We start from the raw sequence: 199,616 nt of genomic DNA, 5'->3' as shown, positions 1-199,616 counted from the left end.
GCCAGAACTACAACCTGCCCAAGAAGAACCCCAACGACCCCAACGAGCAGGCCCAGCCCGACCCGAAGTGGTTCCAGCCGCGCCCCTCGGTGGCCGGCTACGACCCGCACGGCTCGGCCGCCAGCAACCTGGGCCCCAACGACAACGGCCTGACCCAGACCATCGAGCAGCGCCGCGCCGACGTCGCGGCCTTCGACAAGGTCGACCCGGCCGGCGTGCCGGCCGACGCGCTGACCGCCTCCGGCTCCGGCCTCGACCCGCACATCTCGACGGCCTACGCCAAGGAGCAGGTCAACCGGGTCGTCCAGGCCCGCGGTGGCAAGGTGACGGCCGATCAGCTGAACACGCTGATCTCCAAGTACACCGACGGCCGCTCGCTCGGCTTCCTCGGTGCCCCGGGTGTCAACGTGGTGCTGCTCAACAAGGCGTTGAGCGAGCTCCAGTGACAACCGCCTCGATCACGTGACTGGACCGGCCCCCGCGGGCCGGTCCAGTCACGTCTCCGCCCACCCTCCTGAAGAGAGGACCCATGGCTCGCGATCTCGCCGCCACCGCCCCGCCCCGGCGCGGGCGGCTGAGGGTGTACCTCGGCTCGGCCCCCGGAGTCGGCAAGACCTACCGGATGCTGGACGAGGCCCGGCGCAGACAGGACCGCGGTGCCGACGTGGTGGTGGGCTACATCGAGTGCCACGGCCGCAAGCACACCGAGGCGATGCTCGACGGCCTGGAGGTGGTGCCCCGGCTGCACCGCGACTACCGCGGCACCGACTTCACCGAGATGGACATCGACGCCGTCGTGGCCCGCCGCCCCGACGTGGTGCTGGTGGACGAGCTGGCCCACAGCAACATCCCCGGCGGCCGGCACGCCAAGCGCTGGCAGGACGTCGAGGAGCTGCTCGCCGCCGGTCTGGACGTGATCACCACGGTCAACATCCAGCACCTGGAGAGCCTCAACGACGTGGTCCAGAAGATCACCGGAACCCCGCAGCGGGAGACCGTGCCGGACGAGGTGGTCCGCCGGGCCGACCAGATCGAACTCGTCGACATGGCCCCGCAAGCGCTGCGCCGACGGATGGCCCACGGCAACGTCTACAAGGCCGAGAAGGTGGACGCCGCGCTCACCAACTACTTCCGGGTCGGGAACCTGACGGCGCTGCGGGAGCTCGCCCTGCTCTGGGTGGCCGGCCGGGTCGACGAAGGCCTGCGCGACTACCGTGCCGAGCACAACATCGACCGGGTCTGGGAGACCCGCGAACGGGTGGTGGTCGCCCTCACCGGCGGACCGGAGGGCGAGACCCTGATCCGCCGCGCCGCCCGGATCGCCGACCGCACCGCCGCCGGCCAGCTGCTCGCCGTGCACGTCACCCGAAGTGACGGCCTGGCAGGTGCCTCCCCGGCGGCGCTGGCCAACCAGCGGCGGCTGGTGGAGACGCTGGGCGGCAGCTACCACGTGGTGGTGGGCGACCACATCCCCACCGCCCTGCTCGGCTTCGCCCGCGCCAACGACGCCACCCAGCTGGTGCTCGGCACCAGTCGGCGCGGCCGCACCGCCCGGTTCCTCACCGGCCCGGGCATCGGCGAGACCACCGTGGACGCCTCCGAGGACATCGACGTCCACATGGTCACCCATGAGTTCACCGGGCGCGGCCGGCTGCTGCCCTCGCTGGGCCGGCGGCACTCCCGGGGGCGCACGGTGGCCGGCTTCGCGTCCGGGCTGGCGCTGCCGTTCGGGCTCACCGGCGCCCTCTCCCAGCTGCACCACACCCTCAACCTGACCACCGACGCCCTGCTCTTCCAGCTCGGCGTGGTCGCGGTGGCGCTGCTCGGCGGCGCCGCCTCCGCCCTGGTGGCCTCGCTGATCGCCTCGCTGCTGCTGAACTACTACTTCATCCCGCCGGTGCACACCTTCACCATCGGCGAGACCAACAACGTGATCGCCCTGATGGTCTTCGCGGCAGTCGCGCTGACCGTCTCCACCGTGGTGGACCGGGCCGCCCGGCAGACCCAGCGGGCCGCCAGCGCCACGGCGGAGGCGGAGAGCCTGTCCACGCTGGCCGGCACCGTGCTGCGCAGCCGGGAGACCGACGCCTCGGCCATACCGAACCTGCTCGACCACTCCCGCAACACCTTCGGCCTGGACTCGGTGGCGCTGCTCTCCCGGGAGACCGGCGACGTGCTGGCCCGCAGCGACGCCTCCGGCCCGCGGGACACCCACGGCACCGACACCACCGAGGTGCCGGTGGGCACCGACGAGCTGCTGATCCTCACCGGGCGCAGGCTGCCGGCCGACCAGCAGCGGATGCTGACCGCCTTCGCCGCCCATGTGGCCGCCGCCCTGGAGCGCGACCGGCTGGCGGCGGTGGCGGCCGAGGTGGAGCCGATCAAGGCCGCCGACAAGATGCGCACCGCGCTGCTGGCCGCGGTCAGCCACGATCTGCGCACCCCGCTGGCGGCGGCGCTGGCCTCGGTCGGCTCGCTGCGCAGCCCGGACGTCGAGTTCTCACCGGAGGACGTCGCCGAACTGCTGGCCACCGCCGACGAGTCGCTGGTCAAGCTGACCCGGCTGGTGGACAACCTGCTCGACATGAGCCGGCTGCAGGCTGGCGCGCTCACCCTGCACCTGGCGCCGGTCCACCTGGAGGAGGTGCTGCCCAGGGCGCTGGACTCCCTGCAGGACCCGGACGCCCCGGTGCAGCCGCTCGGCCTGGAGACCGCGCCCGCCCTGCTGGCCGACCCGCCGCTGCTGGAGCGGGTGCTGGCCAACGTGATCACCAACGCGCTGCGGCACAACGCCCCCGGCGCCCCGGTGCTGGTCAGCGCCAGCGCCTACCCGAGCCCCGAGCCCGGCGGCCGGCCCGCGGAGCAGGTGCAGATCCGGATCGCCGACCGCGGCCCCGGCATCCCGCCGGCCGAGCGGGACCGGGTGTTCCTGCCGTTCCAGCGGCTCGGCGACACCGACAACACCACCGGCGTGGGCCTCGGGCTGGCGCTCTCCCGGGGCCTGGCCGAGGCGATGGGCGGCACCCTGGAGGTCGAGGACACGCCCGGCGGCGGCACCACCATGCTGCTCACCCTGCCCGCGGCACCACAGGAGGAGGTCTCGTGAATCAGATCCTGATCGTGGACGACGAACCGCAGCTGCTGCGGGCACTGCGGATCAACCTGCGGGCCCGCTCCTACCAGGTGGCCACCGCCGACACCGCCGCGGCCGCCCTGGAGGCCGCCTCCCGGTCCCGGCCGGACGCGGTGCTGCTCGACCTGGGCCTGCCCGATCTGGACGGCGTGCAGGTGATCCACCGGCTGCGGGACCGCGGCCAGGTGCCGATCATCGTGCTCTCCGGCCGCAGCGGCGCGGACGACAAGATCCAGGCGCTGGACGCGGGCGCCGACGACTACGTCACCAAGCCGTTCCTGATGGACGAGCTGTTCGCCCGGCTGCGGGCCGTGCTGCGCCGCCCGGGCGCCGCGGCCCTGCTGAACCAGGTGGTGATCGGCGACCACGTGGTGGACCTGACGGCCGGCACGGTGACCAGGGTGGCCGGGCACGGGCCGCTTCAGCTGCGGCTCACCCCCACCGAGTGGAAGATCCTCACCATGCTGCTGGCCAGCCCCGGACGGCTGCTGCCGGGCCGCCAGATCCTGCGTGCCGTCTGGGGGCCCGGGCACGAGGAACGCGGCAACTACCTGCGGGTCTACCTGGCTGGACTGCGCCGCAAGTTGGAGCGCGACCCGGCCCGGCCGCGCCATCTGATCACCGAGCCGGGGATCGGTTACCGCTACGAACCCTGACGCCCCCCTCCGGCCCGCGCTAATGATCCGTCAAGACCGTGGTCGCGGGCGCCAAAGGAGCGTCAAGGAGGCGCAGAATCCTCGATGCGCGCGGCTAGCTTCAGTCGTGCGAAAGCGGGGAGGAAGCGCGGCGATGGCAGTCGGGGAGAGAACAGCGGTGGTATCGGGGGAGGGTCCGTCCGGGGGGACGGGCCCTGATGCCGGAAGCACGACTGCCACGCCGCGCATCGCGATCCAGGCGGTGGCCGGCGGGCTGACCCTGCTGGACCGGCTGCGACGGCTGTGGGCGGCCGGCTACTGGACCACCCCGCGCCGGGTCCGGGCCCTCACCGCGGCCGTGCTGGCCGCCCTGCTGCTGATGATCGGGCTCACCGCGAGCCTGCTGACCGGCGCCCGGGACAGCGTGGACGAGATCGGCCACGGCACCGCCCCGCAGGCCGAGCGGGCCGCCGACCTGTACTTCGCGCTCGGCGACATGGACGCCCAGGCCGCCAACCTGCTGCTGGTGGGCGCCGATTCGCAGCACGCCGGCCAGCGTGACGGCGTCCACCACACCTATGAGCAGCGCCGCGCGCAGGCCGACAGCGATCTGGAGCAGGCCACCGAGGCGGTCGGCGGCAGCGCTGCAGCCCGCCAGGCGGCCCGGACCGAGCTGGACGCGCTCGGCCAGTACGAGGGCCTGGTGGCCCGGATGGACGAGCAGGAGGGCGCCGCCAAGGCCGGCCCGGGACACCCGCCGGCGGACGCGCTCGCCACCTACCGGCAGGCCACCGACCTGCTGCGGACCCAGCTGATGCCGGGCGCCGACCAGGTGGCCAAGAGCAACGCCGACGCCGTCGACCAGCGGTACGCCGACGAGCGGTCCGCGCTGGGCAGCGGCTTCTGGGAGCTGCTCGGCAGCGGCCTGCTGGTGCTGATCGCCATCGCCGTGCTGCAGCGCACCCTCGCGGTCCGCTACCGCCGGCTGCTCTCCCCGCCGCTGCTGCTCGCCGGGGTGCTCGCGCTGGCCGGCCTGATCTGGGCGGTCACGCTGACCTCGGGCACCTCGGACCGGCTGCACACCGCCAAGGTGGACGCCTACGACTCGGTGCTCTCGCTGGGCCGGGCCCAGGCGGTGGCCTACGACTCCAACGCCGACGAGAGCCGCTGGCTGGTCGACCCGGAGCGGGCGGGCCAGTACCAGCAGAGCTTCCTCGACAAGAGCCAGCAGATAGCCGGCTTCGACGGCATCGCCGACTACTCCGGCTACTTGCCGAGGCTGTCCGGCGCGGTCAACGCGCACCACACCTCCGCCGGTGAGGTCGACTTCCGCGGCTACCTCGGCGACGAGCTGCGCAACATCACCTTCCCCGGCGAGCAGCAGGCCGCCGACAAGCTGCTGGACGACTACCTGACCTACCAGCAGGACGACGCCAAGATCCGCGACCTCAACGGCCAGGGCAAGCTCGCCGACGCGATCACCTTCGACACCGGCACCAACCCGGGGCAGTCGGACGGTGACTTCACGGTGCTCAGCAACGACTTCGACACCGTGATCGGGATCAACCAGCAGGCGTTCCACCAGGCGGTGAGCCAGAGCGACGACGACCTCGGCGCGGGCAGCGCGGCCGGTCTCGGGGTGCTCGGCGCCGGCGCCCTGGTGCTGGCGGTGCTGGCGGTGCGGCCGCGGCTGCGCGAGTACCGCTGACGGTCAGTCGAGGTGGTGGCCGCTCTGCCGGGGCAGTGCCAGCGCGATCGTGTCCGCGAACTCCCGTACCGCGCTGGTCCGGGAGACCACCCGGCCGCGGTGCACCACCAGCCGGCTGTGCCCGCCGGAGAGCGCGCCCGTCAGGCTGTCCCCGCGCACCGCGAGCAGCTCGGCGGGGAAGCCCGCGTCCACCCGCACCGGCGGCAGGTCCATCAGCAACCGGGCCTGGCCGCTGACCGCCTCATAGGCCGCCGCCGGGCTCAACACCCCACCGGCGGCCAGCAGATAGGCGGCCTCGAGCGGATCGGCCCGGCCGACCGGATTGGCCGCGTCCCGCAACGCACCGCTGCCTGCCGCCAGTTGAACCTGATGTTTGGTCAACTCCCTTAGCGCTGCGGTGGGCAGGCCCTCGGGTGGCCCGTCCAGCTCGCCGCAGCCGCCGCTCTGCGGCAGGCACAGCACCCGGGCGCCGGCCGCCCGCAGCGCCGCTCCGCTGCCCGGTCGCAGCCGGTCGCACGGGCCGAGCGCCAACCGCGGGCGCAGCGGGGCCAGCGGCTCCAGCAACCGGGCCAGCTGCGCCGGGTCGCCGCCCCGCAGATGCAGGTCGAGCGGGCGGTCGAACTCGGTGGCCAGTGCCGCCGCCAGCCGTACGAAGCCCACCGGGTCGGGGTCGAGCTCGGGGCAGCCGCCGACCGCGTCCGCGCCGAGCCGCAGCGCCTCGCGCAGCCGGGCCCGGCCGTCCGCCCCGGCGCGGCCGGTGAGCAGCCGGGGCATCGCCACCGCCTGCAGCTCGGTCAGGCCGTGCAGGGCCTGCCGGGCGGTGAGCACCGCGTCCAGGCGGCGCAGCCCGTGCGGTGCGCCGATCCGCACATGGGTGCGCTGGGCGGTGGCGCCGTAGCCGAGCGAGGTGAGGGCGGCCTCGGTGACCCGGCGGACCAGCCGGCTCGCCTCCTCGCCGGGGGTCTGGTCCGGGGTGGCGGCCGGGGGCGGCGCGGTGAACGCGCTGTCGTGGTGGGCGTGCGGCTCGGCGGGTGCGGGCAGCAGCAGATAGCCCGTCAGATCGATCCGGGCGCCGGAGGTCACCACCGGCTCGGTGCCGGTGGCCGCGCCGGCCGGCAGGGCGGCCAGCGGCAGCGGGCCGAGGCAGCCGGCGGTGCCCACCGCCTGGATCCGGGTGCCGCTGATCCGTACGTCCACCAGTCGGCCGTCGGCCAGCCGGGCGCCCGCCAGCAGCAGCACCGGCCCGTGGTCCAGCGGGTTGCCGCCCCGGACGCCGGAGCCGGGCGGGCCGTGCCGCGGGCCGTCGGAGGCTGCGCCGTCCCGGCTCATGCGCCGATGTCCCGACTCATGCGCCCGCCTCGCGTTGCTCGCTCACCGGCCGGCTCCTCCCTGGAGATCACTGGCCGCTGAGCCTACGAGCCGTCGGGCCGCCCGCCGTGCAGGCTCGCGCGGGCCCGCCGGGGGGAGCGGCGCGGGCGGCCCGGACCCGATTGCCGGGCTCGTGCATCCGTACGAGTCCGCGACCTGGGATCTTGCCGCCGGAGTATGGATTTCACCTTGGGACGGGAACCGTGTAATCTCTTCCTCGTTCAGCCGGTTCGCCCCTATAGCTCAGTCGGTAGAGCGTCTCCATGGTAAGGAGAAGGTCTGCGGTTCGATTCCGCATGGGGGCTCTGATGATCAGTGTCCGTTTCGGCGGGCACCGATCATCAAGGCGGTGTAGCTCAGTTGGTAGAGCAAGCGGCTCATAATCGCTGTGTCACCGGTTCAAGTCCGGTCACCGCTACCCCGCGTAGTCGGTCGGAGGCTAACCCCCCGATCGGCTACTCTTGTTGTGTCATCACCCATTGTCCAAGGAAGGCACTCCCGTGGCTGCCACCGACGTCCGCCCGAAGATCACGCTGGCCTGCGTGGAGTGCAAGGAGCGGAACTACATCACCAAGAAGAACCGGCGTAACGACCCGGACCGCCTTGAGATGAAGAAGCACTGCCCGCGTTGCAACTCGCACACGGCGCACCGCGAGACCCGCTGACCCTTCTAGGGCATCATCGGGCCTGGCATGACAGGTCATGACTTCAGGCCGCACCCTGTTCCGGGGTGCGGCCTGAAGTCGTTTTCGCGTGTGACCCGACGTCGTTTTTTCCCATCGCACAGCTGAGGAGCACGTCAATGGCGCTGGATCCCTCGTTCATCGGGCGGAGTTACCCGCCCACCGCGCCCTATGAGGTGGGCCGGGAGAAGATCCGCGAGTTCGCCCTGGCGGTCGGCGACCTGAACCCCGCCTATCTGGACCAGTCGGCGGCCAAGGCGCTCGGCTACCCGGATGTGATCGCCCCGCCGACCTTTGCGATCGCCCTCGCCGTGCCGGCCTCCGACCAGGTGATCGAGGACCCGGCGCTGGGCCTGGACTACAGCCGGGTGGTGCACGGCGACCAGAAGTTCAGCTACAGCCGCCCGCTGCGCGCCGGCGACCGGGTGCGGGTGACGGTGCGGATCGAGAACATCAAGTCGCTCGCGGGCAACGATGTGCTGACCGTCACAGGTGAGATGCACGAGGAGAGCGGCGAGCACCTGGTGACCACCGTCATGACCCTGGTCGCGCGGGCGGTCCCGGACGACGAGACGAAGGGCGAGTGACCCCGATGGCGATCAGCTTCGACGAGGTCGAGGTCGGCACCGAGCTGCCGGCCCAGTCGTTCCCGGTCAGCCGCGCCGCGCTGGTGCGCTACGCGGGCGCCTCGGGCGACTTCAACCCGATCCACTGGAACGAGAAGTTCGCCGTCTCGGTGGGCCTGCCCGATGTGATCGCGCACGGCATGTTCACCATGGCCGAGGCGATCCGGGTGGTCACCGACTGGGTCGGCGACCCGGGTGCGCTGGTGGAGTACGGCGTGCGGTTCACCCGCCCCGTGGTGGTGCCCAACGACGACGCCGGTGCTGTGATCGAGGTCACCGGCAAGGTGGCCAAGCTGCTGGACGGGCGCCGGGTGCAGGTCGACCTGGTGGCGACCAGCGGCGGCCAGAAGGTGCTGGGCCAGTCCCGCGCGGTGGTGCAGCTCGGCTGACGCCGCCCGACCGCTCGGTTCCCACCACGCGCCGCTCCCTCCCGGGGGCGGCGCGTGGCGCTTTTCGGGGGGCAGCCGAAGGCGTATTATGGATAGTGATAGGTTCCACTATCGGCAGTGGAGGATCACCGTCATGCCCACGCTTCCCTGGATCACTCCCAATCCACCGCGCACCGGCACCAGTCATGCCCTGGTGATGGCCTCAAAGCTGGAGGTCCGCTCCCTCAAGGACGTGCCGCGGTTCTTCCGCAACTCGCTGCTCGCCTGGAAGCAGGTGAAGAGCGCGCCCGGTGCGCTCGGCGCCTCGCTGGTGGCCGAGCCGCTGAAGCGCACCTTCTGGACGCTCTCCGCCTGGGAGGGGCGCGCGGAGCTCGACGCCTACGTCAAGGCCGAGCCGCACCGCACCGTGATGACGTCGATGCGCCCCACCATGAAGGGCTCGGCCTTCGTCTTCTGGGAGGTCCCGGTCGACGAGCTGCCGATCGGCTGGCCGGAGGCCCGCCGCCGGCTGGCCGAGCAGCAGCGGGCCGCCTAGTCGCCCCCGGCCTCAGCGGGCCTCGAAGATCCGGTATGACGCGTCCACTTGGGCCAGTCGCCGCATCGCGCCGATCACCGCGTCGCCCAGTACGGTGCCCAGCACCGCGCCCTCGACCCTGCTCTCGACTCCGGTGCGCCGCCCGATGACGGCCAGCTCCGCCTTGGAGAGCTGTTCGGCGGCGGTCGCGTACTCCTCCAACAGGTCCAGAAGATCGTCCTGCCCGAGGTCCCGGATGGTCACCACCAGCTGGATCAGCGCCAGTCGGGCCGACCACTCCGGCTCCACCTTCCAGCCGCGGCGCGCCAGCAACTCGTCCACCAGCCGTTCGGCCCGGGCCCAGGCGTCGTTGTTCGCTGCCGTCACGTGCGGGGTGATCGCCTCCTGGGCGACGCCGAGGACCTCGTGTATCCCGGTCGACGGCTCGTCCACCGCATTCAGCACCTCCCGGGCCGCGGTCACCGAGAGCTTGCCCACGTCGGTCATCGCCCGGATCAGCTTCAGGCGGCGCAGATGGCCCTCGCCGTACTGGGCCTGGTTGTGGCTGGTCAGCTCGCCCCCGGGCAGCAGCCCCTCGCGCAGGTAGTACTTGATCGTCGGGATCGGCACGCCGGTCCGCTTGCTCAACTCTCCGATGCGCATATGGATAGTCTATGTCTCCATATGCCCGTAGCAGTCGGCCCGCCCGTATACCGTGGACCGGTGCACGTGACCGAGAACGCCCCGCTCGCCCCGCTGACCACCCTGCGCCTCGGCGGCCCGGCCCGCCGACTGGTGACCGCGCGGACCGACCAGGAGGTGATCGCCGCCGTCCAGACCGCCGACGCGGTCGGCGAGCCGCTGCTGGTGATCGGCGGCGGCAGCAACCTGGTGATCGGCGACGACGGCTTCGAGGGCACCGTGCTGCGGATCGCCACCACCGGCTTCGAGCTGGACGGCACCACCCTGGAGCTGGCCGCCGGCGAGAACTGGGCCGACGCGGTGCAGACGGTGGTGCTGGAGCACGGCCTGGCCGGCGTCGAGTTCCTGGCCGGCATTCCCGGCTCGGCCGGCGCCACCCCGGTGCAGAACGTCGGCGCCTACGGCCAGGAGGTCGCCCAGACCATCACCGAGGTGGTCGCCTACGACCGGGTGGCCGGCGAGGTGGTCACCCTGAGCAACGCCGAGTGCGTCTTCTCCTACCGGCACAGCCGTTTCAAGGCCGAACCGGACCGCTGGGTGGTCCTGCGGGTCCGGCTCGGCCTCGCGGACAACGACGGCCTGTCCACCCCGATCAGGTACGCCGAGGTGGCCAAGCACTACGGCGTCGAGCAGGGCGAGCGGGTGGACGTGGCCGCCGCCTGGAACGCGGTGCTGCTGCTGCGGGCCGGCAAGGGCATGGTCCTGGACGAGGAGGACCACGACACCTGGTCGGCCGGCTCCTTCTTCACCAACCCGATCCTCACGCCCGAGCAGTACCAGGCCTTCGCGGCCCGGCTCGGCGACCTGCGGGCCCCCGCCTACCCGGCCCCGGACGGCCACACCAAGACCTCGGCGGCCTGGCTGATCGACCACGCCGGATTCAAGAAGGGCTACGGCAGCGGCCCGGCCACCCTCTCCACCAAGCACACCCTGGCGCTCACCAATCGGGGCCGGGCCACCACCGCCGACCTGCTCGCCCTGGCCCGGGAGATCCGCGCCGGAGTGCACGCCGCCTTCGGCGTGGAGCTGGTCAACGAGCCGGTCTTCGTCGGGGTGGAGCTCTAGCTCACCGCCTGGCCCGGTTGCTCCACCAGACCACCAGCGCGATCAGCAGGACCAGCAGCACGAGCCAGAAGACGAGCCCGCCGCCGGGCCCGGGGGCGTAGTAGCGCCCGTAGTAGTGATGGACCACCACATGGTGGGTCACCACGTGATGGGTGACGGTGTGGTGGGTGACTGTGGTGTGGGTGCTCCCCGTTGTTCTACTCACGGGACATCAGATTGTCAGATGAGAGGCTTGATAAGCCAGGCATCGATCTCCGCGAGCAGTTCCTTGCGCACCCCGTCCGGGGCCCGCGAACCGCGCACCGACTGCCGGGCGAGCTCGGCCAGCTCCGGATCCGTGAACCCGTGCTCCTCCCTGGCCAGCTGGTACTGCGCGGCCAGCCGGGAGCCGAACAGCAGCGGGTCGTCGGCCCCCAGCGCCAGCGGCACCCCGGCCTCGAACAGGGCCCGCACCGGCACCGCACCGGCCTTCTCGTAGACGCCCAGTGACACATTGGACGACGGGCAGACCTCGCAGGTGATCTGACGGTCGGCCAACCGCTGCAGCAGCCGGCGGTCCTCCGCGCTGCGCACCCCGTGCCCGATCCGCTCCGCCCCGAGGTCGTCCAGGCAGTCCCGCACCGACTCCGGGCCGGCCAGCTCACCCCCGTGCGGGGCCGCCAGCAGCCCGGCCCGCCGGGCGATCGCGAACGCCCGGTCGAAGTCCCGGGCCAGCCCGCGCCGCTCGTCGTTGGAGAGCCCGAAGCCCACCACGCCCTGGTCGGCGTAGCGCACCGCCAGCCGGGCCAGGGTGCGGGCGTCCATCTCGGACTTCATCCGGTTGGCCGCCACCAGCACCCGGATCCCCACCCCGGTGGCGGCCGAGGCCTCCCGGACCGCGTCCAGGATCAGCTCCAGCGCCGGGATCAGCCCGCCCAGCCGGGGCGCGTAGGAGGTCGGATCGACCTGGATCTCCAGCCACCGCGAGCCGTCCGCGACCTCGTCCTCGGCGGTCTCCCGGACCAGCCGGCGGATGTCCTGCTCGTCCCGCAGCACCGAGCGCGCGGTGTCGTAGAGCCGCTGGAACCGGAACCAGCCCCGCTCGTCGGTCGCCCGCAACTTCGGCGGCGTCCCCGAGACCAGCACCTCGGGCAGCCGCACACCGTGCTTGTCGGCCAGCTCCAGCAGCGTGGCCGGGCGCATCGATCCGGTGAAGTGCAGGTGCAGATGGGCCTTGGGCAGAGTCCAGACGTCTCGCTGTTCCATTCACGAATCCTGCCGCATCCCCCGCACGAACGGGAACCGCCCCGGTCGGATCCCTCGATGGGGTGACCGGGGCGGCTCTCGACAGGCTGACGAACGATCAGTCGCGAGCCTCGGAGAGCAGCTTCTGCATCCGCGCCACGCCCTCGGCCAGGTCGCTGTCGCCCAGCGCGTAGGACAGCCGCAGGTAGCCCGGGGTGCCGAAGGCCTCGCCCGGCACCACCGCGACCTCGGCCTCGTCCAGGATCAGCGCGGCCAGCTCACTGGAGGTCTGCGGGCGCTTGCCGCGGATCTCCTTGCCCAGCAGCGCCTTGACCGACGGGTAGACGTAGAAGGCACCCAGCGGCTCGGGGCAGTAGACGCCCTCGATCTCGTTGAGCATCCGCACCATGGTCTGCCGGCGGCGGTCGAAGGCCACCTTCATCTCGTCCACCGCGGACAGGTCGCCGCTGACCGCGGCCAGCGCGGCCCGCTGCGCCACGTTGCTCACGTTGGAGGTGGCGTGCGACTGCAGGTTGGCGGCGGCGGCCACCACGTCCTTGGGGCCGATCATCCAGCCCACCCGCCAGCCGGTCATCGCATAGGTCTTGGCCACACCGTTGACCACGATGCACTTGTCGGCCAGCTCCGGCAGCAGCGCGGGCAGCGAGCTGAACGTGGCGTCGCCGTAGACCAGGTGCTGGTAGATCTCGTCGGTCAGCACCCACAGGCCGTGCTCCAGTGCCCAGCGGCCGATCGCCTCGGCCTCCTCCTGGGTGTAGACCGAGCCGGTCGGGTTGGACGGCGAGACGAAGAGCACCACCTTGGTGTTGGCGGTCCGGGCGGCCTCCAGCTGCGCCACCGAGACCTTGTAGTCGGTGGTCTCGTCGGCCACCACATCGACCGGCACGCCGCCGGCCAGCCGGATCGACTCGGGGTAGGTGGTCCAGTAGGGGGCCGGGACGATGACCTCGTCGCCCGGGTCCAGGATCGCCGCGAAGGCCTCGTAGATGGCCTGCTTGCCACCGTTGGTCACCAGCACCTGGGAGGCGTCGACCTTGTAGCCGGAGTCCCGCAGGGTCTTCGCCGCGATGGCCGCCTTGAGCTCGGGCAGGCCGCCGGCGGGGGTGTAGCGGTGGTTCTTCGGGTCCCGGCAGGCCTCGACGGCGGCCTCGACGATGTAGTCCGGGGTGGGGAAGTCCGGCTCGCCGGCGCCGAAGCCGATGACCGGGCGGCCGGCCGCCTTGAGGGCCTTGGCCTTGGCGTCGACGGCGAGGGTGGCGGACTCGGCGATGGCGCCGATCCGGGCGGAGACCCGGCGGTCCGCGGGACGAGTGTTGGCGGGGGTGGAAGCGCTCATACAGGCATCGTTGCAGAACGGGGTGCGTGATCGGGCCGGGGTTTCACCATACGTACGCGCCGGGTCCGCCTGGCGAGAGGTTCGACCAAACGGCGTTCACCCCGTACACTCACTGATCAACGCCCCGGGCCAACCGGAAGCCGCTCCGAAAAGCGTTCACCACGCCGACGGTCGGATGAGGTAGGTTATGGGACGACCGAGGCGCCGCGAGGCGCTGAAGGGCACTAGCTCAATTGGTAGAGCACCGGTCTCCAAAACCGGCGGTTGGGGGTTCGAGTCCCTCGTGCCCTGCTGCTTGATCCAATTCCAGCCCGTTCGCTCCACTGGAGCGAGCGGGCTTGATGCGGAGAGGGCCCCAAGTCCGCTTTGCCCAGCAAACGACCCGGATTCAGGTGAGGACGAGTGACGGAGACCACGGGCTCCACCGCAACGCCTGAGAGCGGCAACCACGACGACGCCGAGGACGCGGCGGTCGACGCTGCCGAGACCGAGGACGGCGAGGGCCTCTCCCGTCGCGACCGCAAGCGTGCCAACAAGGCCAAGGGCGGCGAGGGCGGCAAGTCGGGTGGCAAGCGGGCCAAGCGCGGCCTGTTCTCCCGCATCGCCCTGTACTACCGGCAGATCATCGCCGAGCTGCGCAAGGTGGTCTGGCCCACCCGCAGCGAGCTGATGAACTACACCACCGTCGTGGTGGTCTTCGTCGGCGTCATGATGACCATCGTGGCGACCCTGGACTGGGGGCTCGCCAAGGCCACCTTCTGGATCTTCGGCTGACCACGCCGGACAGCGCGCTCCACCACCCGACCCGGGTCGGCCCCTCACAGCACCAAAGGGGGACCGCCCGGGTCTAGCTGTCGTCACCTGCCGGGCGAGCCCGCTACCGTTGAGTCGGTACTGTTGAGGCTTGCCCCCGCAGCGGTACCCATCTCCACCTCTCCAGGAAAGAAGCAGCCACCGTGTCTGAGTCCCCCCTGTACGACGCCGACGAGACCGTCCGCGAGGCGGATGTCGCCGCCGAGCTGGATGCGGCTGAGGCTGCCGACCCCGAGGACGCCGAGCAGATCACCAGCGGCGTGGACAGCGACGAGGACGAGGTCGAGGCGGCGGACCAGGCCGAGGCCGGGGTGCCCGCCGAGGAGGCCGCGCTGCACGTGGTGAGCGAGGACGCCGCCGAGGCCGGCGAGGAGGCCGAGGCCGCTGCCGAGGAGGCCGCCGAGGTCGACCCGGTCGCCAAGTTCCGCGAGGAGCTGCGGTTCATGCCCGGCGAGTGGTACGTGATCCACACCTACGCGGGCTACGAGAACCGGGTGAAGCAGAACCTGGAGCAGCGCGCGGTCTCGCTCAACGTCGAGGAGTACATCTTCCAGGCCGAGGTGCCGCAGGAGGAGGTCGTCCAGATCAAGAACGGCGACCGCAAGACCATCCGGCAGAACAAGCTCCCCGGCTACGTGCTGGTCCGCATGGACCTCACCCCCGAGTCCTGGGGCGTGGTGCGCAACACCCCGGGTGTCACCGGCTTCGTCGGCAACGCCTACGACCCGTACCCGCTGACCCTGGACGAGGTCGTCAAGATGCTGGCGCCGGACGTCGAGCGCGCCGCGGCCAAGGAGGCCGGCAAGCCGTCGCCGGTCAAGCCGAGCGAGATCCAGGTGCTGGACTTCGAGGTCGGCGACTCGGTCACCGTCACCGACGGTCCGTTCGCCACCCTGCAGGCGACCATCAACGAGATCAACCCGGACTCGAAGAAGGTCAAGGGCCTGGTCGAGATCTTCGGCCGCGAGACCCCGGTCGAGCTGTCGTTCGACCAGATCCAGAAGAACTAGTACCGCCGGACGTACTAGTCACCGAAGCTTCTCGGGGGCGGGGCCGCAGCCTCGCCCCCGGGCTCGTTTTGGACCAGCGGCGCCCACGCGTTAGCCTGGTCCGCTGTGTGTACTCTCGCCCGGGTGTCGCCCCGGAGCCGTACACACGTCCATCGAAGGAAGGACCCGGAGAGACATGCCTCCCAAGAAGAAGAAGGTCACGGGGCTTATCAAGCTCCAGATCAACGCCGGTGCGGCCAACCCGGCGCCGCCGGTCGGCCCCGCGCTGGGTCAGCACGGCGTCAACATCATGGAGTTCTGCAAGGCCTACAACGCGGCCACCGAGTCGCAGCGTGGCATGGTCGTGCCGGTGGAGATCACGGTCTACGAGGACCGCTCCTTCACCTTCATCACCAAGACCCCGCCGGCCGCGCGCCTCATCCTGAAGGCCGCGGGCATCGAGAAGGGCTCCGGCGAGCCGCACAAGACCAAGGTCGCCAAGCTGACCTCGGCCCAGGTGCGCGAGATCGCCACCACCAAGCTCCCCGACCTGAACGCCAACGACCTGGACGCCGCGGAGAAGATCATCGCGGGTACCGCCCGGTCCATGGGCGTCACCGTCGAGGGCTGAACACCCTTTTCGTAGGCCAGTGGTAGGGCCCAGCGCGGCCCGAGATACCACGACTCCACCAACACAGGAGCAGCAGTGAAGCGCAGCAAGGCCCTCAAGGCCGCGGACCTCAAGGTCGACCGCGACCGTCTCTACGCCCCGCTCGAGGCCATCCGCCTCGCCCGGGAGACCTCCACCACCAAGTTCGACGCGACCGTCGAGGTTGCCATGCGCCTGGGTGTCGACCCGCGCAAGGCCGACCAGATGGTCCGCAGCACCGTCAACCTGCCGCACGGTACCGGTAAGACCGCCCGGGTCCTGGTCTTCGCGACCGGCGACCGTGCCGCGGCTGCGGAGGCTGCGGGCGCCGACATCGTCGGCTCCGACGAGCTCATCGACGAGGTGGCCAAGGGTCGTCTGGACTTCGACGCCGTCGTCGCCACCCCGGACCTCATGGGCAAGGTCGGCCGCCTGGGCCGCGTGCTCGGCCCGCGTGGTCTGATGCCGAACCCGAAGACCGGCACCGTCACCCCGGACGTGGCCAAGGCCGTCACGGACATCAAGGGCGGCAAGATCGAGTTCCGCGTCGACAAGCACTCGAACCTGCACTTCATCATCGGCAAGGCGTCCTTCACCGACGAGCAGCTGGTCGAGAACTACGCCGCCGCCCTTGACGAGGTGCTGCGGGCCAAGCCGTCCGCCGCCAAGGGCCGCTACATCAAGAAGACCGCGGTTTCGACCACCATGGGCCCCGGCATCCAGGTGGACCCGAACCGCACCCGCAACCTCCTGGTCGAGGAGGACCCGGCCACCGTCTGACGGTTCGCCCGGTCTGATTGACTGATCGTCAGGGCCCGTACTCCCTTGTGGAGTACGGGCCCTGACGCATTGTCCGGCGGGCCGCCGGCCGACGTCGGGCTCCGGCGTGGCAGGCTGAGCCGACGGTTGGACTGATCGGGAGGCGAGGGTGGCAGCGCTCCTGAGGGCGGTGGCCGCAGCGGCGGCCGCGGTCGCACTCTTCGGCACCCTGGCGGCCTGCGAGCCGACCGCCGGACCCAAGGCGGCGGCGAGCGGCCGGCGGTCCGCGGCGGCCGAGCCCGCGCTGCCGGTGCCCCCGGCGCCCCGGCCCGCCGACCGCTCGCCGCTCGGCGTGCTGCTCTCGGCCGAGCAGGTGCTGCAGACCGCCGGCCGGGCCCGGCTGCACTACTGGTCCGAGATCCCGGGCGGCGCCACCGACTGCGCCGACGGGGTGCTCAGCTGGGCGCCCCCCGCCATGCAGCTGACCCGCACCGCGCCGGGCGCGACCGGCCGGCTGATCGTCCTGGGCGGCGTCAGCTACCAGGGCGGCGACACCGCCACCGCGGCCCGCCTCGGCGGCCGGCACTGGGAGCGGTCCACCGGGCCGGACGGGCCGGGCGGACAGCCGCAGACGCCGTACGCCGAGCTGGCCGACCAGCTGGACCCGCTGCAGGCGGTGACCGCGGCCGCGGCCGCCGGGGACCTGCGGCTGGTGGGGGAGGAACTGCTCGGCAAGGTCCCGGTGGGGCACTGGGCCGCCACCACCACGGTGGCCGACTACACGGCCGCCGAGGCCGAGCTGCTCAGCCCGGCGCGCCGGGACCGGCTGGCGGCCGCGCTCGGCGGGGGCGGGGTGACCGCGCTGACCCTGGACCTGTGGCTGAACGACCGCGACCAGCTGGTCCAGCTGCGCCGCACCGGCAGCAGCCCCCAGGGCGTCCTGGACCAGCTGATCGAGTACCGCGACTACGGTGACCAGCTGGCCGTGCTGGCCCCGCCGGAGAGCGACACCCGGGCGGCGGGCCAGTGACCCGGTTCGGCCGTCGGCCCGATCCGCCGGTGACCCGATTTGGACTTCCCGCCCTCTTGACCGTACGCTGATGTCTGCCGAAGACCGCTGGTTGTCGCGTTGGCCCCCGGGCCGTCCGACCGAAGGTTCTGCGCTTGTCGCAGGCAGCCCGCGCAGGAGTGTTTGGAGCTTTGACTTCCGGTTGTGCGACTTGTTCGCGTGCCCGTCGAGGTCGATCGAAGCCCCGTGCCTCTGCGCACCGGGGCTTTTCTCATTCCCTGGCGAGCTGCCCTTCTCCGCTGGTGGTCAGAGGCACTGTAGGTCGACTGTCCATGGTCGGCCGACCTCGACATCACGGAAGGAGGCGTAAGCCTATGGCCAGGCCTGACAAGGCTGCCGCCGTCGCGGAGATCACGGAGAAGTTCCGTGCCTCCAACGCGGCCGTGCTGACCGAGTACCGCGGTCTGACGGTGAAGCAGGTCAAGACCCTGCGTCGCTCGCTCGGCGAGAACGCCCAGTACGCCGTGGTGAAGAACACGCTGACCAAGATTGCGGCCAACGAGGCCGGGATCACGGAGCTCGACGACCAGTTCAACGGTCCGACGGCTGTCGCCTTCGTCACCGGTGACCCGGTGGAGTCGGCGAAGGCTCTGCGTGACTTCGCCAAGGAGAACCCCGCCCTGATCATCAAGGGCGGCGTGCTCGACGGTAAGGCGCTGTCTGCCGACGACATCAAGAAGCTCGCGGACCTCGAGTCCCGCGAGGTGCTGCTCTCCAAGCTGGCCGGTGCCATGAAGGGCAAGCAGTCCCAGGCTGCCTCGCTCTTCCAGGCCCTGCCCTCGAAGCTCGTCCGCACCGTGGACGCGCTGCGCGACAAGGTCGAGCAGGGCGGTGCCGGTACGCCGGCTCCCGCCGAGGACGCCGCCGCCGAGTGATCGGCGGTGGGCTCACGCCCTCGCAGCGGGCCCGCGCCCGCCACACCCCGTACATAACCGGCACCACCTGCCGATTTAGTGGAAGGACGCCATCATGGCGAAGCTGACCCAGGACGAGCTGCTCGCTCAGTTCGAGGACATGACCCTCATCGACCTCGCCGCCTTCGTGAAGGCCTTCGAGGAGAAGTTCGACGTCACCGCCGCTGCGGCCGCCCCGGTCATGATGGCCGGCCCGGGCGCCCCGGCTGCCGAGGCCGCTGAGGAGAAGGACGAGTTCGACGTCATCCTCGACGGTGCCGGCGACAAGAAGATCCAGGTCATCAAGGAGGTGCGCACCCTGACCTCCCTCGGCCTGAAGGAGGCCAAGGACCTCGTCGACACCGCCGGTGCCGTTGTCCTGGAGAAGGTCAACAAGGAGACCGCCGAGAAGGCCAAGGCTGCCCTCGAGGGCGCTGGCGCCAAGGTCACCGTCAAGTGACGTTGCGCTCCTAGCGAGCACCGCTTCCAAGGAAGCACAACGGGCCGGGCCGGCCACCCTTCGCGGGTGGTCGGCCCGGCCTGTCTGCGTTGGGTGGACTGTCGGCGGGGCGAGGTATGGTGATCACCGCTGTAACGCTCACAGGCCGCACAGCGATGAACACCCCGAGGTCCAAGCTTCGGCCGGGCCTTGACGAACGGCGGCGGGCGCGCGATTCTCAAGGCGCGTGCCGACACCCCCGAGGGCGGTCGGCCGTTAGTTCGAGTGGCCCCGGATGCATAACCCGGGGCCGCGGCGGGAACTCACTAGGAGTGAGTCGCGGTGCCGGCCTCCTCGGTGGGGTTTGGCGCCGCTGCAGTGCGCAGCAGGACTGGCAGTACGCAACGGAGGGAGCGTCCGATTCGGTCTCCGAATCAGGACTGGACAGCAGTGTCGCCTTTGGCTACACTGTCCCTTTGCGCTGCCTGTTAGCTGCTCCGTGACTCGTCGCCCGGAGTCGGCGCTGCCCTGACCTGGGATTTCTCCGTTGGATGAACCCCTCGGCAAGGCCCGGCCGGTACGCGCGTAGTGAGCTCCGAGCCCTCGGAAGGACCCCCCTCTTGGCCGCGCCGCGCAACGCCTCGAACAATTCCGCCGCATCCACCGCCCCGCTCCGCGTCTCGTTCGCGAAGATCAAGGAGCCCCTCGAGGTACCGAACCTCCTCGCCCTGCAGACCGAGAGCTTTGACTGGCTGCTCGGCAATGCGGCCTGGAAGTCCCGGGTCGAGGCGGCGCTGGAGTCCGGTCAGGACGTCCCCACCAAGTCCGGTCTGGAGGAGATCTTCGAAGAGATCTCCCCGATCGAGGACTTCAGTGGGTCGATGTCGCTGACCTTCCGCGACCACCGTTTCGAGCCGCCGAAGAACTCCATTGACGAGTGCAAGGACCGCGACTTCACCTACGCGGCCCCGCTCTTCGTCACGGCCGAGTTCACCAACAACGAGACCGGTGAGATCAAGTCTCAGACGGTCTTCATGGGCGACTTCCCGCTCATGACCCACAAGGGCACGTTCGTGATCAACGGCACCGAGCGTGTCGTCGTCTCGCAGCTGGTCCGCTCCCCGGGCGTGTACTTCGACTCCACCCTGGACAAGGTGTCCGACAAGGACATCTACTCCGCCAAGGTCATCCCCTCGCGTGGTGCCTGGCTGGAGATGGAGATCGACAAGCGCGACATGGTCGGTGTCCGCATCGACCGCAAGCGCAAGCAGTCGGTCACCGTGCTGCTCAAGGCCCTCGGCTGGACCAACGAGATGATTCTCGAGGAGTTCGGCGAGTACGAGTCGATGCGCGCCACCCTGGAGAAGGACCACACCCAGGGCCAGGACGACGCGCTGCTGGACATCTACCGCAAGCTGCGTCCGGGCGAGCCGCCGACCCGTGAGGCCGCGCAGACCCTGCTCGAGAACCTCTACTTCAACCCGAAGCGCTACGACCTGGCCAAGGTCGGCCGCTACAAGGTCAACCGGAAGCTGGGCAACGCCGAGTCGCTGGACTCGGGCGTGCTCACCGAGCCGGACATCATCGGCGCCATCAAGTACCTGGTCAAGCTGCACGCCGGTGAGACCGAGTGGCGTGACGGTGAGGGCCGCGACATCGTGGTCGAGGTCGACGACATCGACCACTTCGGCAACCGTCGCCTGCGCAACGTCGGCGAGCTCATCCAGAACCAGGTCCGCACCGGCCTGGCCCGCATGGAGCGCGTCGTCCGCGAGCGGATGACCACCCAGGACGTCGAGGCGATCACGCCGCAGACCCTGATCAACATCCGGCCGGTCGTCGCCTCCATCAAGGAGTTCTTCGGCACCAGCCAGCTGTCCCAGTTCATGGACCAGACCAACCCGCTGTCGGGTCTGACCCACAAGCGCCGTCTGTCCGCGCTGGGTCCCGGTGGTCTGTCCCGTGAGCGGGCCGGCTTCGAGGTCCGTGACGTGCACCCCTCGCACTACGGCCGCATGTGTCCGATCGAGACCCCTGAAGGCCCGAACATCGGTCTGATCGGGTCGCTGGCCTCGTACGGCCGGGTGAACGCCTTCGGCTTCATCGAGACCCCGTACCGCAAGGTCGACGAGCACGGTGTGGTCACCACCCACGTCGACTATCTGACCGCTGACGAAGAGGACCGCTACGTCATCGCGCAGGCCAACGCGCCGCTGACCGATGACAACCACTTCGCGGAGCCGCGCGTCCTGGTCCGCCGCCGTGGCGGCGAGATCGACTACGTGCCCGGCACCGAGGTCGACTACATGGACGTCTCGCCGCGCCAGATGGTGTCGGTCGCGACCGCCATGATCCCGTTCCTCGAGCACGACGACGCCAACCGCGCGCTCATGGGCTCGAACATGATGCGCCAGGCCGTCCCGCTGCTGCGCAGCGAGGCGCCGCTGGTCGGCACCGGCATGGAGTACCGCTGCGCCGTCGACGCCGCGGACGTCATCACCGCCGACAAGGCCGGTGTGGTCCAGGAGGTCTCGGCCGACTACGTCACCGTCGCCAACGACGACGGCACGTACAACACCTACCGGGCCGCCAAGTTCACCCGCTCCAACCAGGGCACCGCCTTCAACCAGAAGGTGCTCGTGGACGAGGGCGTGCGGGTCGAGGCCGGCCAGGTGCTGGCCGACGGCCCGTGCACCGACGAGGGCGAGATGGCGCTGGGCAAGAACCTGCTCGTCGCCTTCATGTCCTGGGAGGGCCACAACTACGAGGACGCGATCATCCTGTCGCAGCGCCTCGTGCAGGACGACGTCCTCTCCTCGATCCACATCGAGGAGCACGAGGTCGACGCCCGTGACACCAAGCTGGGCCCCGAGGAGATCACCCGGGACATCCCGAACGTCTCCGAGGAGGTCCTCGCCGACCTCGACGAGCGCGGCATCATCCGGATCGGCGCCGATGTCGTCACCGGCGACATCCTGGTCGGCAAGGTCACCCCGAAGGGTGAGACCGAGCTGACCCCGGAGGAGCGCCTGCTCCGCGCGATCTTCGGTGAGAAGGCCCGTGAGGTCCGCGACACCTCGCTGAAGGTGCCGCACGGTGAGTCCGGCAAGGTCATCGGCGTCCGCGTCTTCGACCGCGAAGAGGGCGACGAGCTGCCCCCGGGCGTGAACCAGCTGGTCCGCGTCTACGTGGCCCAGAAGCGCAAGATCACCAACGGTGACAAGCTCGCCGGCCGCCACGGCAACAAGGGCGTCATCTCCAAGATCCTGCCGGTCGAGGACATGCCGTTCCTCGAGGACGGCACCCCGGTCGACATCATCCTCAACCCGCTGGGTGTCCCGTCCCGAATGAACCCGGGACAGGTCCTGGAGATCCACCTCGGCTGGCTCGCCAAGCAGGGCTGGGACGTCTCCGGCCTCGCCGACGAGTGGGCCCGCCGCCTGCAGGCGATCGGCGCCGACACGGTCGAGGGCGGCACCAACCTGGCCACCCCGGTCTTCGACGGCGCCCGCGAGGACGAGATCACCGGTTTGCTGGACAACACCACCCTCACCCGTGACGGTGAGCGCCTGGTGAACTCCACCGGTAAGGCCCGGCTGTACGACGGCCGCTCCGGCGAGCCGTTCCCGATGCCGATCTCGGTCGGCTACATGTACATCCTCAAGCTGCACCACCTGGTCGACGACAAGCTGCACGCCCGCTCGACCGGTCCGTACTCGATGATCACCCAGCAGCCGCTCGGTGGTAAGGCGCAGTTCGGTGGTCAGCGCTTCGGTGAGATGGAGGTGTGGGCCCTTGAGGCGTACGGCGCGGCCTACGCGCTGCAGGAGCTGCTCACCATCAAGTCCGACGACGTCCTGGGCCGCGTGAAGGTCTACGAGGCGATCGTCAAGGGCGAGAACATCCCCGAGCCGGGCATTCCCGAGTCCTTCAAGGTCCTCATCAAGGAAATGCAGTCGCTCTGCCTCAACGTGGAGGTGCTGTCCTCGGACGGCTCCAACATCGAGCTGCGGGACTCCGACGAAGACGTGTTCCGCGCTGCCGAGGAGCTCGGCATCGACCTGTCCCGGCGCGAGCCGAGCAGCGTCGAAGAGGTCTGACGGAGGTTGGGCCGGCTGCCTTCAACCGGCAGCCGGCCCGCCCCCAGGCCCCCCTCAGACCACAGACAAACTCTCGAATGACGAAAGAGGGCTTGACGACCAGTGCTTGACGTCAACTTCTTCGACGAGCTCCGCATCGGCCTGGCCACGGCTGACGACATCCGCCAGTGGTCCCACGGCGAGGTCAAGAAGCCGGAGACCATCAACTACCGCACCCTGAAGCCCGAAAAGGACGGCCTCTTCTGCGAGAAGATCTTCGGCCCCACCCGGGACTGGGAGTGCTACTGCGGTAAGTACAAGCGCGTCCGCTTCAAGGGCATCATCTGCGAGCGCTGCGGCGTCGAGGTGACCCGCGCCAAGGTGCGCCGTGAGCGGATGGGCCACATCGAGCTGGCCGCCCCGGTCACCCACATCTGGTACTTCAAGGGTGTGCCGTCCCGCCTCGGCTACCTGCTCGACCTGGCGCCGAAGGACCTCGAGAAGGTCATCTACTTCGCCGCCTACATGATCACCTGGGTGGACGAGGAGCGCCGTCAGCGCGACCTGCCCTCCCTGGAGGCGCACGTCTCGGTCGAGCGCCAGCAGATCGAGAACCGCCGCGACGCCGACCTCGAGGCCCGCGCCAAGAAGGCCGAGACCGACCTGGCCGAGCTGGAGGCCGAGGGCGCCAAGGCCGACGTGCGCCGCAAGGTGCGCGAGGGTGCCGAGCGTGAGATGAAGCAGCTGCGCGACCGTGCGCAGCGCGAGATCGACCGCCTGGACGAGGTCTGGGCCCGGTTCAAGAACCTCAAGGTCCAGGACCTCGAGGGTGACGAGCTGCTCTACCGCGAGCTGCGCGACCGGTTCGGCACCTACTTCCAGGGCTCGATGGGCGCCGCGGCCCTCAAGGACCGCCTGGAGACCTTCGACCTGACCGCCGAGGCCGAGCGCCTGCGCGAGATCATCCGCACCGGCAAGGGCCAGAAGAAGACCCGTGCGCTCAAGCGCCTCAAGGTCGTCTCCGCCTTCCTGCAGACCAGCAACAAGCCGCACGGCATGGTGCTCGACTGCGTCCCGGTGATCCCGCCGGACCTGCGTCCGATGGTGCAGCTGGACGGTGGCCGCTTCGCGACCTCCGACCTGAACGACCTGTACCGCCGTGTCATCAACCGCAACAACCGCCTGAAGCGGCTTCTCGACCTCGGCGCGCCCGAGATCATCGTCAACAACGAGAAGCGCATGCTCCAGGAGGCGGTCGACGCCCTCTTCGACAACGGCCGCCGCGGCCGCCCGGTGACGGGCCCCGGCAACCGTCCGCTGAAGTCCCTCAGCGACATGCTGAAGGGCAAGCAGGGTCGTTTCCGTCAGAACCTGCTCGGCAAGCGCGTCGACTACTCGGCCCGTTCGGTCATCGTCGTCGGCCCGCAGCTCAAGCTGCACCAGTGCGGTCTGCCCAAGGCCATGGCGCTGGAGCTCTTCAAGCCGTTCGTGATGAAGCGCCTGGTCGACCTGAACCACGCGCAGAACATCAAGTCGGCCAAGCGCATGGTCGAGCGCGCCCGCCCGGTGGTGTGGGACGTCCTCGAAGAGGTCATCGCCGAGCACCCGGTGCTGCTGAACCGTGCGCCCACCCTGCACCGCCTGGGCATCCAGGCCTTCGAGCCGCAGCTGGTCGAGGGCAAGGCCATCCAGATCCACCCGCTCGTCTGCACCGCGTTCAACGCGGACTTCGACGGTGACCAGATGGCCGTTCACCTGCCGCTGAGCGCGGAGGCCCAGGCCGAGGCCCGCATCCTGATGCTGTCCTCGAACAACATCCTGAAGCCGGCCGACGGTCGCCCCGTCACCATGCCGACCCAGGACATGGTGCTCGGTCTGTTCTTCCTCACCTCGGACCGCGAGAACGTGAAGGGCGCCGGCCGCTCCTTCTCGTCCACCGCCGAGGCGATCATGGCCTTCGACGCCCGCGAGCTGGACGTCCAGGCCCCGATCAACCTGCGGCTGCCGATCGGCACCGTGCCGCCGCGGGGCTGGACCCCGTCGGTCGACCCCGAGTGGGTCGACAGCGAGGCGGCGCAGTGGACCGAGGGCGAGTCCTTCCGGCTCACCACGACCCTGGGTCGGGCGCTCTTCAACGAGCTGCTGCCCGAGGACTACCCGTTCGTCGACTACGAGGTGGGCAAGAAGCAGCTCTCCGCGATCGTCAACGACCTGGCCGAGCGGTACCCCAAGGTCGTCGTGGCGGCGACCCTGGACAACCTGAAGGCGTCCGGCTTCCACTGGTCGACCCGTTCCGGTGTCACCGTCTCGATCTCGGACGTCGTGGTCCCGCCGAGCAAGCCCCAGATCCTCGAGGGCTACGAGGCGCAGGCCGAGAAGGTCCAGAAGAACTACGAGCGCGGTCTGATGACCAACGACGAGCGCAAGCAGGAGCTCGTCAACATCTGGACCAAGGCGACCAACGAGGTCGCCGAGGCGATGAACGCGAACTTCCCGAAGACCAACCCCATCTTCATGATGGTGGACTCGGGTGCTCGTGGAAACATGATGCAGATGCGTCAGATCGCCGGTATGCGTGGTCTGGTGTCGAACGCGAAGAACGAGACCATCCCGCGTCCCATCAAGGCCTCGTTCCGTGAGGGCCTGTCCGTGCTGGAGTACTTCATCTCCACCCACGGTGCCCGTAAGGGTCTGGCCGACACCGCGCTGCGTACCGCCGACTCGGGTTACCTGACCCGTCGTCTGGTGGACGTCTCGCAGGACGTGATCATCCGCGAGGAGGACTGCGGCACCGAGCGCGGCCTCAAGCTGGCGATCGGCAGCGTCGGCGAGGACGGTGTGCTGCGCAAGGCGGAGGACGTCGAGACCAGCGTCTACGCCCGCATGCTGGCCGAGGACATCACCGTCGACGGCAAGCTCATCGCGACGGCCAACACCGACCTCGGTGACGTCCTGATCGACGAGCTGATCAAGCACGGCATCGGCGAGGTCAAGGTCCGCTCGATCCTCACCTGTGAGTCGGCGGTCGGCACCTGTGCCATGTGCTACGGCCGCTCGCTGGCCACCGGCAAGCTGGTCGACATCGGTGAGGCGGTCGGCATCATCGCCGCCCAGTCCATCGGTGAGCCCGGTACCCAGCTGACCATGCGTACCTTCCACACCGGTGGTGTGGCCGGTGACGACATCACCCAGGGTCTGCCGCGTGTCGTCGAGCTCTTCGAGGCCCGTACCCCCAAGGGTGTGGCCCCGATCTCGGAGGCCTCCGGCCGGGCCCGGATCGAGGACACCGAGAAGACCCGCAAGATCGTCATCACCCCGGACGACGGCACCGACGAGATCGCCTACCCGGTCTCCAAGCGTGTCAAGCTCCTGGTGAGCGAGGGCGAGCAGGTCCAGGTCGGCCAGAAGCTGACCATGGGTGCCACCAACCCGCACGACGTGCTGCGGATCATGGGCCAGCGTGCCGTCCAGATCCACCTGGTCGCCGAGGTCCAGAAGGTCTACAACTCGCAGGGTGTGTCGATCCACGACAAGCACATCGAGATCATCATCCGGCAGATGCTCCGCCGCGTGACGATCATCGAGTCGGGCGACGCCGAGCTGCTGCCGGGCGAGCTGGTCGAGCGCGGCCGGTTCGAGACCGAGAACCGTCGTGTGGTCTCCGAGGGCGGTCACCCCGCCTCCGGCCGTCCGCAGCTGATGGGTATCACCAAGGCCTCGCTGGCCACCGAGTCCTGGCTGTCGGCCGCCTCCTTCCAGGAGACGACCCGGGTGCTCACCGACGCGGCGATCCACGCCAAGTCGGACCCGCTGCTGGGCCTCAAGGAGAACGTCATCCTCGGTAAGCTCATCCCGGCCGGTACGGGCCTGCCCCGCTACCGCAACATCCGGGTCGAGCCGACCGAGGAGGCCAAGGCCGCGATGTACTCGGCCGTCGGCTACGACGACTACGACCTGTCGCCCTTCGGCGCCGGCTCCGGCCAGGCGGTCCCGCTGGACGACTACGACTACGGCCCGTACACCGGCTGAGTCCACGGTTGAGCCGCAGGGCGGTCATCCCTCTCAGGGATGACCGCCCTGCGGCGTTTGTCCGTCCCGTGGGGGAGGCGGAGAAGCCGTTCGGTGGGCTGATCCGCGACCAGGGGGCTGGCGGGCAGGCTTCGGGGTGTCGGCACGGAGGGGCCGGGCTGGCGGCCCGAGGGGGAGCCCGATGAACCACCGTCTGAACGGAGTGCTGCTCTACACCGCGGTCACCGTCGTCACCCGCCGACGTGGCGGCTGCGGCCTACCGGATCATCCAGCAGGAGACCCTGCGGTTCCTGGCCCGAGGGCTGTCGAACGCCGAGAGCGCCGCCGAGCTGACGGTCAGCGAACACACCGTCAAGACCCATGTCGCCAACCTGCTGAGCAAGTTGCAGCTGCGCGACCGGGTGCACGCGGTGGTCTTCGCCTACGAGGCCGGGGCGGTGGTGGCGGGCGAGGGCTGAAACCCGGGTGCGGTCGGCCTCGGGAGGCACCTACTGTCGGGGCATGAGCAGCCGCAAGCTCGTCGCCGTCCTGACCGGCGCCGGCATCTCCACCGACTCCGGCATCCCCGACTACCGTGGCCCGCAAGGCCTTTGGCAGCGCGATCCGAGCGCCCAGGAGTTGGTCACCATCGGCCCGTACCTGGCCTCCTCGGACGTCCGGCGGCGTTCCTGGCTGATGCGCCGGGACGCGGGCGCGCTGAACGCCGAGCCGAACGCCGGGCACCGGGCGCTGGTCGAGCTGGACCGGGCGCTGCCGACCCGGGTGCTCACCCAGAACGTGGACGGGCTGCACCAGGAGGCCGGGCTGCGCCAGGACCATGTGCTCGAACTGCACGGCACCGCGCGGCGGGTGCGCTGCACGGGGTGCGCGTACACCGGTGCCATGGCCGAGGTGCTGGACCGGGTGGCGGCCGGCGAGCCGGACCCGGCCTGCCGGGAGTGCGGCGGGATCCTGCGACCGGCCACCGTGATGTTCGGCGAGGCGCTGGACCCCGAGGTGCTGGACCGGGCCGCCCGGATCGCGCAGCTGTGCGACGTGTTCATCGCCGTCGGCAGCAGCCTGCAGGTGCATCCGGCGGCCGGACTGGTGGAGGTGGCGGTCCAGGCGGGGGCCGGGCTGATCGTGGTCAACGCCGAGCCGACCCCGTACGACGAGCCGGCAGACCTGGTGATCCGGGAGCCCATCTCCACGGCGCTGCCGGCCCTGGTCGCTAGGCTGACCGAGTGACGACGCGTTTCGATCCCCGGTCGGCGGAGTTCATCGCGCACCCGTACGACGTCTATGCCGAGCTGCGGGCCGATGCCCCGGTGGTCTTCCACGAGGCCACCGGGCAGTGGCTGGTCTCCCGGCACGCGGACGTCAGCGCGCTGCTGCGGGACCGGCGGCTCGGGCGCACCTACACCCACCGGTTCGGCCACGAGGAGTTCGGGCGGACCCCGCCCGACCCGGCACACGAGCCGTTCCACACCCTCAACGGCAACGGCTTGCTGGACCTGGAAGGCCCCGACCACACCCGGATCCGCCGGCTGGTCGCCAAGGCCTTCACCCCGCGGATGGTCGAGGCACTGCGGCCCACCGTGGCGCGGCTGGCCGACGAACTGGTCACCGGGCTGCTGGAGGAGGGCGGCGGCGACCTGATCTCGGCCGTCGCCGAACCGCTGCCGGTGGCCGTGATCGCCGAGATGCTCGGCGTGCCCGCCGCCGACCGGCACCTGCTGCGGCCCTGGTCGGCCGCGATCACCGGAATGTTCGAGCTCAACCCGAGCACCGGGACCGCCGAGCGGGCGGTGCGGGCCAGCGTCGAGTTCTCCGACTACCTGCGCGCGCTGATCGGCGAGCGCCGGGCCGCGCCGGGCGAGGACCTGGTCTCCGCGCTGATCGCCGCCCAGGAGGACGGCGACGCGCTCAGCGAGCAGGAACTGGTCTCCACCTGCGTACTGCTGCTGAACGCCGGCCACGAGGCGACCGTCAACACCACCGGCAACGGCTGGTGGGCGCTGTTGCGCAACCCCGCTCAGCTGGCCCTGCTGCGCTCCGATGTCGACGCCCACCTCCCGACCGCCATCGAGGAGTTGATGCGGTTCGACACCCCGCTGCAGATGTTCGAGCGGTGGGTGCTGGAGGACATCGAGGTGGCCGGCGTGCGCATCCCGCGCGGCAGCGAGCTGGCCCTGCTGTTCGGCTCGGCCAACCGGGACGAGGCGCGGTTCGCCGACCCCGAGCGGCTGGACGTCACCCGGGCCGACAACCCGCACATCTCCTTCGGCGCGGGCATCCACTACTGCCTCGGCGCGCCGCTGGCCAGGCTCGAACTCGCCGAATCCTTCGGTGCGTTGCTGCGCCGGGCGCCCGACCTGACGCTGCTGCGGGAGCCGGTCTGGCAGCCCGGCTACGTGATCCGCGGCCTGACCGAACTGCAGGTGACCACATGAAGCGTGCTAGCGGTGCTCTGCTGGGCCTGGCGCTGGGTGACGCGCTCGGCGCCCCGACCGAGTTCCAGTCGATGGAGAACCTCGCCCGGAGCTGGCCCGACTGGCGTCAACTCCCGCTGCGCCAGGTGGCGTTGGTCACCGACGACACCCAGATGACGCTCTCGGTGGCCCGCGCGCTGCGCACCGCGCTGGCCGACGGTCCGCTGACCGCCGAGCGGTTCACCGCGCCGCTGCGCGCCGAGTACGTCGAGTGGTGGCGCTCGCCGCAGAACAACCGGGCGCCGGGCTTCACCTGCCTGAGCGCCTGCCAGGAGCTCAGCCACCGCGGGGTGCGCTGGCAGGAGGCCAGCCGGATCGGCTCCAAGGGCTGCGGCGCCAACATGCGGGTCGCCCCGCTGGGCCTGGTACGCGGGCTGACGATGGACCAACTCGCGGGCGGCTCCCAGCTGCAGGCCGCACTGACCCACGGTCACCCGACCGGCCTGGCGGCCAGTGAACTGACCGCGCTGACCGTCTGGCTGCTCACCCAGGACACCGCACCGGCCCAGCTGCCCGCGCTGCTGCGGGCCTACGCGGCGGCCAACCGCACCAAGTACCGCGAGGACTGGCTGGGCGACCTGTGGACGCAGTCCCACCGCCACGATGCGGAGTCGTTCATCACCGAGGGCTGGGACCAGTGCCTGGCCGTCCTGGACCGGCTGGACCAGGCGCTGGCCGCAGCGGACCGCGAAGCCGACCCGTGCCTGATCACGGGGGAGGGCTGGATCGCCGAGGAGGCGTTCGCCAGCGCGCTGCTCTGCTTCCTGCTCTTCCCCGACGACCCGGTGGCGGCGATCCGCCGGGCCGCCTACTCCTCCGGCGACTCCGACTCGCTCGCCTGCCTGGCCGGCGCCTTCGCCGGTGCGCACCACGGCGCCGACGCCTGGCCGGCCGACTGGGTGGAGCGGATCGAGCACCGCGACGAGCTGCTGGAGTTCGGCGCGCTCTGGGACTGAGCGGGCGCCGGGTTACGCCTGCCGGCCGAGCCGCCGCCGGGGCTGCAGGGCCGCCCGGTCCGCGGCGGCGCGCCCGGCCGCCCAGCCCTCCCCGTCGCTGACTCGCACCCGCTGCGAGGTGAGCTTGGGGAACATCCGCTCGGTCGCGGACTCCACCGCCTCCTCGCGGGCCGCCAGCGCGGGCAGCAGCCGGGCGTCGGGCAGCCGCTGCTCGGCGGTGCCGTCGTCGTTCAGATGGCGCCCGGCGGCCGCCTCCCGGGTGGTCTGCTCGGTCGCCTCGGTGAGCCGCTCCCGGATCCGGGCCGCGTAGGAGACCAGGAAGGACTGCCGGAACGCCCGGGTGCGGGAGGCCCCGTCCAGGTGCTGCCGGCTGCCGGCCTGCTGCATCGCCGCGGTGGCCTGCACCAGCAGCGAGGTGTAGAGCAGCTCCACCGCGTCCAGGTCGGAGTCGAAGCCGATGACGGTGCAGAACGAGAACTCCTTGGCCCACACCACCCGGCACCGGTTGGCCGCCGCCACCGCGTCCAGCAGCATCGCCTTGGGGCCCTCGTACGGGTTCTCCACCCCGATCCGGACCGCGCCGGGCGTAGCCGCGGAGTCCGGCCGGCCGACCGCGAGCAGTGCCTCGTCGATGGAGTGCTGGGCCATCAGCTGCTGGGCCTTGGCGGTCAGCGCCTCGGCCTCCTGCGGGTACTCGGTCGACTCGGCCTTGGCCAGCAGGGCCCGGATCCGGGAGAGCATCCGGGGCTCGCCGGTCAGCGGGCCAGCCGCCCGGTGCTCGACCCGGTGGGCCGCGCCCGGGGCCGGCCCGACCGGCGTGATCACCGGCAGCCGGGCGAGCAGTGCCAGCAGCTCCAGGGCGGCGGTGGCCAGGGCGAACCGGTCCAGCCGGTGCCGCTCGGCGAAGCCGGGCAGGAAACCCTCGTCGCCGTCCCACCAGGCCTCGGCGCCGAGCTCGCGCAGCTGCTCCTGCCAGCGCCGGTCCAGGGTGGCGGGGGAGTGGCCGCGCGCCTCGGCGGCGACCAGGTCGGTCAGCAGCGCCTGGTGCGGCGGCGCCAGGTCCCGCCGGACCAGCCGGGCCAGGTCGGCCGGGCGCCAGCCGCGGGCCCAGAGCGAGCCCAGTGACCGGTCCGCCAGGGTCAGCAGGCCGCGCCCGACGGCCGGCCAGCGCTCGGCGGAGGCGGCCAGCAGCGAGGCGCCCTCGTCCAGCACCCGGTCGGTCAGCTTCGCCGGCGCGCCCAGCAGCGCGCCGAGCGCCTGCTCCCACTGCTCGACGGTCGCCCCGCCGTTGTCTTCACTCACCTGGCCCATGATGCCGGAGCCCGGTTGCAGGGCATGATGAGACGGTGCGGCCGAGACGGAACCCGGCGGCCGATGCGTTCGTCCTCACATGGGAGACGACAGGGGAGGAGTCCGGATGGGTGACGTGCAGCCGTGGCCCGGCGGTTGGCAGTCCCGGCAGCCGGCCCAGCCCGGGGCCTACGGTCCGCCGGCTGCCTACGGCCCGCCGGCCCCCGCCTACGGCTCGCCGGTCCCGTACGGGTCGCCGCACGCCGCGATGCGCGCCGCGCACACCGACCGCGAGCGCACCATCGACGTGCTGAAGGCGGCCTACGCCGAGGGGCGGTTGTCCGCGGCGGAGTACGGCGAGCGGTTCGAGGTGGCGAACAGCGCCCAGACCTACGGCCAGTTGGCCCAGCTGGTGGCCGACCTGCCGGCCGGCCCGGGCCTGGCCCCGCCGGTGGCGCCGATGCCGGTGCCGGCCACCTTCATGCCGCCGCCGGTCCGCCCGGCGCCCAACAACGGCATGGCCGTCGCCTCCCTGGTGCTGGGCCTGCTCTGTGTGCCGTCCATGGGTTTCTTCGGGCTGCCGGCGGTGATCACCGGTCATGTGGCGCGCAATCAGATCCGCCGCACCAAGGAGAGCGGTGACGGGATGGCGACGGCCGGATTGGTCCTGGGCTACCTGTCGGTGGCCGGTTGGGCGATGATGTTGCTCTTCAGCCTGCTGCTGGTCGCCGCGCACGGGTAGCGGCTCGCACCGGGGTGTGTTAGCCGCGCCACCCCGGCCGCCCTCGCGGGCCGCGGCCGGTGGGGCGCCCGGATCCGCCACGACCTGCGGCGCTCCATTTGTTTTGACCGCGCCCGATGCGCTAGGTACGCTCTGACCTTGTGCCTGGGGTGTCCCCGGGTCCTTGGCGTGCAAGCACACCGGCCGCCGCAGCGGTGAGGTTCCACCCGCCCTGTATGCGCCGCCGTGGTGCGTCAGTCCATGGGATTCCGCGTGATTCCTCCCTCCGAGGAGGCTCAACACACCCGACCGCGTGGGTCGGCGTGAGCTGGGCAGACCGCTTGGGAACACCGCAGGTTAGTTTCACCCAGCCTTGGCACACAGAAAACGGAGAAACGGTGCCTACGATCCAGCAGCTGGTCCGAAAGGGCCGGCAGGACAAGGTCGAGAAGAACAAGACGCCCGCCCTGAAGGGTTCGCCCCAGCGTCGCGGCGTCTGCACGCGTGTGTACACGACCACCCCGAAGAAGCCGAACTCGGCTCTCCGCAAGGTCGCCCGTGTGCGCCTCACCAGCGGGATCGAGGTCACCGCTTACATTCCGGGCGAGGGCCACAACCTGCAGGAGCACTCCATCGTGCTGGTCCGCGGTGGGCGTGTGAAGGACCTTCCTGGTGTCCGCTACAAGATCATCCGCGGCTCGCTTGACACCCAGGGTGTCAAGAACCGCAAGCAGGCTCGCAGCCGCTACGGCGCCAAGAAGGAGAAGTAAGAATGCCTCGTAAGGGCCCCGCCCCGAAGCGCCCGGTCATCATCGACCCGGTTTACGGCTCCCCGCTGGTGACCTCGCTGGTCAACAAGATCCTGCTGCACGGCAAGCGCTCCACCGCCGAGCGCATCGTGTACGGCGCCCTCGAGGGCGTTCGCGAGAAGACCGGCTCGGACCCCGTCGTGACGCTGAAGCGCGCGCTGGAGAACGTCAAGCCGGCCCTCGAGGTCAAGTCCCGCCGCGTCGGTGGCGCGACCTACCAGGTTCCGGTCGAGGTCCGCCCGGGCCGCGCCAGCACCCTGGCGCTGCGCTGGATGGTCGGCTACTCCCGCGCCCGTCGCGAGAAGACCATGACCGAGCGCCTGATGAACGAGATCCTCGACGCCAGCAACGGCCTGGGCGCTTCCGTGAAGCGTCGCGAGGACACCCACAAGATGGCCGAGTCCAACAAGGCCTTCGCGCACTACCGCTGGTAGTCCGTACCCCGTCACTAGACAGAGAGAGAACGAGCCACCATGGCTACAACCTCCCTTGACCTCGCCAAGGTCCGCAACATCGGGATCATGGCGCACATCGACGCGGGCAAGACCACCACCACCGAGCGGATCCTGTTCTACACCGGTGTCTCGTACAAGATCGGTGAGGTCCACGATGGCGCTGCCACCATGGACTGGATGGAGCAGGAGCAGGAGCGCGGCATCACGATCACGTCGGCCGCGACGACCTGTCACTGGACGCTCGACGGCGTTGACAACACCATCAACATCATCGACACCCCGGGCCACGTCGACTTCACCGTCGAGGTGGAGCGCTCGCTGCGCGTCCTCGACGGTGGCGTGACGGTGTTCGACGGCGTCGCCGGTGTCGAGCCCCAGTCCGAGACCGTGTGGCGGCAGGCTGACCGCTACGGCGTTCCGCGCATCTGCTTCGTCAACAAGCTGGACCGCACGGGCGCCAACTTCTTCTTCTGCGTGCAGACCATCAAGGACCGCCTCAACGCGACCCCGCTGGTCATGCAGCTGCCGATCGGTGCCGAGGCCGACTTCACCGGCGTCGTCGACCTGGTGAAGATGAAGGCCCTGGTCTGGTCCGCGGACGCCCCCAAGGGCGAGATGTACGACACCGTCGAGATCCCGGCCGACCTGGCCGAGCAGGCGGCGGAGTACCGCGAGGCGCTGCTCGACACCGTGTCGAACGTCAGCGACGAGGTGATGGAGCTCGCCCTCGAGGGCGAGGACATCCCCGAGGAGCTGCTGATCGCCGCGATCCGCAAGGGCACGCTGAACTCGGACTTCACCCCGATCTTCTGCGGCTCCGCGTTCAAGAACAAGGGCGTCCAGCCCCTGCTCGACGCGGTCGTGAAGTACCTGCCGTCGCCGCTCGACATCGAGAGCATCAAGGGCACCAAGCCCGGCGACGACTCGGTCGAGATCGTCCGCAAGGCCTCGGACGACGAGCCGCTCGCCGCGCTCGCGTTCAAGATCATGTCGGACCCGCACCTCGGCAAGCTCACCTTCGTCCGGGTTTACTCGGGCCGCCTGGAGTCCGGCACCTCGGTGCTGAACTCCGTCAAGGGCAAGAAGGAGCGCATCGGCAAGATCTACCGCATGCACGCGAACAAGCGTGAGGAGATCGAGTCGGTGGGCGCCGGCGACATCATCGCCGTCATGGGCCTGAAGCAGACCACCACCGGTGAGACGCTGAGCGACGAGAAGAACCCGGTCATCCTGGAGTCCATGGACTTCCCGGCCCCGGTCATCCGCGTCGCCATCGAGCCCAAGTCCAAGGGTGACCAGGAGAAGCTGGGTGTCGCCATCCAGCGTCTCGCGGAGGAGGACCCCTCCTTCCAGGTCAACACGGACGAGGAGACCGGCCAGACCATCATCGCGGGTATGGGCGAGCTGCACCTCGAGGTGCTGGTCGACCGTATGAAGCGTGAGTTCAAGGTCGAGGCCAACGTCGGCAAGCCGCAGGTCGCGTACCGCGAGACGATCCGCAAGGCCGTCGAGCGGATCGACTACACGCACAAGAAGCAGACCGGTGGCTCCGGCCAGTTCGCCAAGATCCAGATCGCGATCGAGCCTCTGGAGAGCGGCGACGGCTACGAGTTCGTCAACAAGGTCACCGGTGGCCGCGTGCCGAAGGAGTACATCCCTTCGGTCGACGCCGGTTGCCAGGAGGCCATGGAGTTCGGTGTCCTCGCCGGCTACCCGCTGCAGGGTGTCCGCGTGACGCTGCTCGACGGTGCCTCGCACGACGTCGACTCCTCCGAGCTCGCGTTCAAGATCGCCGGCTCGATGGCCTTCAAGGAAGGCGCCAGGAAGGCCGGTCCGGCCCTCCTGGAGCCGATGATGGCCGTCGAGGTCACCACGCCCGAGGACTACATGGGCGAGGTCATCGGCGACATCAACTCTCGTCGTGGCCAGATCCGGTCCATGGACGAGCGTCACGGCGCCCGCGTGGTCAACGCGCTGGTGCCGCTCTCCGAGATGTTCGGCTACGTCGGTGACCTGCGCAGCAAGACCTCTGGTCGCGCGAGCTACTCGATGCAGTTCGACTCGTACGCCGAGGTTCCGCGGAACGTGGCGGAGGAGATCATCGCCAAGGCCAAGGGCGAGTAAGACCGGTCCGTCCGGTCTGCGGTTGGTCCCGGAAAACGGGACGAACCGGAACCCTTAGGCTGATAGGAGGCATATCCGGCGGGGTCGTACCCGACCCCGCCGGGCCTCCGCCCCCATCCGCGGGACGGCATGGGGTGTGTCACAGCACCCCGTACCACAACCCGATCAAAGACCAACTGACGTCGTACGGCGTACAGAACTGTCCTCAGGAGGACTGAAGTGGCGAAGGCGAAGTTCGAGCGGACGAAGCCCCACGTCAACATCGGCACCATTGGTCACATTGACCACGGCAAGACCACGCTGACTGCGGCCATCACCAAGGTGCTGCACGACGCGTACCCGGACATCAACCCCTTCACGCCGTTCGACCAGATCGACAAGGCCCCGGAGGAGCGTCAGCGCGGTATCACCATCTCGATCGCGCACGTCGAGTACCAGACCGAGGCGCGTCACTACGCCCACGTCGACTGCCCGGGTCACGCCGACTACATCAAGAACATGATCACCGGTGCCGCCCAGATGGACGGCGCCATCCTGGTGGTCGCCGCCACCGACGGCCCGATGCCGCAGACCAAGGAGCACGTCCTCCTGGCCCGCCAGGTCGGCGTCCCCTACATCGTTGTCGCCCTGAACAAGGCCGACATGGTGGACGACGAGGAGATCCTGGAGCTCGTCGAGCTCGAGGTCCGCGAGCTGCTCTCGGAGTACGAGTTCCCGGGTGACGACCTGCCGGTCGTCCGCGTCTCCGCGCTGAAGGCGCTGGAGGGCGACAAGGAGTGGGGCGAGAAGCTCCTCGGCCTGATGCACGCGGTGGACGAGAACATCCCCACCCCGGAGCGTCTGACCGACCAGCCGTTCCTGATGCCGATCGAGGACGTCTTCACGATCACCGGTCGTGGCACCGTCGTCACCGGTCGCATCGAGCGCGGTGTCCTGAAGGTCAACGAGACCGTCGACATCATCGGCATCAAGACCACCAAGACCACCACCACGGTCACCGGTATCGAGATGTTCCGCAAGCTGCTCGACGAGGGCCAGGCCGGTGAGAACGTCGGTCTGCTGCTCCGCGGCATCAAGCGCGAGGACGTCGAGCGCGGCCAGGTCATCATCAAGCCGGGTTCGGTCACGCCGCACACCGACTTCGAGGCCCAGGCCTACATCCTGTCGAAGGACGAGGGTGGCCGCCACACCCCGTTCTTCAACAACTACCGCCCGCAGTTCTACTTCCGTACCACGGACGTGACCGGCGTCGTGACCCTCCCCGAGGGCACCGAGATGGTCATGCCGGGCGACAACACCGCCATGACGGTCGCGCTGATCCAGCCGGTCGCCATGGAGGAGGGCCTGAAGTTCGCCATCCGTGAGGGTGGCCGCACCGTCGGCGCCGGCCAGGTCACCAAGATCGTCAAGTAATTCTGACGCTCTGACCTAGCTCGAAAAGGGCTCCGGAACCCACTCGTGAGAGCGGGTTCCGGAGCCCTTTCGCGTGTCCGGCCGAGGAATTGACGGCGGATCAGGGTCGGTACCCCTGCTCGATTGGCGCCAAACGCCTCTGATATGGCAAGATAGCCAAGTTGCTCGGTTGAGTGCCGATGCTGCGCGCCTCCCGCCGGGAGGACTGGAAGCGAGTCCCATGTACTCGTCGTTCCCGTGATGGCCGTTCATATGGTCCGGGCCCGCCCATCAGGGTGAGCCTGTGGACCGTAGTGGTGTGTAAGCGACACCGCGGCAGCTGCGGGGCGAAAGTACGGGAATCTTCCGGGAAGCGTGGGCGGGGCCTCGACCCGGCGTCCACGGGTGCAAGACCGACCCGGACCCCGAGGTGCTTTTGCGCTTCTTTCGCAGTTCGAGCGCGACACGCCCGAGCGCGGGGACCGGAGGAAACCACTCGGGGCGCCACCGGAACAGTCCACCCGGACCGACCGGTCGCAAAGCAACAGAGGACAAAGGACTACGAAGTAGCCATGGCGGGACAGAAGATCCGCATCCGGCTCAAGGCCTACGACCACGAGGTCATCGACTCCTCGGCGAAGAAGATCGTCGAGACGGTGATCCGCACTGGTGCGCAGGTCGCGGGCCCGGTGCCGCTGCCCACTGAGAAGAACGTGTACTGCGTCATCCGCTCGCCGCACAAGTACAAGGACTCGCGCGAGCACTTCGAGATGCGTACTCACAAGCGTCTGATCGACATCCTCGACCCCACGCCGAAGACGGTTGACTCGCTGATGCGTCTCGACCTGCCGGCTGGCGTCGACATCGAGATCAAGCTCTGAGAGGCGCACCGAAGATGGCTAAGCAGATTAAGGGCATCCTGGGCGAGAAGCTCGGCATGACCCAGGTCTGGGACGAGAACAACCGGATCGTTCCGGTGACCGTCGTCAAGGCTGGGCCCAATGTCGTGACCCAGGTCCACACCGCCGACAGCCCGGCCGGCTACAGCGCCGTCCAGCTCGGCTTCGGCGAGATCGACCCCCGCAAGGTGAACAAGCCCCTCGCGGGCCACTTCGCCAAGGCCGGTGTCACCCCGCGCCGCCACCTGGTCGAGATCCGTACCACGGACGCGTCCGAGTACACCCTCGGCCAGGAGATCACCGCTGAGCTGTTCGAGGCGGGTGTCAAGGTCGACGTGACCGGCACCTCCAAGGGCAAGGGCTTCGCCGGTGTGATGAAGCGTCACAACTTCAAGGGTCTCGGCGCCGGTCACGGCACCCAGCGCAAGCACCGTTCGCCCGGTTCGATCGGTGGCTGCGCCACCCCGGGCCGCGTGTTCAAGGGCCTGCGCATGGCTGGTCGGATGGGCCACGAGCGTGTGACCACCCAGAACCTGACCGTGCACGCGGTCGACGCGGAGAAGGGCCTGCTGCTCATCAAGGGCGCCGTCCCGGGCCCGAACGGCGGCCTCGTCCTCGTCCGCACCGCGGCGAAGGGGCTGTGAGGAAATGAGCACCATTGACATCCTGTCGCCGGCTGGCGACAAGACCGGCAGCCTCGAGCTGCCGGCCGAGATCTTCGACGCGAAGGTCAGCGTTCCGCTGATGCACCAGGTCGTCGTGGCGCAGCTCGCTGCGGCCCGTCAGGGCACCCACAAGACCAAGACTCGCGGCGAGGTCCGCGGTGGCGGCAGGAAGCCGTACCGCCAGAAGGGCACCGGCCGGGCTCGTCAGGGCTCGACCCGCGCGCCGCAGTTCGCCGGCGGTGGCGTTGTGCACGGTCCGGTTCCGCGCGACTACTCGCAGCGGACCCCGAAGAAGATGATCGCTGCCGCTCTCCGCGGTGCGCTCACCGACCGCGCCCGGCACAGCCGCATCCACGTCGTCACCGGCGTGACCGCGACCGAGGCGCCGTCGACCAAGGCCGCCAAGGGCCTGTTCGGCAAGATCACCGACCGCAAGAACGTCCTCCTGGTCGTCGAGCGTGCGGACGAGCTGGGCGTCAAGTCCGCTCGCAACCTGCCGAACGTGCACATCCTGGACTTCGGTCAGCTGAACACCTACGACGTGCTCGTCTCCGACGATGTGGTCTTCACCCAGGCCGCCTTCGAGCGTTTCGTGGCCGGTCCGGCCGCGTCCGCCAAGGCCGTTGCCGCTGAGGGCGAGCTCGAAGGGAGCGCCGCCTGATGAGCGACGTCACGAGCAAGACGTTCACGGACCCCCGTGACGTTCTGGTGAAGCCGGTTATCTCCGAGAAGAGCTACGCGCTCCTCGACGAGAACAAGTACACGTTCGTCGTGTCGCCCGGTGCCAACAAGACCCAGATCAAGCAGGCCGTCGAGGCGGTCTTCTCGGTCAAGGTTGAGTCCGTCAACACGCTCAACCGTCAGGGCAAGCGCAAGCGCTCCAAGACGGGCTTTGGCAAGCGCAAGGACACCAAGCGCGCCATCGTGACGCTGGCCGAGGGCAACCGCATCGACATCTTCGGTGGTCCGGTCTCCTGACCGGGGCCTGACCGTCGATTAGGACGAGGACAGAAATGGGTATCCGCAAGTACAAGCCGACTACGCCGGGCCGTCGTGGCGCCAGCGTGGCCGACTTCGTCGAAATCACGCGGTCCACGCCGGAGAAGTCGCTGGTTCGCCCCCTGCACAGCAAGGGCGGCCGTAACAACGCCGGTCGTATCACCGCTCGCCACCAGGGTGGCGGTCACAAGCGCGCCTACCGCGTGATCGACTTCCGTCGTCACGACAAGGACGGCGTGCCGGCCAAGGTCGCGCACATCGAGTACGACCCCAACCGCACCGCGCGCATCGCGCTCCTGCACTACGCGGACGGCGAGAAGCGCTACATCATCGCCCCGCGCGGCATCGCGCAGGGTGACCGGATTGAGAACGGCGCTGGCGCCGACATCAAGCCGGGCAACAACCTGCCGCTCCGCAACATCCCGGTCGGTACCACCATCCACGCGGTGGAGCTGCGTCCGGGTGGCGGTGCCAAGATGGCCCGCTCCGCCGGTTCCGGCATTCAGCTGCTCGCCCGTGAGGGCCGCATGGCGCACCTGCGCATGCCCTCCGGTGAGATCCGCCTGGTCGACGTGCGCTGCCGCGCCACCGTCGGCGAGGTCGGCAACGCCGAGCAGTCGAACATCAACTGGGGCAAGGCCGGCCGTATGCGCTGGAAGGGCGTCCGCCCGACCGTGCGTGGTGTGGCCATGAACCCGATCGACCACCCGCACGGTGGTGGTGAGGGTAAGACCTCTGGTGGTCGCCACCCGGTTTCGCCGTGGGGCCAGAAGGAGGGTCGCACCCGCAAGCCGAACAAGGCTTCGGACGCCCTCATCGTGCGCCGCCGCAAGACCAACAAGAAGCGCTAGGAGCAGGTCAGATGCCGCGCAGTCTTAAGAAGGGCCCCTTCATCGACGGCCACCTCATCAAGAAGGTGGACGCTCAGAACGAGGCGGGTACCCAGAACGTCATCAAGACCTGGTCCCGTCGTTCCGTGATCAGCCCGAGCATGCTCGGTCACACGATCGCGGTTCACGATGGCCGCAAGCACGTCCCGGTGTTCGTCACCGAGTCGATGGTCGGCCACAAGCTCGGCGAGTTCGCTCCGACCCGCACCTTCCGCGGCCACGTCAAGGAAGACCGCAAGTCGAAGCGCCGCTAAGGCCTCCGAGCTTCAGCGCCAGAACGACTTAAGTGACTTACTCCATTAAGGGGACAACCATGGAAGCCAGGGCACAGGCGCGGTACATCCGCGTGACGCCCATGAAGGCCCGCCGCGTGGTGGACCTCATCCGTGGCGTCGACGCCACGGAGGCCCGGGCGATCCTGCGGTTCTCGCCGCAGGCCGCCACTGTGCCGGTTGGCAAGGTGCTCGAGAGCGCCATCGCCAACGCGAAGCACAACTACAACCACTCCAACGAGAACGACCTCGTCATCTCCGAGGCGTACGTTGACGAGGGCCCGACCCTGAAGCGGTTCCGCCCGCGCGCCCAGGGCCGCGCCTACCGGATCCGGAAGCGGACCAGCCACATCACCGTGGTCGTCAGCAGCAAGGAAGGGACCCGGTAATGGGCCAGAAGGTTAACCCGCACGGGTTCCGCCTCGGCATCAGCACGGACTTCAAGTCCCGCTGGTACGCCGACAAGCTGTACAAGGACTACGTCAAGGAAGACGTTGCCATTCGTCGCATGATGACGAAGGGCATGGAGCGCGCCGGCATCTCCAAGGTCGAGATCGAGCGCACCCGCGACCGCGTCCGCGTTGACATCCACACCGCCCGCCCCGGCATCGTGATCGGTCGCCGTGGCACCGAGGCCGACCGCATCCGCGGCGACCTCGAGAAGCTGACCGGCAAGCAGGTCCAGCTGAACATCCTCGAGGTCAAGAACCCCGAGCTGGACGCCCAGCTCGTGGCTCAGGGCGTCGCGGAGCAGCTGTCCTCCCGCGTGTCGTTCCGCCGTGCCATGCGCAAGAGCATGCAGGGCACCATGAAGTCCGGCGCCAAGGGCATCAAGGTCCAGTGCTCCGGTCGTCTCGGCGGCGCCGAGATGAGCCGTTCGGAGTTCTACCGCGAGGGTCGCGTGCCGCTGCACACCCTCCGTGCGAACGTCGACTACGGCTTCTTCGAGGCCAAGACGACCTTCGGCCGCATCGGCGTGAAGGTCTGGATCTACAAGGGCGACGTCAAGAACATCGCCGAGGTCCGCGCTGAGAACGCCGCTGCCCGCTCGGGCAACCGTCCGGCCCGCAACGACGCCCGCCCCGCGCGCGGCGAGCGTGGCGGCCGCGGCGAGCGTGGTGGCGCCCGTGGCGGTCGTCGTCCCGCGAACACCGAGGCCCAGGCCTCGGCTGTGACCGAGACGCCGGCTGCCGAGAGCACCGGAACGGAGGCCTGACCCTCATGCTGATCCCCCGTCGGGTCAAGCACCGCAAGCAGCACCACCCCAAGCGTGGTGGCGCGGCCAAGGGCGGTACGGAGCTGGCGTTCGGCCAGTTCGGTATCCAGGCCGTGACCCCGGCCTACGTGACCAACCGTCAGATCGAGTCCGCTCGTATCGCGATCAACCGTCACATCCGCCGTGGTGGCAAGGTCTGGATCAACATCTACCCGGACCGTCCGCTCACCAAGAAGCCGGCCGAGACCCGCATGGGTTCCGGTAAGGGTTCGCCGGAGTGGTGGATCGCGAACGTGCACCCGGGTCGGGTCATGTTCGAGCTGTCGTACCCGAACGAGAAGGTGGCTCGCGAGGCGCTCACCCGCGCCGCGCACAAGCTGCCGATGAAGTGCCGGATCGTCCGGCGCGAGGACGGTGAGAGCTGATGTCGGCCGGCACCAAGGCTGCTGAGCTGCGCGAGCTGGACAACGAGGCGCTCGTTGCCAAGCTTCGTGAGGCCAAGGAGGAGCTGTTCAACCTCCGCTTCCAGGCGGCGACCGGACAGCTCGACAACCACGGACGGCTTCGCCTCGTCCGTAAGGACATCGCGCGGATCTACACCCTGATGCGCGAGCGCGAGCTGGGCATCGAGACGGTGGAGAACGCCTGATGACTGAGAACACCAACGAGACGCGCGGTTTCCGCAAGACCCGTGAGGGTCTCGTCGTCAGCGACAAGATGGACAAGACCGTCGTCGTCGCCGTCGAGGACCGCGTCAAGCACGCTCTGTACGGCAAGGTCATTCGCCGTACGAACAAGCTGAAGGCGCACGACGAGCAGAACGCGTGCGGCGTGGGCGACCGGGTCCTCCTCGCGGAGACCCGCCCGCTGTCCGCGACGAAGCGCTGGCGCGTCGTCGAGATCCTCGAGAAGGCCAAGTAACGAAGCCGATGAGGTACGGCCGTATGTGCACCAGGTCTGTGACTGTTACGGACGCCGGTGTGAGCAGCGGCCGGCCCGTCGACTCTCGTTGACGATCAGGAGAAAGCTGTGATCCAGCAGGAGTCGCGACTGCGTGTCGCCGACAACACGGGTGCCAAGGAGATTCTCTGCATCCGCGTTCTCGGTGGCTCCGGTCGCCGCTACGCCGGTATCGGGGACGTCATCGTCGCCACCGTCAAGGACGCGATCCCCGGTGGTTCGGTGAAGAAGGGCGACGTCGTCAAGTGCGTCGTCGTTCGCACGGTGAAGGAGCGCCGTCGTCCGGACGGTTCCTACATCCGCTTCGACGAGAACGCCGCTGTCGTTCTCAAGAACACCGAGGGTGACCCCCGTGGTACCCGCATCTTCGGCCCGGTGGGCCGCGAGCTGCGTGACAAGAAGTTCATGAAGATCATCTCGCTGGCGCCGGAGGTGCTCTAACCCATGGCGAACAGCATGAAGATCAAGAAGGGTGACCTGGTTCAGGTCATCACCGGCAAGGACAAGGGCAAGCAGGGCAAGGTCATTCAGGCCATGCCGGCTGAGAACAAGGTCCTCGTCGAGGGTGTGAACCGGGTCAAGAAGCACACCAAGCCCGGCCAGGGCACCGCCGGTGGCATCGTCACCGTCGAGGCCCCGGTGCACGTTTCCAACGTGCAGCTGGTCGTGGAGAAGGACGGCAAGAAGGTCGTCACCCGCGTTGGCTACCGCTTCGATGAGCAGGGCAACAAGATCCGTGTTGCCAAGCGGACCGGTGAGGACATCTGATGTCTGAGACGACTGTTGAGAAGGTGACCCCCCGTCTCAAGGAGCGTTACAACTCCGAGATCAAGGGTCAGCTGCACGAGGAGTTCTCGTACGAGAACGTCATGCTGATCCCCGGCCTGGTCAAGGTCGTGGTCAACATGGGTGTCGGCGAGGCCGCCCGTGACAGCAAGCTGATCGAGGGTGCCATCAAGGACCTGACCGCGATCACCGGTCAGAAGCCCGCTGTCACCAAGGCTCGTAAGTCCATCGCGCAGTTCAAGCTGCGTGAGGGCCAGCCGATCGGCACCCACGTCACCCTCCGTGGTGACCGCATGTGGGAGTTCCTGGACCGTCTGGTGTCGCTGGCCCTGCCGCGTATCCGTGACTTCCGTGGCCTCTCCCCGAAGCAGTTCGACGGTCGTGGCAACTACACCTTCGGTCTGACCGAGCAGGTTATGTTCCACGAGATCGACCAGGACAAGGTCGACCGTCAGCGCGGTATGGACATCACCGTCGTGACCACCGCCAAGACCGACGATGAGGGCCGGGCGCTGCTGCGCGCTCTGGGCTTCCCGTTCAAGGAGGCGTGAGCCGTGGCGAAGAAGTCCCTCATCGCAAAGGCCGAGCGCAAGCCGAAGTTCGGCGTGCGGGCCTACACCCGGTGCCAGCGGTGCGGTCGTCCGCACTCGGTGTACCGCAAGTTCGGCCTCTGCCGTGTCTGCCTTCGTGAGATGGCGCACCGCGGCGAGCTGCCGGGCGTGACCAAGAGCTCCTGGTAATCCAGCGCTCCTGGTGAACGCATAGCGAAGCAGAGGTGCCCGACCCCACAGCGCCCAGATTTGGGCAGCCTTTCGGATTCCCGTAAGGTAGTGGGGTCGGGCCCCCTGTCGCGGCATCCCCATGGATGCTGCGGCTCTTCTCTGAAGGGCTCGCACCCAGTCTTACTAACGCCGTAGGTCCCCTGCGTTTGTGCCCCTGCTGCACTCCACCGAGTGCAGGAGGGGGACCTGACGCGGAGAAACCACGGCGAGAGAGGCCTGAGGCCACCATGACCATGACCGACCCCATCGCAGACATGCTGACGCGTCTGCGGAACGCCAACTCGGCGTACCACGACACTGTCGCGATGCCTGCCAGCAAGATCAAGGCGCACGTTGCCGAGATCCTGCAGCAGGAGGGGTACATCTCCTCCTACAAGGTTGAGGACCCGAGCGAGGGCGAGGTGGGCAAGAAGCTCACCATCGAGCTCAAGTTCGGTCCGAACCGTGAGCGTTCCATCGCCGGCATCAAGCGCATCAGCAAGCCGGGTCTGCGTGTTTACGCAAAGTCCACCAACCTGCCGAAGGTGCTCGGCGGCCTGGGCGTGGCGATCATCTCCACGTCTTCCGGCCTCCTGACCGACAAGCAGGCCGCCAAGAAGGGCGTAGGCGGAGAAGTTCTCGCCTACGTCTGGTAATTCGGGAAACGGAGGTACAGCAATGTCTCGTATTGGACGGCTGCCCATCCCGGTTCCCGCCGGCGTGGACGTCACCATCGATGGCCAGACGGTTTCGGTGAAGGGCCCCAAGGGCGCCCTCACCCACGTCGTCGCGGCGCCGATCGAGATCAGCAAGGACGAGAACGGCACTCTGGTCGTCACTCGCCCGAACGACGAGCGTCAGTCGAAGGCCCTCCACGGCCTCTCGCGCACGCTGGTGGCGAACATGATCACCGGCGTGACCGCGGGCTACCGCAAGTCGCTGGAGATCAGCGGTGTTGGTTACCGCGTCGCGGCGAAGGGCTCCAACATGGAGTTCTCGCTCGGCTACAGCCACCCGATCCTGGTCGAGGCCCCGGAGGGCATTTCCTTCGTGGTCGAGTCGCCCACCAAGTTCCACGTGGACGGCACGGACAAGCAGAAGGTCGGCGAGGTCGCCGCGAAGATCCGCAAGCTGCGCAAGCCCGACCCGTACAAGGCCAAGGGCGTCAAGTACGCGGGCGAGGTCATCCGCCGCAAGGTCGGAAAGAGTGGTAAGTAAGCGATGAGCGTCTCTGTCAAGATCGGCAAGGGCGACGGCTACAAGAACGCCGCCCGCAAGCGCCGCGCGATTCGCGTTCGCAAGCGCGTTGTCGGCACCGAGGTGCGTCCGCGCCTCGTTGTGACGCGCTCGAACCGTCACATGGTCGCCCAGGTCATCGACGACGCCAAGGGTCACACCCTGGCGTCGGCGTCCACCCTCGACGTGTCCATCAAGGGCGCCGAGGGCGACAAGACCGAGCTGGCCAAGAAGGTCGGGAGCCTGGTCGCCGAGCGCGCCAAGGCCGCCGGCATCGAGTCGGTCGTCTTCGACCGCGCGGGCAACCGGTACGCCGGCCGCATCGCCGCCCTGGCGGACGCGGCTCGTGAGGCCGGGCTCGACTTCTAAGCCGCTCGTCGACTCTGTCGGCGGACGTAATCGAGAGAGGTAATTCCAATGGCTGGACCCCAGCGCCGCGGTAGCGGCGCCGGCGGCGGCACCGGTGGCGAGCGGCGCGACCGTAAGCGTGACGACCGGGGCAACGCCCCCGCCGTCGAGAAGACCGCTTACGTCGAGCGCGTCGTCGCGATCAACCGTGTCGCCAAGGTTGTCAAGGGTGGTCGTCGCTTCAGCTTCACCGCGCTGGTCGTGGTGGGCGACGGTGACGGCACCGTGGGTGTCGGTTACGGGAAGGCGAAGGAGGTTCCGGCCGCCATCGCCAAGGGCGTTGAGGAGGCCAAGAAGAACTTCTTCAAGGTTCCCCGTATCCAGGGCACCATCCCGCACCCCGTTCAGGGCGAGAAGGCCGCCGGCGTCGTGCTGCTGAAGCCGGCGTCCCCCGGTACCGGTGTTATCGCCGGTGGTCCGGTGCGTGCCGTCCTGGAGTGCGCCGGCGTTCACGACATCCTGTCGAAGTCGCTCGGCTCGGACAACGCGATCAACATCGTGCACGCCACCGTGGCTGCTCTGAAGGGCCTCGTTCGCCCCGAGGAGATCGCCGCCCGTCGTGGCCTGCCGCTCGAGGACGTGGCTCCGGCCGCCCTGCTGCGCGCTCGCGCGGCCGGCACTGCCGCTGCCGCTCCGGCTGGGGCTGGTGTCTGATGGCGCGCCTGAAGATCACCCAGACCAAGAGCTACATCGGTAGCAAGCAGAACCACCGCGAGACGCTGCGTTCGCTTGGCCTCAAGCGCATGCACGACGTGGTCGTGAAGGAGGACCGTCCCGAGATCCGCGGGATGGCCCAGACCGTGCGTCACCTCGTCACGGTCGAGGAGGTGGACTGATCATGTCTGACAACCCGATCAAGATCCACAACCTGCGTCCCGCCCCGGGTGCCAAGACCGACAAGATCCGTGTCGGTCGTGGTGAAGGCTCCAAGGGTAAGACCGCTGGTCGTGGTACCAAGGGCACCAAGGCCCGCTACCAGGTTCCGCAGCGCTTCGAGGGTGGCCAGATGCCGCTCCACATGCGCCTGCCGAAGCTGAAGGGCTTCAAGAACCCGTTCAAGGTGACCTTCCAGGTCGTCAACCTCGACAAGCTGGCCGAGCTCTACCCGCAGGGTGGCGAGGTCACTGTCGAGGGCCTGGTCGCCAAGGGCGCGGTCCGCAAGAACTCCCTCGTCAAGGTGCTCGGCACCGGCGAGGTCTCGGTTGCGCTGCAGGTGACGGTGGACGCCGTCTCCGGCTCCGCCGCCGAGAAGATCAAGGCCGCCGGCGGCACCGTCACCGAGCTCGTCTGACCCTCAACCGGGTGAGCAGAGCGATCTGACGGCGCGTCAGTGCCGAGAGCCCCGTCCCTCCTTCGAGGGACGGGGCTCTTCTTATTTCTGTGCTCATCACCACGGGTTTCGCGTGCAAGCCCGCTCAAAACCGGGCATCTGGGTCCAGCTTCGACAAGCCTGGGCGTCATGCGCTTCTGCCGAGTGGCCACACACTGTTAGAGTCCCTGGAGTTCCCTTGTAGCCAGGCGCAGTCGACTGTGCCGACGGGGGGACGGCAACCGACATTCACCCCGTCCGACAGGACCGACCCTTCCGCCGACGACGCGCGGGAGGCGCAGGAGGCACCGTGCTCAGTGCGTTCGCGCGGGCGTTCAAGACGCCCGACCTGCGCAAGAAGCTGCTGTTCACGCTGGGCATCATGGTGATCTTCCGGGTGGGCGCGCACATTCCCGTCCCCGGGGTGAACTTCAAGGCCGTCAACCAGTGCGTGAAGATGAGTGGCAACGGGCTGTTCGGCCTGGTCAATCTCTTCAGCGGCGGCGCGCTGCTGCAGTTGACGATCTTCGCCCTCGGCATCATGCCGTACATCACCGCCAGCATCATCCTTCAGCTGCTGACCGTCGTGATCCCGCGACTGGAATCGCTGAAGAAGGAGGGCCAGGCCGGGCAGACGAAGATCACCCAGTACACCCGCTACCTGACCATCGCGCTGGCGATCCTGCAGGGCACCGGCATCGTGGCGACCGCCTCCAACGGCGCGCTGTTCTCGAGCTGCCCGGTGGGCAACCAGGTGGTGCCGGACACCAGCGTGTTCCGGATCGCCCTCATGGTCATCACCATGACGGCGGGCACCACGATCATCATGTGGCTGGGTGAGCTGATCACCGACCGCGGCATCGGCAACGGCATGTCGATCCTGATGTTCACCTCGATCGCCGCCGGCTTCCCGGGCAACGTCTGGACCATCAAGAAGCTCGGCAAGATCGCCGGCGGTTGGTTCGAGTTCTTCGCGGTGATCGCGACCGGCATCGTCGTGATCGTCCTGGTCATCTTCGTGGAACAGGCCCAGCGCCGGATCCCGGTGCAGTACGCCAAGCGAATGATCGGCCGCCGGGCGTTCGGCGGCACCTCGACCTACATCCCGCTGAAGGTCAACCAGGCCGGTGTCATCCCGGTCATCTTCGCCTCCTCGCTGCTGTACATCCCCTCGCTGGTGGCGCAGCTGACCGGCAGCAAGGCGAGCTGGGCGAACTGGGTCAACACGAACTTCACCAAGGGTGACCACCCGATCTACATGATCGCGTACTTCGTACTGATCGTGTTCTTCGCCTTCTTCTATGTCGCGATCTCCTTCAACCCCGAGGAAGTTGCAGACAATATGAAGAAGTATGGTGGCTTCATCCCGGGCATCCGGGCCGGCCGGCCGACGGCCGAATACCTGAACTACGTGCTCACCCGCATCACGTGGCCGGGTTCGCTCTACCTGGGCCTGATCGCTCTTATCCCGATGATCGGCCTGGTCGCCCTGAACGCGAGCACCACCATCCCGTTCGGCGGCACCAGCATCCTCATCATCGTCGGCGTCGGCCTCGAAACTGTGAAGCAGATCGAGAGCCAGCTCCAGCAGCGTAATTACGAAGGGTTCCTCCGCTGATGCGTATCGTCCTCGTCGGACCTCCCGGGGCCGGGAAGGGTACTCAGGCGCACGTGCTCGCCAAGACCCTGTCCATTCCCCACATTTCGACCGGTGACCTCTTCCGGGCCAACATCAGCCAGGGCACCCCGCTCGGCGTCGAGGCCAAGAACTACATGGACCAGGGCCTCCTGGTGCCGGACGAGGTGACCATCGGGATGGCCAAGGACCGGCTCCAGCAGCCGGACACCGCGGCCGGGTTCCTGCTCGACGGCTTCCCGCGCAACCTGGAGCAGGCCAAGGCGCTGGACGCCTTCCTGGCCGACCAGGAGATCGCGCTGGACGGCGTGCTGGACCTGGAGGTTCCCGAGGACGAGGTGGTCAAGCGGATCGCCGGTCGCCGGCTGTGCCGCAACAACGGCGCCCACGTCTTCCACGTGGTCTACAACCCGCCGAAGACCGAGGGCGTCTGCGACGAGTGCGGTGGCGAGCTCTACCAGCGCTCGGACGACACCGAGGAGTCGGTGCGGGTCCGGCTGGAGGAGTACCACTCCAAGACCGAGCCGATCATCGACTACTACCGCGAGCAGCAGCTGGTCACCACCATCTCCGCGCTCGGCAAGGTCGAAGAGGTCACCCAGCGCGCCGTGGACGCGCTGAAGGCCGGCAAGCAGGGCTGAGCCCGACCGGCACAGCTGAACAGAGTCCTCCGCGTGCCGCACGGCCGCGGCACCCCACCCGGGGTGCCGCGGCCGTGCGGCGTCGTACCGTGGGGGAGTGACAAGGGCGCCCGGCAAGGACCGGGCGCGATTTCGGACGAAAGGCACTGGCCAGATGGTGCAGATCAAGACCCCCGAGCAGATCGCCAAGATGCGGGTCGCCGGGTTGGTCGTCGCCGAGGCGCTCAAGGCCTGTCGCGCGGCGGTGGCGCCCGGGGTGACCACCCAGGACCTCAACGACATCGCGGACAAGGTGATCACCGAGCACGGCGGCACCTCCAACTTCCGCGCCCACCACGGCGGTCTCTGGTTCCCGGGGGTGATCTGCGCCTCGGTCAACAACGAGGTGGTCCACGGCATCCCGGGGGAGCGGGTGCTGCAGGAGGGCGACATCATCTCCATCGACTGCGGCGCCATCGTGGACGGCTGGCACGGTGACGCGGCGATCACCGTCGCGGTCGGCGAGGCGGCCCCCGAGGTCGAGATGCTCAGCCGGGTCACCGAGGGCTCGATGTGGGCTGGCATCGCCCAGATGAAGAAGAGCAACCGGCTGGTCGACGTCTCCAAGGCGATCGAGGGCTTCATCCGCCGCCAGCCGTTGCCGCCCAAGGGCAAGTGGGGCATCACCGAGGGGTACGGCGGCCACGGCATCGGCACCGCGATGCACATGGAGCCGCACGTGCTGAACTACGTGGAGCGCGGCCGGGGCAAGGGCCCCAAGCTGGTGCCGGGCACGGTGCTGGCGATCGAGCCGATGGTCTCGCTGGGCACCCCGCACACCTCGGTGCTCGAGGACGACTGGACCGTGGTGACCAACGACGGCACCTGGGCCGCGCACTGGGAGCACTCGGTGGCGGTCACCGAGCAGGGCCCGCTGGTGCTCACCGCCTTCGACGGCGGAAAGGCCCAGCTCGCGGCCCTGGGCGTCACCGCCGCCCCCGACCCGTTGGGCTGAGCCGGTATCGTCTAGGGCTGCGACCCAGACGAATCGGACAATAGGGGTAACTGTGCTCAAGGGCTTCCGCGACTTCCTGATGCGCGGCAACGTGGTGGACATGGGCGTCGGCATCGTGATCGGTGCCGCGTTCACCGGCGTGGTCAACGGCTTCGTGAAGGCGTTCCTGACGCCGCTGGTCGGCATCGTGACCGGTGCCACCGGCGACTTCAGCAGCAACACCTTCAAGGTGGCGGGCGTGGTCTTCCCGTACGGGGACTTCGTCAATACCCTGATCTCGTTCCTGCTGACCGCCGCGGTGCTCTACTTCTGCGTGGTGCTGCCGGTCACCAAGGCCACCGCCCGCTACCTGCCGAAGAAGCCCAAGCAGGCCAAGCGCCCCTGCCCCGAGTGCCTGACCGAGATCCCCGAGGCCGCCACCCGCTGCTCGGCCTGCACCGCCGCGGTGCAGCCGGCGGCGCTCCCGGTGGCGTGAATTTTTGCGAAGCCCGACCGGTAACGTACGATGGACCGTCGGCTCTCTCGTAGCGTGCCCCGGCACGCCCTCAACGCCCTCGTGGCGTGAGGTGAAGGCTGGTTCGCACGAGCGTTCCGCATACGGTAGCCGGACCCGAAGGGTGGATCTCGCAGTTCATGGCTAAGAAGCAAGGCGCCATTGAGATCGAGGGCACCGTGATCGAGTCTCTTCCGAACGCGATGTTCAAGGTCGAGCTGCAGAACGGTCACAAGGTCCTCGCTCACATCAGCGGCAAGATGCGCATGCACTACATCCGCATCCTCCCGGACGACCGGGTCGTCGTGGAGCTCAGCCCCTATGACCTGACCCGCGGCCGGATCGTCTACCGGTACAAGTAGTAACAACCTCTCGCTCCGCGAGGGGCCCCGTCAGATCTAGACCCGGAGAACCTGGAACATGAAGGTCAAGCCGAGCGTCAAGAAGATCTGCGACAAGTGCAAGGTGATCCGCCGCCACGGCCGGGTCATGGTGATCTGCGACAACCTGCGCCACAAGCAGCGCCAGGGCTGATCGTCCCGCATTTCTCGTAGTACTTCGCGCGACGCGCACAACGTCATAAGCGGGCCGCCCGATCCGCTCCCGCATGGAGCGGACTGCCACCCCCGGTTCAGAGGCCGGGGCTCGCACACCGAGAGGTGTCCGGGTAGGCGGCACGTAAGACCTCTGAGGAACATCACAGGAGCCTTGAATGGCACGCCTCTCCGGCGTTGATCTCCCCCGCGAGAAGCGGATCGAGATCGCCCTCACGTACGTCTACGGCATCGGCCGCACCCGCGCCCAGCAGACGCTGGCCGAGACCGGCGTGAACCCGTCCATCCGCGTCCGCGACATCTCCGAGGACGACCTGGTCGCGCTGCAGCGCTTCATCGACGCCAACTTCCGCGTTGAGGGTGACCTCCGCCGTGAGGTTGCCGCCGACATCCGCCGCAAGGTCGAGATCGGTTGCTACGAGGGTCTGCGTCACCGTCGCGGCCTGCCGGTCCGCGGTCAGCGCACCCACACCAACGCGCGTACCCGCAAGGGCCCGCGTCGCGCGATTGCCGGCAAGAAGAAGCCGGGCAAGAAGTAGTCCGCCCGTTAACCGGACATCCCTCCGGCCCGCGGGTTAGCGGACCGACCACCTCAGTAGGAGAACAGACTTATGCCCCCCAAGGGTCGTCAGGCTGCCGGCGCGAAGAAGATCCGCCGCAAGGAAAAGAAGAACGTCGCTCACGGGCACGCTCACATCAAGAGCACGTTCAACAACACCATCGTTTCGATCACCGACCCCTCGGGCAACGTGATCTCCTGGGCCTCCGCCGGCCACGTCGGCTTCAAGGGCTCGCGCAAGTCCACCCCGTTCGCCGCGCAGATGGCCGCCGAGGCCGCTGCCCGTCGCGCGCAGGAGCACGGCATGCGCAAGGTCGACGTCTTCGTGAAGGGTCCGGGCTCCGGCCGCGAGACCGCGATCCGTTCGCTCCAGGCCACCGGCCTCGAGGTCGGCTCGATCCAGGACGTCACCCCCACCCCGCACAACGGCTGCCGTCCGCCGAAGCGCCGCCGCGTCTGACCTGAGGCAGGCGGTTCGGCTTCGGCCGAACCTCCAGCGTCTGACGCGTCGCCTTCGGGTGCGAGTGCTTTAAACCTGGTACGGGCTCCTGTTTTCGACGGGAGCCCGTACGCTGGTCTTGTTCGGCATCAAATAGTGGGTGCCGAGTACAACTGGAGGACTGAACATGCTCATCGCTCAGCGCCCCTCGCTGACCGAAGAGGTTGTCGACGAGTACCGCTCGCGGTTCGTCATCGAGCCGCTGGAGCCGGGCTTCGGCTACACCCTCGGCAACTCGCTTCGCCGCACCCTGCTCTCCTCGATCCCGGGCGCCGCTGTCACCAGCATCCGGATCGACGGTGTCCTGCACGAGTTCACCACCGTGCCGGGCGTCAAGGAGGACGTCACCGACCTCATCCTGAACATCAAGCAGCTGGTCGTCTCCTCGGAGCACGACGAGCCGGTCGTGATGTACCTGCGCAAGCAGGGCCCGGGTGTGGTCACCGCCGCCGACATCGCGCCGCCGGCCGGTGTCGAGGTGCACAACCCCGAGCTGGTCCTCGCCACCCTGAACGGCAAGGGCAAGCTGGAGATGGAGCTGACCGTCGAGCGCGGTCGCGGCTACGTCTCCGCGGTCCAGAACAAGGCCTCCGGCCAGGAGATCGGCCGGATCCCGGTCGACTCGATCTACAGCCCGGTGCTGAAGGTCACCTACAAGGTCGAGGCCACCCGTGTCGAGCAGCGGACCGACTTCGACAAGCTGATCGTCGACGTCGAGACCAAGCCCGCCATGCGTCCGCGCGACGCCATGGCCTCGGCCGGCAAGACCCTGGTCGAGCTGTTCGGTCTCGCCCGCGAGCTGAACATCGACGCCGAGGGCATCGACATGGGCCCGTCCCCGACGGACGCCGCCCTGGCCGCCGACCTGGCGCTGCCGATCGAGGAGCTGGAGCTCACCGTTCGGTCGTACAACTGCCTCAAGCGCGAGGGCATCCACACCGTGGGTGAGCTCGTCGCCCGGTCCGAGGCGGACCTGCTCGACATCCGCAACTTCGGTGCGAAGTCGATCGACGAGGTCAAGGCCAAGCTGGCCGGCATGGGCCTGGCCCTCAAGGACAGCCCGCCCGGGTTCGACCCGACCGCGGCCGCCGACGCCTTCGGCGCCGACGACCTGGACGACCAGGGCTACGCCGAGACCGAGCAGTACTAAGAGTTTGGAGCGGGGGCGGCTCCCCGGGAGCCGCCCCTCTTCGATGCAAGTCGTACCGGCAACAGTGCCGGTGCGCCCGCTGCGGTACCTGATACGGCCGCAGTCGGAGATTCAAGGAGCGCACCCATGCCCCGTCCCACCAAGGGCGCCCGCCTCGGCGGCGGCCCGCACCACGAGCCGCTGCTGCTGGCCGGCCTGGCCCGCGAGCTGTTCCAGTACGGCCGCATCACCACCACCGAGGCCAAGGCTCGCCGCCTGCGCCCGCTGGCGGAGAAGCTGATCACCAAGGCCAAGAAGGGCGACCTTCACAACCGTCGCGTGGTCCGCAAGACCATCACCGACGTCGCCGTGCTGCACACCCTCTTCACCGAGATCGCGCCGCGCTACGAGAACCGCCCGGGTGGCTACACCCGCATCACCAAGATCGGTGGCCGCCGTGGCGACAACGCCCCGATGGCCGTGATCGAGCTGGTCGAGGCCCTCACCGTGGCCCAGAACGCGGTCGGCGAGGCCGAGGCCGCCACCAAGCGCGCCGCCAAGGACGCCGAGGTTGCCCCCGAGGCCGCTGCCGAGGCTCCGGCCGACGCCGCCCCGGCGGACGAGCAGGCCTGACGCCCGCTCAGCACGCAGTATCGCGTACGGGCCCGCTCTCACCGCTTCGGCGGGGGAGCGGGCCCGTTCCGCTGTCCCGAGAGAGGTATGTGTGGTGAACGACTGCGCCGAGCCGGCCCCGCGCCAAGACGGCCCCGCCGAGGGGTACACCCGGCTCCGGCTGGACCTGTCCTACCAAGGGGCGGAGTTCTCCGGCTGGGCCCGGCAGCGCGGGCGGCGCACCGTGCAGGAGGAGATCGAGAGCGCCCTGCAGGTGGTCACCCGCAGCCGGGAGCTCTTCCCGCTCACCGTGGCCGGCCGCACCGACGCCGGGGTGCACGCCCGCGGCCAGGTGGCCCACGTCGACCTGCCCGACGAGCTCTGGGCGCTGCACGGCGAGAAGTTGCTGCGCCGGCTGGCCGGGCGGCTGCCGGCCGATGTGCGGATCTACCGGGTGGCCGAGGCGGCGGCCGGATTCGACGCGCGGTTCAGCGCGATCTGGCGGCGGTACGCCTACCGGGTGGCCGACCACCCGGGCGGGGTGGATCCGCTGCTGCGCGGCCATGTGCTCTGGCACGACCGCCCGCTGGACGTGGAGAAGATGAACGCGGCGGCCCGGCTGCTGCTCGGCGAGCACGACTTCGCCGCCTACTGCAAGAAGCGGGAGGGCGCGACCACCATCCGGACCCTGCTGGAGCTGCACTGGGACCGGGTGCCGATGGACCCGTACGCCGCCCAGGAGGGCACCATGGCGGTGGCCACGGTGCGCGCCGACGCCTTCTGCCACAACATGGTGCGGGCCCTGGTCGGCGCGATGCTGCTGGTCGGGGACGGGCACCGGCCGGTGGAGTTCCCCGGCGAGGTACTGGCCGGCGGGGTGCGCAACAGCGCGGTCAACGTGATCCGCCCGTACGGCCTGACCCTGGAAGAGGTCGGCTACCCGGCCGACGACCAGCTGGCCGAGCGCAGCCGGCAGGCCCGCCGGATGCGCACCCTGCCAGGCCAGGCTCCTTAATCCATTTGGGCGCTACCTGGCGGGCATAGGACAATTTCGACTCATGGGACACGTCGAGATTTCACACCTGGAGTACTACCTGCCGGATGGGCGGGTGCTGTTCGACGACGCGTCCTTCCGGGTCGGCGAGGGCTCCGCGGTCGCCCTGGTGGGGGCCAACGGGGCCGGTAAGACCACCCTGCTGCGCATGATCGCCGGGGATGTGCAGCCGCACGGCGGCAGCGTCACGGTCAGCGGCGGCCTGGGGGTGATGCGCCAGTTCGTCGGCACCACCGGGCGCGAGGACCAGGCGGCCTCGCCCGGTGCGCTGGCTGCCGACGCCTCGGTGCGCGACCTGCTGGTCTCGGTGGCGCCGGCCCGGATCGCCCAGGCGGCCCGGGCGGTGGACGCCGCGGAGCTGGCGATGCTGGCCCAGGACGACGAGAAGTCGCAGCTGGCCTACGCCCAGGCGCTCTCCGACTGGGCCGACGTCGGCGGCTACGACTTCGAGACCGACTGGGACGTCTGCACCGTGGCGGCGCTCGGCATGCCGTTCGACCGGGCCCAGTTCCGCGGCCTCAACACGCTCTCCGGCGGCGAGCAGAAGCGGCTGGTGCTGGAGGCGCTGCTGCGCGGCCCCGACGAGGTGCTGCTGCTGGACGAGCCGGACAACTACCTGGACGTGCCCGGCAAGCGCTGGCTGGAGGAGGCGATCAGGGCCACCCCCAAGACGGTGCTCTACATCTCGCACGACCGGGAGCTGCTCTCCCGTACCGCCGACAAGATCATCAGCGTCGAGTCCGGCGCGGCCGGCTCCAGCGTCTGGGTGCACGGCGGCGGCTTCGACTCGTTCCACCAGGCCCGCCAGGACCGGTTCGCCCGGTTCGAGGAGCTCGGCCGGCGCTGGGACGAGGAGCACGCCAAGCTGAAGAAGCTGGTGCTGACGCTCCGCCAGGCGGCCTCGGTCAGCCATGACATGGCCTCCCGGTACGCCGCCGCGCAGACCCGGCTGAAGAAGTTCGAGGAGGCCGGCCGCCCGGAGGCCCCGCCGCGCGAGCAGAACATCACCATGCGGCTCAAGGGCGGGCGCACCGGCGTGCGGGCGCTGACCATCGAGCAGCTCGAACTGACCGGCCTCATGCAGCCGTTCGACCTGGAGGTCTTCTACGGCGAGCGGGTCGGCGTGCTGGGCTCCAACGGCTCCGGCAAGTCGCACTTCCTGCGGCTGCTGGCCGGCGACGAGACGGTGGCGCACACCGGCTCGTTCCGGCTCGGCGCGCGGGTGGTGCCCGGCCACTTCCGGCAGACCCACGCGCACCCGGAGCTGCTGGGCCGCACGGTCCGCTCGATCATCGAGGAGGAGCACGCGCTCAGCCGCGGCGCCGCGATGGGCGCGCTGCGCCGCTACGAGCTGGACCGGCAGGAGGAGCAGAAGTTCGAGTCGCTCTCCGGCGGCCAGCAGGCCCGGCTGATGATCCTCAAGCTGGAGCTGCAGGGCGTCACCGCGCTGCTGCTCGACGAGCCGACCGACAACCTCGACCTGGAGAGCGCCGAGGCGCTGCAGCAGGCGCTGGAGGCGTTCGACGGCACGGTGCTGTGCGTCAGCCACGACCGCTGGTTCGCCAAGACCTTCGACCGGTTCCTGGTGTTCGGCAGCGACGGGCGGGTCTACGAGTCGTCGGAGCCGGTCTGGGACGAGCGGCGGGTCGAGCGCGACCGGTGATCGTTTGGCGTCTTCACCGGCCGACCGGTATCGTGGGCCCTTGTTGTGCGTATTGGCTCGCTCCATCTCACGTGAGAGGTCGGTACGCCGGAGACACCATAGGCCGATGACCAGCGGCTCCTCTTGATTGCGTCCAAGCGGAACCAGGCTGATCCACTCGTTCAGGTGCTCCTGTCAGGACTCACTCACTGAAAAGCAGAGGCTACGACCGTGCGTACGTACAGCCCCAAGCCCGGCGACGTCCAGCGTCAGTGGCACGTCATCGACGCGAACGACGTCGTGCTCGGCCGCCTGGCCTCCCAGGCCGCCAACCTCCTCCGGGGTAAGCACAAGGCGATCTACGCGCCGCACGTTGACACCGGTGACTTCGTCATCATCATCAACGCGGACAAGGTGCACCTGTCGGGTAACAAGAAGACCCAGAAGCTGGCGTACCGCCACAGCGGTTTCCCGGGCGGTCTCCGCTCGGTCCGCTACGACGACCTGCTGGCGAACAACCCGGAGAAGGCCGTCGAGAAGGCCATCAAGGGCATGATCCCCAAGAACAGCCTGGGCCGTCAGATGCTCTCGAAGCTCAAGGTCTACGCGGGCCCGGTGCACCCGCACGCTGCCCAGCAGCCGGTGCCGTTCGAGATCACCCAGGTCGCGCAGTAATCCCGGCCACAAGCCCTTAACTAAGAAAAGCTGAGGAACATCGTGGCCGAGAACGCTGCCATCGAGACCACCCTTGACGTCGACTTCGACGAGGAGCTCACCGAGTACACCTCCGAGGAGGAGACCTCGTACTCCACCGAGTCGCTCGCCGGCCGCTTCAGCGAGGCGATCCCCGGCGCCGGCCTCGGCCGTCGCAAGGAGGCGATCGCCCGCGTGCGCATCGTCCCCGGCACCGGCAAGTGGAAGATCAACGGTCGCACCCTTGAGGACTACTTCCCCAACAAGGTGCACCAGCAGACCGTGAACGAGCCCTTCAAGCTCCTTGAGCTGGACGGCCGTTACGACGTCATCGCCCGCATCGCGGGTGGCGGCGTCTCCGGTCAGGCCTACGCGCTGCGCCTCGGCGTGGCCCGTGCCCTGAACGAGGCCGACGTGGACAACAACCGCGGCGCCCTCAAGAAGGCCGGCTTCCTGACCCGCGACTCTCGCGCCGTCGAGCGCAAGAAGGCCGGTCTGAAGAAGGCCCGCAAGGCCCCGCAGTACAGCAAGCGCTAATCACGCCCCGGGGTGCGTACCGCCCTTGGTGCGCACCCCGCAGGTGGGACCTACGCCCCGGAGCACTCTGTGCTTCGGGGCGTTGTGCTCCCTGGACCGGTCAGGCGGCCAGGGACGAGTAATCCGGCGGTCGGCTTCCCCCTCGCACCGACCGGCGGCCTCCAGTGAAGGACGGGACTGTGGCACGACTCTTCGGAACCGACGGCGTACGCGGTGTGGCCAACGAAAGCCTGACCGCCGAACTGGCGCTCGGCCTCTCGATGGCCGCCGCGCACGTACTGGGCGATGCGGGCGGCTTCGGCGGCCGGCGTCCGGTCGCGGTGGTCGGCCGCGATCCACGGGCCAGTGGCGAGTTCCTGGAGGCCGCGGTGATCGCCGGCCTGGCGGGCTCCGGCGTGGACGTGCTGCGGGTCGGCGTGCTGCCCACCCCCGCGGTGGCGTACCTGACCGGTGCGCTCGGCGCGGACTTCGGTGTGATGCTCTCCGCCAGCCACAACGCGATGCCGGACAACGGGATCAAGTTCCTGGCCCGCGGCGGCCACAAGCTGGACGACGCGGTCGAGGACGCCATCGAGGCCGACTACCGCAAGAACCAGGACGGCAGCCTGGCGCGGCCGCGTCCGACCGGTGCCGGGGTCGGCCGGGTGCACGAGTACACCGAGGGCTTCGACAAGTACGTCGCCCACCTGGTCGCGGTGCTGCCCAACCGGCTGGACGGCGTCCGGGTGGTCATCGACGGTGCGCACGGCGCGGCCGCCCGGGTGGCCCCGGAGGCGTTCGCCCGGGCCGGCGCCGAGGTGGTCTACACCCTGGGCGCCGAGCCGACCGGCCTGAACATCAACGACGGCGTCGGCTCCACCCACCTGGACGGGCTGCGCCACGCCATGCGCGAGCACCGGGCCGACCTCGGCATCGCGCTGGACGGCGACGCGGACCGCTGCCTGGCCGCCGACGCCGAGGGCAACGAGGTGGACGGCGACCAGGTCATCGCGATCCTGGCGCTGGCCATGCGCGAGGCCGGCACGCTGCGCCGCAACACCGCGGTCGGCACCGTGATGGCCAACCTGGGCTTCAAGCTGGCCATGGAGCGCGAGGGGATCGCCCTGGTCGAGACGGCGGTGGGGGACCGCTACGTGCTGGAGGCGATGAAGGAGCACGGCTACGCGCTGGGCGGCGAGCAGTCCGGCCATGTGATCCTGCTGGACCACGCGACCACCGGCGACGGCACCCTGACCGGCCTGATGCTGGGCGCCCGACTGGCCGCCACCAAGCGGACCCTGGCCGAGCTGGCGGCCGTGATGACCCGGCTGCCGCAGGTGCTGGTCAACGTCAAGGGCGTGGACAAGAGCCGGGTCGGCGCCTGCGCCGAGCTGTCGGCGGCGGTCGAGGCGGCCACCGCGGAGCTGGGCAGCACCGGCCGGGTGCTGCTGCGGCCGTCCGGCACCGAGCCGCTGGTGCGGGTGATGGTCGAGGCGGCCGATCAGGAGCAGGCCGGGGCGATCGCGGACCGGCTGGCGGCGGTCGTCCGGGAGCAGCTGGCGGTTTGACGGTGTGACGGTGTGTCGGCCTGACCACCCTGGTCAGGCCGACACGCTGTCAGAGCTTGCGCAGCAGCGCGCGGCGGACCTTGTGGTCGGGCCCCTTCTGCAGGATCAGGGTGGCCCGGCCGCGGGTGGGCAGCACGTTCTCCAGCAGGTTGGGCTTGTTGATGGTGCGCCAGACCTGGCGGCCGTACTCCATCGCCTCCTCCTCCGGCACCTCGGTGAACCGGCGGAAGTAGGAGCTGGGGTCCTGGAAGGCGGTGTCCCGGAGCTTCTTGAACCGGGACAGGTACCAGTTCTCGATGTCGTCGGTGCGGGCGTCGACGTAGATCGAGAAGTCGAAGTAGTCGGCCACCGCCAGCCGGGTGCGGCCGTCGGTGCCGGGCAGCGCGGGCTGCAGCACGTTGAGGCCCTCGACGATCAGGATGTCGGGGCGCTGCACGGTGAGCCGCTCGTCGGGCACGATGTCGTAGACCAGGTGCGAGTAGACCGGCGCGGTCACCTCCGCCTTGCCGGCCTTCACATCGGCCACGAAGCGCATCAGGGCCCGGCGGTCGTAGGACTCCGGGAAGCCCTTGCGGGCCATCAGGCCGCGCCGGCGCAGCTCGTCGTTGGGCAGCAGGAAGCCGTCGGTGGTGACCAGTTCGACCCGGGGGTGCTCGGGCCAGCGGGCCAGCAGCGCCTGCAGCAGGCGGGCGGTGGTGGACTTGCCGACCGCCACCGAACCGGCCACGCCGATGATGAACGGAGTGCGGGTGCGCTCGGTGTCGGGGGTGTCCAGGAAGGTGCCCACGGCGCCGCGCAGTTCGTGGGTGGCGTGGATGTAGAGGTTCAGCAGCCGGGAGAGCGGCAGGTAGACGTCACGCACCTCGTCCAGGTCGAGTGCCGTACCCAGGCCGCGCAGCCGTTCTACCTCGTCGGCGGTGAGCGGCAGGGGTGTACGGTCGCGCAGGGCGCTCCACTCGGCCCGGGACAGGTCGACGTACGGTGACGGCGACGGGCCGGGCGCCGATTGGGCGCCCCGGGTACAGAGTTCGGTCAGCACATGCTCCATTGTGAGCCGTCCCGGCGGGGCTCGGACCTGTGGTGTCGGTCACCAGTGGTGGCCCGGTGGCAGGCTCCGGGGCACCGGTCGACAAGCTGCGCCAGGTGGACCGGCCCTTATGCTGACACATATGTGCGGAATTGTTGGTTATGTGGGCTCACAGAGCGCACTCGACGTTGTGATCGCCGGCCTGCAGCGCCTGGAGTACCGAGGGTACGACTCGGCGGGCGTGGCCGTTCAGGCGGCGGACTCCCAGGGGCAGTGGAGTCTCGCCACGGACAAGCGGGCCGGAAAGCTCGTCAACCTTGAGAAGTCGCTTGCCGAGAACCCCCTCCCCGGTGGCACCACCGGTATCGGGCACACCCGCTGGGCCACCCACGGCGGGCCCACGGACGCCAATGCCCACCCCCATCTGGACGACCACCGCCGGGTGGCCGTGGTCCACAACGGCATCATCGAGAACTTCGCCCAGCTGCGGGCCGAGCTGGCCGAGCGCGGCCACGAGCTGCGCTCCGAGACCGACACCGAGGTGGTCGCCCACCTGATCGGCGAGGCCTTCCAGGGCGACCTGGCCGAGGCGATGCGGATCGTCTGCCGCCGGCTGGACGGTGCTTTCACCCTGGTGGCGGTGCACGCCGACGCGCCCGGTGTGGTGGTCGGCGCCCGGCGCAACTCGCCGCTGGTGGTCGGCCGCGGCGACGGCGAGAACTTCCTGGCCTCGGATGTGGCGGCGTTCATCGCGCACACCCGGGAGGCGGTCGAGCTCGGCCAGGACCAGGTGGTGGAGCTGCGCGCCGACTCGGTGACCGTCACCGACTTCGACGGCGTGCCCGCCGAGGTCCGCGAGTACCACGTGGACTGGGACGCCTCGGCCGCCGAGAAGGGCGGCTACGACTACTTCATGCTCAAGGAGATCGCCGAGCAGCCCAAGGCGGTCGCGGACACCCTGCTGGGCCGGATCGGCACCGACGGCCGACTCACCCTGGACGAGGTGCGGATCCCCGACTCGGTGCTGCGCGAGATCGACAAGGTCGTCATCGTGGCCTGCGGCACCGCATTCCACGCGGGCATGATCGCCAAGTACGCGATCGAGCACTGGACCCGGATCCCGTGCGAGGTCGAGGTGGCCTCCGAGTTCCGCTACCGGGACCCGATACTGAACGACCACACTCTGGTGATCGCCATCTCGCAGTCGGGCGAGACCATGGACACCCTGATGGCGCTGCGGCACGCCCGCGAGCAGGGCGCCCGGGTGCTGGCGATCTGCAACACCAACGGCTCCACCATCCCGCGCGAGTCCGACGCGGTGCTCTACACGCACGCCGGCCCCGAGGTGGCGGTGGCCTCCACCAAGGCGTTCCTCACCCAGCTGGTCGCCTGCTACCTGGTGGCGCTCTACTTGGGCCAGGTGCGCGGCACCAAGTGGGGCGACGAGATCTTCACCATCATCCGCGAGCTCGGCGACGCGCCGAAGCAGGTCGAGCAGGTGCTGGGGACCATGGAGCCGGTGCGCGAGCTGGCCCGCTCGCTGGCCGACGCCCGCTCGGTGCTCTTCCTCGGCCGGCACGTCGGCTTCCCGGTGGCCCTGGAGGGTGCGCTCAAGCTCAAGGAGCTGGCGTACATGCACGCCGAGGGCTTCGCGGCGGGCGAGCTCAAGCACGGGCCGATCGCGCTGATCGAGGAGGGGCTGCCGGTGGTGGTGGTCGTGCCGTCGCCGCGCGGGCGGTCGATCCTGCACGACAAGATCGTCTCCAACATCCAGGAGATCCGGGCCCGCGGCGCGCGGACCATCGTGATCGCCGAGGAGGGCGACGAGGCCGTGGTGCCGTACGCCGACCACCTGATCCGGATCCCGGCCACGCCCACCCTGCTGCAGCCGCTGGTCGCCACCGTGCCGCTGCAGGTCTTCGCCTGCGAGCTGGCCACCGCCAAGGGCCACGAGGTGGACCAGCCGCGCAACCTGGCGAAGTCTGTGACGGTGGAGTAGGAGCGGCGAGCAGAGCCGGAATCGGCCCACCGGCACTGTGACCGCCCTGGAATAGAGCCCAGTACTGTGGGCGGGGTGATCATCGCAGTGGGCATCGACGTGGCGAGCATCGACCGCTTCGCCGCCTCGATGGCCCGGACCCCGGCCCTGCTGGACAAGCTCTTCACCCCGGCCGAGCGGGTGCTGCCTTCGGGCGCACCTCGCTCGGCCGAGTCGTTGGCGGCCCGGTTCGCGGCCAAGGAGGCGCTGGCCAAGGCGCTGGGCGCACCGCCGGGCCTGGAGTGGCACGACGCCGAGGTGCGTACCGAGCCGTCGGGCCGGCCGACTTTGCACGTCAGCGGCACGGTGGCGGCCCGGGCCGCCGAGCTCGGGGTGCGCTCCTGGCACCTGTCGCTCAGCCACGACGCGGGTGTGGCCACTGCGATGGTGGTGGCCGAGGGGTAGCGTCACCCCATGCGCCACGCTCACACCGTCGAAGAGGTCCGGGCCGCCGAGGCCGCCCTGGCCGGGCAGCCGCTGATGGACCGCGCCGTGGCCGGTCTGGCCGCCACCTGCGTGCGGCTGCTGCGCGAGCGGCGCGGCCGGGTCTACGGCAGCCGGGTGCTGGTGCTGGCCGGCAGCGGCGACAACGGCGGCGACGCGCTCTTCACCGGTGCCGCGCTGGCCCGCCGGGGTGCCGCCGTCAGCGCGGTGCTGCTCTCACCCGAACGGGCCCATCCGGGCGGCCTGGCGGCCTTTCGTGCGACGGGCGGTCAGGTGACCGTGGATCAGAACGTCGGCCTGGCCGACTTCTCGCGCGCGGACCTGATCCTGGACGGCATCGTCGGCATCGGCGGCCGCGGCGGGCTGCGCCCCGCCGCCGCGCCGTACGCCAGTGCGCCGCGGCGCGGGCTGCTGGTCGCCGTGGACCTGCCCAGCGGGGTGGACGCGGACACCGGCGAGGTGCCCGGCGCCGCGCTGCGGGCCGACCTCACCGTCACCTTCGGCACCTACAAGCCAGGCCTGCTGATCGACCCGGGCGCCGGCCACGCCGGTCCGGTGCAGCTGGTGCCGATCGGGCTGCGCCCGCCGACCGCCGCCGTCCAGGCGCCGCAGCACGCCGACCTGGCCGCCCTGCTGCCCCGCCCGGACCGCGAGAGCGACAAGTACCGGCGCGGCGTGGTCGGCGTGCTGGCCGGCTCCGAGCGCTACCCGGGCGCCGCGCTGCTCGCGGTGGCCGGCGCGCTGCACGGCGGCGCGGGCGCGGTGCGCTACCTCGGCCGGCCCGCCGAAGAGGTGGTGCGCCGCCACCCCGAGGTGCTGCTGACCGGCGGCCGGGTGCAGTCCTGGGTGGTCGGCCCCGGCTCCGGCGAGGACACCTCCGACGCCCTGGAGATCGCGCTGGCCGCCGAGGTGCCGGTGCTGGTGGACGCCGACGGGCTGACCGAACTGGCCCGCCGCGGCCCCGGCGCGCTGGCCGGCCGCACCGCGCCCACCCTGCTCACCCCGCACGCCGGCGAGGCGGCCCGGCTGCTCGGCGGCGAGGTGACGGCCGACCAGGTGGCCGCCGCCCGGCTGCGGTACGCCCGCGAGCTGGCCGCCCGCTACGGTGCCGTGGTGCTGCTCAAGGGCTCCAGCACCGTGGTCGCCCGGCCGGACGGCGCCGTCCGGGTGAACCCGACCGGCACCGGCTGGCTGGCCACCGCCGGCAGCGGCGATGTGCTGGCCGGCCTGGCCGGCGCGCTGCTGGCCGCCGGCCTGCCGCCGTTCGACGCCGCCCCCGCCGCGGCCTATCTGCACGGCCTGGCCGGGCGGCTGGCCGCCGCCGGGAACCGGGCGCCGGGCAGCGGCGTCATCGGCACTGTGAGTGACCGGGGCGAGGCCCCCATCACCGCGCAGGAGGTGGCCGCGGCCCTGCCCGCGGCCTGGCGCGATGTGACCGCGTCGCAGGGGGGCCACCAGCAGGCGAGCACAGGTCTGGGAGACTGACCGTGATGACAACTGCGAACACGACCGGGACCACCATGCTCGCCGAGGGAGTGCGCGCCGAGGCGGCGATCGACCTCGCCGCGCTGAACAGCAACCTCGCCGCCCTCCGCGAGCGGACGCCGAGCGCCGACCTGATGGCCGTGGTGAAGGCCGACGGCTACGGCCACGGCGCGCTGCCGTGCGCCCTGGAGGCGCTGGCGTCCGGCGTGCGCTGGCTCGGCGCCGCCACGCCGGACGAGGCACTGGCGCTGCGGGCCGCCGGCATCGGCCCCGAGCAGGCCAGGATCCTCTGCTGGCTGTGGACGCCGGGCGGCCCCTGGGCCCGGGCGCTGCGCGACCGGCTGGACGTCTCGATCAGCGGCCAGTGGGCGCTGGACGAGCTGCTCGCCGCCGTCCGGGAGACCGGTGTGCCGGCCAGGGTCCACCTCAAGGCCGACACCGGCCTGGGCCGCAACGGCTGCCAGCCGCGCGACTGGCCCGACCTGGTGGCCGCCGCGCGGCGCGCCGAGGCGGCCGGCGAGCTGCGGGTGGTCGGCATCTGGTCGCACTTCGCCTGCGCCGACGAGCCCGGCCACCCGTCCATCCAGGCCCAGCTGGACGCCTTCGCGGTCGCGCTGGCCTACGCCGAGCGGGCCGGCCTGCGCCCCGAGGTGCGGCACATCGCCAACTCGCCGGCCACCCTGCTGCTGCCCGGCTCGCACTACGACCTGGTCCGCACCGGCCTGGCGATGTACGGCGTGTCGCCGGTCCCCGAGGTCGGCACCCCGGCCGACTTCGGGCTGCGTCCGGTGATGTCGCTCAGCGCCCGGCTGGCGCTGGTCAAGCAGCTCCCCGGCGGGCACGGCGTCAGCTACGGCCACAAATACATCACCCCGGGTGAGACCACCGTCGGGCTGGTCCCGCTCGGCTACGCCGACGGCATCCCGCGGCACGCCAGCAGCGCCGGGCCGGTGCAGATCGCCGGCAAGTGGTACACCGTGGCCGGCCGGGTCGCGATGGACCAGTTCGTGGTGGACCTGGGCGGTGACACCCCCGCGGTCGGCGAGGAGGTGCTGCTGTTCGGCAACGGCGAGCGCGGCGAGCCGACCGCCGAGGACTGGGCCCGGGCCAGCGACACCATCGCCTACGAGATCGTCACCCGGATCGGAGCCCGGGTGCCGCGGCGCTACTTCGGCGCCAGCCACGGGTGAGCCGCGGATGACCGAGGGCGGCGGTGGCAACGGGGTCGGCCGGGCCGGACTGATCGGCCTCGGCGTGCTGGCCGCCGGTGCCGCCGCGGGCGTCGCGATCGAGCGGCTCACCCTGGGCCGGGCCCGGCGGCGGGCCCGCCAGGAGCTGGACGCCGCCGCCCCGTTCGGCTCGCTGCGCGGCCGGCCGCGCAAGGTGGCCGCCGCCGACGGCACCGAGCTGTACGTCGAGGTGGACGAGCCCGACGAGGTCGTCCCCGGCGCGCCGACCGTGGTCTTCTGCCACGGCTACTGCCTCAACCAGGACAGCTTCCACTTCCAGCGGGCGGCGTTGCGCGGCGGTCTGCGGCTGGTCTTCTGGGACCAGCGCAGCCACGGCCGCTCCGACCGCTCCCGCTCCTACCTCGCCGGCCGGCCCGCCGACATCGACCAGCTGGGCGGCGACCTCAAGACGGTGCTCGACGCGGTGGTGCCGACCGGGCCGATCGTCCTGGTCGGCCACTCGATGGGCGGCATGACCGTGATGGCGCTGGCCGAGCAGCACCCCGAGCTGTTCGCCCCCTCGGACCACGGCGGTCGCGTGGTGGCCGTGGCGCTGATCGGCACCACGGCGGGGGACTGGGACTCCATCGACCTGGGTCTGAGCTCGGCCGGGATGAAGGTCTGGCGGCGGGTCGGGCCCGGCGTGGTGAAGCTGCTGGGCAGTCAGGTCGGCCTGGTGGAGGCCACCCGGCGGGCCGGGGCCGACATCGCAGCGGTCTTCTACCGCCGGTTCTCGTTCGGCAACGGCGGCAAGGACGTGGACCCGGGCATCGCGCGGTTCGCCGAGCAGCTGCTGGACAGCACGCCGATCGACGTGGTCGCCGAGTTCTACCCGGTGTTCAGCGCGCACGACAAGGCCGGGGCGCTGGCCGCCCTGCCCCCGCTGCCGGTGCTGGTGCTGGCCGGCACCGACGACCTGCTCACGCCCGCCTCGCACAGCGCGGCGATCGCCCGGACGCTGCCCGGCGCCGAGTTGGAGCTGCTGCCGGGAGCCGGCCACCTGGTGCTGCTGGAGCGCTCGGACGAGGTGGACCGGCAGCTGGCGCGGCTGCTGTGCCGCACCGGGCTGCCGCTGCCGGAGCGGGTGCGGGAGCTGGCGGCGGATCAGCCCTGAGCGGCACGGGCCGGCCCTGGCGCCCGCGCGGAACGAGCGCTCGGTGCGCTCGCGGCGGTGGATGTGGCACCGTTGGCTGGCAGGCCACCGACCACACGCAGACAAGAGGAACCATGGGCGCGCACGCCACCATCACCGTCCCGTCGGCCGAGCGGATGACCGCGCTCGGGCGGCGGCTGGCCGCCCTGCTGCGCCCCGGGGACCTCGTGCTGCTCTCGGGGGAGCTGGGCGCCGGCAAGACCACCCTCACCCGCGGTCTGGGCGAGGGCCTCGGCGTGCGCGGTGCGGTGACCTCGCCGACCTTCGTGATCGCCCGGGTGCACCCCTCGGTGGTCGGCGGGCCGGCTCTGGTCCACGTCGACGCCTACCGGCTCGGCGGTGGGCTGGACGAGATGGAGGACCTCGACCTGGACGTCTCGCTGCCCGAGTCGGTGGTCGTGGTCGAGTGGGGCGAGGGCCGGGTCGAGGGGCTGTCCGAGAGCCGGCTGGAGGTGCGGATCGAGCGGGCCCTGGGCGGGGACGCGGCCCAGGGTGACGACGCCGATCCGCGGGTGCTCGCGCTGACCGGGTTCGGCCCGCGCTGGGACGGCGTCGACCTGTCGGTGGCGCTGGACTGAACCGGTTGCCGACAGGCTGTCGGCATGGTGTTGCGGCCCGGCTCACCGCCATGATGGGATGGGTCCCGCAGTTAGGTGAACCTAACTAGGGAGTCGCGATGACCAGCAGCCCCGCCGAGCAGCCCGGTCGGTCCACCGAGACACCGGTACCGATGAGCCGGTTGCTGTCCTCCTGTGCCGCCGCCGCGGCCGTCTGCACCCCGCCCGCGCCCGCCGACCAGGCCCCCGAGGATCAGGGCAGCACCAGGACCCGGGTGCCGATCCCCGCGAAGTCCCAGAGCGCCTGACCGTCCTGCCGGGTGGAGCGGATGCCGCCCGTCCTGGCGTTGGGGACGGCGGCCGGCGTGCCGCCGTCCACGGCCGCGCTGAAACCGAAGACCGTGCCGCCGTGCTCGCCGAACCGGACCACGTGCTCCACCGGGCGGCCGTCGCTGCCATGGGTGGCGGCCGACTTGGACGAGACCGCGTAGCTGCCCGGCGCCGGGTTCACCGAGCCGGGCTCCACCAGGAACGCCGCCACCAGCTGCGGATCCTTCTTCGGATCGACCAGCCAGACCTGCTTGGCGCCGATCGAGTACACCACCCGGCGGGTGCCGCCGACCGCGGCCGCCGGGGGCAGCGGCTGCAGGGTGGGGGTGGGGGAGGCGCTGGGCGAGGGGGCGGGCGCGGTGGTGGCCGCCGCGGCGCTCGGCTCGGCGGCAGCGGCGGTGCGCGCGGTGCCCTCGGCCTGCACGGCGAGCACGGTGACCAGCGCGAGCGCGGCCAGGGTCAGGGCGGCGACCGTGACCGCAGGACCTGTCTTCGCCACCGTGGGCTCCCGTCTTCGCGAAGGACCGTCCCTATCGTGCCAGGCCCCTATCGTGCCAGGCCCAGGCGGCGGCCCGGGGCAGCCGCGAACGTGTGTTCCGTACCAGTACGAATAGCTCACTCCGCGAACCCTCTAACCTTGGATCCGTGCTGCTGCTCGCGTTCGACACCGCTACCCCCGCCGTCACCGCCGCCGTCCACGACGGCACGGCCGTCCTGGCGCAGACCTACCAGGTCGATGCCCGACGGCACGGCGAACTGCTGCTGCCCGCGATCGGCCGGGTGCTGGCCGAGGCCGGCGTGGACAAGCGGGAGCTGACCGCGATCGCGGTCGGCGTCGGCCCCGGCCCGTACACCGGCCTGCGGGTCGGCCTGGTCACCGCCGCCGCGCTCGGCCATGCGCTCGAGCTGCCCGTGCACGGCGTCTGCTCCCTGGACGCGATCGCCCACCAGGCCCGCACCGAGGGGCTGACCGGTCCGTTCACCGCCGCCACCGACGCCCGGCGCAAGGAGGTCTACTGGGCCGACTACGACGCCGAGGGCCGCCGGATCGCCGGCCCCGCGGTGGACCGGCCGGGCGACCTGGCCGTGCGGGAGGTCTCGGTGGGCGCGGGCGCGCTGCTCTACCCCGAGGCCTTCCCCGGCGCCCGCGGCCCCGAGCACCTGTCGGCCGGCGCGCTGGCCGACTTCGCGGTCACCGAGCTGGCCGCCGGCCGCGAGCTGCTGCCGAACGCCCCGCTCTACCTGCGCCGCCCGGACGCCCAGGTGCCGGCGGGCTACAAGGCGGTGCTGCCGGCGTGAGCGAGCAATGGGGGTCCCCCCGGCCGAAGGCCGGGGGAGAGCGAACCGTTGAGAGGCGCGCGTGGGCGAATGCCCCCGCCGAGCTCTGCGAGGCGGGCGCATGAGCCGCCTCTCGCTGCGCCCGATGCGCTGGTGGGACATCGAGCCGGTGATGGAGCTGGAACTCCAGCTCTTCCCCGAGGACGCCTGGTCGCGCGGCATGTACTGGTCCGAGCTGGCAGAGGCCCACCCCGGTGGCAGCCGCCACTACACGGTGGCGGTCACCGAGGACGGCGCCATCGCCGGGTACGCCGGTCTGATGGCGATCGGCGGCGAGAGCGACGTGCAGACCATCGCCGTGGCCGACCAGCACCAGGGCCGCGGCCTGGGCGCGCTGCTGCTCACCGACCTGATCACCGAGTCGGCCCGGCGCGGCTGCGCCGAACTGCTGCTGGAGGTGCGGGTGGACAACGCCCGCGCCCAAGGGCTGTACGAGCGCCACGGCTTCGTGCCGGTCGGCATCCGGCGCGGCTACTACCAGCCCGCCAACGTCGACGCGCTGGTGATGCGCCTCGACCACCAGACGACGAACCACACCGAGGAAGACCATGGCTGACGAACCGCTCGTCCTGGGCATCGAGACCTCCTGCGACGAGACCGGCGTCGGCATCGTGCGCGGCACCACGCTGCTCGCCGACGCGGTGGCCTCCAGCGTCAACGACCACGCCCGGTTCGGCGGCGTGGTCCCGGAGATCGCCAGCCGGGCACACCTGGAGGCGATGGTCCCGACCATCCAGCGGGCCCTGGACACCGCCGGGATCAAGGCGAGCGACCTGGACGGCATCGCGGTCACCGCCGGGCCCGGCCTGGCCGGCGCGCTGCTGGTCGGCGTCTCGGCGGCCAAGGCCTACGCCTGGGCGCTGGACAAGCCGCTGTACGGGGTCAACCACCTCGCCTCGCACATCTGCGTGGACCAGCTGGAGCACGGCCGGCTGCCCGAGCCGACCATGGCGCTGCTGGTCTCCGGCGGGCACTCCTCGCTGCTGCTCACCGGTGACATCACCTCCGATGTGCGCCCGCTCGGCGCCACCATCGACGACGCGGCCGGCGAGGCCTTCGACAAGGTGGCCCGGGTACTCGGCCTGGGCTTCCCCGGCGGCCCGGTGGTGGACCGCCGGGCCCGCGAGGGCGACCGCAAGGCGATCCACTTCCCGCGCGGCCTGAGCGGCCCGAAGGACCCGGAGTACGACTTCTCGTTCTCCGGCCTGAAGACCGCGGTGGCCCGCTGGGTGGAGGCCAAGCGGAGGGCCGGTGAGGAGGTGCCGATCGCGGACGTCGCGGCCTCCTTCCAGGAGGCGGTCACCGATGTGCTGACCCGCAAGGCGATCAAGGCCTGCAAGGACCACGACGTCGACCACCTGATGATCGGCGGCGGGGTGGCGGCCAACTCCCGGCTGCGTGCCCTGGCGGAGCAGCGCTGCGAGCGCGCCGGCATCCGGCTGCGGGTGCCGCGGCCCGGCCTGTGCACCGACAACGGGGCGATGGTGGCCGCGCTCGGCGCCGAGATGGTCTGGCGCAACCGGGAGCCCTCGGCGTTCGACCTCTCGGCGGACTCCTCGCTGCCGCTGACCGAGGTGTCGGTGCCGGCCCCGGAGCACACGGACGTGCACGGCGAGGCCTACCGGGCGCTCGGCCAGTCGTGAAGGCGGCGATGTGGGAGGCCCGCGCGGCCGACGGGCGCGGCGCCGAGCTGCTGGCGTGGGCCCGGGAGCGGCTGGTGCCGGCGCTGGCCGGGGCCGGCGCGGCCCGGACGGAGCTGTTCAGCGCGCCCGGGATGGGGGTCCCCCCGGACGAAGCCCGGGGGAGGGTCCTGGTGATCAGCTGGTGGCCGGAGCGGGCCGAGCCGGCCGAGGCCCCGCAGCCGCCGGACGGCCTGCTGGCGCGCCCGGTCCACCGCTGGGCGTTCCACAGCGAGTATGTAGTCTCGGCAGCATCCGACGACTGATCAGAAACCTGGGGAGCCCGGCGCCGTGAAGACGAACACCTGGAGTAGTGCGACAGCGGCCGCGGCGGGCGCCCTGGCCCTGCTCGTCACGGTCAGCGGCTGCTCCGGCAGTGGCAGCAGCGGTGGCAGTGGCGGGTCCAACGCGGGCGCGGTGCCGCAGAGCGGCACCCCCGCCGCCTCGCCGTCGGTCGAGGGCTCGCCGGCCGCCGCCTCGCCGAGCGCCGCCGGCGACGCGGTCCCGGCCGCCGACTGGGCGAAGTGGAAGCTCCAGCCGCTCCCCGCGCCCCCGGCGGCGCCCGCCGACAAGCCGGTCAAGCTGACCAAGACCGGCCAGGTCCCGGTGATCAGCTCCATCCCCACCAGCGACAAGGTGGTCTTCGTGACCATCGACGACGGTGAGGAGAAGGACCCCAAGTTCATCGAGATGATGAACGACCTGAAGATCCCGGTCACCATGTTCCTGATGGACGACGCCATCAAGAACGACTACGCCTACTTCAAGCCGCTGCAGGCCCTCGGCAACCACATCCAGAACCACACGCTGCACCACCCGGCGATGAGCACCAAGTCGGCCGAGGCGCAGAAGCAGGAGGTCTGCGGCGACCAGGGGGTGCTGACCAAGGAGTACGGCACCCCGCCGTTCCTGTTCCGCCCGCCCTACGGCGACGGCGCCAACAGCGCCAACCTCAACAACGCCGTCCAGCAGTGCGGTCCGCGCGCCGTCGTGCTGTGGCACGAGACGATGCAGATCCACGACATGCAGTACCAGTCCGGCGACAAGAAGCTGCACCCCGGTGACATCATCCTCGCCCACTTCCGCGGCCCCAAGGACCTCAAGGGCGAGACCATGACCGAGATGTTCGGCGAACTGCTGAGCCGCATCCAGGAGCAGGGCTTCGCCGTCGCCCGCCTGGAGGACTACATCCAGGCGCCGAGCTAGCCGGCGGCGACCTCCTGCCCCAGCAGCATGGTCGGAGCCGTCCCGATCCTGGTGAGGATGACCACCGCGGAGTTCACTCCTTCGGGGCGGAGCTTCTTGCGCAGCTCGTCGGGCTCGACGGCGAAACCGCGCTTCTTGATCACCACCGTGCCCACCTGCCGTTCCCGCAGCAGCGCCTTGAGCTTCTTGACGTTGAACGGGAGCACGTCGGTGATGCGGTAGGGGGTGGCCCAGGGGGTGGGGATGAGGGTGTCGGAGGTCAGGTAGGCGATGTGGGGGTCGAGCAGGGTGGCGCCGCCGAGGGCGGCGGCCACCTCGGCGACCAGGTGGGCGCGGATCACGGCGCCGTCCGGTTCGTAGAGGTACGCGCGGACCGGGCCGGGGGCGGGGTCGGGGAGCCGGCCGCCGGTGAGGGTGCGGCGGCCGGGCAGCAGGGTGGCGCGGTGCGGCTCGGCGGCGCCGGTGCCGAACCAGAGCACCGCCTCCTTCACATCGCCGTGGTCGGAGACCCACTCGGCCTCGGCGTCCGCGGGCACCGCCTCGTGCGGGATGCCGGGGGCCACCTTGAGCGCGCCGTAGCGGGTGCTGCGGCCGGCCTCGACGGCCCAGGAGAGCGGCGGAGAGTAGGCCTCGGGGTCGAAGATCCGGCCCCGGGCGCCGCGCCGGGCCGGGTCGGTGAAGACCGCGTCGAAGCCGGCGGTGTCGGTCTCGGTGACGTCGGCGCAGCGCACCTCGATCCGGTCGGACAGGCCCAGGGCCGCCGCGTTGGCGGTGGCGACCGCGCAGGTGAGCGGGTCCCGGTCGACCGCCAGCACCGAGATCCCGGCCCGGGCCAGGGCGATCGCGTCGCCGCCGATGCCCCCGCACAGGTCGGCCAGCCGGGCCACGCCGAGGGCGGCGAACCGGGCGGCCCGCCAGTCGGCGACCTCGCGCCTGGTCGCCTGTTCGACTCCGTTGGGTGTGAAGAACATCTGCTCGGCGTCGTCACCGAACTTGGCGCGGGCGCGCTGCCGCAGCCGCTCCTGGCCGATCGCCGCCGACACCAGTTCGGCCGGGTGCGCGCGGCGCAGCCGGGTGGCCGCGGCCAGCTCGTTCGATGGGGTCAACCCCCGTACCTCGTCGAGGAGTTGGCGGCCTTCGCCGGTCAGCAGGGCAGTGAAGTTCTCGGTGTCCACTCCATGATTGTCCCGGCCTGCGCCCCGGCCTCGAATTCCGAAAGTGGGCTGGGCGCGCCGTTGGCACTCTGGTTGACTGAGTGCTAACCGCGGCCTATGGTCGTTCCTGGCACTCTCCCCAGGGGGAGTGCTAACGCGACGGTACCGGTCTGACCCCCGCGACGGCAGTCCTGGACCTCGCCCCTCTACCTGTTAGACAACCCCGTAATCTCCGAAGGGGAGCTCGGACGTGACCACCAGCAGCAAGGTTGCCATCAAGCCGCTTGAGGACCGCATCGTGGTCCAGCCGCTCGACGCCGAGACCACCACGGCCTCCGGCCTGGTTATCCCGGACACCGCCAAGGAGAAGCCCCAGGAGGGCGTCGTCCTGGCCACCGGCCCGGGCCGCTTCGAGGATGGCCAGCGCCTGCCGCTCGACGTCCAGGTCGGCGACGTCGTCCTGTACTCGAAGTACGGCGGCACCGAGGTGAAGTACCAGGGCCAGGAGTACCTGGTCCTCTCGGCCCGCGACGTTCTCGCCATCATCGAGAAGTAAGCGTCCCGGCGGACTCACGGTCCGCCGAACCGGCCCCGCCCCGGATCCGTGTCCGCCAGTGACAGGGGCCCGGGGCGCGGCTGTTTGGCCTCACTGGCTTCACGCAACGTCACGTAACGCAGATATCCCGAGGAAACGGAATCATGGCGAAGATCCTGCAGTTCGACGAGGACGCCCGCCGCTCGCTGGAGCGCGGTGTCAACAAGCTTGCCGACACCGTCAAGGTGACCATCGGCCCCAAGGGCCGCAACGTCGTCATCGACAAGAAGTTCGGTGCCCCGACCATCACCAACGACGGTGTCACCATCGCCCGCGAGGTCGAGCTGGACGACCCGTACGAGAACCTTGGCGCGCAGCTGGTCAAGGAGGTCGCCACCAAGACCAACGACGTCGCGGGTGACGGCACCACCACCGCCACCGTGCTGGCCCAGGCGCTGGTCAACGAGGGTCTGCGCAACGTTGCCGCGGGTGCCGGCCCGGCCGCCCTGAAGAAGGGCATCGACAAGGCCGTCGCCGCCGTCTCCGAGCACCTGCTCTCGGTGGCCCGCGAGATCGAGGGCAAGGACGACGTGGCCGCGGTCGCCACCCTGTCCGCCCAGGACCCGCAGGTCGGCGAGCTGATCGCCGAGGCGATCGACAAGGTCGGCAAGGACGGTGTGATCACCGTCGAGGAGTCCAACACCTTCGGCGTGGAGCTGGACTTCACCGAGGGCATGCAGTTCGACAAGGGCTACCTGTCGCCGTACTTCGTCACCGACCAGGAGCGCCAGGAGGCGGTCCTGGAGGACCCGTACATCCTGATCACCCAGGGCAAGATCTCCTCGATCCAGGAGCTGCTGCCGCTGCTGGAGAAGATCCTGCAGGCCGGCGCCTCCAAGCCGCTGCTGATCATCGCCGAGGACGTGGACGGCGAGGCGCTCTCCACCCTGGTGGTCAACAAGATCCGCGGCACCTTCAACGCGGTCGCCGTCAAGGCCCCGGGCTTCGGTGACCGCCGCAAGGCGATCCTCGGCGACCTGGCCACCCTGACCGGCGGCACCGTGATCTCCGAGGAGGTCGGCCTCAAGCTCGACCAGGCCGGCCTGGAGGTGCTCGGCACCGCCCGCCGGGTGACCATCACCAAGGACGAGACCACCATCGTCGACGGTGCCGGCGACACCGAGGCCGTCGCGGGCCGGGTCGCCCAGATCAAGGCGGAGATCGCCAACACCGACTCCGACTGGGACCGCGAGAAGCTGCAGGAGCGCCTGGCCAAGCTGGCCGGCGGCGTCTGCGTCATCAAGGTCGGCGCCGCCACCGAGGTGGAGCTCAAGGAGCGCAAGCACCGCCTGGAGGACGCCATCTCCGCGACCCGCGCCGCGGTCGAGGAGGGCATCGTGGCCGGCGGTGGCGCCTCCCTGGTGCACGCCGCCAAGGTGCTGAACGACGGCCTGGGCCTGACCGGCGACGAGGCCACCGGTGTCGCCGTGGTCCGCAAGGCGCTGCACGAGCCGCTGCGCTGGATCGCCCAGAACGCCGGCCTGGAGGGCTACGTCATCACCTCCAAGGTCGCCGAGCTGGAGCTCGGCCAGGGCTTCAACGCCGCCACCGGCGAGTACGGCGACCTGGTGAAGGCCGGCGTCATCGACCCGGTCAAGGTCACCCGCTCCGCCCTGGAGAACGCCGCCTCCATCGCCTCCCTGCTGCTCACCACCGAGACCCTGGTGGTGGAGAAGAAGGAGGAGGAGGCCGAGGCCGGTCACTCGCACGGCGGCCACGGCCACTCGCACTGACGCCTCAGCATCGGCCAGACGGCCCGGTCACCCCGCTTCGGCGGGGCGGCCGGGCCGTCCGCCGTTCGGCCCGGGACGTCAGACCGCCCGGGGCGTCTACCCTGGGCGCATGATCGAGGCACGCCATCTGAGGGTTCTGCGCGCGGTGGCGCGCACCGGCTCGTTCTCCGCCGCGGCGCGCGAGCTCGGCTGCACCCAGCCGGCGGTCAGCCAGCAGATGAAGGCTCTGGAGAAGGCCGTCGAGCTGCCCCTGGTGGTGCGCTCGGGCCGCGGGATGCAGCTGAGCGAGGCCGGCGAGGTGCTGCTCAAGCACGCCTCCGGGATCCTGGCCGGGCTGAGCGCCGCCGAGCAGGAGGTGGCCGCGATCGCCGGGCTGCGGGCCGGCCGGGTCCGGCTGGTGTCCTTCCCGACCGCCAGCTCCACCCTGGTGCCGTCGGCCGTCGCCCGGCTGCGGGACGCCCATCCGGGGGTGCGCGTGTCGCTGGTGGAGGCCGAGCCGCCGGAGTCGCTGGCGATGCTGCGCGGCGGGGAGTGCGAGATCGCGCTGGCCTTCCGCTACCCGGACGGGGCGGCGCCGGCGGCCCCCGCGCACGGGGCCTCGCGGGCCGCCCGCGCCCAGGCGGTGCTGGCCGCGGCCGAGTCGGCGGCCGTCTCGGACTGGTCCGACCTGGTGGTGCGCCCGCTGCTTGACGACCCGTTGGTCGGCCTGCTGCCGCCCGGGCACCCGCTGGCCGAGCGGGACGGCGGCAGCCCGGTGGCGCTGGCGGAGCTGGCCGGGGAGCAGTGGATCGCGGGCTGCCCGCAGTGCCGCGGGCAGCTGGTGGAGCTCTGCGGCCAGGCCGGGTTCGAGCCGCGGATCGACTTCGCCACCGACGACTATCCGGCGGTGGTCGGCCTGGTGGCGGCCGGACTCGGGGTGGCGGTGCTGCCGCGGCTGGCGCTGGCGGCGGTGCGGCCGGACGCCGTGGCCGCAGTGCCGGTGCACACCGCGGCGGGCGGCCCGGCCCGCCGCGAGGTGGTGGCGCTGACCCTGCCGGATCTGGCCGAGGTGCCGGCGGTCGCGCTCATGCTGGACCGGCTCGCCGGGGCGGCAGCCGACCGCTGAACCCGCGCGCGGCAGCTTGAGCCGCTTGCAGGAACGTTTCGCCATCGGCCGGCCGGCCGCCGCCTACGGACGGACGGCCAGCGGCACCTCGACCACCCGGTTGCGCGCCCGCCCCTGGAGTTCCTCGCGCTCGTCCTCGGTCAGCCCACCCCATACGCCGTACGGTTCACGGACCGCCAGTGCGTGCGCCGCGCACTCGGTGCGTACCGGGCAGCGCATGCACACCTCCTTGGCGCTCTGCTCCCGCGAGCTGCGTGCGGCCCCGCGCTCGCCCTCGGGGTGGAAGAAGAGCGAACTGTCCACGCCGCGGCAGGCGGCGGAGAGCTGCCAGTCCCACAGGTCCGCGTTGGGACCGGGGAGTCGGGAGAAATCGGCCATGACTCATTCCCTTCGATGAGGGTTGCGTACGGCGAGGCTTCGGGGTGCCGGGCTGGACACCTGGAAATATGACTTACGGCCGTCTACGGGACAAGTCACCCACAGACCGGCACAACAGTCAATGATCGTACAAAAGCCATAAAAACGGACGAACCAGGCGAGAGAAATGTCGACCGGGCTGCGGCAATCGGGTGGCATCGCGCCTGGTAGCGCGCTGGGTTGTGCGCCCTTTGGCGGTGCTGAGCGCAAAAGAGCGGCGTCCAACCCGCGCTGCGGTCGATCCGTAATGGGTCGGCCACGTACAGTGGTGGAGATGGCCCTGAGGGCCGTAACTCATTCGAGTGACGGTCGTTGGAAGTGCGGAGAGTGTTCGTACCAGCCAGGAGGCTCAACGTGACGCGGATCAGCTGCGGAGGACGGTCATGACTTCCGTTCTCGTTTGCGACGATTCACCGCTTGCCCGGGAGGCGCTGCGGCGTGCCGTGGCGACCGTGCCGGGCGTCGACCGGGTGACCACGGCGACCAACGGTGAGGAGGTCCTCCGCCGCTGGGTGGCCGACCGTTCCGACCTCGTCCTGATGGATGTCCGGATGCCCGGCCTGGGCGGGGTGGAGACGGTCCGGCGGCTGCTGTCGGCCGACCCCGGGGCGCGCATCATCATGCTCACCGTCGCCGAGGACCTGGACGGGGTGGCCCTGGCGGTCGCCGCCGGCGCCCGCGGCTACCTGCACAAGGACGCCTCCCGGGCGGAGCTGCGGGCCACCGTGACCCAGGCGCTGGCCGACCCGACCTGGCGGCTGGCCCCGCGCCGGCTGCGCAGCCCCGACATGGGCGCCGCGCCGACCCTGACGGCCCGTGAGATCCAGGTGCTCGAGGGCATGAGCCACGGGCGGAGCAACGCGGAGATCGGCCGCGAGCTCTTCCTCTCCGAGGACACCGTCAAGACCCATGCCCGCCGCCTCTTCAAGAAGCTGGGCGCCTCCGACCGGGCGCACGCCGTGGCGCTGGGCTTCCGCTGGGGCCTGGTCCGCTGAGCGGTCGCCGAGCCGGGGCGCGCCCCTTCCTCCGTCGGCCGGAGCAAGGGGCGCGTCGGCTTCTCCGCGGGCGCGGCCTAGGCCCCACGGCGGTGGAGGCTGCACCATGGAGGGGTGGAACGCAATGGCGGCGGGAGCGGGGGTGGGTCGGTGACGGCGACGGACGACGCGGCTGCGGATAACGTTCCGGTGCACAACTCCGGACGCGGTGCGACGTTTCCCGGGACGACCAGGCACCATGGACCGATGCGTGACGACGAGCCCGGTGACAGCGGCGTGAGCGAGCAGCCACCGGCCGAGGCGGGCCCCCGGAGCACCGGGCGCGGCCGGCGCGAGGCCGCCGCCGGCACGTCGCCGCTGGTCGCCGGGCTGGTCGCGGCCGCGGTGCGCGGCGAAGGCCCGGCGACTGACGCGCTGTTGGCCTACGTCCATCCGCTGGTGCTGCGCTACTGCCGCGGCCGGCTGGTCCGACTGCCCGGCGGCGCCCGGCACCATGTGGACGACGTGGCCCAGGAGGTGTGCGTCGCGGTGCTCTGCGCCCTGCCCCGCTACCGGGACGAAGGTCGCCCGTTCGAGGCCTTCGTCTACTCCATCGCGGCGCACAAGATCGCCGACCTGCAGCGGGCCGCGATGCGCGGGCCCGGCTCCACCGTGATCCCGCCGGACGACCTGCCCGAGGTACCCGACGAGGCGCTCGGCCCCGAGGAGCGGGCGCTGCTGAGCAGCGACGCCGCCTGGATGCGCGAGCTGCTCTCCAACCTGCCGGCCCGTCAGCGCGAGCTGGTGCTGCTGCGGATCGCCGCCGGGCTGTCCGCCGAGGAGACCGGCGAGATGCTCGGCATGTCCCCGGGGGCGGTGCGGGTGGCCCAGCACCGGGCGCTGAGCCGGCTGCGGGCGCTCGCGGAGGAGTCGGCGTAGCCGTGGGTGTGCGCTCCCTCACCCTTGTCAAGAGGGCGCGACCTGAGAACTTCTGAAGCCAGTACGATGGGGTATCGGCGCCTGGACAGGTCGCCAAAGATCAACCGGGGCGAGCCGCGTTACCTCGTACGTTCGTCCGAAGACCTGGCCTGTGCCGGTGATCACGCCCGGCGACCCCCTACGGGCGTGCACAGATCGACACGGCCGGCCACGGGAAGGTAGCCCCCCACCATGTCTCTTAACGCCGCAGGCGTACCCGAGAAGTTCGCCATGCTCGGACTCACGTACGACGACGTCCTGCTGCTGCCTGGTGAGTCGCACGTGCTGCCGAACCAGGTGGACACCTCGTCCCGGGTCTCGCGCAACGTCCGGGTGAACATCCCGCTGCTCTCCGCCGCCATGGACAAGGTCACCGAGTACCGGATGGCCATCGCCATGGCCCGCCAGGGCGGCGTCGGCGTGCTGCACCGCAACCTGTCGATCGAGGACCAGGCCAACCAGGTCGACCTGGTGAAGCGCTCCGAGTCGGGCATGGTCACCGACCCGATCACCATCGGCCCCGAGGCCACCCTGGCCGAGGCCGACGCGCTCTGCGCCAAGTTCCGGATCAGCGGCGTGCCGGTCGCCGACCCGGAGGGCAAGCTGCTGGGCATCGTCACCAACCGCGACATGGCCTTCGAGTCCGACCGCAACCGCCAGGTCCGCGAGATCATGACCCCGATGCCGCTGATCACCGGCAAGGTCGGCATCTCCGGCGAGGAAGCGATCGGGCTGCTGCGCCGCCACAAGATCGAGAAGCTCCCGCTGGTGGACGACCAGGGCCGGATCAAGGGCCTGATCACCGTCAAGGACTTCGTCAAGGCCGAGAAGTACCCGAACGCCGCCAAGGACGCCGAGGGCCGGCTGCTGGTCGCCGCCGCGGTCGGCGCCAGCGCCGAGGCCTTCGACCGGGCCCAGGCCCTGGTCGAGGCGGGCGTGGACTTCCTGGTGGTGGACACCTCGCACGGCCACAGCCACAACGCGCTGGACTGGATCGCCAAGATCAAGTCGGCCGTGCCGGTCGACGTGGTCGGCGGCAACGTCGCCACCCGGGACGGCGCCCAGGCGCTGATCGACGCGGGTGTGGACGGCGTCAAGGTCGGCGTCGGCCCCGGCTCGATCTGCACCACCCGGGTGGTCGCCGGCATCGGCGTGCCGCAGGTCACCGCGATCTACGAGGCCGCGCTGGCCTGCCAGGCGGCCGGGGTGCCGGTGATCGGCGACGGCGGCCTGCAGTACTCCGGCGACATCGGCAAGGCGCTGGCCGCCGGTGCCGAGACCGTGATGCTCGGCTCGCTGCTGGCCGGCTGCGAGGAGTCGCCCGGCGAGCTGCTGTTCATCAACGGCAAGCAGTTCAAGTCGTACCGCGGCATGGGCTCGCTGGGCGCCATGCAGACCCGCGGCCAGGCGAAGTCCTTCTCCAAGGACCGCTACTTCCAGGGCAACGTCACCTCCGACGAGAAGCTGATCGCCGAGGGCATCGAGGGCCAGGTGCCGTACCGCGGTCCGCTGTCCGCCGTGCTGTACCAGCTGGTCGGCGGCCTGCGGCAGACCATGGGCTACGTGGGTGCCGCCGGCGTCGCGGAGATGGAGAGCAAGGGCCGGTTCGTCCGGATCACCGCGGCCGGGCTCAAGGAGAGCCACCCGCACGACATCCAGATGACCGTCGAGGCGCCGAACTACACCAGCCGCTGAGACGCCTGAGCCGAGCGAAGGCCCGCCACCGCCCCGGTGGCGGGCCTTCGCCTGTTCCCGGGGGATACTGGAGGACGTTCGTGAGCAGCAAGCAGAGAGGCTCGAAGTGACTGAGATCGAAATCGGGCGAGGCAAGCGCGGCCGCCGGGCGTACTCCTTCGACGACATCGCCGTCGTCCCCAGCCGCCGCACCCGGGACCCGAAGGAGGTCTCGATCGCCTGGCAGATCGACGCCTACCGCTTCGAGCTGCCGTTCCTGGCGGCCCCCATGGACAGCGTGGTGTCGCCCGCGCAGGCCATCGCCATCGGCAAGCTGGGCGGCCTCGGGGTGCTCAACCTGGAGGGTCTGTGGACCCGCTACGAGGACCCGCAGCCGCTGCTCGACGAGATCGCCGCCATTCCGGACGAGGTCACGGCGACCCGCCGCCTGCAGGAGATCTACGCCGCGCCGATCCAGGCCGAGCTGATCGGCAAGCGGATCCGCGAGGTGCGCGAGTCCGGCGTGGTGACCGCCGCCGCGCTCTCCCCGCAGCGCACCGCCGAGTTCTCCAAGGCCGTGGTCGACGCCGGGGTGGACGTCTTCGTGATCCGCGGCACCACGGTCTCCGCCGAGCACGTCTCCGGTGCCGCCGAGCCGCTCAACCTCAAGCAGTTCATCTACGAGCTGGACGTCCCGGTGATCGTCGGCGGCTGCGCCACCTACACCGCGGCGCTGCACCTGATGCGTACCGGCGCGGCCGGCGTGCTGGTCGGCTTCGGCGGCGGTGCCGCCCACACCACCCGCAACGTGCTGGGCATCCAGGTGCCGATGGCCACCGCCGTGGCCGACGTGGCCGCTGCCCGCCGCGACTACATGGACGAGTCCGGCGGCCGCTACGTGCACGTGATCGCCGACGGTGGTGTCGGCTACAGCGGTGACATCGCCAAGGCGGTGGCCTGCGGCGCCGACGCGGTGATGATCGGTGCCGCGCTGGCCCGGGGCACCGACGCGCCGGGCAAGGGCTTCCACTGGGGCATGGAGGCGGTGCACGAGGAGCTGCCGCGCGGCAAGCGGGTCAACCTGGGCACCGTCGGCACCACCGAGGAGATCCTCACCGGTCCGTCGCACACCCCCGACGGCACCATGAACCTGTTCGGCGCGCTCCGCCGGGCGATGGCCACCACCGGCTACTCGGAGCTCAAGGAGTTCCAGCGGGTCGAGGTGACGGTCAGCCACCGCTGAACCGTCCGCTGACGCACCGTCAGAGCGGGGCGCTGTCCGAAGGACGGCGCCCCGCTCGCTCTTTTTGCGGGGTCGAGTGAACAGAAGTGCACGGCACAGGGGATGATGGGGGCTTGACCGTCTCGGTTGCCCGGCGCACCGATTCGACGGTCCATCACCTGACCGGCAGCAGCACATGGGGGAACGCCCGAGATGACCCAGCCGCAGGGCACTTCCGGCCGCGTCCTGGCCGACCGCTACCGGCTCGAATCGGTGCTCGGCAGCGGCGGCATGGGGACCGTCTGGAAGGCCGAGGATGAGATGCTCGGCCGCATCGTGGCGGTGAAGGAACTGCGGATGCACGGCGGCGTCGACGACGACGAACGCCACCGGCTGATCGTTCGTACGCTGCGCGAGGCCAAGGCCACCGCCCGGATCCGGCACACCGCGGCCGTGACCGTCTTCGACGTGGTCGAGGAGGACGACCGCCCTTGGATCGTCATGGAGTTGGTGGACGGACGGTCGCTGGCCGAGGTGGTCAAGGAGGACGGTCCGGTCACTCCGGTGCGGGCCGCCGAGATCGGCCTGGAGCTGCTCGGGGTGCTGGGCGCCGCGCACAGCCAGGGCATCCTGCACCGCGACGTCAAGCCGTCCAACGTGCTGATCGGCGAGGACGGCCGGGTGGTGCTGACCGACTTCGGGATCGCCAGCGTGGAGGGCGACAGCTCGGTCACCTCCACCGGGATGCTGGTCGGCGCGCCCTCCTACATCTCCCCGGAGCGGGCCCGCGGCCAGAAGCCCGGACCACCGGCCGACCTCTGGTCGCTGGGCGGCACGCTCTACGCCGCGCTGGAGGGCAAGCCGCCCTACGACAAGGGCTCGGCGCTGGCCACCCTGACCGCGGTGATGACCGAGGAGCTGCCGCCGCCGGCCAACGCCGGGCCGCTGCGGCCGGTGATCGAGGGGCTGCTGGACAAGGATCCGGCCAAGCGGCTGGACGCCTCGACCACCCGGTCGATGCTCAAGCGGATCGTGGCCGAGTCGACGGCGCGGGCGGAGGCGACCACCAAGACCAAGATGCTGCCGGTCGTCGACGAGGCGGCTGAGGCGGCTGAGGGGTCCGGTGCGTCGGGCGCGTCCGGTGCGTCCGGTGCGTCCGGTGCGTCCGGTGCGTCCGGTGCGTCGAAAGTCGACTCGGCCGACGCTGCGATACCCGCAGCCAAGGACAAGACCAAGACCAAGACCAAGGACAAGACCAAGGCGAAGCCGGGCGGGCTCGGACTGAGCAGCGTGCGGGTGGGCAGCGCGGCCCCGGCCGCGGAGTCGGCGGCCGCCGAGCCGCCCGCCCCGGCCGCCGCGCAGGCGCCCGCCGCGAAGGGCGGGGACGGCGGCTGGAGCCGCAGCGTCACCCTGGGGGCGGCCGCCCGCTGGTCGAAGCGGCGTCAACTGCTGGTCGCCGCCGTGGTGCTGATCCTGCTGGTGGCCGGCGGGGTGTGGCTGGCGGCGACCCAGTCCTCGGGCGGCGGCAAGACGGGAGCGAGCCGGCCGACCGGCGCGGGCGCGGTGGCGGGAGCCCCGGTGACCTCGGCGGCGCCGAGCAAACCGGCAGCGAGCAGCCCCGCCGCGAGCAGCCCGGCGCCCAGCTCGGCCGCACCCGGCAGCGCGACAGCGAGCGGCGCCGCCCCCGGCTCCGCCGCGCAGAGCAACGCGGCACCGAGCAACCCGGCACCCAACCCCGCCCCGCCCGGCAACCCGGCGCCGGGCACCCCGGGGTCAGGCGGCCAGTCGCCGACCGGGTCGGGGGTGCCGGCGGGCTACCAGCTCTACACCGACCCGTCCGGTTTCAAGATCGTGCTGCCGCAGTGGATGACCGACCAGGGCGTGGGTTATCGCGCCACCACCCAGAAGTTCAGCGGCCACGGTCTCTCGCTGCTGGTGGACTGGCAGTCACCGGCCAACAGCAGCGCGCTCGCCGACTGGCAGAGCTCGGACGCGAACGGCCCGCAGAACTTCACCGACTACCAGCGGGTCCAGGTTGCCGCGCTGACCTACCGCCAGTGGACCAACGCGGCCGACTGGGAGTGGACCTACAGCGGCTCGTCCGGCCGGGTGCACTCGCTGAACCGCGGCTTCGTGGTGGACAACGGCAAGTACGGGTACGCGCTGATGTGGACCGCCAGCGATGCCGACTGGAACTCGGCCGACTTCACCGCGGCCCGGCAGACCGGATTCGACAGCTTCGAACCTGCGCCGTAAGCGGCGGGGAGGGGAACGGCCATGAGAGCTGGCCCCGGCCAGACGGTGGCCGGCAGATACCAGGTGACGGACCGTCCGGCGGCCCCCGGGCCGGGGCTCGGCCGGACCGCCGTGGACGGGCGGACCGGTGTGCGGGTGCTGCTGGAGGCGGTCGAGCTGCCCGAGCTGCTGGTGCCCGAACTGACCGGCAGCACCGAATTCGAGGGCAGCCGCTGGCTGGACCCGGAATCGGTGCTGGCCGAGGTCGCGTCGCTGCTGGCGGCGGTGCCCGAGCACCCGAGGCTCCGTCAGTCGTTCGACGTGACGGCCGAGGACGGCGTGGTCTGGCTGGCCGTCGAGGAGCCGGCCGCGACCGGCCTGCCCGAGCTGCTGGCCGCCGGGCCGCTGCCGCCGTACCGGGTCGCCGAGGTGGCCGCGGACCTGGTGGCGGCGCTGGGCGCGGTGCACCGGGCCGGGCAGGTGCACGGCAATGTGGCGGCCGAACACGTGCTGGTCTGCGAGGACGGCGCCGCGCTGCTCGGCGGGCTGGCCGTGGGCGCGGCGCAGGAGGCGCTGGCCCGGGAGCTCGGTGGCGGCGACCCGCGGCGCTGGGGGCAGGCCCGGGCGGGGCTGGTCGGCAGCCGGGCCGAGCACTGGCCGCCGGAGCTGCTGACCGACCTGGCCGCAGCCTCCCCGGCAACCGACAGCTGGGCGCTGGGCGTGCTGCTGCACCGGGTGCTGACCGGGCGCGGGCCGTTCGACGAGCAGAGCCCGACCGCGCTGTTCGCGGCGGTCCGGGCCGGCCGGCGGGCGGACAGCGCCGAGTGCGGGCCGCTGAGGCCGCTGGTGGACCGGCTGCTCGCCGTCGACCCGGCCGAGCGCCCGTCGGCGGCCGAAGCGCGGGAGTGGCTCGCCGAACTGCTGGCCGACGCGCCGGAGCCGTACCGGGCCGCACCGCCCGCCGAGGCACTGCCGGTGCTGCGCCCGCGCCGGCTGCCGGTGCGGCGGGCCCGCGGGCCGGTGGCGGTGCGCAGGCCGGGGCCGGCCCCGGAGGTGGCGGAGCACGCGCGGCACGCACGCGGTGCGGGGCGGCGGCCGTCGTGGCTGCTGCCGGTGCTGCTGGTGGGAGGGGTGGTGGGGGCGATGGTGCTGGCGCTGGTGGCGGTGGTGCAGTTCTCGGGGTGAGCGGTGAGCAGGGCGAACGGCATGGTCGGCGTGACCGCCGGTGCTGGCTTGGTCGCCCTGAGAGGCGGGGAAGGTGAAGGGACGTCACGACCAGATCACGTGGCCGGGTCGGGAACCGCGTCGCGTGTGGATCCGCCTAGTCTTGGGTCTCACACACAGTCCGAGCGGTGATCAGATTCATGGTGCACCGAAGAGGGGGGAACGGTCGCCATGGGCGGACAGGAGTGGGGTATGGCCGCCACCGGGGCGGGCAGCGGCCCGGAGCGTCGGATGCTGGCCGGGCGCTACGAGTTGGGTGATCGGCTGGGCCGCGGTGGCATGGGAACCGTGTGGCGGGCCCAGGATCTGATGCTGGACCGCGAGGTCGCGGTCAAGGAGCTGACGGTCAATCACCTGCCGGAGGAGGATCTGGCGATCCTGCAGTCCCGGATGAAGCAGGAGGCCAGAGCCGCGGCGCGGATCAAGCACGCCGGGGTGATCACCATCCACGACGTGCTGGAGCAGGACGGCCGGCCGTGGATCGTGATGGAGCTGATCGACGGCCGGTCGCTGGCCGACGTGGTGTCCCAGGACGGCCCGCTGTCGCCGCGGGCAGCCGCCGAGGTCGGCTCCCAGGTGCTGGCCGCGCTGCACCGCGGCCACCAGCTGGGCGTGCTGCACCGGGACGTCAAGCCGGCCAATGTGCTGCTGGAGCACGGCACCGGGCGGGCGGTGCTGCTGGACTTCGGCATCGCCAAGTTCGAGGGCTCCTCGGAGCTGACCCGCCCCGGCGACCTGGTCGGCTCGCCCGACTACCTGGCGCCCGAGCGGGCCAGGGGCGAGCGGTTCGGGCCGTCCTCAGACCTGTGGGGCCTTGGCGCCACGCTGTACGCGGCCGTCGAGGGCCGCTCGCCGTTCCGCCGCGACACCCCGCTCTCCACCCTGGCCGCGGTGGTGGACGAGCCGCTGCCCGCACCGATCAAGGCCGGCGCGCTGGCCCCGGTGCTGGCCGCGCTGATGGCCAAGGAGTCGGCGGACCGACCCACCGCGGACGAGGCGCAGCTGATGCTACGCGCGGTGATCGACGGCCAGACCATCGGCATCGGCATCCCGATGCAGCCGCAGCGGATGCCCACCCAGGCGGTTCCGGTGGTCGACCGGCGGCCGGTTTCCGAGTCGGACGAGCCCCCGCCGGAGGCGCCCGCCACCCCCACGGGGACCGGTCCCACCACACCGGTGGCCGCCACCCCCGGCGCGCCCGTGCCGCCCGGTCCGCCGGCACCCCCCACCGCCGTGCCGCCCGCGTCCGTCCCGCCCCGCCGCCGGCGGCGGCGCGCCCTGCGCCTGGCGCTGGCCGCGCTGGCCGTCGCCCTGCTGGCCGGCGGCACGGCCGTCGCGGTGCAGATGTACGGCCCGCACCACGGCACCCCGTTGGCCGACCCGACGCCCACCGCCCCGCCGAGCACCTCCGCCACGAGCTCCGGCACCCTGGGCACGCCGTCGGTGAGCCCCAGCGCACCCGGCACCGACGCGGCGCCCAGCCAGCCGCCCAGCGGCTACCAGTGGCAGACGGACCAGCTGGGCATGCGCTTCCCGCTGCCGGTGGACGGCCAGACCTGGCGGCGCACCACCAATGACACCGGCAACGGCTACTACAGCCCCGACGGCCAGCGGCACCTGATCCAGGTGGCGAAGAACGTCGGCCAGGCGCAGTCCCCGATCGACCACCTGACCGAGATCTCCGGCGAACTGGGCCGGAACCCCACCATCAAGGACTACAAGGTGGAGAGCCTCGAGTCGGCCACCATGAACGGGCACGAGGCGGCCCGCTGGGTCTTCAGCTTCACCAACCTCAAGGACCCCAACAAGGGCCCGCGCAAGGCCTTCGAGGAGGAGTTCAAGAACTCGGACGGCACCGCCTACGCGATCCTGGTCTCCGGCCCCAGCACTTCGTCCGACGAGACCACGCTCACCGAGCGGCGCTTCATGACGGAGCTCAACTACTTCTACGTGGTGGCGCCCCAGTAAAGAACCAATGGGGGTGTTACCGACGGGTACACAACAGGCGGGTGAAGCCCTAGGCTGCGCCCATGACGGACATCACGGCAGAAAACAGCGGCGCCGCCCGCAATCCCGTGGCCCCGGGCGCCGGTCGGACGGTCGCCTCGGCGGTTCCCCAGTCCCTGGTCGCCCGCCTCGCCCGGGGCATCACCGCCGCCGAGGGCGCCGCGACGGAGTGGACCGTCGCGCCCCTCACCGGTGAACCGCTGGCCGAGCTGCCGCAGTCCACGGTGGCCGACGTCGACACCGCCTACCGGCTGGCCCGCGGCGCCCAGCAGGTCTGGGCCGCGCGGCCGGTGCGGGCGCGTGCCGCCGTGCTGCTGCGCTTCCACGACCTGCTGCTCAAGCGGCAGGACGAGGTGCTCGACCTGATCCAGGCGGAGACCGGCAAGGCCAGGCTGCACGCCTTCGAGGAGGTGCTGGCCACCGCGATGGCGGCCCGCCACTATGGTCGCGCCGCCGCCGGCTATCTGAAGGACCGCCGACGCGGCGGTGCCGTCCCGGTGCTCACCCACACCGTGGAGGGCCGCCGGCCGAAGGGCGTGGTCGGCCAGATCTCCCCCTGGAACTACCCGCTGGAGCTGTCCGTCAGCGACGCGCTGCCGGCCTTCGTGGCGGGCAACGCGGTGGTCAACAAGCCCGACACCCAGACCGCGCTGACCGCGCTGTGGGCCCGCGAGCTGCTGGTGGAGGCCGGACTGCCGGCCGAGCTGTGGCAGATCGTGGTGGGCGACGGCCCGGTGATCGGCCCGGCCGTGGTGGAGCGGGCCGACTACGTCTCGTTCACCGGTTCCACCCGCACCGGGCGGGAGGTGGCGCAGCGGGCCGCGGCCCGGCTGGTCGGCGCCTCGCTGGAACTCGGCGGCAAGAACGCCATGCTGGTGCTGGCCGACGCGGACCTGGACAAGGCCGCCGAGGGCGCGGTGCGGGCCTGCTTCTCCTCCGCCGGGCAGCTGTGCATCTCGATCGAGCGGCTCTTCGTGCACGGCTCGGTGGCCGACGCCTTCCTGGAGCGGTTCGCGGCCCGGACCCGGGCGCTGCGCCTAGGCGGCGGCCTGGCCTACGGCGCCGACATGGGTTCGCTGGTCTCCCAGCGGCAGTTGGACACCGTGACCCGGCACGTCGAGGAGGCGGTCAAGGCCGGTGCCGCGGTGCTGGCCGGCGGCCAGGCCCGGCCGGACATCGGTCCGCTCTTCTTCGAGCCGACCATCCTGGACGGGGTGACCGACCAGATGGCGGTCTGCGCCGAGGAGACCTTCGGCCCGGTGGTCTCGATCTACCGCTTCGACACCGAGGACGAGGCGGTCGCGACGGCCAACGCCACCCCGTACGGCCTGAACTCCAGTGTCTGGACCAGGGATCTGCGGCGCGGCCGGGCGGTCGCGGCCCGGCTGCGCACCGGCACGGTCAACGTCAACGAGGCCTATGCCGCCGCCTACGGTTCGGTCGCCTCGCCGATGGGCGGGATGGGCGACTCCGGTCTCGGCCGCCGGCACGGCGCCGAGGGCATCCTGCGCTACACCGAGGCGCAGACCATCGCCAGCCAGCGGGTGATGCCGCTGGCCCCGGCCTTCGGGCTGGACGACGAGAAGTTCGCGGCCCTCTTCACCCGGAGCCTGCGGGCCCTGAAAGCACTGGGGTTCAAGTGACCGACGACAACAAGGCGTTCGACTACGACGTGATCGTGGTCGGCTCGGGCTTCGGCGGCTCGGTATCGGCGCTGCGGCTGACCGAGAAGGGCTACCGGGTCGCGGTGCTGGAGGCCGGACGCCGGTTCCGCCGCGACGAACTGCCCACCACCTCCTGGGACGTGAAGAACTACCTGTGGGCGCCGGGCCTCGGGCTCTACGGCATCCAGCGGATCCACCTGCTGGCCAATGTGCTGGTGCTCGGCGGGGCCGGGGTGGGCGGCGGCTCGCTCAACTACGCCAACACCCTGTACGTGCCGCCGAAGGCCTTCTTCGAGGACCGGCAGTGGCAGCACATCACCGACTGGGAGGCGGAGCTCGCGCCGTTCTACGACCAGGCGCAGCGGATGCTCGGGGTGCGGACCAACCCCACGCTCACCCCCTCGGACGTGCACCTGAAGGGCGCCGCCGAGCGGCTGGGCGTCCCCGACAGCTTCCACCTGGCCCCGGTGGGCGTCTTCTTCGGCGACGGGCGGGACGCCGACGGCACCGCGAAGGCCGCCCCGGGCACCGAGGTCGAGGACCCGTACTTCGGCGGTGCGGGCCCGCGCCGGAAGGCCTGCACGGAGTGCGGCGAGTGCATGACGGGCTGCCGGCACGGCGCCAAGAACATGCTCACCGAGAACTACCTCCACCTGGCCGAGGCCAACGGCGCCGAGATCCACCCGCTGACCACGGTGGCCCGGATCCGCGAGGCCAACGGGGCCAATGGGAATTCAGGCTTCGCCGTCGACGTGCGCCGCACCAACGCCCGCTCGGGGGCGGCCCGCAAGGCCGGCGCCCGCACCCTGACCGCCGCCAAGGTGGTGATCGCGGCCGGCACCTACGGCACCCAGACCCTGCTGCACCGGATGCGCGAGCAGGGCCGGCTGCCCCGGATCTCGGACAGGCTCGGCGAGCTGACCCGCACCAACTCCGAGGCGCTGGTGGGTGCCCAGACCACCCCGCGGCGCTACGGCGGCACGGTGGACTTCACCAAGGGCGTGGCGATCACCTCGTCGATCCACCCCGACGAGAACACCCACATCGAACCGGTGCGCTACGGCAAGGGCTCCAACGCCATGGGGTTCCTGTCCATCTTCCAGGTGCCCGGCGGCCGCAAGGGCCCGCGCTGGCTGTGGGCCGGCGCCGAGGCTGTCAAGCACCCGACGCTGTTCGCCCGTTCGCTGAGCAACTACAAGTGGTCGGAGCGGACCATCATCGGCCTGGTGATGCAGTCGGTGGACAACTCGATCACCGTCTCGCTCAAGCAGAAGGGCCTGGGCAAGGGCAAGTTGACGTCGAGCCAGGGGCACGGCGAGCCCAACCCGACCTGGCTCCCGGCCGCCGAGGAGGGCGCCAAGGCGCTCGCCGCCGAGATCAACGGGTTCGCCGGCAGCACCGTCGGCGAGGTCTTCGACATCCCCATGACGGCGCACTTCATCGGTGGTTGCCCGATCGCCGACAGCCCCGAGCACGGCGTGGTCGACCCCTACCACCGGCTCTACGGCCACCCGGGGATCAGCGTGGTGGACGGGTCGGCGATCTCCGCCAACCTCGGCGTCAACCCGTCGCTGACCATCACCGCGCAGGCCGAGCGGGCGATGTCGATGTGGCCCAACAAGGGCGAGGCGGACCTCCGTCCGGCCCAGGGCGAGGCCTACCGCCGGGTCACGGCGGTCGCCCCGGTGCGGCCCGCCGTGCCGGCCGGCGCCTTCGGCGAGCTGCTGCTGCCCGTGCCGTCGGTGCCCAAGAAGGCGGTGCCCGAGAAGGCGGCGGCCGAGAAGGCGGCGGCCGAGAATGCGGTGCCCAAGAAGGCGGCGGCCGAGAAGGCCGAGCCGGAGGAGCCGGCGGCGGAGAAGCCCTCGGCGTCCGAGTAACAGAGCGACTGTTACAGAGCCGACCGGTGGCCGTTACACGGCTGCCGGTCGGCCGCGCGGTGGGGTTCCTAGCGTGGGCGCAGCCTGCTCGGGCCATTCGGGTCCGAGCGCCTGTGCTGGAGGTTTTCCATGTCACGTGCCCTGCGTGCGCGCCGGTCGGTGCGGCTGTCGGTGCTCGGTCTCGGTGTCGCGGCGGCGCTGGCGCTGCCGGGTGCGGCGGCCTACGCGGACGGCTCGCCGACCCCGAGCGCGGTTGCCACGCCCACCGCCGCGTCGTCGGCCACGCCGTCGCCGGCGACCAGCGCCACGCCCAGCGCCGCGCCGTCGGCCATGCCGACCTCGGGGGGCAGCGCCACGCCCAGTGCCGCGCCGTCGGCCATGCCGACCTCGGCGACCAGCGCCGCGCCCAGCGCCGCCAAGCCGCTGCCCTGCAAGGCGATGCCGACGCCCAGCGTCGGGGGCAGCGCCACCCCGACGGCAGCGCGGCCCAGCGCCATGCCGACCGCCGCGCCCGGCGGCAAGGAGCCGCAGCCGGTGCCGACCTGCGACCAGGACGGCTCCCAGCCGAAGTCGTCCAGCACGCCGACCTCCCAGGTCAAGGCGGTGCCGCGCGGTGGTGCGGCGACCGGTGAGGGGCAGACCGGGCCGTCCGCCGCGGAGCTGGCCGGCGGCACGGGCCTGGCGGCCGCCGGGCTGGTCGCGCTGGCCTTCGCCGCCCGCAAGCGCCGTGCCGGCGCGGCGCGCTGACCACCGCCGCAGCCGGCGCCCCTGGCGGGTGCCGGCCGCGGCGGGCGGTGTGCTGGCCCTGGTGTGCGCCGCGGTGGTGCTGAGCCAGGGGTCGTCCCAGCCGCCGGTGCGGATCGCCACCACCGCCGCCGCGCCGCCGTCGGCGGCGCCGGTCGTGCCGGCCGCCGCGCCGTCAACCACCGTGCGATCAGCGCCGGTTCGGGTGCTGATCCCGCGGCTCGGGGTGGACGCGCCGGTGGAGCCCGCCGGGCTGAACCCGGACGGCACGGCCCAGGTGCCGCCGCTGGACCACCCGGGACAGGTCGACTGGTACGACGGCGGCCCGGCCCCGGGCGAGACCGGCCCGGCGGTGCTGCTCGGCCACTACGACAACCAGGCGGGCCCGGCGGTCTTCCACCAGCTGCCGAACCTGCGGCCCGGGGACCGGATCGAGATCCGCCGCGCCGACGGAAGCACCGTCAACTACCAGGTCCGCGAGCTGCGGCAGGCCCCCAAGGACGCCTTCCCCACCGACGCGGTCTACGGTGACACGACCAACCCGCAGCTTCGGTTGATCACCTGCGGGGGCGTGCTGCAGCAGAACGGCCACTACTCGGACAACATCATCGCCTTCGCGGATCTGACGGCCTCGTAGCGGTCCGACCGCACGGTAGCGGTCCGGTGGGGTCCGGCGACGGAGGAGGGGACATGGGCGGGGTGCGGGCGGCCATCCGATGGTTCGGGCTCGCGGTGGCGGCGGTGGCCGCGGTCGCGGGGTGCGCCGATGCGGGCGGGCTGCACGACGCGGGCTCCACCCGGCCGCCGTCGGCATGGCCCAGCCCGTCGCCGCTCTGGCCGGCCGCCGACGTGGCGAAGTCCCCGGCGCCGAGCCCGACCCCCCAGGCCGCCGCCCAGCCGCTGCCCGGTCTGAGCCTGCCCGGCGACGACATCCGGGCCGTCCAGCCGCAGGCCGTGCTGGACAAGGACCCGGCGCTGCCCGGCGACGAACGGCAGGCGCTCGCCGGCTGTCCGGCCTGCAAGCTGTTCCCGGCGCAGTACCGGGAGCTGACCAACGACGGGCACGACGAATTGCTGGTCGCCGTGCAGGCCACCGATCAGCGCAGCTACCTGCACGTCTACCAGGCGCGTGACCACCGGGTGGTGCCGCTGCTGGCGCTGCCGGTGCAGACCGGGTTCCGCGCCGAGACGGTCGGCCAGGACCTGGTGGTCGACGAGCCGACCGGTCCGAACGACGACACCAAGACGACCTACCACTGGGACCAGGGCCTGGCCGCCTTCGACCGGCAGATCTCGGTCAGCGGGCCGAGCGCCGCCGTGCCCGGCTGCCTGCCGGACACGGACGGCAAGGGGCCGTGGCCGGGTCAGGGACTGCCGTCCGCGTCGGCGACGCCCTCGTACGCGCAGCCGTACCCGGAGGCGCCCAGCCGCACCAAGCCCCCCGCGGGCCCCGGCCGCGCCAAGCCCTCCGCAGGCCCCGGCGCCACGGCCACCCCGAGCACCGTGGCATCGCCGGGCGCCGTGCCCACCGCGAGCGCCGTGCCCACCCAGGGCACCGTGCCGACGCCGACTGCCGCACCGACCCAGGGCCGGGTGACCGGATGACCGCCGCCGCCCGGATCCTGCTGGTCGAGGACGACGAGGTGATCCGCGAGGCCACCCGGATGGCGCTGGAGCGCTACGGCTTCCCGGTGGACACCGCCGCCGACGGGCTGGAGGGCCTGGAGCTGTTCCGGGAGCGCCGGCCCGACCTGCTGCTGCTCGACGTGATGCTGCCGCTGCTGGACGGCGTGGGGCTGTGCCGGCGGATCCGCGAGGAGAGCCAGCTGCCGATCCTGATGATGTCGGCCCGCAGCGACCCGATCGACGTGATCTCCGGCCTGGAGGCGGGCGCGGACGACTACGTGACCAAGCCGTTCGAGACCGCCGTGCTGGTGGCCCGGATCCGCACCGTGCTGCGCCGCACCGGCCCGCGCGAGGCCCCGGCGGCTGCACCGGTGACCGCACCGGCGACTGCGCCGGCAGCTCCGGCACCGCCCGGGCCGCCGCGCGCCGCGGTCCGGGAGATCGACGGGCTGACCGTGGACACCGACGGCATGGAGGTGGGGATCGACGGGCGGCCGGTGCTGCTCACCCCCACCGAGCTGCGGCTGCTGCTGGAGTTCACCGCCGCCCCGGGCGTCCTGCTGGAGCGGCAGACCCTGCTGGAGCGGGTCTGGGACTACGGCTGGGGCGCCGACACCCGGGTGGTGGACGTCCATGTCCAGCGGTTGCGGGCGAAGATCGGGGCGGACCGGATCGAGACGGTACGCGGCTTCGGCTACAAGCTGCGGCGGCTGCGCGGGGGCACCAGGTGAACCTGCGCCGCCAGATCGCGGTCACGGTGGCCGCGGTCTCCATCCTGGTGGCGCTCTCGGTGGGCCTGCTGGTGCACCAGGCCTCGGTGAACCAGCACGTCGGCCAGGCCCGGACCGCCGCCGAGAACGCGCTGCGCACCGTGCTGGAGTACGACGACCACACCGGTGACCTCCCCAAGAACTGGAACGCCGCCCGGAACGACCCGGCGGTGCCGCAGGCGCTGCGCGGGCTGGCCCAGCAGGGGCACCTGGCTTCGCTGCCGGCGGCCGGGCCGGGTGGCACCAGCCGGATGTGGGCGGCGGCGCCGGGGCCGAACGACCAGGTGATCTCGATCTGGATCGACTACACCGAGGACCAGCGGGCGATCGCCGACCTGGACCGCTCCATCGCGCTCTCCGCCGCGCTCTCGGTGCTGGTCACCGTGCTGGCCGGGGTGCTGGTGGCGCACCGGATCAGCCGCCGGCTGCGCACCGCCGCCCGCACCGCGCGCACCATCGCGCAGGGCGACCTGGGGGCCCGGATCGGCTCGCTGGGCCGGGCTCGGGACGAGGTGGCGGAGCTTGCGGCCGCCGTCGACTCCATGTCCGCGGTGCTCAGCAGCAAGCTCGCCAACGAGCAGCGGTTCACCGCGGACGTCGCGCACGAGCTGCGCACCCCGCTCACCGGGCTGCTCACCGCCGCCGAGCTGCTGCCGCCCGGGCGGCCCACCGAGCTGGTGCAGGACCGGGTGCGGGTGCTGTGCCGGCTGACCGAGGAACTGCTGGAGGTCTCCCGGCTGGACAACGGCGCCGAGCGCCCCGAGCTCTCCCGGGTGCCGCTGGGGCCGATGCTGCGGCGGATCCTGCCCGAGTCGGTGCACCTGGAGGTGCGCGCCGATGCCGAGGTCACCACCGACCCGCGCCGGCTGGACCGGGTGGTCGGCAACCTGGTGGCCAACGCCGAGCGGCACGGCGCCCCGCCGGTGCTGGTCACGGTGGACGGCCCGGTGGTCACCGTGCGGGACCACGGCCCCGGCTTCCCGGACGAGGTGCTGGCCGACGGCCCGCAGCGGTTCCGCACCGGTGCCCGGGAGCGCGGGCACGGCCACGGCCTGGGGCTGACCATCGCCCAGGGCCACGCCGCGGTGCTCGGGGTGCGGCTGATCCTGGCCAACCATCCGGACGGCGGCGCGCAGGCCGAGCTGGTCCTCGGCTGAGCGCCGGGCAAGGCAAAGGGCCCCGCGGGGGAACGGGGCCCTTTGTCGCTCAGCACACGGCGTCAGGGCAGCGCCGGTGCCGGCCGGGCGGCGCCGGGGGAGGAGCACCGCCGCTATTCGGTTGGCTTCACACCGCTGCGCCCCTGCGGGCTCGCGACCGCTCGGCGCCCGAGGTGGCCGGGGCGGCGGTCGCGCCGAGTGACATCGTCACGGAGCGTCAACGAATACCTGCTGTCACCACCGGTGGGCGGGGGCAGCAAGTCGTCGGGGCCACCGGCTTGTCCTGGCCACCGGAGAACCTCGTCCCCCTGCATCGTGGTGGACACAGGCCATGCTCTGCAACCGGTTCGGCGCACTTCGGCACAGTTCGTTTTCTGCCACGGCACTTGTTGACACATTGTCAACGCTCGGCCGCCCCTTTACTCGGCGGTAACCGAACGTAGTCATTCGATCTGCTCGCCAGGTGATGTGAACAGGAGTGAACGGCACTCCCGGTAGACTCGAAGGCGACCCCCGCATCGCCCGCCGGAAGGCCGTCTGTGTCATCTGCCACCCCTGACCAGTCCGCACCCGCGGTCGACACCGTCCTGGTCGTCGACTTCGGTGCCCAGTACGCCCAGCTCATCGCCCGCCGGGTGCGTGAGGCGCGGGTCTACAGCGAGATCGTCCCGAGCACCATGCCGGTCGCCGAGATGCTCGCCAAGAACCCCAAGGCGATCATCCTCTCCGGCGGCCCGTCCTCGGTCTACGAGGAGGGCGCGCCCCGCCTGGACCGCGCGATCTTCGAGGCCGGTGTCCCGGTCTTCGGCATGTGCTACGGCTTCCAGCTGATGGCGATCACGCTCGGCGGCACCGTCGACAACACCGGTGCCCGCGAGTACGGCCGCACCCCGCTGCACGTCAGCAAGACCGGGTCGACCCTGTTCGAGGGCACCCCGGCCGAGCAGTCGGTCTGGATGTCGCACGGCGACGCCTGCTCCGCCGCCCCCGAGGGCTTCGCCGTCTCCGCGTCCACCGACGTGGTCCCGGTGGCCGCCTTCGAGAACGACGAGGCCAAGCTCTACGGCGTGCAGTACCACCCCGAGGTGCTGCACTCCACGCACGGCCAGCAGATCCTGGAGCACTTCCTCTACCGCGGCGCCGGTCTCGCGCCGACCTGGACCACCCACAACGTGGTCGACGAGCAGGTCGCGCTGATCAAGGCCCAGGTGGGTGACAAGCGCGCGATCTGCGGCCTGTCCGGCGGCGTCGACTCCGCGGTCGCGGCCGCCCTGGTGGCCAAGGCCATCGGCGACCAGCTGACCTGCGTCTACGTCGACCACGGCCTGATGCGCAAGGGCGAGACCGAGCAGGTCGAGAAGGACTTCGTGGCCGCCACCGGCGTCAAGCTCAAGGTGGTGGACGCCGAGGAGCGGTTCCTGACCGCGCTCAAGGGCGTCACCGACCCGGAGGAGAAGCGCAAGATCATCGGCCGGGAGTTCATCCGGGTCTTCGAGCAGGCGCAGGCCGAGATCATCGCGGACGAGGGCCCGGCGGTGGAGTTCCTGGTCCAGGGCACCCTCTACCCGGATGTGGTGGAGTCCGGCGGCGGCACCGGCACCGCCAACATCAAGTCCCACCACAACGTCGGCGGCCTGCCCGAGGACCTCGAGTTCCAGCTGGTCGAGCCGCTGCGCAAGCTGTTCAAGGACGAGGTCCGGATGGTCGGCCAGGAGCTCGGCCTGCCGGAGGAGATCGTCCAGCGCCAGCCGTTCCCCGGCCCGGGCCTGGGCATCCGGATCGTCGGCGAGGTCACCAAGGAGCGCCTGGACCTGCTGCGCGAGGCCGACGCGATCGCCCGCGAGGAGCTGACCGCGGCCGGCCTGGACCGCGAGATCTGGCAGTGCCCGGTGGTGCTGCTGGCGGACGTCCGCAGCGTCGGCGTGCAGGGCGACGGCCGCACCTACGGCCACCCGATCGTGCTGCGCCCGGTCTCCTCCGAGGACGCCATGACCGCCGACTGGTCGCGGCTGCCCTATGAGGTGCTGGCCCGGATCTCCACCCGGATCACCAACGAGGTGCGCGAGGTCAACCGCGTGGTGCTGGACGTGACCAGCAAGCCGCCGGGCACCATCGAGTGGGAGTAATTCCTCCCGCAGGCGTTTGAACGGCCGCACCGCCGCCCGCGTACCGATGGGTGGCGGTGCGGCCGTTCGCGTCAGTTCCGGCCGGGTCGCGGGTGCGGCCGGGACTGGCGCCGGGGGGTACCGGTTACCGTCGGAACCACGCCCGACCGGGCAGAATGCGGTGCGGAGCGGCAACGAGTCGACGTAGCGAACCGGAAGGTGACGTGATGATGGAGGGCACCCGGGACTCGCTGGAGTCCGACGGCTCCGGCAACGATCAGCCCCCGGTGCCCACCGGGCCGACCGGCCGCACGGCGGCCCGGAAGGCGCTGGCCGGCCGGTACGCGCTGCTGCCGCTGCGGCTCTTCCTCGGCGTCACCTTCAGCTACGCCGGCCTGGACAAGCTGGCGGACCGTCACTACCTGGCCGGCCGCGGCGACCTGCAGTCCTTCTACGCCCAGACGCTGGCCGCCAAGCCGCACAGCCCGGTGGGCGCGCTCCTCGAACCGGCGCTGCACGCCCCGACCTTCTTCGCGCTGCTGATCGCCTTCGGCGAGCTGGCGGTCGGCCTCGGCACCCTCTTCGGGCTCTGGGGACGCCTGGCCGCGCTCGGCGGCGGGCTGCTCAGCCTGACGCTCTTCCTGACCGTCAGCTACAACGTGACGCCCTACTACCTGGGCAACGACCTGCCCTATCTGATGGGCTGGACGGCGATGCTGCTGGCCGGCACCCCGTACCTCTCGGTGGACGGCTACCTGGCCAAGCGGGCCGGGCGGGACCGGGCCCGCGGGCTCAGCGAGGACGCGGTGCGCCGGCGGACCGTCGTGGACGGCTCGATCGCGGCGGTCGCGCTGGGCGGGGCCGGGCTGCTGCTCGGCTCGCTCACGGCCACCTTCATCCGCAAGAAGTCGACGCCGAGCGCCGGTGGGACCGGCGCGCCCCCGACCGCCACCGGCGGCGGCAAGGTCTCGGTCGCCGCCGGCGACGTGCCGGTCGGCGGCTCCGCCACGGTCACCGACCCGGCCACCGGCGACGCCGTCTACATCGTGCAGCCGAAGGCCGGTCAGTACGCCGGGCTCTCCTCGATCTGCACCCACGCCGGCTGCACCGTCGACCCGCCGAAGGGCGGGCAGCTCAGCTGCCCCTGCCACGGCTCCCGGTTCGACGCCGCCACCGGCGCGGTGCTGACCGGCCCCGCCGTCCGGCCGCTGCCCCGGTACGCCGTCACCAAGGACGGCGACCGGCTGGACCTCGGCCCGCAGCAGAGCTGACCTGGGGGCACCTCCCGGCCGAAGGCTGGGGGAGCGTCAGTCGTCCCGGCCGCGCCGGGCCACCGCTGCGGCCACCGCGCCGGCCAGCCCGGCCGCGCCGAGCACGATCAGGGTGACCGGGACCACGATCCGGCCGTTGACCTGGGTGTGGTTGAGCGAAGCCACCAGGTAGAGCACGGCGAGCACGGTGAACAGGCCGCCGGCCAGGAACGAGAAGAGGTCGAACCGATGCCGCTTCATCACCGCACCACCTGAACGTTGCCGAGGCCGACCTCAACGGTGAGGTCGACGGTTCCCTTGGCGGCCGCGCCGGCCGCCGCGTCGAAGTGCACGGTGCGGTGCGCGCCGATCCCGTCGGAGTCGCTGTGCGAGCCGTCCGGCAGCTGGACCTGGCCGGCCACCGTCCGCAGCGTCAGATCGGCCGCCACATCCGGTGGGAGCACCACCACGGCGTCGCCGGCACCGAGCTTGACGACGCTGGTCACGGTGGCGCCGCCCGGGTTGAGGGACGTCAGGTCCAGGCGCAGGTCACCGGCGCCGAGCAGATAGCTGGGCCGCACGTCCTGGGCCGTCGCCGGTGCGTAACTGCGGTGGCCGACGGCGTCGCCGGTCACCGCCGGGGTGTTGCCCAGGCCGGCCAGGGCCAGCGTGGCCAGCAGCGCCGGCAGCGCCAGCTTGCGGGCCCGGCCCCAGCGCGAGCCGACCAGCATGGTCAGGCCGAGCACCAGCAGCCCGGTGGCCAGCACGGTGGAGAGCAGCACGGTGGTGTGCCCGCCGACGTTCCAGACCGCCCAGGCCGCGCCGACCGCGATCAGCAGGCCGCACAGGCCGAGCACCGAGCGCTCCCTCTCCCGCCGGGGCCGCGGCGCGGCGGGCGTCACCACCGGGGTGCCCTTGCGCAGCGGGTCGCCCTCGGGCAGGTCGGTCCGCTGCCACCAGGGCTGCGCGGGCATCCCGGGCGGCGGGGTGGTGGCGCCCCAGGGGTTGCGCTCCGGGTGGCGCGGGTCCCACAGGTAGCCGGTGCGGCCGGGCGGCGGGGCGTCCGCCGGCGGGGCATCGGTGAGGGTGGTGGATACGGACGCGGCGGCGAAGCCCTCCTTGGCCAGGTTGACCCGGGTCTGGAACTCGCTCTTGCGCGCCGTCCACTGGGTGTGGAAATCCTGCCGCCAGGTCTGCCAGTCGGTCAGCGGCGAGCCCTCGCCCAGAGCGCCGGGCTCGGCGGCGGCCCGATCGTACGGACCGGCGGGACGGGGCGGGGCGGCGGCGCCGCGGGCCCGGCGGCGCCGCTCCGGGTCGTGCCGGACGGCGAAGAACACCATGGCGCCGAGCAGCAGCAGCGGCATGACGGAGTCGCCGCTGCCGATCCAGGAGAAGAACACCCCGGTGCCGATCACGGTCATCAGCACCGCGCCGATCGACTGCCCGTCGACCCGCCCGGTCAGCACCCGCTGCAGCTCGGTCCGCCCGTGCTTGGCGTCGTCCTTCTCATCGGGGACGATCAGCCAGGCCAGGCCGTACAGGAAGAGGCCGAGGCCCCCGGTCAGGCAGAGCACCGCGGTGACCACCCGGAAGACCACCGGGTCGATGTCCAGATGCCGCCCGAGGCCGGCGCAGACGCCGCCCACCACCCGGTGGTCCTCGCTGCGGGCCAGCGGCGGCCGCCCACCGCCCGGCTCGTCCTGGAGGCCCGGATCGGTGGGCGCTGTGCTCTGCTCCTCGGTCATGCCCCCTATCCTGCGGGTTCCGCGGGGCCCGCGGGACCGGGAAGGTCCCCGGTGGGACCCTGAACTGTCCCTGAGAGGGCCTCAGGGGCAGGCCTTCAGCGGAAGCTGCGCGTTGCCGACATCGGCGTTGAGGGCCTGGAAGTAGGCGTCGGCCATTCTGGTGTAGCCGAGGTCGTTGGGGTGCAGCCGGTCGTGGAACTCGTTGGGGGTGAGCTGCGGCGCTTCGATGTAGTGGAAGTGCCGTCCAGCGTCCTCCTCGGCGGGTGCCAGGTTCTCGGCCCGCAGGTTGTACTGCTGGATCTGGTCCTGCAGGCCCTGGGTGGTGGGCAGCAGGCCCTGCAGGATCAGGTCGACCCCGGGGCGGTCGGTGAAGATCCGGTCGACCAGCGCGGCCAGCCGGTCGGGGGCGTGCTCCTTGTCGGTGCCGCTGTCCAGGTCGTTGATCCCGATGTGCAGCAGCACCACGTCCGGGGACTGGGCGGCCAGCCAGCCGTCGATGTGGGCGGCGATGTCGTCGATCTTCCAGCCGCCGTGTCCCTCGTGCCAGGGCTGCGGGAAGTCGCCGTCGTGCTGGGAGCCGACGAACTGCACCGTGTAGCGGGACTGGGTGGTGGTCATCCTCCAGAGCGGCAGCCGGTAGCCGGCGTCGGTGCTGCTGCCGATGCCGAGGGTGATCGAGTCGCCCAGCGGCATCACCTTGACCACCTTGGGCGTGGCGGTCGCGGCTGCGGACGCGCTCTGGACGGCCGGCAGCGCGAGCGGGCCGCAGACCGCGCTGACCAGCACGGCGACGGCACGGCGTACGAGTGGAGACACGGCGTTCCTCCTGCTGCGGATGGCGGCGGGCCGGGGCGGCCCCGCCGATTCGGTAGGCAGAGCGTGGCAGCCGGAGGGTTCGCCGACCGGTGCGGCAGCGGGTCGTCCGATCATCTTTCAGCACCTAGGGGGACGACCCTGATGCATTCGGAGCTGTACTCGTGTGACCATCTCTCCCGTGGCAAGCCCAGCACCAGAACCCGCCGACTCCGCCCCGACCGCAGACGCTCCCCCGTCGCCCGCCGACGGGCCGGAGGGGCCCAGGACCGGGCCGGGCCGCCCGCCGTACCGCAAGCTCTACCGCAGCCCGCACTCGCGGATGCTGGGCGGTGTGGCGCACGGCCTCGCGGTGCACCTCGGACTGCCGGTCACCTGGGTGCGGGCCGCCTTCGTGCTGCTCTTCTTCGCCAACGGGATCGGGGTGCTGCTCTACGCGGCGTTCTGGTTCGTGGTGCCGATCGGGATCGGCGAGCCGGCCCTGGGCGCCGCCGCCGGCTGGGTGTGGGCCAACGGGCAGTTCGTGCCGGCCGGCGCCTCCGGGGTGACCCCCGACCCGCTGCGCAAGGCCGGGCGCGGCCGCGTCGGCCGGCTGCGCGACCTGCTGCAGGGCACCTTCCAGGGCGAGCCGGTGATCGCCGAGCAGGCCGTGCCGGGCGAGCCGTCCACCGCCGCCAGCCGCCGCAACGCCGGCCAGCTGGCCGCCCTGCTGATGCTGGTGATCGGCGTGATGTGGCTGCTCAACGCGCTGCATCTGCAGTCCTCCCAGCCCTACGCCTGGCCGCTGCTGGCGATCGGCGTCGGTGTCGCACTGGTCTGGCGGCAGGCCGACGACTCCCGCTGGGCGCGCTGGTTCGGGCTGGCCGGTGCCCGGCGGCGCAGTGCGGTGGCCCGGGTCGGCGCCGGTGTGCTGCTGGTGGCGGCCGGGATCATCGGGTTCCTGGTGGTGGAGGGCACTGGCAACGGGGTGGGCGCGGTACTGGAGGCCTCGATCGCGGTGCTGGCCGGGGTGCTGGTGCTCACCGGCCCGTACGCGCTGCGGCTGTGGCAGGACCTCGGGGCCGAGCGCACCGCCCGGATCCGGGCCCAGGAGCGGGCCGAGATCGCCGCGCACATCCACGACTCGGTGCTGCACACCCTGACGCTGATTCAGCGGCGCTCCGAGGACCCGAAGGAGGTGCAGCGGCTGGCCCGGGCCCAGGAGCGCGAGCTGCGGCTGTGGCTCTACCGTCCGGAGGCCGCCGCCGAGGCCGCTCCCGATACCCTGGCGGAACGGATCCGCGAGGTGGTCGCCGAGGTCGAGGACCGGCACGGGGTGCCGATCGAGCTGGTCTGCGTCGGCGACTGCCCGATGGACGAGCGGATAGCCGCGCAGATGCAGGCCGCGCGTGAGGCCATGGTCAATGCCGCCAAGTACGGTGGCGGGGGACCGGTGCAGGTCTACGCCGAGGTGGAGGGGAGGACGGTGCTGGTGTTCGTTCGCGACCACGGCCCCGGATTCGACCCGGACACCGTGCCGGAGGACCGGATGGGCGTACGGGAGTCGATCATCGGCCGGATGAAGCGCAACGGCGGTACCGCCCGGGTGCGGCCCGCGCCGGACGGCGGCACCGAGGTCGAGCTGGAGATGGAGAGAGCTGCTGATGACTGACGCTGTGGCCGGCACGCCGGGCAGGACCGCGCGGGTGGTGCTGGTGGACGACCACCGGATGTTCCGCACCGGGGTGCGGGCCGAGATCGGGCGCACCGAGAGCACCGGGATCGACGTGGTGGGCGAGGCCGACGACGTCGAGTCGGCGGTCCGGGTGGTCGCCGAGACCCGCCCGGACGTGGTGCTGCTCGACGTCCACCTGCCCGGTGGCGGCGGGGTCGAGGTGCTGCGCCGCTCGGCCGGGGTGATGGGCGAGCCGGGCGGTGTGAAGTTCCTGGCACTGTCGGTCTCGGACGCGGCCGAGGACGTGATCGGGGTGATCCGCGGCGGTGCCCGCGGCTACGTCACCAAGACCATCACCGGCACCGACCTGGTCGACGCGATCTTCCGGATCGCCGACGGCGACGCGGTCTTCTCGCCCCGGCTGGCCGGTTTCGTCCTGGACGCGTTCGCCGCCACCGACACCCCGCCGGTGGACGAGGACCTGGACCGGCTGACCCAGCGCGAGCGCGAGGTGCTGCGGCTGATCGCCCGCGGCTACGCGTACAAGGAGATCGCCAAGCAGCTGTTCATCTCGGTGAAGACGGTGGAGAGCCACGTCTCCGCGGTGCTGCGCAAGCTCCAGCTGAGCAACCGCCATGAGCTGACCCGGTGGGCGACGGCGCGCCGCCTGGTCTGAGCCCTGGAGAACGCGCGATGGGCCGCCATCCCACCGAGGGGATGGCGGCCCATCGTGTCTGCTGCCGGTCGGTCAGGCCTCGGCGGGCGCCGGCGCGCTCTCCTGCCGGGCCGCCGCGCGGCGGTCGAGGGCCTTGCTGACCTTCTTGCCCAGCTTCTGCCCCGGCATCTCGATCAGCTTGTAGGTCAGGTGACTGATGATCAGGACCATCGCGATGAAGAAGGCGGGCAGCAGCCAGCGGCCGGCGCCGGTGGTCGGGAAGTGCACCACCTTGTCCTTGAACCACCAGGTGCCCCAGAGGATCGGGATGTGCACCACGTAGACCGAGTAGCTGATCGCGCCGAGCCAGGTCAGCGCCCGCGGCCAGCGCCGGTTGCGCAGCAGCATGCCGATGCCGAAGACCGCCCAGGCCGCCGCGTAGGCGAGCGAGAAGCCCTCCCAGCTGCCCGTCCAGGTCCGGTCGAGCGCCTTGCCGTGGTTGTACATGTAGCCGGCCAGGAAGCCCGCCGTAAGGACGAAGGCGCAGCAGATGACGGCCAGCAGACGGTTGATCTGCTGCTTCTCGGCCCGGAAGATCGCGGTGCCCGCGAACATCGTGGCCAGGATCGTCATGCTCTCGTAGAACGTGGAGCGGGCGTTGAAGAAGAGCAGCACGGTGCCCAGGCCGCCGAGCACCAGCGCGCCGAGGCGGACCAGCTCGGGGCGGCCGGCCAGCACCAGCACCAGGCCGGTGGCCATGATCAGGACGGTGGCGATGATCAGGTGGTGGGTCGCCGACGGTGCCACCCAGGGCTCCTTCGGCGTGATCATCTGGGGCGTCCACCAGGCGCCGAGCAGCACCGCGGCGCCCGCGAAGAAGACCGATATCGGCGCGCTGTTCCGGTGCCAGCCCTTCACGAACAGGGCGCTGACCAGGAAGTAGAAGACCATCTCGTAGCAGAGGGTCCACATCGCGCCCAGCGCGCTGGCGATGTTGGTCATCTCGTGAAGCAGCGTCAGGTTCGCCAGGTAGGCCCAGAACGGGCGGTCGGTGACCTGGCTCGGAACCGCCGAGTAGCCCTTGGGCAGCAGCACCAGCGACAGCGTGACAGCGATGATCAGCAGCGGGTAGATCCGGAAGAGCCGGCCGATCCAGAACCCGCGGACGTCCCCGCGGCGCTCCAGCGAGGCCGGCACGATGTAGCCGCTGACCAGGAAGAACAGCATGACCGCGAAGATGCCGAGGTCGAAGTTCTTCTCGAAGTTCTCACCCCACGAAAACCACTTCAGTAGGCCGAAGTGGTGGATCGCGACCAGTAGCGCGGCGACCCCCCGCAGGCCGTCGAGCCAGCCGAGGCGGGCCGCGGGCCGAGCTGCCCGGCCGGACGTCGAGTCGCCTTTGGCGAGCTCAGCAGGTTGGTTTTCAGTCACGGTCACACGGGGAGGCTAGCGCACCCGTATACGCTCCAACACCGCCCAGATGCCGGTCACGGCGACTGCCCAGGTAGGGCGGCACACCGTGTGTTCAGTTTGTGTGCACAGTCGTCCGACTGCTAAACATGTGTGTTGCACGGTGCGGGAAGGCTCAGGCGGGGACGCGTACTCGTGCCTCCGCGACACTCGCGATGACGGAGCATCATGTCGGACATCACTGGGAGCGCTGGGGCCCGGGCGGCCGCGCGCGACGTGTCCGGCGCCAGCAGCATACCGCCACCTCCGCCGTTCTCCCTCAAGCAGCCGGGGACCTGGTCGCCGAGGGTGCTGTCGCAGCTCGGCTACTGGGCCTGTTCGCGGTTCGTCACAGTGATGACACTGTTCTCCTCGACGGACGCCGCCAACAGTGAGCCGCACCTCTTCTACCAGCCCTGGGCCGAGATCCTGCGCACCGGAAGCTTCCCGACGGGCGACCCGACCTGGCAGTACCCGCCGGGTGCGGCCGGCGTCTTCCTCGCGCCCTACCTGGTGCCGGGCGGCCTCGACTACGTGCGGGCCTTCCTGGTGGTCGTCCTGATCTCCGACCTCGTGGTGATGTGCGCGCTGCTGCGGCACGGCACCCGTCCCGGCCGTTCGCTGGCGGGCTCCGCGATCTGGCTGCTGGGCCTGCCGCTGATGCTGACGCAGCCGTACGTGCACTTCGACATGCTGGTCACGATCTTCGCGGTGCTCGGTCTGCTGTGCCTGGAGCGGCGCTCCTGGCTGGGCGGCGGCTTCGCGGCGATCGGTGCCACGATCAAGCTCTGGCCGGCGTTCGCCGTGCTCGGCGCCTCGCGGGGCCGCGGCCTGCGGCAGGCGGTGATCGGCTTCGTCGCCTCGGCGATCGCGCTGACCGGGATCGTCGCCGCCCTGTTCAAGGCGCCGTTCGGCTTCCTGCACGGGCAGGGCGGCCGCGGCATCGAGATCGAGTCGCTGCCGGGCAGCATCATCCTGCTGGCCCAGAAGTACGGCTACCACCAGGGTGAGATCAAGTACCGCTACGGCTCGATGGAGATCATCACACCGAGTTCGGAGACCCTGTCCAAGATCATGCTGGGGCTCAGCGTGCTGGGCCTCTGCCTGCTGCTGGCCTGGCGGCTGCTGGCGGCCAAGCGGTTCACCGACTCGACCCCGGCCGACGCCGCGATAGCCGCACTGCTGGTGTTCGTGGTCACGAGCCGGGTGATCAGCCCGCAGTACTGCATCTGGTTGATCGGGGTCGCCGCGGTCTGCCTGAGCTACCGGTCCACCACCCAGCGCTGGGTGGTGGCCCTGGTGACGGCCGCGACGGCGCTGACCACCGTCGAGTACCCGCTGTTCTGGAAGCAGCTCCTCTGGGGCGACACCGGACTCCGTACCCTGCTGGTGGCCCGGAACGGACTGCTGCTGATCGCCGCGGTGGTCTCCTGCGTCCAGCTCTGGCGCTCCACGGTCTCCACCGGCCGTCGAGGGCGGCACTACGCGCACTAGGCTCTCGATTTACCGTGCCTGCTCGTCGGCGAACACATCCGGGCTGAGCACGCCACTGCCCTCAGTCCGATCGATCAAACGCAACCGCCGGAGGTTGGCTCACAATGAGCGTCAGCGCGACCAGTAGCTCCGCCACGTCAAGCGGAGCGGCCGTCGAGGGCGACACGCATGCGAGAGCGGCGAATCGGTTCGGCACCATGCTGGTGCGGGCCGGATCGCTGGTCTGGCTCTGGCCGGCCCTGCTGACCCTGGGCCTCGGTCTGTACAAGGCCGACACGCCGTTGCTGTGGGCCGACGAACTGGCGACCTGGAACGCCGCCAACCGGTCGCCGCACCAGCTGTACGACATGCTGCAGCACGTCGACGCGGTCACCGGCCTCTACTACTACCTGATCCACTACTGGACGGCGGCGTTCGGGCACTCGCTGCTGGTCATCCGGATCCCCACGGTGCTGGCGATGGCCGGGGCGGCCGCCTTCGTGGCGCTGACCGGCCGCAAGCTGTTCGGCGCCAGGACCGGCCTGGTCGCCGGTGTGCTGTTCGCGCTGATCCCCTCGGTCTCGCGCTACGCGCAGGAGGTCCGCGGCTACGCCTTCGTGGTGTTCTTCGCCGCGGCGGCGACCTACCTGCTGATGCGTGCGCTGGAGCGGCCCACCACCTGGCCCTGGGTGCTCTACACGGTGGCCCTGCTCGGTGCCGGCAGCTTCCACATGATCGCGCTGGTCTTCCTGGCACCGCACGCCTTGATCACCGCCTGGCGCTGGTGGACCACCCGTGACAAGCGGCTGCTGATCGGCTTCCCGGCCGCCGTGCTGGCCGGACTCCTGCCGCTGGTGCCGCTGGTCCTGGAGGGCCAGAAGCAGGTGGGGCGCCAGCTCAACTGGCTCGCCAAGCCCAGCCTGGAGGACGTCCCGACCGTGTTCTGGCACGGGCTCTACGGCTCCCAGGCGGTCAGCCTGGGCATGCTCGCGCTGGCGGTGCTCCCGCTGGCCTGGACGCGCGGCCGGCGCCACGCGGTGGAGCTCGGCCTCGTCGCGGTGCTGCCGATCGCGCTGCTCTGGATCATCTCGCAGGGCCAGACCTCGTACTTCATCGACCGCTACATGCTCTTCACCCTGCCCGCCTGGGCGGTGCTGGCCGGCGCCGGCCTGACCGCGCTGCGTCCCAGGGCGCTGACGGCCGGCGGCCTGATCCTGGTGCTGCTGCTCGGGAGCCACGAGCAGCTGGCCCTGCGCCAGAAGTTCTCCCACACCGAATGGGACGGGGCCGCCGCCGCGGCGGTCATCGCCAAGGGCTACCAGCCGGGTGACGGCCTGGTGCCGCTGCGCAACGGGAACGCCATCCTCTCGGGGGTGGTCTCCGCGGTGGACTTCTACCTGCCGCAGCAGGACAAGCTGAAGGACGTCTTCGTCGCCACGAGCGCGATCGACCGCGGCGACCTGTACCCGCAGATGTGCACCGACCTGGCCGCCTGCCTCGGGGACACCAAGCGGGTCTGGGTGGTGACGATCGGCTGGTGGGACCCGTTCAACGGCTTCTCACCCGAGGAGAAGAAGGTGCTCACCTCGGCCTTCCCCAAGAGGACGGTGACCCAGGTGCCGAACGCCGTGGTCACCCTGCTGGAGCGCTGACCGCAGGTCAACCCCCGTTTCACCGCCGTCGGCCCGGGCCGGATCGTCGAACCGGCCTGGGTTGTCGGCGGCGGGCCATAGACTCGAAGAGCCATGACTAGTCTCTTTGACGACCTCCCGCTGCCCGGCTTCGAGCCCTTCGAGGCCAAGCCCGCCGATGCGACGACGCCCATGGACTTCGCCGAGGAGCCGCCGCCCGAGGCGGACTACGGGTACGACGGGGGCGGCTACGAGGAAGAGATCCCCGCTGATCTCTTCCACACCGACTACGCCGCCCAGGCGGAGCGCGACGCCTACCACCGCAACGGGGCGCACCGCACCGTGGTCGACCCGGTGCAGCTGCTGGCGGGGATGAACGACCCGCAGCGCGAGGCAGTGCTGCACGCGGGCTCCCCGCTGCTCATCGTGGCCGGCGCCGGCTCCGGCAAGACCCGGGTGCTCACCCACCGGATCGCCTACCTGCTCGCCGCCCGCGGCGCGCACCCGGGGGAGATCCTGGCGATCACCTTCACCAACAAGGCGGCCGGCGAGATGCGCGAGCGCGTCGAGCAGCTGGTCGGTCCGCGGGCCCGCTCGATGTGGGTGGCCACCTTCCACAGCGCCTGCGTGCGGATCCTGCGCCGGGAGAGCAAGCGGCTGGGTTTCACCTCCAGCTTCTCGATCTACGACTCGGCCGATTCGCAGCGGCTGATGTCCCTGGTCTGCCGGGACCTCGACCTCGACCCCAAGCAGTTCCCGCCGAAGTCGTTCAGCGCCAAGGTCTCCAACCTCAAGAACGAGCTGATCGACCACGAGAGCTACGCGGCCCAGGCGGCCAACCCGATGGAGCGCAAGCTCGCCGAGGCGTACGCGCTCTACCAGGCCCGGCTGCGCGAGGCCAACGCGCTGGACTTCGACGACATCATCATGACCACGGTCAACCTGCTGCAGGCCTTCCCGGACGCGGCGGAGCACTACCGGCGGCGGTTCCGGCACATCCTGGTCGACGAGTACCAGGACACCAACCACGCCCAGTACATGCTGATCCGCGAGCTGACCGGCGGCGCCGTCGGCAGCGCGCCCAAGCGCACTGTGGACGGTGAGTTCGTCAACCCGGCGCAGGCCGGGCTGTCGGAGCTGCCGCCCGCCGAGCTGTGCGTGGTGGGTGACGCCGACCAGTCGATCTACGCCTTCCGCGGCGCCACCATCCGCAACATCCTCCAGTTCGAGGTGGACTACCCGGACGCCGTCACCATCCTGCTGGAGCAGAACTACCGCTCCACCCAGACCATCCTGTCGGCCGCCAACGCGGTGATCGAGCGCAACGCCAACCGCCGCGAGAAGAAGCTCTGGACGGCCGGCGACCACGGCGAGAAGGTGGTCGGCTACGTCGCCGACGACGAGCACGGCGAGGCCCAGTTCATCGCCGACGAGATCGACCGGCTCACCGACGCGGGCGACGCCCGGCCCGGCGATGTGGCGATCTTCTACCGGACCAACGCGCAGTCCCGGGTCTTCGAGGAGGTGTTCATCCGGGTCGGCCTGCCCTACAAGGTGGTCGGCGGGGTGCGCTTCTACGAGCGCAAGGAGGTCCGCGACGTGCTGGCCTACCTGCGAGTGCTGGCCAACCCGGAGGACACCGTGCCGCTGCGCCGGATCCTCAACGTGCCCAAGCGCGGCATCGGCGACCGGGCCGAGGCGATGATCGAGGCGCTGTCCGCGCGGGAGCGGATCTCCTTCGCCCAGGCGCTGCTGCGGGTCGACGAGGCCTACGGGATGGCCGCCCGCTCCGCCAACGCGGTGAAGAAGTTCAACGCGCTGCTGGCCTCGTTGCGCCAGGTGGTGGACTCCGGCGCCGGACCGGCCGCGATCCTGGAGGCCGTGTTCGAGGAGACCGGCTACCTGGCCGAGCTGCAGGCCTCCACCGATCCGCAGGACGAGACCCGGATCGAGAACCTCCAGGAGCTGGCCTCGGTCGCGCTCGAATACGAGCAGGACCCGGGCGAGCGGCCGGATGCCGGCGAGGAGGGCGCACCGCCGGTCGGCTCGCTGGCCGACTTCCTGGAGCGGGTGGCGCTGGTCGCCGACTCCGATCAGATCCCGGACGACGAGGAGGGGCAGGGCGTCATCACCATGATGACCCTGCACACCGCCAAGGGCCTGGAGTTCCCGGTGGTCTTCCTCACCGGTATGGAGGACGGGATCTTCCCGCACATGCGGGCGCTCAGCCAGGTCAAGGAGCTGGAGGAGGAGCGGCGACTGGCCTACGTCGGCCTGACCCGGGCCCGCAACCGGCTCTACCTGACCCGCTCGGTGCTGCGCAGCGCCTGGGGCCAGCCCGCCTACAACCCGGCCTCCCGGTTCCTGGAGGAGATCCCGACCGACCTGGTGGAGTGGAAGCGCACCGGCGCGGCCGCCACGCCGCCCACCCGCAGCCTCTCCATGGGCGGCTCGCGCAGCGGCTCGAGCGGCTCCGGCGGCCTGAGCAGCACGGCCGGGCCGAAGGCCGGCTGGGGCCGGTCGGCGCGCACGGTGACAGAGCGCGAGGTGGTCGGCCTGGCCGTCGGCGACCGGGTCAGCCACGACAAGTTCGGCCTCGGTACGGTCGCCGAGGTGGCCGGCAGCGGCGACAAGGCCAAGGCCACCATCGACTTCGGCACGGCGGGCCGCAAGGTGCTGCTGCTGCGCTACGCACCGGTGGAGAAGCTCTGAGCCGTCGGACCTGACGACGCGCCATCACGGCCCGGGACCCGTTCGAGGGTCCCGGGCTGTGATTTTTTCATCACTTTGGCCCGGGACCGGTGGACCTGGTGGCGTGGGCGCTAACCTCCCCTCAGGTCGGTTATTGCTGGTTAACGTGGAGGCAGTGATGGGTGTGTCTGGCCCGATCCGGGTCGTGGTCGCCAAGCCGGGGCTCGACGGCCACGACCGTGGCGCCAAGGTGATCGCTCGCGCGCTGCGCGACGCCGGCATGGAGGTGATCTACACCGGCCTGCACCAGACGCCCGAGCAGGTGGTGGACACCGCGATCCAGGAGGACGCGGACGGCATCGGCCTGTCCATCCTCTCCGGCGCCCACATGACGCTCTGCGCCCGGGTGATCGAGCTGCTCAAGGAGCGCGACGCGGCCGACATCAAGGTGTTCTGCGGCGGGATCATCCCCGAGGCCGACATCGCCGAGCTGAAGGCCATGGGCGTGGCGGACATCTTCACCCCCGGTACGCCCACCAGTGCCGTGGTGGCCTGGGTCGAGGCCAACCTGCGTCAGGCGAGCTGAGCCACCCTGGGCCCGGCGTCACCCCGGTGCCGCCGGGCCGGCCAGCTCCGCGAGCATCGCGGCCCGGAACCGCAAGGTCCGGGCCAGCCGGTCGAAGGTCTCGGCCCAGGCGGTGTCGGGAGCGGCGTCGGCCGCCAGCGCGGCCACGGCCGGCGCGGTCGCGGGCGCCAGCGAGCGCTCGGTCAGGCCGAGCACCCCGCTGTGGCTCCACGGGTAGGCGCCGGAGGCCGCGGCCCGCTCCAGGGCCGCCACCACCGCGGTGGACAGCGGCGGCGTCCACGGGGTGGCACAGGCTCCGAGCAGCTGGAAGGCGTCCCCCAGCCCGTGGCTGCGCAGGAACGCGGCGGTCCAGCCGGCCCGTTCGGCGGGTGGCAGCACCGCGAGCAGCCGCGAAGGCCCACCCGGCCGAAGACTGGGGGAGGGCGCGCCCGCACCGCGAACCGGGCGGTCGGCCCGGGGCGGCGGGCCGAGCAGCACCCGGGCCCAGCCGGTGTCGCGCTGGCGCACCGCGGCCCGGGCCCAGGCCTCGTGGAGCTCCTCGCGCCACAGCGTGCCGCCGTCCGCGGCATCGGCCGCCGGCAGCGCCAGCAGCTGAGTCGGCGTCAAGTCGAAGGTCTCGGTCCAGGTGTCGAGCGGGGTCGCGGCCAGCACCTCGCCCAGCCGCCAGGCCTGCTCGCCGCGCCCGGTCGGGGAGTCGGACGCCACGCCGTCGCGCCGCATCGCCGCCGTGACCTCGCCCGGCGGGGTGACCAGCAGCCGGCTGCCGTCCGGCGCCAACTCGACGGCGGCCAGGGCCCGTTGTGCCATCCGACGGCCCAGCGCGGAGGCCGGCAGGCCGGCCAGCAGCTCGGCGGCGGTGGCCCGGACGTTCTTGCTGCGATCGTCCAACGCGGCCTCCAGGAACGGCTCGTCGGCCAGGCTCAGGCCCTCCTGCAGCGCGTCCAGGAAGAGCAGCCGGTCCTCGGCCCGCTCCCGGGCCCAACTGCCGGTCAGCAGCGCCAGCGCCGCGGCCGGATCGCGACGGCGCAGCCTGGTCAGATGGGTGACCCGCTCGGCGAACAGGCCGTCCTGCCAGATCCGGTCGGCATCGGTGGGCGACTCGGCGGCGGTGGTGCGCAGCACGAACCGCCACTGCGGGTTCCGCTCGGCCAGCCAGCGGCCCAGCGGCCCGGCCAGCGCCACCGCGTCCGCCCGTACTTCGTTGCGGGCCCGCGCCGCCTCCAGCAGCCCCGGCACCAGCGCGGCGGGCGGCCGGTAGCCGCGGCTGCGGGCCTCGGCCAGCCACTGCGGCAGCAGCTCGGCGAGGTTGGCGGGACCGGCGCTGCGGCCGGCCAGCAGCACGGTGAGCCGGCGGGCGGCGGCATCGGGCAACTCCGGGCGCGGGTCCGGGGCGGCGGGCCCGGGCAGCTCGGCCGGCGCGGGCAGCGGCAGCAGCCCGGCCCGGCGGCGCACGGTGGCCAGCGCCGCCTGCTCCAGCAGGGCGGTGGCCTGGTCCGGGCCGGCCAGCTCGGCGGTCGCCGCGCGGTACGCGGGCGGGCCGGCGGGGGGTGGCAGGGGGCGGCGGTCGGTGCCGAGCAGGGCGGCGCCGAGCAGGGCGGACCAGTGGTCGGCGGCGGTGTCGCCGGTCATACGGGTGCTCCCGTCGCCGTCGTGAGGCTGGCCGGCCGGCCGGCGTCGTCCCACCCCGTGATCGGACGGAACCCCTGGTGGCCGCACTCGCCGAAGACGGTGACCGGGTGCCCGCCGGAGACCGCCGCGAGCAGCCAGCGGGCGGCCTCCGGGGTGTCCGGGTGCAGCGGCAGGGCGTGCTGACCGTCCGTCAGCAGCCAGCCTTGGGGGCCGGGCGCCGGCACCGCCTCCGACAGCACCACCGGCCAGGCGGCCTGCCAAGGATCGGCGGCGACCGCCTCGCCGTAGTCGGCGGCGGCATCGGCGAGGCGGCAGCCGGGCGGCGGGTCGAGCGGGCCGGGCTCGGGCGTCCCGTAGGAGGCGCCGAGCACCGCGCGCAGCGGGGCGGCGGCCGGGTAGTAGGCCAACTCGGCCTCCAGCACCCGGCCGACGGGCAGCGCCAGCTCGGGCAGCCGGCCGGGCGGGGCGTAGGAGAGCAGCAGCGCGGGATGGCCGGTCTTGGTGCCGCGCAGCCAGATCCGGCGCTGCGTCAGCCGCTCCTCGGACAGGTCCTGACTGCCGAGCACCAGCCAGCGGTCGCGGACCGTCCGGCCGGCCAGCAGCTCGGCGGAGTCGGTGGTGAAGCCGACCCGGGTGCGCACCGTGGCGGCCAGCGGCTCGGGCAGCTCGTCGACCCGCTGGTAGGCGGCGGCCAGCAGGTCCAGCAGGGCGATGCCGGCCAGCTGCTGGTCCCCCGTCAACCCGGCCAGCTCGCGGGCACCGGCGGCCAGGCCGGGGGCCTGCGCGTCGACCATCCGGGCGGCCACCTCGCCCCACTCGCCCGCGGTGCCCGGGTCGGCCAGGCCGCGCCGGATCCGGTCGGCGAGCCGCAGCCGCAGCTCCTGGGCGCCGGCCGCCACCCGGGCGGCCCGCCGCTCGGCACGGCGCGCGGCGGCGACCGGGTCGGCGGGGGTGGCGCTCTGCACGGGGCTCTGCACGGGGCTCTGCACGCGCTCGGCCAGCCGGCAGGCCGCCCAGCCGGGCGGCTCGGCGCCGCCGGGCACCGCCTCGGGGCTCGCGCTCCACAGCAGCAGCAGGCCCAGCACGTGCTGGCAGGGGCGCTGCCGCCCGGGGCACCCGCACTGCCAGTCGAACCCGGCCGGCTCGACCACCACCCGGTACGGGCTGCTCCCGCCGCCCCGGCACAGCCCCCAGACCGCCCCCCGCCCGGCGCCCGCCCCGACCCAGGGCCCCGGCTCGGCCAGCCGCTCGGCGGCCCGCAGCACGGCGGCGTCGGACGCGAGCGAGCGGACCTGCTCGGTGCTCCAACGTTCGTCCATGAGGGGAACGTTAGGGCCGGGGACTGACAGCGGATCAGCGCGGCGGCGTGGGCGGATAGACCTTGAAGGCGGAGGTGTCGAGGGGGAAGGCGAAGGGCTCGGGCAGCTCGATGGGCTCGCCGAACCGGCCGTGCTGGACGGTCCGGTAGTCGCCGCCGCGGGCGCCGGAGTGCAGCTCCCAGATTCCGTCGTCGGGATCGATGACCACGTAGAGGGGGATGCCGCTGATGGCGTACCAGAGGCGCTTCTTGGCGTAGTCGCCGTCGCGGTCGGTGGAGACGATCTCGACGGTGATGGCGACCCGCTCGGCGGGGAACGGGCTGAGGTTGTCGGCGCCCAACTCGTGGGTGGTGACGGCGATGTCCGGCTTCGGCTCGAACGAGGCCTCAGGGGAGACCAGCGCCTGCTCGACCATCCCGTACCAGTCGTGTTGAAGGAACTGGGAGCCGACGTTGAGTCGGATGAAGTTGTGGAACGGGGCAGCGGACGGGAGCATCACGATCTTTCCGTCGATGAGCTCGACGCGGTAGGCGTCCAGCTCGGGGATCGATTCGAGCAGGCGTACCAGATCGTGTGCGTTGGTGGTCACCATGGCGGTCATCTCCGCGCCTCCTCTAGCCCGACTTCATGGTAGAGGCGGGCCGCTTCTGGGCCGTCGATTGTCAGTCCCTGCGTGCAGAGTGGTTCTCGCAGGCCGGTCGCGGCGACCGCGTCACCGGCTGCCACCTGCGGTGATGCTCCCTGCCACCCACCGACCCCGGGCACCCGTGCCTGCCGTGTCGGGCGACGAGAAGGAGCCCTCGAATGAGTGATGAGAAGACCAGCGCACCGGTCCTGAGAGCCCATGCGGAGGAGGCGTTCGCCGGGGAGTTGGCGGCGCTGGCCGCGCGGGACGATCGGCCGCGGCCGCCGGGGTGGCGGCTCTCGCCGTGGGCGGTGGCCGACTACCTGCTGGGCGCCCGGCTGCCGGACGGCACCGTGGTGACGCCGAAGTACGTGGGGCCGCGGCGGATCGTCGAGGTGGCGGTGAGCACGCTGGCCACCGATCGGGCGCTGCTGCTGCTCGGGGTGCCGGGGACGGCCAAGACCTGGGTGTCCGAGCATCTGGCCGCCGCGATCAGCGGCGATTCCACGCTGCTGGTCCAGGGCACCGCCGGTACCGCCGAGGAGGCCGTGCGGTACGGCTGGAACTACGCCCAGTTGCTGGCGAACGGTCCGAGCCGGGCCGCGCTGGTGCCCTCGCCGGTGCTCCGCGCGATGGCCGACGGCAAGATCGCCAGGGTCGAGGAGCTGACCCGGATGCCGGCCGACGTACAGGACAGCCTGATCACCGTGCTGTCGGAAAAGACGTTGCCGATACCGGAGTTGAGCGGCGAGACTCAGGCTGTCCGCGGGTTCAACCTGATCGCCACCGCCAACGATCGCGACCGCGGCGTGCAAGAAATCTCCAGTGCGCTGCGCCGCCGTTTCAACACGGTGGTCCTGCCGCTGCCGGCGACGCTCGACGACGAGGTCGAGATCGTCAGCCGGCGGGTAGGGCAGCTCGGCCGCGCCCTGGAGCTGCCCGAGCTGCCGGGCGGTGCGCAGGAGATCCGACGGGTGGTGACGGTCTTCCGCGAGCTGCGCGACGGCCTGACCATCGACGGCCGGACCAAGGTCCGGACCCCGACCGGCACCCTCTCCACCGCCGAGGCGATCTCGGTGGTCACCAACGGACTCGCGCTCGCCGCGCACTTCGGTGACGGCGTACTGCGCCCGGCCGATGTGGCAACCGGGGTGCTGGGTGCGGTGGTTCGCGACCGGACGACCGACCAGGCGGTGTGGCGCGAGTACCTGGAGGGGGTGCTCCGCGACCGGGACGGCTGGCAGGACTTCTACCGGGCGGCCCGCGAAATGTCCGGCTGAGCGGTCTGCGAACCGTTCGGCTGAACGGCGCGGACAACGGGTGGATGAACGGGTGGATGAACGGCCGCTGAGTGGGGCGATCAATGGCCGATCGTTCGGTCGATCAACGCCGAGGAGATCGGCTCAACGGCCGGGGAGACCGGCACAACGGCCGAGGCATCGACCGAGCAATGAAAACAGGGGGAAAGGAACACGAAGATGACTGGCGAGGTGACCCTGCTCGGAGTGCGCCACCACGGGCCCGGCTCGGCCCGCGCGGTGGCGGCGGCGCTGACCGCCCTGCGGCCGGACGCGGTGCTGGTGGAAGGGCCCCCGGAGGCCGATCCGATCATCGCCCTGGCGGGGCGGGAGGAGATGGTGCCGCCGGTCGCGCTGCTGGCGCACGCGGTGGACGAACCGGCGCGTGCGGCGTTCTGGCCGTTCGCCGCGTTCTCACCGGAGTGGGTGGCGATCCGGCACGCGCTGGACACCGGCGTCCCGGTGCGGTTCATCGACCTGCCGGCCGCCACCGGCTTCGCACTGGACCAGGCCGATATGACGTCAAGTCACGGTGACGGCAGGGTGGTTGATCCGATCGTCCGACTGGCCGCCGCGGCCGGCCGGGCCGATTCGGAGGCCTGGTGGGAGGACGTGGTCGAGCACCAGGTCCCGGGGGAGGACCCGCTCGCCCCGTTCCACGCGGTGGCCGAGGCGATGACCGCCCTGCGGTTCGACGATCCGGTGGGGACCCCGGGTTCGCCCGGGGTCGCCCCCGCCGGGCGGCGCGAGCAGCTGCGCGAGGCGTTCATGCGCCAGCAGCTGCGCGCCGCCCGCCGGGCGGGCCACCGGCGGATCGCGGTGGTCTGCGGCGCCTGGCACGTTCCGGCGCTCTCCAAGGCCGGCGACCCGGGCAGTGCGACCGCCGACCGGGCGCTGCTGGCCGGCCTGCCGAAGAAGGCGCGGACCGAGATCACCTGGGTGCCGTGGACCCATCGCCGCCTGGCCCAGCACACCGGCTACGGCGCCGGCATCGAGTCGCCGGGCTGGTACCAGCACCTGTTCGAGAGCGCCGGGAGCCGGCCGGAGCGCGCCCTGGCCGGCTGGCTGGCCCGCGCCGCCGAGCTGCTGCGGGCCGCCGACCACCCGGTCTCCCCGGCGCAGGTGATCGAGGCGGTCCGGCTCGCCGAGACCCTGGCCGCCCTGCGCGGCCGGCCCGTCGCCGGGCTGGCCGAGACCACGGAGGCGGTGCGCGCGGTGCTCTGCGACGGTTCCGAGGTGGCGCTGGCCCTGGTGCACGACCGGCTGGTGGTGGGCGAGGCGCTCGGCACGGTGCCCGCCGACACCCCGACCGTGCCGCTGCAGCGCGACCTCACCCGGCTGCAGCGCTCGCTGCGGCTGCGACCGGAGCCCGAGGAGCGCGAACTCGTCCTGGACCTGCGCAAGGAGCTGGACGCCGGCCGCTCCCGGCTGCTGCACCGGCTCCGGCTGCTCGGCCTGGGCTGGGGCACCGAGACCACCGGTCAGGGACGGTCCACCGGCACCTTCCGGGAGAGCTGGCGGCTGCGCTGGGACCCGGAGTTCGCGGTCCGGGTGGTGGAGGCCGCCGCCTGGGGCACCACCGTGGCCGCGGCCGCCGCCGCCAAGGTGACCGAGCAGGCCGCGCGGGCCGAGCGGCTCGCCGACCTCACCCGGCTGGCCGAGCAGTGCCTGGTCGCCGCGCTGCCCGAGGCCCTGCCCGCCGTGCTGCGCGCGCTCGCCGACCGCGCCGCCCTGGACACCGACACCGCACACCTCGCCGACGCCCTGCCCGCCCTGGTCCGCGCGCTGCGCTACGGCGACGTCCGCGGCACCGACGCCCGCGCCCTGGACGGTGTGGCCAGGAGTCTGGCCGACCGGATCCGCGTCGGCCTGGCCCCCGCCTGCATCGGACTGGACGCCGAGGGCGCCACCGCCATGCGGCAGCGGATCGACGCCGTGCACACCGCCGTCGGGCTGCTCGCCGGACCCGCCGACCGGTCCGTGGCGGACCGCTGGGCCGCCGCGCTGGCCGGGCTGAGCCGGCGCGAGCCGACCGCCGGGCCCGCCACCGGCGTGCCCGGCCTGCTCCGCGGCCGCGCGGTGCGGCTGCTGCTGGACGACGGGCGACTGGACTCGGCGGCGGCCGGCCAGCGGCTGCGCCTCGCGCTGTCCCGGGCCGGCGCCCCGAGCGATGCCGCGGGCTGGGTGGAGGGCTTCCTGGCCGGCGGCGGCGCCCTGCTGCTGCACGATCCGCGGCTGCTCGCGCTGCTGGACGACTGGCTGGCCGAGGTGCCCGAGGACGCGTTCATCGAGCTGCTCCCGCTGCTGCGGCGCACCTTCGCCGGCCTGGAGACGGGTGTGCGGCGCGCCGTCGGGGCCAGGGTCGCCGCCGGTCCGCTCGGCGACGCAGCCCCGGCCCCGGCCGCCCCGCCGGTGGACGAGCGGCGTGCCGCCGCCGGCATGGCCACCGTGCTCCGGCTGCTGCGGCCCCGACCCGGTACCCCGGGCGGGCCGACCCCGCCGCCCGTCCGCCCATGGATCCCCCGGCAGAGCGACCGCCGCGCCGCCTGACCCGCCACCCACAGGAGCAGCACGTGACCATCCCCGACGACGAGCAGCGGCTGCGCCGCTGGCGGCTGGTGCTCGGCGCGGACGCGGAGAGCACGGGATGGACGCCGACCGGCCGGGACGCCGCCATCGACCGTGCCCTGGCCGCCCTCTACCGCGCGCAGCCGCCGTCCGCCGGCGAGCCCGGGGGCCGCCGCACCGCCGGCCTGGGCGGCAGCGCTCCGCAGGTGGCCCGCTGGCTGGGCGACATCCGCAGCTACTTCCCGGCCGGCGTGGTGCGGCTGCTGCAGCAGGACGCGATCACCCGGCTCGGCCTGGACCGGCTGCTGCTGGAGCCGGAGATGCTGGCCGCCGTCGAGCCGGACGTCCGGCTGGTCGCCACCCTGCTGGCGCTGAAGCAGGCGCTGCCCGAGACCACCCGCCACAGCGCCCGCCGGGTGGTGGCCGCGGTGGTGGCCGAGCTGGAGCGGCGGCTGGCCGACCGGACCAGGGCGGTGCTGACCGGCGCGCTGGACCGCAGCGCCCGCAGCAGCCGCCCGCGCCCGCGCGACATCGACTGGAACCGCACCGTTCGGGCGAACCTGAAGCACTACCTGCCCGAGCGGCGCACGGTGGTGCCCGAGCGCTTGGTCGGCTACGCCCGAGCCCGCCGGGCCGCCGGCAAGGAGGTGGTGCTCTGCGTCGACCAGTCCGGTTCGATGGCCCCCTCGGTGGTGCACGCGGCGGTGTTCGGCGCGGTGCTGGCCTCGATGCCGGCACTGGCCACGCGGCTGGTGGTGTTCGACACCTCGGTGGTCGACCTGACCGAGCACCTGGACGACCCGGTCGACCTGCTGTTCGCCACCCGGCTCGGCGGCGGCACCGACATCGACCGCGCGCTGGCGTACTGCCAGTCCAGGATCACCCGCCCGGCGGACACCGTGCTGGTGTTGATCAGCGACCTCTACGAGGGCGGTGCCCCGGACGGGATGCTGCGCCGGGTGGCCGCGCTGACCGCGGCGGGCGTGCGGGTGCTGGTGCTGCTCGCGCTCTCCGACGAGGGCGCCCCGGCCCATGACCACGGGCAGGCCGCCGCGCTGGCCGCACTCGGGGTGCGGGCCTTCGCCTGCACCCCGGACGCGTTTCCCGAGGTGATGGCCGCCGCCCTGGAAGGCCGCGCGCTCGCCGAGGGACACTCGTTGTGACGGTTCTCACCATGGACGGAACCATCCCGGGTGAAGGAGTCCCGCCCCACGGGGATAACCTGCCAGACGGACGTGACGCGCGTGTTGATTGACGTGTGCGCCCGTGGCTGTGTGGGCCGCAAGGCCGTATCTCTGCGTACCCGCATTGCCCCGACGACCCGCAGCGAAGATCCTGCCGTGGCACGCTCGTAGAGACACAATCCGCGACCACGAACAAGGACGAACACACGTGGACCTGTTCGAGTACCAGGCGAGGGACCTCTTCGCCAAGCACGGCGTGCCCGTGCTGGACGGCGAGGTCATCGAGAAGGCCGAGGACGCTGCCGCGATCGCCGAGCGCTTCGGCGGCCGCGCCGTCGTCAAGGCTCAGGTGAAGGTCGGTGGCCGTGGCAAGGCCGGTGGCGTCAAGCTCGCCGCCGACCCGGCCGACGCCGTCGCCAAGGCCGGGGCGATCCTCGGTATGGACATCAAGGGCCACACCGTCCACAAGGTGATGCTGGCCCAGACCGCGGACATCAAGGAGGAGTACTACGTCTCCTTCCTGCTGGACCGCGCCAACCGCACCTTCCTGGCGATGGCCAGCAAGGAGGGCGGCGTCGAGATCGAGGTCGTCGCGGAGGAGAACCCCGAGGCGCTCGCCAAGATCGCCGTCGACGCCAACGAGGGCTGCACCGAGGCCAAGGCCCGCGAGATCGTGGCGGCCGCCAAGTTCCCGGCCGAGATCGCGGACCAGGTCGTCAACGTCCTGCAGAAGCTGTGGACCGTCTTCATCAAGGAGGACGCCACCCTCGTCGAGGTCAACCCGCTGGTCAAGACCGGTGACGGCACGATCATCGCGCTCGACGGCAAGGTCTCGCTGGACGAGAACGCCGACTTCCGCCAGCCGGAGCACGAGGCGCTGGTCGACCACGCCGCGGCCAACCCGCTGGAGGCCGCCGCCAAGGCCAAGGGCCTCAACTACGTCAAGCTGGACGGCGAGGTCGGCATCATCGGCAACGGCGCCGGTCTCGTGATGAGCACCCTGGACGTCGTCGCCTACGCCGGTGAGAACCACGGTGGCGTCAAGCCGGCCAACTTCCTCGACATCGGTGGCGGCGCCTCCGCCGAGGTGATGGCCAACGGCCTGGAGATCATCCTGGGCGACGCCGACGTCAAGTCGGTCTTCGTCAACGTCTTCGGTGGCATCACCGCCTGTGACGCGGTCGCCAACGGCATCGTGCAGGCCCTGGAGCTCCTGGAGAGCAAGGGCGAGGCCGTCACCAAGCCGCTGGTCGTCCGCCTGGACGGCAACAACGCGGAGCTGGGTCGCAAGATCCTGACCGACCGCAACCACCCGCTGGTGCAGCAGGTGGACACCATGGACGGCGCCGCCGACCGCGCCGCCGAGCTGGCCAACGCGAAGTAAGGAAGGGTACTTACACCATGGCTATCTTCCTTACCGAGGACAGCAAGGTCATCGTCCAGGGCATGACCGGCTCCGAGGGCATGAAGCACACCCGCCGCATGCTCGCCTCCGGCACCAAGATCGTGGGTGGCGTCAACCCGCGCAAGGCCGGCACCACCGTTGACGTGGACGGCACCGAGGTGCCGGTGTTCGGCACCGTCGCCGAGGCCATCGAGAAGACCGGTGCCGACGTCACCGTCATCTTCGTGCCGCCGGCGTTCACCAAGAGCGCCGTGGTCGAGGCGATCGACGCCGAGATCCCGCTCGCCGTGGTGATCACCGAGGGCGTCCCGGTGCACGACTCGGCCTCGTTCTGGGCCTACGCCGGTGAGAAGGGCAACAAGACCCAGATCATCGGCCCGAACTGCCCCGGCCTGATCTCCCCGGAGAAGTCGAACGCGGGCATCATCCCGGCCGACATCACCAAGTCGGGCCCGATCGGCCTGGTCTCCAAGTCCGGCACGCTGACCTACCAGCTGATGTACGAGCTGCGTGACCTGGGCTTCTCGTCCGCCGTCGGCATCGGTGGCGACCCGGTCATCGGCACCACCCACATCGACGCGCTGCGCGCGTTCGAGGCCGACCCCGAGACCAAGCTGATCGTGATGATCGGTGAGATCGGCGGCGACGCCGAGGAGCGGGCCGCGGCCTTCATCAAGGCGAACGTGACCAAGCCGGTCGTCGGCTACGTCGCGGGCTTCACCGCCCCCGAGGGCAAGACCATGGGCCACGCCGGCGCCATCGTCTCCGGCTCCTCGGGCACCGCGGCCGCCAAGAAGGAGGCCCTGGAGGCCGCGGGCGTGGCGGTCGGCAAGACCCCGTCCGAGACCGCGCGCCTGGCGCGTGAGCTCTACGGCAAGCTCGCCGGCTGACGTCACCAGCTGACGCACCACCAGTGCGCCCCGGACCGGATCACCGGTCCGGGGCGCACTGCTGTCCGGGGCCGGACGGATCCTTGACGGATCATCGGACCAACCGGGACACGACGGCCGGTGCACGGGCTGCCACGGGTGCCGGGTGGACCATGACGGCATGACGCAGCTACTGACGGAACGTCGGCTACGTGCCCGGCCGGGCGGCGGGCCGGCCGCGGCCGGAGCCACGGCGGCGCTGCTCGGACTCGCCGCCACCGGCGTTCCGGTGCTGTGCTGCTGGCTGCTCTCGGCTCCGCCGCAGGACGGCGTCCTGGACGCGGCGCGGCTGGCCGGCGCGGTCTGGCTGCTCGCCCACGGTGGGCCGCTGCTCCGGGAACCGGGCGGCGCACCGCTCTCGATCACCCCGCTGGCGCTCACCGCGGCCTGCGTGCTGCTGATCGCCCGGGCCGGTGCGCGGGCCGCCGCCCAGGCGCCGCCCGGCCGCATCCCGGCCGCCTGCGGTGCGCTCTGCGCCGGCTACCTGGCGGTCGCGCTGCCGGTCGCGCTCGGCTGCCGCGGCGCCGGGGCGCTGCGTGCCCAGCCGCTGCCCGATCTGCTGGCCGCCGCCGCGCTCGTCTGGTCGGCGGCCTGCCTGGGCGCCCGCGGCGGGCCCGCCTGGTGGCGGGCGGTCCGGTCGCGGCTGGTGGGCTGGCTGGGGCGCCGGCCGCTGGCACCTCGGCCGGCGGCGGTCCAGCAGGAGTCGGAGGGGTCGGAGGAGGCCGAGGAGGCTGAGGAGCCGCCGCAGCGGTTGCCGGCCTGGCTGCGGCGGTGCTGCCGCCCGCTGCCGGCGGGGGTGGTGCTGCCGACGGTCGGCGCCGGGCTGCTGGTGCTGCTGGCCGGCGGTGTGCTGCTGCTGGCCGTCGCCGCCGCGCTGCGCCCGGTCGCCATCGAGGTGGTGGTGCGCGAGGTGGCCGCGGGCAGCCTCGCGGGGCAGCTGGAACTGCTGCTCTGCTGCCTGCTGGTGCTGCCCAACGCGGCGCTCTGGGCGGTCGGCTACGCGCTCGGCCCGGGCTTCTGGCTGGGCGGCGACAGCCTGGTGGCCGCCGGCCGCGCACACCTCGGCGCGGTGCCCGACTTCCCGCTGCTGGTGCTGGCCCCGGAGGCCGGCTCCGCCTGGCAGCACCTGGCCCAGGTGGTGCCGGTGCTGGCCGCCCTGACGGTGGCGGCGCTGCTGGGGCGGGCGGCCGCGGCAGCCGGGACGGCGCCGGCGGACGGCGCCGGCGTCACTGACGTGGACGCGGACGGGCCGTGGACGAACGCCGCGACGGCCCGCACCGCGGCGGCGGTCGCGCTGCTGCTGGCCGCGGCGGTGACGGTGACCGGCTGGCTGGCCGGCGGCGCGCTGGGCGCCGGGCGGATGGCGCGGCTCGGCCCGGCCGCCGCCTGCGGCCCGGCCGCCGCCGCGTGGTGCCTGCTGCTCGCCGTCCCGGGGGCGCTGGCGGTGCGCTGGTGGTCGCTGCGCCGGGCCAGCGCGGGGGAGGCGGACGGTGAGTGGGCGACGGCGGGGCGGTGACCGGATGCCGCGCCCGACTGGCGCCGGGTCAGTTCTGCTGGTTGGTCGCGGTCACCAGCCAGGCCGGGGCCAGGTTGTCGCAGCTCTGCGAGGCCTGCACGGTGAGCGCGTCGTTCACGCAGGTGTAGTAGGGCTGGTAGGCCAGCTGCAGCAGGAAGGAGCCCAGCACCAGGGCCACCGCCACACCGCCGGTGAGCAGGCCGCCGAGGGCGGCGGGCACCTGCGGGCGGCTGCGCTGGGCGTAGGGCCAGCCGGCCGGGGGAGTGGCGGGCGGGTTGCCCGGCTCGGTGGCGGCCGGCGCCTTGGTGCCCGCCCGGAGCGCGCTGACGCCCCAGTAGAGCGCCAGTGCCCCGAACAGCAGGGCCAGCTCCTGCAGGCCGTAGAGGCCGCTGAACAGCGCCGCCATGCCGCTGGTCAGCGCGTAACGGGCGCGCCGGTGCACCGGGTCGGTCGGGTCGAACTTCGGCTGCGGCGGCCCCTGCGGCGGGGTCGGCCAGCCGGGACCGCCGCCGCCCTGCCAGTTGGGGCTCCACGGGTGCGGCGGCGGCACCGGCGGGCGGCCCTGCCCGGTGCCGGGCTCGCCGCCCGGCTGCTCCCCGCCGGCCTCGCCGTCACCGTCGGCCCGACCGCCCGCGGCGTTGCCCGCCTGCTGCGGGAGACGCGGCTGCCACGGCTGCTCCGGGGCATCCTGGGGCGGCGGCGCGAAGGGGTTGCGCTCGTCGCTGCTGTTGCCGCTGCTCATGTCGGTCCGAGTCCTCATCGTCGGGGGGCGTCACCGCCCGTCTGGTGGCCCCCGCGCGCGGGCGCCGCGACCCATGATCCCGCAGCCGTCGACACACGTGCGGTCGGCCTGCCGTTGGCCGGGGTCGGGCCCGGGCGCCGGGGCGCTCGGAGCGGTAGAACGAGCCGGGCGGGATCCGCCCCCGGCCTTCGGCCGGGGAGACCCCCAGTGGAGCTGCTGCCGTCTACGCGCGTCAAGCAAATCCCAGGTACAGCCCGCGTTCAACCAGCCGTTATCGTGGTGACGGTCAGCAGCTCACCCAGGTTCCCGGGACTCGCAGCGCAGCGTCCGTACCCGGCAGCCTCCCCCCAGCCTTGGGCCGGGGGACCCCCAACGACCGCCGACTCTCGCCTGTCCGTAGTGGCCCCACCACCGGGTGGATGTACCAGCGGACGGCACCCGACATACGGAGACCCGCGCCCGTGGCCGCCGCATCCTCGCTCGTCTTTCCGCCCCCGTCCGGCCGTCCGGCCCGGCTGGTCGTCCTGGTGTCCGGGTCGGGGACCAATCTGCAGGCCCTGATCGAGGCCGTGGCCGATCCGGCGTACGGCGCCGAGATCGTGGCGGTGGGCGCCGACCGGGAGTCGATCGCCGGCCTGGAGCGCGCCGAGCGGGCGGGCATCCCCACCTTCGTCCACCGGGTCAAGGACTTCACGGACCGGGCCGACTGGGACGCCGCGCTGACCGCCTCCGTCGCCGAGCGGCAGCCGGACCTGGTGGTCACGGCCGGCTTCATGAAGCTCCTCGGGCCGCGGTTCATCGGCGCCTTCGGCGGCCGGATCGTCAACACCCACCCCGCCCTGCTGCCCGCCTTCCCCGGCGCCCACGGCGTCACCGACGCCCTCGCCTACGGGGTCAAGGTCACCGGCTGCACCGTCCACCTGGTCGACGCCGGCGTGGACACCGGGCCGATCATCGCGCAGGGCGTCGTCGAGGTGCTCGATGCCGACCACGCCGATGGCGGCGAAGCGCTGCACGAGCGCATCAAGACCGTCGAGCGCCAGTTGCTCGTCGACGTCGTGGGCCGCCTGGCCCGCGAAGGTCACCGCATCGAAGACCGAAAGGTACGGATCCCGGCATGAGCGCCGCTCCCAACGCCACCCCTCCCGTCTCCGAGAACGTCCGCCCGATCCGTCGCGCCCTGATCAGCGTGTACGACAAGACCGGGCTGGAGGAGCTGGCCCAGGGCCTGCACGCCGCCGGGGTGGCGATCGTCTCCACCGGCTCCACGGCCGGCCGGATCGCCGCCGCCGGGGTGCCGGTGACCGAGGTCTCCGAGCTGACCGGGTTCCCGGAGTGCCTGGACGGCCGGGTCAAGACCCTGCACCCGCGGGTGCACGCCGGGATCCTCGCCGACCTGCGCCTGGAGTCGCACCGCGCGCAGCTGGCCGAGCTCGGCGTCGAGGCGTTCGACCTGGTGGCGGTGAACCTCTACCCGTTCACCGCCACCGTGGCCTCCGGCGCCACCCCGGACGAGTGCGTGGAGCAGATCGACATCGGCGGCCCGTCGATGGTCCGCGCCGCCGCCAAGAACCACCCGTCGGTGGCCGTGGTGGTCGACCCGGCCCGCTACTCGGACGTGCTGAAGGCGGTCAACGAGGGCGGCTTCGACCTGCTGACCCGCAAGCGCCTGGCGGCCGCCGCCTTCGCCCACACCGCCGCCTACGACGTCGCGGTGGCCCAGTGGTTCGAGACCTCCGGCTACACCGAGTCGGAAGAGGCGTTCCCGGCCTTCCTCGGCGCCACCTGGGAGCGCGGCAACGTGCTGCGCTACGGCGAGAACCCGCACCAGCAGGCCGCGCTCTACCTGGACGGCACCGGTGGCCTGGCCGGCGCCGAGCAGCTGCACGGCAAGGAGATGTCCTACAACAACTACATGGACACCGACGCCGCCCGCCGGGCCGCGTACGACCACGCCGAGCCGGCCGTCGCCATCATCAAGCACGCCAACCCGTGCGGCATCGCCACCGGCCAGGACGTCGTCGAGGCGCACCGCAAGGCGCACGAGTGCGACCCGGTGTCGGCCTACGGCGGTGTGATCGCGGTCAACCGCCCGGTCACCGCCGCGCTGGCCGAGCAGATCGCCCCGATCTTCACCGAGGTGCTGGTCGCCCCCGACTACGAGGACGGCGCCCTCGAGGTGCTGACCAAGAAGAAGAACCTGCGCATCCTGCGCGCCCCCCAGGCGCCCTGCGAGCGGCTGGAGGCCCGCCGGATCAGCGGCGGTCTGCTGCTGCAGCAGGTCGACCGGGTGGACGCCCCCGGTGACGACCCGTCGACCTGGACGCTGGCCACCGGCGAGGCGCTGAGCGAGGCCGAGCTGGCCGAGCTGGCGTTCGCCTGGCGGGCCTGCCGGTCCGTCAAGTCCAACGCGATCCTGCTGGCCAAGGACGGCGCCTCGGTGGGCGTCGGCATGGGCCAGGTCAACCGGGTGGACTCCTGCAAGCTCGCGGTGGAGCGGGCCGGGGAGCGGGCCGCCGGGGCGTACGCGGCGTCGGACGCCTTCTTCCCGTTCCCGGACGGCCCGGAGGTCCTGATCGCCGCCGGCGTCAAGGCCATCGTGCAGCCGGGCGGTTCGATCCGTGACGAGCTGGTGGTCGAGGCGGCCAAGGCGGCCGGCGTGACCATGTACTTCACCGGGACCCGGCACTTCTTCCACTGACCGCCAGCAGAGCTGACGAAGGGCCGTGGGATCACCGGATCCCACGGCCCTTCGGTCTGAACTGCCGCCCGGTTACTGGACCTTGACGACCACGCTCTTGACGATCTTGTCAGCGAAGGTCTGCCGCTTCTCGTCCCACAGCGGCCACAGGTAGCCGACGAAGCAGGCGATGGTGTCCAGGATGTGCAGAAGGCGGCGGCCTATGCCCAGGCCGGCGCCGAGCAGGCTGCCGTCGGCGAGCTGCACGGTGCGCAGCCCGACCACCATCTTGCCCGGCGTCTGGGCGCGGGTGCCCTCCAGCACGCCGAAGACGATCAGGACGATCAACTCGACCACGTAGCCGAGGCCTTGACTGGCCAGGCTGGCGATTCCCGCCACGACGGCGGTGATGACGAAGTCGATCAGCCCGGAGGCGAACCGCAGCGGCCAACCGGCCAGCACCGGGGCCGGCGGCTGCGGGGTGTAGGCGTAGTTCGGGTCGAGGTTCGGCTGGTACGGGTTGCTCATGGTGTTCCCCTGCACATGAACGGATGGATGGTGCGGAAGGCCGGCTGCCGGAGGCCCGGCTGCCGGAGGCGCTGAGCGCGACTAGGCGCGGATCACCAGGCTGCTGGTGACCTTGTCGGCGAAGCACTGGCTCTTGTCGTCCCAGAGCGGCCAGAAGTAGCCCAGGCCGCACAGGAAGTTGTCCAGGAAGTGCGCGAGCTTGCGGACGAACGCCATGCCGAAGCCCAGCGGGCGCCCGTCGTGCTCGCGGACCAGGCGGATGCCGACCGTCTTCTTGCCCAGGGTCTGGCCGGTGCTGCCCTCGTTGACCAGCTGCCAGATGCCCAGGGCGAGGCTGATCAGCGCGCAGATGGCCAGCACGGCCAGGCCGCCGCTGCTGGGCACGCTGCTGGAGGTGCCGGCTATGCAGTCGCTCGGAAGGGCGTCCGGGGGGCAGTAGCCCGGGGTGGTCACGGTCGTCGCCGTCACCTGGGACACCACGAAACCGATGCCGACCGGCAGTCCGATGATCAGGGCGTCGATGAACCAGCCGCCCACCCGGGAGCCCCAGTTGGCCAACACCGGCGGCGGCACCGGCGCGTAGCCGTACGCGGGCTGCGGCTGCGCGTAGCCGTAGGGCGGCATCGCCTGCTGCTGCGGGTAGCCGTAACCCGGAGGCTGGTCGTACGGGCTCTGCTGCGGCATGCCGTAAGGCTGCTGCGGCTGGCCGTAGGGGTTGTTGGGGCCGGGCGGGTAGGACACGGGAAAGCCTCCGGGCGGACGTGCACTTCGGTGGTACGGGGACGGGTGGGACAGCGGGTGAGACTAGCGGAGCGTCATGACAGGTGGACGCCCAGGCGATTGAGCTGCCAGACCCAGGCGACGGCCAGGGCTGCGGCGATCACCGCCGAGCGCCGACGGTTCGTCAGCGACCACCAGCGGGCGCCGGTGCCGAGCGGGGCCGTGAGCAGGCCGAGCACCGCGATCACGGTGACCGGATTGGCCGTCAGGGCGGCCGCCCAGTGTGCGTGGCCGGCCTCGATGAAGACCGTGGTGCTGCCGCAGACCGGGCACGGGATCCCCGTGAAGCGGCGCAGCGGGCAGAGCACCCCGGGGTCGTGCACGTCGTGCAGGACTGCGACCCCGGCGGCCGCCGCCGCGGCCAGCAGGCAGCGCAGCGCGGTGTGGGCGAGACGGGTGCGGAGCGGCCCGGGCGCGGACCGGGCGGTCTGGGCCGGCGCGGTCACGGGCTGTGCTGATGGTGCGGATTGCTCACGGTCTCTTCCCCCTGACTGGTGCTCGCGCCTATGGTCGATCGCGTGATGTGCGGTGTCCAGCACATTGACGGGGTCCGCACGCAACTGTGGCGCAACCGCAATCGGATCAACACGTTCCGTTTCAATTCGGGCTTATGCTACGCGCGTGGATCCGGAGGAGCACCGCCGATCCGGGAGGATGGGGACATGACTGCCCAGACTCTCGACGGCCAGGCCAGCGCAGCAGGGAACAGCACATGAGCGCGGTACGAACGAGCAGGTCCACCCGCCGACGGCCCTCCACCACCACCGGGACGCTCCCGCCGGAGGGTTCCCGCGCGGCCCTCGACCGCGGCCACCCGCTGCCGATCCGCCAGTGGCCGATAACGCTGGTGACCGGCGTGGTCGGCGCCGGCCTGCTGGTCACCTGGGCGTCGGACTTCCGCTACGGCCTGCTGGTGGTCGGCGCCGGGTTCCTGCTCGGCGCGCTGCTGCGGCTGACGCGGCCGGAGGTCGGCCTGCTCGCGGTGCGCAGCCGGTTCACCGATGTGGCGGTGCTGCTCTTCTTCGGCCTGGTGATCGTGCTGCTGGCCCTGATGGCCCCCCAGGACCCGTGGCTGCGGCTGCCCGCGCTGGACGACCTCGGCCGCTGGATCGGCAGCAAGCACTGACACCGGCGGCGCGGCGGGGCCGAACGACCCGTCGTCACGAACGGCGCGTTGTGACGCACCAGCCACGCCGCCAAGCACCGCCGTCGGCCGCCCTTGCGATAACCTGACGCCGGTTCTCTCGATGTCGAGAGAAAACATCCTCGGCTCCAGCGCGCCGACGTGCCTGGGGCATGCCAGCGATCCTGGAGAAGGAAACCATGACTCGCACCCCCGTCAACGTCACCGTCACCGGCGCGGCCGGCCAGATCGGCTACGCGCTGCTGTTCCGCATCGCCTCGGGCCACCTGCTCGGTGCTGACGTGCCGGTGAACCTGCGCCTGCTGGAGATCACGCCGGCGCTCAAGGCCGCCGAGGGCGTCGCGATGGAGCTGGACGACTGCGCCTTCCCGCTGCTGCGCGACATCACCATCACCGACCAGCTGAACACCGCCTTCGACGGCACCAACGTCGCCCTGCTGGTCGGCGCCCGCCCGCGCACCGCCGGCATGGAGCGCGGCGACCTGCTCGCGGCCAACGGCGGCATCTTCGGCCCGCAGGGCAAGGCCATCAACGACAACGCCGCGGACGACATCAAGGTCCTGGTGGTCGGCAACCCGGCCAACACCAACGCCCTGATCGCCCAGCGCAACGCCCCCGACGTGCCGGCCGAGCGCTTCACCGCGATGACCCGCCTGGACCACAACCGCGCCGTCGCCCAGCTGGCCAAGAAGGCCGGCGTGACCGTCGACGAGGTCAAGAAGGTCACCATCTGGGGCAACCACTCCGCCACCCAGTACCCGGACGTGTTCCACGCCGAGATCGGCGGCAAGAACGGCTTCGAGGCCGTCGGCTCGGACCAGGCCTGGCTCGAGGACTTCTTCATCCCGAAGGTCGCCAAGCGCGGCGCCGAGATCATCGAGGTCCGCGGCGCCTCGTCGGCCGCCTCGGCCGCCAACGCCGCCATCGACCACGTCCACACCTGGGTCAACGGCACCGCCGAGGGCAACTGGACGTCGATGGGCATCGTCTCCGACGGCTCCTACGGCGTGCCGGAGGGCATCATCTCGTCCTTCCCCGTCACCACCAAGGACGGCAAGTTCGAGATCGTCCAGGGCCTGGAGATCTCCGACTTCTCCCGCGCGAAGATCGACGCCTCGGTCGCCGAGCTGGTCGCCGAGCGCGACGAGGTCGCCAAGCTCGGCCTGATCTGAGCCGACGCCTGAGCCCGAGGGCCCGGCGCTCCACCGCGGAGCGCCGGGCCCTCGGCGTTCGCACCGGGCCGTTTACACTGGCCGACCGTGAACGAAACCCTCCAGGACGCGGCTCTCGTCCTGGTCTTCATCCTGCTGGGCGGCCTCTTCAACATCGCCGAGATCTCGCTGATCTCGCTGCGCGAGGGGCAGATCCGCACCCTGGCCGAACGCGGCACCAAGCGTGCCTCGCGAGCCGCCCACCTGGCCGCCGACCCCAACCGCTTCCTGGCCGCGGTGCAGGTCGGGGTGACCTGCATGGGGTTCCTGTCGGCCGCCTTCGGTGCCGACACGCTGGCCGGCAAGCTCTCCCCGGTGTTCGTTCGGATGGGCCTGTCCAAGGGGGTCGCCGACGCGGTGGCGCTGGTCGGACTGACCTTGCTGATCTCCTACATCTCGCTGGTGCTGGGCGAGTTGACGCCCAAGCGGATCGGCCTGCAGCGCGCCGAGTCGATCGCGCTGCTGGCCGCGCCGGTGGTCGACGTGATGTCGGTGGTGCTGCGGCCGGTGATCTGGCTGCTCGGCCGCTCCACCAACCTGATGGTCCGGCTGCTCGGCGGCGACCCCAAGGCCGGGCGCGGCAGCATGAGTTCCGAGGAACTGCGCGGGCTGGTCGCGGCCAACACCGAACTGGGCAGCGACGAACGGGCGTTGATCGCCGACGTGTTCGCGGCCGGGGAGCGCCAGCTGCGCGAGGTGATGGTGCCGCGCACCGAGGTGACCTTCCTCGACGCCGACCAGCCGCTCACCGAGGTCCGGGAGGAGACCAGCACCTCGCCGCACTCCCGCTACCCGGTGGTGGACGGCTCCTACGACTCGGTGGTCGGCTTCGTGCACGTCCGCGACCTGTACCGGGCGCGCGGCGAACAGGCCCTGCGGGTGCGCGAGATCGCCCGCCCGGTGAAGCTGCTGCCGGCCACCAAGAAGGTGCTGGAGGCGATGAGCGAGATGCGCCGGGAGGGCCACCACCTGGCGATCGTGGTCGACGAGTACGGCGGCACCGCCGGGATCGTCACCCTGGAGGACCTGGTGGAGGAGGTGATCGGGGAGATCCGGGACGAGTACGACGCCCAGGAGACCACCGCCACCCGGCGCCTCGCCGGCGGCGGCATGGAGGTCAACGGCCTGCTCAACCTCCCCGACTTCGCCGAGGAGACCGGGGTCACCCTGCCCGAGGGCCCGTACGAGACGGTGGCCGGCTTCGTGGTCGCGGAGCTGGGCGCGCTGCCGGAGCTCGGCGACGTGGTGCGCACCTCGGACGGCCTGCTGCTCACCGTGGCCGGGCTCGACGGCCGGCGGATCGACCGGATCCGGGTCACCGCGCCACCCGCGCCGCAGCCGCCCGCCGAGGGATCGGCCGAGACCGGGTCCTGACTGTCACCGGAAGCTGGAACAATGGGGGCCATGGTCAACGACGCGCGCATCACCGAGGAGAAGGCTCGCCCCCGGGTGCTCTCCGGCATCCAGCCCACCTCCGGCTCCTTCCACCTGGGCAACTACCTCGGCGCGGTGCGTCAGTGGGTGGACCTCCAGAAGGACAACGACGCCTTCTACATGGTCGTCGACCTGCATGCGATCACCGTCCCGCAGGACCCGGCCGCCCTGCGCGAGAACAGCCGGGTCTCGGTCGCCCAGCTGCTCGGGGCCGGCGTCGACCCGGAGCACTGCACCCTCTTCCTCCAGTCGCACGTGCCCGAGCACGCCGAGCTCGCCTGGGTGATGAACTGCCTCACCGGCTTCGGCGAGGCCGCCCGGATGACCCAGTTCAAGGACAAGTCCGCCCGGCAGGGCAGCGACAGCACCACGGTGGGCCTGTTCACCTACCCGGTCCTGATGGTCGCGGACGTGCTGCTCTACCAGGCCGACGCGGTGCCGGTCGGCGAGGACCAGCGCCAGCACCTTGAGCTCACCCGGGACTTGGCCGAGCGCTTCAACACCCGATTCCAGCCGACCTTCACCATCCCGAAGCCGTACATCCTCCAGGAGACGGCGAAGATCATGGACCTGCAGGACCCGACCGCCAAGATGAGCAAGTCGGCGGCCTCCCCCAAGGGCCTGGTCAGCCTGCTGGACGACCCCAAGCTCAGCGCCAAGAAGTTCAAGAGCGCGGTCACCGACACCGACACGGTGGTCTCCTACGACGAGGAGAAGAAGGCGGGCGTCTCCAACCTGCTGCGGATCCACTCGGCGCTCAGCGGCCAGAGCATCGAGCAGCTGGTGGCGCACTTCGAGGGCAAGATGTACGGCGCGCTCAAGACCGAGCTGGCCGAGCTGTTCACCGAGTGGGTCGGCCCGTTCCAGCAGCGCACCCGCGAGTTCCTGGACGACCCGGCCGAGCTGGACCGGGTGCTCGCGGTCGGCGCCGCCAAGGCCCGCGAGGTCGCCTCGGTGACGCTGGAGACGGTCTACGACCGCATTGGCTTCGTGCCCGCCGCGAAGCGTTAATGGGGGAGCCTGGGCTGATGGCGTCGCTCGGGCCCACCGGCGGCATCGGCCGGCCACCGGCCGGCGCCGCCGGTTCCGCACTGACCATCGGGGTGGCGGTCACCGTTCCGGAGCCGTTCGGCTCCGCGATCCAGGACGCCCGCGCCGGTCATGGCGATCCGCAGGCCCGGGCGATACCCACCCATGTCACGCTGCTGCCGCCGACCGAGGTGGCCGCCGAGCGGCTGCCCGAGGTGCGTGCGCACCTGGCGGCGGTGGCAGCGGCGCGGCGGCCGTTCCGCATGCTGCTGCACGGCAGTGACACCTTCCGCCCGGTTTCCCCGGTGGTCTTCATCCGGGTGGAGGAGGGCTCGCAGGAGTGCCGGGAGCTGGAGGCGGCGATCCGCTCCGGCCCGCTGGCCCGGGAGCTGGCCTTTCCCTACCACCCGCACGTGACGGTCGCGCACAACCTGCCGGACTTGGTGCTCGACCAGGCGCTCGCCGACGCCCGCAGTTTCCACGCGGCCTTCACGGTGCCGGGCTTCACGCTCTCCCGGTTCGGCGCGGACGAGGTCTGGCGGCCCTGGCACGGATACGCCTTTAGCGGACACTGAATAGTTGCGCTATTCTGTGAATGACGATTCCCAGGGTTCTCCCAGGTTTCCTGAGGCCATAAACTTTCATTACTTACTCATTCACTCCGCCGTGTGCTGAACGTTATACTCGGGCCTCAATGGCTACGGGGGGTCTTAGGCCAGAATGCACACCGTCCTGGAGAGATGATGCGCTGTCCCCGTACGGCCCAGCAGCTGATGCGCGCTGTGGCCCGCCGGGCTCGTCGGGTCGGTTTGCTACCGACCGTAATCGTGCCCAGGCAGCGGACTGCCGAGGAGCCGGTGGCTCCGGTACAGCCGGAGCCGGTGCCCGAACCTGAACCCGAGCCCGAGCCCGAGCCGGTGCCGCCCACTCCCGAGGAGCTGCGCGCCGCCCGGGAGGAGCAGCTGCTCCAGGCCTCGCCCCAACTGGTGCGCGCGGACGGCCGGTTGGCCGAGGTGCGGGACGATCTGCTCTCCGGGGACGCCTATCTGCACAACTTCACCGAGGTCGCGAGGCTGCTGACCGGGGCCGGCGTGCGGTTCGCACCGCTCGGCGGCCAGTGGACCCGCCAGTGGGTGGCGATCGCGCCGGGCCAGCGGGAGGCGGTGCTGACCGCGTGCGCCGAGGCGTTCGAGGGGCTGCCGGTCTACGCGGACCTGCTGGGCCATGATGTGACGCTCGGTTCGGTGCTGGCCGAAGAGCTGCCGGCCGCCGTCGCCGCCCTGGAGTGGCCCGACGGGCTGCCGGGGGAGCCGTCCGACCGGCAGTCCGACGAGCCGTCGGACGATCAGTCTGCCGCAGACGCCGCCGCCGAGACCGCCGCCGAGGAGACCGATGAGACCCCGGTCGACGAGCCGGCCGAGCCCCGCGTGCGGGTCAAGGGGGTGCGGATCTACCGGCCGGTGACGACCAGTGGCAAGACCCTGCTCTACGGCCCCGAGCACGGCTGCGACCTGGACTTCTGGGACGCCGGCGGCGACCACGGCGCGGTCGCCGCGATCCACGAGCCGCCGTTCGGCTGGTGGGTGCCCTCGCTGGAGGCCGACGCCGTGGCGCGGATCGGCGGCAGCGACTACCCGGTGCCGCAGGCCTTCGTCCAGCCGCGGTTGGACGACGTCACCTTCCCGGTGGACGCCGTGATCACCTGGGTCGACGACAACGACCCGGCCTGGCGGGAGCGCCGGGCCGAGCGGCTGGCCGCGATGTCCGCCCGCCCGGCCACCGGGGACGGTGCCGAACGCTTCCGCAACCGGGACGAGTTGCGCTACTGTCTGCGATCGATCGCGATGTACGCGCCGTGGATTCGCCGTGTGTACCTCGTGACGGACGGCCAGTGTCCCGACTGGTTGGCGACCGAGCACCCGGGCGTCACCGTGGTGGCACATCGTCAGCTGTTCGCCGATGCGACAATATTGCCGGTATTCAACTCGCATGCCATCGAGACCCAACTGCACCAAATTCCGGACCTTGCCGAACATTTCCTCTATTTCAACGACGACATGTTCCTCGGCCGACCGGTCCAGCCCGAACAGTTCTTCCAGGGCAATGGCGTTCCGCTGGTCAACCTCGACTCACGCGTGATCCCGCCCGGCCCGGTGGCGGCGGACGACGACGAGTACGTCGCGCCGCAGAAGAACACCCGGGCGCTGATCCGGCGCGAGCACGGCCGCGAGACCAGCCGGGTGCTCAGCCACACTCCGTACCCGATGACCCGTTCGCTGCTGGCCGAGTGCGCCGAGGTCTTCGCGGCCGAGCTGACCGCCACCGCCCGCTCGCCGTTCCGCTCCCGCTCGGACGTCGCGCCGATCACCCTGGCGGTCGGCCACGGCTACCTGACCGGCCGGATCGCCTGGGGCCGGCTCGGCCACCGCTACCTGGACGTCGACCGGTACGCGGAGCTGGAGCAGCTCCCGGAGCTGCTGCAGTGGCGGGACACGGACAGCTTCTGCCTCAACGACGGTGATCTGGACGGGGTGCCGCCGGCCGAGCAGGACCGGCAGGTCACCGTGTTCCTGCAGGACTACTTCCCGGTGAGCGGGCCGCTGGAGCGCACTCCGCCGGTGCCGGCCGCGCGCGCCCCGCTGGCCGCGGCTGAGCCCGCTTCGGAGCAGGAGGCTTCGGAGGAGCAAGCCTCGGAGGAGCATGCTGTGGCCGAGCCGGCCGACTCGGAGCACCAGACGGTCTGACCCGCCGACCGCAGCAGAAAGCCTGTGGGGCCCGCACACTGCGGGCCCCACAGGCTTTCTGGCGACCGGGGTCAGCCGAGCAGGCCGTCCACCACCCGGGCGGCGGCGTGGCCGTCGTCCAGGTCGCAGTACTCGGACCGGAACCGCTCATAGGCCTCGCGGTACTCCCGGGCCACCTCGTCGACCCGGCCCAGCGCCCCCACCAGCTCCTGAGAGGTGCGCAGCAGCGGACCCGGCGCATCCTCGGTGAAGTCGAAGGTGAAGCCGCACAGGTTGTCCCGGTAGTGCTCCAGGTCGTAGGTGAAGAACAGCACCGGCCGGCCGGTGTTCATGAAGTCGAAGACCGAGGCCGAGTAGTCGGTCACCAGCACATCGGCGATCAGCAGCAGGTCGGCCATGTCCGGGTAGCGCGAGACGTCCCAGACGTAGCCGTTGCCGGCGTCCGGCACCGGGCCGAAGCAGTTGTGGTGCGGGCGGACCAGCAGCACCTGGTCCTCGCCGAGCGCCTCCCGGGCCGCGGCGACGTCCACGCGCAGGTCGACCTGGTAGCCGCCCTGCGGGCGCTTGCGGTCCTCCCGGAAGGTCGGCGCGTACAGCACCACCTTCTTGCCCTCCGGCAGGCCGAGCCGGCGGCGCACCTCGGCGGCCCGCTTCTCCCGGTCGGGGGAGAACAGGATGTCGTTGTGCGGGTAGCCGGTCTCCAGCAGCTCGCCCTTGAAATCGAAGGCGCGGCGCAGCACCGGGGAGGCGAACGAGGAGCCCGAGACGAGCTTGGTCCAGTTCGGCACCTCGCGGTCCAGGTGCTTCAGGTAGTTGCTGTCGATGAACCAGATCTTCTCGAAGTCGTGGCCGATCCGCTTCAGCGGGCTGCCCACCCAGGTCTGGAGTATCACCTGGCCGGGCCGGCTCTTCATGAAGTCGGGCAGCTGGGCGCTGGTGACGATGTACTTGGCGGTGGCCATCGCCTCGAACCACTCGGGGCTCCACTGCCGCAGCGCGCGGGCGCTCTGCGGCAGCTCGGTCTGGCCGTCGTCCACCGTCCACAGGTGCTCCAGCGGCAGGCCGCGGCGGACCAGCTCCTCGTGGATGGCGCGCGGCGAGCCCGCGTACTGACCGCCGCCCGCCACGTTGTAGAGCACCGCGTCGCGCAGCGGCTTCTGCTGGGCGGCGGGGTAGATCTCCTTGCGCAGCAGGCGCTGCCGGTAACCGCTGCGCTCGTGCGCGCCGAGGTCGGCGTGCGACTCCAGCGACAGGGTGTCGAAGTAGCGGCGCTCCAGGGTCACGTGCTTGCCGCGGGAGCGGATCTCCAGCGGCAGCTGGGTGTGGGCTGCCAGCGCCACGTGGGCCTTGGGCCAGGCGAACTCCGGGTCGCCGTCGACGGGCCGGAAGAAGAGGTCCCAGGTGCCCTTGTGCAGCGGCACCCGGCCGGCGTGGGTGCCCAGCGGCACGGCCGGCAGCTGCACCTCGAACCGGCCGTCCTTGACCACCAGCGGGTGCAGGTACTCCTCCTCCCGCCAGTTGTGGCGGAGCACCAGGTCGTAGCGGTGCTCGCCGGGCAGCGGGAACCGGCCGGACAGCGTGAAGCCGGCCTCGTCGGCCGCGCTCAGGTCGGTGACCACCGGCTGCACCAGCTGGTCGGCGAACTGCAGGTGGCCGGTGTCGGTGGGCTTGGAGACCAGGGTGCGGGCGCTGCCCAGCGGGGCTTCGGGGTTGAGCGGCAGGTCCAGGTGCTCCAGCGGCACCCGGTCGTCCACCATGATCTCCAGCACGTCGCCGTTGGCCAGCAGCAGGCCGGCGTACCAGTGGTCGCTGGTGCGCTCGTCGGCCGCCGGGTCCAGCGCCCGCCAGCGGTCGCGCACCTCGGCCAGCGAGGCCAGCGGGATCCGCGCCGTGAACGGCACCGGGCGGCCGGCCGGGGTGCCGAACTCCACCGGGAAGTCGATCTTGATGCCGGATTCGCTGTGGTGCATCTGCAGCCGCATCCCGGCCAACTCGGACGCGCTGCGCACGGTGCCGGTCAGCTCGATCGCGCCGTCCACCGCCTTGATCGAGCCGATCGCGGCGCGCAGCTTCTCGACCACCAGGTGCAGGAAGCCGTCCTTCAGGCGGGGCACCACCCGGGTGGTGGCGTCCGCCCAGTGGATCGGGTAGCTCTGCGCGGTGTCGGCCCAGCCACCGGAGATCCGGCCCTTGTAGACGCCCGACTTGCCGGCGCCGGCGACCAGCACCCGCCAGGTGCCGTCCTGCCACTGGCCGTGCTTCTTCAGCTTGGCCGGGTCGATCAGCACGGAGAAGCCGGACCAGTCGCAGCTGTACAGGTCGTGCGGCGAGGAGGCGGTGGCCTCCGGGGAGTACATGGTCTTGGTGGAGAAGGTGACGAACCGCTTCCCCTTGGCCTCGCGCAGCACGATCATCTTGACCAGGTCGTGCTTGCCCTCGGCGCCCAGGTGCTCGGGGAAGGCGTGCCCGGTCAGCTTGAGCTTGCCGTCCTCCCAGGACGACTGGTAGACCCGGCTGCGCATCACCAGCGCGTTGTCCAGCCGCAGCACGTCGGCCGGGACGCTCTTGCGCCCGCCGCGCAGGAACGGGTAGTCGGCGTACGGGCGCAGCAGGCCGCGGGCCGGGGCGGCGCCGTTGCTCTCGGCCTCGAACTGCATCTGCTCGACGAACTCGTCGATCCGGCCCTGCAGGGTCAGGTGGTACTTCAGCCGCAGCGGGGCCCGCAGCTTCTTGACGTGCTCGGGGCCGATCGCCCGCAGCAGTCGGCCCACGCACTGCACATAGGCGTCGCGGTAGTCCTGCTCGCCGTCGACGACCGACCAGAAGAACATCGGGATCTCCTCGACGAGGTTGTTCTCGTCGTAGGAGTGCAGGTAGTCGCGGTACTTGGGCTCGGGCTGCTTGCCCAGCCAGGCGCGGACCAGCTCCATCGAGGTGACCCGGTCGATCAGGCCCTTGGGGTTGGTGCGCATCTGGGTGATCGACATCTCGCCGACCTCGCGCTCACGCCAGTGGTAGATCGGGTCGGCCAGCACGTCCACGCTCTTGGCCAGGTAGTGGTGCGGCACGCTGACCGGCGCGTCCTCGTAGAGGATGCCCTCGGGGTAGAGCAGACCCGCCATGTCCCAGAACGAACGGCGGTACACCTTGTTCCACGCGGTGCGGTCGGTGACCAGCTCCGGGCGCTCGGTGATGTGGGTCTTCAGCACGGTCTCGCGGAACGGCTTGGAGTGGCCGCCGGACTGGTAGTAGCCGACTGCCCGGAAGCGCAGCACATTGCCGCTGCAGAAGTCGGAGCCGGTCTTGTCCAGCGTGCTGATCATCAGCTCGTAGGCGCTGGGCGGCACGGTGTCGTCACTGTCGACGAAGGCCAGGAACTCCGTGCCGTCGGTCAGGTGCAGCAAGCCGGTGTTGCGGGCCGCCCCCAGGCCCGCGTTCTGCTTGCGCACCAGCCGGAACCGGGAGTCCTGGGCGGCGAACGCCTCGGCGATGGCGGCACTGCCGTCCTTGGAGCCGTCGTCGACCATGATGCACTCGAGGTCGCTCATGGTCTGGGCGGCGATCGATTCCAGACATTCCTGCAGGTACCGCTCGACGTTGTAGATCGGAACAACGACGGAGAGACGGGGGGCCATCGGCTGCGCGGGCCTTTCATCGGCGGATGGAGACGACCAGCCGGCCTGGGGCCCGGGGCCCGGCACAGCGGCTCTACCGCGATCCTATCGGTTGGTTCAAGCCGCCCTCCCGGCTCGCACGCTGCCCGGCCCGGCGGCTGAGCTGCCAGGCTGGCCCGCATGGGATTCCTCACCAAGCTACCGGTGGTCGGACCGGTGGTCGCGGCGGTGCTGCGCAGCCGCCCGTACCGGGTGTTCCGGCACTTCTCGGCGGTCGGGGGCAACCGGCTGGCCGGCGCGGTCACCTTCTACGGGTTCCTGGCACTCTTCCCGCTGTTGACGGTGGCCCTGGCGGTCGCGGTCTCCACCCTCACCCCGGGCCAGGTGGAGTCGCTCAAGCACCGGATCGCCGAGCAGGTGCCGGGGCTGGCCAACGCTCTGGGACTGGACTCGCTGATCGCCAACGCCGCCACCGTCGGACTGATCAGCGGCCTGCTGCTGGTGGCCTCCGGCCTCGGCTGGGTGGACACCATGCGCGCCTCGATCCGGGTGATCTGGCAGCTGCCCGAGGACGACCGCAATGTGCTGGTGCGGCGGATCACCGACTGCGTGGTGCTGGTCGGCCTCGGCGGGGTCTCGATCGTCTCGCTGGGTGCCTCGGCGGTCGGCACCCGGCTGGCCGGCCGGCTGGCTGCGGCGCTGGGACTGGCCGGCGGGGGGCCCGGGCACTGGCTGCTGGCGGTGGCCGGCTTCGTCATCGCGGTCGGCGCCGACCTGCTGCTCTTCCTCTACCTCCTGGCCCCGTTCCCGGGGATCGAGGGGCAGCGCCGGCGCGACCTGCTGGCCGCCGCGCTGATCGGCGCCGTGGGCTTCGAGCTGTTGAAGGTGGGGCTCTCCTCCTACCTGGGCTACGTGGCGGGCAGGAGCCTCTACGGCGCCTTCGGGGTGCCGGTGGCGCTGCTGCTGTGGATCAACTTCATCTGCCGGCTGCTGATGTACTGCGTCTCCTGGACCGCGGCGGCCGACCCGGAGCAGGCCAGGGCCCGGGCCCTGGCCAGGGCGGAGGCCGCCTACCGGGCGGCGGGCGGGCCGGCCGCGGGCCCGCCGCCGAGCCGCTAGCGGCGGCGCAGGGCGGTCGAGCCGCCGCCCGGTCCCGGCTCGTCGGGCGGCGCGCCCTCACCGGTGGCCGGCTGGCCGGCGTTCCGGCGGCGGTGCCGGTTCAGCAGCCAGCCCGCCGCGCTGGCGCAGAGCGCGGCCGCACCGATCACCGCCCAGTCCCCGGCGCCGACCGTCCGGACGTTGGATGCCGACGCCTGCACGGTGGGCACCCGGCCGGTCGTGGGGGAGGCCGACGCGGCGGCGGACGGTGCCGGGGTGGGGGTGGGCTGCGGGGCCACCAGGGTGCCGATCGGGTGGGCCTGGTTCCCGGCGGCGAAGCCCCAGTCCAGCAGTGCGGCGGTCTCGTCGTACACCTTCATGTAGGTGTCCGGGTGCATCACGGCGACCAGCAGGGTGCGGCCGTCGCGCTGCGCGGCACCGACGAAGGTGGAGCCGGCGTTGCTGGTGTAGCCGTTCTTGACCCCGATCAGGCCCGGGTACTTGCCGAGCAGCCGGTCGGTGTTCTGGATCCCGAAGCTGGCGCGCTGCCCGGTGGCCTTGTCGACCGCTCCCGGGAACTGGGCGTCCTTGGTGCCGCAGTAGGAGCGGAAGTCGGCGTTGCGCAGGCCCTCGCGGGCGAACAGCGTCAGGTCGTAGGCCGAGCTCAGCTGGCCGTCCTCGTCGTAGCCGTCGGGGGAGACGACCTCGGTGTCGGCGGCGCCCAGGGCGCGGGCCTTCTGGTTCATCTCCCGGACGGTCTGGTCGACCCCGCCGTTCATGTGGGCCAGCACGTGCACCGCGTCGTTGCCGGAGGGCAGGAAGACGCCCCGCCACAGGTCCTGGACCGTGTAGTCCAGGTCCTCCTTGACGCCGACCAGGCTGCTGCCCGCCCCCATGCCCGCCAGGTCCTCGGGCATCACCCGGTGCACGGTGTCGCGCGGGAACTTGGGCAGCACGACGTCCGCGAAGAGCATCTTCAGGGTGCTGGCCGGGGGCAGCCGCAGATGCGGCCGGTAGGCCGCGAGCACATCGCCGGTGTCGGCGTCGGCGACCAGCCAGGACATCCCGGTCAGCCCGTCGGGCAGCTTGGGCGCCCCCGAGGAGACCTGCACGTCGGGCTGCCCCAGCCGCTCGCCGCCGACCACCCGGTCGGACGGCGACGGGTCGGCGGTGGCGCTGCCGGCGGTGGCCAGCACCAGGGTGGTGGCCAGCGCTGCCGCCAGCCGACCAGTACGACTCATAAGGTGATCATTCGAATACACGCCGCGTTCATACCCGTCCGGCCGCCCCCGCGTCCGGCCGCGCCGCGAGCATCGCCCCAACCGGGGACCCCCGACTGGGCCGAACGGCCGCCCGCCCATACTGGACGGACAGGCTCGGCCCCACCCCGAAGGACTCACCGCCATGACGCTCAGCCGCCGCACCTCCTGGTTCCTCACCGCCTTCGGCGCCTGGTCGGTGATCATCTGGACGACCTTCGTCAAGAACCTCTGGGCGGACTCCGGCCACCAGGCCTTCACCAACGGCGACCACTCCCACCCCACCGCCTTCTTCTGGATCCACCTGGCCCTCGCCATCACCTCCTTCGTCCTCGGAGTCCTGGTCGGCCTGATCGGCATCCGCGGCCTGCGCCCGGCCAAGGCCGCGGCCTGACGGGCCGTCGGCCGCGAAGGCCGCCGAACGCCTGAGGGCCCGCCCGGTGTGAACCGGGCGGGCCCTCAGGCGTTGCTGGGGAGCCGTCAGAAGCGGCGCGTCACCAGGGCGCGCTTGACTTCCTGGATGGCCTTGGTGACCTCGATGCCACGCGGGCAGGCCTCCGAGCAGTTGAAGGTGGTGCGGCAGCGCCACACACCCTCGCGGTCGTTGAGGATCTCCAGGCGCTGCTCGGCGCCCTCGTCACGCGAGTCGAAGATGAAACGGTGCGCGTTGACGATGGCGGCCGGGCCGAAGTACTGGCCGTCGTTCCAGAAGACCGGGCAGGACGAGGTGCACGCGGCGCACAGGATGCACTTGGTGGTGTCGTCGAAGCGCTCGCGGTCCTCGGCGGACTGCAGGCGCTCACGGGTCGGCTCGTTCCCCTTGGTGATGAGGAACGGCATCACGTCCTTGTACGCCTGGAAGAACGGGTCCATGTCGACCACCAGGTCCTTGAGGACGGTGAGGCCCTTGATGGCCTCGATGGTGATCGGCTTCTCCGGGTTGACGTCCTTGATGAGCGTCTTGCAGGCGAGCCGGTTGCGGCCGTTGATCCGCATGGCGTCGGAACCGCAGATGCCGTGCGCGCAGGAGCGGCGGTAGGTGAGGGTGCCGTCCTGCTCCCACTTGACCTTGTTGAGGGCGTCCAGGACGCGCTCCTTGGGGTCCATGGAGAGCTGGTAGTCGACCCACACCGGGTCCGGGTGCTCCTCCGGGTTGAACCGGCGGATCCGCAGGGTCACGGTGATCAGCTGGACCGCGCCGGACTCGGCCGCGTCCAGGGCCGCCGAGTGCGGGGCGTCCATCGTGGGGGCGCTCATCAGTACTTACGCTCCATCGGCTGGTAGCGGGTCGTGACGACCGGCTTGTAGTCGAGGCGGATCGAGGTGGTGCCGTCCTCGGCAACCTCCTGGTACGCCATGGTGTGCTGCATGAACTTCACGTCGTCACGGGTCGGGAAGTCCTCGCGGAAGTGGCCACCGCGCGACTCCTGACGAGCCAGCGCGGAGACCACCAGCACCTCGGCCAGGTCGAGCAGGTTGCCCAGCTCCACGGCCTCCAGCAGGTCGGTGTTGTAGCGGAAGCCCTTGTCCTGGATCGCCACGTGCTTGTAGCGCTCGCGCAGCGCCGCGATGTCCTCGGAGGCCTGCTTCAGGGTGGCGCCGGTGCGGTAGACCATGGCGTTGACGTCCATGCTCTCCTGCAGCTCCTTGCGGATCTGCGCGACGGACTCGGTGCCGGTGGACTCGCGCAGGCCGTCGACCAGGGCCTGCACCTTCTCGGCCGGGTTGGCCGGCAGCGGCACGAACTCGGCGTTGTTGGCGTAGTCCGCGGCGGCGATGCCCGCGCGGCGGCCGAACACGTTGATGTCCAGCAGCGAGTTGGTGCCCAGGCGGTTGGCGCCGTGCACGGACACGCAGGCGACCTCGCCGGCCGCGTACAGGCCCGGGACGATGTCGGTGTTGTTGCGCAGCACCTCACCCTCGACGTTGGTCGGGATGCCGCCCATCGCGTAGTGCGCGGTGGGCTGGATCGGAATCGGGTCCGTGTAGGGCTCGATGCCGAGGTAGGTGCGGGCGAACTCGGTGATGTCCGGCAGCTTGGCGTCCAGCTGCTCCGGCGGAAGGTGCGTCAGGTCCAGGTAGACGTGGTCGCCGTCGGGGCCGCAGCCGCGACCCTCGCGGATCTCGGTGTAGATCGCGCGGGAGCAGACGTCACGGGACGCGAGGTCCTTCATGACCGGCGCGTAGCGCTCCATGAAGCGCTCGCCGTCCTTGTTGCGCAGGATGCCGCCCTCGCCGCGGGCGCCCTCGGTGAGCAGGATGCCCATGCGCCAGATGCCCGTCGGGTGGAACTGGAAGAACTCCATGTCCTCCAGCGGCAGACCGCGGCGGTAGACCAGGGCCTGGCCGTCACCGGTGAGGGTGTGGGCGTTGGAGGTCACCTTGTAGAACTTGCCGGTGCCGCCGGAGGCGAAGACCACGGCCTTGGCCTGGAAGACGTGGATCTCGCCGGTGGCCAGTTCGTAGGCCACGACGCCCGAGGTCTTGCCGTCGTTGATCAGCAGGTCGAGGACGTAGAACTCGTTGAAGAACTCCACACCCTCCTTGACGCAGTTCTGGAACAGCGTCTGGAGGATCATGTGACCAGTGCGGTCGGCCGCGTAGCAGGAGCGGCGCACCGCGGCCTCGCCGTGGTTGCGGGTGTGACCGCCGAACCGGCGCTGGTCGATCCGGCCGGCCTCGGTGCGGGAGAAGGGCAGGCCCATCTTCTCCAGGTCGAGGACCGCGTCGATGGCCTCCTTGCACATGATCTCGGCGGCGTCCTGGTCGACCAGGTAGTCACCACCCTTGACCGTGTCGAAGGTGTGCCACTCCCAGTTGTCCTCCTCGACGTTGGCGAGGGCGGCGCACATGCCGCCCTGGGCCGCGCCGGTGTGGGACCGGGTGGGGTAGAGCTTGGTCAGTACCGCGGTGCGGCTGCGCTTGGTCGACTCGATGGCCGCGCGCATGCCGGCGCCGCCGGCGCCGACGATGACGGTGTCGTACTGATGAATCTGCATGAGTGTTGACTCGCCTCTGGTCCTGCGCCGATTAGATGTTCGGGTCGAAGGTGAAGATCACCAGGGTGCCGAGCAGGACCGTGAAGACGGTCGCGGCGCCCATCAGGCCCTTCAGCCACATCCGGGTGGAGTCCTTCTCGGCGTAGTCGTTGATGACCGTGCGCATGCCGTTGGCGCCGTGCAGCATGGCGAGCCAGAGCATCAGCAGGTCCCAGCCCTGCCAGAAGGGGGAGGCCCAGCGGCCGGCCACGAAGGCGAAGTTGATCTTCGAGACGCCGCCGTCCAGGGTCAGCATGATGATCAGGTGACCCAGGATCAGGACCACCAGCACGATGCCGGACAGGCGCATGAAGAGCCAGGCCAGCATCTCGAAGTTGGTCCGGGTGCGGCGCGGCGTCGTCTTGGTGCGGACCCGGGGCGGCTCGATCACGAACGCGTCGGCGGGGTTGCCGGTGCCCAGGCCCTTGCCGGTGTGGGCCTGCGAGGAGCCGACCAGCTCGAGGTCGGTGGTGTCAGTCGACATGCCGGATCACTTCCCGAACCAGGAGAGCAGCGTGTGCTGGAGAATCGGGTAGAACGCACCCGCCATCAGGACCACCCAGATGCCCACGACGCTCCACAGCATCTGCTTCTGGTACTTGGGGCCCTTGGACCAGAAGTCCACGGCGACGACCCGCAGACCGTTCAGCGCGTGGAACAGGATGGCGGCCGTCAGGCCGTACTCCATCAGGTTCACCAGCGGGGTCTTGTAAGTGTTGATGGTCGAGTCGTACGCGTGCGGCGAGACCCGGACCAGCGCGGTGTCGAGGACGTGGACGAGAAGGAAGAAGAAGATGAGGACGCCAGTGACTCGATGAGCCACCCAGGACCACATGCCTTCTCGGCCGCGGTACAGCGTTCCAGCCGGCACGGGAAACCCTCCGGTTACGGTTGAAGGGCTCGGCCGGCTTCGGTGTCGGTCAGCCCGGCCGGGTACGGTCCACCGGCCGCGGACATCCTATCGACGCCTCCAGGTGAACTGCCTTCGGGGGGTTTGAGTGTGATCAATCAGGCACGCCAGGGGCAAGAATTCACCCCGCCGGGTGAGGGCGGGGTGTGGGAGATGACGCTTGGGCAGCCGGATCGAGGCGGCGTCAGGAACTGCCGCTGGCGACCAGGTGCTCCAACCGGTGCAGCGCGATCCGGCGCAGCTGCTCGGCGGCGACCAGGCGCTCCTCGTCCGGCTCGTTGGCCAGCCGGGTGCGTATCGAGCTGAGCACGGCGTCCAGCATCTCCTCCGGCTCGACCCCGTCCAGGCAGACCACGAAGACATGGCCGAACCGGGCCTCGTAGGCGGCGTGCGCGGCCCGGAGCGCGGTGTGCGCGGCCTGGCTGCCGGGCGCCCGCATGCCGAGCAGCGGCTGCGGCATCCAGCTCTCGTCGGCCAGCGCCTCGGCCAGATCGCTGGGGCGCAGGTCGTAGGAGGCCTCACTGGCCGCGGCGAGCAGGGAATCCAGATCGGGGTAGGGGCGGTGGGCGGTCAGTCGCAGGGCCCAGCGGTGGCTGCCGCAGCAGGCGAGCAGCGCCTCCTCGGCGGCACCGGGGTCGGCCTCGTTGAACCGGTGCAGCCCGACGGCCGGCAGCACGGGGCGGCCGGCGGCGGTGCTGGTGGGGCGGGGTGCGGGGATGCCGACCTGATCGCGAGCGCGATCAGGAGGGGTGTCGCTGGCCAGCGGGTCCTCCTCGGGAGGGAAAGAGGGCGTCAGGATGGCGGTGAGGTCGTAACCAGCATGGATCACGGCACGGCGCGGACGAGGTCACCCGCGCGGGGTCGTGCTCCTCCCGGGCAGCGCCACCACGGTAGTTGAGCGCTCATCAGTTGGGGAGGGCGATGACCGAATTCACCCTGACGAGCTATCAAGTTGTGACCGGTGGGCTACGGAGTTATGAACGGGAACGGTCGGACCAGTCCGGATCACCGGGGACAGCTGGTCCCCTGCGCCGGCATCGTGCCGCTGACCAGGTAGGCGTCCAGCGCCCGGTCCACGCAGGAGTTGCCGCTGCCGAAGGCCGCGTGCCCCTCGCCCTGCCGGGTCAGCAGGGTGGCGTCGGCGAAGCCCTTGGCCAGGTTGACGGCCTGCTGGTACGGGGTGGCCGGGTCGTCGGTGGTGCCGATCACCAGGATCGGGGCGCTGCCCTGGGCCCGGACGGTGTGCGGCTGCTCGGTGGTCCGGTACGGCCAGTCGGCGCAGGCCGGGGTGGACAGGTCGGCGGCCTCGGTGTCCCGGTTGAGCAGCGGTGCCTGCTGCTTGAGCTCGGCCAGCACCTTCTGCACCTGGTCCGGCGAGGGCGTCACGCTGGGCGCGTCGGCGCAGCTGATCGCGGTCTGGGCGTCGTCGGAGGCGGTGTAGTGGCCGTTCTGCCGCCCGTTGTAGGCGTCCGCGGCGGACAGCAGGGCCGAGCCGTCGCCCAGCTTCATCGCGGTGAACAGCGCCTCGCGCAGCTGCCGCCAGGCGGTGTCCTGGTCGCCGTAGAGGAAGAGGAGGGTGCCGGTCCAGCCGAGGGTCGAGGTGAGCTTGCGCCGGCCGGGGTCGCCGGTGGACAGCGGCTTGTCGCGCAGGCCGTCCAGGAAGGCGGCGGCCTGCTCGCCGGCGGCGGCCGGGTCGTCGCCCAGCGGGCACTCGTCGTGGTGGTTGGTCACGCAGTCGGCGGCGAACCGCTCCAGCGACTTCTCGAAGCCGATCTGCTGCTGCACGCTGGCGTCCAGCCGGTCGGCGGCCGGGTCGACCGCGCCGTCCAGCACGAGGCGGCCGGTGTTCTGCGGGAACTGCTCGGCGTAGAGCGCGCCCAGGTAGGTGCCGTAGGAGATGCCCAGGTAGTCGAGCTTGGGGTCGCCGAGCGCCTGGCGCAGCGCGTCCATGTCGCGGGCGGTGTTGCGGGTGCCGACGAACGGCAGCAGTCTGCCGGCCGCCCGCTCGCAGGCCGCCGCGTAGTCCTTGGCCTGCTGGGCCAGCTTGGCGGCGCGGGCCGTCGGGTCGGCCGGGTCGTCCTGCTGGTCCTGGGCGTCCCGCTGCCGGTCGGTCAGGCAGTGGATCGGTGAGCTGTCGCCGGTGCCGCGCGGGTCGAAGCCGACGATGTCGAAGTGGTCGTGCAGCGGGCCGTCGAACTGTGCGGTGGAGTCCTTCACCATGGCGACGCCGGACTCGCCCGGCCCGCCCGGGTTGACGATCAGCGAGCCGACCCGGGTGGCCGGGTCACGGGCCGGCTCCCGGATCAGCGCCAGCTGGAGGCTGTCACCGTCCGGCTGCGCGTAGTCCAGCGGCACCCGCAGCTTGCCGCACTGCAGGCCCGAGCCGCAGGAGGTCCAGTGGATCGGGCCGTCGGCCCGGCCCGGCGCGGGCGTGCCGGGGCTGCCGGAGCAGCCGGCCAGCAGCACCGCGCCGAGCACGGCGGCCACCGCGAGGCGTCGCATCAGTCCCGGTGCACCTTGTAGTTGGAGGCCTGGGCCCGCGGCCGCACCACCAGCAGGTCGATGTTGACGTGCGAGGGGCGGGTGACCGCCCAGGCCACCGTGTCGGCGATGTCCTCCGCGGTGAGCGGGTGCGAGACGCCCTGGTAGACGGCGGCCGCCTTGGCCTCGTCGCCGCGGAAGCGGGTGACGGCGAAGCCCTCCGACTTGACCATGCCCGGGGCGATCTCGATCACCCGGATCGGCTCGCCGACCAGCTCCAGCCGAAGCGTGGCGGCGATGGTGTGCGCGGCGTGCTTGGCCGCGACGTAGCCGCCGCCGCCCTCGTAGGCGGCCAGCGCGGCGGTGGAGGAGAGGATCAGCACGGTGCCGTCGCCGCCGGCGCGCAGCACCGGCAGCAGCGCCTGCGTCATGTGCAGCACGCCCAGCACGTTCACCTGGTACATCGCCAGCCAGTCGGCCGGGTCGCCCTGCTCCACCGAGTCGGCGCCGAGCGCCCCGCCGGCGTTGTTGACCAGGACGTCGACCTGGCCGACCTCCCGGGCGAAGGCGTCCACCGCGGCGCGGTCGGTGACGTCCAGGGTGACCGCGCTCGCGGTGCCGCCCCGCGCCTCGATCTCCTTGGCGAGCTCCTCGATCCGCTCGGTGCGACGGGCGGTCAGCACCACCGAGAAGCCCTCCGCGGCCAGCCGCCGCGCCGTCGCCGCGCCGATCCCGCTGCTCGCCCCGGTGACCACCGCGACCTTCTGCCCAGCGCTGCTCATTGCCGTCCTCTCCTCGTACCCGTGTGCGGCTCCAATCATGGCAGGCGGCTGTGAGGAAGGTCCCAGAATGGGAACCTGTCGTCGTTCGAGCAGCGGCCCCTACAGTGCGTAACACCAGCTGAACAGTGATCAGCATGATCCGGAGGTTCCCCCATGGCGCCCGAGCCACGCCGTACTGAGTCCGGCTTCTTGATCGACCCCCTCTACGGTCCCGAGCAGCCGATCGAGCGACTCGGCGTGCCGGGGGAGTACCCCTTCACCCGCGGCGTCTACCCGTCGATGTACACCGGGCGGCCGTGGACCATGCGCCAGTACGCCGGCTTCGGCACCGCGGCGGAGTCCAACGCCCGCTACAAGCAGCTGATCGCCAACGGCACCATGGGCCTGTCGGTCGCCTTCGACCTGCCCACCCAGATGGGGTACGACTCGGACGCGCCGATCTCGGCCGGCGAGGTCGGCAAGGTCGGCGTGGCGATCGACAGCGTCGAGGACATGAGCGTGCTCTTCGACGGCATCCCGCTGGGCGAGGTCTCCACCTCGATGACCATCAACGCGCCCGGCTCGCTGCTGCTGCTGCTCTACCAGCTGGTCGGCGAGTCCCAGGGGGTGGCGTCGAACAAGCTCACCGGCACCATCCAGAACGACGTGCTCAAGGAGTACATCGCCCGCGGCACCTACATCTTCCCGCCCAAGCCGAGCCTGCGGCTGATCGCGGACGTCTTCCAGTACTGCAAGGCCGAGATCCCCAAGTGGAACACCATCTCGATCTCCGGCTACCACATGGCCGAGGCCGGGGCGAACCCCGCGCAGGAGATCGCCTTCACGCTGGCCAACGGCATCGAGTACGTGCGCACCGCGGTGGCCGCCGGGATGGACGTGGACGACTTCGCGCCGCGGCTGTCGTTCTTCTTCGTCTCCCGCACCACGCTGCTCGAAGAGGTCGCCAAGTTCCGTGCCGCGCGCCGGATCTGGGCCCGGGTGATGCGTGACACCTTCGGCGCCAAGAACCCCAAGTCGCAGATGCTGCGGTTCCACACCCAGACCGCGGGCGTCCAACTCACCGCCCAGCAGCCCGAGGTGAACCTGGTCCGGGTCTCCGTCCAGGCGCTCGCCGCGGTGCTCGGCGGCACCCAGTCGCTGCACACCAACAGCTTCGACGAGGCCATCGCGCTGCCCACCGAGAAGTCCGCCCGACTGGCGCTGCGCACCCAGCAGGTGCTCGCCTACGAGACCGACATCACCGCCACCGTCGACCCGTTCGCCGGCTCCTACGTGGTGGAGGCGATGACCGACGAGCTGGAGGGCGCCGCCGTCGAACTCATCGAGAAGATCGAGGAGATGGGCGGCGCGGTGGCCGCCATCGAGAACGGCTACCAGAAGTCGGAGATCGAGCGCACCGCCTACCGGATCCAGCAGGAGACCGATTCCGGCGAGCGCACCGTGGTCGGCGTCAACCGCTTCCAGCTGGACGCCGAGGAACCCTACGAGCCGCTCCGGGTGGACCCGGCGATCGAGGCGCAGCAGGCCGAGCGGCTGGCCCGGCTGCGCGCCGACCGCGACTCCTCGGCGGTGCAGCGCGCCCTGACCGCGCTGCGCAAGGCGGCCGAGGGCAGCGACAACGTGCTCTACCCGATGAAGCAGGCGCTGGCCGCCAAGGCCACCGTCGGCGAGGTCAGCAACGCGCTGCGGGAGATCTGGGGCACCTACACCCCGGTCGACCGGTTCTGACCGGGCCGTACCGAGAAGCAGTGAGGCCCGCGACCGGATCGGTCGCGGGCCTCACGCGTTCAGGTCAACCGGGCTGACTACTCGTCACCCTGGCTGTTGTCGTCCTGGCCGTGGTTGCCGTGCAGGCCGAAGGACTTGAAGAAGCCGGTGCCCGGGGAGCCGACACCGGTCGCGGTGTCGTAGCCCTTGGCGGCCGCCAGGCCCTGGTCGGCACCGATCTTGTACAGGCGCACCTTGAGCTGGCCGCCCACGGTGCCCAGGTCCACCACGTTGCCGCGCGCGGTGTGCACCGCGGCGTCGTTGACGTCGTGGAAGGCGCGGGTGCCCGCCCGGTCGTACAGCGACGGGTTGGCGAAGCCGACCGGACGGCCGCCACGGGCCTGGATCACGTCGGCCATCATCGCCGCGAACTCCGGCGAGGAGACCGAGGTGCCGCCGTAGCCGCCCTCGCTGTAGGCGCCGCCGGCCGGGGTGTAGCCGACCAGGGTGGCCGCCACCAGGTCACCGCTCATCGCGACGTCCGGGGTGGCGCGCAGCGGGGTGGCCGACTGGGTGCCGTCCGCCGCCACCGTGGAGATGCTGTTCGGGACCACGCCCTGCTGGTACCACGGCTGCGGGAAGTCCTTGGAGACACCGCCGCCGCCACCGAAGTAGAAGTTGCCGGGGAACGGGGTCCAGGACTGCTGGTCGGTCGAGAGCACCGAGCGGCGGTCGCCCATCGAGACCTCGTGGCCGTAGCTGCCGGACTTGTCCTTCAGCTCCAGGGCGGTGCCGCCGACGCCGGTGATCCACGGCGAGGCCGAGGGCCACTGGGTCTGCGCCTGGTTGGTGTCGGCCTGGCAGTTGACGCCGGTCGCGGCGGCGGTCGGCGAGTTGTCGCCGCAGTCGCCGGCGGAGGCCATGAAGGTGATGCCCTCGGCAGCGCCGCGCTCCAGCGCCTGGTTGTCGGCCGCGATCACGCCCGGGTCGAGGTCACCGCTCTTGCCGTGCATGATCTCGCCCCAGGAGTTGGAGACGATGTCGGCCAGATGGTTGTCCACGATCTTGTTCAGTGCGGCGGTCAGGTCCTGGTCGTAGCAGGAGTTGGCGCCGACGTAGACCACGTTGGCGTCCGGCGCCAGGCCGTGCACCATCTCGACGTCCAGCGACTCCTCGCCCGACCAGTCGCCGCAGTCGGACTGGTGCTGCCACTGGTCCGGGGTGACGACCTCGGAGTACTGGCCCGCGGCGAACGGCTTGTCACCGTGCGCGGTGGCGAAGTGGTTGGCGTCCGCCTGCATGGTGCCCAGCGCGTAGGCGTCCACGATGGCGACCCGGGCGCCCTTGCCGGTCAGGCCGGACTTGGTGACGCCGTACGCCTTGCGCAGCTGGCTCGGCACGTAGGAGCAGGGGGCGAACGGCTCGTTCTTCTCGTAGCCCTGCGGAGCGCCGTAGGCGATCTTGGAGCCGAAGCCGTTGTCCGAGCAGGTCGGGTCGGTCGGCAGCGAGGTCTGCGGGGCGGCGGTCGCGGCCTTGGCGCCGGACTGGCCGGCGGCCTCGGCGGCGGCCTGCGAGACGGCGTTCGAGGAGGCCTTCTGCACCGAGTCGGCCAGGCCCGAGACGGCCGCCACGTCGGCGGCGACCTGGGCCGGGACCACCGCGTCGGCGGCCGGCGCCTTGTGCACGCCGTCCGGGGTGCGGTAGTTGCGGAACCGGGTGCCCAGCGCCCGGGTCAACTGGTCGGTGGTGCCGTTGACCTGGATGTAGTGCTGGTTGGTCTCGCTGATGGTCAGACCGGAGTCGGTCAGCCACTGGCTGACGGCCTTGACCTGCTCAGGGCTGGTGCCGAACCGGGACTGCACCTGGTCGGCCGACAGGAACTGGCCGAACTGCGGCGAGTTCGGGTCGGAGACGGCCTTGGCGAAGGCGTCCAGGCCGGCCTGGTCGCGGCCGGCCAGGTAGACCCGGGCGGTGGCGGCGGTGCCCGCGGGCACGGCGCCGGCGTCAGCCTGCGGGGTGGCCCAGTCCGGGTGGGTGCCCGGCAGCGCCTTGGCGGCGATGGGCCCGGTCGGGCCGGGGTCGGCGATCGCCGGGGAGGCGACCGCGACCGTTCCCAGGACGAGGGCGGCGGCGGCCGGGGCCGCCACGGTTATCCGGGAGAGCCGGCTGCGATTGGCTGGCACGTGGGTTCCCCACTCTCACTTGGGTCACCTCGTCTGCGGGGGCAGCGGGTGACTGCGCCGTGGCCGCACTTTGTAGGCGCTGCCGGACGCGGGCAGGACGGATCGCCCCGGCGACCGGCTCCTGAAGGAGGGTCGGCGGTGCGGAGTTTGACTGTGCGGACGTTGTCTATTCGTTCGAATGGCCGAAGCTCAAGACTTCGCCTGAACTTTTTGCCAGTACATGACCTTGCCGTCCGCATCCCGATACGCGCCGGCCACCACCCCGTGGTGCGCCCGCCATCCCGTGCCGCCGGGCCCGTTGACCAGCCGTTACCTGAGGGGTTCCTACTCGTTGCACAGGTTCATCAACCGGGGCGTCCGCGCGTGAAGGAGGCGGCTGAAACGTGACGTCATACCCACCCGTCGGCCGCGTATGCGCGGAATCCCGGCGAGATTCGGCCGAAGTGCGGCCAAATCCGGCTCGGCACCATAGTCTTGCTGAGGTGAACGATCCTCAGACAATGACGCTCCGTTCGCGGGTGGCGGCGCTGGAGGCCGAGCTGGTGGCCTTCCGCCGCGATCTGCACCGCCACCCCGAGCTGGGCCGTCAGGAGTTCCGCACCACCGGCAAGTTGACGGACCGTCTGACCGCGGCGGGTCTGACGCCCCAGGTGCTGCCCGGCGGCACCGGGCTGATCGTCGACCTGGTCCCGCCCACCGCCGCCCCCGGCACCCCGATGGTCGCCTTCCGGGCCGACATCGACGCGCTGCCCATCGACGACGCCAAGAGCGAGGCGCCGTACCGCTCCACCGTCCCCGGGGTGACCCACGCCTGCGGGCACGACGTGCACACCACGGTGCTGCTCGGCACCGCGCTGGTGCTGGCCGAGGCGCTGCGGGACGGGCGGCTGGCCCAGCCGGTGCGGCTGATCTTCCAGCCCGCCGAGGAGGTGATGCCCGGCGGCGCGCTGGACGTGATCGCGGCCGACGGGATGGCCGGGGTCGGGCGGATCTTCGCGGTGCACTGCGACCCCAAGGTGACGGTCGGTCGGATCGGCCTGCGCACCGGCGCCATCACCTCGGCCGCCGACGCGGTGCTGCTGCGCCTGGACGGACCCGGTGGCCACACCGCCCGCCCGCACCTGACCACCGACCTGGTCACCGCGGTCGCCCGGCTGGCCGCCGACCTGCCCGGCGCGCTCGCCCGCCGGATGGACCCGCGCTGGGGCGTCTCGCTGGTCTGGGGCCGGATCGAGTCCGGCTCGGCCCCCAATGTGATCCCGCAGCACGCCGAGCTGGAGGGCACGGTGCGCTGCCTGGAGCTGGCCGGCTGGCACGAGGCGCCGGACCTGCTGCACGAGCTCGTCAGCAAGATGGCCGAGACCTACCTGGCGAAGGTCAGCCTGGACTACCGGCGCGGGGTCCCGCCGGTGGTGAACGAGGCAGTGTCCATCGCCCAGTTGGAAACGGCGATGACACGTCAGTTCGGTGCCCAGGGTGAAGAAGTCGTGGAGCCGACCGAGCAGTCGCTCGGCGGTGAGGACTTCTCCTGGTACCTGGAGCACGCGCCGGGCGCGCTGGCCCGGCTCGGGGTCCGTGCGCCGGACGAGACCCAGGTGCGTGACCTGCACCAAGGCCGGTTCGACGTGGACGAGCGCGCGATCGGGATCGGGGTCGAGCTGTTCGCCGCACTGGCTCTGGAGCATGCGGAGGTATAGCGGGAATCCCGTGGGACACTGGGGGCGCTTTGCGGTGTTCACTGCCGCGCCGCGCCCCGTGCCACGGTTTGATAACAACCCCAATGGCCCGCCGCCCCGTAATACAACCGTGTTCTACGCGCGTTACGGTGGCGTCCGACCACGCCAAACGGGTGTGTAGAAGGAGATATTCCCTTGCGCCGTTCAGTAAAGCTCGCCGCGGTGGTGCTCTCGGGTTCCCTGGGCATCGCCTCGCTCGCCGCTTGCGGCGCAAAGAGCACCAGCACCTCTTCTTCCGCCAGCGGCGGCTCCGGCCTCAAGGTCGGTATGGCCTACGACGTCGGCGGCCGTGGCGACCAGGGCTTCAACGACTCGGCTGCGGCCGGCCTGGACAGGGCCAAGGCAGACTTCGGCATCACCGCCAACGAGGCCGAGGCCAAGAACGGTGAGTCCGACTCCGACAAGCAGAACCGTCTGGAGCAGCTGGTCACCGCCGGTTACAACCCGATCATCGCGGTCGGCTTCGTGTACCAGCCCGCGGTCGAGAAGGTCGCCAAGGAGCACCCGAACGTCAAGTTCGCGATCATCGACTCCGACTCGCCGACCCAGCCGTCCAACGTGACCTCGCTGGAGTTCACCGAGCAGCAGAGCTCGTACCTGGCCGGTATCGCCGCCGCCCTGAAGACCCAGAAGAAGCAGGTCGGCTTCATCGGCGGCGTGCAGTCCGAGCTGATCAAGAAGTTCGAGGCCGGCTACCGGGCCGGTGTGGCCTCCGTCGACCCGAACATCAAGGTCGACGTCACCTACCTGACCACCCCGCCGGACTTCACCGGCTTCAGCGACCCGGCCAAGGGCAAGTCCGCCGCGCAGGGCCAGCTGGACAAGGGCGACGACGTGATCTACACCGCCGCCGGCGCCTCCGGCACCGGTGCGATCCAGGCCGTGGCCGCCAAGCCGGGCGCCTGGGCCATCGGTGTCGACTCCGACCAGGCCAAGCAGAGCGCGCTGGCCGCCTACAAGAACTCGATCCTGACCTCTGCGGTGAAGAACGTGGACACCGCGGTGTACTCGTACATCCAGAGCGTCAAGAACGGCACGCCGGAGACCGGCGTCCAGCGCTTCGACCTGAAGTCGGGCGGTGTCGGCCTGGCCACCACCGGCGGCCACATCGACGACATCAAGAGCAAGCTGGACGCTGCCACCCAGCAGATCGTCTCCGGTGCGACCCAGATCCCGACCGCTCCGCCGGCCGGCTGATCCGGATCTGCCCAGCAGTAGTACCCAGCAGTAGTACCCAGCAGTAGGTAGCAAGGGAGGGGCCCGGTGGGTCGCGCGCGAGCGCACTCCGCCGGGCCCCTCCCGTCTCCGCCTCTCCCCGGCGCGCCGCGTGTTCCCGTCGGCAGCGCACTCAACCCCCGGCCCTCCCCGGCGCAAGGACGCGCCCGCCACCACCAGGAGATCGCCATCAGCGCATCCACCCCTTCCCTGCGCAAGGGAGGTAACCCCGGCGCCGGGGCCGCGGCCGTCGAGCTGCGCGGCATCACCAAGCGCTTCCCCGGCGTCGTGGCGAACCACGACATCAACCTGACCGTGCGCACCGGCACCGTGCACGCCCTGATGGGCGAGAACGGCGCCGGCAAGTCGACCCTGATGAAGATCCTCTACGGCATGCAGAAGCCGGACGAGGGCACCATCGCCATCAACGGTGAGCAGGTCGAGTTCGCCACCCCCGGTGACGCCATCGCCCGCGGCATCGGCATGGTCCACCAGCACTTCATGCTGGCCGACAACCTGACCGTGCTGGAGAACGTGGTCCTCGGCGGCGAGAAGCTGTTCGGCATCGGCGCCAAGGCCAAGGCGAAGATCAGGGAGATCTCCGACCAGTACGGCCTCGGGGTCCGCCCGGACGTCCTGGTCGAGGACCTCGGCGTGGCCGACCGGCAGCGCGTCGAGATCCTCAAGGTGCTCTACCGCGGCGCCCGGATCCTGATCCTCGACGAGCCCACCGCGGTGCTGGTGCCCCAGGAGGTGGACGCGCTCTTCGACAACCTGCGGGAGCTCAAGGCCGAGGGCGTCACCGTCATCTTCATCTCGCACAAGCTGCACGAGGTGCTCTCGGTGGCCGACGCGATCTCGGTGATCCGCCGCGGCACCACGGTCGGCGACGCCGACCCCCAGAACGTGACGGCCCGCCAGCTCGCCGAGCTGATGGTCGGCAGCGAGCTGCCCAGCCCGGAGAGCCGCGAGTCCACGGTCACCGACACCGAGATGCTCAAGGTCGAGGGCCTGCGGATCGCCAAGCCGGATGCCGAGGGCATCGAACGCGTGGTGCTGGACGACATCTCGCTGACCATCCGCAAGGGCGAGGTCCTCGGCGTCGCCGGTGTCGAGGGCAACGGCCAGGCCGAACTGGTCGAGGCCATCATGGGCATGCTGCCGCTGGACGCCGGCACCGTGGTGCTGGACGGCCAGGACCTGACCGGCAAGCTCACCCGGGCCCGCCGCGAGGCCGGCATCGGCTACGTCCCGGAGGACCGGCACCGGCACGGCCTGCTGCTGGAGGCCCCGCTCTGGGAGAACCGGATCCTGGGCCACGTCACCGAGGCGCCCAACTCCAAGGGCGTCCTGCTGGACCCGGCCGCGGCCCGCCGCGACACCGAGCGGATCGTGCGCGAGTACGACGTCCGCACCCCGGGCATCGAGGTCACCGCGGCCTCGCTCTCCGGCGGCAACCAGCAGAAGCTGATCGTCGGCCGCGAAATGAGCCACGACCCCAAGCTGCTGATCGCCGCCCACCCGACCCGTGGCGTGGACGTCGGCGCCCAGGCGCAGATCTGGGGCCAGATCCGGGCGGCCCAGCGGGAGGGTCTGGCAGTGCTGCTGATCTCCGCCGACCTGGACGAGCTGATCGGCCTCTCCGACACCATCCGGGTGATCTACCGCGGCCGCCTGGTCGCGGACGCCGACCCGGCCACCGTGACCGCCGAGGACCTCGGCACCGCGATGACCGGTGCGGCCGCCGGCCACATCGAGTCCGACGAGGAGGCGCTCGTCGAGGCGGCGGTCGTCGCCGACGAGGAGCACGGCCGGCTCGACGTTCCGCTGGAGGACGCGGTCACCGAGGCCGCCGGGGAGGACGCCGCCAGCGAGGAGACCGCTGGCGAAGACGCCACCGACAGCGACACTGACAGCGCCGCTGAGAGCGCCACCACCACCGACACCGCCGGCGACGACGCCCAGGCGGGGGAGTGACCGAGATGACCACTTCGACCGAACCCTCCCCCAGCCTCCGGCCGGGCGGGGCCCCCAGGCGCGGCTGGCTCCGGCGGATCGACCGCGAGCGGCTGCTGCTGGCCATCGCGGCACCCGTGCTGGCCGTCATCGTCTCGGTGGCGCTCTGCTCGCTGCTGCTCGCCGTCGCCGGGTACAACCCCGGCGAGGCCTTCCGGCTCATGACCACCTACGGCTTCGCCTCCGATGGGCAGGTGGCGATCCTCAACAAGGCGACCACCTACTACATCGCCGGTGTCGCGGTGGCCTTCGGCTTCCGGATGAACCTGTTCAACATCGGTGCCGACGGCCAGTACCGGCTCGCCGCGCTGTTCGCCGCCTTCGTCGGCGGCGCGGTGAACCTGCCGTCGTTCATCGAGATCCCGCTGGTGCTGATCACCGCCATGCTGGTCGGCGGCCTGTGGGCAGCCATCGCCGGTGTCCTCAAGGTCACCCGCGGGGTCAGCGAGGTGATCTCGACGATCATGCTGAACGCGATCACCACCGGTGTCATCGGCCTGCTGCTGGTGCCCGGCCGCTTCGCGCCGAGCGTCAGCAGCGGCAGCAGCAACAGCATCCAGACCAAGATGATGGCCCCGTCCAGCGACTTCTTCACCCTCAGCACCCAGGGCGGCCAGCTCTACGGCTTCATCATCATCGCGGTGGTGATCGGTGTGCTGTTCCAGCTGACCCTGAGCCGCACCCGGTTCGGCTTCGACCTGCGGGCCACCGGGCGCTCCGAGGAGGCGGCCGGCGCCAGCGGCGTCAACGTCAAGCGCATGGTGCTGACCAGCATGTGCGTCTCCGGTTCGCTGGCCGGTCTGATCGGCATGCCGGACCTGCTGTCCGCGGACACCGGCCACCTATTCGGCCAGAGCTTCCAGGCCGGCCTCGGCTTCACCGGCATCGCGATCGCGCTGCTCGGCCGCAACACCCCGGTCGGCATTGCCATCGCGGCGCTGCTCTGGGCCTTCCTGGACGCCACCAACGGGCAGCTGTCGACGAACAACTTCCCGCCGGAGATCGTCAACGTCATGCAGGGCACCATCGTCATCTGCGTGGTCGTCGCCTACGAGCTGGTCCGCCGCTTCGGGCTGAAGCGCCAGCAGCAGAAGGTCGGCGCCCAGCTCGCCGCTCAGGCCGCCGCGGCGGCGAAGAAGGAGGTGGCGGCATGAGTACCGCGACCGAGACCCGTCCCAAGCCGGCCGGCAAGGCGCCGGCCAAGGGCGCCAAGAAGCTCACCTGGCCGATCCTGCTGCTGCTGTCGGCCGGTGCTCTGGTGCTGTTCTCGGTGGTCGGCATGATCACCGGGAACCACAGCCTGACCTCCTCCGGTCAGGTCTCCGCCGCGCTCGGCGCCGCGGTGCCGATCGGCATGGCCGGCCTCGGCGGCCTCTGGTCCGAGCGGGCCGGCGTGGTCAACATCGGCCTCGAAGGCATGATGGTGGCCGGCACCTTCGCCGGCGCCTGGACCGGCTACCTGGTCAACCCCTGGGTCGGCCTGCTGGCGGGGATGGCGGCGGGCGCGCTCGGCGGCCTGCTGCACGCGGTGATCACGGTCGGCTTCGGCGTCGACCACATCGTCTCCGGTGTCGGCATCAACCTGCTGATCCCCGGTCTGTGCCTGTACATCAACCGGATCTACTACACGGACTACATCAGCGCCGGTGCCGGTGCCTCCAAGTCCCCGCCGACCCAGGCGCTGCCGTTCATCACCGTGCAGCACCTGTCGCAGTGGCTGGACACTGTCGAGGGCCACCACTGGTTCCTGATCTCGGACCTGGCCGGCGTGGTCGGCGGTCTGGTCACCAACCTCTCGGTGGTCACGCTGATCGCGGTCGCCCTGCTGGTCGCCAGCTACTTCATCCTGTGGCGGACCACTTTCGGCCTGCGGCTGCGCTCCTGCGGTGAGAACCCGACCGCCGCCGAGTCGCTGGGCGTCAACGTCTACAAGTACAAGTACCTCGCGGTGATCGCCTCCGGCGCCTTCGCCGGCCTGGGCGGTGCCTACCTGTCGATGGTCGCGGCCAACGTCTACCAGGACGGGCAGACCGGCGGCCGCGGCTACATCGGTCTGGCCGCGATGATCTTCGGTAACTGGCTGCCCGGCGGGCTGGCCACCGGTGCGGGCCTGTTCGGCTTCACCGACAGCCTGCAGCTGCGCGACCCGAGCTCGGTGCACGTGCTGCTGCTGGTCATCGCGATCGTCATGGCGCTGCTGGGCCTGTGGAACCTGTACCGCCGCAAGTGGGTCGGTGCCGCGGTCACCCTGGTGGCGTCCGGCGCGCTGGCGCTCTGGTACGCCTCCACCAGCACCGTGGAGCGTCCGCTGATCGTGGCCTCGCCGTACGTGATCACCCTGGTGGTGCTGGCGCTCTCGGCCCAGCGGCTGCGCCCGCCGAAGGCGGACGGCCAGATCTACCGCAAGGGCCAGGGCAAGTGACGGCGGCTCAGGACGCCGCGGCGATCGACTGGGAGCGGCTGCGGGCCGCGGCCCGGGACGCGATGTCCCGGGCCTACGCCCCCTACAGCAAGTACCCGGTCGGCGCGGCGGCGCTGGTCGACGACGGCCGGGTGGTGACCGGCTGCAACGTGGAGAACGCCTCCTACGGCCTCGGCCTGTGCGCCGAGTGCGGGCTGGTCTCCGCGCTGTACGCCAGCGGCGGCGGCCGACTGGTCGCGTTCACCTGTGTGGACGGCGCCGGGCAGCTGCTGATGCCGTGCGGCCGCTGCCGCCAGCTGCTCTGGGAGCACGGCGGTCCTGAACTGCTGGTCGAGCTGCCCAGCGGGATCAAGCCGATGACCGAGGTGCTGCCCGACGCCTTCGGTCCGGAGCGGCTGTAGCCAGGCCGGTTGTCGTCGGATCGGTTGTAGTCAGCAGTACTGTGACGCGCGTAGAGTGACGCGTGGGGCGGCCGAGCAGTGGCCGCCCCACGCGTTCCTCGCTTTTCGGGGTCCTGGAGGGCCCCCTTCCTTCCCCTGGAGCCAAGCCATGGACGTCATCTCCGTCATCCGCGCCAAGCGTGACCGCCAGGAGCTGACCGATGATCAGATCGACTGGGTGATCGACGCCTACACCCGCGGCGCCGTGGCCGACGAGCAGATGTCCGCACTGGCCATGGCGATCCTGCTGAACGGGATGAACCTGCGCGAGATCAGCCGCTGGACCGACGCGATGATCCGCTCCGGCGTCCGGATGGACTTCTCCGGGCTCAGCCTGCCCACCAGTGACAAGCACTCCACCGGCGGCGTCGGCGACAAGATCACCCTGCCGCTGGCCCCGCTGGTGGCCGCCTGCGGCGCCGCCGTGCCGCAGCTCTCCGGGCGCGGCCTCGGCCACACCGGCGGCACCCTGGACAAGCTGGAGTCGATCCCCGGCTGGCGGGCGCTGCTCTCCAACGAGGAGATGCTCCAGGTGCTGGGCGACACCGGCGCGGTGATCTGCGCGGCCGGTGACGGGCTGGCCCCCGCCGACAAGAAGCTCTACGCGCTGCGCGATGTCACCGGCACCGTCGAGGCGATCCCGCTGATCGCCTCCTCGATCATGTCCAAGAAGATCGCCGAGGGCACCGGGGCGCTGGTGCTGGATGTCAAGGTCGGTTCCGGGGCCTTCATGAAGAACCTGGCGGACGCCCAGGAACTGGCCCGCACCATGGTCGGCCTGGGCCGCGGTGCCGGGGTCAACACGGTGGCGCTGCTCACCGACATGTCCACCCCGCTCGGCCTGACCGCCGGCAACGCCCTTGAGGTCCGCGAGTCGGTCGAGGTGCTGGCCGGCGGCGGCCCCGCCGACGTGGTGGAGCTGACCATCGCGCTCGCCCGGGAGATGCTGGCCGCCGCCGGCGTGCACGGCAAGGACCCGGCCGAGGCCCTGCGGGACGGCTCCGCGATGGACCACTGGCGTCGCATGATCAGCGCGCAGGGCGGCGACGTGGACGCGCCGCTGCCGGTCGCCAAGGAGCAGCACGTGATCCCGGCCCCGGCCACCGGCGTGCTGACCGCCCTCGACGCCTACGCGGTCGGCGTCTGCGCCTGGCGCCTCGGCGCCGGCCGGGCCCGCAAGGAGGACCCGGTGCAGGCCGGAGCGGGCGTCGAGATGCACGCCAAGCCGGGCGACACCGTGACCGCCGGCCAGCCCCTGCTCACCCTGCACACCGACACCCCCGAGCGCTTCGACTACGCCATCGAGGCCCTGGCCGGCGGCATCGAGGTCTCCCCGGTGGGCACCGAGTACACCCGCACGCCGCTGATCCTGGACCGGATCGGCTGAGCACGGCGACGGCCCGGTGCGTCCCTGCGACGCACCGGGCCGTCGAGGCGGGAGAGCCGCCGCGGCTCGGTCAGTTGGTCCCCGGGCCGTACGTCATCAGCTCGCTGGTGTCGATCGTCCACGGGCCGACGGTGATCTGGTCGCCGAAGGTGAACTTCTCGCGGGAGGCGTACTTCGGCTGGGAGTGCACGATGCCGGTGCCGTCGCGCGGGTCGATCAGGAGGTAGTGCGGGATGCCCATGGCGGCGTAGTCGCGGACCTTGTTCTCGTAGTCGTTCTCCGGGTTCGACTTGGAGACGATCTCGACGACCAGCAGCGCCTCTGCGGGCGGCACCGCTGGGACATCCCGCTCCAGGACCGCCTCCGGAAGGACCATAAGGTCCGGTCGCCGGAGTCGGCCGAGGCCGCTGTCCTCCAGGTCCGCGCCCGCGTGGGCGATGTACTCCGGATGAGTGTCCGGCAGTTGGGTGTTGAGTTGCCGGGCGATTCGGAAGACGGCCAGTTCGTGCCGGTTGACCGGCGACATCATCATGACGATCTGGCCATCAGCGATCTCTATGGCTCCTATCCCCGGTAGCTGCGGCAACTGGTCGGCGATCTCACGGAGCCTGGCGAACGTCGCGGGGTCGATGCTCATACCGGAAGCGTACCCACGCTCTGCGCCCGCCGGGCTGCGATCGCCTGCCGGGTCGCGTAGAGGGTGACGCCCGCCGCGAGGGCCATCGCGGTGAGGCCGACCGCCGCCGAGCCCGGCCAGCCGACGGCGTGGTAGGCGTCGGCGCCCAAGGTGCCGCCGAGGCTGTTGCCCAGGTAGTAGGCGATCAGGTAGAGGGCGGAGGCCTGGGCGCGGCCGTGGGTGGCGGTGCGGCCGACGGCGGACGAGGCCGTGGCGTGGCCGGCGAAGAAGCCGGCGGTGATCAGCACCAGGCCGAGCAGGGCGCCGGTCAGCGAGTCGGTGAGGGAGAGCAGCAGACCCGCGGTGGTGCAGCCGATCGCGGTGTAGAGCGCACCGCGGCGCCCGAGCCGGGCGGCCAGCCGACCCGCGCCGGCCGAGGAGGCGGTGCCGACCAGGTAGACCACGAAGATCGAGGCAGCCACCGACTGCGGCAGGTGGAAGGGCGCGGCGATCAGCCGGAAGCCGACGGTGTTGTAGACCGCACCGAAGACCGCCATGAAGAGCAGGCCCAGACCGTAGAGCCGCAGTAGCAACGGGTTGCGCAGATGGGAACCGACGGTGCGGCGCAGTGCCCGGGCGTCGACCGGGGAGCGGCGGAAGTGCCGCGCGGGCGGGATCAGCAGCCGGAACGCGACGGTGGCGGCCAGCGCCAGCAGGGCCGAGGAGACCAGGCCCCAGCGCCAGCCCCAGGCGGCGGCGGACCAGCCGGCGACCAGCCGTCCGCCCATGCCGCCGATGCTGTTCCCGGCCACGTAGAGCCCCATTGCGGAGGCCAGCGCGCTCGGGTGCACCTCTTCGGCCAGGTAGGCCATCGCGGTGGCGGGCAGCCCGGCCAGTGCCGCGCCCTGGATGGCGCGCAGGGCGACCAGGGTGGTGAGGTCGGGGGCGAACGGCAGCGCGACGGCGATCAGCGAGGCGGCCGCCATCGAGCCGGTCATCACCGCGGTCCGGCCGAACCGGTCGGACAGCGCGCTGGCCGGCAGCAGGCCGAGCGCCAGACCCAGGGTGGCAGCGGAGGCGGTCCAGCTGGCCTGACCGGGGGTCAGTGAGAGGTCGGCGGCGAGCAGCGGCAGCAGGCCCTGGGTGGAGTAGAGCAGGACGAAGGTGGCGATACCGGCGGCGAAGAGCGCCAGGTTGGAGCGGCGGAAGTCGCGCTGCCCGGGCAGCAGGCGGGCGTCGGCCTGCGGGGGCGCGTCGGCCTGCGGCGGCGCATCGGTTTGCGAGGTCCCATTGGTCTCCGGGGGCCCACCGGTCAGTGGGGCGCCGGAGGTTGGCGCAGGGGCGACAGCGGGGGTTGGGGCGGCATCCGGCGCGCTGGCGGCGAATGCCCCGGTATCGGCGGAGGGCATGCCATAGAACGTAGCTCCGGTCCATTCCATGCGTCCAATACATGAATGGGCGATAATCAATGCTGTGATGCATGAGCGGTCCCGGCCGGCATTGGCCCGGTCGGCGTTGGCCCAGCCCTCGTTGGCCCAGCCTTCGTTGCCCCAGCTTTCGTTCGAGCTCGGCCCCGATACCCCGGGTGTCATCCTGGCGCCCCGGCTGGCCCAGTTCGCCGCCGTGGCGCGACTGGAGCACATCACCCGGGCCGCGGAGGAGCTGGGCATGCCGCAGCCCACGCTTTCCCGAGCGATCGCCCGGCTGGAGGCGGAGCTGGGGGTCGCCCTGCTGGCCCGGCAGGGCCGCGCGGTGCGGCTGACCAGGGCCGGTCGGCTGCTGCTCGACGCGGTCGAGCGGGCGCTGGCCGAGCTGGACCGGGGCGCGGCGGCGATGCTGGCCGAGACTGACCCGGCGAGCGGTCGGGTGGCCTTCGGGTTTCTCCACACCATGGGGACGGACGCGGTCCCGGCGCTGCTGCGCGGCTTCAGGGCCGACCATCCGGGGGTGCGGTTCCAGCTGGTGCAGGACTATGTGGCGGCGATGCTGGAACGGCTGCGCGCCGGTGAGCTGGACCTCTGCCTGGTCTCGCCGATTCCGTCGGAGCCCGAGTTGACGGCCCGCCAACTGGACGAGCAGCAGCTTTACTTGGCGGTTCCGGCCGACCACCGGCTGGCCGGGCGGCGGCGGATCCGGCTGGCGGAGGCGGCGGAGGAGCCGTTCGTCGCGGTGGAGTACGGCTACGGGCTGCGCACCATCACGGACGAGTTCTGCGCCCAGGCCGGCTTCACTCCGCGGATCGCCTTCGAGGGTGAGGACACCGAGACGCTGCGCGGGTTGGTCGCGGCCGGGCTCGGGGTGGCGCTGCTGCCGCCGGGTCTGGTGCCGCGGCCGGGGGTGGTGGAGCTGGCGGTGACGGCGCCGCGCACCCGGCGGGCGATCGGGCTCGCCTGGGTGACCGGCCGGCCGCTGCCGCCGCCGGCCGAGGCGTTCCGCGACTTCGTGCTCGCTCGGCGGGGGCGGTTGTTGGATCACGGGTGACGGGCGGTTAATAATGCCCATTATTATGGCGACTTGTCGCGGTGCGGGGTGCGCGAGCGGCGGGCTAATAATGGGCATTATTACTGTGCAGCTGCCGGATTGGATGAGGTGGCGGGCCTCGGCGAGGGCGGGATCCAGGTCGGCGTCAGATAGTGGTCCGGGAAAATGCTCATGGGCATTATTAATGAGCGGCATTAATAATGCCCATTACCCCACGCCCCGAGTGAACCCCCGGCGTGGGCATTGGGTATCTACGCGCGTAGGGCTTAGACTCCCGCAATGCAGAAGCAGATCCCTCTCCCCGCGGGCACCACGGCCCCGCGCATCCCCACCGCCGAGCAGGTCCGCCGCGCCCCCAAGGTCGTGCTGCACGACCACCTGGACGGCGGCCTCCGCCCCGAGACGATCGTCGAGCTCGCCGCCGCCTGCGGCTACCAGAAGCTGCCCACCACCGACCCGGCCAAGCTGGGCACCTGGTTCCGCGAGGCCGCCGACTCCGGCTCGCTGGAGCGCTACCTGGAGACCTTCGCGCACACCTGCGCCGTGATGCAGACCCGCGAGGGCCTGGTCCGCGTCGCCGCCGAGGCCGCCGAGGACCTGGCCGCCGACGGCGTGGTCTACGCCGAGGTGCGCTACGCCCCCGAGCAGCACCTGGAGGGTGGCCTCACCCTGGACGAGGTGGTCGAGGCGGTCCAGGAGGGCTTCCGGATCGGCGAGGCCAACGCCCGCGCCAACGGCGACCGGATCAAGGTGGGCACCCTGATCACCGCCATGCGCCACGCCGCCCGCTCCCAGGAGATCGCCGAGCTGGCCAACCGCCACCGCGACACCGGCGTGGTCGGCTTCGACATCGCCGGTGCCGAGGCCGGCTTCCCGCCCACCCGCCACCAGGCCGCCTTCGACTACCTCAAGGGCGAGAACAACCACTTCACCATCCACGCCGGCGAGGCCTTCGGGCTGCCGTCGATCTGGGAGGCGCTGCAGTGCTGCGGCGCGGACCGGCTCGGTCACGGCGTGCGCATCACCGACGACATCACCGTGCACGACGACGGCACCGTGACGCTCGGCCGGCTGGCCGCCTACGTCCGGGACAAGCGGATCCCGCTGGAGATGTGCCCCACCTCCAACCTGCAGACCGGTGCCGCCAGTTCCTACGCCGAGCACCCGATCGGCCTGCTCACCCGCCTGAAGTACCGGGTCACCGTGAACACCGACAACCGGCTGATGAGCGGCACCAGCATGAGCCAGGAGTTCGCCCACCTGATCGAGGCGTTCGGCTACGACCTGGACGACATGCAGTGGTTCACCGTCAACGCGCTCAAGTCGGCGTTCCTGCCGTTCGACGAGCGACTGGCGATGATCAACGACGTGGTCAAGCCCGGCTATGCCGAGCTGAAGGCCGAGTGGCTGTTCGGCTCCTCGTCCTGAGCTTGCCCCGAGCTACTCCCGAGCCTGCCCCGAGCTACTGCCGAACTCATCCTGAGCTCGTCCTGGGTTCGGGGCTTCGGCTCGGCCTGACGGTCCATAAACGGCCTGACGAAACGTCAGGCCGTTTATGTCATATGGTCCGACGATTCACTCACACGGCTGATGCGCTTTTGGCCCGGGTCCTCGGCTGTGTCTACGGTGTGCCAGTCACTGCTGACACGGCGCAACAACGTATCCCGGGACGGCTGCCGCCCCGGGTGAGGCTGGGGCGCCGGCCCGAGAGGACACGAGGACTACTCATGAAGCAGGCCACTCTGAAGGCCGCCGGTACCGCGGCGCTCGCCATCGCGGCGGTCGCCGCGGGTACCGCCTCGGCTTCCGCCGCCACCGGCGGCCTGAGCGCACTCCCCACCGGCACCCTGCCCGACACCGGTGCCGTGACCGGTGCGCTGAGCCACGCCCCGGCCCTCGGCGGCCCGGTCGCGCAGACCACCGGCCTGCTCAACCAGGGCGCCGGCCAGCAGGCGGCCGACGCCACCGCCGGTCTGACCCGCGGCCTGCCGCTCGGCGCCGTGTCCAGCGTCGCCAAGCAGGCGCCCGGTCCGCTGGCCGGGCTGCTGGGTGGCGTGGTGCCGGTGAGCGGTGGTCTGCCGGGCCTGGGCGGCTGACCTACGCCTGATCCCGGCCTGTGGCGCGGCTCCCGATCCCGGGCCGCGCCACAGCAGTCGTTGGGCCCACAGCGGTCGCTGGACCCGCAGCAGTCGTCAGGCCCGCAGCAGTCGTCAGATCCACAGACCCACAGATCCACAGATCCGCGGCGGTCACCAGGCCGCCGCGGTCGTCAGGGCTCCTGGGGCAGTAGCACCCAGAGCGCCAGGTAGATCAGGAACTGCGGGCCGGGCAGCAGGCAGGAGGCCAGGAAGATCAGCCGGACCGTCCAGGGGGTCAGGCCGAACCGCTCGGCGATCCCGGCGCAGACACCGGCGACCAGACGCTTGTGACGGGGGCGGGCCAGGGGGCGCATCGGATTCTCCTTGCTCGGAGGCGTTGACCGGACGCCTCCATGCTCGCCGCGAGCACCGGCCTCAGGCGTCCGCCTGGATGCCGATCCGCGCCCCCGGGGTTTCACCGGTCGGGACCACCCTGGTGTCAGGGACGGTCTCAGGGTCGGCCCCGAAACGCACCACCCGACTGGGCATCGCCGCCCGGCCCCGCCGCAGCGCGGCGCGGGTCGCCGGGACCACCAGCAGATGGGCCAGTGCCGCGCCGATCACCCCGATCAGCACGTCGTCCACATTCAGCACCCGCCCGGCCGAGGTCTCCAGCACCTCGAGGCCGGTGGCGAACAGCGCACTGGAGCCGATCGCCTGCAGGAACGACGGGAACCAGGCGGCGCGCAGCCGGCCGCCGATCAGCGGGAGCAGCACCCCGAGCGGGGCCGTCTGGCCGACCGCGGTCAGGGCTTGGCCGAGCGCCGCGGAACTGCCCGAGCTGAACGCTCGGTGCAGGGTGGCGAACGGGGTCAGGTTGGCGTCATAGGCCCAGGCGGTCGGCACTTGGCGCAACATCAGCCAGCCGAGCAGGGCGACATGCAGGGTGAGCAGGAGCAGGGCGGCCGAACGGACCGCCAGGGGGAGCGAGGTGCGAGGGTGCGCGCGGAGCTGAGCACCGCCCTCGGGCCGAGCCGTCGGGGCCGGTTCTCGCTCTGGGATCCGCACCGTGCCTGGCGCGCTTCGCACGCCGGTGCTGTCTCGCTGCACGCTGGTGTGGACGCCGGCCCGGGAGCGGCCGGTTGCAGCACGCGGCTGTTCTGCCGGGTGGTGCCACTCACACCGCGACGCACACCGCGGTCAGCCACTACGGTCACTGCGGTCTGCGATCACTAGCAGTGCAAGGTCCCGGAGGGGCTCGGAGAGGGCGACGGCGCCGCGCTGAACACACTGCCACCGGGGACGGAGGGACTCGGGCTGGCACTGGCCAGGTCGGGGACGCCGCGCGCCAGGCCGCGCAACGTGCCCGTGGACGGGCTGGGGACGACCGCCGGCGGCCGGAGCGGGCTGGGGCAGGAACCGCGGCTGGCGGGCGCGCCGGCGTCCACCGGGATCGCGGTCGGCCGGATCCCGCAGCCGCCGGCCAGCAGCGCGACGGCCACCGCACCGCCGACCGCCAGCGCCAACCGCCGCCCGCGTGCGACCCGTACCTCGCTCACTGCTCCGACCTCCGCTCGGTTGTGTCCCCCGAGTCCCCGAAGTCCCCGAAGTCCCCGGCGTCCCCGAAGTCCCCGGCGCCGCCCCCACCGCGCTGCTCGGACGCGGCCGACTGCTCGGGCGCGCCCGCCGAAGCGCCGCCCCCCGCAACACCGCCCGCCGAAGCGTCACCCACCGAAGCCCCGGCCGCCGCCGGCCGCAGCGGCAGCCGCAGGGTGAACACCGCACCGCCCTGCTCGCCGTTGGCCGCCGTGATGGTGCCGCCGTGGATCTGCGCGTTGGCCATCGCGATGGACAGGCCGAGGCCGCTGCCCTCGGAGCGGGCCCGCCCCTTGTCCGCCTTGTAGAACCGGTCGAAGACGTGCGGCAGCACCTCCTCGGGGATGCCGGGCCCGCTGTCGGTGACCCGCACCACCACCTCGCCGGCCCCGGTCGGCCCGACGCCCTGGCGCACGGTGACCTTGACCGGGGAGCCGCCGTGCTTGAGCGCGTTGCCGATCAGGTTGGCGAACACGACGTCCAGCCGGCGCGGGTCGACCACGGCCCGCACTCCGCGCGGGGCGTCCACCTCGACCGCGTCGTACCAGGCGCGGCCGTCGATGCAGGACATCACCAGGTCGGCGATGTCCATCTCGTCGGCGACCAGCTTGGCGGTGCCCGCGTCGAACCGGGTGACCTCCATCAGGTTCTCCACCAGGTCGGAGAGCCGGCGGGTCTCGCTGACCACCAGCCGCACGGCCGGCTCGATCATCGGGTCGAGCGCGTCCGCCTCGTCCTCCAGGATGTCGGTCACGGCCGTCATCGCGGTGAGCGGGGTGCGCAGTTCGTGCGACATGTCGGCGACGAACCGGCGGCTCTGGGCCTCGCGCGCGCTCAACTCCTCGACCTGCTCGGAGAGTGCCTCCGCGGTGCTGTTGAACGTCCGTGCCAGGTCGGAGAGTTCGTCGGTACCGCTGACCTCCAGTCGGGTGTCCAGCTTGCCCTCACCCAACCGCCGGGCGGCCTCGGCGAGTTGGCGCACCGGGCGGAGCACGGTGGCGGACGCGGCCTGGGCCAGCAGGGTGGCGGCGATCAGCGCCAGCAGGGTGGCCACCGCCAACGACCAGCCCAGCGTGTTGAGATCGGCCCGCTCGTTGTCCAGCGACTTGAACATGTAGGCGGTCGGGCCGGTGGGCACCACCCTGGTCCCGCCGACCACATAGGGCTGGCCGTCCAGGTTCACCCGCTGCCAGTACAGGTGGTACTCGTTCGGGTTGCCCGCACCGACCGCGCGCGGAGTGGTCACCGCCACCTGAAGGGCGTGCGGCACCTGGGCGGCGGTGAACCGCGGGTCCGAGACGGCGGTGCAGTCCGGCTGGTTCTCGTCCACCACCACGACGTTGTAGCTCAGCCCGGAACTCGCCACCTCGGTGGCCAGCTGCGCCAGCGCGGGGCAGCCGGCGTTCAGCGGCAGCCCCTGGACGCTCCGGCTGAGTGACACCCGGAAGTCGTTGAGCGCGGTGTCCTGGGCCCGCTTGAGCACCGCGTCCCGGTTCAGCCAGTACGCGATCCCGGAGGCGGAGACCGCGGCCGTCAACGCCACCACGGCGAACACGGCGGCGAGCCGGACCCGCAGCGAACTCAGCCGCAGCCGTCGCCGCCAGGCCTGGCGGCGGCCGTTCTGATGGTCAATCACGTGTCGGGTCAGCCATTCACTCTGGGCAGGACGGTCAGGAGGGCGGGTCCAGACGATAGCCGACGCCGCGGACCGTGCGGATCAGGGTGGGTGCCGAAGGGACGTCCTCCACCTTGGCCCGCAGCCGCTGCACACAGGCGTCCACCAGGCGCGAGTCACCCAGGTAGTCGTGCTCCCAGACCAGCCGCAGCAGCTGCTGGCGGGAGAGGGCCTGGCCCGGCCGGCGGCTGAGTTCCAGCAGTAGCCGCAACTCGGTCGGGGTGAGCTGGAGGTCCTGGCCGTCCTTGGTCACGGTCATCGCGGAACGGTCGATCACCAGCGAGCCGAACGCCGAGGAGTCCGAGTTCTCCCGCTCGCCGCGGCGCAGCACCGCGCGGATCCGGGCGTCCAGCACCCGTGGCTGGACCGGTTTGACCACGTAGTCGTCGGCGCCGGACTCCAGGCCGACCACCACGTCGATGTCGTCCGAGCGGGCCGTCAGCAGGATGATCGGCAACTGGTCGGACCGCCGGATCCGCCGGCAGACCTCGAAGCCGTCGATGCCCGGCAGCATCACGTCCAGCACGATCAGGTCGGGCCGCTGCTCCTTGAACAGCCGCAGGCCGTCCTCGCCGGAGGCGGCGGCGGCCACGCGGTGGCCCTGGCGGGTGAGGGCGAGTTCGAGGCCGGTCCGGATGGCGTCGTCGTCCTCGATCAGAAGGAGGAAAGGCACCTGTTCATTCTGGCTCAAGGATTGTGTTGCCGGGAACCGTCTGGAGCAGGTGGGACGTCAAGGGTGTCGAGCGCCACGTGGGATCGCGGGACCTTCGTCCTGAGGCTTGTGACACCGCTGTGACAGTCGGCGGACACGGTCATGACGGGTGGCGGGCAGGATTTTCGTTGTCACCGCGAGAGACCGCCACGGCGGACCGGAACGGAGACGCGAAAGGACCCGCTCGTACCGACCCTGGGGGCGCACGATGAACGAAACGCTTGAGACCCGGAGCTTCTGGGACGCCAAGTGTTCCTCACCGGCGCGGGGGCGGTTGGACGGCTGCTCAGGGGGACGCCGGGGGGGCGTTGGCAGCCGGGGTCACGGGGGGACGAAGGGGGCGACCCTCTACCGGCTGGCGCCGGTGGAGGAGCGCCTGCCGTCGACGGGACAGGGGGGTGCGACGGGGGACTCGTCGGCCGCCGAGGTGGACCACCTGACGGAGTTCACCGCGTATGTGCGCGAGCGCCGCGCCTCCCTGTACGCGACGGCCTACCACCTGACCGGCGACCGCTACGAGGCCGAGGACCTGCTGCAGAGCGCGCTCTTCAGCACCTACCGGGCCTGGGGCCGGATCGCCGACAAGGCGGCGGTCGGCGGCTACCTGCGCCGCACCATGACCAACCTGCACATCTCGGCCTGGCGCCGGCGCAAGCTCAACGAGTACCCCACCGAGGAGCTCCCCGAGACCGTCGGCGACACCGACGCGATGGGCGGCACCGAGCTGCGGGCCGTGCTCTGGCAGGCGCTCGCCAAGCTCCCGGAGAACCAGCGCACCATGCTGGTGCTGCGCTACTACGAGGGCCGCACCGACCCGGAGATCGCCGACATATTGAACATCAGCGTCGGCACCGTCAAGAGCAGCATCTGGCGCGCCCTGCGCCGGCTGCGCGACGACGAGCACCTCAACCTCACCGGCGACACCACGCACGCCTTCGGCGAGCTGGTCGCCTGATCCACCCCACAACTCCCGTCGGGGGACGGGTAAGCGGGCGCGGAGTCGCGCGGGACTCGGGGGAGCCCCCGCCGGCAGGGAAGCCGCGCCCCACACAGGGCCGGACCCGGCATCTCGGGAGAGGATGCCGGGTCCGGTTCTGCGTTCACGGCGGCTCAGAACTCGACGAGCCGACTGAGGTTGATCTCGAGGGGGAAGGGCAGCTCGGTCTTCAGCAGCCCGACGTGGTGCCCGCCCTCGGGGGCGGGTGCGTAGACGCCGGTGTCGCGGTCCAGCCAGAACTCGAAGACCTCCGGCAGGCCGCTGTCGCCCCGCTCGACGCGCCAGAAGTACGGGACGCCGGCCTCGGCGTAGAGGCCGGGCTTGCGGAAGCGGTCGTCCGAACGGGAGCCGGGTGAGACCACTTCGACCGCGAGGGCGACCGACGCGACCGGCACGCACTCCATCTCGAACGCGTCCAGGCCGGTTGCGTCGAAGACGACGACATCCGGCTTGGGCGGGTTGTACTCGTCGATCAGGATGCACTGCTCGGTGGCCGCCTTGAAGGGGGTTCTACGGGCCTCTCGCAGCTCGGAGTACAGCTCGTCCCGCACCGTGTTGTGCCAGTAACCGGTCATCCCCCGCGGCACGATCTCCCCATCCACCAACTCGAACTCGAAGGGCAGGTCGAGGTCCTTGACCTGCTCGTATGTCCATCTACGACCTGGCGGGTTTATCCAGTCGATCGGCGCGGCTGTCACGGCTACCTCCTCGCGGCGTGGGCCGACGGCTTCCGGCGTCAAGCCTAGCCGCCGATCCGGGCCGGCAAGGCGGTTCGCTGCTCAGTTCGCCCGTCCAGGTGAACGGTGCTCCGGTACCGCCCGGGAGACACCCCGTACTCGCGCTTGAAGGCCTTGGCGAAGGCGAACTCGCTGAGGTAGCCGGTGCGGTGGGCGATGGTGCGTAGGGGGGCGTCGGTGTCGCGGAGGAGGCGGCCGGCGGTGGTCATCCGCCACCAGGTGAGGTAGGCGAGCGGGGGCCGGCCGACCAGGGTGGTGAAGCGGCGGGCGAAGGCGGCGCGGGAGAGGCCGGCCCGGGCGCCGAGTTCCTCGACGGTCCAGGGGTGGGCGGGGTCGTCGTGGATCGCGTGCAGGGCGGTGCTGATCGCCTGGTCGTGCAGGGCGTGGGCCCAGCCGGGGCGTTCGGTGTCGGCCTGCTCGGCGTACCAGGCGCGCAGGACGTGCAGCAGCAGGGTGTCGAGCAGGGCGGGGAGCAGGGCGTCCGCGCCGGGTTGGCGGTCCGCCAGTTCGTCGGTCAGCAGCTCGATCACGGTGCGCAGTCGGGCGTGGCGGCCGTCCCGGGTGCTGAGGCGCAGGTGGGGTGGCAGTTCGGCGAGCAGCGGGTGTGGGCGGGCCTGGTTGAGCAGGTAGGCGCCGCAGAGCATGCTGCTGCTCGCCTCGGTGCCGGGCCCGGCCTGCGGTGGCTGGGGTCGCAGCCGGCCGTCCGAGTCGAGCACGGCGGGGCGCAGGGTGCGGTCCGGGGCGTCGGCGATTCCGTAGCTCGCGCCGTGCGGCAGCAGTACCAGGTCGCCGGCCGCCATCCGGACCGGCGCGGCGTCGCCCGGCGGGTGCAGCCAGGCCTCGCCGTCCAGCACAGCGTGGAACCCGACCCCGTCACCGGCCGGGAACCGCACGCCCCAGGGGGCGGCCCGCCGGTGGTGGCCGGCGTGCGGCCGGCCGGTGCGCATGGCGGTGATCGCATCGCTGAGCACGTCCATGGGGTGAGCCTAGCCAGTGGCGAGACGATCGGACAGGGAACCGAGACTTTCCGGCATAGGCCGTCTCGATCGGCTCGCCTACGGTTGATCACGTCAGCAAGACGCTTGTTCCAAAGGGGAGTTGGCCATGGCCAAGATGGTGCTGTTCGACGAGCCGGGTGGTCCCGAGGTGCTCCGGATCGCCGATGTCGAGCTCGGGGCGCCCGGTCCGGACCAGGTGCTGGTGCGGACCGAGGCGATCGGTCTCAACCGGGCGGAGGCCCTCTTCCGGGCCGGTGCGTACTACTACCAGCCGACGCTGCCCGCCTCGCGGCTCGGCTACGAGGCGGCCGGCGTGGTGATGGCGGTCGGCTCGGCGGTGACCGGCTTCGCCGTCGGCGACCCGGTGGTGAGCACGGTCGGCGGCCACATGAGCACCGACGGCGTCTACGGCGACCACTTCCTGCTGCCCGCCGCCTCGCTGGACCGGCGGCCCGACGGTGTGGACTCGGCCACCGCGGCCGCCTCCTGGCTCTCCTACGGCACCGCCTACGGCGCGCTGGTGGAGCGCGGTGGGCTGCGGCCCGGCGACCACGTGGTGATCACCGCCGCCTCGTCCAGCGTCGGGGTGGCCGCGATCCAGATCGCCAACCACCTCGGCGCCATCCCGATCGCCGTCACCCGCACCGCCGGCAAGCGCGACCAGCTGCTGAAGCTCGGCGCGGCCCAGGTGATCGTCAGCGACGAGGAGCCGGTGGTGGAGCGGGTCCGCGAGCTCACCGGCGGGGCGGGCGCCGAGTTCGTCCTCGACCCGGTCGCCGGGCCCGGGCTGGGGGAGTTGGCGCTCGCGGTGGCGCCCGGCGGCCTGCTGATCGTCTACGGCTGGCTGGACCCGCGCCCGGCGCCGCTGCCGATGAACTGGGGACTGCGGATCCTTGGCTTCGCCTACGGCGAGTTGGCGCGGACCCCGGAGATCCGGCGCCGGATGCTGCACTTCCTGGGAGCCGGGCTGCGGGCCGGCACGCTGGCCCCGGTGATCGATCGGACCTTCGACCTGTCCGAGATCGCCGACGCCCACCGCCACCTGGAGGCCAACGGTCAGGTCGGCAAGGTGGTTGTGACCGTCCGGAGTTGACGGCCCGTCAGGACATCGAGGCGACGGCCGGTTCGGGCCGGTCGGCCACGGCCCGCACCCGGCGGGCGGCTTCGGGGCCGTCGCAGGCGTGGGAGCCGAGACAGACCTGGCGGGCCACGATGGCGCGTTCGGCGCGCATCAGCCGCCAGCCGCGCCGCACCAGGAAGCCGACCGACTTGCGGCCCTCGCGCAGATCGCGGCGGAACCGGCGCCAGGCGGTGACCAGCGGGTGGTTGCGCAGGCAGAGCGCGTCGCCGAGCAGGTCCTCGGCGCGGCAGCCGGCGACCAGTTCGGCGGCGAAGATCCCCTCGGCGATGAACGCCGGGGCGCCGTGCAGTTCCAGGAGTCGGGAGCCGGCCCGACCGTTGGCCGGGATGGAGTAGACGGGCACCTCGGCCCGGCCGGTCTCCACCAGCTGCCGGATCGCGGCCAGCGCCTGGTCGCCGTGCCAGGAGGCGGGCGAGTCCCAGTCGATGCCGCTGCCGTCGGGCAGCAGCGGCAGGCTCGGGTCGTCGCCGTCCTTGTAGAAGTCGTCGAGCTGCAGCACCGGGAGTCCGGCCCGCTCGGCCAGTGAGGACTTGCCCGATCCCGAGGGCCCGGACAGCAGCACCACGCGGGCGCGACGAACAGGGGCGGGGTTCATGGGGGAGTCACTCACGAGACACCAGTCTGACGCATCGAACGCAGTACTGGTAACCCGCCGGACGGTACCAGCGCACGGTTAGGGGGCGGTGGCGGAAGGGTGACGGGCCCGCGCCAGGGGGGGAGAGGCGCGGGCCCGTCGGCGGTCCGTCCGGGCCCCTGGGGGGATAGGGGCACGGGGGACGGACCGGTCAGGGGGAGGACCTACTGGCCCATCGGGTGCCAGACCGTCTTGGTCTCCAGGAACGAGAGTAGCCGGTCGGTTCCCGGAGCATTGGTCCAGTCCTGGGCCGCCGGGTCGACGGCCGGGCGCAGCACCCGCTTCAGGGTGTCCGCGGCCAGCTCCTCCAGGGCGGCCGCCGTGCCCGGACCGTCCGCGGCGATCGCGCCGGCCAGGTCGATGGCGTTGACGTCCTGGTGGGAGGCCAGCGTGGGGGCGATGTCCGCGGTGCGGCCGGAGATGAGGTTCACCACGCCGCCCGGCACGTCCGAGGTGGCCAGCACCTCGCCCAGCGACAGGGCGGGCAGCGGTGCGTCAGCCGCGGCCGCCACCACCGCGGTGTTGCCGGTGGCGATCACCGGGGCGAGCACCGAGACCAGGCCGAGGAAGGAGAACCCGTAGCCGGTCTGCGGGGCCACGATGCCCACCACGCCGGTGGGTTCGGGCACCGACAGGTTGAAGAACGGGCCGGCCACCGGGTTGGCGGCACCGGCGATCTGGGCCACCTTGTCGGTCCAGCCCGCGTACCAGACCCAGCGGTCGATCGCCTGGTCCACCAGCGCGGCGGCCTTCTTGCCGCCCAGGCCCTCGGCCGCGGCCACCTCGGCGGCGAACTGCTCGCGGCGGCCCTGCAGCATCTCGGCGACCCGGTACAGGACCTGACCGCGGTTGTAGGCGGTGGTCCCGGACCAGCCCTTGACGGCGGCGCGGGCGGCCAGCACGGCGTCCCGGGTGTCCTTGCGGGTCCCGAGCGGGGCGTTGGCGAGCCACTGGCCCTTTCCCGCCGCGCCGGCGGCTGATGTCGCAGTGGTCACCTCGTACACCCGCCCGCTCTCGGAGCGCGGGAACTTCCCGCCGACGTACAGCTTGTAAGTCTTGAAGACGTCAAGTCGCATGGCAGTCTCAGACATCGAGGTAGGCCTCCAGACCGTGCCGGCCACCCTCGCGGCCGTAGCCCGACTCCTTGTAGCCGCCGAACGGCGAGGTCGGGTCGAACTTGTTGAAGGTGTTGGCCCACACCACACCGGCCTTCAGCCGGTCGGCCATCCAGAGGATGCGCGAGCCCTTCTCCGTCCAGATGCCGGCGGAGAGTCCGTACTGGGTGTTGTTGGCCTTCTCCAGCGCCTCGGCCGGGGTGCGGAAGGTCAGCACCGACAGCACCGGGCCGAAGATCTCCTCCCGGGCGATCCGGTGCGCCTGGCTCACGCCGGTGAACAGCGTGGGACGGAACCAGTAACCGGCGGACGGGAGTTCGCACTCCGGCGCCCATCGCTCGGCGCCCTCGGCCTCGCCGGCGGTGGCCAGCTCGGTGATCCGGGCCAGCTGGGCGGCCGAGTTGATGGCGCCGATGTCGGTGTTCTTGTCCAGCGGGTCGCCGACCCGCAGGGTGGCCATCCGGCGCTTGAGGGCGTCCAGCAGCTCGTCCTGGATGGACTCCTGGACCAGCAGCCGGGAGCCGGCGCAGCAGACGTGGCCCTGGTTGAAGAAGATGCCGTTGACGATGCCCTCGACCGCCTGGTCGATCGGCGCGTCGTCGAAGACGATGTTGGCGGCCTTGCCGCCCAGCTCCAGCGACAACTTCTTGCGGGTACCGGCCAGTTGCTTGGCGATCGCGCGGCCGACCGGGGTGGAGCCGGTGAACGCCACCTTGTTGACGTCCGGGTGCGCGGTGAGCGCCGCACCGGTGCGGCCGTCGCCGGTGACGATGTTGACCACACCCTTGGGCAGACCGGCCTGGCGGCAGATCTCGGCGAACCGCAGAGCGGTCAGCGGGGTGGTCTCGGCGGGCTTGAGGACCACGGTGTTGCCGGTGGCCAGCGCCGGGGCGATCTTCCACGCCAGCATCATCAGCGGGAAGTTCCACGGGATGACCTGGCCGGCCACGCCCAGCGGCTTCGGGTTGGGACCGTAGCCGGCGAAGTCCAGCTTGTCCGCCCAGCCCGCGTAGTAGAAGAAGTGCGCGGCGACCAGCGGCAGATCGACGTCCCGGGTCTCCTTGATCGGCTTGCCGTTGTCGATCGACTCCAGCACGGCCAGCTCGCGGGAGCGCTCCTGGATGATCCGGGCGATCCGGAACAGGTACTTGGCGCGCTCGCTGCCGGGCAGCGCCGACCAGTCGGCGAACGCCTTGCGCGCCGCCTTGACGGCGCGGTCGACGTCTTCGTCGGTGCCCTGGGCGAACTCGGCGAGCACCTGCTCGGTGGCCGGGTTGACCGTCTTCAGCGCCTCGCTGCCGCTGGAGTCGGTGAACTGGCCGTTGATGAAGTGGCCGTAGGAGGTGGCGATGTCGCCGGCCGCGGCGGGCGACTCCGGGGCGGGGGCGTACTCGAACAGCCCGCTCTTGCGGACCGGCTCTGCGGCGTTCTTGTTCTTGGCCATGTTCCTCAGTCCACCGTCACGTAGTCGGGACCGGAGTACCGTCCGGTGGTCAGCTTCTGACGCTGCATCAGGAGATCGTTGAGCAGGCTGGAGGCGCCGAAGCGGAACCAGTGCGGGCTCAGCCAGTCGTCGCCCAGGGTCTCGTTGACCATCACCAGGTACTTCATGGCGTCCTTGGTGGTCCGGATGCCGCCGGCCGGCTTCACGCCGACCTGGATTCCGGTCTGCGCCCGGAAGTCGCGGACGGCTTCGAGCATCAGCAGGGTCACCGGGGGAGTGGCGTTGACGGCCACTTTGCCGGTCGAGGTCTTGATGAAGTCGGCACCGGCCAGCATCGCCAGCCAGGAGGCCCGGCGCACGTTGTCGTAGGTCTGCAGCTCGCCGGTCTCGAAGATCACCTTGAGGTGGGCTGAGGTGCCGTCGGGGCGCTTGCACGCCTCCTTGACGGCGGTGATCTCGTTGAAGACGTCCAGGTAGCGGCCGGAGAGGAAGGCGCCGCGGTCGATCACCATGTCGATCTCGTCGGCGCCGGCGGCCACCGCGTCGGCGGTGTCGGCCAGCTTCACCGGCAGCGCGGCCCGGCCGGCCGGGAAGGCGGTGGCGACCGAGGCGACCTGGATGTCGGTGCCCTTCAGCGCCTCCTTGGCGGTGGCGACCATGTCCGGGTAGACGCAGATCGCGGCGACGCGGGGGGCGGTGGGGGCGCTCGGGTCGGGGTTCCGGCCCTTGGCGCACAGGGCGCGCACCTTGCCGACCGTGTCCGCGCCTTCGAGCGTGGTCAGGTCGATCATCGAGATGGCCAGGTCGATGGCGTACGCCTTGGCCGTGGTCTTGATCGAACGGGTGCCGAGGGCGGCGGCGCGGGCCTCCAGGCCGACTTGGTCGACGCCGGGCAGGCCGTGCAGGAAGCGGCGGAGCGAGGCCTCGGACGCCGCGACGTCCTTCAGACCGCCGCCCGCAGCGCCGGGGGCATTGGCTGCAAGAGTGGACATAGTCACCAGAGCAGCATATCTACGCGCGTAGCCGATGGGTAGACGGGGGCGCCTTCGATGCGGGAACGAGATCTGGGCCCGGTGCGGTCGGCCGGACGGCTGACCGGGCCTTCTCAATCTCCGGGCGCTCGGATCACTGACCAGCGCGCCGTCAGCCGATATCGGACCCATTTGGAGCGGGGGCCGGCGTGGGTTCAGCCCTGATGTGAGGCGCCCGGCCCCATGACCGATTCCTTGGGTGCCGCGCAGAGCGCTTCAAGTTCCGTGCGCTGGGGCGGCTGTGCGCCCCAGCGCCGGTTCGGCTATTCCTGCAGGAACGTCTCGCTGAAGCTGGTGCCGCTGGAGCCGAGCGCGCTGGTGCGGGCCTCGTAGGCGCCGTTCGAGGGGTCGAGCGCGACCGGGTTGAAGGATCCGAGGGACTTGCCGTTGACGGTGGCCGAGCTGAAGTTCAGGGTGCCGAAGTTGGGGTAGGCCCCGGTTGGCGACTCGATGATGACCTCGGCGCTGGCCCGCGACGCGGAGAGGGACTTGGTGGTGGTGTAGGTCCAGCCGCGCGAGGAGTTGGTCAGCTTCAGGGTGTACCGGCTGCTCCCGGCGTAGGTGACCGAGGCGTTGATCACGTTGCCGGCCGACACCGGGTAGGAGCTCTGGCTCAGGTAGACCGGGTTCGCGGGGTACATCTCGTACCAGGCCTGGTCCACGGGGCTGCCGCTGGAGCAGTCGGTCGCGACGCCGGTCTGCTCCACGGTGGACGTGCCGTACCCGTCGATGCCGACCCAGGGGGCGTAGAGGTCGTTGGTGGAGTTGCAGGTGGCGTTCGGCTCGGTCCAGCTCGCCGAGACGGAGGTGAAGCCGCTGCCCGTGGCGGCGTAGCCGCCCCAGTTGTAGCCGTTGATGTTGTAGTGCAGGGGGCGGAACGACAGTCCCTGTGCGGCCGCCGCGGTGGTCGGCGCGACAGGGGCGGCGAGGGTGGTTGCCGCTGCCGCGAGGGTGGCGAGGCGTATCAGGAATCGGCGCATGCTGGCTCCTCTGTGGGGGACGATCAGGATGCTCGTGCTCCGACCCCAAGCCGGTGTGGGCGGCTGTGAGGCGGTGGCAGTACAGGATGGCCAACTGTCATGAGTAGGTCAAGGGCCTTGGCATTACTGAGTGTTGGCTGAATTGCCGTGCCAAGTCGAAGGCTTGACGGTGTTTGTGGGGTCTGGCTTCGAGCTACGCGAAAAGAAGTGGCGGCAGCGAGGCCTGAGCAGAAGGCTCGCACTGTGACACTTCACCAGAACGAGATCCGCGTCGATGAGACGGTCGTCCGAGCACTACTGCGGGAGCAGCGACCGGAGTTGGCCGATCTTCCCGTCTCCCCGGCGGGCGCGGGGACGGACAACCGGATGTACCGGCTCGGCGACGAGCTGCTCGTGCGGCTGCCGCGCACCCCGGGCAACGCGGAGGCGGTACGGAAGGAGCAGGCCTGGCTGCCGCGACTGGCGCCGCAGCTGCCCTGCCGCATCCCGGAGTTGGTGCACCGCGGTACGCCGGGGGACGCGTTCCCGCTGGCGTGGTCGGTGTACCGCTGGATCGACGGCGAGGTGGTCGGCCCGGGATCGGTCACCGACTGGCCCGCCTTCGGCACCGACCTGGCGGCGACCGTGCGGCGTCTGCATGCCGTCCCGCTAATGGGGGCCACGCGTGAGGGCGAGCTCAGCTGGTACCGAGGGGGTGACTTGCAGGCCTGCGACGGATGGGTCAGTCGCTGCTTCGACGAGTGCCGGGCGCTCGAGGGCCTGGACCTCGACATCGCGCAGTTGCACCACCGGTGGCAGAGCGCGCTCGCCCTGCCCGGGCCGTCCGGCGGCCAGGTGTGGCTCCACGGCGACCTCAAGCCCAGCAACCTGCTGGTCCGGCACGGCACGTTGCACGCCGTCATCGACTTCGGAGGCCTCTCGATCGGCTTCCCGGACGCCGAGCATGCGGCGGTGTGGGATCTGCCGGCGGCGGCCCGGCGGGCGTACCGGGACGCGCTGGACCTCGACGAGGCGACCTGGCTGCGGGCGAGGGCGTGGGCGATCGCCGTCGGGGTCAGCGGGGTGTCGTACTACTGGGGCACCTACCCCGAGTTCGTCGACGAGTGCCTGTCGCGGCTGCGGGCGATCCTGGAGGAGAAAGGGTGACGTGAACTGTCCCCTTTGAGAACCACCATGGGTGACATGGACAAGGACACCACCACCCAGCCCATCGCCCACGAAGGCCCGCTCGCCGGCCGGGTCGCGCTCGTCGCCGGCGCCACCCGGGGTGCCGGCCGGGCGCTCGCCGTCGAGCTCGGCCGTGCCGGCGCCACCGTGTACGTCACCGGCCGCACCACCCGGGAGCGCGTCAGCGAGGTCGGCCGGGCCACGGAGACCATCGAGGAGACCGCGGAGCTGGTTGCCGCAGCCGGCGGCACCGGTACCGCCGTACCCACCGATCACCTGGACGAGGAGCAGGTGCGCGCCCTCGTCGAGCGGATCGGCCGTGAGCGGGGGCGGCTCGACATCCTCGTCAACGACCTCTGGGGCGGCGAGCACCTGCTCGCCAACTCCGTCTTCGGCAAGAAGAGTTGGGAGACACCGCTGGCCGACGGCCTGCGGATCCTGGAGCTCGGGGTGCGCTCGCACGTGATCACCGCGGCACTGGCCCTCCCGCTGCTGGTCCGCTCGGACGCGCCGCTGCACGTGGAGGTCACCGACGGCACGGCGGGCTTCAACCGCCGCTACCGCGGGAACCTCTACTACGACCTCGCGAAGAACGCCCCGATCCGGATCGCCTTCGGACTGGGCGAGGAACTGGCGGACTACGGGGGCACCGCGGTCGCCGTCACGCCGGGCTTCCTGCGCTCGGAGCAGATGCTCGCCCACTTCGGCGTGACGGAGGAGAACTGGCGCGACGCCATCGCCCGGGAACCGGACTTCGCCCTCGCCGAATCGCCGTACTACCTCGCCCGCGCGGTCGCCGCGCTCGCCGCCGACCCGGACCGGGCGGCCCGCTGGAACGGGAAGTCCGCCTCCAGCGCGGAACTCGCCAAGACCTACGGCGTACGGGACGTGGACGGCAGCCGGCCGGACTGCTGGTCGTACTTCGAGGACGTCAAGTTCCGCGGGAAGGACGGCTCGGTGGACGACTACCGCTGATCCCCCGACTCCCCGCCGTACAACTCGGCGAGGGCCTGCGCGTGCTCGCGGAAGCGGGCCCGCAGGCCCGCCGGGGCCAGCACCTCCACCTCCGCACCCAGCCCGACCAACTGGGCGAAGGCGACCTCCTCCGACTCCACCGGCACATTGAGCGTGATCCGCCCGTCGGCGTCCGGCGCGGTCGCGGAGGCAGACGCCCCGGTCACGCCGGCCGGGTCCACCGCGGCGGGCAAACGGCGCAGCCCCTGCTCCGTCAGGCGCAGGGTGACGGTCGTGCGCAGCAGCGCCCGAGCAAAGGAGCCGGCCTGCGCCTGCCAGTGCGCGGCCAGGTCGAAGGACGGGTCGCGGGCGAAGGGTTCACCGGGAGCGGGGGAGAGCGCCGTGACGCGATCGACGCGGTAGGTGCGCCAAGCGCCGTCCGGGACCCGGCAGACGACGTACCACACCCCCGCCTTCAGGACGAGCCCGTACGGCTCCACCGGGCGGGTCACCACGCGGGGCGGCGCGCCGTCCCGGGCAGGGCGCGCATAGGCCAGCTCGACCGTGCGGTCGGACCACACGGCGCGGGCCAGCACCGGCAGCAGCTCCGGTGCCGACGGCTCGCGGAACCAGGCCGGGGCGTCGAGGTGGAAGCGGCGCGTCGACGACTCGGCCGCCGCGCGCAGCGACGGCAGCAGGGTGGCCGACAGCTTCAGCCGGGCCACCTCCGCCGCGTCCGACAGCCCGAGATCGCGCAGGGCCGTGGGCAGACCGGAGAGGTAGAGCGTCTCCGCCTCGGTGGGACGCAGCGTGGTGAGCCGGGTCCGGTAGCCCGGCGCCAGGTGGTAGCCGCCCGCCCGGCCGCGCTCGGCCCGGATGGGTACCCCTGCCTCCTGCAGGGCCTGCGCGTCACGCTTCACCGCGCGCGCGGACACCCCCAGCTCGCGGGCGAGGGCGGCAGCGGTCAGCCCGGGGCTCGACTGGACGAGGAGCGTCATGCGGATCAGGCGGGCGGCGCGCATGGCTCAAGGATCCCCTCGCCTCGAACGCGAGCGTCAGCCCTGCGGCCGCAGCCCCGCCAGGGTGCGCCGCAGCTCGCCGTACCCGCGCGGGGTGTGGAAGGCCACCTCCTGGCCGCCGCGCAGCACGGTCACCCGGTACGGGACCAGGCCGGTGAGCCGCAGTACGGCGGCGAACGGGGTGAGCAGCAGGCGGATCAGCCACTCGACCAGCCAGAGCGGGACCAGCACGGCGAGGACGATCAGGGCGGGCAGCGCCAGCAGGAACGAGATCGGATCCTGCCCGAGCCCGCCGGGGATGATGTCGTCGGCCCACTCCGGCTTGATCCGCCGGACGCCGGCCAGCCGGTGCCGCCTGATCCGCCAGCGGACGCCCTTCGCGTCTTTCCAGCGCATACCCGTGCCTCCCCGTTCCCCGTGTGTCGGCGGGTGAATATGCCAGAGGTATCGGACGCTTGTCTGCAAAACGCTCGAGAAAGCTCAAATCCCGCACAGATCCTGCGGGAGGGCGGATAACGACCAGCTTGACGCGGGTAGCGTCCACCTCAAGGGGAGGACCGCCTGCCGGGGAGGTGGCACCGTGTTCGAGTCGGCGCAGTGGCCTTTGGTCTGGGCCGGGTTCCTGCTGATCGCCGTGAGCGTTCGGCTGTCGGTGACGGTGCGGGCGCACCGGCACCGGCGGCTGCGGGCGGAGCGGCGGCCCAGCCATCTGGAGTGGCTGCCGGGTCTGGCCGGCCTGATCGCGGTGGTGGACGACGGACCGCGGGTGCTGCGGGCCGACGGCACGGTGCTGGCCGTGACCGGTGAGCTCGCCAGGATCGCGGGTGCCGGGGTGCTCGTCCTGGCGCTCTACGGGGCCATCGTGCTGGTCCGGCGGCCGAGGGGCTGACCGGAAGGTTGCCGGGTTGCGGCCGAACGGTGACCAGTGCGTCCCCGGGTAGCACGGGACCCATGGGGCAGAATCGTCACCATGACCGAATCCGACGGCACGCCCGACCCGGGCACTGCCGCCCCCGCCGACGAGCCGAAGTACGCCGACCAGGTCTTCCGCTCGATGCCCGGCATCATCTCCGGCGTCATGCTGCTGCTCGTCGCCGGCTGGCTGATCGTCGACGCGATGGTGAGCAGCACCGGGAAGACCCCGTGGGTCGCGCTGGCCGCCGCTCCCGTGTTCGCCTTCCCGGTGATCGCCTACACGCTGCGCCCCGCCGTCACGGCCGGGCTCGACCGGGTGGTGATCCGCAACCCGCTGCGCACCGTCACCGTGCCGTGGGCCGAGGTGGAGGGGCTGCGCGCCGGGTACTCGGCGGAGCTGCTGGCCGGCGGCCGCAGCTTCCAGATGTGGGCGGTCCCGGTCTCGCTGCGCCAGCGCAAGAAGGCCAACCGGCGGGTGGCGCGCAGCGCCGCGGAGGGCGACCCGCGCGCCAAGCTGGCGGCCGAGGCCCGCGCTCGCCGCGGTGCCGTGCCCGGTGCGCCGGACCCCAACCGCGCCTGGTCCGACCAGGTGGTCGACCTGCTGCGCGAGCAGGCCGAGCGGAACGCCGTCCGCCCGAGCGCCAAGGGCGAGATCACCGTGGCGTGGTGCTGGTGGGTGATCGCCCCCACCCTGGCCGGGCTGGTGGCCCTGATCACCCTGCTGTCCGTCTGAGACACGGATCCGAGACACCGGAACGCAGAGCGGCCCGCGTCCCCCGAAGCTCGGGGCACGCGGGCCGCAGCCGTCGTACCGGGGGTCAGATCCCCGCGGCCACCGCGAGGTCCCGCTTGAGCGCGCCCAGCAGCTCGGCGGCCCGCTCCCGGGCGCCGGCCAGCTCAGCGGCCGAGCCCACCGGCAGCACGACCTCCAGGTAGCACTTGAGCTTGGGCTCGGTCCCGGACGGCCGGACCACGATCCGGGCGCCGCGCACGGCCTCGCCCGCCAGGTAGTAGCGCAGCCCGTCGGTGGGCGGCAGGTCGGCACTGCCCGCCGTCAGGTCGTCGGCCCGGGTGACGGTCAGGCCGGCCAGCGCGGTCGGCGGCTGCTCGCGCAGGGTGCGCATCGCGGCGGCGATCAGCGACAGGTCCTCGACCCGCACCGACAGCTGGTCGGTGGCGTGCAGGCCGTGGGTCAGCGCCAGCTCGTCCAGCAGGTCGGTCAGGGTGCGCCCGTCCCGCTTGAGGCCGGCGGCCAGCTCGGCGACCAGCAGCGCGGCGGTGATGCCGTCCTTGTCCCGGACGCCCTCGGGGTCGACGCAGTAGCCGAGCGCCTCCTCGTAGCCGTAGCGCAGGCCGTCGGCGCGGGAGATCCACTTGAAACCGGTCAGGGTCTCGGCGTACCCGAGCCCGGCGGCCTCGGCGATCCGGCCGAGCAGGGTGGACGAGACGATGGTGGTGGCGAAGGTGCCCTTGGCCTGCTTGGCGGCCAGCGCGGCGCCGAGCAGCGCGCCCACCTCGTCGCCGCGCAGCATCCGCCAGCCGGTCGGGGCGGCGGCGTCCGGCACGGCCACCGCGCAGCGGTCGGCGTCCGGGTCGTTGGCGATCACCAGGTCCGGGCCGGCCTCGGCGGCGGTGGCGAAGGCCAGGTCCATCGCGCCGGGCTCCTCCGGGTTGGGGAAGGCCACGGTGGGGAACTCCGGGTCCGGGTCGGCCTGCGCGGCGACGACCGTCGGCGCCGGGAAGCCGGCCTGCCGCCAGGCGGCCAGCAGGGTGTCCCGGCCGACCCCGTGCAGCGGGGTGTAGACCACGTTCAGGTCGCGCGGACCGTCCGCGTCCAGCACGGTCGCGGCCCGGGCCAGGTAGGCGTCGACGACCTCGTCGCCGAGCAGCTGCCAGCCGTCGGCGGCGAGCGGGGCGTCGGACAGCGAGCCGATGGCGTCGATCTCGGCGGCGATCGCGGCGTCGGCCGGGGGCACGATCTGCGAGCCGTCGCCCAGGTAGACCTTGTAGCCGTTGTCCTGCGGCGGGTTGTGGCTGGCCGTCACCATCACGCCGGCCGCCGCGCCCAGGTGGCGGATCGCGAAGGCGAGCACCGGGGTGGGCAGCGGGCCGGGCAGCAGCGCGGCGCGCAGGCCGGCGCCGACCATCACCGCGGCGGTGTCCCGGGCGAAGTCGTAGGACTTGTGCCGGGCGTCGTAGCCGACCACCACGAGGTCACCGGCCCCGCCGGCGCGCAGGTACCCGGCCAGGCCGGCGGCGGCCCGGATCACCACGGCGCGGTTCATCCGCATCGGGCCGGCGCCGAGCTCACCGCGCAGGCCGGCGGTGCCGAACTGCAGCCGGTCGGCGAACCGCTCGGCCAGCTGCTGCCAGTCGTCGCCCGCCTCGGCGGCGGCCAGCAGGGCGGCCAGCTCATCGCGGGTCTGGGGGTCGGGGTCCTCGGCCAGCCACTGCTGGACCCGGGCCTTGAGGTTGGTGGTGTCGGCCATCGCTCACTCCGGAATCAGAGGATCGTCGATCAGAGGATCGTCAAGAGGATCAGAGGATCATCAGAAGACAGGAAGCGGCCCGGGCGCGTGTTCGCACCCGGGCCGTGGTGGAACGTCAGATCCGCTCCAGGACCTTCGCCAGCAGCTCGCCCATCCGCTCGGCGGAGGCCTTGCCGGCCTCCAGCACCTCTTCGTGGTTGAGCGGCTCGCCGGTGATGCCGGCGGCCAGGTTGGTGACCAGCGAGATGCCCAGCACCTCGGCGCCGGCCTCGCGGGCGGCGATGGCCTCCAGGGTGGTGGACATGCCGACCAGCTCGCCGCCGATCACCCGGGCCATGTTGACCTCGGCCGGGGTCTCGTAGTGCGGGCCGCGGAACTGCACGTAGACGGCCTCGTCCAGGCTCGCGTCGACCTCCTTGCAGAGGGCGCGCAGCCGCTTGGAGTACAGGTCGGTGAGGTCGACGAAGTTGGCGCCGACGATCGGGGAGTCCGCGGTCAGGTTGATGTGGTCGCTGATCAGCACCGGCTGGCCGGGCTGCCAGCCCTGGCGCAGGCCGCCGCAGCCGTTGGTGAGCACGATGGTCTGGCAGCCCGCCGCGGCGGCGGTGCGGACACCGTGCACCACGGTGGCCACGCCGTGGCCCTCGTAGTAGTGGTTGCGGCCGAGGAAGATCAGCGCGCGCTTGTCGCCAATCTTCACGGAGCGGATCTTGCCCGCGTGGCCGGCCACGGCGGGGGCGGGGAACCCGGGCAGCTCGGTAACGGGGAATTCCGCCACCGTCTCGCCGAGGGCGTCGGCGGCCGGCACCCAGCCGGAGCCCATCACGAGGGCGACGTCGTGGCGCTCGGCGCCGGTCAGCTCGCGCAGCTTCGCTGCGGCGGCCTGAGCGGCGGCATAGGGGTCGGCGGACACGGCGGTCTGAGGAGAAGCGTTCACACGGCCGAGGATAGACAAGAAAATGCCTACGCGCGTAGACAGATCGGGCGGAGCATGCCGGATCGTTACCCGGTTGACCTAAAAGCACCGCATTTGTCCGGGAACGACAGTTGGGCTTCGGCAGAACCGCCAGTTGCCCTCAGCAGGGGCGGTGGCGCAGCTCGCGGACGTAGTCGTCGGGTGCGCCGGCGCTCTCCGCGGCGTCCGCGATCAGCCCGAGGTAGCGGGCCGCGGGCAGGCCGCCCTCGTAGTCGTTCAGCACGTACGTCCAGACCGGCACGTCGCCGTCGAGGGTGTGCGCCCGCAGCCGGATCTTCCGGTAGATGCCGAGCTGCACGCCCTCCCAGCGGTCCAGGCCCTCCTCGTCCATCGGCGCCACGTCGTAGAGCGAGACGAAGACCTGCTCCTTCTCGTCCTCCACCACGGTCGCCAGCGAGCCCTCCCAGCCCAGCTGCTCGCCGCCGAAGGTCAGCCGCCAGCCGTCCAGCCAGCCGGTTCCGCGCAGCGGGGAGTGCGGAGCCCGCCGGCTCATCTGCCGGGAGTCGAGGTTGGTGGCATACGCGGCATACAGCGACATGGGCGTCAGCCTACGGGAGTTGGCGGACCGACCGGTGCGCGGCCGGTCCGCGCCAGTGCCGGGGTGCGGATGTGCGTTCGGTCACAGTCGCGGCGGCCGTGGCAGGTGGCCCGCCCGAACCGCGAGCCCGCTGTTCGCGCCTCAGGCACCGTGCGGGACAATGGGTGACGTGACTCGGATCGTGATCATCGGTGGCGGACCCGGCGGATACGAGGCGGCCCTGGTGGCGGCCCAGCTCGGCGCGGAGGTGACCGTCGTCGACCGCGACGGCCTGGGTGGAGCGTCGGTGCTGACCGACTGCGTGCCGTCCAAGACCCTGATCGCGACCGCGGAGGTGCTGACCAACTTCGACGCCTCGTACCAGGAGCTCGGCATCACCCTGGACGGCGAGACCGAGGGCCGCGAGGAGCGCGCGATCAGCGTCGACCTCGGCAAGGTCAACCGACGGGTGAAGCGGCTGGCGATCGCCCAGTCGCACGACATCACCCAGTCGGTCACCCGGGCCGGCGTCACCGTGCTGCGCGGCAAGGGCCGGCTCGGCGCCGGCGGCCAGGCGGCGGACGGCTCCCGCGAGGTGATCGTCGAGGGTCCGGACGGCGACACCCAGTCGCTGCGCGCCGACACCGTGCTGATCGCCACCGGGGTGCACCCGCGGGAGGCGCCGGACGCCCGGCCGGACGGCGAGCGGATCCTCAACTGGACCCAGATGTACGACATCGAGAAGCTGCCGGCCGAGCTGATCGTGGTCGGTTCCGGTGTCACCGGTGCCGAGTTCGCCGGCGCCTACCAGGCGCTCGGCTCCAAGGTCACCCTGGTCTCCAGCCGCGACCGGGTGCTGCCGGGCGAGGACCCGGACGCCGCCGAGGTGCTGGAGGAGGTCTTCCGGCGCCGCGGCATGAACGTGATGAGCCGGCGGCGCGCCGAGAGCGCCAAGCGCGTGGGCGACCGGGTGGAGGTGACCCTGAACACCGGCGAGGTGATCAGCGGCACCCACTGCCTGATCGCGATCGGCTCCATCCCCAACACCGCGGACATGGGTCTGGAGGAGGCCGGGGTCAAGCTGAACGACTGGGGCCAGATCGTGGTGGACCGGGTCTCCCGCACCTCCGCCTCGGGCGTCTACGCGGCCGGCGACTGCACCGGCGTCTTCATGCTCGCCTCGGTGGCGGCCATGCAGGGCCGGATCGCGATGTACCACGCGCTGGGCGACGCGGTGCAGCCGCTCAATCTGAAGACCATCGCCTCCAACATCTTCACCGACCCGGAGATCGCCACGGTCGGCTACACCGCGGCCGACGTCTCCTGCGGAAAGATGGACGCGGTCGAGATCAAGCTGCCGCTGCGCGGCAACCCGCGGGCCAAGATGCAGGGCATCCGGGACGGCTTCGTGAAGCTCCTCTGCCGCCCCGGCACCGGCATCGTGGTCGGCGGTGTGGTGGTCGCGCCGCGCGCGAGCGAACTGATTCACTCGATCTCGCTCGCGGTGGACAACAGCTTGACGGTCGAGCAGGTCGCGAACGCTTTCACGGTCTACCCGTCGCTGTCCGGTTCCACCGCGGAGGCGGCTCGCCAGCTGCACATTCGCAAGCGGGCCGAGAGCGAATCCTGACCGTTTCACCCGCTTGCGCGGACATATCGTCCGAACGGCCGGGGCGTACCGGAGCATGTCGGCGCGCATTGTAAGGGTGCGCGCCGTGCGATGGTGAGCAGTTCCTGTTACTAGCGGCAAACGCCTGAAAGCGGAGCGTCCGGAGAGTTACCGTCGGTTCTGTGTTTGCTGCAGAACGTCGCCAGTTGATCCTCGAAATGGTGCGGGCCAACGGAGCCGTGTCGCTCCGTGAACTGGCCCGTGTCGTCCAGACCTCCGAAGTCACCGTCCGGCGGGACGTGCGGGCGCTGGAGGCCGAAGGGCTGCTCGACCGCCGACACGGCGGCGCGGTGCTCCCCGGAGGCTTCAGTCGCGAGCCCGGGTACCCGCAGAAAACCCACCTCGCGGCCGCCGAGAAGAGTGCCATCGCCGACCTCGCGGCCACCATGGTCGAGGAAGGCGACCAAGTGGTGATCGGCGCCGGCACCACCAACCAGGAGCTGGCCCGCCGCCTGGCCCGGGTGCCGGGCCTGACGGTGGTCACCAACTCGCTGCTGGTCGCCCAGGCCCTCGCCCATGCCAACCGGGTGGAGGTGGTGATGACCGGCGGCACGCTGCGCGGTTCCAACTACGCCCTGGTCGGCAGCAGTGCCGAGCAGTCGCTCAACGGGCTGCGGGTGACCAAGGCCTTCATCTCCGGCAGTGGCCTGACCGCCGAGCGCGGTCTGTCCACCGCCAACATGCTCTCCGCGAGCGTGGACCGGGCACTGGTGCAGTCGGCCACCGAGGTGATCATCCTCGCCGACCACACCAAGCTCGGCGCGGACAGCATGTTCCAGACCGTCCCGACCGACGCCATCACCCGGCTGGTCACGGACGAGCAGGCTGCCGGGAACGACCCGACCGCCCGCGAGTTGGACGCACTGGCCGACTGCGGCGTGCAGATCTCGCTGGCCCCCCTCGGCCTGACCGCCGAGGCGCCCGGCCATCCGGCGGGGCCGGAGCGCCACCCCCAGCAGCCTCAGCAGCAACCCGGGATGCGCCGGGGGCCAGGCGGGCCAGGCGGGCCGGGAGGAGGTCCAGGGGCCCCGCTGCCCGGCCAGCGCCGCCCCGGGATGGCCGGCGGACCGCCGCCCGGCCTGCTGCCGACCAGGCTGGCCGGGGCGCGCTGACGACGGTGGCCCGCCGGTCCCAGCCTGTGGGCTGGGAGTCAGCGGGCCACTCGGGAGGCGGGGGCCGACGAGCCGCCAGTGGCTGCTGACGGCTCGTCAGTCCTCGATCTCGCGTCGGTCTCGATCTCGCGTCAGTCCGCGAGCGCTCGGTCGCGGAGCGTTCAGTCCTTGATCTCGCAGAGCGCGGCGCCGCTGCTGACGCTCCCGCCGACCTCGGCCTTCAGACCGGTCACGGTGCCGGCCTTGTGGGCGTTGAGCGGCTGCTCCATCTTCATCGCCTCCAGGACCACGATCAGGTCGCCCTCGGCGACCGTCTGGCCCTCCTCGACGGCGACCTTGACGATGGTGCCCTGCATCGGCGAGGCCAGGGTGTCGCCGGAGACGGCCGAACCGGCCTTCTTCGTGCCCACCCGGCGCTTGGCCTTGCCGGCCGGGCCGGCGGCGGCCGGAGCGCTGCCCACGCCCAGCGAGGCGGGCAGCGAGACCTCGATCCGCTTGCCGCCGACCTCGACCACCACGGTCTCCCGGCCGTCCGGCTCCTCGCCGTCGGCCGCACCGCCGGCGAACGGCGGGATGGTGTTGTCGAAGTCGGTCTCGATCCAGCGGGTGTAGACGCTGAACGGGGCGTCGGAGCCGTGCACCTCGGGCGCGAACGCCGGGTCGACGACGACCGCCTGGTGGAACGGGATGGCGGTCGCCATGCCCTCCACCTTGAACTCGGCCAGGGCGCGCTTGGCCCGCTCCAGGGCCTGCTTGCGGTCCCGACCGGTGACGATCAGCTTGGCGAGCAGCGAGTCCCAGGCGGGGCCGATCACCGAGCCGGTCTCCACGCCGGAGTCCAGCCGGACACCGGGGCCGGCCGGCGGCGCGAACAGCGTCACGGTGCCGGGGGCCGGCAGGAAGTTGCGCCCCGGGTCCTCGCCGTTGATCCGGAACTCGAAGGAGTGGGCGCGGATCTTCGGGTCGTCGTAGCCGAGCTCCTCGCCGTCGGCGATCCGGAACATCTCGCGGACCAGGTCGATGCCGGTGACCTCCTCGGTCACCGGGTGCTCGACCTGGAGGCGGGTGTTGACCTCAAGGAACGAGATGGTGCCGTCCAGGGCGACCAGGAACTCGCAGGTGCCGGCGCCGACGTAGCCGGCCTCCTTGAGGATCGCCTTGGAGGCGCGGTACAGCTCGGCGTTCTGCTCGTCGGTCAGGAACGGCGCGGGCGCCTCCTCGACCAGCTTCTGGTGCCGGCGCTGCAGCGAGCAGTCACGGGTGGAGACGACCACCACGTTGCCGTGCTGGTCGGCCAGGCACTGGGTCTCGACGTGCCGCGGGTTGTCCAGGTAGCGCTCCACGAAGCACTCGCCGCGACCGAAGGCGGCGACCGCCTCGCGCACCGCGGACTCGAAGAGCTCCGGGATCTCCTCCAGGGTGCGGGCCACCTTCAGGCCGCGCCCGCCACCGCCGAAGGCGGCCTTGATGGCGACCGGCAGGCCGTGCTCGCGGGCGAACGCGACCACCTCGTCCGGCCCGGAGACCGGGTCCGGGGTGCCGGCCACCAGCGGCGCGCCGGCCCGCTGGGCCACGTGCCGGGCGGTGACCTTGTCACCGAGGTCGCGGATGGCCTGCGGCGGCGGGCCGATCCAGATCAGCCCGGCGTCGAGCACCGCCTGGGCGAATTCGGCGTTCTCTGACAGAAAGCCGTAACCGGGGTGGACGGCGTCCGCACCCGAGTCGGCGGCCGCCTTGAGGACCTTGGCGATGTCCAGGTAGCTGGTGGCCGGGGTGTCGCCGCCGAGCGCATAGGCCTCGTCGGCCGCGCGGACGTGCAGCGCGTCCCGGTCCGGCTCGGCGTATACGGCGACGCTGGCGATACCGGCGTCCGAGCAGGCCCTGGCGACGCGGACGGCGATTTCTCCGCGGTTGGCGATGAGCACCTTGCGCACTGTGGCTCCCTTCTTGAACCTCGATGGAGTTTAGGGATGACGAGGTAGTACCGGCGAGTAGCCCCCAGTGGTGAGCTTGCCCACACGGAGCGTGACGCAGATCGTGATCATGCGCGCACACACCGGCAGGCCCGCAGGTGGCAACGGTACGCCCGCCGCCCGGCCCGCGGCTCCAGCCGCAGCGGCGCGGTCGTGGCCTTCGCCACATCAGCCCGTTCCGGCCGTGGCGGCGGCCTGGACCGGGGCGGTCGCCGCCTCGGTCACATCGGCCACCAACTCGACAACGTCCGGGCCGTAGGTGAGTGGACCGACGACCCGCAGCACCAGTGCGAAGGTTCCGTGCGGGCCGGCGCGGCGGGCCAACTCCCGCTGGTGGGCGCTCAGGTAACGGACCGCCGCATGGTTGGCGATCGCGGTCAGGCCGGATATCACGAAGACCGGGCGGCCGCCGTCGCCGGGGTCGAGGCGGGCCAGCAGGGCGTAGCAGTCGCCGGGCGAGTCCTCGGTGGCGGGTTCCATGCGGAACTCCCGGTCGCCGACCGTGATCGACGACCCGCCGTCGAAACGCACCGCAGGCAGGCGCCAGTTCAGGTGCGCGGCGGTGCGCTCGTTGCTGCTCGGCCCGCCCAGGCAGAACTCGGCCTGCCGGCCGAGGCCCTGGCGGACCTGGTCGTGTGCCACGATGTCCGGCCGGGCTCCGCAGGAGTTGACCAGCACGGCCAACTCCATCAGGGCGCTGACGTCGTCCCGGTGCACACTGTTCTGGCTCGGACTCTTCATGTGCCGGTTGACCACCAGCAGGCACTCCGAGCCGCTCGGCAGCCCGTAGAACGCCTGGAGCCTGGCAGTTCGGCGGCGCCGCCGCAGTGTCTGCAGCAGCCAGCCCGCCGCCGCGCCGATGGCGCTGGTCAGCAGGCCCAGTACGACGTTGAGTACGGCGTCCGTCATCCGGTCCCCCTCCCCGATTACGGCGGGTCAGCCTAGGCCTGCGCGGCTCAGGCGGTCCAGAGATCGGTGATCCGCAGGTCCAACTCGCCCAGCAGCGAGCGCAGCAGCGGCAGCGACAGGCCGATCACGTTGCCGTGGTCGCCCTCGATGCCGGTGATGAACGGCGCCGAGCGGCCGTCGAGGGTGAACGCCCCGGCCACGTGCAGTGGTTCGCCGCTGGCCACGTACGCCTCGATCTCGGCGTCGTCCGGCGCGCCGAAGTGCACGGTGGTGGAGGCGGTCGCCGAGGCGCGGCGGCCGTTTGCGGTGTCGATCACGCAGTGCCCGGTCTGCAGCACCCCGCTGCGCCCGCGCATCGCCTGCCAGCGCCGTCGCGCCTCGGCGGGGTCGGCCGGCTTGCCGAGCGCCTGGCCGTCCAGCTCCAGCACCGAGTCGCAGCCGATCACCAGTTCGCCGCCGGTCAGCCCGGTGGCCACCGCGGCGGCCTTGGCCTCGGCCAGCACCAGGGCCAGTTCACCGGGGGTGGGGGCGCTGAGCGCGTCCTCGTCCACCCCGCTGACGATCACCTTCGGGTCGAGGCCGGCCTGCCGGAGCAGACCCAGCCGGGCGGGGGAGGCGGAGGCGAGGACCAGGGTGCGGCGATCAGTCATGGCGCCCAGCCTAGGGCCTGCCGCCAGGCCGGGACGCGGGCCGGGAGACGGCTCAGAAGAGGATCAGCACGACCGCCATCAGCAGCACGGCGAAGGCCAGCAGCCGGCCGGCCCGGCGCAGCATCTCGGCGGCGCGCCGGGCCTCGGGGGAGGGTTCGTGGGACGGATCGGACCAGAGCACCGCCCCAGTCTGGCCCGATCCGGCCCGAATTGCCTGAGTACGCGTACTCAGCCGCTGCTCAGCTTCCGCTCAGTGCGCCCAACCGGAGGTACGCCAGACGTTCGGGCCGGGGTGCGGCGCCGACCGCATGGCGCGGGACCGGTCGGTCCACGGGGAGGCCGGGCCGCTCGCCACCCGCGCCGCCGCCTCGCGGGCGGCCTGTGCAGCGGCGGCCCGGGTTTGGACCACCGCCAGGACGGTGGCCAACTCCTCGGGGGTCGGCTGCCCGTGCAGCACATGGATCTCGGACATCGTCGAGTCCTTCCCGTCCTTCCTGGGCCTACAGGGGGATGTTGCCGTGCTTCTTCGGCGGCAGCACCTCGCGCTTGCCGCGCAGTGCCCGCAGGCCCCGGACGATGTGCTTGCGGGTCTCGGAGGGCGGGATCACCGCGTCCACGTAGCCGCGCTCGGCCGCCAGGTAGGGGTTGAGCAGGGTGTCCTCGTACTCGGCGACCAGTTCGGCGCGCCGGGCCTCCACGTCGTGGCCCGCGGCGGCGGCCTCGGCCAGCTCCCGGCGGTAGACGATGTTGGCCGCGCCCTGCGCGCCCATCACGGCGATCTGCGCGGTCGGCCAGGCCAGGTTGAGGTCGGCGCCCAGGTGCTTGGAGCCCATCACGTCGTAGGCGCCGCCGAAGGCCTTGCGGGTGATCACGGTGATCAGCGGCACGGTGGCCTCGGCGTAGGCGTAGATCAGCTTGGCGCCGCGGCGGATGATGCCGTCCCACTCCTGGCCGGTGCCGGGCAGGAAGCCGGGCACGTCGACGAAGGTCAGCACCGGGATGTTGAAGCTGTCGCAGGTCCGCACGAACCGGGCGGCCTTCTCGCTGGCCGCGATGTCCAGGCAGCCGGCCAGGTCCATCGGCTGGTTGCCGACCACGCCGACCGCGTGGCCCTCGACCCGGCCGAAGCCGGTGATGATGTTCCCGGCGTAGAGCGGCTGGGTCTCCAGGAACTCGCCGTCGTCGAGCACGTGCTCGATCACCTTGCGCATGTCGTACGGCTGGTTGGCCGAGTCCGGCACGATGGTGTCGAGCTCCAGGTCCAGCTCGGAGACCTCGAGGTCGGCCTCCTCGGGGTAGGCCGGCGGGTCGCTCAGGTTGTTGGAGGGCAGGTACGACAGCAGGCTCTTGACGTACTCGATCGCCTCCTTCTCGTCCGAGGCGAGGTAGTGCGCGTTGCCGGACTTGGTGTTGTGGGTCCGGGCGCCGCCCAGCTCCTCCATGCCGACGTCCTCACCGGTGACCGTCTTGATCACGTCGGGGCCGGTGATGAACATGTGCGAGGTCTGGTCGGCCATCACCACGAAGTCGGTGATCGCGGGGGAGTAGACCGCGCCGCCCGCGCACGGGCCCATGATCAGCGAGATCTGCGGGATCACCCCGGAGGCGTGCACATTGCGGCGGAAGATCTCGCCGTAGAGGCCGAGCGAGACCACGCCCTCCTGGATCCGGGCGCCGCCGGAGTCGTTGATCCCGATCACCGGGCAGCCCGTCTTCAGTGCGAAGTCCATCACCTTGACGATCTTCTCGCCGAAGACCTCGCCGAGCGAGCCGCCGAAGACCGTGAAGTCCTGGGCGAAGACCGCGACCTGACGGCCGTCCACGGTGCCGTAGCCGGTGACCACGCCGTCGCCGTACGGCCGGTTCTTCTGCTGGCCGAAGTTGGTGGAGCGGTGCCGGGCGAACTCGTCGAACTCCACGAAGGAGTCCTCGTCCAGCAGCTCCAGCACTCGCTCACGGGCCGTCAACTTGCCCTTGGCGTGCTGCTTCTCGACCGCCGCGGCGGAGCCGGAGTGCACCGCCTCGTCGATCCGGCGGCGCAGATCGGCGAGCTTTCCGGCGGTGGTGTGCGGGTCCGGCGAGGTGGACAGGTCGGTCATCCGGGGGAGTTCCTCACGTGAGCGACGCGGTGGAGGGTGGCGGAGCCCGGCAGGGCAGCGCGGTGCCGTGGACTACCGCTGGGTAGCCTAGCCAGCCGCCCGCCATCGGTGTTATGGCCAGCGACACAGTGTGTCAACCGGCCGTTCTGCGGCACGATGGGGCGGCCTAGGCGTGGTTAGGCTGGCCCCATGACCGAAGACCGTCCCCGCCGCAGCGGACTGCGTGGCTTCGGCCACGAAGGGCCCTCCCCCTGGACCGACCTCGACCGCCCGCCGCTGGACGCCGCCGCGCTCCGCCACGACCTGCTGGTCCCCGGCGGCCTGTGGACGGCGCTGGACGTGGTCGAGGTGACCGGCTCCACCAACACCGACCTCACCGAGCGGGCCCGGGCCGGCGCCGCCGAGGGCACGGTGCTGATCGCTGAGCGGCAGGACGCGGCGCGCGGCCGGCTGGACCGCCGCTGGTCGGCGCCGGCCCGCTCCGGCCTCTTCATGTCGATGCTGCTGCGCCCCACGGTGCCCCGGGAGCGCCTCGGCTGGCTGCCGATCCTGGTCGGCGTCTCGGTGGCGTCCACGCTGAGCCGGATCGCCGGAACACAGGCCGGCCTGAAGTGGCCCAACGACCTCCAGGTGGAGATCGACGGCGCCGAGCGCAAGCTGGGCGGCATCCTCACCGAGCTGACCGGCGAGGCCGTCGTGGTCGGCCTCGGCCTGAACGTCTCGCTGCGCGCCGAGGAACTGCCGGTGCCCACCGCCGCCTCGCTGGCGCTGGCCGGCGCCGAGGTCACCGACCGGGCCACCCTGCTGCGCGCCCTGCTGCGCGAGTTCGCCGAGCTCTACGGCGACTGGCAGGAGGCGCACGGCGACCCGCAGGCCAGCGGACTGCTGCCGGCCTACACCGCGCGCTGCACCACGCTCGGCCGCCAGGTGCGGGTGCAGCTCCCCGGCGATCGCGAACTGCTCGGCGAGGCCGTGGCGTTGGACGGCGACGGCCGGCTGGTGGTGCGGACCGCGGACGGCACCCGGCAGGCGGTCGGCGCCGGCGACGTGGTGCACGTGCGGCCGGAACCTCGTTAGTCCCGGAGCCCGGATGCCCCGGATCCGGGAATTCCGTGCGACGATTCCCGTTGGCACGGTGTGAGGCGCGCCACTGTCCGCCGGGCGGCGGCCGGCTCACCGCAGATGGGATCTACGGCAAGTGCGACCGCACGGGGACGGACCGGTGGCAGACGACGACGGGCACGCGTCGCAGGAGGACGCGCGCGGCAACGGCGGCTCCGAGGACGCGGACGCCACTGTGGCGCTCGACCTGGAGGAGCTGATCCTGGGGGCGCCGCGCCGCTACACCCCCTACCAGGCGGCCCGCACCGCCGAGGTGCCGATGGAGCTGGCCACCCGGTTCTGGCGGGCCATGGGCTTTCCGGACATCGGCCAGTCCCGGGCGCTCAACGACGGCGACGTGATCGCGCTGCGCCGCCTCGCCGGGCTGGTGGAGTCCGGGCTGATCAACGAGTCGATGGCGATCCAGGTGGCCCGCTCCACCGGCCAGACCACCTCGCGGCTGGCCGGCTGGCAGATGGACACCTTCCTGGAGAACCTGACCCAGGCCGCCGAGCCCGGGCTGACCCGGGCCGAGGTGGCATATCCGCTGGTCGAGCTGCTGCTGCCGGAGCTGGAGCAGTTCCTGGTCTACGTCTGGCGGCGCCAGCTGGCCGCGGTCACCGGCCGGGTGGTGCAGGCCGCCGAGGACACCGAGATCACCAGCGGCCGGCTCGCGGTGGGCTTCGCCGACCTGGTCGGCTTCACCCGGCTCTCCCGGCGGCTGGAGGAGGAGGAGCTCGGCTCGCTGGTGG

The 199,616-nt window shown here is 71.5% G+C and carries 193 protein-coding genes, 3 tRNA genes and 1 pseudogene (1 of these 197 only partly in view); 140 read left to right on the top strand and 57 right to left on the bottom strand.

The annotated features are described in order from the left end of the window. The 4 genes from P3T35_RS14530 to P3T35_RS14515 form a co-directional block, all read left to right on the top strand. Positions 1–446, top strand: a 446-nt coding sequence (locus P3T35_RS14530) for a potassium-transporting ATPase subunit C (RefSeq protein WP_280706191.1), incomplete at its 5' end; no start/stop codon positions are given. An 83-nt stretch (positions 447–529) separates the two neighbouring features. Beyond that, positions 530–3,106, top strand: coding sequence for a sensor histidine kinase KdpD (locus tag P3T35_RS14525; protein ID WP_101381358.1), 2,577 nt, complete (start codon positions 530–532; stop codon positions 3,104–3,106). Next, on the top strand, positions 3,103–3,789 hold the full coding sequence (locus P3T35_RS14520; protein ID WP_101381359.1) for a response regulator: 687 nt from the start codon (positions 3,103–3,105) through the stop codon (positions 3,787–3,789). The genes P3T35_RS14525 and P3T35_RS14520 overlap by 4 nt, the downstream gene beginning before the upstream one ends. Before the next feature lie 241 nt (positions 3,790–4,030). Continuing rightward, complete coding sequence (locus tag P3T35_RS14515; RefSeq protein WP_101381360.1) at positions 4,031–5,476, top strand: hypothetical protein; 1,446 nt, start codon at positions 4,031–4,033, stop codon at positions 5,474–5,476. Positions 5,477–5,479: 3 nt separating this feature from the next. On the opposite strand, the gene P3T35_RS14510 is transcribed toward P3T35_RS14515, so the two are convergent. Beyond that, positions 5,480–6,805 (bottom strand): hydrolase, encoded by a 1,326-nt coding sequence (locus tag P3T35_RS14510; protein ID WP_280706189.1) that lies wholly within the window; start codon positions 6,803–6,805, stop codon positions 5,480–5,482. A gap of 271 nt (positions 6,806–7,076) precedes the next feature. Here P3T35_RS14510 and P3T35_RS14505 point away from each other — a divergent pair. From P3T35_RS14505 to P3T35_RS14480, 6 genes are all read left to right on the top strand, one after another. After that, a tRNA-Thr gene (locus P3T35_RS14505) sits at positions 7,077–7,149 on the top strand. A gap of 40 nt (positions 7,150–7,189) precedes the next feature. Beyond that, positions 7,190–7,262, top strand: a tRNA-Met gene (locus P3T35_RS14500). An 82-nt stretch (positions 7,263–7,344) separates the two neighbouring features. Further along, on the top strand, positions 7,345–7,509 hold the full coding sequence (gene rpmG, locus P3T35_RS14495; RefSeq protein WP_006604855.1) for a 50S ribosomal protein L33: 165 nt from the start codon (positions 7,345–7,347) through the stop codon (positions 7,507–7,509). A gap of 137 nt (positions 7,510–7,646) precedes the next feature. Further along, on the top strand, positions 7,647–8,114 hold the full coding sequence (locus P3T35_RS14490) for a MaoC family dehydratase N-terminal domain-containing protein (protein ID WP_101381361.1): 468 nt from the start codon (positions 7,647–7,649) through the stop codon (positions 8,112–8,114). Positions 8,115–8,119: 5 nt separating this feature from the next. Next, positions 8,120–8,542, top strand: coding sequence for a MaoC family dehydratase (locus tag P3T35_RS14485; protein WP_101385137.1), 423 nt, complete (start codon positions 8,120–8,122; stop codon positions 8,540–8,542). A 133-nt stretch (positions 8,543–8,675) separates the two neighbouring features. After that, the gene (locus P3T35_RS14480) at positions 8,676–9,077 is read left to right on the top strand and encodes a DUF3291 domain-containing protein (protein WP_101381362.1); all 402 of its coding nucleotides are present in this window, start codon (positions 8,676–8,678) and stop codon (positions 9,075–9,077) included. 12 nt (positions 9,078–9,089) lie between these two features. On the opposite strand, the gene P3T35_RS14475 is transcribed toward P3T35_RS14480, so the two are convergent. After that, a complete protein-coding gene (locus tag P3T35_RS14475) occupies positions 9,090–9,719 on the bottom strand; it encodes a MerR family transcriptional regulator (protein ID WP_101381363.1) in 630 nt (209 codons plus the stop codon). 60 nt (positions 9,720–9,779) lie between these two features. On the opposite strand from P3T35_RS14475, the gene P3T35_RS14470 reads away from it, so the two are divergent. Next, entirely contained in the window at positions 9,780–10,823 is a 1,044-nt protein-coding gene (locus P3T35_RS14470) for a UDP-N-acetylmuramate dehydrogenase (RefSeq protein ID WP_280706175.1), read from the top strand. Position 10,824: 1 nt separating this feature from the next. Here P3T35_RS14470 and P3T35_RS14465 read toward each other — a convergent pair whose 3' ends face one another. The 3 genes from P3T35_RS14465 to P3T35_RS14455 all read right to left on the bottom strand — a co-directional run bounded on the left by P3T35_RS14465 (position 10,825) and on the right by P3T35_RS14455 (position 13,404). After that, the gene (locus P3T35_RS14465) at positions 10,825–11,028 is read right to left on the bottom strand and encodes a hypothetical protein (RefSeq protein ID WP_143676862.1); all 204 of its coding nucleotides are present in this window, start codon (positions 11,026–11,028) and stop codon (positions 10,825–10,827) included. A gap of 14 nt (positions 11,029–11,042) precedes the next feature. After that, positions 11,043–12,068, bottom strand: a complete 1,026-nt coding sequence (locus P3T35_RS14460) for an adenosine deaminase (protein ID WP_101381365.1) — start codon at positions 12,066–12,068, stop codon at positions 11,043–11,045. Between the two features lie 97 nt (positions 12,069–12,165). Beyond that, a complete protein-coding gene (locus tag P3T35_RS14455; RefSeq protein ID WP_101381366.1) occupies positions 12,166–13,404 on the bottom strand; it encodes a pyridoxal phosphate-dependent aminotransferase in 1,239 nt (412 codons plus the stop codon). A gap of 218 nt (positions 13,405–13,622) precedes the next feature. Here P3T35_RS14455 and P3T35_RS14450 point away from each other — a divergent pair. The 14 genes and pseudogenes from P3T35_RS14450 (at position 13,623) to P3T35_RS14385 (ending at position 30,550) form a co-directional block, all read left to right on the top strand. After that, positions 13,623–13,695, top strand: a tRNA-Trp gene (locus P3T35_RS14450). A gap of 111 nt (positions 13,696–13,806) precedes the next feature. Continuing rightward, complete coding sequence (secE, locus tag P3T35_RS14445; protein WP_101381367.1) at positions 13,807–14,178, top strand: preprotein translocase subunit SecE; 372 nt, start codon at positions 13,807–13,809, stop codon at positions 14,176–14,178. Positions 14,179–14,465: 287 nt separating this feature from the next. Beyond that, positions 14,466–15,227 carry a transcription termination/antitermination protein NusG gene (nusG, locus tag P3T35_RS14440; RefSeq protein WP_280706201.1) on the top strand — a complete coding sequence of 254 codons (762 nt, stop codon included), beginning with the start codon at positions 14,466–14,468 and terminating at the stop codon, positions 15,225–15,227. A gap of 175 nt (positions 15,228–15,402) precedes the next feature. Next, on the top strand, positions 15,403–15,837 hold the full coding sequence (gene rplK / locus P3T35_RS14435) for a 50S ribosomal protein L11 (RefSeq protein ID WP_101381368.1): 435 nt from the start codon (positions 15,403–15,405) through the stop codon (positions 15,835–15,837). Between the two features lie 75 nt (positions 15,838–15,912). Further along, positions 15,913–16,635, top strand: coding sequence for a 50S ribosomal protein L1 (rplA, locus tag P3T35_RS14430; protein ID WP_101381369.1), 723 nt, complete (start codon positions 15,913–15,915; stop codon positions 16,633–16,635). Between the two features lie 148 nt (positions 16,636–16,783). Then, positions 16,784–17,644: a hypothetical protein gene (locus P3T35_RS14425; RefSeq protein ID WP_143676863.1), complete on the top strand. Its 861-nt coding sequence runs from the start codon at positions 16,784–16,786 to the stop codon at positions 17,642–17,644. Positions 17,645–17,997: 353 nt separating this feature from the next. Then, on the top strand, positions 17,998–18,558 hold the full coding sequence (gene rplJ / locus P3T35_RS14420) for a 50S ribosomal protein L10 (protein ID WP_101381371.1): 561 nt from the start codon (positions 17,998–18,000) through the stop codon (positions 18,556–18,558). A 94-nt stretch (positions 18,559–18,652) separates the two neighbouring features. Beyond that, positions 18,653–19,036: a 50S ribosomal protein L7/L12 gene (rplL, locus tag P3T35_RS14415; protein WP_101381372.1), complete on the top strand. Its 384-nt coding sequence runs from the start codon at positions 18,653–18,655 to the stop codon at positions 19,034–19,036. Positions 19,037–19,635: 599 nt separating this feature from the next. Further along, positions 19,636–23,115, top strand: a complete 3,480-nt coding sequence (gene rpoB, locus P3T35_RS14410; RefSeq protein WP_101381373.1) for a DNA-directed RNA polymerase subunit beta — start codon at positions 19,636–19,638, stop codon at positions 23,113–23,115. Positions 23,116–23,217: 102 nt separating this feature from the next. Then, positions 23,218–27,123 (top strand): DNA-directed RNA polymerase subunit beta', encoded by a 3,906-nt coding sequence (locus P3T35_RS14405; RefSeq protein ID WP_101381374.1) that lies wholly within the window; start codon positions 23,218–23,220, stop codon positions 27,121–27,123. A gap of 269 nt (positions 27,124–27,392) precedes the next feature. Then, positions 27,393–27,581: pseudogene (locus tag P3T35_RS14400) on the top strand (LuxR C-terminal-related transcriptional regulator); the annotation flags it as partial. A gap of 43 nt (positions 27,582–27,624) precedes the next feature. Continuing rightward, the gene (locus P3T35_RS14395; protein WP_101381375.1) at positions 27,625–28,350 is read left to right on the top strand and encodes a Sir2 family NAD-dependent protein deacetylase; all 726 of its coding nucleotides are present in this window, start codon (positions 27,625–27,627) and stop codon (positions 28,348–28,350) included. Continuing rightward, complete coding sequence (locus P3T35_RS14390; protein ID WP_101381376.1) at positions 28,347–29,555, top strand: cytochrome P450; 1,209 nt, start codon at positions 28,347–28,349, stop codon at positions 29,553–29,555. The genes P3T35_RS14395 and P3T35_RS14390 overlap by 4 nt, the downstream gene beginning before the upstream one ends. Then, entirely contained in the window at positions 29,552–30,550 is a 999-nt protein-coding gene (locus P3T35_RS14385) for an ADP-ribosylglycohydrolase family protein (RefSeq protein WP_101381377.1), read from the top strand. Before P3T35_RS14390 ends, P3T35_RS14385 begins: the two co-directional genes overlap by 4 nt. A 12-nt stretch (positions 30,551–30,562) precedes the next feature. Here the strand turns inward: P3T35_RS14385 and P3T35_RS14380 are convergent, their stop codons facing one another. Then, complete coding sequence (locus P3T35_RS14380; protein ID WP_280706161.1) at positions 30,563–31,852, bottom strand: DUF2786 domain-containing protein; 1,290 nt, start codon at positions 31,850–31,852, stop codon at positions 30,563–30,565. A 115-nt stretch (positions 31,853–31,967) separates the two neighbouring features. Here P3T35_RS14380 and P3T35_RS14375 point away from each other — a divergent pair, with 115 nt between their 5' ends. From P3T35_RS14375 to glmM, 41 genes are all read left to right on the top strand, one after another. After that, entirely contained in the window at positions 31,968–32,582 is a 615-nt protein-coding gene (locus P3T35_RS14375; RefSeq protein ID WP_348533414.1) for a DUF1707 and DUF4190 domain-containing protein, read from the top strand. 377 nt (positions 32,583–32,959) lie between these two features. Beyond that, positions 32,960–33,331, top strand: a complete 372-nt coding sequence (gene rpsL, locus P3T35_RS14370; protein WP_014144289.1) for a 30S ribosomal protein S12 — start codon at positions 32,960–32,962, stop codon at positions 33,329–33,331. Positions 33,332–33,333: 2 nt separating this feature from the next. Next, a complete protein-coding gene (rpsG, locus tag P3T35_RS14365; protein ID WP_035848142.1) occupies positions 33,334–33,804 on the top strand; it encodes a 30S ribosomal protein S7 in 471 nt (156 codons plus the stop codon). 39 nt (positions 33,805–33,843) lie between these two features. Further along, positions 33,844–35,949, top strand: coding sequence for an elongation factor G (gene fusA / locus P3T35_RS14360; RefSeq protein ID WP_101381379.1), 2,106 nt, complete (start codon positions 33,844–33,846; stop codon positions 35,947–35,949). A gap of 219 nt (positions 35,950–36,168) precedes the next feature. After that, the gene (gene tuf / locus P3T35_RS14355) at positions 36,169–37,362 is read left to right on the top strand and encodes an elongation factor Tu (protein ID WP_101381380.1); all 1,194 of its coding nucleotides are present in this window, start codon (positions 36,169–36,171) and stop codon (positions 37,360–37,362) included. Positions 37,363–37,913: 551 nt separating this feature from the next. Continuing rightward, entirely contained in the window at positions 37,914–38,222 is a 309-nt protein-coding gene (gene rpsJ / locus P3T35_RS14350; protein WP_012785157.1) for a 30S ribosomal protein S10, read from the top strand. A gap of 14 nt (positions 38,223–38,236) precedes the next feature. Continuing rightward, entirely contained in the window at positions 38,237–38,884 is a 648-nt protein-coding gene (rplC, locus tag P3T35_RS14345) for a 50S ribosomal protein L3 (protein WP_101381381.1), read from the top strand. A gap of 4 nt (positions 38,885–38,888) precedes the next feature. Continuing rightward, on the top strand, positions 38,889–39,566 hold the full coding sequence (rplD, locus tag P3T35_RS14340) for a 50S ribosomal protein L4 (RefSeq protein WP_101381382.1): 678 nt from the start codon (positions 38,889–38,891) through the stop codon (positions 39,564–39,566). Beyond that, the gene (gene rplW / locus P3T35_RS14335) at positions 39,566–39,883 is read left to right on the top strand and encodes a 50S ribosomal protein L23 (RefSeq protein ID WP_101381383.1); all 318 of its coding nucleotides are present in this window, start codon (positions 39,566–39,568) and stop codon (positions 39,881–39,883) included. The genes rplD and rplW overlap by 1 nt, the downstream gene beginning before the upstream one ends. Positions 39,884–39,918: 35 nt before the next feature. Next, positions 39,919–40,755, top strand: coding sequence for a 50S ribosomal protein L2 (gene rplB, locus P3T35_RS14330; protein WP_101381384.1), 837 nt, complete (start codon positions 39,919–39,921; stop codon positions 40,753–40,755). A gap of 11 nt (positions 40,756–40,766) precedes the next feature. After that, positions 40,767–41,048, top strand: a complete 282-nt coding sequence (gene rpsS, locus P3T35_RS14325; RefSeq protein ID WP_030280772.1) for a 30S ribosomal protein S19 — start codon at positions 40,767–40,769, stop codon at positions 41,046–41,048. Positions 41,049–41,107: 59 nt separating this feature from the next. Further along, positions 41,108–41,455: a 50S ribosomal protein L22 gene (gene rplV / locus P3T35_RS14320; protein WP_101381385.1), complete on the top strand. Its 348-nt coding sequence runs from the start codon at positions 41,108–41,110 to the stop codon at positions 41,453–41,455. Continuing rightward, positions 41,455–42,282 (top strand): 30S ribosomal protein S3, encoded by an 828-nt coding sequence (gene rpsC / locus P3T35_RS14315; RefSeq protein ID WP_101381386.1) that lies wholly within the window; start codon positions 41,455–41,457, stop codon positions 42,280–42,282. Before rplV ends, rpsC begins: the two co-directional genes overlap by 1 nt. Positions 42,283–42,287: 5 nt before the next feature. Next, a complete protein-coding gene (gene rplP / locus P3T35_RS14310; RefSeq protein ID WP_101381387.1) occupies positions 42,288–42,707 on the top strand; it encodes a 50S ribosomal protein L16 in 420 nt (139 codons plus the stop codon). Then, a complete protein-coding gene (gene rpmC, locus P3T35_RS14305; protein ID WP_101381388.1) occupies positions 42,707–42,931 on the top strand; it encodes a 50S ribosomal protein L29 in 225 nt (74 codons plus the stop codon). Before rplP ends, rpmC begins: the two co-directional genes overlap by 1 nt. Then, positions 42,931–43,203 carry a 30S ribosomal protein S17 gene (gene rpsQ / locus P3T35_RS14300; protein ID WP_030280777.1) on the top strand — a complete coding sequence of 91 codons (273 nt, stop codon included), beginning with the start codon at positions 42,931–42,933 and terminating at the stop codon, positions 43,201–43,203. Before rpmC ends, rpsQ begins: the two co-directional genes overlap by 1 nt. A 108-nt stretch (positions 43,204–43,311) precedes the next feature. After that, positions 43,312–43,683: a 50S ribosomal protein L14 gene (gene rplN / locus P3T35_RS14295; RefSeq protein ID WP_030232481.1), complete on the top strand. Its 372-nt coding sequence runs from the start codon at positions 43,312–43,314 to the stop codon at positions 43,681–43,683. Between the two features lie 15 nt (positions 43,684–43,698). Next, entirely contained in the window at positions 43,699–44,010 is a 312-nt protein-coding gene (gene rplX, locus P3T35_RS14290) for a 50S ribosomal protein L24 (protein WP_101385140.1), read from the top strand. Beyond that, positions 44,010–44,579, top strand: coding sequence for a 50S ribosomal protein L5 (gene rplE, locus P3T35_RS14285; protein ID WP_101381389.1), 570 nt, complete (start codon positions 44,010–44,012; stop codon positions 44,577–44,579). The genes rplX and rplE overlap by 1 nt, the downstream gene beginning before the upstream one ends. A gap of 3 nt (positions 44,580–44,582) precedes the next feature. After that, positions 44,583–44,768, top strand: a complete 186-nt coding sequence (locus P3T35_RS14280) for a type Z 30S ribosomal protein S14 (protein ID WP_030393303.1) — start codon at positions 44,583–44,585, stop codon at positions 44,766–44,768. Positions 44,769–45,037: 269 nt separating this feature from the next. Continuing rightward, the gene (gene rpsH / locus P3T35_RS14275) at positions 45,038–45,445 is read left to right on the top strand and encodes a 30S ribosomal protein S8 (protein ID WP_101381390.1); all 408 of its coding nucleotides are present in this window, start codon (positions 45,038–45,040) and stop codon (positions 45,443–45,445) included. A 22-nt stretch (positions 45,446–45,467) separates the two neighbouring features. Then, a complete protein-coding gene (rplF, locus tag P3T35_RS14270; protein ID WP_101381391.1) occupies positions 45,468–46,007 on the top strand; it encodes a 50S ribosomal protein L6 in 540 nt (179 codons plus the stop codon). Positions 46,008–46,010: 3 nt separating this feature from the next. Beyond that, complete coding sequence (gene rplR, locus P3T35_RS14265) at positions 46,011–46,394, top strand: 50S ribosomal protein L18 (RefSeq protein WP_101381392.1); 384 nt, start codon at positions 46,011–46,013, stop codon at positions 46,392–46,394. Positions 46,395–46,442: 48 nt separating this feature from the next. Next, the gene (gene rpsE, locus P3T35_RS14260; RefSeq protein ID WP_101381393.1) at positions 46,443–47,087 is read left to right on the top strand and encodes a 30S ribosomal protein S5; all 645 of its coding nucleotides are present in this window, start codon (positions 46,443–46,445) and stop codon (positions 47,085–47,087) included. After that, positions 47,087–47,269 (top strand): 50S ribosomal protein L30, encoded by a 183-nt coding sequence (gene rpmD, locus P3T35_RS14255; protein WP_030300409.1) that lies wholly within the window; start codon positions 47,087–47,089, stop codon positions 47,267–47,269. Before rpsE ends, rpmD begins: the two co-directional genes overlap by 1 nt. Beyond that, positions 47,269–47,724 carry a 50S ribosomal protein L15 gene (rplO, locus tag P3T35_RS14250; protein WP_101381394.1) on the top strand — a complete coding sequence of 152 codons (456 nt, stop codon included), beginning with the start codon at positions 47,269–47,271 and terminating at the stop codon, positions 47,722–47,724. The genes rpmD and rplO overlap by 1 nt, the downstream gene beginning before the upstream one ends. Before the next feature lie 328 nt (positions 47,725–48,052). After that, on the top strand, positions 48,053–49,360 hold the full coding sequence (gene secY, locus P3T35_RS14245; RefSeq protein ID WP_101381395.1) for a preprotein translocase subunit SecY: 1,308 nt from the start codon (positions 48,053–48,055) through the stop codon (positions 49,358–49,360). Continuing rightward, on the top strand, positions 49,360–50,019 hold the full coding sequence (locus P3T35_RS14240; RefSeq protein WP_101381396.1) for an adenylate kinase: 660 nt from the start codon (positions 49,360–49,362) through the stop codon (positions 50,017–50,019). The genes secY and P3T35_RS14240 overlap by 1 nt, the downstream gene beginning before the upstream one ends. Before the next feature lie 154 nt (positions 50,020–50,173). After that, complete coding sequence (gene map / locus P3T35_RS14235) at positions 50,174–51,013, top strand: type I methionyl aminopeptidase (RefSeq protein ID WP_101381397.1); 840 nt, start codon at positions 50,174–50,176, stop codon at positions 51,011–51,013. Between the two features lie 52 nt (positions 51,014–51,065). Beyond that, positions 51,066–51,488 (top strand): large conductance mechanosensitive channel protein MscL, encoded by a 423-nt coding sequence (gene mscL / locus P3T35_RS14230; RefSeq protein ID WP_101381398.1) that lies wholly within the window; start codon positions 51,066–51,068, stop codon positions 51,486–51,488. Positions 51,489–51,646: 158 nt separating this feature from the next. After that, positions 51,647–51,868: a translation initiation factor IF-1 gene (gene infA, locus P3T35_RS14225; RefSeq protein WP_003956442.1), complete on the top strand. Its 222-nt coding sequence runs from the start codon at positions 51,647–51,649 to the stop codon at positions 51,866–51,868. Between the two features lie 58 nt (positions 51,869–51,926). Beyond that, complete coding sequence (rpmJ, locus tag P3T35_RS14220; RefSeq protein ID WP_003956441.1) at positions 51,927–52,040, top strand: 50S ribosomal protein L36; 114 nt, start codon at positions 51,927–51,929, stop codon at positions 52,038–52,040. Positions 52,041–52,218: 178 nt separating this feature from the next. Continuing rightward, positions 52,219–52,599, top strand: coding sequence for a 30S ribosomal protein S13 (rpsM, locus tag P3T35_RS14215; RefSeq protein WP_101381399.1), 381 nt, complete (start codon positions 52,219–52,221; stop codon positions 52,597–52,599). 72 nt (positions 52,600–52,671) lie between these two features. After that, the gene (rpsK, locus tag P3T35_RS14210) at positions 52,672–53,079 is read left to right on the top strand and encodes a 30S ribosomal protein S11 (RefSeq protein ID WP_014136257.1); all 408 of its coding nucleotides are present in this window, start codon (positions 52,672–52,674) and stop codon (positions 53,077–53,079) included. Positions 53,080–53,245: 166 nt separating this feature from the next. Next, positions 53,246–54,268: a DNA-directed RNA polymerase subunit alpha gene (locus P3T35_RS14205; protein ID WP_101381400.1), complete on the top strand. Its 1,023-nt coding sequence runs from the start codon at positions 53,246–53,248 to the stop codon at positions 54,266–54,268. A gap of 126 nt (positions 54,269–54,394) precedes the next feature. Next, positions 54,395–54,880 (top strand): 50S ribosomal protein L17, encoded by a 486-nt coding sequence (gene rplQ, locus P3T35_RS14200; protein WP_101381401.1) that lies wholly within the window; start codon positions 54,395–54,397, stop codon positions 54,878–54,880. A 91-nt stretch (positions 54,881–54,971) separates the two neighbouring features. Then, positions 54,972–55,874 (top strand): tRNA pseudouridine(38-40) synthase TruA, encoded by a 903-nt coding sequence (gene truA / locus P3T35_RS14195; protein WP_101381402.1) that lies wholly within the window; start codon positions 54,972–54,974, stop codon positions 55,872–55,874. Positions 55,875–55,917: 43 nt separating this feature from the next. Further along, positions 55,918–57,576 carry an ATP-binding cassette domain-containing protein gene (locus tag P3T35_RS14190; RefSeq protein ID WP_101381403.1) on the top strand — a complete coding sequence of 553 codons (1,659 nt, stop codon included), beginning with the start codon at positions 55,918–55,920 and terminating at the stop codon, positions 57,574–57,576. Positions 57,577–57,786: 210 nt separating this feature from the next. Then, positions 57,787–58,230 carry a 50S ribosomal protein L13 gene (gene rplM, locus P3T35_RS14185; protein WP_101381404.1) on the top strand — a complete coding sequence of 148 codons (444 nt, stop codon included), beginning with the start codon at positions 57,787–57,789 and terminating at the stop codon, positions 58,228–58,230. 42 nt (positions 58,231–58,272) lie between these two features. Continuing rightward, a complete protein-coding gene (rpsI, locus tag P3T35_RS14180; protein ID WP_280706143.1) occupies positions 58,273–58,785 on the top strand; it encodes a 30S ribosomal protein S9 in 513 nt (170 codons plus the stop codon). Between the two features lie 179 nt (positions 58,786–58,964). After that, a complete protein-coding gene (gene glmM, locus P3T35_RS14175) occupies positions 58,965–60,332 on the top strand; it encodes a phosphoglucosamine mutase (protein WP_101381405.1) in 1,368 nt (455 codons plus the stop codon). 49 nt (positions 60,333–60,381) lie between these two features. Here glmM and coaA read toward each other — a convergent pair whose 3' ends face one another. Continuing rightward, the gene (coaA, locus tag P3T35_RS14170) at positions 60,382–61,380 is read right to left on the bottom strand and encodes a type I pantothenate kinase (protein WP_101381406.1); all 999 of its coding nucleotides are present in this window, start codon (positions 61,378–61,380) and stop codon (positions 60,382–60,384) included. Between the two features lie 121 nt (positions 61,381–61,501). On the opposite strand from coaA, the gene glmS reads away from it, so the two are divergent. The 7 genes from glmS to P3T35_RS14135 all read left to right on the top strand — a co-directional run bounded on the left by glmS (position 61,502) and on the right by P3T35_RS14135 (position 68,573). Further along, positions 61,502–63,358, top strand: coding sequence for a glutamine--fructose-6-phosphate transaminase (isomerizing) (gene glmS / locus P3T35_RS14165; protein ID WP_101381407.1), 1,857 nt, complete (start codon positions 61,502–61,504; stop codon positions 63,356–63,358). Between the two features lie 75 nt (positions 63,359–63,433). Beyond that, the gene (locus tag P3T35_RS14160; protein ID WP_101385142.1) at positions 63,434–63,802 is read left to right on the top strand and encodes a holo-ACP synthase; all 369 of its coding nucleotides are present in this window, start codon (positions 63,434–63,436) and stop codon (positions 63,800–63,802) included. A 9-nt stretch (positions 63,803–63,811) separates the two neighbouring features. Beyond that, on the top strand, positions 63,812–65,326 hold the full coding sequence (locus P3T35_RS14155; protein ID WP_101381408.1) for an NAD(P)H-hydrate dehydratase: 1,515 nt from the start codon (positions 63,812–63,814) through the stop codon (positions 65,324–65,326). Positions 65,327–65,331: 5 nt separating this feature from the next. After that, the gene (gene alr / locus P3T35_RS14150) at positions 65,332–66,516 is read left to right on the top strand and encodes an alanine racemase (RefSeq protein WP_101385143.1); all 1,185 of its coding nucleotides are present in this window, start codon (positions 65,332–65,334) and stop codon (positions 66,514–66,516) included. Positions 66,517–66,523: 7 nt separating this feature from the next. Continuing rightward, the gene (locus tag P3T35_RS14145; protein ID WP_101381409.1) at positions 66,524–67,669 is read left to right on the top strand and encodes an alpha/beta hydrolase; all 1,146 of its coding nucleotides are present in this window, start codon (positions 66,524–66,526) and stop codon (positions 67,667–67,669) included. Between the two features lie 113 nt (positions 67,670–67,782). After that, complete coding sequence (tsaE, locus tag P3T35_RS14140; RefSeq protein ID WP_101381410.1) at positions 67,783–68,286, top strand: tRNA (adenosine(37)-N6)-threonylcarbamoyltransferase complex ATPase subunit type 1 TsaE; 504 nt, start codon at positions 67,783–67,785, stop codon at positions 68,284–68,286. 98 nt (positions 68,287–68,384) lie between these two features. Then, positions 68,385–68,573: a hypothetical protein gene (locus P3T35_RS14135; protein WP_101381411.1), complete on the top strand. Its 189-nt coding sequence runs from the start codon at positions 68,385–68,387 to the stop codon at positions 68,571–68,573. Here the strand turns inward: P3T35_RS14135 and P3T35_RS14130 are convergent. Beyond that, entirely contained in the window at positions 68,519–69,094 is a 576-nt protein-coding gene (locus tag P3T35_RS14130) for a hypothetical protein (protein ID WP_101381412.1), read from the bottom strand. The two genes, P3T35_RS14135 and P3T35_RS14130, sit on opposite strands and share 55 nt — an antisense overlap. Before the next feature lie 146 nt (positions 69,095–69,240). On the opposite strand from P3T35_RS14130, the gene tsaB reads away from it, so the two are divergent. The 5 genes from tsaB (at position 69,241) to P3T35_RS14105 (ending at position 72,818) form a co-directional block, all read left to right on the top strand. After that, entirely contained in the window at positions 69,241–69,894 is a 654-nt protein-coding gene (tsaB, locus tag P3T35_RS14125) for a tRNA (adenosine(37)-N6)-threonylcarbamoyltransferase complex dimerization subunit type 1 TsaB (RefSeq protein ID WP_101381413.1), read from the top strand. 100 nt (positions 69,895–69,994) lie between these two features. Then, positions 69,995–70,489 carry a ribosomal protein S18-alanine N-acetyltransferase gene (gene rimI / locus P3T35_RS14120; protein ID WP_280706135.1) on the top strand — a complete coding sequence of 165 codons (495 nt, stop codon included), beginning with the start codon at positions 69,995–69,997 and terminating at the stop codon, positions 70,487–70,489. Then, positions 70,482–71,576: a tRNA (adenosine(37)-N6)-threonylcarbamoyltransferase complex transferase subunit TsaD gene (tsaD, locus tag P3T35_RS14115; RefSeq protein ID WP_101381414.1), complete on the top strand. Its 1,095-nt coding sequence runs from the start codon at positions 70,482–70,484 to the stop codon at positions 71,574–71,576. The genes rimI and tsaD overlap by 8 nt, the downstream gene beginning before the upstream one ends. Positions 71,577–71,584: 8 nt before the next feature. Beyond that, entirely contained in the window at positions 71,585–71,878 is a 294-nt protein-coding gene (locus P3T35_RS14110) for a hypothetical protein (RefSeq protein WP_101381415.1), read from the top strand. A gap of 25 nt (positions 71,879–71,903) precedes the next feature. Beyond that, positions 71,904–72,818, top strand: coding sequence for a polysaccharide deacetylase family protein (locus tag P3T35_RS14105; RefSeq protein WP_280706130.1), 915 nt, complete (start codon positions 71,904–71,906; stop codon positions 72,816–72,818). Here the strand turns inward: P3T35_RS14105 and P3T35_RS14100 are convergent. Next, a complete protein-coding gene (locus tag P3T35_RS14100; RefSeq protein WP_101381416.1) occupies positions 72,815–73,993 on the bottom strand; it encodes a class I SAM-dependent methyltransferase in 1,179 nt (392 codons plus the stop codon). The two genes, P3T35_RS14105 and P3T35_RS14100, sit on opposite strands and share 4 nt — an antisense overlap. Before the next feature lie 229 nt (positions 73,994–74,222). On the opposite strand from P3T35_RS14100, the gene groES reads away from it, so the two are divergent. The 3 genes from groES (at position 74,223) to P3T35_RS14085 (ending at position 77,405) form a co-directional block, all read left to right on the top strand. Continuing rightward, positions 74,223–74,528 (top strand): co-chaperone GroES, encoded by a 306-nt coding sequence (groES, locus tag P3T35_RS14095; protein ID WP_101381417.1) that lies wholly within the window; start codon positions 74,223–74,225, stop codon positions 74,526–74,528. A gap of 143 nt (positions 74,529–74,671) precedes the next feature. Next, complete coding sequence (gene groL, locus P3T35_RS14090) at positions 74,672–76,300, top strand: chaperonin GroEL (protein WP_101381418.1); 1,629 nt, start codon at positions 74,672–74,674, stop codon at positions 76,298–76,300. Between the two features lie 109 nt (positions 76,301–76,409). After that, a complete protein-coding gene (locus P3T35_RS14085) occupies positions 76,410–77,405 on the top strand; it encodes a LysR family transcriptional regulator (RefSeq protein ID WP_101381419.1) in 996 nt (331 codons plus the stop codon). A 63-nt stretch (positions 77,406–77,468) separates the two neighbouring features. Here P3T35_RS14085 and P3T35_RS14080 read toward each other — a convergent pair whose 3' ends face one another. Beyond that, positions 77,469–77,783: a WhiB family transcriptional regulator gene (locus P3T35_RS14080; protein WP_101381420.1), complete on the bottom strand. Its 315-nt coding sequence runs from the start codon at positions 77,781–77,783 to the stop codon at positions 77,469–77,471. A 422-nt stretch (positions 77,784–78,205) separates the two neighbouring features. Here P3T35_RS14080 and P3T35_RS14075 point away from each other — a divergent pair, with 422 nt between their 5' ends. The 9 genes from P3T35_RS14075 (at position 78,206) to P3T35_RS14035 (ending at position 91,677) form a co-directional block, all read left to right on the top strand. Next, positions 78,206–78,817 carry a response regulator transcription factor gene (locus tag P3T35_RS14075; RefSeq protein ID WP_014136228.1) on the top strand — a complete coding sequence of 204 codons (612 nt, stop codon included), beginning with the start codon at positions 78,206–78,208 and terminating at the stop codon, positions 78,815–78,817. Between the two features lie 246 nt (positions 78,818–79,063). Beyond that, positions 79,064–79,735 (top strand): RNA polymerase sigma factor ShbA, encoded by a 672-nt coding sequence (gene shbA, locus P3T35_RS14070; protein ID WP_101381421.1) that lies wholly within the window; start codon positions 79,064–79,066, stop codon positions 79,733–79,735. Between the two features lie 231 nt (positions 79,736–79,966). Continuing rightward, positions 79,967–81,469, top strand: coding sequence for an IMP dehydrogenase (gene guaB / locus P3T35_RS14065; protein ID WP_101381422.1), 1,503 nt, complete (start codon positions 79,967–79,969; stop codon positions 81,467–81,469). 106 nt (positions 81,470–81,575) lie between these two features. Next, positions 81,576–82,691, top strand: a complete 1,116-nt coding sequence (locus P3T35_RS14060) for a GuaB3 family IMP dehydrogenase-related protein (RefSeq protein ID WP_101381423.1) — start codon at positions 81,576–81,578, stop codon at positions 82,689–82,691. Positions 82,692–82,883: 192 nt separating this feature from the next. Continuing rightward, on the top strand, positions 82,884–84,926 hold the full coding sequence (locus P3T35_RS14055) for a serine/threonine-protein kinase (protein ID WP_101381424.1): 2,043 nt from the start codon (positions 82,884–82,886) through the stop codon (positions 84,924–84,926). Between the two features lie 21 nt (positions 84,927–84,947). Continuing rightward, complete coding sequence (locus P3T35_RS14050; RefSeq protein ID WP_101381425.1) at positions 84,948–86,090, top strand: protein kinase; 1,143 nt, start codon at positions 84,948–84,950, stop codon at positions 86,088–86,090. A 231-nt stretch (positions 86,091–86,321) separates the two neighbouring features. After that, entirely contained in the window at positions 86,322–88,097 is a 1,776-nt protein-coding gene (locus tag P3T35_RS14045) for a serine/threonine-protein kinase (RefSeq protein ID WP_180356530.1), read from the top strand. A 62-nt stretch (positions 88,098–88,159) separates the two neighbouring features. Further along, a complete protein-coding gene (locus P3T35_RS14040; RefSeq protein WP_101381427.1) occupies positions 88,160–89,779 on the top strand; it encodes a succinic semialdehyde dehydrogenase in 1,620 nt (539 codons plus the stop codon). Then, positions 89,776–91,677, top strand: a complete 1,902-nt coding sequence (locus tag P3T35_RS14035) for a GMC family oxidoreductase (RefSeq protein WP_101381428.1) — start codon at positions 89,776–89,778, stop codon at positions 91,675–91,677. Before P3T35_RS14040 ends, P3T35_RS14035 begins: the two co-directional genes overlap by 4 nt. Before the next feature lie 221 nt (positions 91,678–91,898). Here the strand turns inward: P3T35_RS14035 and P3T35_RS14030 are convergent, their stop codons facing one another. Further along, positions 91,899–92,174: a hypothetical protein gene (locus P3T35_RS14030; RefSeq protein WP_180356531.1), complete on the bottom strand. Its 276-nt coding sequence runs from the start codon at positions 92,172–92,174 to the stop codon at positions 91,899–91,901. Here P3T35_RS14030 and P3T35_RS14025 point away from each other — a divergent pair. From P3T35_RS14025 to P3T35_RS13995, 7 genes are all read left to right on the top strand, one after another. Then, positions 92,173–92,424 (top strand): hypothetical protein, encoded by a 252-nt coding sequence (locus P3T35_RS14025; RefSeq protein ID WP_180356532.1) that lies wholly within the window; start codon positions 92,173–92,175, stop codon positions 92,422–92,424. The two genes, P3T35_RS14030 and P3T35_RS14025, sit on opposite strands and share 2 nt — an antisense overlap. Beyond that, positions 92,405–93,058: a class F sortase gene (locus tag P3T35_RS14020; protein WP_180356533.1), complete on the top strand. Its 654-nt coding sequence runs from the start codon at positions 92,405–92,407 to the stop codon at positions 93,056–93,058. Before P3T35_RS14025 ends, P3T35_RS14020 begins: the two co-directional genes overlap by 20 nt. A gap of 53 nt (positions 93,059–93,111) precedes the next feature. Then, positions 93,112–94,026: a hypothetical protein gene (locus P3T35_RS14015; RefSeq protein WP_280706119.1), complete on the top strand. Its 915-nt coding sequence runs from the start codon at positions 93,112–93,114 to the stop codon at positions 94,024–94,026. Continuing rightward, complete coding sequence (gene cseB / locus P3T35_RS14010) at positions 94,023–94,778, top strand: two-component system response regulator CseB (RefSeq protein WP_101381433.1); 756 nt, start codon at positions 94,023–94,025, stop codon at positions 94,776–94,778. Before P3T35_RS14015 ends, cseB begins: the two co-directional genes overlap by 4 nt. Next, positions 94,775–95,974 carry a HAMP domain-containing sensor histidine kinase gene (locus P3T35_RS14005; protein WP_101381434.1) on the top strand — a complete coding sequence of 400 codons (1,200 nt, stop codon included), beginning with the start codon at positions 94,775–94,777 and terminating at the stop codon, positions 95,972–95,974. Before cseB ends, P3T35_RS14005 begins: the two co-directional genes overlap by 4 nt. Before the next feature lie 539 nt (positions 95,975–96,513). Next, a complete protein-coding gene (gene guaA, locus P3T35_RS14000; protein WP_101381435.1) occupies positions 96,514–98,100 on the top strand; it encodes a glutamine-hydrolyzing GMP synthase in 1,587 nt (528 codons plus the stop codon). 206 nt (positions 98,101–98,306) lie between these two features. Further along, positions 98,307–99,350 carry a Rieske 2Fe-2S domain-containing protein gene (locus P3T35_RS13995; protein ID WP_180356535.1) on the top strand — a complete coding sequence of 348 codons (1,044 nt, stop codon included), beginning with the start codon at positions 98,307–98,309 and terminating at the stop codon, positions 99,348–99,350. Between the two features lie 36 nt (positions 99,351–99,386). Here P3T35_RS13995 and P3T35_RS13990 read toward each other — a convergent pair whose 3' ends face one another. The 3 genes from P3T35_RS13990 to P3T35_RS13980 all read right to left on the bottom strand — a co-directional run bounded on the left by P3T35_RS13990 (position 99,387) and on the right by P3T35_RS13980 (position 101,890). Further along, the gene (locus P3T35_RS13990; protein ID WP_101381436.1) at positions 99,387–99,590 is read right to left on the bottom strand and encodes a hypothetical protein; all 204 of its coding nucleotides are present in this window, start codon (positions 99,588–99,590) and stop codon (positions 99,387–99,389) included. Continuing rightward, on the bottom strand, positions 99,590–101,074 hold the full coding sequence (locus P3T35_RS13985; protein WP_101381437.1) for a PspC domain-containing protein: 1,485 nt from the start codon (positions 101,072–101,074) through the stop codon (positions 99,590–99,592). Before P3T35_RS13985 ends, P3T35_RS13990 begins: the two co-directional genes overlap by 1 nt. A gap of 81 nt (positions 101,075–101,155) precedes the next feature. Next, positions 101,156–101,890: an SGNH/GDSL hydrolase family protein gene (locus tag P3T35_RS13980; RefSeq protein WP_180356536.1), complete on the bottom strand. Its 735-nt coding sequence runs from the start codon at positions 101,888–101,890 to the stop codon at positions 101,156–101,158. Between the two features lie 178 nt (positions 101,891–102,068). Here P3T35_RS13980 and P3T35_RS13975 point away from each other — a divergent pair, with 178 nt between their 5' ends. After that, complete coding sequence (locus tag P3T35_RS13975; RefSeq protein ID WP_280706111.1) at positions 102,069–103,538, top strand: ATP-binding protein; 1,470 nt, start codon at positions 102,069–102,071, stop codon at positions 103,536–103,538. Continuing rightward, complete coding sequence (locus P3T35_RS13970; RefSeq protein WP_101381440.1) at positions 103,531–104,217, top strand: response regulator transcription factor; 687 nt, start codon at positions 103,531–103,533, stop codon at positions 104,215–104,217. The genes P3T35_RS13975 and P3T35_RS13970 overlap by 8 nt, the downstream gene beginning before the upstream one ends. Before the next feature lie 72 nt (positions 104,218–104,289). Here the strand turns inward: P3T35_RS13970 and P3T35_RS13965 are convergent, their stop codons facing one another. Continuing rightward, positions 104,290–105,633 carry an acyltransferase gene (locus P3T35_RS13965; protein ID WP_101381441.1) on the bottom strand — a complete coding sequence of 448 codons (1,344 nt, stop codon included), beginning with the start codon at positions 105,631–105,633 and terminating at the stop codon, positions 104,290–104,292. Between the two features lie 201 nt (positions 105,634–105,834). Between P3T35_RS13965 and P3T35_RS13960 the strand changes: the two genes are divergently transcribed. The 4 genes from P3T35_RS13960 (at position 105,835) to P3T35_RS13945 (ending at position 112,026) form a co-directional block, all read left to right on the top strand. Then, positions 105,835–107,139, top strand: coding sequence for a glycosyltransferase family 87 protein (locus P3T35_RS13960; RefSeq protein ID WP_101381442.1), 1,305 nt, complete (start codon positions 105,835–105,837; stop codon positions 107,137–107,139). Between the two features lie 104 nt (positions 107,140–107,243). Next, positions 107,244–108,770, top strand: a complete 1,527-nt coding sequence (locus P3T35_RS13955) for a glycosyltransferase family 39 protein (protein WP_101381443.1) — start codon at positions 107,244–107,246, stop codon at positions 108,768–108,770. 93 nt (positions 108,771–108,863) lie between these two features. Continuing rightward, positions 108,864–111,461 carry a DNA helicase PcrA gene (gene pcrA, locus P3T35_RS13950; RefSeq protein WP_280706109.1) on the top strand — a complete coding sequence of 866 codons (2,598 nt, stop codon included), beginning with the start codon at positions 108,864–108,866 and terminating at the stop codon, positions 111,459–111,461. A 157-nt stretch (positions 111,462–111,618) separates the two neighbouring features. Then, entirely contained in the window at positions 111,619–112,026 is a 408-nt protein-coding gene (locus P3T35_RS13945; RefSeq protein ID WP_101381444.1) for a cobalamin B12-binding domain-containing protein, read from the top strand. Positions 112,027–112,044: 18 nt separating this feature from the next. Here the strand turns inward: P3T35_RS13945 and P3T35_RS13940 are convergent, their stop codons facing one another. Genes P3T35_RS13940 through P3T35_RS13930 form a run of 3 tightly spaced genes read right to left on the bottom strand, consistent with a single transcriptional unit; the run spans position 112,045 to position 115,575 of the window. After that, positions 112,045–113,655, bottom strand: coding sequence for a DUF5691 domain-containing protein (locus P3T35_RS13940; RefSeq protein ID WP_101381445.1), 1,611 nt, complete (start codon positions 113,653–113,655; stop codon positions 112,045–112,047). Continuing rightward, positions 113,652–114,974, bottom strand: coding sequence for an SWIM zinc finger family protein (locus tag P3T35_RS13935; RefSeq protein ID WP_101381446.1), 1,323 nt, complete (start codon positions 114,972–114,974; stop codon positions 113,652–113,654). Before P3T35_RS13935 ends, P3T35_RS13940 begins: the two co-directional genes overlap by 4 nt. Positions 114,975–115,008: 34 nt before the next feature. After that, positions 115,009–115,575 carry a Uma2 family endonuclease gene (locus P3T35_RS13930; RefSeq protein WP_101381447.1) on the bottom strand — a complete coding sequence of 189 codons (567 nt, stop codon included), beginning with the start codon at positions 115,573–115,575 and terminating at the stop codon, positions 115,009–115,011. Between the two features lie 203 nt (positions 115,576–115,778). On the opposite strand from P3T35_RS13930, the gene P3T35_RS13925 reads away from it, so the two are divergent. From P3T35_RS13925 to P3T35_RS13900, 6 genes are all read left to right on the top strand, one after another. Further along, positions 115,779–116,879, top strand: coding sequence for an AAA family ATPase (locus tag P3T35_RS13925; RefSeq protein WP_101381448.1), 1,101 nt, complete (start codon positions 115,779–115,781; stop codon positions 116,877–116,879). A gap of 198 nt (positions 116,880–117,077) precedes the next feature. Continuing rightward, positions 117,078–119,447: a DUF5682 family protein gene (locus tag P3T35_RS13920; RefSeq protein WP_180356537.1), complete on the top strand. Its 2,370-nt coding sequence runs from the start codon at positions 117,078–117,080 to the stop codon at positions 119,445–119,447. 23 nt (positions 119,448–119,470) lie between these two features. Beyond that, positions 119,471–120,628, top strand: coding sequence for a VWA domain-containing protein (locus P3T35_RS13915; protein WP_280706102.1), 1,158 nt, complete (start codon positions 119,471–119,473; stop codon positions 120,626–120,628). A gap of 229 nt (positions 120,629–120,857) precedes the next feature. Further along, positions 120,858–122,033, top strand: a complete 1,176-nt coding sequence (gene sucC, locus P3T35_RS13910; RefSeq protein WP_101381450.1) for an ADP-forming succinate--CoA ligase subunit beta — start codon at positions 120,858–120,860, stop codon at positions 122,031–122,033. A gap of 17 nt (positions 122,034–122,050) precedes the next feature. Continuing rightward, positions 122,051–122,944: a succinate--CoA ligase subunit alpha gene (gene sucD, locus P3T35_RS13905; protein ID WP_101381451.1), complete on the top strand. Its 894-nt coding sequence runs from the start codon at positions 122,051–122,053 to the stop codon at positions 122,942–122,944. Between the two features lie 160 nt (positions 122,945–123,104). After that, positions 123,105–124,499, top strand: a complete 1,395-nt coding sequence (locus tag P3T35_RS13900) for a DUF6350 family protein (protein ID WP_101381452.1) — start codon at positions 123,105–123,107, stop codon at positions 124,497–124,499. A gap of 28 nt (positions 124,500–124,527) precedes the next feature. Here P3T35_RS13900 and P3T35_RS13895 read toward each other — a convergent pair whose 3' ends face one another. Continuing rightward, positions 124,528–125,241: a hypothetical protein gene (locus P3T35_RS13895; RefSeq protein WP_101381453.1), complete on the bottom strand. Its 714-nt coding sequence runs from the start codon at positions 125,239–125,241 to the stop codon at positions 124,528–124,530. Between the two features lie 461 nt (positions 125,242–125,702). Between P3T35_RS13895 and purN the strand changes: the two genes are divergently transcribed. Together purN and purH are read left to right on the top strand one after the other, a co-directional pair. After that, on the top strand, positions 125,703–126,362 hold the full coding sequence (gene purN / locus P3T35_RS13890) for a phosphoribosylglycinamide formyltransferase (protein ID WP_280706097.1): 660 nt from the start codon (positions 125,703–125,705) through the stop codon (positions 126,360–126,362). Beyond that, a complete protein-coding gene (purH, locus tag P3T35_RS13885) occupies positions 126,359–127,942 on the top strand; it encodes a bifunctional phosphoribosylaminoimidazolecarboxamide formyltransferase/IMP cyclohydrolase (RefSeq protein ID WP_101381455.1) in 1,584 nt (527 codons plus the stop codon). The genes purN and purH overlap by 4 nt, the downstream gene beginning before the upstream one ends. 72 nt (positions 127,943–128,014) lie before the next feature. Here purH and P3T35_RS13880 read toward each other — a convergent pair whose 3' ends face one another. The 3 genes from P3T35_RS13880 to P3T35_RS13870 form a co-directional block, all read right to left on the bottom strand. Beyond that, positions 128,015–128,449 carry an RDD family protein gene (locus P3T35_RS13880; RefSeq protein WP_101381456.1) on the bottom strand — a complete coding sequence of 145 codons (435 nt, stop codon included), beginning with the start codon at positions 128,447–128,449 and terminating at the stop codon, positions 128,015–128,017. Positions 128,450–128,530: 81 nt separating this feature from the next. Next, positions 128,531–129,190, bottom strand: a complete 660-nt coding sequence (locus P3T35_RS13875) for an RDD family protein (protein WP_180356538.1) — start codon at positions 129,188–129,190, stop codon at positions 128,531–128,533. Positions 129,191–129,264: 74 nt separating this feature from the next. After that, positions 129,265–129,675: a DUF2752 domain-containing protein gene (locus tag P3T35_RS13870; RefSeq protein WP_180356539.1), complete on the bottom strand. Its 411-nt coding sequence runs from the start codon at positions 129,673–129,675 to the stop codon at positions 129,265–129,267. Between the two features lie 266 nt (positions 129,676–129,941). Between P3T35_RS13870 and P3T35_RS13865 the strand changes: the two genes are divergently transcribed. From P3T35_RS13865 to P3T35_RS13840, 6 genes are all read left to right on the top strand, one after another. Further along, on the top strand, positions 129,942–130,355 hold the full coding sequence (locus tag P3T35_RS13865) for a DUF3017 domain-containing protein (protein ID WP_101381457.1): 414 nt from the start codon (positions 129,942–129,944) through the stop codon (positions 130,353–130,355). A gap of 197 nt (positions 130,356–130,552) precedes the next feature. Next, on the top strand, positions 130,553–131,545 hold the full coding sequence (locus tag P3T35_RS13860; protein WP_101381458.1) for a malate dehydrogenase: 993 nt from the start codon (positions 130,553–130,555) through the stop codon (positions 131,543–131,545). A gap of 87 nt (positions 131,546–131,632) precedes the next feature. Continuing rightward, entirely contained in the window at positions 131,633–132,958 is a 1,326-nt protein-coding gene (locus P3T35_RS13855; RefSeq protein WP_101381459.1) for a hemolysin family protein, read from the top strand. A gap of 30 nt (positions 132,959–132,988) precedes the next feature. After that, complete coding sequence (gene trpS / locus P3T35_RS13850; RefSeq protein ID WP_101381460.1) at positions 132,989–134,029, top strand: tryptophan--tRNA ligase; 1,041 nt, start codon at positions 132,989–132,991, stop codon at positions 134,027–134,029. A 17-nt stretch (positions 134,030–134,046) separates the two neighbouring features. Further along, positions 134,047–134,622, top strand: a complete 576-nt coding sequence (locus P3T35_RS13845; protein WP_101381461.1) for a 2'-5' RNA ligase family protein — start codon at positions 134,047–134,049, stop codon at positions 134,620–134,622. Positions 134,623–134,928: 306 nt separating this feature from the next. Further along, positions 134,929–136,791, top strand: a complete 1,863-nt coding sequence (locus P3T35_RS13840; RefSeq protein ID WP_143676865.1) for a stealth family protein — start codon at positions 134,929–134,931, stop codon at positions 136,789–136,791. 71 nt (positions 136,792–136,862) lie between these two features. Here the strand turns inward: P3T35_RS13840 and P3T35_RS13835 are convergent, their stop codons facing one another. Beyond that, positions 136,863–140,426 carry a CDP-glycerol glycerophosphotransferase family protein gene (locus P3T35_RS13835; RefSeq protein ID WP_101381463.1) on the bottom strand — a complete coding sequence of 1,188 codons (3,564 nt, stop codon included), beginning with the start codon at positions 140,424–140,426 and terminating at the stop codon, positions 136,863–136,865. A gap of 159 nt (positions 140,427–140,585) precedes the next feature. Between P3T35_RS13835 and P3T35_RS13830 the strand changes: the two genes are divergently transcribed. Then, positions 140,586–141,524 (top strand): YihY/virulence factor BrkB family protein, encoded by a 939-nt coding sequence (locus P3T35_RS13830; protein WP_101381464.1) that lies wholly within the window; start codon positions 140,586–140,588, stop codon positions 141,522–141,524. Here P3T35_RS13830 and P3T35_RS13825 read toward each other — a convergent pair. After that, positions 141,521–142,744: a D-alanyl-D-alanine carboxypeptidase gene (locus P3T35_RS13825; protein ID WP_280706089.1), complete on the bottom strand. Its 1,224-nt coding sequence runs from the start codon at positions 142,742–142,744 to the stop codon at positions 141,521–141,523. The genes P3T35_RS13830 and P3T35_RS13825 overlap by 4 nt on opposite strands. A 163-nt stretch (positions 142,745–142,907) precedes the next feature. Here P3T35_RS13825 and P3T35_RS13820 point away from each other — a divergent pair, with 163 nt between their 5' ends. Beyond that, on the top strand, positions 142,908–143,156 hold the full coding sequence (locus tag P3T35_RS13820; protein WP_101381465.1) for a hypothetical protein: 249 nt from the start codon (positions 142,908–142,910) through the stop codon (positions 143,154–143,156). Positions 143,157–143,242: 86 nt separating this feature from the next. On the opposite strand, the gene P3T35_RS13815 is transcribed toward P3T35_RS13820, so the two are convergent. The 7 genes from P3T35_RS13815 to P3T35_RS13785 form a co-directional block, all read right to left on the bottom strand. After that, complete coding sequence (locus P3T35_RS13815) at positions 143,243–144,019, bottom strand: succinate dehydrogenase iron-sulfur subunit (RefSeq protein WP_101381466.1); 777 nt, start codon at positions 144,017–144,019, stop codon at positions 143,243–143,245. Further along, on the bottom strand, positions 144,019–145,761 hold the full coding sequence (sdhA, locus tag P3T35_RS13810; protein ID WP_101381467.1) for a succinate dehydrogenase flavoprotein subunit: 1,743 nt from the start codon (positions 145,759–145,761) through the stop codon (positions 144,019–144,021). The genes P3T35_RS13815 and sdhA overlap by 1 nt, the downstream gene beginning before the upstream one ends. A gap of 31 nt (positions 145,762–145,792) precedes the next feature. Beyond that, a complete protein-coding gene (locus tag P3T35_RS13805; protein WP_101381468.1) occupies positions 145,793–146,284 on the bottom strand; it encodes a succinate dehydrogenase hydrophobic membrane anchor subunit in 492 nt (163 codons plus the stop codon). 6 nt (positions 146,285–146,290) lie between these two features. Beyond that, entirely contained in the window at positions 146,291–146,671 is a 381-nt protein-coding gene (gene sdhC / locus P3T35_RS13800) for a succinate dehydrogenase, cytochrome b556 subunit (protein WP_101381469.1), read from the bottom strand. A 223-nt stretch (positions 146,672–146,894) separates the two neighbouring features. Continuing rightward, on the bottom strand, positions 146,895–147,383 hold the full coding sequence (locus P3T35_RS13795) for a 2-oxo-4-hydroxy-4-carboxy-5-ureidoimidazoline decarboxylase (RefSeq protein WP_101385150.1): 489 nt from the start codon (positions 147,381–147,383) through the stop codon (positions 146,895–146,897). Positions 147,384–147,715: 332 nt separating this feature from the next. Next, positions 147,716–149,212: an alpha/beta hydrolase gene (locus P3T35_RS13790; RefSeq protein WP_101381470.1), complete on the bottom strand. Its 1,497-nt coding sequence runs from the start codon at positions 149,210–149,212 to the stop codon at positions 147,716–147,718. Further along, the gene (locus P3T35_RS13785) at positions 149,212–149,973 is read right to left on the bottom strand and encodes an SDR family oxidoreductase (RefSeq protein ID WP_101381471.1); all 762 of its coding nucleotides are present in this window, start codon (positions 149,971–149,973) and stop codon (positions 149,212–149,214) included. The genes P3T35_RS13790 and P3T35_RS13785 overlap by 1 nt, the downstream gene beginning before the upstream one ends. Positions 149,974–150,126: 153 nt before the next feature. Between P3T35_RS13785 and P3T35_RS13780 the strand changes: the two genes are divergently transcribed. Next, the gene (locus P3T35_RS13780) at positions 150,127–151,701 is read left to right on the top strand and encodes a methylmalonyl-CoA mutase family protein (RefSeq protein WP_101381472.1); all 1,575 of its coding nucleotides are present in this window, start codon (positions 150,127–150,129) and stop codon (positions 151,699–151,701) included. 77 nt (positions 151,702–151,778) lie between these two features. On the opposite strand, the gene P3T35_RS13775 is transcribed toward P3T35_RS13780, so the two are convergent. After that, positions 151,779–153,863 carry a S53 family peptidase gene (locus P3T35_RS13775; protein ID WP_101381473.1) on the bottom strand — a complete coding sequence of 695 codons (2,085 nt, stop codon included), beginning with the start codon at positions 153,861–153,863 and terminating at the stop codon, positions 151,779–151,781. A gap of 500 nt (positions 153,864–154,363) precedes the next feature. On the opposite strand from P3T35_RS13775, the gene P3T35_RS13770 reads away from it, so the two are divergent. The 7 genes from P3T35_RS13770 (at position 154,364) to P3T35_RS13740 (ending at position 163,079) form a co-directional block, all read left to right on the top strand. Continuing rightward, positions 154,364–155,560, top strand: coding sequence for an amidohydrolase (locus P3T35_RS13770; RefSeq protein WP_101381474.1), 1,197 nt, complete (start codon positions 154,364–154,366; stop codon positions 155,558–155,560). 174 nt (positions 155,561–155,734) lie between these two features. Then, positions 155,735–156,796, top strand: a complete 1,062-nt coding sequence (locus P3T35_RS13765; protein WP_101381475.1) for a BMP family ABC transporter substrate-binding protein — start codon at positions 155,735–155,737, stop codon at positions 156,794–156,796. A gap of 207 nt (positions 156,797–157,003) precedes the next feature. Further along, positions 157,004–158,791: an ATP-binding cassette domain-containing protein gene (locus tag P3T35_RS13760; RefSeq protein ID WP_101385151.1), complete on the top strand. Its 1,788-nt coding sequence runs from the start codon at positions 157,004–157,006 to the stop codon at positions 158,789–158,791. A 5-nt stretch (positions 158,792–158,796) separates the two neighbouring features. Then, a complete protein-coding gene (locus P3T35_RS13755; protein WP_101385152.1) occupies positions 158,797–159,984 on the top strand; it encodes an ABC transporter permease in 1,188 nt (395 codons plus the stop codon). After that, positions 159,981–161,252: an ABC transporter permease gene (locus P3T35_RS13750; RefSeq protein ID WP_101381476.1), complete on the top strand. Its 1,272-nt coding sequence runs from the start codon at positions 159,981–159,983 to the stop codon at positions 161,250–161,252. The genes P3T35_RS13755 and P3T35_RS13750 overlap by 4 nt, the downstream gene beginning before the upstream one ends. Continuing rightward, positions 161,249–161,653 carry a cytidine deaminase gene (locus tag P3T35_RS13745; RefSeq protein WP_101381477.1) on the top strand — a complete coding sequence of 135 codons (405 nt, stop codon included), beginning with the start codon at positions 161,249–161,251 and terminating at the stop codon, positions 161,651–161,653. Before P3T35_RS13750 ends, P3T35_RS13745 begins: the two co-directional genes overlap by 4 nt. Positions 161,654–161,801: 148 nt before the next feature. Then, positions 161,802–163,079 (top strand): thymidine phosphorylase, encoded by a 1,278-nt coding sequence (locus P3T35_RS13740; protein ID WP_101381478.1) that lies wholly within the window; start codon positions 161,802–161,804, stop codon positions 163,077–163,079. Positions 163,080–163,149: 70 nt separating this feature from the next. Here P3T35_RS13740 and P3T35_RS13735 read toward each other — a convergent pair whose 3' ends face one another. Beyond that, positions 163,150–163,716 (bottom strand): Uma2 family endonuclease, encoded by a 567-nt coding sequence (locus P3T35_RS13735; protein WP_101381479.1) that lies wholly within the window; start codon positions 163,714–163,716, stop codon positions 163,150–163,152. Further along, positions 163,713–165,104 carry an MFS transporter gene (locus tag P3T35_RS13730; RefSeq protein WP_101381480.1) on the bottom strand — a complete coding sequence of 464 codons (1,392 nt, stop codon included), beginning with the start codon at positions 165,102–165,104 and terminating at the stop codon, positions 163,713–163,715. The genes P3T35_RS13735 and P3T35_RS13730 overlap by 4 nt, the downstream gene beginning before the upstream one ends. Before the next feature lie 67 nt (positions 165,105–165,171). Between P3T35_RS13730 and P3T35_RS13725 the strand changes: the two genes are divergently transcribed. The 3 genes from P3T35_RS13725 (at position 165,172) to P3T35_RS13715 (ending at position 168,272) form a co-directional block, all read left to right on the top strand. Next, positions 165,172–166,176, top strand: a complete 1,005-nt coding sequence (locus tag P3T35_RS13725; RefSeq protein WP_280706078.1) for a LysR family transcriptional regulator — start codon at positions 165,172–165,174, stop codon at positions 166,174–166,176. A 279-nt stretch (positions 166,177–166,455) separates the two neighbouring features. Continuing rightward, positions 166,456–167,604 (top strand): adenosine deaminase, encoded by a 1,149-nt coding sequence (locus tag P3T35_RS13720; RefSeq protein ID WP_101381482.1) that lies wholly within the window; start codon positions 166,456–166,458, stop codon positions 167,602–167,604. A gap of 299 nt (positions 167,605–167,903) precedes the next feature. Further along, positions 167,904–168,272: a hypothetical protein gene (locus P3T35_RS13715; RefSeq protein WP_101381483.1), complete on the top strand. Its 369-nt coding sequence runs from the start codon at positions 167,904–167,906 to the stop codon at positions 168,270–168,272. Positions 168,273–168,445: 173 nt separating this feature from the next. Here P3T35_RS13715 and P3T35_RS13710 read toward each other — a convergent pair whose 3' ends face one another. From P3T35_RS13710 to P3T35_RS13690, 5 genes are all read right to left on the bottom strand, one after another. Next, entirely contained in the window at positions 168,446–168,628 is a 183-nt protein-coding gene (locus P3T35_RS13710; RefSeq protein ID WP_101381484.1) for a PspC domain-containing protein, read from the bottom strand. 61 nt (positions 168,629–168,689) lie between these two features. After that, a complete protein-coding gene (locus P3T35_RS13705) occupies positions 168,690–169,343 on the bottom strand; it encodes a VanZ family protein (protein WP_143676866.1) in 654 nt (217 codons plus the stop codon). A 143-nt stretch (positions 169,344–169,486) separates the two neighbouring features. Beyond that, positions 169,487–169,813 (bottom strand): hypothetical protein, encoded by a 327-nt coding sequence (locus P3T35_RS13700; RefSeq protein WP_101381486.1) that lies wholly within the window; start codon positions 169,811–169,813, stop codon positions 169,487–169,489. Beyond that, positions 169,810–171,486, bottom strand: a complete 1,677-nt coding sequence (locus P3T35_RS13695) for a HAMP domain-containing sensor histidine kinase (RefSeq protein WP_101381487.1) — start codon at positions 171,484–171,486, stop codon at positions 169,810–169,812. Before P3T35_RS13695 ends, P3T35_RS13700 begins: the two co-directional genes overlap by 4 nt. A 34-nt stretch (positions 171,487–171,520) precedes the next feature. Then, positions 171,521–172,198, bottom strand: a complete 678-nt coding sequence (locus P3T35_RS13690; RefSeq protein ID WP_101381488.1) for a response regulator transcription factor — start codon at positions 172,196–172,198, stop codon at positions 171,521–171,523. A 247-nt stretch (positions 172,199–172,445) separates the two neighbouring features. Here P3T35_RS13690 and P3T35_RS13685 point away from each other — a divergent pair, with 247 nt between their 5' ends. After that, positions 172,446–173,192: a SigE family RNA polymerase sigma factor gene (locus P3T35_RS13685; protein WP_280706073.1), complete on the top strand. Its 747-nt coding sequence runs from the start codon at positions 172,446–172,448 to the stop codon at positions 173,190–173,192. Between the two features lie 155 nt (positions 173,193–173,347). Here P3T35_RS13685 and P3T35_RS13680 read toward each other — a convergent pair whose 3' ends face one another. Together P3T35_RS13680 and P3T35_RS13675 are read right to left on the bottom strand one after the other, a co-directional pair. Continuing rightward, the gene (locus P3T35_RS13680; RefSeq protein ID WP_101381489.1) at positions 173,348–173,932 is read right to left on the bottom strand and encodes a Uma2 family endonuclease; all 585 of its coding nucleotides are present in this window, start codon (positions 173,930–173,932) and stop codon (positions 173,348–173,350) included. A gap of 44 nt (positions 173,933–173,976) precedes the next feature. Beyond that, complete coding sequence (locus tag P3T35_RS13675; RefSeq protein ID WP_101381490.1) at positions 173,977–174,948, bottom strand: AraC family transcriptional regulator; 972 nt, start codon at positions 174,946–174,948, stop codon at positions 173,977–173,979. A 127-nt stretch (positions 174,949–175,075) separates the two neighbouring features. On the opposite strand from P3T35_RS13675, the gene P3T35_RS13670 reads away from it, so the two are divergent. Beyond that, a complete protein-coding gene (locus P3T35_RS13670) occupies positions 175,076–176,062 on the top strand; it encodes a zinc-dependent alcohol dehydrogenase family protein (RefSeq protein ID WP_101381491.1) in 987 nt (328 codons plus the stop codon). A 7-nt stretch (positions 176,063–176,069) separates the two neighbouring features. On the opposite strand, the gene P3T35_RS13665 is transcribed toward P3T35_RS13670, so the two are convergent. The 5 genes from P3T35_RS13665 to P3T35_RS13645 form a co-directional block, all read right to left on the bottom strand. Then, a complete protein-coding gene (locus P3T35_RS13665) occupies positions 176,070–176,705 on the bottom strand; it encodes an ATP-binding protein (protein ID WP_280706195.1) in 636 nt (211 codons plus the stop codon). A gap of 203 nt (positions 176,706–176,908) precedes the next feature. Next, positions 176,909–177,835 (bottom strand): aldehyde dehydrogenase family protein, encoded by a 927-nt coding sequence (locus P3T35_RS13660; protein WP_101381493.1) that lies wholly within the window; start codon positions 177,833–177,835, stop codon positions 176,909–176,911. Continuing rightward, complete coding sequence (locus P3T35_RS13655) at positions 177,828–179,303, bottom strand: aldehyde dehydrogenase family protein (protein ID WP_101381494.1); 1,476 nt, start codon at positions 179,301–179,303, stop codon at positions 177,828–177,830. The genes P3T35_RS13660 and P3T35_RS13655 overlap by 8 nt, the downstream gene beginning before the upstream one ends. 5 nt (positions 179,304–179,308) lie before the next feature. Further along, on the bottom strand, positions 179,309–180,295 hold the full coding sequence (deoC, locus tag P3T35_RS13650) for a deoxyribose-phosphate aldolase (RefSeq protein WP_180356540.1): 987 nt from the start codon (positions 180,293–180,295) through the stop codon (positions 179,309–179,311). A 302-nt stretch (positions 180,296–180,597) separates the two neighbouring features. Next, complete coding sequence (locus P3T35_RS13645) at positions 180,598–181,314, bottom strand: G1 family glutamic endopeptidase (RefSeq protein WP_101381496.1); 717 nt, start codon at positions 181,312–181,314, stop codon at positions 180,598–180,600. Positions 181,315–181,557: 243 nt separating this feature from the next. On the opposite strand from P3T35_RS13645, the gene P3T35_RS13640 reads away from it, so the two are divergent. Next, positions 181,558–182,460 (top strand): aminoglycoside phosphotransferase family protein, encoded by a 903-nt coding sequence (locus P3T35_RS13640; protein WP_101381497.1) that lies wholly within the window; start codon positions 181,558–181,560, stop codon positions 182,458–182,460. Positions 182,461–182,496: 36 nt separating this feature from the next. Further along, entirely contained in the window at positions 182,497–183,456 is a 960-nt protein-coding gene (locus P3T35_RS13635) for an SDR family oxidoreductase (protein WP_180356541.1), read from the top strand. On the opposite strand, the gene P3T35_RS13630 is transcribed toward P3T35_RS13635, so the two are convergent. Both P3T35_RS13630 and P3T35_RS13625 read right to left on the bottom strand, forming a co-directional pair. Beyond that, the gene (locus P3T35_RS13630) at positions 183,447–184,457 is read right to left on the bottom strand and encodes a WYL domain-containing protein (RefSeq protein ID WP_101381499.1); all 1,011 of its coding nucleotides are present in this window, start codon (positions 184,455–184,457) and stop codon (positions 183,447–183,449) included. The genes P3T35_RS13635 and P3T35_RS13630 overlap by 10 nt on opposite strands. 33 nt (positions 184,458–184,490) lie before the next feature. Beyond that, positions 184,491–184,850 carry a hypothetical protein gene (locus P3T35_RS13625; protein WP_101381500.1) on the bottom strand — a complete coding sequence of 120 codons (360 nt, stop codon included), beginning with the start codon at positions 184,848–184,850 and terminating at the stop codon, positions 184,491–184,493. 184 nt (positions 184,851–185,034) lie between these two features. On the opposite strand from P3T35_RS13625, the gene P3T35_RS13620 reads away from it, so the two are divergent. Together P3T35_RS13620 and P3T35_RS13615 are read left to right on the top strand one after the other, a co-directional pair. Beyond that, a complete protein-coding gene (locus P3T35_RS13620; RefSeq protein ID WP_101381501.1) occupies positions 185,035–185,343 on the top strand; it encodes a hypothetical protein in 309 nt (102 codons plus the stop codon). Positions 185,344–185,424: 81 nt separating this feature from the next. Further along, a complete protein-coding gene (locus P3T35_RS13615; RefSeq protein WP_101381502.1) occupies positions 185,425–186,102 on the top strand; it encodes a PH domain-containing protein in 678 nt (225 codons plus the stop codon). A gap of 85 nt (positions 186,103–186,187) precedes the next feature. Here the strand turns inward: P3T35_RS13615 and P3T35_RS13610 are convergent, their stop codons facing one another. The 3 genes from P3T35_RS13610 to P3T35_RS13600 form a co-directional block, all read right to left on the bottom strand. Next, positions 186,188–187,858: a phospho-sugar mutase gene (locus P3T35_RS13610; RefSeq protein WP_101381503.1), complete on the bottom strand. Its 1,671-nt coding sequence runs from the start codon at positions 187,856–187,858 to the stop codon at positions 186,188–186,190. 115 nt (positions 187,859–187,973) lie between these two features. Then, positions 187,974–188,795, bottom strand: a complete 822-nt coding sequence (locus P3T35_RS13605) for a purine-nucleoside phosphorylase (RefSeq protein WP_101381504.1) — start codon at positions 188,793–188,795, stop codon at positions 187,974–187,976. 139 nt (positions 188,796–188,934) lie between these two features. Further along, positions 188,935–189,372 carry a gamma-glutamylcyclotransferase gene (locus P3T35_RS13600; protein WP_101381505.1) on the bottom strand — a complete coding sequence of 146 codons (438 nt, stop codon included), beginning with the start codon at positions 189,370–189,372 and terminating at the stop codon, positions 188,935–188,937. 160 nt (positions 189,373–189,532) lie between these two features. On the opposite strand from P3T35_RS13600, the gene P3T35_RS13595 reads away from it, so the two are divergent. Both P3T35_RS13595 and P3T35_RS13590 read left to right on the top strand, forming a co-directional pair. Continuing rightward, on the top strand, positions 189,533–190,981 hold the full coding sequence (locus P3T35_RS13595; RefSeq protein WP_101381506.1) for an NAD(P)H-quinone dehydrogenase: 1,449 nt from the start codon (positions 189,533–189,535) through the stop codon (positions 190,979–190,981). Positions 190,982–191,142: 161 nt separating this feature from the next. After that, complete coding sequence (locus tag P3T35_RS13590) at positions 191,143–192,132, top strand: DeoR/GlpR family DNA-binding transcription regulator (protein ID WP_101381507.1); 990 nt, start codon at positions 191,143–191,145, stop codon at positions 192,130–192,132. A gap of 161 nt (positions 192,133–192,293) precedes the next feature. Here P3T35_RS13590 and P3T35_RS13585 read toward each other — a convergent pair whose 3' ends face one another. From P3T35_RS13585 to P3T35_RS13560, 6 genes are all read right to left on the bottom strand, one after another. Further along, positions 192,294–194,066, bottom strand: a complete 1,773-nt coding sequence (locus P3T35_RS13585; protein WP_101381508.1) for a biotin carboxylase N-terminal domain-containing protein — start codon at positions 194,064–194,066, stop codon at positions 192,294–192,296. A 207-nt stretch (positions 194,067–194,273) separates the two neighbouring features. Continuing rightward, positions 194,274–195,014 carry a hypothetical protein gene (locus P3T35_RS13580; RefSeq protein ID WP_101381509.1) on the bottom strand — a complete coding sequence of 247 codons (741 nt, stop codon included), beginning with the start codon at positions 195,012–195,014 and terminating at the stop codon, positions 194,274–194,276. Positions 195,015–195,061: 47 nt separating this feature from the next. Further along, complete coding sequence (locus P3T35_RS13575) at positions 195,062–195,664, bottom strand: nucleoside triphosphate pyrophosphatase (protein ID WP_101381510.1); 603 nt, start codon at positions 195,662–195,664, stop codon at positions 195,062–195,064. A 52-nt stretch (positions 195,665–195,716) separates the two neighbouring features. After that, on the bottom strand, positions 195,717–195,845 hold the full coding sequence (locus tag P3T35_RS13570) for a hypothetical protein (RefSeq protein ID WP_267286708.1): 129 nt from the start codon (positions 195,843–195,845) through the stop codon (positions 195,717–195,719). A gap of 69 nt (positions 195,846–195,914) precedes the next feature. After that, the gene (locus tag P3T35_RS13565; protein ID WP_101381511.1) at positions 195,915–196,136 is read right to left on the bottom strand and encodes an acyl-CoA carboxylase subunit epsilon; all 222 of its coding nucleotides are present in this window, start codon (positions 196,134–196,136) and stop codon (positions 195,915–195,917) included. A gap of 28 nt (positions 196,137–196,164) precedes the next feature. After that, positions 196,165–197,763 (bottom strand): acyl-CoA carboxylase subunit beta, encoded by a 1,599-nt coding sequence (locus tag P3T35_RS13560; RefSeq protein ID WP_101381512.1) that lies wholly within the window; start codon positions 197,761–197,763, stop codon positions 196,165–196,167. 189 nt (positions 197,764–197,952) lie between these two features. Here P3T35_RS13560 and P3T35_RS13555 point away from each other — a divergent pair, with 189 nt between their 5' ends. Both P3T35_RS13555 and P3T35_RS13550 read left to right on the top strand, forming a co-directional pair. Then, positions 197,953–198,840, top strand: coding sequence for a biotin--[acetyl-CoA-carboxylase] ligase (locus tag P3T35_RS13555; RefSeq protein WP_101381513.1), 888 nt, complete (start codon positions 197,953–197,955; stop codon positions 198,838–198,840). Positions 198,841–198,985: 145 nt separating this feature from the next. After that, positions 198,986–199,616, top strand: partial view of an adenylate/guanylate cyclase domain-containing protein gene (locus P3T35_RS13550; protein ID WP_280706057.1) — the 5' portion only. 542 nt of this gene lie beyond the right edge of the window; only the first 631 of its 1,173 coding nucleotides appear in the window; its start codon is at positions 198,986–198,988; its stop codon lies off the right edge, out of view.

The organism is Kitasatospora sp. GP30, from assembly GCF_029892145.1.
GTDB lineage: Bacteria > Actinomycetota > Actinomycetes > Streptomycetales > Streptomycetaceae > Kitasatospora > Kitasatospora acidiphila.
This window is presented reverse-complemented; position numbering and strand designations above follow the sequence as displayed.

What these genes read in the sequence shown, in the direction of transcription:
- P3T35_RS14525 (WP_101381358.1), top strand. Translation starts at nt 530, where the DNA reads ATGGCTCGCGATCTCGCCGCCACCGCCCCGCCCCGGCGCGGGCGGCTG.
- P3T35_RS14510 (WP_280706189.1), bottom strand. Translation starts at nt 6,805, where the DNA reads ATGAGCCGGGACGGCGCAGCCTCCGACGGCCCGCGGCACGGCCCGCCC.
- P3T35_RS14490 (WP_101381361.1), top strand. Translation starts at nt 7,647, where the DNA reads ATGGCGCTGGATCCCTCGTTCATCGGGCGGAGTTACCCGCCCACCGCG.
- P3T35_RS14485 (WP_101385137.1), top strand. Translation starts at nt 8,120, where the DNA reads ATGGCGATCAGCTTCGACGAGGTCGAGGTCGGCACCGAGCTGCCGGCC.
- P3T35_RS14480 (WP_101381362.1), top strand. Translation starts at nt 8,676, where the DNA reads ATGCCCACGCTTCCCTGGATCACTCCCAATCCACCGCGCACCGGCACC.
- P3T35_RS14475 (WP_101381363.1), bottom strand. Translation starts at nt 9,719, where the DNA reads ATGCGCATCGGAGAGTTGAGCAAGCGGACCGGCGTGCCGATCCCGACG.
- P3T35_RS14460 (WP_101381365.1), bottom strand. Translation starts at nt 12,068, where the DNA reads ATGGAACAGCGAGACGTCTGGACTCTGCCCAAGGCCCATCTGCACCTG.
- P3T35_RS14455 (WP_101381366.1), bottom strand. Translation starts at nt 13,404, where the DNA reads ATGAGCGCTTCCACCCCCGCCAACACTCGTCCCGCGGACCGCCGGGTC.
- rplK (WP_101381368.1), top strand. Translation starts at nt 15,403, where the DNA reads ATGCCTCCCAAGAAGAAGAAGGTCACGGGGCTTATCAAGCTCCAGATC.
- rplJ (WP_101381371.1), top strand. Translation starts at nt 17,998, where the DNA reads ATGGCCAGGCCTGACAAGGCTGCCGCCGTCGCGGAGATCACGGAGAAG.
- rplL (WP_101381372.1), top strand. Translation starts at nt 18,653, where the DNA reads ATGGCGAAGCTGACCCAGGACGAGCTGCTCGCTCAGTTCGAGGACATG.
- P3T35_RS14395 (WP_101381375.1), top strand. Translation starts at nt 27,625, where the DNA reads ATGAGCAGCCGCAAGCTCGTCGCCGTCCTGACCGGCGCCGGCATCTCC.
- P3T35_RS14385 (WP_101381377.1), top strand. Translation starts at nt 29,552, where the DNA reads ATGAAGCGTGCTAGCGGTGCTCTGCTGGGCCTGGCGCTGGGTGACGCG.
- P3T35_RS14375 (WP_348533414.1), top strand. Translation starts at nt 31,968, where the DNA reads ATGGGTGACGTGCAGCCGTGGCCCGGCGGTTGGCAGTCCCGGCAGCCG.
- rpsG (WP_035848142.1), top strand. Translation starts at nt 33,334, where the DNA reads ATGCCTCGTAAGGGCCCCGCCCCGAAGCGCCCGGTCATCATCGACCCG.
- fusA (WP_101381379.1), top strand. Translation starts at nt 33,844, where the DNA reads ATGGCTACAACCTCCCTTGACCTCGCCAAGGTCCGCAACATCGGGATC.
- rpsJ (WP_012785157.1), top strand. Translation starts at nt 37,914, where the DNA reads ATGGCGGGACAGAAGATCCGCATCCGGCTCAAGGCCTACGACCACGAG.
- rplC (WP_101381381.1), top strand. Translation starts at nt 38,237, where the DNA reads ATGGCTAAGCAGATTAAGGGCATCCTGGGCGAGAAGCTCGGCATGACC.
- rplD (WP_101381382.1), top strand. Translation starts at nt 38,889, where the DNA reads ATGAGCACCATTGACATCCTGTCGCCGGCTGGCGACAAGACCGGCAGC.
- rplW (WP_101381383.1), top strand. Translation starts at nt 39,566, where the DNA reads ATGAGCGACGTCACGAGCAAGACGTTCACGGACCCCCGTGACGTTCTG.
- rplB (WP_101381384.1), top strand. Translation starts at nt 39,919, where the DNA reads ATGGGTATCCGCAAGTACAAGCCGACTACGCCGGGCCGTCGTGGCGCC.
- rpsS (WP_030280772.1), top strand. Translation starts at nt 40,767, where the DNA reads ATGCCGCGCAGTCTTAAGAAGGGCCCCTTCATCGACGGCCACCTCATC.
- rplV (WP_101381385.1), top strand. Translation starts at nt 41,108, where the DNA reads ATGGAAGCCAGGGCACAGGCGCGGTACATCCGCGTGACGCCCATGAAG.
- rpsC (WP_101381386.1), top strand. Translation starts at nt 41,455, where the DNA reads ATGGGCCAGAAGGTTAACCCGCACGGGTTCCGCCTCGGCATCAGCACG.
- rplP (WP_101381387.1), top strand. Translation starts at nt 42,288, where the DNA reads ATGCTGATCCCCCGTCGGGTCAAGCACCGCAAGCAGCACCACCCCAAG.
- rpmC (WP_101381388.1), top strand. Translation starts at nt 42,707, where the DNA reads ATGTCGGCCGGCACCAAGGCTGCTGAGCTGCGCGAGCTGGACAACGAG.
- rpsQ (WP_030280777.1), top strand. Translation starts at nt 42,931, where the DNA reads ATGACTGAGAACACCAACGAGACGCGCGGTTTCCGCAAGACCCGTGAG.
- rplX (WP_101385140.1), top strand. Translation starts at nt 43,699, where the DNA reads ATGAAGATCAAGAAGGGTGACCTGGTTCAGGTCATCACCGGCAAGGAC.
- rplE (WP_101381389.1), top strand. Translation starts at nt 44,010, where the DNA reads ATGTCTGAGACGACTGTTGAGAAGGTGACCCCCCGTCTCAAGGAGCGT.
- rpsH (WP_101381390.1), top strand. Translation starts at nt 45,038, where the DNA reads ATGACCATGACCGACCCCATCGCAGACATGCTGACGCGTCTGCGGAAC.
- rplF (WP_101381391.1), top strand. Translation starts at nt 45,468, where the DNA reads ATGTCTCGTATTGGACGGCTGCCCATCCCGGTTCCCGCCGGCGTGGAC.
- rplR (WP_101381392.1), top strand. Translation starts at nt 46,011, where the DNA reads ATGAGCGTCTCTGTCAAGATCGGCAAGGGCGACGGCTACAAGAACGCC.
- rpsE (WP_101381393.1), top strand. Translation starts at nt 46,443, where the DNA reads ATGGCTGGACCCCAGCGCCGCGGTAGCGGCGCCGGCGGCGGCACCGGT.
- rpmD (WP_030300409.1), top strand. Translation starts at nt 47,087, where the DNA reads ATGGCGCGCCTGAAGATCACCCAGACCAAGAGCTACATCGGTAGCAAG.
- P3T35_RS14240 (WP_101381396.1), top strand. Translation starts at nt 49,360, where the DNA reads ATGCGTATCGTCCTCGTCGGACCTCCCGGGGCCGGGAAGGGTACTCAG.
- map (WP_101381397.1), top strand. Translation starts at nt 50,174, where the DNA reads ATGGTGCAGATCAAGACCCCCGAGCAGATCGCCAAGATGCGGGTCGCC.
- infA (WP_003956442.1), top strand. Translation starts at nt 51,647, where the DNA reads ATGGCTAAGAAGCAAGGCGCCATTGAGATCGAGGGCACCGTGATCGAG.
- rpmJ (WP_003956441.1), top strand. Translation starts at nt 51,927, where the DNA reads ATGAAGGTCAAGCCGAGCGTCAAGAAGATCTGCGACAAGTGCAAGGTG.
- rpsM (WP_101381399.1), top strand. Translation starts at nt 52,219, where the DNA reads ATGGCACGCCTCTCCGGCGTTGATCTCCCCCGCGAGAAGCGGATCGAG.
- rpsK (WP_014136257.1), top strand. Translation starts at nt 52,672, where the DNA reads ATGCCCCCCAAGGGTCGTCAGGCTGCCGGCGCGAAGAAGATCCGCCGC.
- P3T35_RS14205 (WP_101381400.1), top strand. Translation starts at nt 53,246, where the DNA reads ATGCTCATCGCTCAGCGCCCCTCGCTGACCGAAGAGGTTGTCGACGAG.
- rplQ (WP_101381401.1), top strand. Translation starts at nt 54,395, where the DNA reads ATGCCCCGTCCCACCAAGGGCGCCCGCCTCGGCGGCGGCCCGCACCAC.
- P3T35_RS14190 (WP_101381403.1), top strand. Translation starts at nt 55,918, where the DNA reads ATGGGACACGTCGAGATTTCACACCTGGAGTACTACCTGCCGGATGGG.
- coaA (WP_101381406.1), bottom strand. Translation starts at nt 61,380, where the DNA reads ATGGAGCATGTGCTGACCGAACTCTGTACCCGGGGCGCCCAATCGGCG.
- glmS (WP_101381407.1), top strand. Translation starts at nt 61,502, where the DNA reads ATGTGCGGAATTGTTGGTTATGTGGGCTCACAGAGCGCACTCGACGTT.
- P3T35_RS14155 (WP_101381408.1), top strand. Translation starts at nt 63,812, where the DNA reads ATGCGCCACGCTCACACCGTCGAAGAGGTCCGGGCCGCCGAGGCCGCC.
- alr (WP_101385143.1), top strand. Translation starts at nt 65,332, where the DNA reads ATGACAACTGCGAACACGACCGGGACCACCATGCTCGCCGAGGGAGTG.
- P3T35_RS14145 (WP_101381409.1), top strand. Translation starts at nt 66,524, where the DNA reads ATGACCGAGGGCGGCGGTGGCAACGGGGTCGGCCGGGCCGGACTGATC.
- tsaE (WP_101381410.1), top strand. Translation starts at nt 67,783, where the DNA reads ATGGGCGCGCACGCCACCATCACCGTCCCGTCGGCCGAGCGGATGACC.
- P3T35_RS14135 (WP_101381411.1), top strand. Translation starts at nt 68,385, where the DNA reads ATGACCAGCAGCCCCGCCGAGCAGCCCGGTCGGTCCACCGAGACACCG.
- rimI (WP_280706135.1), top strand. Translation starts at nt 69,995, where the DNA reads ATGAGCCGCCTCTCGCTGCGCCCGATGCGCTGGTGGGACATCGAGCCG.
- tsaD (WP_101381414.1), top strand. Translation starts at nt 70,482, where the DNA reads ATGGCTGACGAACCGCTCGTCCTGGGCATCGAGACCTCCTGCGACGAG.
- P3T35_RS14110 (WP_101381415.1), top strand. Translation starts at nt 71,585, where the DNA reads ATGTGGGAGGCCCGCGCGGCCGACGGGCGCGGCGCCGAGCTGCTGGCG.
- groL (WP_101381418.1), top strand. Translation starts at nt 74,672, where the DNA reads ATGGCGAAGATCCTGCAGTTCGACGAGGACGCCCGCCGCTCGCTGGAG.
- P3T35_RS14085 (WP_101381419.1), top strand. Translation starts at nt 76,410, where the DNA reads ATGATCGAGGCACGCCATCTGAGGGTTCTGCGCGCGGTGGCGCGCACC.
- P3T35_RS14080 (WP_101381420.1), bottom strand. Translation starts at nt 77,783, where the DNA reads ATGGCCGATTTCTCCCGACTCCCCGGTCCCAACGCGGACCTGTGGGAC.
- P3T35_RS14075 (WP_014136228.1), top strand. Translation starts at nt 78,206, where the DNA reads ATGACTTCCGTTCTCGTTTGCGACGATTCACCGCTTGCCCGGGAGGCG.
- shbA (WP_101381421.1), top strand. Translation starts at nt 79,064, where the DNA reads ATGCGTGACGACGAGCCCGGTGACAGCGGCGTGAGCGAGCAGCCACCG.
- guaB (WP_101381422.1), top strand. Translation starts at nt 79,967, where the DNA reads ATGTCTCTTAACGCCGCAGGCGTACCCGAGAAGTTCGCCATGCTCGGA.
- P3T35_RS14055 (WP_101381424.1), top strand. Translation starts at nt 82,884, where the DNA reads ATGACCCAGCCGCAGGGCACTTCCGGCCGCGTCCTGGCCGACCGCTAC.
- P3T35_RS14050 (WP_101381425.1), top strand. Translation starts at nt 84,948, where the DNA reads ATGAGAGCTGGCCCCGGCCAGACGGTGGCCGGCAGATACCAGGTGACG.
- P3T35_RS14045 (WP_180356530.1), top strand. Translation starts at nt 86,322, where the DNA reads ATGGCCGCCACCGGGGCGGGCAGCGGCCCGGAGCGTCGGATGCTGGCC.
- P3T35_RS14040 (WP_101381427.1), top strand. Translation starts at nt 88,160, where the DNA reads ATGACGGACATCACGGCAGAAAACAGCGGCGCCGCCCGCAATCCCGTG.
- P3T35_RS14025 (WP_180356532.1), top strand. Translation starts at nt 92,173, where the DNA reads ATGCCGACCGCCGCGCCCGGCGGCAAGGAGCCGCAGCCGGTGCCGACC.
- P3T35_RS14030 (WP_180356531.1), bottom strand. Translation starts at nt 92,174, where the DNA reads ATGGCGCTGGGCCGCGCTGCCGTCGGGGTGGCGCTGCCCCCGACGCTG.
- P3T35_RS14015 (WP_280706119.1), top strand. Translation starts at nt 93,112, where the DNA reads ATGGGCGGGGTGCGGGCGGCCATCCGATGGTTCGGGCTCGCGGTGGCG.
- cseB (WP_101381433.1), top strand. Translation starts at nt 94,023, where the DNA reads ATGACCGCCGCCGCCCGGATCCTGCTGGTCGAGGACGACGAGGTGATC.
- P3T35_RS13995 (WP_180356535.1), top strand. Translation starts at nt 98,307, where the DNA reads ATGATGGAGGGCACCCGGGACTCGCTGGAGTCCGACGGCTCCGGCAAC.
- P3T35_RS13990 (WP_101381436.1), bottom strand. Translation starts at nt 99,590, where the DNA reads ATGAAGCGGCATCGGTTCGACCTCTTCTCGTTCCTGGCCGGCGGCCTG.
- P3T35_RS13985 (WP_101381437.1), bottom strand. Translation starts at nt 101,074, where the DNA reads ATGACCGAGGAGCAGAGCACAGCGCCCACCGATCCGGGCCTCCAGGAC.
- P3T35_RS13970 (WP_101381440.1), top strand. Translation starts at nt 103,531, where the DNA reads ATGACTGACGCTGTGGCCGGCACGCCGGGCAGGACCGCGCGGGTGGTG.
- P3T35_RS13960 (WP_101381442.1), top strand. Translation starts at nt 105,835, where the DNA reads ATGTCGGACATCACTGGGAGCGCTGGGGCCCGGGCGGCCGCGCGCGAC.
- P3T35_RS13955 (WP_101381443.1), top strand. Translation starts at nt 107,244, where the DNA reads ATGAGCGTCAGCGCGACCAGTAGCTCCGCCACGTCAAGCGGAGCGGCC.
- pcrA (WP_280706109.1), top strand. Translation starts at nt 108,864, where the DNA reads ATGACTAGTCTCTTTGACGACCTCCCGCTGCCCGGCTTCGAGCCCTTC.
- P3T35_RS13945 (WP_101381444.1), top strand. Translation starts at nt 111,619, where the DNA reads ATGGGTGTGTCTGGCCCGATCCGGGTCGTGGTCGCCAAGCCGGGGCTC.
- P3T35_RS13940 (WP_101381445.1), bottom strand. Translation starts at nt 113,655, where the DNA reads ATGACCGGCGACACCGCCGCCGACCACTGGTCCGCCCTGCTCGGCGCC.
- P3T35_RS13935 (WP_101381446.1), bottom strand. Translation starts at nt 114,974, where the DNA reads ATGGACGAACGTTGGAGCACCGAGCAGGTCCGCTCGCTCGCGTCCGAC.
- P3T35_RS13930 (WP_101381447.1), bottom strand. Translation starts at nt 115,575, where the DNA reads ATGACCGCCATGGTGACCACCAACGCACACGATCTGGTACGCCTGCTC.
- P3T35_RS13925 (WP_101381448.1), top strand. Translation starts at nt 115,779, where the DNA reads ATGAGTGATGAGAAGACCAGCGCACCGGTCCTGAGAGCCCATGCGGAG.
- P3T35_RS13920 (WP_180356537.1), top strand. Translation starts at nt 117,078, where the DNA reads ATGACTGGCGAGGTGACCCTGCTCGGAGTGCGCCACCACGGGCCCGGC.
- sucD (WP_101381451.1), top strand. Translation starts at nt 122,051, where the DNA reads ATGGCTATCTTCCTTACCGAGGACAGCAAGGTCATCGTCCAGGGCATG.
- P3T35_RS13900 (WP_101381452.1), top strand. Translation starts at nt 123,105, where the DNA reads ATGACGCAGCTACTGACGGAACGTCGGCTACGTGCCCGGCCGGGCGGC.
- P3T35_RS13895 (WP_101381453.1), bottom strand. Translation starts at nt 125,241, where the DNA reads ATGAGCAGCGGCAACAGCAGCGACGAGCGCAACCCCTTCGCGCCGCCG.
- purH (WP_101381455.1), top strand. Translation starts at nt 126,359, where the DNA reads ATGAGCGCCGCTCCCAACGCCACCCCTCCCGTCTCCGAGAACGTCCGC.
- P3T35_RS13880 (WP_101381456.1), bottom strand. Translation starts at nt 128,449, where the DNA reads ATGAGCAACCCGTACCAGCCGAACCTCGACCCGAACTACGCCTACACC.
- P3T35_RS13865 (WP_101381457.1), top strand. Translation starts at nt 129,942, where the DNA reads ATGAGCGCGGTACGAACGAGCAGGTCCACCCGCCGACGGCCCTCCACC.
- P3T35_RS13860 (WP_101381458.1), top strand. Translation starts at nt 130,553, where the DNA reads ATGACTCGCACCCCCGTCAACGTCACCGTCACCGGCGCGGCCGGCCAG.
- trpS (WP_101381460.1), top strand. Translation starts at nt 132,989, where the DNA reads ATGGTCAACGACGCGCGCATCACCGAGGAGAAGGCTCGCCCCCGGGTG.
- P3T35_RS13845 (WP_101381461.1), top strand. Translation starts at nt 134,047, where the DNA reads ATGGCGTCGCTCGGGCCCACCGGCGGCATCGGCCGGCCACCGGCCGGC.
- P3T35_RS13835 (WP_101381463.1), bottom strand. Translation starts at nt 140,426, where the DNA reads ATGGCCCCCCGTCTCTCCGTCGTTGTTCCGATCTACAACGTCGAGCGG.
- P3T35_RS13830 (WP_101381464.1), top strand. Translation starts at nt 140,586, where the DNA reads ATGGGATTCCTCACCAAGCTACCGGTGGTCGGACCGGTGGTCGCGGCG.
- P3T35_RS13825 (WP_280706089.1), bottom strand. Translation starts at nt 142,744, where the DNA reads ATGAGTCGTACTGGTCGGCTGGCGGCAGCGCTGGCCACCACCCTGGTG.
- P3T35_RS13820 (WP_101381465.1), top strand. Translation starts at nt 142,908, where the DNA reads ATGACGCTCAGCCGCCGCACCTCCTGGTTCCTCACCGCCTTCGGCGCC.
- P3T35_RS13815 (WP_101381466.1), bottom strand. Translation starts at nt 144,019, where the DNA reads ATGAGCGCCCCCACGATGGACGCCCCGCACTCGGCGGCCCTGGACGCG.
- sdhA (WP_101381467.1), bottom strand. Translation starts at nt 145,761, where the DNA reads ATGCAGATTCATCAGTACGACACCGTCATCGTCGGCGCCGGCGGCGCC.
- P3T35_RS13805 (WP_101381468.1), bottom strand. Translation starts at nt 146,284, where the DNA reads ATGTCGACTGACACCACCGACCTCGAGCTGGTCGGCTCCTCGCAGGCC.
- P3T35_RS13790 (WP_101381470.1), bottom strand. Translation starts at nt 149,212, where the DNA reads ATGCGACGCCTCGCGGTGGCCGCCGTGCTCGGCGCGGTGCTGCTGGCC.
- P3T35_RS13785 (WP_101381471.1), bottom strand. Translation starts at nt 149,973, where the DNA reads ATGAGCAGCGCTGGGCAGAAGGTCGCGGTGGTCACCGGGGCGAGCAGC.
- P3T35_RS13780 (WP_101381472.1), top strand. Translation starts at nt 150,127, where the DNA reads ATGGCGCCCGAGCCACGCCGTACTGAGTCCGGCTTCTTGATCGACCCC.
- P3T35_RS13770 (WP_101381474.1), top strand. Translation starts at nt 154,364, where the DNA reads ATGACGCTCCGTTCGCGGGTGGCGGCGCTGGAGGCCGAGCTGGTGGCC.
- P3T35_RS13755 (WP_101385152.1), top strand. Translation starts at nt 158,797, where the DNA reads ATGACCACTTCGACCGAACCCTCCCCCAGCCTCCGGCCGGGCGGGGCC.
- P3T35_RS13750 (WP_101381476.1), top strand. Translation starts at nt 159,981, where the DNA reads ATGAGTACCGCGACCGAGACCCGTCCCAAGCCGGCCGGCAAGGCGCCG.
- P3T35_RS13740 (WP_101381478.1), top strand. Translation starts at nt 161,802, where the DNA reads ATGGACGTCATCTCCGTCATCCGCGCCAAGCGTGACCGCCAGGAGCTG.
- P3T35_RS13735 (WP_101381479.1), bottom strand. Translation starts at nt 163,716, where the DNA reads ATGAGCATCGACCCCGCGACGTTCGCCAGGCTCCGTGAGATCGCCGAC.
- P3T35_RS13730 (WP_101381480.1), bottom strand. Translation starts at nt 165,104, where the DNA reads ATGCCCTCCGCCGATACCGGGGCATTCGCCGCCAGCGCGCCGGATGCC.
- P3T35_RS13725 (WP_280706078.1), top strand. Translation starts at nt 165,172, where the DNA reads ATGCATGAGCGGTCCCGGCCGGCATTGGCCCGGTCGGCGTTGGCCCAG.
- P3T35_RS13720 (WP_101381482.1), top strand. Translation starts at nt 166,456, where the DNA reads ATGCAGAAGCAGATCCCTCTCCCCGCGGGCACCACGGCCCCGCGCATC.
- P3T35_RS13715 (WP_101381483.1), top strand. Translation starts at nt 167,904, where the DNA reads ATGAAGCAGGCCACTCTGAAGGCCGCCGGTACCGCGGCGCTCGCCATC.
- P3T35_RS13710 (WP_101381484.1), bottom strand. Translation starts at nt 168,628, where the DNA reads ATGCGCCCCCTGGCCCGCCCCCGTCACAAGCGTCTGGTCGCCGGTGTC.
- P3T35_RS13685 (WP_280706073.1), top strand. Translation starts at nt 172,446, where the DNA reads ATGAACGAAACGCTTGAGACCCGGAGCTTCTGGGACGCCAAGTGTTCC.
- P3T35_RS13675 (WP_101381490.1), bottom strand. Translation starts at nt 174,948, where the DNA reads ATGGACGTGCTCAGCGATGCGATCACCGCCATGCGCACCGGCCGGCCG.
- P3T35_RS13670 (WP_101381491.1), top strand. Translation starts at nt 175,076, where the DNA reads ATGGCCAAGATGGTGCTGTTCGACGAGCCGGGTGGTCCCGAGGTGCTC.
- P3T35_RS13665 (WP_280706195.1), bottom strand. Translation starts at nt 176,705, where the DNA reads ATGAACCCCGCCCCTGTTCGTCGCGCCCGCGTGGTGCTGCTGTCCGGG.
- P3T35_RS13660 (WP_101381493.1), bottom strand. Translation starts at nt 177,835, where the DNA reads ATGTCTGAGACTGCCATGCGACTTGACGTCTTCAAGACTTACAAGCTG.
- P3T35_RS13655 (WP_101381494.1), bottom strand. Translation starts at nt 179,303, where the DNA reads ATGGCCAAGAACAAGAACGCCGCAGAGCCGGTCCGCAAGAGCGGGCTG.
- deoC (WP_180356540.1), bottom strand. Translation starts at nt 180,295, where the DNA reads ATGTCCACTCTTGCAGCCAATGCCCCCGGCGCTGCGGGCGGCGGTCTG.
- P3T35_RS13645 (WP_101381496.1), bottom strand. Translation starts at nt 181,314, where the DNA reads ATGCGCCGATTCCTGATACGCCTCGCCACCCTCGCGGCAGCGGCAACC.
- P3T35_RS13635 (WP_180356541.1), top strand. Translation starts at nt 182,497, where the DNA reads ATGGACAAGGACACCACCACCCAGCCCATCGCCCACGAAGGCCCGCTC.
- P3T35_RS13630 (WP_101381499.1), bottom strand. Translation starts at nt 184,457, where the DNA reads ATGCGCGCCGCCCGCCTGATCCGCATGACGCTCCTCGTCCAGTCGAGC.
- P3T35_RS13625 (WP_101381500.1), bottom strand. Translation starts at nt 184,850, where the DNA reads ATGCGCTGGAAAGACGCGAAGGGCGTCCGCTGGCGGATCAGGCGGCAC.
- P3T35_RS13615 (WP_101381502.1), top strand. Translation starts at nt 185,425, where the DNA reads ATGACCGAATCCGACGGCACGCCCGACCCGGGCACTGCCGCCCCCGCC.
- P3T35_RS13610 (WP_101381503.1), bottom strand. Translation starts at nt 187,858, where the DNA reads ATGGCCGACACCACCAACCTCAAGGCCCGGGTCCAGCAGTGGCTGGCC.
- P3T35_RS13600 (WP_101381505.1), bottom strand. Translation starts at nt 189,372, where the DNA reads ATGTCGCTGTATGCCGCGTATGCCACCAACCTCGACTCCCGGCAGATG.
- P3T35_RS13595 (WP_101381506.1), top strand. Translation starts at nt 189,533, where the DNA reads ATGGGTGACGTGACTCGGATCGTGATCATCGGTGGCGGACCCGGCGGA.
- P3T35_RS13580 (WP_101381509.1), bottom strand. Translation starts at nt 195,014, where the DNA reads ATGACGGACGCCGTACTCAACGTCGTACTGGGCCTGCTGACCAGCGCC.
- P3T35_RS13575 (WP_101381510.1), bottom strand. Translation starts at nt 195,664, where the DNA reads ATGACTGATCGCCGCACCCTGGTCCTCGCCTCCGCCTCCCCCGCCCGG.
- P3T35_RS13565 (WP_101381511.1), bottom strand. Translation starts at nt 196,136, where the DNA reads ATGTCCGAGATCCATGTGCTGCACGGGCAGCCGACCCCCGAGGAGTTG.
- P3T35_RS13560 (WP_101381512.1), bottom strand. Translation starts at nt 197,763, where the DNA reads ATGACCGACCTGTCCACCTCGCCGGACCCGCACACCACCGCCGGAAAG.
- P3T35_RS13555 (WP_101381513.1), top strand. Translation starts at nt 197,953, where the DNA reads ATGACCGAAGACCGTCCCCGCCGCAGCGGACTGCGTGGCTTCGGCCAC.